This window comes from Streptomyces sp. NPDC057682 (assembly GCF_042799575.1).
GTDB lineage: Bacteria > Actinomycetota > Actinomycetes > Streptomycetales > Streptomycetaceae > Streptomyces.
The window spans coordinates 55,681-247,359 of record NZ_JBHVIN010000015.1 but is presented as its reverse complement, the minus strand read 5'-3'; the positions used below and the strand labels follow the sequence as shown (position 1 = coordinate 247,359).

Below are 191,679 nucleotides of genomic sequence, written 5' to 3'. Positions count from 1 at the left end.
CGGGGGGGGGGGGGGGGGGGCGCCCCGCGGGCCCCGGCCCGGGGCCGGGGGCCGGGCCGCGCGCCCCCGGGGGGCGGCCCGAAACCCGGGGGCCCCGGGGGGCGGGCGCGTCTTGGCCCGCGGCCCGACGGGGTGCTCGGGGGTGGGGACCGTACGGCGACGGCCTCGGGGGCTAGAACTTCCCCCGGTTGAGGGCGGTCTGCAACGCCCTGATGGTCCCGGGGCCCCAGAGACCGTCCACCGCGAGACCCGCGCCGATCATCCGGTTGAGATGCGTCTGGAGGGCCTTGTACGTCGCGGGCCCCGCGTCGCCGTCGACCACCAGTCCGGCACCGCTCCAGGTGTTGAGGTGGCGCTGGAGTCCCCGGACGGAATCCGGACCCCACTCGCCGTCGGCGGTCACGCCGATGACGCGCTGGGTGGCCCGGATCGTCGAGGGGCCGAAGTCCCCGTCGACGACGAGCCCGGCACCGTTGTCGAGACCTCCGTCGTACGCGGCCTCGGTGGCCGGTCCCCACAGGCCGTCGGCGTCCGCGCCGACCTGCCGCTGGAGCCAGCGCACCCCGGCATCCGTCAGCGGACCCCACTCACCGTCGACATCGAGCGCCGGGCTGTACCCCATCCCGTTGACGGCGCGCTGCTGAGCGGCGATCGACCGCACCGAGGTCATACCGCCGGCGCCACCGGAGCCGCCGGCGCCCGAGGCGTACGCGGCCTCGGTGGCCGGCCCCCACAGCCCGTCGGCAGCCACCCCCACCCGCCCCTGGAGCCAGCGCACACCCGCGTCCGTCAGCGGACCCCACTCACCGTCCACGTCGAGCGCCGGGCTGTACCCCATCCCGTTGACCGCCAACTGCTGCGCGGCCACCGAGCGCACGGACGTCATCCCGCCGCCACCGCCACCGGCGCTGCCCCCGCTCGAACCGCCGACGCCGCCCTGCACCGGGATGAGCGCCGCGTCCATCCCGCCCTGGACCCAGGCCCGCAGCGCCGAACCCGGGCACTGGGTCGACTGCCCCGAGAGCCCGCTGTGCCAGGTCTTCTCCAGGGTGCGGCCGGTCCGGCGGTTGGCCTCCAGGTACAGGGCGCGCAGCGCCGAGAGGGCGCGCGGGGTGGCGTCCCCGTCGTACCCGATGAAGCACGCGCCGATGTGGGTCGTGTTGTGCCCGGTGGCGTGCGCCCCGACGACGTCCCAGCCGCGCCCCTCGAAGATCCGGCCGTCGTGGTCGACGAGGAAGTTGTAGCCGATGTCCGACCAGCCGTTGGAGTCCATGTGGTAGTTCTGGATCTGACGGACCGTCTGGGAGGTGGGCCCCGCCGAGTAGTGCACGGTGAAGCCGGTGCGGCTCGACGGGTCGACCCGGGTGACCTCCTTCGGCGGCCGGGCGCCCCACTGGCTCCGGTCGTAGAAGAACAGCGGCTGGCCCGGCTTGGGCGGCACCGGATTCTCGGAGTCGCCACCACCCGGCGGGGGCGCGTAGAACGTTCCGCTCTGGACGTACGGGTAGAGCTTCCCTGGGCATTCCGTGTTGAAGACGTCCTTGTGGCCCAGGACCTGGTAGCCGGCCTGCCCGTTCGCCCGCAGCCAGGCGACCATGTCGCGGATCGTGCTGATCATCTCGCCGTGGACATCGTCCTCCAGCCCCATCATCCCGCAGATGGCGAAGTAGTTCTGGTTGGCGCCGGGCGTCTCCGTCCCGTTGGCGGCCGACCGGACGCGGCTGCCCCGGCCCTCGAAGGCGATGCCGTGGTTGCAGACGAGATAGCTGTACGCGATGTCGTCGTACACGTCGTCGTTGGACCAGAACGGCGGGTACATGTGCTCGTTCTGGATGTCCCGCATGTGCGCGTAGCAGTCGTCGTGGTGGCTCTGGGCCTGCTTGCCCGGACCCAGATGGTGGATGATCGTTCCTCCCAGCCAGGGGGAGAACGAATCCGTCTCGGGCTTCTTGCGGGGCTTGGCGCCCCATTCCTCGCGGCTGACGATGGTGACCATGGGTCTGGTTCTCTCCGTACGGGTTCGGCGTGTGGGCGGTGCTGACGAGGGCGGACGGGAAGCGGCGTACGGTCTCAGACCGCGCCGATCACGCCCCCGTCGTCGCGGCGGACGGCGATGGTGGCCGAGCGGGGCCGGCCGGCACGGGCCCGGTCCGGCCAGTCGCTGACCGCCCCCGGGTCCACGGCCGTGGGGGCGCCCCACGCGGCGGTCGCCGCGCCCGGGTGCTGGATGTTGACGAAGAGGGTGCGTCCGTCGGGGGTGCTGCTCACCCCGGTGACCTCGGCGCCGCGCGGCGCGGTGAGGAAGCGGCTGACCCGTCCGGTACGGGGGTCGGCGGCCAGGAGCGCGTTGTTGCCCAGGGCGGCGTGGCCGCGCTCCGCGCGGTTCAGCGCGTCGGCCGAGATGCCGGTGCTGATCCAGAGCTGTCCCGCGCTGCCGAAGGCCAGCCCCTTCGGGGCCGCGAACCGTCCGTCCGCCCCGGCCCCGGCGTCGGGCGCCGGTTCGCCGCCGAGCAGGAAGACGTCCCAGTGGAAGCCGGTTCCGGTGCCGGTCTCCTCCTGCCAGCGCACGACGTGGCCGTACGGGTTGGCGTCGCGGGGGCCCACGGTGCGACCGTGGCCGCCCGTGCTGTTGGCGAGGGCGCAGTGCACATCGCCGTTGACCGGGCTGACCGCGATCTGCTGCGGCCGGTCCATGCGGGTGGCACCGAGCGCGTCGGCGGCCTCCCGGGCCCGCAGGACCACGTCGGCCTGGTCCTTCCAGCCGAGCGCGGTGGTGAGCGCCGCCCGGCCGTGGACGAGCGGCAGCCACTCCCCCGTACCGTCCTCGTGGAAGCGGGCGACGTGCAGGACGCCGTGGTCCAGCGGGCTGCCGCCCCGGGACCGCACGCTCCTCCAGGGGCGGTCGCCGACGAACTTGTAGAGGTGGCCGCCGTCCTGGTCGTCGCCGCTGTAGACGACGACGCGTCCGTCGCGGGTCTCGCCGGCCGCCGCCGAGGAGTGGTTGAAGCGGCCCAGCGCGGTCCGCTTGACCGGGGTGGTTCCGGCGGGGTCGGCGGGGTCCACCTCGACGATCCAGCCGTAGCGGTGCGGTTCGTTGGGGGTCGCGGCGAGGTCGAAGCGGGGTGCGGCGGTGTGCCAGCGGTGTCCGTGGCCGAGGGCGCTCAGCCCGTAGCGGCGCTGGGTGGCGGTGGGCCGCCAGGACGGGTCGTCGGTGCCGAACCAGCCGTTGGCGTTCTCCTCGCAGGAGAGGAACGATCCCCAGGGGGTCGTCCCGTGCCCGGAGTTGCTGAGCGTGCCGACGGGGGCCTCGCCGGTGCGCAGGGCCGGGTGCGCGGAGGTCAGCGGACCGGAGAAGACCACCGGGGTGGTGCCGGTGACCCGGGCGCCGGCCGCCGGGGCCCAGCTGCCGTCCGCCCGCCGGCGGATCCGCAGCGCGGTGACGCCCTGCGCGGCGAGGCCCTTCGCGACCTGCTCGGCGGTCACCGTACGGTCCCCGGCCCGGCCGCCCGCGTACGTGAGGACGGGGTCCACCGACTCGTGGTTGATCAGGAGCGTGCCGCGGCGCACGGCACCGGCGCCCCGGCCGGACGGGAGGAAGGACAGCCCGCTGTGGTGGGAGCCGATCTGGGCGGCCTGTTCGGCGGCGGTGTTCGTGCCGTCGCGCCGCCAGGAGGGGCCGCCGCGCGCGGAGAGCGGGGCACCCCACGGGGCGAGGACCTGGACGCGGTGACCGGCGGGCACGGTGACGCGGTCCGCCGAGTTCACCGGGACGGGGACGAAGCCCGGCCCGGCCGTCCCCGTCCCGGAGCGGGCGAAGGCCGTCCCCCCGGTGGAGAGCGCGAACTGGGCGGCGACGAGGGCACCGGTCACCAGCAGGTTCCGGCGGTTCATCCGGGCCGTCACCAGGTCCTGGAAGTCCCGGGCACCGGAGGGGGCGGCCGGTGCGGCCCGGCGGCTGTCGTCCGACATGTGTCTCCTTGGTGCCGCCGTGCACGGCACGGCGGCGTGTGAAGGAATGGGGAACCGCACCCCGGCGGGACCTGCCGCCCGGAGCGTGCCGGGTACGCGGACCGGTCCGTTCCGGACGGGAGGTCCGAGGTCATGGGGTGCGGGACCCGAATGTAGGTCAGCCGGGGCGCGATTCCGCCGGCCCGCCGTCCCAGGGACGCCTCCCCGCGTCCCGGCCGGCCGTGGGACGTGCGGAAACGACGGGGCCGGCACCCCCGGGAGGGCGCCGGCCCCGGCTGGACGCGGTGCGGGATCAGGGCAGTTGGACGGCGCCCTCCGGGGCGCACTGCCGCTGCTTCTCCTTGGGGATCACTCCGCACACGCTCATGGCGGCGAGCGGAGCCTCCGGGGACACCGCAAGCATCTTGGTGTACGAGTCGTGCTCGAAGCGGATGAGGGCTTCGAGTTCATGTCCCCCGGCGTCCCGGATGGTCACCTTGTCACCCACGGCACCGCCCTCGATCCGCCCCCAGACCGCCTGGCAGGCGGCGCTGTAACGGAGCTGGATGTGCATGCCGCGCAGGAAGGTGCTCTTGACCGTCTCCGCGTCCCACTGGCACTCCATGGCCTGCGGATCGTTGCGGATGCAGGTGTCGGACGAGCACTTGACCTGGATGTCCCCGGCCCCGGGGACGAGATCGGTGTCCTCACCGCCCTTCCCGGTGCCGCGCGTTCCGCTCGCCGAGGTGTCCGCGCCGTGCTCCGCGTCGGTGACCAGGGGCAGGACCACACCGGTCGCGACGGAGCCCATGAGCGCTCCGGCCGCGATGTACCCGATCACGGCGGACCTGCGCCGCCACGTGGACCGCGTACGCGGGCCGGTGCCGTCGCCCTCCGGCGAGGCGCTGCCTTCCCCGGGCGCCGCCCGCACGGTCCTCACCTCCTTCACGGCCCCGGAGACCTTGGGCCGCGTGGCGCCGGTCTCCTCCCCCGGGGTGGCGGCCGGGGCCGGTGCGGCACCGCCCGCCGGGGCGGCGGCCGCCTCGGCCAGCAGGGCGAGCAGTGGTCCGGGATCCGTCCCGGCCACGGCCGCGAGCTGCTCGACGGCGACGGTGGTCGGCAACTGCTTCCCGTTCAGGAAGCGTTCCCACGACGAACGGCTGTAGTGCGTCCGGTCGGCCAGACCGCCGAAGCTGAGCTGCGACACCTCCTTGATACGCCGCATCTCCGCGCTGAGCCGTGCGTGCGCCGACGCGGCGGCGTCGGCGGCCTTCTTCTGGTTCGACATGGAAGAGCCCCCCTCAGTCCTGTGCCCGCCACCCGAGTTCCCCAAGTCGAGTGGCGCGAGAGACAGAATATGCGGCGGAAGTGACGGTCCCGAACCGGACCGACGAGCGCCGGAACCCGTACGGGCGCACAGGTCCGCAGCCCCGGAACCGACCACTCCTGTCAAGGGGTTCCGCACGTGGCGCGTCTCCCGCCCCCGCCGCCCTCGCGAGAGGCCGGGACGCGTCCCAGGGACGGCACCGACCCGCCCCGGGACGCCGGGAGCGTTCCCCTTCCGAGGAGTGGATCCGGTGAAAGGGGGATATAGAAGTGCAGTTGGCGCCAGGATGGGCCCATGAGCAATGACAGCGAAGGGCCGCTGGGCCAGCCGGTCGTGGTGCGGATCCCGGTGGAGCCGGTGGAGGCCGCGATGGAGGCGGATGCCCTGGACGCCGCGGTCCGGCACGAATCCCTGGCCGTACGCGGCCCCTTGTTCGGCATCGCGACCCGGTGCGAGGAGGACGGGCCGCGGTGGCGGGTCGCCGTCCCGATCATCCACGGCTGCCCGCAGCAGGCCCGCGACAGCCTCAACTCGCTGCTGTGGTTCCGCGCGAAGGACGACGCGAAGGACGTGGCCGAGCGGCGCGCCCTGCTGGCGGCCGTCTCCCGCCTGGAGCGGGAGTACGTGAACGAGCTGACGGTGCTCGGCACCCGCTTCCGCGTGGTCCGTGCCGAGGAGTACGCGGGCATGGACGCCCGGGGCAACATCGAACTGCCCCGCCCGACCGACCCCGATCCCCTCGACGGCGGCTGGGAGCCCGGCGTCAGCGACCCGCTCGACCTGGACCTCGTCCTGGACATGGACGCACCGATCTCCCCGCTCCAGGCGGCGGAGCGGCTGGCGATGCGTTCCCTCGCCTACACCGGGTCCCGCTTTCCGGCGGACGTGCGCGGCGATTCGGCACGGGCCGTGGAGACCCACCCGGACGTGCTGCTGCTGCCGGCCTCGTTCATCGTCGTCGAACGGTCGGGGAAGAAGAACTGGCGGCCGGGCGGCAGCCTCCACACCACCGCCCATGCCGCCCGGAGCGCCCTCTACAACGGGCTGACCTGGATGGAGCCGCGCCTGCTCGGCCTGATCCCCTTCGACGCACCGGGCAACGTCGACGCCTACAGCGTGATCGCCGAGGGCACCAGTCCCGTGGCGGACCGGCTGGCCGAGTTCACCGGGGCCGCCGACCGGCTGCGCGCGGGCCGCCTCAACGAGGTCGAGGCCCACGGCACCACGTACCGGATCGTCCGCTCCCGGCGGCTCCTGCGCTGGGGACCGGAGGGCCCCGAGGGGCCCCGTCCCTCCGACGTCAACACCCAGACCCCGATGGTGATGCACCCGCCGCTCGACGAGAACGGCGTCATCCAGCCCGAGTCCGAGTAGGCCCGCCCGCGCTCCGGCCCCGCTCCCGTACCGGCCGGGAAGCGGAGCCGGCCCGCCGTCCCCGCCTCGGCCCGCCTCCTCCGGCTCCCCGTGCTCTCCCGCCGTGCCCGTGCCACCGTCCGGACCGGGAGGCCGACGGGCCACGAGACGTCCTGAGCCACCGGTGACCTGGCAGGAAGTCGGCTTCTCCGGCGGCGCGTGCCGGGGCACCATCTCCCTATGCCACTCAGTGACCCGGCGGGACCGGACGGCGGCCCGGAGCCGGCCGTGGCGCGGGTGGACGCGTCCTGCGTGCCCGAGCCGGACAGGTGGACGTGGTGGACGGAGATGGTCAGCCGCGAGGTGATGCCCGTGTCCACGCGCAGCCCTCGTCCGGACGCGTTCCGGGGGCGGGTGGAGGAGGTCCGCACGGCCGGCGTCCAGGTGGCCGCCTTCGACTTCTCCCCCATGACCGCCACCCGCTCGGCCGCCCAGATCCGCCGCCAGGACCGCGAGGAGTACTTCCTGGTCCTGCTCCGGGAAGGGCGGATGCCTCTGGAACAGGGGTCCGGCAGCTGTCTCCTGCGGGCCGGGGACATGACGGTCTTCTCCAGCTCGCACCCGCTGGCCTGCGCGTTCCTCGCCGAGGAGGAAACCGGTGCCCTCGACGGCACCCGCACGGCAGCAGAGGCGGATGCCATGGACGGCACCGGCTCCGACGCCGATTCCGGTCCCGATGCCGGGATGGCCCGGCTGTCGCTCCTCAGGCTGCCCCGCAAGCTCCTCCCCCTCTCCTCCGGGCGTGCGGACCGCCTTCTGGCCGTGCCGCTGCGCGCCGACGCCGGCGCCGCCGTCCTGCTCGGCCCGTACCTCGCCCGGCTCCCGGCGGCGGCGCGGGGACGCGGCGCGGCGCAGGCTGCGCGTCTCGGCTCCCTCGCGCTCGACCTCGCCGCGGCCGCGATCGCCGACCAGCTCGACATCCGGGAGGCGCTGCCCGTCGAAACCCGCCAGGCGGCGGTGCTGACCGAGGTCAAGGCCTTCATCGAGCACCATCTGGCCGACCCCCGGCTCACCCCGGCGGCCATCGCCGCCCACCACCACCTGTCGGTGCGTACCCTCCACACCCTCTTCCGCGAGGAGCCCGAGCCGGTCGCCGCCCGGATTCGACGCCGCAGGCTGGAACGCTGCGCCGCGGACCTGGCCGACCCGCGTCTGCGCCACCGCACGATCGGGGAGATCGCCACGCGCTGGGGCCTCGGCGCCCATGACTTCAGCCGGTCGTTCCGGCGTGTCCACGGCGTCCCGCCGAGTGAGTTCCGGGCCTCCGCGCACCGCGGGTCCGCGCTCGGTGCGGAAGGTCACGGCACGGACTGCTGATGACGCGGCCGGTCCCGGCGGGGCAGATTGGAGAACCGGAACCCAGTCCCGGCACGCCACTTCCACGGGGGAACCATGAAGCGGTCCACGAGAGTCGCCCTGCTGTCCGCGCCGGTCGCCGCACTGGCCCTGCTGGCCACGCCCTCACCGGCCTCCGCCGCGTCGAGCGCCTTCTATGTGAACGACGCCGTCGTGGTCATGGGCCAGTGGCGGCTGGCCGCGGAGGTCTGCGCGTACGCGTCCGACGGCTGGTACGAGATCAGGAAGTCCGACGGACCGGCCGTCGACATCAGGTTCCGGACCTGTGACGACGCCCAGGAGGTCGTCGGCTGGGCGTCACTGCCCAACGGGGACCCCTCCTCGACCTGGGTGTACGCGAACCAGGGCGGCCGCCGCGTCTACCTGGAGGCGTACACCCGGGGCAACAACTGGATGGACACCTGGTACGCCGTGGTGCAGTACCAGTCGTGACCGGGGCACCCGGCGGACCGCCTCCCACGGCCCCCGCCGGCGCGCGGCGGGGGCAACGGCGCGCCGGCGGGCTCACCCGGACGGGGCCCGGCGAGCCCTCCGCACCGCGCGGAGGACCGCCCAGACGTCGGCCACGGGTCCCAGGTGGGCCAGCTTGTCCGGGTTGAGGACGGAGCGGACCGTGTGGATCCGCCCGTCCCGTACGTCCAGGACGAACACGTTCAGCACGTTGCCGTCGCCGTCGTGGAACAGGGCCCCCGGCTGACCGTTGACGGACCGCGGGGTACAGGTGACGCCCACCCGCGCGATCGCGGGACGGGCGCCGGCCAGCAGGCGCGCGACCTTCTCCGCGCCGGCGACGGCCCTGGCCAGTTGCGGCGCCTTGCCGCCCCCGTCGCCGACGAGCCGGACATCGTCGGAGAGCAGCGTCCGCAGCCCGTCCATGTCCCCCTGCGCCATCGCGTCGAAGAACCGCCGCGCCAGTTCGTCCCGCTTCTCCCGGTCCACGTCGAACCGGGGCCGGCCCTCGTCCATGTGCCGGCGTGCCCGGACGAGCAGTTGGCGGCACGCGGCCGGTGAACGGCCCACCGCCGCGGCGACGTCCTCGAAGCCGAACGCGAAGACCTCGCGCAGCACGAACACCGAGCGTTCGAGCGGACTGAGCCGTTCCAGGAGGAGCAGGGCGGCCATCGACAGCGAGTCGGTCAGCTCGGCCGCGCGCGCCGGGTCCTCGTACGGATCGTCGAGGAGGGGCTCCGGAAGCCACGGCCCGACGTACGCCTCGCGCCGCACCCGTGCGGACCGCAGCACGTCGATCGAGATCCGGGTCACCGTGGTCGCGAGGAACGCCTTGACCGAATCCGGGCGCGCGGACGACAAGGCGTAACGCAGCCAGGTCTCCTGCACCGCGTCCTCGGCCTCGCTGACGCTGCCCAGCATCCGGTACGCGATCGAGAACAGCAGAGGTCTCAGGTCCTCGAACTCCTCGGCCTTGTCCACGCCTTGCTCCCCCCTGTGTGCGAATCCCCTTCCGGATCATGGCATTTCCCGCCCTGGGCTGCGGCGATTCCGCGGAAGCCAGGGGGTTCGTGCCCCCGCTGCGCCGCGGTGTGACGCGCGTCTCCTCCCTCCCCCGCTCCGCCATGTCACAGAACCGTGCGCTGACTCGTCCCGGGTGCAGAGGACCTCGATCAAGGAGTCGCGCATGAGCATCGGGCCGTGAATCACCGCCGGCGCCCCCCTCACCGGCTGACCGGCCGCCCCGCACCACCCCGCCCGTTCACCACGTCACCCCGTACAGAAGGACCCCGTCATGGAAACCCTCCGTTACCTCTTCCTCGTCTTCCACCTCTTCGGCTTCGCCGCGATCCTGGGCGGCATCTTCTACCAGCTGCGCGGCAAGGACCCCGTGACCGGCGGCTACATGGTGACCAGCGCCGGCGTGCAACTGGTCACCGGCATCGGCCTCATCTGGACCCGCCTCGACCTCGATCTGCCCGTACCGCACGCCAAGATGGCGGTGAAACTCGGCCTCGACGTCCTGGTGGCCCTCATCGCCCTGATCGGAATGCGCACCAGAGCGGCCTGGGCCTTCTACGCGGTGGCCACGGCCACGGCGGCCGCGGTGGTGGTGGCGGTGGTGTGGAAGTAGCGGATCGTGGCGCGGACGGGCGGAGTGCTCACGCGTCTCCGTCCGCCGTCTCCGGTGCGCGCCACGGCACGACGGCGACGGGACAGGCCGCGTGGTGCAGTGCCCGATGGGCCACCCTGCCGATCTCCAGGCCGGCGAATCCTCTCCTGCGCCGCGCGCCGATCACCAGCAGGTCCGCGGCGGCCGAGCGCTCGACCAGCACGTGGTGGGCGGGTCCTTCCACCGGACTTCTCCGCAGACGCACCTGGGGACGGTCGGGCCCCGCCCCCTCCACGGCCCGGTCCAGAAGCGCCGCGGCGCTCCGCTCGTACGTGGTCGTCCTGTCGGCGAGGAGCGGATGCCCGGACGGATCGCCCATCGGCCGGCGCCAGGCATGGACCATCTCCAGCTCCGCGTCCCGGACCGCCGCCTCGCGCCAGGCGAACCGCGCGGCGGGCGCGTCCGTCTCGTCGCCGCCGATGCCCAGGAGCACGCGGTGATGGCGCGTCTCCCGTGCCTCCTGGTCGCCTCGGACGACGACGACGGGACAGGAGGCGCGCGCGGCCACGGTGAGACTCACGGACCCCAGCAGCAGACCGGCGACACGGCTCCTTCCCCGGGACCCGACGACCAGGGCGGCGGCCCGCTCCCCCTCGGCGAGCAGACCTCCCACCGCGTCCTCGGCGAGCACGTCCGTGGTGACGGTGAGTTCGGACCGGCGGCGCAGGGCCCGCTCCTCGGCCGCTGCCACGATGCTCTCCGCGAGGATCTGGTCGACCGGCCGGTCGGCGGTCCCGGCGGGCGCGACACCCTCGTACCGCTCCCACAAAGAAGCGTGGACGATGCGCAGCGCCCACCCGTGCCGTGCCGCCTCGTCCGCGGCCCAGTCCACCGCGGTGAGGCCGGTGTCCGACCCGTCCACGCCCACCACCAGGGGAGAATCCATGGTCCCCACCGCCTTTCCGGTACGAGCGGAGTCGTCTCCCAGCGTCGCACCGAATCCCGTCCGGTGAGAGGGTGACCGGCCGCGCCCCCGTCGTCGCCGGGTGCGCCGGCGCCGTCCCTGCGACAATGGCCCACGGTCGTGGTCTCAGTCGTCGCCCGGGGCCCCGCGCACGAGGATCCTGCGGCCGGTGGCCCGGCGCGGGGACAGCACCATGACGTGGTCGCGCTCGTCCCCCGCCCACGGTGCCGAGTGGGCCGCTTCCCTGAGCCGGCGCGCGGCCTCCTCGTCCGTCACGGCATGGACGGGCCCGACGAGCATGACGCTCCACCCGCGGCTGAAGGCATCATCGATGTGGTCGGCCTCGAAGGCGATCTCCGTACCCTCGGCGGCGGCGAGCGAGGAGCGGTCCGTCGTGCTGAACATGACCTCGCCGTCCAGGACCTGGTAGTTCAGCGGCAGCACGACCGGCCCGTCTCCGCCGGACAGCGCCACCCTTCCCACACCGTGGTCACCGAGCAGGGTCCAGCATTCCTCGGCGTCGAGTTCCACCATCCGGGCCTGCCGCGCCGCCGGGGCGAGCCCGGTCGGCAGGTCTCCGGTCGCCCCCGTCAGCTCGTCGACCGTTGTGTCGAGCGCGTCGGCCAGCCGCAGCAGAAAGCCGATCCCCGGTGCGGCCGAGGCGTGCTCCTCCACGTACTCGATGTACCCCGGCGCCGCGGCCGCGCGCAGGGCGACATCCCGCCTGGACAGGCCGAGCTGCTTGCGCCGCGTGGCGACCCGCCTGCCGATGTCGCCTCGCGCCGGATGTGGTGGTGAGGGCATCTCCGAAGCTCCCTGTCCCTCGACACGTCGTGCGCGTACGACGCCACGCTAACGACAGTCGGGGCTGTGCGCAGGCCGGGACCGCACCGCTCCGGGAACGGCCACCGCTCGGCGCCGCCCGGTCCCCGGCCGGTCCCCAAAAAGATCAGGGCCGGTTTCGGATGTCTCCAAAACCGGCCCTGATCTGCGACTGTCTCCAGTCGGGACGACAGGATTTGAACCTGCGACCCCTTGACCCCCAGGAGTGAGAGTCAGGTGTATTTTCTGGATATAGCAGACTTAATCCAGGTGCAAGTTATGCATGGAAGCCTGCATCGTGCACCACCGCGCGTAGCGTGTGGTCCCCATCTGGTCCCCAGGATCACCGTCCTGACGGCGAGGCACGCTCTGGCATCTCCAGTCTCTGCAGGACGGATGAGGTCGTCGAACACGCCGTCGCGGTCCACCTGATCACGGGGCGACCGGTGCGGCTGCTCACCTATGACACAGGCCAGGCCCATGCGCGCCCAAGCCGCATGGCTACAGGTCCGCAAGCCGACGCCCGGTGGGAGTGCTCTCCGCGCGAGCGGAGGTGAGCCGCTGACGGCCCTGGGGTACTGCTTGGCGTGCTTGTGCTCTCCGCGCGAGCGGAGGCGAGCCGGCGTAGAGGTCGTCGTCCTCGATGAGAGTGTCGTGCTCTCCACGCGAGCGGAGAGTGGACCGACACCGAGTGGGCAGTGGTCGGCGTTGTCGAGGACTTGGCTGCCGCCAAGGCCCTATTGTATCCGCCGCCGCCCGTGCAGGAGAAGCCCGCCGAGTGGGACCAGCCCGCGATGGGCAGGGGCCGAGGGCGGCACCGAAAGCCGACCTCGTCGGAGGAGCGGGATCGGTAAGCGGCACAGCGTCCAGGCCCAGGGGGTGTGATCGCGAACTGGCTCAGCCGGGCAGTACCTTCAAGGGGCTCACATATGGGATTCGGGGCAGGGGAGGGACAGCATGTCGATGGGCAAGCGGGTGCGGCGCGAGCTCGGCCTGATGGCAAGAGACGCGGTCAAGGAGAGCGTGCGCTCCGCATACCGCAAGGAGTACGAGCTTGGCTTCGACGACGCCGCCCAGACCTGTCTGGGGGTCCTGTCGGAAGCCGCAAACGAGCTGTTGGCGAAGATGAAGTCCGGGAACTTGTCCAAGCAAGAGCAGGCGCTATACGCGCGGCTGGAAGAGCTGAAGGAGGAAATGGGCGACCGGCTCCAGAGCGCCTGGGGAGCGGAGCCTGCTGGAGAAGCCTTGCCGCAGCCGTCCGTCGGCCATCACCAGCAAACTCGGCCCTCCGCTCGCGCGGAGAGCACGCCCGGCCGTGGTACGCGCCCTTCAGCGTGTACGACTCACCTCCGCTCGCGCGGAGAGCACGCATGTACTTGCCGCGCCCTGGGTGCACCTGTCGACTCACCTCCGCTCGCGCGGAGAGCACGAGGCCAACCTCATGCACAAGAACCCGATCACCGACTCACCTCCGCTCGCGCGGAGAGCACGCCATGGAAACGATGCGTAGCGTGACCCCGTACGACTCACCTCCGCTCGCGCGGAGAGCACGACTGCCTGGCGGCCGCGGTCGCCTCGTCGGTCGACTCACCTCCGCTCGCGCGGAGAGCACCACCTAAGGAAGCCCTTTGCAGTTCCTTTGCCTGGAATGACGGCGCATCATGCTCTCCCTCGTAGGCATCGCGCAGCGAGTGTACGGCCCATCCCTCATGCCGCCCCCTGTCGGTGGTTTTGGGCCCGCTGTCAGTAGGGGGTGCTATCTCTGTGCTCGTGGACAAGAGCGATGCAGCAGGTGCCCTGGAAGGCTGTCTTCTGGATGTGCGGATGTGGGGGAAGGAACGCGGGCTGACTCGGCCGTACCCGGTGATCTGTCATCTTCTGGATACGGGTGCCGTGTTCGGGGAGCTCTGGGATGTCGTCCTGAGCCAGGAGACCCGGGAGGCGGTGGCAAGCGCTCTTGGTCTGAGTCTGTCGGAGGCGCGCGTGGTGGTTTCCTTCTGGGCCGCGTTGCACGACATCGGCAAGATCACGCCTCCGTTCCAGGCGCAGGTTCCCCATTGCTACGAACTCTTGCGGGCGGACCCCGCTTACGCGAGCGCGCCTGGCGCGGCGCAGGAGAAGCAGTTCCGTCACGAGATCGCTTCCCATTGGTCCCTGTTCCAGTTGCTCGAAGAGGCTGGCTATCCGGGTGACCGGCGTCTGATGCACCGTGCAGTGAGTCAGCAGGTCGCGCAGCTCCTGGGCGGTCACCATGGTTCGTTCGGGGTGGTATTGAAGTCCAAGGAGGTGGCGCAGGCCAGTGCTTACAACTCTGGTCTGGGCGGGGCTGGGTGGGCGGATCAGCGGCAGGCGCACTTTTCGGAAGTACGGCGGGTGATGGGAGCCGTTGCGGTTCCTGCCGGGGGGCTTTCGGCCGGGCTGGCCGTGGTCGTGGCCGGGTTGGTGGTGGTGGCCGACTGGCTGGCGAGCCAGACGTGGGCGATCGAGGCTCGCCTGCCGGCTTCCGGCTGGTCGGGCACGCCGGCGCAGCTGGATGCGCACTGGCAAGGTGCGGTGCGGGCTGCGCCGAAGCTGGTGGGTTCGGCGCGGCTGGGCCGGGCGCGGTTTTCTTCGCAGGATTTTGCGGAGATGTTCCCCTTTGAGCCGAACAGTCTGCAGCGGGATCTCGCCGAGTATCTTCCCGGTTTGGTGCGTGAGCACGGTCCTGGGCTGGTGCTGGTGACGGCTCCGACCGGTGACGGGAAGACGGAGGGGGCGTTGTTCGCCGCCTCGGTGTTGGGGCGCGCGGCAGGGTGTCGGGGGCTGTATTTCGCGCTGCCGACGATGGGTACGGCGGATGCGATGCTGCCCCGTGTGGAGGCGTTCGCTTCCCAGGCGTTGTCCGGTGAGCGGGCGTTGATGCTGCTGCACTCCATGGCTTGGCTGAGTTCGCCAAGCAGCGGGGAGCGGGGCGTGCCCGGCGATGCCGTCGGGCAGGCGGATGTGGTGAGTGCGGGCGCGTCGACGGTGGTGGAGGCGGATGCGTGGTTGCGCGGCCCGAAGCGCGGCCTGCTCGCTCCGCTGGGTGTCGGTACCATCGACCAGGCGTTGAGCGCCGTGCTGCCTCTGCGCTACAACGTTCTGCGGCTGTTCGGGCTGTCGGACAAGGTTTTCGTTGTGGACGAGGCCCACGCCTACGGGCCGTGGATGCACCAGCTGCTGCTTCGGTTGCTGGAATGGCTGGGAGCGATGCGTGCGCCGGTCGTGCTGTTGTCGGCCACGCTTACGGGGCGTTCGGCCGGTTCCCTGGTGGACGCCTACCGGCGTGGTGCCGGGTTTTACGAGCCGTCTGCTGTGGCTCCGCGCTATCCGGGCTGGTTGTTCGCGAGCGGAGGTTCTGGCGAGGTCTCGGCTGTCCGGGGCACGCTGAGCAATAGAGCCCGGACGCTGATGGTGTCCCACAGGTCGGTGTCGTGGGACACGGCGGAGCCGGTTGGCTCGCGGGTCCGCGAGGGCGGGCGTAGAGCGGCGCTTCGCGAGGTGCTGGCACCTGTCGCTGAGGTGGGTGGTACGGCGCTGGTGTGCTGTACGACCGTGGCCGAGGCGCAGCAGACGTACAGGGACCTCCAGGCGGCCCTCCCCCAGCTTGCGACGCGCCCGGGTGGGCTGCGGCTGCTTCATTCCCGGTACCCGGCAGACGTACGGGCATCGATCACAGCCGAGTGTGAGCGGGCCTACGGCAAGCCGGGCCCGTCCGACGAGCCGGTCGCGGTGCGTCCGGCGTCCGTGCTGGTGGCGACCCAGGTGGTCGAGCAGTCACTGGACCTGGATTTCGATCTGGTGGTGTCGGATCTGGCGCCGCTGGCGCAGCTGTTGCAGCGTGCGGGCCGTGCACGCCGTCACACCAGAGGTGGTTTGGGGCGCCCGGCGTGGGCTGCCGCCGAGGACAAGCCTGTGCTTGTGGCGCTCGATCCCCTTCCGAAGGAGCAGGGCGACCCGGCGCCTCGTTCGTGGGGCACCGTCTACGACGCGTCGCTGCTTCGTCGCACCTCACAGTTGCTTGAAAGGCTCGCAGGCCAGGGGATCGCGGTGCCGGGTGATGTGCAGCGGCTGGTGGATGAGGTGTACGACGAGGACTTCGTCGACAAGGCGGACGAGGCGGTTCGAGCGGAACTGGCCCGGCTCGACGAGGAGCGGCTGGCCCGTGAGGCGGCCGAACGGCACATGGCGGCCTGGACGGGGATCTGTGCACCGGCTGACGTCCGCGGGGATCTGGGCAAGCTGTCACTTCGGGAGGCCGGGGTGAGCGAAGAACTGCTCACGACCCGGCTCGGTGCTGATTCCGGCCGGGTGCTCTGCCTCTACGAACAGCCCGGCGGCGCGTTCACCCTCGACCCCGCAGGCACCCTCCCCGCGCCGGCCGGAGGCCGTCACGGGCTGACAGCACCGCAGTTGGCCGACGTCGCACGACGCGTCGCCCCCGTCCCGGGGCGCTGGCTGCGTCACGAGGAGCCGGACAGCGCTGTCCCCAGGGCGTGGGGCACCCATCCTTCGCTGCGCGGCCTGGTTTTGCTGCGGATGACTCCCTCCGGTGACATATGGAGCTGCCAGCGCGGACGTTCCAGGGTCTTGATTTCGGATGTCGGTCTCGAATTCGAGTGATCTGAAGCAGGCCCGAAGGCTGCCTGGGCTGGTTCGGCCCGCTGTACCATGCCCGGCCAAACCGCTCTGCTCCACCCGCACTGTCTCAACAACGACAGGACGTCTCCATGCCGACGGGCACCTACAACCTGATCGATCAGCCGTGCATCCCCGTACGCTGGAAACCCGACACCCCACCGGCCGGCTCGGCCGCCGGGCTCCCCGACCGGGTCGGATTCCGCGAACTCCTGCTGCGCAGCCACGACATCGAGACCCTGACCATCGCCGACGCCCCCGCGCACGCGGCCCTATTGAGGGTCCAGTACGCGATCACCGCGCGGGTAGCCGACCTGACCGAACAAGGCCCCGCAGACGACCGGGACGAGCGCTGGCTAGACGTGCTGGACGAGGGTTGCTTCAGGCCGTCAAGGTCGACGCCTACTTCACCCAGCAGTTCCTCGACCCGAGCCGCATCTACGAAGGCCCCGACCCCGAAGAACAGATGGTCGACCTCTGGGATCCGGTCACCGGCTCCGTACCCGCCGGCATCAACCACGGGACACAGCCATGACCCACCGCCCGCCGGAAGGGCGGCATACATGTCTTCGATGATCGTTATCTCCGCGACCGCCGTACCCGACCACCTACGCGGCGCCCTCACCCGGTGGCTCCTCGAAGTCACCCCGGAGCTCTACGTCGGCACCGTCTCCGCTCGCGTCCGAGACGAACTCTGGGCAGCCGTCACCGCCTGTACAAACGACGGCCTCGCCGTCCTCGCCCACCCCGCCGACAACGAACAAGGCTTCCAACTACGCACAGCAGGAACCCGCCGCCGCGAACCCCTCGACTTCGACGGCCTCACCCTCATCGCGTTCAAACGCGAAAGTCAAGAAATTGCAAAGCCCCTCTAACAGGCCAGGTCAAAGAGGGTCCTCTCCGCGCGAGCGGAGGTGAGCCGACCGGGGGTGCGGCATGACGACGCTCTCCGACGTCCTCTCCGCGCGAGCGGAGGTGAGCCGGTCGTCTCCCACGTGTGGGAGGTCGACGGATTGTCCTCTCCGCGCGAGCGGAGGTGAGCCGCAATAACTCGCTGCGGCGGTCTGCGGTCGTCGGTCCTCTCCGCGCGAGCGGAGGTGAGCCGTCCATGAACAGCGTGCGCAGGACCTCGGGCTTGTCCTCTCCGCGCGAGCGGAGGTGAGCCGTCGTCGTGCGCGTTCTTCGCGGCCTCGCGGGCGTCCTCTCCGCGCGAGCGGAGGTGAGCCGTAGCCCGGCAGTTCATCGATCAGGCCGGTACAGTCCTCTCCGCGCGAGCGGAGGTGAGCCGGCAGGAATTGCCGCCCTCGCACGAGGGGCTGGGTCCTCTCCGCGCGAGCGGAGGTGAGCCGCCTGCCTACCTTGGTTATGTAGGGGTGGGCTCGTCCTCTCCGCGCGAGCGGAGGTGAGCCGCCAGGCTCTCCTACGACGGCGGCATCTGCTCAGTCCTCTCCGCGCGAGCGGAGGTGAGCCGCTGCTGCGGGGTGGACCAGGAGGTGGGGGCCAGTCCTCTCCGCGCGAGCGGAGGTGAGCCGTCCTTGAGCTGGCTGGCCTCCCGCCAGATCCTGTCCTCTCCGCGCGAGCGGAGGTGAGCCGGCTTTCCCGGCTACCCAGACTGCGAGCAGTACGTCCTCTCCGCGCGAGCGGAGGTGAGCCGACGTCATGCAGGTCCCGGCGAGCCCCGAGCAGGTCCTCTCCGCGCGAGCGGAGGTGAGCCGGACCGGCCGACCACCTGGGAGCGCTGGGCCACGTCCTCTCCGCGCGAGCGGAGGTGAGCCGGCGAGGGCGCTGGTGAGGGTCTGCTCGACCGGGTCCTCTCCGCGCGAGCGGAGGTGAGCCGTATCCCGGATTGCGGTGCTCGCGGCTGATGGCGTCCTCTCCGCGCGAGCGGAGGTGAGCCGCAGGGCCTGGCGGGCGAGGTTGACGCGGACAGGTCCTCTCCGCGCGAGCGGAGGTGAGCCGGACACCGTGCGCCGCGACCTGGCCGCCGGTGCGTCCTCTCCGCGCGAGCGGAGGTGAGCCACCGTACAGGCGGAGTTGTTCGGCTCGCAGGGCGTCCTCTCCGCGCGAGCGGAGGTGAGCCGGCGCTGCCGCGCGGAGCAACCGGACCCGCCTAGGGCCTGTCCGGTGGATCATGTGACTTTCTGACCGGTCGCTCGTTGGTTGGGTCATGGGTCGGGGGGATCTGACGAATCGCGAGTGGTTGCTGCTGAAGCCGCATCTGCCTTCGTCGGGTGGCCGGGGCGGCCGGTGGAACGATCACCGGACCGTGCTCAACGGGATTCTGTTCCGGGTCCGCACCGGTATTCCGTGGCGTGACCTGCCGGAACGCTACGGATCGTGGAAGACCGTCTATGAACGGCATCGCCGCTGGTCGGCGGACGGCACCTGGGACCGCCTCCTGCAGGAGGTCCAGGCCGACGCCGACCTTGCCGGGCGGATCGACTGGGGCATGGTCGGCGTCGACTCCACGTCCTGCCGGGCCCACCACCATGCGGCCGGCGGCCGCAAGGCCAGGCCGCGGGTCCCGAAAAAAGGACGACGCCCCGGCACCACCGCCCTGATGAGGGCCTCGGACGGTCCCGGGGCGGTCTGACCTCCAAGATCCACCTCGCCGGTGAAGGCGGCTGCCGGCCCATGGCTCTACTGATCACTCCAGGTCAGTGGGGTGATGCCCCGCAGATGATCGAGGTCCTGGAGCGGATCAGGGTTCCCCGCCGATTGGTCGGGCGGCCCCGGACAAGGCCCGAGCACGTCAGCGGCGACAAGGCTTACAGCTCCCGTCGGAATCGCCGCTACCTGCGAAGACGCCACATCCGGCACACGATCCCGAGCCGAAGGACCAACGGGCCAACCGACGGCGCAGAGGCAGCGCGGGCGGCAGACCCGCCGGCTTCGACCGCGGGCGCTACCGGCGACGCAACGAGGTCGAGCGGACCATCAACCGACTCAAGAACTCCCGCGCGGTCGCCACCCGTTACGACAAGAGGGCCTACGTCTTCCACGGCACAGTCACGGTTGCAGCAATCCGACTCTGGCTTCGGCCCTGAGCGAACTTACTCCTTCTGCGTCGACGCCCAGGAGAACAGCAGCAGCGCGACAAACAAAACCACGGGATAGATGCCCGCGCTCCACGGTTGCGGCATGATTTTCCCGGCCACAACCGCCACGACTGCGAGCACAACCCAGCTCACGATCAGCCATGGACGCTTGACCAGCGTCCTACCCACGAACGCCCAACGGCCCCGGAAATCATCCCCCATTGATCCCATGGCAAGACGATAACCCCCGCGGGGAGCAACCTAGATCCGCCGGACAGGCCCTAGTCGACCATGATCAATCTCAGCGCCAACCGCTGTACCGATGTTCCTACCGACGCCAATTGCATCGGATGCGAATAGGCGACACCCATCCCGGATGTTGGTCTGGGACCGTCTGAAAGCGGTCTCACCAGGGACGCTGACCTCGGAACCACGGTAGCGGCCTCCTCGGTGGACATCTGCCGGTCTCACTCCATCGAGCGATGGAACTGCGAAGACGCCCCCTAGTCGCATCCGATGCGAAATTCTCGCGTCAGATGCGATAGACGGAGAGTGATGGCGGATGGGTGAGGACGGTCTCGTTCCAGGGTCTGCTCGGCTGCACCTGATCGACGGTCTGCCGTTGCTGCGGCCGGACGAGCAAGTCTTCGAGGCGATGATCAAGGGCTGGCGCAACCAGCAGCTCGCCCGGAATCTCTCACCGGGGTACGTCAATGACCAGGAACGTACGGTCCGGGCCTTCACTCGGCATGCCGATGCGATGCCGTGGCAGTGGACGCCGCAGCACATCGACGAATGGTCAGCCGATCTGCGGGCCGTGCACGGCTGCGTCCGCTCCACCCTGCGCAACTATCAGGGCTCGGTACGGCAGTTCTGCGACTTCCTGACCAATCCAGCCTATGGCTGGAGCGACGAGTGCCTGCGGCACTTCGGTACCCACCCAGTCCAGGTGGTCTACGACTGGAACGCCGCGACGCACGCCGACGAAGCCGAGGGCGAGCCAGAACGCCGAGCCTTCACCAAGCCCGAGCTGGAGGCATTCTTCGATCATGCCGACGAGGAGGTCTTGCGCGTTCGAGGCAATGGCCGCAAGGGCTGGCTGCCTGCCTTCCGGGATGCCGCCTTGTTCAAGGTTGCGTACGCCTACGGCCTGCGACGCAACGAGACCCGAATGCTGGATCTCACCGACTTCGGACGCAACCCGGAGGGCCGGGAGTTCGGCGAGTACGGCACCCTGCTGGTCCGCTACGGCAAGGCCAAGAAGGGGTCGCCGCCCAAGCGCCGCAGCGTGCTCACCGTCTGGCACTGGACGCCCGGCACGATCGAGGAATGGATCAGCGAGGTGCGGCCTGGGATGCGGCATTCGACCGGCCGGGCCCTTTGGCCATCCGAGCGAGGCCCGCGGGTCGGTCTTCAACGCCTGGACTCCCGCTTCGCCAGCTACCGGGACGCCATCGGCCTGGACCCTGCGCTGGAGTTCCACTCGCTGCGCAGGTCCTACATCACCCACCTGATCGAGGACGGCCACGACCCGCTGTTCGTCCAGCAGCAGGTCGGTCACGACCACGCCTCCACCACCGCGATCTACACCTGCGTCTCCTCAGACTTCCGTACCCGCTCCCTGCGACGTGTCCTGGACGCCACCATCGAGGCCGCTCTGCGGCCGGGAAGGACCTCCTGATGCCACGCCAGATCACCTACCGGTGGCGCCTGCGCGAGCTGATGGCCGCCCGCGGCATGTTCACCGTCGCCGAGCTCATGCCACACCTAACTGAACGCGGCATCACACTGTCCTCCTCCCAGGTCCACCGTCTGGTCTCTGGCACCCCGGAACGGCTCTCCCTGCCCGTGCTGGCCACCCTCTGCGACATCCTCGACTGCACGCCCACCGACCTGATCACCACCTCAGCCCAGAACCTCCCGTCCCGCCGCGCGGCCGGCGAAGAGGCGCCGATCAATCTAGCTGCCCGACGGCCTACCCGGGTCCGGCTGACGCCCGAGGGGTGAGCGGTGACGCCAGAAGAGTACGAGCGGTGGATGATCCGAGACTGCGCACGCTGCGGCTGCCGGGCCTCAAAGTCCGCCGAGTGGTCGGACGGTCCGATCTGCCGGACCTGCTACGAACGCGCGATGCGCGTCCGCGGCAGCTGCCCCTGTTGCGGCACCGACCGGCTGCTGCCCGGCCGGGACACCGACGGCACACCGATCTGCCGCGACTGCGCCAGCATCACCCGGGACTTCTTCTGCGACCGCTGCGGCTTCGAGGGGCTCCTGCTCGGTGGACGTCTCTGCGAACGCTGCACCCTCTCCGACACGCTCAGCCGTCTCCTCGACAACGGCACTGGCCACGTCGCCCCTCCGCTGCAACCGCTGGTCACCATCCTGCTGGAGATGGACCAGCCAAAGAGCCGCCTGATCTGGCTCCGCAACCCCAACGTCGTCCGTCTCCTCCAGGGCTTGGCCGCCGGCGCCATCCCGCTCACCCACGATGGACTGCACCAGGAAACACCCTGGCGAACCGTCGCCCACCTGCGTGACCTACTGATGGACAGCGGCGTCCTGCCACGCGTCGACCGGCAGATCATGCTTTACCAGCGCTGGCTGACCGAACGGCTCGGAGCCATCGAGGATCCTGAACACTGTCGGCTTCTTCAGCATTTCGCCACCTGGCACCAGATGCGGCGCCTGCGGAGCAAGGCCGAGAAGGGGCCTCTGGGACGTTCCCAGACCGGCCAGGCGAAACAGGAGATCACTCAGGCCGGCACCTTCCTCTCCTGGCTCGCCGACCGAGGCCGCACCCTCGAACACTGCCAGCAGGCGGACGTCGACGCCTGGCACACGGAGAAGCTGGCCACCCGGCGCCCGGCCCAGACGTTCCTGCGCTGGTGCATGAAGACGAGCCGGATGCCCCGACTCACCCTGCCACCCCAAGTCATCAGCCAGGACCAAGCGCCGCTGCACCAACACCGCCGACTCGCCATTCTCCGGCGGACCCTCAACGACGACTCCTTGCCCCTGCGGGCCCGGGTCGCGGCCGCGCTCGTTCTCCTCTACGCGCAACCCGTCACCCGCATCGTCCGCCTCACCGTTGACGACGTCATCGACGACGGGGCCACCCTCACCGTCCGGCTGGGAGACCCGCCGTCCCCGCTTCCGGAACCCGTCGCTGACCTCATGCGGGCATACGTCCAGTCCCGCCAGCACCTGCCCTACGCCAGCAGTAGAAGCTCACAGTGGCTCTTCCCCGGCCGCCAGCCCGGACAGCCCATGAATCCGGTCAGCCTCCAAGTCCACCTGCGAAAGATCGGCGTCCCGCCACAGCGCGGCAGGACCTCCGCGATCCGCCAACTCGTCCTCCAAGCCCCAGCCCCCGTCATCGCGAAGGCGCTCGGCTACCACGACAAGACAGCCACCCGTCTGGTCACCGAGGCCGGCGGAACCTGGAGCCGGTACGCCCCGGGTGACCACAGGCGCTGACCCGGCCGGACCTTGATCCTGAGAGCAAAAGGAAGGTTCAATCGCCGGATGGCTGAGACTGACATTGACCTGGGAGTCGTGACGGCGCCGTCGGGAGTCCTCGTGTTGGGGATGGCGTCGTGGATCGACTACTGGCCGCAGCTGGGCCAACCGCTGTCCGAGCGCGCAAGTGCCGCGGCATCGGTCGGCGGCGGACACGTCCACGACTGGATGTGTGAGATGGCCGTAGTTCGCGCCGCCAGTGACAGGCCATTGACGGTGCGGGCCAGCACGGCGGCGTCGCCCTTCGACGGCGGACCAACCATCGCAGTCCTTGAGATCGATCTCGGTCTGCCGTGGGCCGGCACCGGAGGGGACGAGCCGATCATCCTTGGCGACCTACCGGTCGACCGTTGCGGCATGGTGCTCGGTGACGCGCTTGCCCTGGACTCCTGGACCGGAGACGGCCATCCATCAACCGACGGCCTTGCCGATGTCGCCTATTGGGGAGGCTACGCGGAGGCCGCCCATCGTCAGTTCGGCGGTGAACTGGTCCCGCGACACGGCGGTCAAGTGCGAGGGTGGCTCGACCTCCCGCTCGATGACGCCAAGAAGCTCGGCGACGCCCTCAACGACTGGAAGGGCGACGAACAGGGCGGGGGCGTCATGGTTGCAGTCGATGAGCACACTGACTTCCACCGCTTCAACCGCGCGAGTTGGACCCACCCGCTTCAGATCGGCGCCATCGAGGTCGCTGACTGCTCCGTTCTGGGGATCAACTGGGACAGCGGCGACCACTCGATGCGACATCGCGGCGAACGCCGCTTCGGGCAGGTCTATCCCGTGACTCTTCAGCCTGGGCCCACGGGCCGGACAACGATGCGCTGGACGATCCCGCCCTACGAGCCCGGTCACGACGGCGCAGAGTGATCAGCAGGAAGCACCGACTACTCAGCGTGGTCAAGCTGAAAACCGTCAGAGAATATGCGACACCTCAACATGCGGGCTTACCAGTCCCGAGGCCGTCCTACACCCCCGACCCCGCACATCCGCAGGGCCCGTTCATCTGGGACGGCGACATCCCCTGAGGGCTCTTCGATCGGATTGCGCCGAAGGCCGGGGTGCCAGAGGGGCGGTTCAGCTCCAGGGCGGCTCGGGCGTGCACTTCGGGCAGCCGCGCCCCTGCTTGACGTCCGCGAGGCGGAACCGCCCGATCTGGCCGCAGGTGACGCATCGTGCGGTCCACGGCGCCGTAGCGGAGCGTGGGATGGACACCGTGGCCTGGCGCGACCGGTTCGGGACGATCCCGCCGGCGGAGGCCATGGTCCACGGTTTCGTGCTGTGGCTACTCGCGGACCTCTTCGACACGCTGGTCGACAAGCCGGGGACGATCGATGAGCTGATGCGTGAGACCTTCGAGTCCATGAGCACCTCAGAGGACTGACCGGATGCAGGTGCGGGGCCGGTACGGATTGATCCGTACCGGCCCCGCACCTGCTTGGTGTCTAGGCTCCGCCGTCCCGGCGGGCTGCTTCCGCGAGCGCCTCGGCCAGCGCCTGGGCCGCGCGTTCCTGCTCTTCGGCCTGGCGGCGCAGCTGCTCCTGGAGGTTCTGGTCGGTCATGGTCGTCTCCGATCTCTGGGGACGGGCTGTGGGTGGGTCAGTTCAGTGCGGTGAGGGTGAGGGCGGCGACTGCCAGGGCCAGGACGTGTGCGGTCTGATCGACGTGGGCGGCGCCACCGCGGGTAGCCCATTCGGTCTGGCGGGCGTGTGTCATCCACCACTGGACCAATCGGCGTCGGTCGATGATCGCGTGGGTCGCGCCGATCCACAGGAGCGCGGCCGCGCCGGGCAGGACGCCGACGTCCAGGTCGAGGACGGCGGCGGCGACGGCCAGGGCGAGCGCGCCGGTGGCGACGTGCGTGCCCGCGTGGACCAGATTCGCGCGCCACCCGGCCGGGCCCGGGAGCGCCTTGTGCCCGGCCTGGTGGTCGGTCTGGAGCGGGTAGTCGGCGACGAGGTGCGCGAGGTGGAGCAGGACAAAGAGGGATGGGAACATGGTGGTCCTCCGGCGGCTGGGGCTGTCGGGAGTGAAGGGGGCGGCCGGTCGCCTGGCAGTGATGCGGCCGCCCCCGGCCGAGCTACTGGTCGTCGTCGTTCTCGACGATGACCCTGCCGTGGAACACGCCGCCCTTGATGCCGGTGTTGACCCCGCCGAACACACCGCCGGTGATCGTGGCACCGCGCATGTCGATCCGGCCGCCGTCGCTGGCGATGTCGGCGTCGTTGTTGTTGGTGTCGGCGTTGCGTTCGGCGTCGGCGCGGGTGATGTGGAATCGCATGATGATGACCTTTCAGATGGGTGATGGCGGGTCAGTTCTCGGTGCCGCGGAGGCCGGAGTCGTACATCCGCCGGACCGCGGACTGCTTGTCCTTGTCCTCCAGGACGACTTCGGCGATCCGGCGCCACGACAGGCCGTGGACGTCCCGCAGCTGGACCACCTGGGCGACGGCGCGGCGCTGCAGGAGCCGGGCGAGCGCGGTCGTGTGCCGGGCGGCGAGCAGGGCCTGGTCCTCGTTCCCGGGGACGGTGGCGCCGCCGAGGGCCTCCAGGGCGTAGGCGAGCTGGTCGCCTTCCACGGCCCGTGCGAGGTAGCCGTGCGGGTCGTCGCCCTGGCCCCAGGTGATCTCGGCCTTGTGGCCGGCGGTCTTGGTCACGGTGACGGACATGGCGTGTCTCCCCTGCTCAAATACGATGTGCGCTTTGTGCACACTCGGAGAATGCCACACGGTGTGCACAAAGCGCAAGCCCCTCTTGGTGGCGGCCCTTTCATGTCAGATCGGCGATTCCTCGGAGTCTCGGACGGTTGTGGTTCCGGACCGGACGATCCAGATTCCGCTTCCGGGCGGCGTCTCGTCTGAGCGGGCTTTGAGAGCTTCGATGTCGACGGTCGGGGGCCATCGGGTGCACTGCGACCAGTGCACTCCGCTGAAGTCAAGGCCCTTCAGGTCAGCGGCGCGGAGGTCGTCATGGGTGAAGTCGTTCAGGAGCGTGGTCACCGACGCGGCATCGAGTGCAGGGGGTTCTTGGCGTAGGACCGTGCCGATGGCCCGGCAGACCTCATTGGCACGGACCTTGATGAAGGCGTCGCGGGCGAGGCCGCGAGCGGGGGTGAGGCCGTGAGCGGGGTTGAAGTCGAGGGTGCGGGCGAGGTCGAGGGCGAGGGCGAGGTCGCGGTCGAGGTCGCGGGCGAGAACAAGGGCGCGGGCGAGGTCGAGATCGAGGTCGAGGTCGCGGTTGCGGGCACGGGCGAGAACGCGGACGAGGTCGCGGTCGAGGTCGCGGGCGCGAGCGAGGCCGAGGTCGATGCTGAGGTCGCCGTTGCGGGCGAGGTCGAGGGCGAGGTCGCGGGCGCGGACGAGAACGCGGACGAGGTCGAGGGCGCGGTTGCGGGCGCGGGCGAGGTTCAGGTCTCGGGTGCGGGCGAGGTCGGGGTCGCGGGCGCCGGCGTGGCCGAGGTCGCGGGCGAGGGCGCTGGCGAGGTCGTGGGCGAGGGCGAGGGGGAGGTTTCGGTCGCGGTTGCCGGCGAGGTCGTGGGCGAGCGCGCGTTGTGCATCCTTGATGTCCGGGTGCTCGCGTAGGGCCATGCGGTCTGCGGGGCTGAGTGCGGGAAGGGAGGCCCCTGCACGGAGGTGGTGGTGTGTGCTGGGTGTGCCGGAGGGTGCCTGGGGCTGGGGTGGCGGCGTGAGGATGCCGGCCAGTCCGGCTTCGGTGTTCAGGACGGTACCGAGGGCGTTGACGGCGGTGTCGTGGCGGGACTGGATGAGGATTTCCTGCAGGCCGGCTTCGATGTCGAGGAAGCTGTCCAGGTTGTCGTCCAGGGTGTGCTGGTGCCGGGCGAGCCGGTTGCTGACGGCCTGGTCGTCGTCGTGCATGGGGTGGTCGGTCACTGTCCCTCCTCCCGTGCCTTGATCGCTTCTGCCACAGCGCGGCGGGCTTTGTAGAGGCTGGCGCGTACTGCGTCGTCGTTCATACCGAGTTGTTCGGCGATGTCACCGGGGGTGAAGCCGGACAGGGCCCAGGCCAGAACCTGACGTTGCCGGGGCGGCAGGCTGCGCAGCACAGGCAGCAGGTCGTGGCGGGCCTCCCAGGCCGTGATCGCGTCCGGGTCGGCCAGTAGTGATGTCGGCTCTGGTACCTGTTCCACGGGCTGCTCGTCGCAGGAGGCGATCCTGCGGACCAGCGCGCGGGAGGCAATCGTGTGTACCCACGCCCGGGGATGATCGATGGTGTGCCAGCGCTCGTAGGCGGAGAGCATGGTGTCCTGGGCGATGTCCGCTGCGACGTGGACGCTGGCGCCCTGGTTGACCAAGAACCCCACCAAGGCGCGGACCGTGGCGCGGTAGAAGGCGCTGAACGCTGCGTCCTTCGCTAGCTGTAAGTCGTGCCGCGGGTCGGGCTGGTCCCGTGTCGCGGGTGCGCCAGCGGGGTGCTCAGGACTGTCCCCCGGTTCGTGGATACTCACGCTGCCGCGTCCTCCTACTCCTCCGCGGGAGAGATGCTCACCCGCAGCCGGTGACCGTCACGGTCCTGGTCGTCGAGTTCCACCTGGCTGCCGACAGCCACCTTCTCCGCGATACCCAGAAGGTAGTCGTGGCGGTACTGCTCACGGCGCGAACGCCAGCGCAGGCGCAGCCAGAGCCCCCACAGCGCGAACACTTTGGCGCTGATAACCGAGCCGATGGCAATCACAATCGTGGTCGTGTCCATCCTCTGCCTTCCCCTCATGCCGGGTCCGGCCCCGGACCGAGTCTTGTGCAGAGGAGAGGCTGAGAGAGCCTTGATCGTGAACTTCAACCTGCGAAAACCTCGACACGTGCAGGAAGACCTGTTGGGCAACCACGGTCCGCAGGTCCGGGACGTACAACCGGGGGGCGCCTCGGCGACCCCGGCGGATTCGCGGACACGGGCCGGTGGCCGGGTCAGACTGGCGGCATGACCTACGCAGCACGGGTGTACGGCAGCGACGAGACGGACACCGGGCCGGAGCCCGGACACACCTACCGCGAACTCGTCGGCGGTCCGCTCGACGGGCAGCTGCTCGACGTCACCGGCTGGAGCGAGGCGATGCTCGTCGGCGGCGCCTTTCTGATGGCGCCGCTCAGCGCGTACGGGCCCGGCGGCCGCGCCTCCTACACCCCTGACCGCGCCGACGGCCCGTTCGTCTGGGACGGCGACATCCCCTGAGGACCGTGCCCCCGCCCGGCTGGCTGGCGGGTCGTTCGAGGAGGCCGGGCTGGGCCCGGCCTTGTTGCCGGGTCAGATCTGCTGCCGGATCGCGAAGAAGACCAGGCCGATGACGCCGGCGCCGGTGGCGTAGGCGGCACCGCGCAGTGCGCTGGAGAGCAGGGCGGTGCGGCGGCGGGCGATCCAGCGCAGGCCGCGGCGGATCGCGGAGGGCTTGGTCGCAGGGCGGTGGATTTCCGGGGTCTGGTCCGCGGCGCGGGTACGGCGGATAGTCTGCATGAAGGTGCTCCGTTCTTCGGGGTGCTGGTGTGGTCCGGCGGGGGCTGGGCGGCCTAGGAACCTTCGGCCCCGCGCCGGGCTTCTGCGTTTCAGGGGCGGCCGGCGAGTTCGTGGATGCGGTCGGCCAGGCGGGCGTCGGGGCGGCAGACGAGGCCGTCGTCGGTGTGGTGGTCGGCCAGCTGGTCGACATCGGCCTCGAGTCCGCCGGTCAGGACGGCCCGGCCGGCGTCGCGGGATGCGGAGTCGTTGGTGAAGTGCTCCAGGGCCTTGAGGAATGCCTGCGGATCGACTTCGCGGTCCCTGGCCGTGTCCGGGCAGAACAACGTGGTTACCTGTCGCTTCCAGAATGTCGCCTGGCCCTCGTCGCCGAGCGCCAGGTGGTCGAGGTAGAGGCAGTACGCGGCGCCGCTGGAGCCGGCGCCGGCGGCGAAGCGCCACCAGAAGCGGGCGCTTTCGGGGTGGTGGGCGAGGTAGAGCATGCAGGCGAAGACCTGGACGCCGTCGATGTCGACGCCGCTGGTCCATCCGTCGAACTGGGCGATGGCGTCGTCGCCGCCGAGCAGTGCGGTCAGCTCCTTCATGTGGGTGGCCGCCCCGGCCTGGGTGACCACGACGCGGGCCATGACGCCGAGCCGGCGGCCGGCGCCGGGGTGGCCGCCGGTCGGGACCGGCCCGGGGGACGGGAGGTGGACGGTGTCGTGGGCTATGCGGCGCAGTCCGGCGCCGACGTCGAAGGCGCGGCGGGGTTCGCGGACGGCGGTGTCGGCGTCGGAGAAGAGCTGTTCCCAGGTGTCGCTCACTGAACGTCCTTCTTCTTGATCGGTCGCGTGGCGCGGCGGTGGATGGGGGCGAGGCGTTCCTGGGCCTTGCGGATGTGGTGGGTGACGGTGCTGGGGGTGAGGCCCATGTACCAGGCGATCTTCTGGGTGTCGAGCCCGCCGATGAAGCGCAGGACGACGACGTCGAACTGGCGCGGGGGGAGTTTGGTGAGGGCCGGGTAGAGGCCGATGCCGCTGTCGCGGCCGGCCACCTCCTCGCGGAAGCCGCCGATCAGTTCGTCGATGATGGCGCGGCGCAGGATGAGCCAGGTCTGGGCCTGCAGATCCGGTTCGGCGAGCAGGGTGTCCCAGCGGGTGAGGATCTCCACGTAGGCGCGATGGACGGCCTTCTCCGCACGGTCGTTGGTCAGCAGGATGTACAGCGCGAAGTCGTGGAACGCCACCTGGTTGGTGAGGTAGTGGGCCTCGAACTCCAGGGGGAGCTGGAGCGGGGCCTCCTCGGCCACCGGCATGGGGCCGTCCTCACGAACGTCGTCGGTCATGGGGTACTTGGGTCCTCTTCGTCGAGGTCTGACGGGATGAGCGGCTCCCGGGGTCGCTCGTGTTCACTCAACCGGACCAATCGGCGGAACGCGCATGCACACCCATACGAATTTCACACGGTGCGTTCGGTTCGGCGCTCAAAGTGATCATCGTGGCGGCCGAGGCCGTCCTGACCTGCGAGGGATGGTCACTCAAGGGTCTGGTGTGCATGCGTAGCGTGATCGAGGTCACACGGCTGGTGCCCCGGCGCGCGAGCGGTTTCTTGCCACCTTCGAGTGAATCCTGCCAACTCCGAGTGCGCTTGGGGGAGTTCAGGTACTCACCGGCCGCCCACTCAAGCGCTCGGTTGCCGTGAAGCCCGAAGGGCCTGGACGCTCGCTGCCCCATGAGGCAGGTTCGGCGACCGCCGGTCCGGAGCGGCGTGCCCGCCCGCGCCGCGAACCGGTACGACTTGCCACTCGCGGGGGTGAACTCCTGTGCGTGGCAACGGTCCTGCGCCGGGCCGGGGCCGAAGCATGGCGGTCATGATCATTCTGTCGCCTCGTACCGTGCTCCTGGCCGCTGTCACGGCCCTGGCCGGCACGGCCCTCACCGCCGCCCCCGTCTCTGCGGCCGCCCCCGCCTCCCCCGGCGTCCGACAGGCGCCAGCCAGCCGTGAGCTGCCTCCGCCGCCGGACGCGGCCGAGGCCCGCCTCCAGCTCACGCATCTCGCCGTGGCCGACGAGAACGACGTCCCCGGATACACGCGCGCGAAGTTCCCGCACTGGATCACCCAGTACGGAGCCTGCGACACTCGGGAGGTCGTCCTGGAACGCGACGGCCAGGACGTCGTCCGGGACGACCAGTGCCGGGCCGCCTCCGGCAGCTGGTACTCCGAGTACGACGGGAAGACGATCGCGTCCGCCTCCGGCATCGACATCGACCACGTCGTCCCGCTGAAGGAAGCCTGGCGGTCGGGGGCGTCCCAGTGGACGACGGACCAGCGCAAGGCCTTCGCGAATGATCTGACTCATTCGCAGCTGATCGCGGTGTCGGCCGGCAGCAACCGGCAGAAGGGCGACAAGGACCCCGGGAAGTGGAAGCCCTCCCTGGAGTCGTACTGGTGCACCTACAGCCGGGCCTGGATCAGCGTGAAGTCCCTCTACAACCTCACAGCCAACGACTCGGAGGTCGCCGCGCTCGCCCAGATGCTCGACACCTGCGACTGACCCCCTCACGACCCCGCACGCCACACGGTGCGGGCCACAGCAACCTCTCAGGCAGGGTCCGGGAACACCTTGTCTATCGCATGCGGGTGACGGTGAGCGTGCCGTGCCGGCCGGAGCCCGCCAGGACCTCGACGGTGACGTCGCTGTCGACGCCGGTGTAGGTCTCCCCCTCGGCCCGGCGCTCCCCCGTGATCGTAGCGGTGGTGAGGGCGTCGGCGATGTGCCCGGCGAGCACCGGGTCGAGGCGTGCCGAGAGCCGGATCGGGGCGCCTTCGTCGCCGACGGCGAGCGCGAGCCGGTGGGGCCGGCGCCGGGGCCCGAGGTATCCGACGACCAGGGCGTCCTCGGTGTCGGCGTGGCGGATCTTGATCCAGCCGCGCCCGGCCGGGTACGGGGCGCTGCCCCTTTTAGCGACGATTCCCTCGATGCCCTGGGTCTGGAGGGTGTCGTACCAGGTCTGGGCGACTGTGCGGTCGTCGGTGGCGGGGACGGCCTGGATGGGGGGCTGCACATCGTGGAGCAGGTCGAGGAGGAGCTGGCGGCGCTCGGTGTACGGCAGGCCGGTGGTCTGCCCGCGGTCCGGATGTTCCAGCACGTCCCAGACGAGGTAGGAGGCGGGGTGCCGGGCTGCGAGGGCCCGGGCGCGGACGATGCCGGAGGCCGCGCGGGCCTGGGCGGCACCGAAGTCGATACGGCCGCCGTTCCAGATCACCGCCTCCCCGTCCAGTGTCGTCCCCGGCCGGAGCGCCATCCCGGCGACGGCCAGGTCCATCCAGTGGCTGGTGACGACGCGCCCGGACCTGGCATAGAGGATGACGGTGTCGTCGGTGCGGCGGAGAACCGTCCGGTGCCCGTCGGCCTTCGGCTCGTACCACCAGCCCGGCCCGGAAGGGATCACTGGCACGGCCTCGGCGAGGGCGGGCTTGACGGGGTGTTTCACGGTCCGATCCTGCGCCGCGAGGACGTGGTCCGCCCGGTCGGCTACTCCATGCCGAGGTCAGTGTCCGGGCGGCAGCGCGTGCACGCCCGGACACCACTGGCAAGTGCGCGGGCGAAGCGCCGACCGCCTGCGGGGCAAGGACAAGGGGTGGGCGTGCGGGTGAGCGTCTTGCCGGCCGGAGGCGTTCGGGTGAGTGTGCCCGGTGGGTCCGGCGTGCCCTCGCACATCGAATTCGAACGGTCGTACTATTTAGGTGTGTCCACGTGCGACTTCCCCCAGGACCTGCGCGACGCGCAGCTCTCCGGCCCCCGGCTGCTGCCGTACAGTTGGCGCCCGCCGTGAAGCCCGCCGCGTCGTTGCGGCACCCGGGTGCGAAGAAGGCGGTGGCGAAGAAGACCACCGCGACCGCGACCACCGACCGCGACCCGCGCTTCGAGAATGGTCCGCTCGCAATGATCGACTGCGAGGACGGGAAGGTCTTCGCGTACTGCGTCGGCGGCCTGCTCCTGGACGTGCCTGCCAAAACAATCCGGCCCTGATTGACTGGAAACAGTCACCGAAAACGCCGGCAAGCATCGCGAGTTCCTCGGAGTGCTTCCGTCGTTCAACAACAACTCGACGGCGAGTTGATCAAGTTGCATAATCGCGCACTATTTCCAGTCACAAATTTGGCCGAATTTACACTTTCATTAAATGGTGGCGCCATGTCCAGTCAACTCGCTTCTTGCCTCAAGATCTGGGGGCAACTGAGTTTTTTGAGGTCAACCTCAAGAGAAGCTCAGAGCTCGGGAGTCTCTATTGACCTTCGGTTCACTCCGGGTGAATATTCAAAAGTGCGACGGAGCCCCGGGGTGGGGATGGGGCGGTCGCAGGGGAGGGGAGCAGGGGGCGCTCAGGAGGTCTAGAGCGCATTGAGCCATGTCCTGTTTCCCCCTCTAGTCAACCCGACCGTTGAACAGAGGGGAAACATGAACAACACTGCACGCAATCGCATGAAAGCAAATTCGGCTCTCGCTGCAATTGCGATCCTCGCAGGGGCGCTGACTTATCAGGCACCCGCAGCGTCTGCCACGGAAGCGCCGCAGGCGCCCACGGCTCAGGAGTACCTTGCCTACCTCGATGGCCAGAACGACCCCGAGGCTGACTCGATCGCAACCCAGTTCAAGGCGCTCTCTGCCATCAATCAGCAGCAGTTCCTCGGCTATCTGGTGGACCCGGAAGTTCTGAAGGCGACGGTCGGAGAGACAGGTGGCACCGAGTCGGATCCGGTAGCGCGGAGAACCCTCAAGGGTGGTGACGTAGTCGTCCAGACCGAGACAGTTGCCAGCCGCTCTCTCGCGCGGGGTACAGCCGCTGACTGGTGGTGCTCGTCGACCTTCTACTCCACTGTCTTCGGAATCAAGATCACCAAGTTCAAGCTCGAGCAGTGGTACCACTCCACCACGACGAAGGTTGACAAGATCTACAACGTGTCGGCTTCCAAGTACAACTATAATCCCGGCGTCGTGCTTGGTCATCAGCCGGAGGAGCAGTGGATTTCTGCGGCCGGAAATGCCCTTGCGTACGTGACATGGGAGGGGGAACTTACGATCTCGGGCCTCAGTGTGTCCCTCGACAAGCGTCACCATGTGCGCTGCGATGAGACGGGCTTCCGGGCCCACTCGCTGTACAACTTGTAATTCGCACGCCCGAGGAACAGATCCTGAAAGGGGGAGATTCATGTCCACGCGTAAAGTCGGCGTGACTATCGGGGTCATCTTGGCCATCGTTTTGGTCGTTGGAATCGGTGGCGCTGTCCTATTCGCGAACACAGGATCGTAGCCCTCAATTTCAGGGTGGGTGGCGGTGTTGGAACCCCGTTAGGGGTTTCGGCACCGCTTCCAGGGCTGTCTAAGCCGCATGCTCTTGAGATGTACCGCGAAAGCAGTGGCTCCAGGCGGGGAATCTGACACAGGCCTACCTGATTCAGGACCGCAGGCAGGTTTCGGGATGCCTGACAGGTATGGAAGTACCCCGCCTGGACCGCGTTTTCGCGTGGCTCGTCCTCGATCCCGACACGCTCTTCGGCGAGCTGGGGGAGCCCACGATGTACGGACACGGAAAGCCAACTGCCCAGCGGTGGCGCCTGGTTGGAAGCAGGCGGTTCCTTTTTTCAGGACCAGTATCAGGAAAGGGCTTCGTGCCGCGGGGCCCGTCCGGGGGACTTCGGTGCGGCGCGGGTGTGGTCGGGGGCGGTTGGGGCCACATCTGGCGCATGGACCTTCCCGTGCTCGCCCCGATGCTGGCCGTGCCGGGGAGTCTGCCGTTGCCCGGCGGTGACCAGGGGTGGGCGGTGAAGGCGAAGCAGGACGGCCAGCGCGCGCTGGTCTACCTGCCCGGCGACGGGTCGGTCTCGGTCCGCTCCCGGGGCGGGCACGAGATCACCCGGGCCTACCCCGAGCTGCACGGCCTCCCCGCGGCGTTCGGCGGCTGTTCGGCGGTGCTGGACGGGGAGATCATCGCGCCGGATGCGGACGGCCGCCCCGACTTGGGGTGCCGGTAAGAATGCTGTCACCAGCCGCAAACGGCGGTGATCTTGTGAGGGCGTCACTCGTGTGGGTGAGTCCTGGGCTGTACGGCTGCGGTGGGTGAAGCTCTGCGGGGACGATCGGCGATCGTGGCCCGTACTCCGTTGGACCTGGATGAACTCGTCGAGCACTGGACGCTGTTGAAGGACGAGCAGGCGCTTGTGTCCGGCAAGCGTGGTGCGACGCGACTGGGCTTCGCCGTGCTGCTGAAGTTCTATACGCAGTACGGCCGGTTTCCCCGGAACCGGGCAGAGCTGCCTGGTGAGGCCGTGGAGTTCGTCGCCCGGCAGGTGCAGGTACCCGCCTTGGAGCTGGAGTCCTACGGCTGGACGGGCCGCACGGTCGAGTACCACCGTGCGCAGATCCGGGAGCACCTCGGCTTCCGTGAGTGCAGCGTCGCGGACGCGGAGAAGCTGACGGCGTATCTGGCCGAGCACGTCGCGCACAAGGAACGCAGGCCCGAACAGGTCCGGCTGGAACTGCTGGCTCGCTGTCGCACGGAGAGCATCGAGCCGCCCACGGCGGGCCGGTGCGACCGAATCGTGGGGGCCGCTCTGCGGGCGGCCGAGGAGTCGCTGACGGCCCTGATCTCCTCGCGGCTGACCGTGGAGAGCATTGAGCGGATCGTGGCTCTGGTGGCCGGCGCCGACCAGGACGACGCCGGACCCGCGGGCGGCGGTACGGAGGGTGAGGACGCGCCACCGGTGCTGGCGAAGGTCAAGGAAGCGCCGGGCAACGTGAGCCTGGAGACGATGCTCACCGAGATCGACAAGCTCCTGGCGGTGCGGGCGATCGGTCTGCCACGGGATCTGTTCATCGACGTCGCGCCGAAGGTCGTAGCTGGCTGGCGGGCACGGGCCGCCGTGGAGTCGCCTTCCCACCTGCGGACGCACCCGGTGTCACTGCGGGTGACCTTGCTGGCCGCCTTGCTGCACGAGTGGGAGCGGGAGATCACCGACACGCTGGTGGAGCTGCTGATCTCCACGGTGCACCGGATCGGGGCGCGGGCGGAGAAGAAGGTCACCGAGCAGCTCATCAACGCGTTCAAGAAGGTGTCGGGCAAGGAGAACATCCTCTTCAAGCTCGCCGAGGCGTCGCTGGGCACCCCGGAGGGGACGGTCCGCCAGGTCGTGTTCCCGGCGGTGTCCGGGGGCGAGGCGACACTGCGGGAGCTGGTGCACGAGTTCAAGACCCGCGGGCCGGTCTACCGGCGGACGGTTCAGACGACGTTGAAGGCGTCCTACACCAACCACTACCGGCGCGGGCTGATCAAGCTGCTGGACGTGCTGGAGTTCCGCTCCTCCAATCACGCCCACCGGCCGGTGATCGAGGCCCTGGCGCTGGTGGCGCGGTACGCGAACGCCGGGAACACGACGTACTACCCGCTGGGCGAGACGGTGCCGGTCCACAAGGCGATGGGCGGGGACTGGGCGGAGGTCGTCCACCGTGCCGACAAGCGCGGCCGGCGCCGGGTGGTGCGCATGGTCTACGAGGTCGTCGCCTTCCAGGCCCTGCGCGATCAGCTCAAGTGCAAGGAGATCTGGGTGGTCGGCGCCGACAAGTGGCGCGACCCGGACGAGGACCTGCCGCAGGACTTCGAGGCGAAGCGGGCGGAGAACTACCGGGAGCTGCGCAAGCCGCTGGACGCCGCGGTGTTCGTCGACGAACTGCGCGAACAGATGACGGCCGAACTGACCTTGCTCAACGACCGGATGCCCAAGCTGACCTGGCTGGACATCGCCGAGCGGAAGTCCGGGGCGATCCGGCTCACGGCGGCCGAGGCCCAGCCCGAGCCGCGCAACCTGCGCAGGATCAAGGCCGAGGTACAGAGGCGATGGGGCATCGTGCCGCTCGTCGACATGCTCAAGGAAGCGGTGCTGCGGACCGGATGCCTGGACGCGGTCACTTCCGTCTCCGGCGGCGGCAGCCTCTCACCGGAGGTACTGGCCGAGCGCCTGCTGCTGGTCATCTACGCGTACGGCACGAACACCGGGATCAAGGCCGTGGCGTCCGGCGGCCACGGCCACACCGAGGACGAACTGCGCTACGTACGCCGCCGCTACCTGTCCGCCGAGGCCGCTCGCGCCATCGCCATCCAGATCGCGAACGCCACCTTCGCCGCCCGCAGCACCGAGCTATGGGGACAGGGCTCGACCGCGGTCGCCTCCGACTCCACCCACGTGCGCGCCTACGACCAGAACCTGTTCACCGAGTGGCACTCGCGCTACGGCGGCCGTGGGGTGCTCATCTACTGGCACGTGGAGAAGAAGTCCCTGGCTATCCACTCCCAGCTGATCAACTGCACCGCCTCCGAGGTCGCCGCGATGATCGAGGGCGCGATGAGGCACGGCACCACCTTGGACGTGGAAGCCAACTACACGGACTCGCACGGCCAGTCGGAAATCGGGTTCGGCATCACGAGGCTGCTGAACTTCGACCTGCTGCCGAGGATCAAGCGGATCAACAAGGTGAAGCTGTACCGGCCAGTGGCCGGCGAACCGGACGCCTACCCGCAGCTGACCCCGGCGCTGACCCGCCCGATCCGCTGGGAACTCATCGCCCGGCAGTACGACCAGATGATCAAGTACGCCACGGCGATCCGTACCCGCACCGCGTCCACCGAGGCGATCCTGCGGCGCTTCACCCGCAACGCCTCCCACCCCACCTACGCGGCCATGCTGGAGGTCGGGCGTGCGCAGAAGACCATCTTCGTGGCCCGGTACCTGCGGCTTCGGGACCTCCAGCGGGAGATCGAGGAGGGCCTGAACGTGATGGAGTCCTCCAACGGCGCGAACTCCGTGATCGCCTACGGCAAGGGCGGGGAGATCGCCTCGAACCGGCGCGACGAGCAGGAGATGTTCGTGCTGTGCCTGCGGATTCTGCAATCGGCCCTGGTCTACGTGAACACCCTGATGCTCCAGGACATCCTCGGCGAACCGGAGTGGGCCGAGCTCCTCACGCCCGCCGACCGGCGTGGCCTGACCCCGCTGTTCTGGTCGCACGTCCGGCCCTACGGGGAGGTCAACCTCGACATGGACACGCGCCTCGACCTTGCTGCGGTCAGACTTCCGGGTCCCCGAGTTCCGACGGACACCGCCGACCAGCAGTCATCTGAGCGTGCGTGAAGCGTGGGCGAGGTCAGAAGGAGCGGTGGGAGGGAGAAGGAAGCCAGATGGTCCACCTCCCTCCCGTAAGCGTCAGGTCGCTGCATTCGCACTGTCTTGTGAGGCGTCTTCCTTGGAATGCGGCTTCAGGACGCCCTGTCCACGCGTGCGGTCCATCTCGCGCCATTCCGGCCGCAGTCCAGCCAGATTCGTGGTGAGGAAGTACGCGGCGCCGCAGGTGAGCAGCACCGGCACGAGTCCGACAGCGGTCACCGCCGCCCCGGCGAGCAGCCCACCGAGAGGGATACCGGCCCAGGCCAGCGAGTCACCGAGCGCGTTGACCCGACCCAGCATTCGGCGCGGTACCCGCTCGACGAGGACGGCCCCCATCACTGGGTTGATGAAGCCGGCTCCGAACCCACTGACCGCGAAGACTGTCAGTACCACCCCAAACGGGGCATCGAAGGCGAGGATCAGGAACCTCGGTGCCCCGGCCAGCAGGAAACCGGTGAGAACCACCACTCGCCGCCGCAGCCGGTGCGCGACCATTGCGGCGATCAGGCTCCCGCCGACCGCCGAGGCCCCCATGACGCTGCCCATCAGGCCGATCGCGGTCGGCCCGTTGCCGGACTCCCTGGCCCAGACAGGTATGAGCACTGAGGTGATCGCCGCGTCCAGCAGATTGGTGATGCCGCACATGACGATGACTGTGAGCAACAGCGGCTCGCCGCGCAGGAAGGTGAAGCCCTCGCCGAACCGCCGCCAGTAGCCCGGTCCGGTTCCCCCGGTCGGCGAGGGGGCTTCCTCGACCGCGTGCCCCATGCCGCGAGGCAGCGCGAGTTTGATGATCACCGATCCGAGGGCGAAGCAGCACGCGTTGACGGCAAGTCCGGTCAAGGGACCGAGCAGCGCCACCAGAGATCCGCCGACCGCCAGGCCGACGGTAGAGGCGAGCCGCTCGATCACACCGGCCAGACCGGTGGCCCGCTCCAGCGGCACCCGGCCGCGCTCAGACGCCTCCGGGACCATCACCTCCTTGGCCAGGTCGCCGGGTCCCCGGGCCGCGCCGATCAGCGCGACCAGAACCAGCAGAAGGGGAAAGGACAGCAGGTCCAGGACGTGGAGCAGGGGAACCGCGGCGGCGGCGGTCGCGCTGGCCAGGTCGGTGGTCCAGGAAACGGCCCGCGGGCCGATCCGGTCCACCAGCGGCCCGGTGAACGCCTTGACCACCACGTAGGGCGCCATCTCGCAGAAGGCGACCAGTCCGGTCTGGGTGGCGCTCCCAGTTGTGACCAGGACGAACCAGGGCAGTGCCACAACGGAGATCCGAGTGCCGGTCAGCGACACAACCATGGCCGCCAGCACCCCGCCCAGCGGCCGTAAGGACCTCTTGCCGGGTATGCCGTCGGCCTTCGAGGCGTCGTCGGTCATGACGTCGGGCCTCCTTCCTCTTCCTGAGGGCCGGAAGGGAGCGACGACGCGGCAGGCGCATCCAGTTCGGGAAGGATCTGCGTGATCACGGCGACCCGTTCGGCGCCCTCGGGGGCACCCGCCGCCGTCTCCGGCGCGTCTCGCCGATAGCGCGCGATGACGTCCGTCAACTCCCGGTACAGGGCGGCGGCTTCCTCGGGTGTGAGCCGCAAGGCCCAGTCGCTCATGTCGAAGGTGTTCCGCCATGCACGGGGCATCGTCTGAAGCCCGTTCAGGGTCTGCTGCGTGCGCAGGGTGTAGATGGCGGCGACGGACTGCTGATAGGCCAGTGCGGCCTCGGGCTCCCGCTCGGCCAGCTCCGGATCGTTGAACCAGATCGTCCGGTGCACCGAACGCCACCAGCGCTCTCGCGCGTTGCCCCGTTCGGTGTCCTCCTCGACGAAACCGGCCGCGCCGAGCTGCCGGAGGTGGTAGCTGGCCGTACCGGAATTCACGCCGAGCCGTTCCGCGAGGCGGGTGGCCGTCGACGGGCCGTACTTCCGCAGCAGCCCAACCAACTGCACACGCACCGGATGCGCCAGGGCACGCAGCCCCTTGGCATCTAGGACAACTGCGTCCTCTTCAACGTTCGGGCCGTCCGGCTTCACGTTTGGGTCAGTCATACCGCCCACCCTAGACCGCAAAGAGTTGTTCGCAAAGGATCCTTTGCGAACAAGTCTTTGCGGTCTAGGGGCCTTTGAGGTGCCACTGCCCATCCATCGGCCGATTGGTGAGCAGGACCCGGTTCAGCCTCCGAGGCGGCGCGCAAGATGGAGCAGATCTGCCAGGTGCAGCACCCGCCCATCGAATCCGGGGAGAGGGACATGGGGTGGCTGGCTCCAGCGGGCTGGGATTGCGTCCAGCCCGTAGTACGCCCCCGCGAGGCCTCCGGTGACCGCGGCGACGGTGTCCGTGTCACCGCCGAGGTCGATCGCCGCGCGTATCGCGTCTTCGAAGCTGGTGGTGGTGCGCAGCGCCCAGACGGCTGAGCCCAGGCAGGGCCAGACAGCACCGTTGAACTCGGTCGCCTGATCGGGGTGCCAGTTGGGCGCGAGGACTGCGGCGTAGCGGCCGCGGTGGTCGGGGTGGACAACAGCCAGGATGTCCGGGAGCGCGGCGAGGAGGTCGGTGTCCTCGAAGGTGACACGGATAAGTTCGTGGAAGATCGCGGTGCCTTCCCAGGCCGCACGGTCACCGTGAGTGAGGGCAGCGATCCGGCGGGCCGCGTCCATGGTGGCTTCCTGGCCGGAGGAGGCGAAGTAGACCGCGGAGGTCGATGCCCGCATCAACGAGCCGTTTCCCGCTGCTCGTTGGTTGACCTGGAAGTGAATCGCAGCGGCGAGGTCCCAGGGCATGCCGTTGGTCAGGACGTCTTCGGTCTGCAAGCCGATGTCCTTCGGTTCTGATGCCGCCCACCGCTGGAAGCGGGCGAAGATGTCCGGCAGATCCAGTCCGCCCCGCTCCAGCAGCGACTCCGCGACCAGGACGGCCATCTGCGTATCGTCAGTGGCCTCGCCGGGGTCCCAGCCGCCGCCTCCGCACATCTCGCCACCGGCACCAGGCTCGGGAAACCGTGCGGAGAACGCTCCCTGGGGACCGAACTCGAAGGGGCCGCCCAGCGCGTCACCCACCGCTGACCCGACAACCGCGCCAGCGGCCCGCTGAATCCGCTCCATTCGCGCAGGTTATCTGTGCCGCGCCGACGGCCGCGCGGCCTTATTTCCTTCTTGGGCTCCCGACCCATCGGCGACGAACGTGTCTCGTCTACGGAGGTGCTCCGCCTGAGACACCATGGGGCTGAGACACCCGTACAGGTCACATAACGCCATCCAGTGTCGTGCCCGGCCGGAGCGCCATCCCGGCGACGGCCAGGTCCATCCAGTGGCTGGTGACGACGCGCCCGGACCGGGCGTAGAGGATGACCGTGTCGTCGGTACGGCGGAGAACCGTCCGGTGCCCGTCGGCCTTCGGCTCGTACCACCAGCCCGGCCCGGAAGGGATCACCGGCACGGCCTCGGCGAGGGCGGGCTTGACGGGATACTCCACACGCCGATCCTGCGCCGCGAGGACGTGGTCCGCCCGGTCGGCTACTCCATGCCGAGGTCGGTGTCCGGGCGGCAGCGCGTGCACGCCCGGACACCACTGGCCAGAAGGGCGCGGGCCTCGTCCCGGTCGATGGCCCGCCGCCGCTTGCCCGCGGCGTAGCAGTGGCCGGCGTGGACCTCGCTGGGCGGCCGGCCGACGCCGATCCCGAGCTCGACGATCCAGTCCGGTACCGGCGGCCGCCGCTCTTCGCCCTGCCGCCGCTCGGCTTCCCTCTGCTCGGCCGCGGCGATGGCTGCGCGGATATGGCCGAGCCAGATGCTGAGCTGGTGCTCCAGTGTGCGAAGCCGGGGCAGATCGGACGGAAGGTCGTACACGCGTTCTATTGTATGCCGGTGCTGGGCTGCGGCGAGGAGGTGGTGGCGGTGCACGACGGCGGTGACCTGCTCCAGGACCTCGGCGTGGATCCGGCGGACCTGGACCCGGCCCCTGCACGGCCGGTTCCCGAATGCGTGTACACGGGCCGGCTCGTCGCCCGGTATCCGTGCGTACGGTGCGGCGACCCGGCCACCGTGGCCGCGATCGCGGAAACGCCGCTCGGCCGGCGCTGGGTCGACCGGTGCATGCCCTGCCTCGTCGCGACCACGCCCCGCGGTGGCCCGCCGGGCCCGCTGGAGGACACCATGGCCGTGCTGCGCGAGGCCGCCGCCACCGTGGGGGTCGCCCTCACCGTCGTCACGGACGAGGCGTAGCCGTGGTGGACCGGTACCGGCTCACGCTGTCGATCGGCCCCAGGATCATCATGCGCGGGTGGTGGGCGGACCTGCCGACCGCCGAGAAGAAGTACACACGCTGGATCGGCGAGCGCGGTCACAACGCCCGCATCGACCTCGTCGACGAAGTCACCGGCGAGGTCCTGAGGTCATGGCCGCCCTGACCGCCTACTCGTTCTCGGGGTGCAGCGCAGCTTTCTTCGCCGCCTGCTCCAGCTCGACCCGGTTGGTCTCCGTCGCCTCGGCCTCTGCGGTCACGGCACGCTGGAATCGCTCTGCGGCCTGAAGCCAGGGGGCCCAGGCCTCCTGGCTGTACGGCTGAGATGTCGCCGCCGTCTGGGCCTCGGCGGCCGCTTTGCACAGCTTGATCAGTTCATCGCTCGGTTCTGCCACGGCGGGATCCTAAACCGCAGCACTGACATTGAGCCGCAGGTCAGGAAGGGAGCGGAGTCGTGCGGGCACCGCCCCCGGGAGCATCGATTCCGTGAACGCGGGGAGGTCCCACTCACCGGCTGCCGGTGTGATTGTCAGTGGTGTCCGGCAGAGTTCCGGCCATGATCAACGACTTGGACAGCATCGACTGGTCGTCGATGAGTCACGCCTATGGCTCCGCCGTCGATGTCCCCGCGTGGCTGCGGGCGATGGCCTCGCCCGATCCGGACGTCCGGAACCGGGCATTCAGCGACTTCTACGGTGCGGCGCACCATCAGGGTGACGTGTATCCGTGTACGGCGGCCAGTCTCCCGTTTCTCTTCGCCATGGCCGACGACGCCTCGACTCCCGACCCCGCGGCCGTCGTGGAGCTGGTGGTGAGCATCGGCCTGGAATCGGCCGAGCGGGGCGACGGCGTCTACTTCGCGCCGGACGGCACCGAGTCCACAGCCGGCGCGGACAGCCTGGCCCTGATTCGCGGGCGCGCCGATATCTTCGTCACTCACTCCGGTAGCTCTGACGTCGCCGTGCGCCGGGCGGCGATCGAGGGCCTGGGCCACTTCCTTGACGACGCCGGCCGGGCCGTCGCGCTCCTGCGTGATCGGCTGTCCGCGGAGTCCGGGACCTTCGAGCGGTTGCTGGTCGTGCGGACCATGGCAGATCTGGCGCTGCGGCTGCCGGCCGCCCGGTCCTCCGCCGTGGCGTGGCTCGATGTCCTCGCGGGCGACGCTGCCGCGGATCCCGATATCCGCCTGGCCGCGCTGGTCCACCGGGCACGCTGCTCCCCCACCGCCGTCGACGCCGGCACAGTCCCGACGGCGATCGGTCTGCTCCGGCGGCTCACCGCTGCGGCCCGGCCCGAGTCGGCGGGCACGAAGAACGGGGACGTGCCGGAGGACTGTGGTTGCGGTGCCGAGCCGGCCGAGGCACAGGCTCAGGGTGTTCCGCCTCAGATCGCTGCCGCGTTCGACGACCTCGAACGGCACAGCCGTGTCCACGCACCCACCACCGATCTCCTGCGGACCTTCCACGCGGTGCTCGGCGCACGTCTGCCCGAGCGCACCGCGCTGCTCACCGAACAGCTGCGCAGCCCTGACCCGGCCACCCGGTACGACGCGATCTCCATGGCCCGGGAACTGATCGGTTCCTGGCGCGGCGAGCACACCACGCTCGTCGCGCTCCTCGCCGGATGCCTGATCCCCGAGGACCCGTACACCTCCACCGCGGCCGCCGAAGCCCTCGGATCGCTGTCCTCTCTCGCCGAACCGGCCCGCGACGCTCTGGCCGCCTACGTCGAGGCGCACCGCGGCGTTCACGGATCCGACGTGTGGGCCGCTCCCCATCCGGCGCGGCGCCGCGCGCATCAGGAAGCCGTGATGGCCCTGGCGCGCCTCGGCGACGTCCGTGCCCTGCCCTGCCTGCTGACCGCGCTCGATACCGGGTGCGATGCGTGGCGTGCCATTCAGGTCTCCGGGCACCTGAGCTTGGCCGCTGGGGACCTCGTGCCGAGACTGGCCCGGCTCCTTGCCGAGACCGATCTCTCCGAGCAATGGGGTGCTGGGGCTCTCGTATCCGCCCTGGCCGCGCTGCGTCACCCCGCGGGCCTGCCCGCACTCACCCATGCCGTCAGCGCCGCGGCCCGGCATGAGCAGTGGTCCACGGCCACCTCCGCGGTGAACGCGCTCGCCTCTTTCGGCCCCGGGGCCGCACCGGCCCTGACGGTCATCCGCCCGCTGACCGAAGCCAAGGACGTGAATCTCCGGGCGGCCGCGGCAATCGCGGTGTGGGAACTGGGGCGCGACGCCGCCGAGTCCGTGCCCCGGCTCGAAGCGCTGCTCGACACCCACTGCCACCACGAGGCAGCCGATGCCCTCGGCCGGATCGGCCCGCCCGCCCGGGTCGCGCTCCCACGACTGCGCGAGCTGCTGGACAACGGGTACGACTGGACCCGGATCCATGCCGCAGCCGCCATCTGGGACATCGGCGGCGAGACCGAAGCTGGCGTCGTCGTGCCGACGTTGCTGGCCGCCTGGGAGGGAAACGACGCCACGGGCAACTACGTCCTGGCCTGCTTTGACCGGATGGGTCCTGCCGCCGCGCCAGCCATCCCCCGCATCCAGGCCGAGCTCGCGCTCCCCCGCCGCGGGGGACGATTCCGCAGTATCAGCAGCGACACAGAAGTGCAGCACCTCTGCCAGGCCGTCCTCGCCCGCCTCTGCCGCCCCTGACGGGCCGCCGCCGCACCCCGGACAGGACGCGGGACGGACGACGCCGCCGGGCGAGCCGGGCACCAGCTTGCTCAACGCCCGGGAACGGCAGCCGGCTCCGTGCCTGTGAGAACCGATACGGGGAGCTGCGATCCGCCCCTCACCCGCGACGACGGCGCGGGTGAGGGGCGGATCGGCTACGGGTCGCGGGGTCGACGGCCGGAACCATCAGCCGCAGGGTCAGGACGGTGCTGCGAGGCGATCGAGCCGGGCGTAGAGAGCCCGAACGAGGCGGGCACGATCCTGTGCGCAGCGAGCGGTGCCGTCCAGCGGAACGGAGAGGATCTGGGCGGCTTCCCGGAGTACGACGTCGGCAAGGGCGGCGCGGCCGTCGTCCTTGGGGAGGGCGGAGGCGCGGTGGCGGACGTCGGCGGCCAGCGCGCGGGCATGCCCGGTGAGCTGGAGGGCGATCTGCTCGTAGTCGCGGGGCGCGAGGTCCAGGCACCCCCAGGCGAGGACGGCGGTGACGAGCGCTTCGTGCGGGCCCCGGTCCAGCGGAAGTTCGCCCTCGATCAGGCCCTGGGGGTCGTGGAGCACGGTGTGGGTGCCGCTCACCGCGGGCCGGCCGCATCGTGGTCTTGGCCGTGGCCGCCGGCTTCGGGCTCGTGGACCGGGCCCGGGGCGGCGGCGGGGGTGGCGAGGAAGCGGGCGTAGCCGCGGTCGGCGCGGGCGATCAGCGCCGGGGAGGGCTGGCCGAAGGCGGGCGGCTGGAGGCCGCGGTCGTCCGGCTGGTGACCGGTGGGTGTGGGTGCGCTCATGGGGCACCGCCTCCGTCGTGTCCTGGGTGCGTCGGTGTCGTTCGACGCTACGCAGCGGCAGGGCTGACCCTCAATGAAGTTGCGGAAAATTGCGGGATTTCACTCCAGGGTGTCGATCGCGGTGTGGATGAGGGCGCGGGCGGCGTCGCCGTAAACGGCCATCTCGGCGAGGCCGGCGAACGCACGTGCGTAGTCAGCGACTTCGCGGGGCTGCGTCACTCTGATCTCCGCCGTCAGGGTCTCCACCACGGCCATGGTGTCGTCGTGGACGTAGAAGGCTTCCAGCGGCCACACGGTGCGCTGCGCGGTGAACGGGATGATCCCGAGTGAGACGGAGGCGAGCGGCATCACGGCCAGGAGGTGGCGCAGCTGCCCCCGCATCGCCTCCGGGTCGGCCGTGCGGAACCGCAGGACGGACTCCTCCATCAGGATCACGTAGCGGTGGCCGCCCTCGTAGAGGAAGCGGGAGCGGGCGACGCGGGCGGCGACGGCTTCGGAGACGTCGTTGGGCGTGCCCTGGAAGGCGGTGATCTGCTCCATGAGGGCGGTGGCGAACGCCGGTGTCTGAAGGAAGCCGGGGGGCACATTGGAGAGGTAGACGCGGCAGTGGCGGGTCTGCTCGTGCAGGGTGTACCAGTCCTGCTGGACCTGGCGCATGCCGCCCTGGTGGAGGCGGCGCCACTCCATGTACATCGAGTCGACCGCGCGGGCGGTGGCGATGAGGTCCTCGGCCTGGCCGTCCGCTCCGCACGCCGCACACCAGGCCCGGATGTCCGCGTCCGACGGAAGAACGGCGTCCATCTGGATGCGGGTGGTCTTCGCGGGGTGCCAGCCACACCGGGCGGAAAGCTCGCGCCCGGTGAGGCCGGCGTCCTTGCGCAGGTGCTGAAGGCGCACGGCGAGCGCCTCGCGGGCCGCCTGCGCGCTGGAGGATGGGGAGGCGGTCGTCATGCGGTGCGTGGCCCCTGGGGTGTGCGTGGTGTCGTGGTCAGATGCGGTAGTCGGCGTGTTCGGTGGCCAGGTCCCACACCGTGCGGAACGCCTCGGCGCACAGTTTGACCACGTGCGGGTCCTCGGTGTGGTCCGGCTCCAGGGCCTTGCCATCGCCGGAGAACAGGTTCCAGCGCACGACCCGGTCGTCGATGAGCCAGAAGTCATTGCCCGGCAGAGCGAGGGCGGAGGCGCGGCGGCGGGGCAGCCAGCGGACCTGTTCGCCGGCGCGGAGGTTGGCGTCGGTGATGGCGTGCTCGAAGCGGATGTAGGTGGTGACCGGTTCGGACACGATCCGTGCCCGGCGGACCGTCACCCCGCGGGCCACGGTCCGTTCCACCAGCGGCAGCCACCCGGCCCAGAACGCCGAGTCGTCCGCGGGCACCGCCCCGTCCCGCAGGAACGCCTCGTAGACGTCCCGTTCCTCCCCCACGGCGTAGACGTCGCGGAGTTCCAGGTGCAGGGCCTGGTACTGGGCGGAGTCGAGCAGCTCCTCAAAGGTGGGCGCCGGCGGCTTCTGCGGCATCACACGCCCTCCTGATCTGCCCGATCATCCGGGCCGGGATCCGGATGATCCCCTCGTCGTCCGCGGGCGGACTGTCCTGGCCGCACGCGGCCCGGGTCTCCTTGTCGGGGAGTTTGCCCTGCAACACCAGCTCGGGTCCCTCGGCGGTGTCGGTGTCCACCCATACCGCCGGGCAGTTACCCCCGCCCGAGGTCGGGTCCGTACCGAAGAAAAGTAACGCCATGATCGCCTCCGAAGCGAGCCAGTTGTGCATAGTTGCGCACATCACCGTCCCTCGCTCCGGAAGTAGGCGTCAAGGTGCCATTCACCCTGGGGCCGGCCGCATCGCCCGTGCCGTGGCCAGTGGGGCGACGTGAGCTGACGTGGACCAGATCGACGACGGCTGCCGCGCCCGGCTGACAGAGCAACGCCCAGGCTGGAGACTGAGGAGCCTGCGTACCAACGTGAAGAAGGCTGGGCACCAGCCCAGCGTGCCACTGCTGTCCAGTGGGCGAGTGCGAGCAGGGCTTGGCGGCCCGGGCTCAGCCGTCGCCACCGGGACCCGATCGCCCGGCGACGCCCGCGAAGATGCTGTGCGAGGAAGCGCAGGGAAGAGATGGACACGTCGGCGCCGGACGGGTAGACAAGCATGCGAAGCCTCTGGTGGAGAAGGTTCTCTTGGTCGAAAACCCATCTACCAGGGGCTTCATCCTGTTGTCAGCCCAACTGGACAGCGCGCGGGGCAGGTTGAAGAAGGCTCAGTTGCCGAGCTCGTATGATCTCGCGATGAGGATCTGGACGGAGCACCCTGCCAAGGCAGACGTCGAAGCTGTCGTTCGCCGCTACTTCAGCCTGCTCCGAGCCGAAAGGATCCCTGAGGCCGAACAGCTCATTGATCACTACCCGGTCCATCATGTACTCAAGTCGCTGTGGACCGGGTCCGTCGAAGCAAGCGCCGATGGGGACGAGGCCGGAAGACCTCCTGCAGACGGGTGGGAGCAGGATCTGTCCTGGCTTGGCGAACTGAATCTCGCAGATTTCCACTGGGGCCGCACCGGCAGCCATGTCTACGTTGAGATCACCTACCACGCGCAGATCATCGAAGTGGCATTGGGCTTTCGGGTCAGGCCCACCGACACTGGCTGGGTCATCACAGGACCGGCCACGTACTGGTAGGACACGCGAAAGAGCAGCCCGATCCAGGTGTCGGCGCAATCCGCCCGCTGGCGGACCATGAAACGCTGTCGATCAAGGACCCGGCAAGCCCGAGCACCCACGGTAACCTGCATCCTCAGGTTGGAAAAGACTCACTGAGCAACAGACGTTCTCGAAACCGACCAACAGAGCCACTGCACGAGGCGATACAGCCGATCACCCCGCCGTCTTGGGCCCGCCAAAGAAATCTTGGCGGGCCCCGTCAGGTGTTCCAGTGAATCAGCTGCTGCTCGAACTAGACGACGACAGCACAGTGCAGGCAGAGTCCCACCACGGCAACCCATGCCGTACCTGATCAAGATCGTGATCTGGGTACATCGGCGGAGTCTCAGGGAGGCCGTGAACTTCCAGAAGGTAGAAGTCCGCGCGATCTCCGCTGACCGAGAACTTGCCGTCCGGGAAGAACTCCAGATCCATCCGGAATCCTCCAGTGCCGAGCTCGCGAGGCCTGCTGGACACCGCAGAGAATGCCATCAGCTTCTGAGACTGCGGCACGCCGTCCCACTGAAATGAGCGCAGTCCGCGAACGACGAGTAGAGCGGAATTCCCTGTCGGGTAGCACGACGCAGTCCGCATGTCGAAGAGTAGCGCCGCACGGTTTGCGGTCGGACATACCCTGGAATCCAGGAGTTGCGCATCCTCCAGGGCATCATTCCTCTTGAACGGGTCCCAGTCGATGACCACCGAAGCCTGAGAATATTCTTGAGAAGTGAAAAGATTTTCTACGCGTGTCATGGGATCTCGATGTGCCAGTAGGGATCGGCCTTGGTGACGGTTTGACCAGTGAACAGATTGATGAACTGACCTCCCTTATTGATGTAGGTGATATATCCGTTGGGGTAGGGATGCGGCCCGGTGGTGGTGGGTTCCATGACGCGCACATACTGCACGCTCTTGTGGAAACCATTTGCCTGCGCCTCGGCTTCTTTTATTTCATAGACCCACGTCCGCTGACCAGCGACGATGGCGTTTGTAGACGGTCTCCCACGGCCCGAACCTCTCCGGCAGGTCCCTCCACTGCACGCCCGTCCGGACCCGGTAGAGAACCCCGTTGATCACCCGACGGTGGTCACTCCACCGGCCCCCGCGCGCCCCACCAGGAGGCAAGAACGACTCCAGCCGGTCCCACTCCGCATTCGTCAGATCACCACGACCCATAAAAGCAGCCTGACCCCAACACCCCACGCACGTCAGGAGATCCGAGAAACAGTGCCGAAGCCCTGTCCCGTAATGATCTTCCGGGGCGATGTGACGCCCAGTCTCGCGGCTTTACTGGGGCTTCTACTCATCTGCTGCGCCGCTTCAGGCCCTTGCCGGGAAGTCAGGATGGTCGGTGTAGGGCGAAGCAAGGTCACGCAGGTCGTGGTACGGCCAGGGGTCGCGGGCGTGACGGGCCAAGATGCGCCGCTTGGCCTCGATCTCGCGCAGGACGCGGGCCGGGTCGTGCAGAGCCACGTGCAAAGCAATCGTGGGGTGGAAGCCGGTGAGGTCAACCTGGCAGAAGTCGACCGTGTGACCGTGAGCGGACCACTCTCCGCATCCGTCACCGTCGCAGCGCCGAGCCAAGTCGGCCTCCTCGTCCAGCCGCGCCTCGATGAACCTCGCTAGTTCTTCAGTCATAGGGACATTTTCGGTTCTGTGCTGGGCGTCATGGAATGATCTTGTGGTGTCTGGTGTGATCGTGGCGTCGGAGCCGTCCTGGTTAGCCCCGTTCACCGGGCTGAGCCCTCGTTGGTTCGGGAAGTTGGTGACACTTCTGCGGCGTGAGGGTGCGGACGCGGTTCGCAGGGGCCGGCCGTGGAGCCTGCCGCTGGAGGACCGGGCCCTGCTGGTCGCGGCCTACTGGCGCACGAACCTGACCATGCGGCAGCTCGCACCGCCGTTCGGGGTATCCAAGTCGGCCGCGGACCGGATCATCGACCACCTCGCCCCGATGCTCGCCCTCCAGCCCCGCAAGCGGTTCGCGAAGGACACCGTGCTCATCGTGGACGGCACCCCTGGTGCCCACCCGCGATCACACCATCGCCGAGCAGTCCAAGAACTACCGGTACTCCACGAACCACCAGGTCGTCATCGATGCCGACACTCGGCTCGTCGTCGCGGTTGGCCGACCTTTGCCGGGAAATCGCAACGACTGTAGGGCGTGAGAGGAGTCCGGCGCGAAGGCCGCAGTCGGCGAGACCATGACGATTGCCGACGGCGGCTATCCGCGCACCGGGCTCGTGACGCCCCACCGCCGCCGCAAGGGCGAAGAGCTGCCCGACTGGAAGCAGGCGCACAACAAGTCCCACAAGCAGGTCCACGCCCGCGTCGAGCACGTCTTCGCCCGCATGAAGACCTGGAAGATTCTCCGCGACTGCCGCCTCAAAGGTGACGGTGTCCACCACGCCATGCTGGGAATCGCCCGGATGCACAACCTCAACCTCGCCGGATAGGAGGTAGACGCGGCAGTGGCGGGTCTGCTCGTGCAGGGTGTACCAGTCGTGCTGGACCTGGCGCATGCTGCCCTGGTGGAGGCGGCGCCACTCCATGTGCATCGAGTCGACCGCGCGGGCGGTGGCGATGAGGTCCTCGGCCTGGCCGTGCGCGCCGCACGCCGTGCACCAGGCCCCGGATGTCCGCGTCCGACGGAAGAACGGCGCCCATCTGGATGCGGTCGGTCTTCGCGGGGTCCCGGCCTCACCGGGCGGAAAGCTCGCGCCCGGTGAGGCCGGCGTCCTTGCGCAGGTGCTGAAGTCGGGTCTGGTACAGCCTGCCTGACCCAGGCCACACGGACGCGGGTCCCGGAACATTCCGGGAGCCTCGCTCATCATGGTGTCGATGCTAGGGAATCAACGGCTCAACGCGCTCCTGGCGAGGTCGCGGTATGCAAGTTGCCGTGGTCCCAGTGCGCTGTGAAGGCCGGGCATCCCTTCGGCGTTCAGCCGGTCGACGGATTCCCGCTGACACAGCTGCTCGAACTCCCGCAGTCCGGCGCACCCGTCGATGTCCACGGGTCCCGGCCACAGCGCGGCCGCCTCCAACGCCTTATCGAACACCGCGATATGTGGTTCCGTGCCCCGGTCGTCACCGTCTTCGATCGACGCCAGCACTTCTTTCATGAGCGTGAATCCACCCAGGGCGAATTGCCGCGTGCCCTTGGCACCGGAGAACTCGGCGTTCAGACGACGGCACGCCTTCTTGGCGATGTGGAGCACATCGCCGTTCAGGCGCCTGCCCTCGCACGACTTCAGTCCGGCACGCACACCGGCGTCCGCTTGGTAATAGAGGTCCTCGTGCCCAGCAGCTTCCGCGAGGATGTACAGCCCTCCGCCGAGCCTCAGAGCCGTCGCGCAACTCAGCGCCCGGGAAGACATGGCGTCCACCGCACCATCGCATGATGGATGAGGCATGCCAGCCCCTTTCGAAATGGCTCCGCGCGGCGGGGGTGCCGACTCTGGTGCACGCCTCATCGCAGCGTACTCGACGTATGTGGGCTGCGGCGCAGGTCGTGAGTAGGCCCGAGGCCCGGGCTGCTGTCTGCGTGGCTTGGCTGACGAGGGCCACGCCGCGCGAGTCCTCTGGCGGAGGCGGTTCGGTCAGCCGTGGTAGGTGATGTAGCCGTTGCCGTCGCGGTCGTTGGACTTCTTGGTGTACGAGTGGACGTCGGCGCGGGCGCCGGAGGGCTTGTAGAGATAGATGGTGTCCTTGTCGTTGTTCCAGATGAAGTTGCAGTTCTGGCGGTAGACGACGTTCTTGGCGTCGGAGTCGGTGCCCCGGTTCCCGCGGAGGGTGACGTAGTCGCCGGGCTCCAGCACGTGGGTGGTCTTGAAGGTGAACTTGTTGCCGGTGGCGTCCTTGACGACGTAGCCCTTGAGGTTGACCTTCGTGGTGCGGGAGTAGTTCTTGATCGTCAGGTACTCGCTCGCGGCGTTTCCGCCGGAGCACTTGTTGGAGTCGCGGCCCGGGGCGTCGTACTGGACGCCCTTGATCTTCAGGGCCGAGGAGTACTCGGCGGCCTGGGCCGGGGCGCCGGCCACCAGGCCGAGCGAGACGACCGAAGCGGCGGTTGCGGCGGCGGCCAGGGCATGACGGATACGCATGAGGATTCCCCCCTCTGTGGTGCGGATGCAGCACCCCGGAGCCTACCGAGAAATATGACCACCATGTGAAGAAAGCCCGGCGTATATGTGTGCGATGCTGCACCTGTCGCACGTCTCACCTGCGGTCGTCTCCCCCGTCGCCGAGAACACGACATATTCAGGGCGCGACCCGGCCGCCGCGTCCCGCCCGGCCGTCAGCCCGCAGATCCCAGAGCGCGTTCAGTGGATCAGGGTGTAGCGGCGCAGGCGGGAGCGGGCGTCGGCTTCGGGCAGTCCGAGGCCTGGCCCGATGAGCCTTCCGGTCTCACTGTCGTGCAGAGCGCGGGCTGCTGCCCCCGCGCCGGCTTCGTCGAGGACGTGCTTCAGCCGGGCCACCGCGCGCAGCGCTGCGAGCGGTTCGTCGGCGGCGAGTTGGATGAGGCGTTCGTCGAGCTGGTCGATGAGATCGGCGAGCTCCTCGGGGACAGGCACGGCGCGCGCTTCGGTGTCGGTGATGTGCCGTGCCCAGTCGGATTCGGGGCCTGTGGTGTCGTAGAGGTAGGGGGCGCGGCGGTTGACCTGGTCCCAGTCCAGGGGGTGGTGGGTTTCGCTCTGCCAGCCGCACGAGCAGACGCCGCGCAGGGCGGTGGCCTTCGGGGCGCGGGGGCGGGTGCCGTCGTAGACGTGCCAGTCGGTGGTCTTGTGTACGAAGCTGCCGCTGCCGGCGTCGATGTACAGCGGGGGCGGTTCGGTGCCGTCGGTGAGCACGGCGCCCGGCCGTCCCTCGTGCGCGGTTCCGAATTCCGCGGTCCGCCACTCCCACATCGCGCCCCACCCCTATTCCGTATCGATGAGCACTGCTGCCCTGACGATGCACCAGCCCCGTGTGCTGTGGAGGCGGAACACCCGAAGTGGTGACAGCCGGGACGGTTGGGCGGCCGGTCTGATTTTCCATGCCCTGGGGTGAACTTCCGGCGTATCGACGGAGAGCTGGGGCGCCGGGCCGGTACGAAGATCACGCATCGTGTTGCTGATCTTCGAAAAGGACCCTGCTGTGCGTGTCTTCGTGTCCCTGGCGGCTGCCGCTGCCGCTCTTGCCGCTCTCACCGCCCCCGCGCACGCGGCCGCGCCGCTGCCCGGGAAGGGCAGCCCCATGGTCCTGCCGCTGGCCGATGCCCTGGCCGCGCTGCCCGTCGCCGACGAGGACCGCAGCGGGTACGAGCGGACCAAGTTCAAGCACTGGATCGACGCGGACAAGGATGGCTGCAACACGAGGGCCGAGGTCCTGAAGGCCGAGGCGGTCGTCGCTCCGGAGCAGGGTGCGCGGTGCAAGCTGACGGGCGGGCGCTGGTACAGCCCGTACAGCAACAGCTACGTCGACGCCCCGGGCGGGCTGGACATCGACCACCTCGTTCCGCTCGCCGAGAGCTGGGACTCCGGGGCCTCCGGGTGGACGGCGGCCGAGCGGGAGGCTTACGCCAACGATCTTGCCGAGGACCGCTCCCTGATCGCGGTGACCGCCGCGACGAACCGGTCGAAGGCCGACCAAGACCCGGCCGAGTGGCTGCCGCCCTACCAGCCCTACCACTGCCAGTATGTCACCGACTGGATCGCCACCAAGCTCCGCTGGAAGCTCAGCATCGACACGAACGAACACAACACCCTCGTACAGGCCACCGCCGCCTGCCCGAACAAGCCCGTCACCTTCACCCTCGCCCGCTGACCGCTCCCCGCGCCGGTCAGGAAGCGGAGCGCTTCTTCGCTGCTGCCTTCGAGGCCGCGGTCTTCTTCGGCACGGGCTTCTTGACCGCGGTCTTCTTCGGAGCAGCCTTCTTGCGGGGGCGTATCTCGTGGACGGTGGCGTCTTCGTCCCGTTCGCCACGCTGCTCCTTCGCCGCCGCGACGGACGCGTTCAGGGCCGCCATCAGGTCCACGACCGCCCCGGACTCCGCCTCTGCGGTCTCGGCCGGCTCGGGGCGCTCCGTGCCCTCGGACTTCGCCTCGATCAGCTTTTCCAGCGCATCGCGGTAGCGGTCCCGGAACTGGGCGATGTCATCGGTGGTCATGGACTCGGCGAGCTGGAGGGCCTGCTCGATCTCCGCCTCCTCCAGCTGGACCGGCTTCGGGGTCAGGGACTCGGGGCTGCGGACCTCGTCGGGCCAGTGCATCGTGTGCAGGACGATCGCGTCCTGCCGCACCTGGAGCAGCCCGAGCCGCTCGCGCCCGTGCCACGCCCATTTTGCGACGGCGACCTTGTCGGATCGTTCCAGGGCCTGGCGCAGGAGGGTGTAGGGCTTGGCGGCGACCTGGCCGTCGGCTCCGAGGTAGTAGCTCTCGCCGATTCGTACGGGGTCGATGGTGCCGGCGTTGACGAACGCGACGATCTCGATGGACTTGGCTGTCGGCAGGGGCATCGACTCCAGCTCCTGGTCGGTGACCGGGACGAGGTTGTCCTTCGAGATCTCGTAGCCCTTGCCGATCTCGTCCTGCGACAGCTCCTGTTCGTCGATCTCGCAGACCTTCCGCGTCCGGACGCGGCCCATGTCCGCGAGGTGCACTCGCCGGAAATGGATCGAGTGGTCCTCGGTCGCACTGATGATCTTCGTGGGGATGGTGACCAGCCCGAAGCTGATAGCTCCCGTCCACAGCGGTCGCGGCATCCGTACACACCTCCAGCCCTCGGCCGGTCGGATCGGGGAGAGCGGCCCGTACGCTTGCGCTGCCCTTTGGCCGCACCGTGTGAGCGGGCCTGCTACTGCCCAATTCGATGGTCGCCCGACCCGCTGCTCTCCGCACCCCGGCCGAGCGGTCCTCAGAATGTACGGGGGCCCGACTCCGTCCGCACTGCGTCTGCCGCGCTCGCCTACGTCGTAGGGTGCCTGCCCACTCGCTTCCGGGCTGCCCTTGGGTCGTCGTACACGTGGCCGTTGTCGGGGGAGGCGGATTCGTGCTGCATTGCCCGGGCTCCTCGTTCCTCCTCCCGCTGGGTGGCTACATCGGGGATGGCGGTAATGGCTTCCGTGAAGCGGCCTTGGCGGATCAGCAACTCGGCCAGGTCGGTTGCGGCCCTTTCGCCGGGCAGTGAGTGCAGGAGGGTGATGGCCTCCTCGACGCGCGCGTCCTGGACGAGCAGCCACGCGATGGTCACTTCGCGATCCTCGACCTCATCGTTCGGTAGAGCCTCGATCTCCGCGATCGCTTCCCGGGCGCGTCCCGCCTCTCCCATCAGCCACCACCGGTTGGAGCGGAGCCAGTACGCCTCGTTCTCCGCGAGGAACTCGGGGCTGCGTCCCTGTGTGAGTCCGATCGCCTTGTCGTGTTGGCCCTGATCAGCAAGGAGGATCAGGGCCCCCTGGAGGAGGTTGCTGTCGTAGAGGTCGTCGAACGTGTGCTCTGCCGCCTTGATGGCGTCGTCGAACCTGCCCTGGCGGATGAGTAGTTCCATCAGCATGCTCTCGTACCAGCCTGGAAGCCCGGCCGCGATCAGGCCGCGCAGGTACGCCTCCGCCTCTTCGGTTCGCCCCAGGCTCTCCAGGGCCCTCACGTATGGATGTACAGCGGAGTGCCTGTGGGTGTCGGCAAGGTTGCCGAGCTCCTCGATCCGGCCGCATCGGGCCAGCAGCTCAGCGTAGAACGCGACGGTGTTCAGCACCCCGTACCGGCGGGCGGCCACGTCCGCGCCGAGCAGCTGGATTGCCTGGTCCGTCCGTCCTGCGCGCTCCAGGACCCGGGCCTGTGCGGGCAGGACGGCCCACAGGGCGCGGAGGTCGTCCTGCTCCGGGCCGCGCCGGAAGTCCGCGGCGATCGGAGCCAGCAGCTCCAACACCCGCTCGTCACATCCGAGGCCGGCGGTCATCTCCACCAAGGCATCCAGCGCCCGCGGGTCGCGTAGGTGTGGGCCGAGTACACCGATCGCATCGTCCACTTGCCCAGCACGCACGAGCATCTCGGCGTAGTCCCGCAAAGTGTCGAACGCATGCTCCTGCGGCCCCGCGGGGCGTGCCAGTTCCAGCGCCTGGTCGACGCGGCCCCACCGCCACAGGACGTCGGCGCCCGTCCGCACCGCCGGCTGCCATCCGGTAGCTGCGAAGGGCTCCACCACCGCCCAGGCCTGCCCGAACTCCCCTGCCGCGCACAGTCCCCGCACCGCACCCGCGACGCAGAACCAGTCCTCGCGCGCCCGTGTCGCCTCCACCAGGGCCTCCAGGCCGCCGCGTTCGAGGATCTCGTCCACGAGCCGCGGCGGGACACCGCCGTGGTTGCTCAACTGCCACCGAAGATCATCTACATTCACGAGGACACGCTAGGGCACGTCACTGACACCACCTGGTGCGGGAACCTCGCTCTGCTGTGGCCCACCGTCGAGTGCGGCTCGGCGAGAATCTGCTTACCGGGTGGCCTGTCGGCCGACTGGTTCGCCTCGGCGGGCTTCAAGGTAGGCGGTCCAGTCGGTGGCGGCGCGTCGGCGCCATTGCTGGGCAGTGATGACGTGGAGGCCAAGCATGGGGGCGAGGATCGCGGGCGGCAGGTCCTGGGCAAGTTGGACCAGTGCGATGGTGCGGGCCGGACGAACGGGGATGTGGTGATGTAGGTACTCAGAATCCGCGTCATGATCTCGCGAGCAATGACCTTTGAATGGCATTTATGACGTGGTGCTGAGTCCCGCGGCGCTTACGCGGCGAGTGTTCGGTTGAAGAGTTGGTGCACGGCGAGGGCGGCTGAGCTAGAGGCGGCTGCCCGCGGTCAAGCGGTGGGGGCGGCCGTCCGGCCGACTCGATCATCGCACTCGCGGTAGCCTCTCGCCACGAGTCACGGGGAGGGCGAGGGCGCGCTGGTTCTGGAGGCGCAGGAGATGCTCGCCGCACGCACCGGAGGTGGCAGATCAGTGCAGGTTGAGGACGTCATGAGCTTCCTCGTCGACCACAGAGCTCCGAATGTCACCCCTGGCTATGTCGCGGAGCAGCTGCTCTCCATGTCCTGGATCATCGATCCCAAGGACGGGGCGCAGATCTTCGAGACCGGGAAGGGGTGGCTGAAGTCGGACGACCCGTTCCGGGTCGAGGTCGCGATCGGACTGGAGAACCTGACCTACCTGGCGGACTCCTGGGAGGAACTGGTCGAGCTGGCCGAACCTCTCAAAGAGAAATTCCCCACGATGGTCGCCGACATCGACGCCTGGATGGCGAGGGCTGAAGCCTCGTACGAAAGGCGCCGGACGGGCTCCTTCTGGGACGACTACAAGCCCCACTGACATCTCCTCCACCGATCGGCACCGAAACGGAGGCCCCACCAGGCACCGAGGGTGGGGCCTCGACATTCCCGATCAGAAGGGCGACGGCTCGTGCCCTGCTTCTTGGAGCCGGTCGATCAAGCCGTCGTAGTCGAAGTCCACCGGTAACGGTGCTGCGTATGGCTCTCCGAACCACCGCCGCCCGTCGCTCCTGCCGTTGGTGCAGAGAAGGTCGACGTGGGCGGCGCCACCGCGGGTAGCCCATTCGGTCTGGCGGGCGCGGGGCATCCATATCGGTAGGTTCCGATATTCGATCGTGCGGAATAGGACTCGTGACTCACCACGCCCGCTCAACCCGGCTGCCGTGGAGAATCCGTACATGACAACGAACGACTCAGGTACAGACACGGTGGAAGCCGCATGGCAGGAGCTGCTCGACTCCAACCTGGTGAGCGCCGAGTTGGTCGCGGCGGCATACGACGAGCCACGGCTACGACAGCTATTCCCCTGGGTTGGCATGTGGGAGCTGCACTTCAGTCGCTGTACTGAGCAACGCTGGACGTGGGACGTGCCCTACATCGGCCCAGCGGCGGCCGGCCCCGACCACGCCGGGCCGTACTACGTCGAGGGCCCTTCCCGGACTCAGAAGATCGGTAGAGCTGATACAGCTCGGGAGGCGGTCGCAATGGTCGTTGAGCGGCTGCCGTCCAACTGTGGCCCCGCGTTCAACGGCACATCCGAGGAACTCGCCACACACGAGAGCAGGGAGACACTATGATCGGCCAGCCATCTCGGCTGCGTAGGCGGCTCTGACGGCTCCAACTGCCCATCGGTCGGCAGCTGCGGGGCTGATTCCCCACGAGCCGCAGGTTGCCCATGAAAGTCCGTGCCGCACTCAAATCTTGCGAAGCCGACCTGATGACCGGCCTCGTCGTCGTAGCGGGGGACGGGGCGAAGGCGTTCATGCCCGACGATGTGCCCCCGACGGCAGCGGTGATCTGTCGTCGTGGCACGGCGCGGGGCCGCGACCGGGTGACAGGTCCTGACCCGCCGCCCGGCCGAGACCAACGAATGCGGGCCTCGTCACGATCCTCCTCGACGACTGCTCCCGCCCCCACCTCGAACCCGTCGATACGGCCAACAGCGCAGACCCGGGCGACGCCGCGTCCGAGCCTTTCCTGCGCTCCCACGCCTTCGCACTCAACCCGCCCGCGTCTGGCTCGTCGGCCCCTCGCTGCGCCGACGCCACGAGGCGGCAACGCAAGGCGTGCCGCCCTGACCGACGGCGGGGGGAGGCGGCCGACCATGGGTGAGTCCCGGCACGCGGCACAGCGCGGTGGTGCACCAGGGCGGCGGGCTGCCGTAACGCCGCCGGCGACCGACAGCCCGTCCCGGGTGCGCTCCAGAGGCCTGAGACCGGCAGAGGACTCCGGCCGAGCCGATGAGCCCACCGGCGCAGGTACTCCCCCGAGTCGCCGGGCGGGCTCCGACGACGTACACCGGAAGGTATGGCAGACGAAAAGGGCTACTGGCATCCCGGGGAGATCGTGCCCGAGAGCGGCATCTACGAATGCGACTGCGGGGCCGGTCATCACTGGAGCACGGACGTCAAGGGCCACCGCTTCCCACCTCTCCCGGCCGGTTGCCCGGGTGGCGCCTGGACACTGAGCACGGATGCCCACCCGGACACCTGACGCGGCACTCGGCCTGGTCCAGGTACCGACTGCACCCGGTATGCATAGCCATGGCACGTCTCTGGCATATGCCAGAGACATATATCAGCATCTCGCATATTTATTACCGGAATGCCGATTACCCCTAGCATCAGAATGCGGGAGAGGCCGCCCCCAAGGGAACGGCCTCTCCACTGGTGCGAGCGCCGGGCTAGCCGAGGAGCCGAGTCAGGTAATCGAGTCCTACCTCGATCAGACTCAGGTAGAAGCTCCATGCGGCGTAGTCCGGCGCATCGTCCCCCCGCAGGTACTGCATGTACTGCCTCCTTTTCAGGAACCGAAGGTGAGGCTGTTCCTCCCTCCGGCCAGCTGGACCGGAGGGACACGGCGAGGGGACTGCGTGATCAGCACTCTATGGACCTCCCCCTGAACTGCACGGCGTATGACCGCTGTTGACCGCATCTGGACGAGTCGATCAGGGCCCCAGTTCTACGGAGAGGGACCACGCGCGGCCGGACCCTGAGGCAGCGGCCCCGGCGAGGCTCGCACCAGGCCTGCGACGCTGGAAGGCCAGCAGACCTACGCGTACGCCCCCGGTGTCGCCGGCCAGAAGTGTGCGCCGGCTCGACGTCCGCAGGGGCGGTGCGGTGCGGGCGCCGAGGTTCTGGAGGCAGGCCGAGCCGGGCCGTCCGGACTCCGGCCCGGCTCCCCCGGATACGGTCGCGGGCGGAGCCGGGAGCCACTGGTCCCGGCCCCGCCCGGCAGGACTGGCCGGTCAGACGTTCTCCTCCGACAGGGTGAGCAGGCGAAGAACGGCCCGGCGTCCTCCTTGCTCAGGTGGCCGCGCAATACCCGGTCCGATGGTCCGCCCGATCACCTCGGCTCCGTTACCTGTTCGTAGCCGGCGCCTGTGTTCTTGTTGCTTGGCGGCGGTCGGAAAGGCCCGTCAGGACCTTGCACGTCTGGCGGTTTCAGCCGAGCCAGAGGATGCTCAGGACCGTGAGGCTGTGCAGGGGCCGGTTGATCCAGTAGGTGATGGAGAGCTGGCCGAGGGCTGCGTAGCGGATGTCTTCGCCCTCGTCGTCGTCCCTGTCGAACTGCTCGAAGCCCCACGGGTCGGCGGCGGCCGCGGCAAGGAGGTCCCACACGGTGTCTTCGGCGTGTTCGGGCAGGGCTTCGAGGGCCTTGGCGGCGGAAGCTGAGACGCGGACCGCGTACGGCGCCGGGCTCATCGGCGCCGCCGGCGGAGCTCCGCCAGGTCGACGGCGTCGCTGTCGTCGTAACCGGAGGCGAGGAACGCGTCGACCGCCTGGGCGTGGGCAAGGCGGCCCTGCCAGTTCTGGACGACCTCGTACAGGCCGGCAAGCGAGAACGTCCTGCGGGACTTCTCCAGCGCGGCCGCCCATTCCCGCTCGAAAGCCGGCACCCAGGTGTCGGCGCGCCTGCAGGCGCGGAGTTGGGCGAGGAGTTCGGCCGGTGCCCCGGGAGCGGGGGCGAGCGGCGGGACGGGGGCGTGATCAGGCTGCGCGCTCATCTGGTCCTCCGGCTGGTCGTCACCTCACCGTACGCGCACCGGGCGGCTGAGGATGCGGCCATGAGGAGATCTGTTCCTCCGGGTGCGCAGGGCGCAGGCGCCGGTTGACAGCAAGGGACACCTTGCCCGCCTTCGGTGACGGCCCCGGTACGACTTCCCACTCGCGGGGGTGAACCCTGTGCGCGGCGCCGGATCTGAGCCGGGCCGGGGTCGAAGCATGGCCTCCATGACTGTTCTTTCGTCTCGTTCCGTTCTCCTGGCCGCTGTCTCGGCCCTGGCCGGCACAGTTCTCACCGTTGTCCCCGTTTCTGCGGCCACCCCTGTGTCCCCCGGAGTCCGGCAGGTGCCGGCCGGTCGTGAGCTGCCCCCGCCGCCGGGCGCAGCCGAGGCCCGTCTGCAGCTCGCGCATCTCACCGTGACCGAGGAGGACGACGTCCCCGGATACACGCGGGCCAAGTTCCCGCACTGGGTCACCCAGTACGGTGCCTGCGACACCCGGGAGGTCGTCCTGGAGCGCGACGGCCAGGACGTCGTCCGGGACGACCAGTGCCGGGCCGTCTCCGGCAGCTGGTACTCCGAGTACGACGGGAAGACGATCGCGTCCGCCTCCGGCATCGACATCGACCACGTCGTCCCGCTGAAGGAAGCCTGGCGGTCGGGGGCGTCCCAGTGGACGACGGACCAGCGCAAGGCCTTCGCGAACGACCTGGCTCATTCGCAACTGATCGCGGTGTCGGCGGGAAGCAATCGGCAGAAGGGCGACAAGGACCCCGGAAGGTGGAAGCCCTCCCTGGAGTCGTACTGGTGCACCTACAGCCGGGCCTGGATCAGTGTGAAGTCCCTCTATGACCTCACCGCCAACGAGGCGGAGGCCGCCGCGCTCGTCCAGATGCTCGACACCTGCGACTGACCAGCCTTGCCACACCCTGCCGGCGAGTCCCGGCCCGGTACGGCCCGCCCCGGGACACGCCGGTCACGCAGCTCCGGGAAGAGGGATCCTCGGCAGGGGCTCCCACACCGGCCTGCCCCCGGCGGCCCGGGCCGCGAGCAAACGCCGGCCAGGGGCGAGGTGCATGTGCATCTGCTCGGCACGCGGTGCGCAGCGGTTGAAGATGCAGCCGTTGGTGACGGCGCGGACGACGTCGGCGCTGCAGAGCTGGCGGGAGTTGCTGTCGACCCGCTGGAGCTCTGGGGTGCCGACGGCCGAGCCGCGGTCGCCGGCTCGGCGGTGCATGCTCTGGATGATCAGGTGCGGCCGTGCGGGTCGGCAGTCAGGACGTCGGTGCCGTTGTCGCCGGCTCTCCGGCCTGGCGGGCGCCGGTACAGGCGTCGCCGGTGCCGATGGCACACCGCGCCCCGCTCAGTCCACGAGCCCTTTCTCGTCTGTGCAGGCTGCCGCCGGCATGACCTCCCATGCCGGCGGCAGCCTGATGCCGTCCGGGCCTCCCCAGCCTTAACCTCGCGCTTTCGAGCTTTCCGGGGTGGCGAGCCGGAGTGTGCCGGGCTCCTCGTGCTCCAGTGCAGTTGGTGGCACGCGGCCAGCACCCGCGCGGCGGCGGTGACCGCTTCCCCGCTGATCGGTCCGCGCAGGATCGTCCACTGGTCCCCTGATAGAGGAGCGCGTGTGCCGCCCGGTGCCAGTTCAGCGCACCGGCCCGAGCGCCGAGGAGGTCGCCCGTGCGGCCGCCGCAGCACTGGCCACCACCTGAACGAAGACCGCGGGGGTCGGCTCCGCTCCTGACACCGCGGCGGGGAATGAGTGTGCGACGGCTTCCCATCGTGGTCGTCCACGGCGGTGAGGGGAGCGAAGACGGGCGCGGCAACGTTCAGGAGCAGCCGGCGCAGCCCCGGGTCCGTGCCCTCGGCGACGGCGGGTGTCGACGTCGGACCGGCAACGCCCGGATGTTGGCAATGGCGACGGCGCTCCCGACGATGGTCGTGGTCCGGGCGGCCTGCATTGCGGACGCGGCCGCGGAGGGGAGGCGTGACGGTTGCGGTCATCGGCGCCGGTGCTTCTGGGCGATGAGGACTTCACCCTTGTCAAGCGGTCAGGGCCTCTCGTGCTGCCCGGGACAATTTCATTCCCGAGAGCGGGCGAGAGGCCCTGTTCATTCGAAGGAGCCGTAGTTCACATGCAACGATGTGCCCACTTCGAAAATGCGCCGGTCACGGGCAGTTGATGACGGTCCCGGCGAATGCCTCGCTGGCGGTGAGTACCGGCAGTGCGACAGCGACGACCACGGTGACGATGCGGCGGATCATCGGGTTTCCTTTCGGGTGAGACGGTTCACGAAACCCAGCGGGGCTCGCGGATGAATGCAGGTCAGGGGCAGTTGGTGATGGCCCCGGCGAATGCTTCGCTGGCGGTGAGTACCGGCAGTGCGACAGCGACGACGACGGTGACGATGCGGCGGATCATTGGGCTCCTTGGCACAGACCGAGCTATTCGGCCCTCAATCAGATGACGGGAAGGAGCCTATGTGCACGGGTGTGATTTTCGGTATGCGCTGCGTGCACGCTTTCTGTGCAATGCGTGCAGTGGACTGAACGGTGCTCAAGGTCCGGATTCTCTGGAAGTTCAGACGCCGACTCCGGCCTCGTGGTCGCCGTCGGTAAGCCGCTGCCCGGCAACCGCAACGACTACCGGGGCACCGGGCCGACCATCCCGCACTACCACTGGCACAAGGACGAGGAACTGCCGGCCTGGAAGGAGGAGCGCAACCCTCCGGATCGCGGGTGTCCTCTGCTCGCTGGCAGCGGCGGCCGTCACGCTGGGCGGTCCCGCCCCGGCGCATGCTGTCGTGGGGACACGTCAGACGAGCACCAGAACGGATGAACTGTCGGACAGGGGTACGCCTTGTGATCGGCTGAGGGCAGGCGGGAAGGGAAATGATCTTGCTGGTCGCGGGAGCGGCATCCCCTTGCAAAGAAAGCGGCAGGTCAGGTGATTGTTTCGGTTGTCCGTGAGGGAAGACGACTGGACAGTGAAGTGGATGCGGCCGCACATACACCCGCCGGTACGCTCCCCGCCTGTTTCGACTCCAGTTCCCATGTCGGGAGAGGAAGGTCGATCAGAGCAGCTTCGAGTTTGCTCGGGATGTCGATGAACACGCGGTGCTTCCTTCTCTCTTGGGTTTTCGGGGTGTCGTTCGGGTGCTGCTGTGGTTCGGGCGCCGATGGCGGTCCGACAACGAGTGGGGCTCGCCGGGGCGTGGGGCCTCGGGGATGGATCAGGCCGCAACGGGAGCCAGGGGAAGGCGGATGATGATCCGCTTGCCGCCCGTGGTGGTCTCCGGGAGGACCTCGGCTCTGCCGTGGACTTCCCTCACCAGGGCGTCGACCAGGAACAGGCCGCGGCCGCCGAGGTCGTGGGCGGCGGGCAGCGGTTTCGGCTTGAGCGGGTGGGCATCCGCGACGGCCAGCAACAGCGCGGCCTGCTCCTCGACGGCGAGGGTGACCGTGGCGGTGGGCGAGAGTACGGCCGCGTGCCGCACCACGTTCGTCACCAGCTCGCTGATGATCAGGCAGGCGGTGTCCACGACGTCCTCGGACATGCCCCAGTCGGTAAGGACCTTGGCGGTCTCGCGGCGGGCCAGCGGGACGTACTGGGCCTCGGAGATCACCTGGAAGTCGTGGCGCATCACAGTGCTGGACATCACGGGGGCTCACCCTCTCTCCGGGCGGCAGCCGCCCGGACCATGACCGAAGGTAAGAGCCCCAGCACGCAGAGGTGTTCACGACGGTGAACCCCGTGATCCCCGAGCCCGGATCAGGGACGGACAGCGAGGAACGCCAACTCGGGTGCGAGGAGTTGCGTACGGACCAACGTGCTCAACCGCATACGGCGCCTGCCCAGAAGTTCCGTACCGGCGACAGCCGTATACGGGCGGCCTTTGCGCTGAGCCGGAGCAGGGAGACGTGCCGGTCAGAGCGGCAGGCCGATGCGGTGGGCAAGACCGCGCAGGTCCCGCGCGGCGTGGGCGGACAGCTGCCGGTTGGCAAGGTACTCGACGGTGTTCCTCACCGGAGCGTTGGCGTGGATGCGCTGCGGTGCGATCTCCTCAGCGGTCAGCAGAGCCGCGACCGCCTGGGCTTCGCGGCCTCGCAGATGGGCCAGCGACCGGCCCAGGTCGGCATGGAAGGCGGCCTGCCGCCCCGGAGCGTCCGCCAGCGTCTCGGGGCGGACCCCGCCCCCGGCGGTGACGGCCACTGCGTGCAGACCGAGGTCGGTGTTCAGGCTTACCTTGTGGATGCCGACGTTGGTGGGGCCGAAGTTCAGGTGCCACGCCCGCGTCTCGCCGGTGCGGGCGGCCAGCTTGGTAGCCTCCGCCAGATGGCCGCGGACATCCTCGGTGCGGGTGTTGCCGGGCCGCTGCCGGTCCTGGGTCAGCGAGGTGGCGGAGATCAGGTGGAGTTCGCCGAGCAGCGCATGAGCATCGGGGCTCGTCAGGTGCGCTTCGAGGGTACTGGCGGCGGCGGTGGCCTGGACCAGGGCTTGGGTGGGACTGCCGGCCGCCATCAGCACGTGGGTGTGGAAGAAGCCGGACAGGGCGGAGTAGACCGGGTCGTCCAACTCCGCGATCGCCTCGGCGGCACGGGTCACCGCGATGAACGCCAAGTCGGTGTAGCCGAGGTTCTTCAGCAGCATGGTGCAGGCCGGATGGTAGGCGTCCGCCAGCAGTTTCAGCAGCGCGCGGCGGGCGGCGCCGTCGGCGGCCTCGGCAGCTGCATGCAGGTCGGCCAGCAGCGTCGGAAGACCGACGGCGAGGGAGCCGTATTCGGCCGCGTGGTAGAGCCGGTTGGCCTTCGCCACCCGTTCGGCCAGCACTGTCGCCGGAACCTGAGGTGGGCGGCGGTCCGGTGAGGTGGCCATGGTCAGGCCCATCAGCGTCAGCCGCAGAACGGGGATCGCCTCGTGGGCCGCGCTGGTGTGCGGGTCCACAGGAGCGAAGGGCTGGCCCGTCAGCTCGGACGGGGCGATCTGCAACGCCTCGGCAAATGAGGTGATGAGGCTGGAGCGGTCCAGCAGCCGCTGGCCGTTCTCCACCATCGACAGGTAGCCGACCGACACTCCGGCCAGGCCCGCGAGGTTGCGCAGGCTCATGCCGCGCTGCCGGCGGGCCGACCGCAGACGCTCGCCGATCCGCCTCGCCTGCTCTTCGTTCATCGCCCCCGCCTCAACTCCCGTGCCTCAGCCGTAGCGTAGGGCGAGCCTGCCGCCCCCAGGGGTCTTTCCCGCCAGACGGGCGGCATCACCGCAGCCCGGCCCACTCGGCCAGATCCCGCACCGCCGCGGCCTGAACGGTGGTGCGGTCGGTGAGCGCGGCGACCAGGTCCCGGGCGAAGGGGTCCAGCCGCAACCTCAGCGGTGCCGCCGCATCGGCCTCGACGAGCCGGGCGGCGGCCTTATCGGCACGGCCCTGGCGGGCCTCGGCCGCCGCGGCGACCACCAGCAGACTGGAGCGATGGGCGCCGTCGAGTGCCGCATGATCCGCCGCGCGTACGTGGTCGGCGGCCTCGGCCGCGTCGCCCACCTCGGCGGCGACGGCGGCGCGGGCCGCGATCACCAGAGCCGCCTCCCGTGCGCCATCGGCCCGTTCGGCGGCCGTGGCAAGGAGGCGTTCGGCCTCCGGACGGCGTCCGGCCATGGCCTGGGCAACGGCGGCCAGCGCCGGCAACTCCCAGTCGGCCCCGGCGTCCTCGGCGCGGTCGGCGCGGGCCAGCACGTACTCCGGCAGGCCGAGGTCGATCAGCAGCCGCACTTCCTCAACCAGCACCGGCAGCGGCTCGCGCGTGCCGGTGCTGGCCCGGTGCAGCAGCATCCACGCCAGGTCCTTGTAGCCCAGGCGTCGCAGCAGCCCGGCGGCCAGCACGTGCGCGTCCACGCGCAGCCGCACCGCCTCGTCCCGCCCGGGCCCAGTAGCGGCGGCCATCGCGCGGTCGGCCGCCTCGATCAACTCCGGCAGCGCGAGTGCGAGATGGTGCTCATCCCCCGCGGAACCGGCCCGTGCGGCGGCCCGGGTCCGTTCCGCCAACTCCTCCAGCAGCACGCCGGGGGCCCTATCCGGTTGTCGGCGGACCAGGCTGCGCCGCAGGTGGAAGGCGACCGCACGCACCGCCGCGTGCTCCTGACCGCGTGGCGGGTAGGGCTGCCCGGTCAGGTCCGCGACATCCAGCCGCATGGCGGCAGCCAGTGCCGCCAGCGGGCCGCGGCGGTCCACCCATTCTCGGCCCGTCTCCAGCCCGGCGAGGTAGTCGAGTTCCAGGCCGGTGTGGGAGGCAAGGTCGTCCCGGGTCAGTCCCCGGTGGCGGCGCCAGGCGGCCAGGCGGGCCCCAACCGGGCCGCCGACGGCCGTCTCATCCAGCTCGCGCATCACCAGATTGCTCGCATACCCACTCGCCCGGACTGTGTGCTCTGCCAGGACAAGATCCGTACATCCTGTTCAGTGGAGAGTCGGGTCCCCCGCGACAGGACGCATATGCCTAGCGCGCGACACATTAGTCACACCGCTGAAGGGCGCGCGAACTAGCAGGTGACACACCCGATCAGGGCGAAGGAGGGCTCGAAGCCGGCAGGACCGCGACGTTGTCCCCGGACTGCCGCAGCCGTTCGAGGAGACGGGCGTTCTGGGTCTCCAGCTCGGCATTGCGCAAGGCCAGGACCCGGATTTGGTCGGCGTAGGTGGCCACGGTGCCCTTGAGTTCGCGGATCTCGGCGGCATGCTCGCTGCGAAGCTCACGCTCCGCCTTCTTCAGCCGGGACACCTCCGCCCGCAGCTCGTCCGGTTCCGGCCGACGGGTCTGCGGCGCTTCCAGGATCTCCTTCACCGCCTGTGCCACCGGCGAGCGGTAGTAGGAGGCGCGGGAGACGCCGGCCTCGGTGTACAGGTTCACGATCGTGATCTTGCCGTCGGTGAGTTCGGGCAGCCCGTGCATCAGCCGCTCGAACGCTCCCATCAGCGAGCGGTCGATGTCGGTGGGTCCTCTCCCGCCCGCGGAGAGCCGGTCGAAGGTGTGCCGGATGCGCAGTCGTGTCTCGTCGTTCACGCCGATCTTGCGCCTTCCTTGGTGTCGTCCGTGGTGATGCTCTGGATGAGTTCGTCGAGTTCGGTGGCGTAGTCGGTCAGGGCGATCACTTGCAGCCGGGGCAGGGCCTCACGTTCCTTCTTGGGCAGGTCGAGCACCGTCAGCGCCTGGTCCCGTGCGGTGGTGAGCCGAGGCAAGTGCACTGCCGACCGGCGGGCGTTGGGGCAGTTCAGACACATGTTGTGCAGCGGCACCGGACGGCCGAGCGCCTTGGCCCGCTTGCGGCAGACCGCGGTGGCGGCCTGGTAGAAGCAGTCGTTCAGCACCCCGGGGTGCAGCGCCTTGGTCAGGTGCCGCAGCATCGTCCGCAGCCGGCCCGAGCCTGGGGATGACTTCGGCAGCGAGGACACGGCGGGCCGGGTCTACCGGCGCCGCTGGTTCGTCAAACCGCACCGGCGAACCTACCCCGACAAGGCCCACCCCGAGGGCAGGTCCCGCCGCTGGGTGGGCCCCTACCTGGTCACCCCGGCCGGCTGCGCGGACGCCCCGATCCTCGGCACGGAGAAGGTCAACGTGCTGCGACGCTAGCGATAGCGCACCGTGCAACTGGCCGTGAGTGGGAATCGTGATGGCCACCAGCGGGGCGCCCTACCTGGCCATCCGTGGGGAGATCCCGGTGGCCGCTGTCAGGCACACCGCGCGACGATCGAGGTACGGCAGGGGACATCGCGTCCGACCGCCACTCCTCTTCGGCCCGACAGCCGCAGGGCGCGGAGGCCTCCCCGGTGCGGACGCGGTGCACCCCCCGTCGCGAAAGACATCCGCCCCGCACCGGCCACGACGTCCATCGGGATAAGCGTGCAGAGAGCAAGCGGCCGACGCGGATGCCGACAAAACACCGGTCCAAACACCCCGAGCCCGGCTACGAAGCGTGATACGGACCTGGGGACCCGCCGAGGGTCCGAGCGTGCGGCTGACCAGGGCGGCACGCTGGACTACCCTCGACTCATGTCTACATCGCTGCTGGCCTTGCCGGGCCTGAGAGGGTGTCCGGGCCAGCAGGCGCTTGAGGAGCAGCTCCTGCTCGTGTGGGCGCAGGCCGAAGCCTACGGGAACTCCGATCCCGGACCGGCCGGCATTCGTGTGGGCCAGGCGTGTCTGCATCTTGATGTGCGGTCCGACCCCCTGCTGCTGGGGTTTCTTCTTGCGGTGATGGTGCCGTATATCGAGATTCCAGCAGCTGGCGGGGCGCCCGAACTTACGGGTATGGCCGGACTTCGGATGGTTTCGGTGGATACGCACCGTGTTGTCTTGCGCCGATGGGATGGGCACGGGTGCTTGGTTCTTCATACTGACGCGAACGGTCTTGCGCAGTGGGAGGAGTGGACCGACGTCAGGCCGCAGGAGTCGTCCGACGCCGGATGCCTCTTCGTGCCCCTGTGGCATCGGGAGGGGCTCAGCGAGGAGGAGACCGACGCTCTTCTGCTCGCCGGTTCAGCCGGGCCGGACGTGAGCGAGGTGGCGGAGCGGCACCTGCCTCGCCCCGTCCCTGAGGACCGGCGGCTCGCACACGATGCCCGCTCGACCAGCATCCAGCCCGTCCGTCGGCCTCATGTGTCACTTCCCGGGCCCCGGAGGGCGGGTGCCGTCGAACTGGCCGCCGCCGAGCTGACCCCGGTTTCCGGTCCCGTGAGTCCCGCGCTCCTCGGCGACGCCCTGGCCGAGCAGCTGATCGGACTCTTGCGGGCTGGACGGATTCGGTCAGGTGATGTGTTGATCGACCATGTCGCTCTCGTGACGCAGCTTGGCGGCAGGGAGGCTGCTGCCCGTTGGGCGCAGCTGGTCATCGAGCATGTGGCCAAGCGCTACGGCCTGCTGCGATACCGAATGAGACGTCCGGACGATCCGGACGGCCGACGACGTCAAGACCATGTCTGGGCCGTGAGCGAGGGCGCCGCGACCATGGCCGGCTTCGCGTCCGCCGAACTCGGGCGATACCCGAGTTGCCCGAGTCCTACGTGAAATCCAGTCCTTGCCGATCCGCCTGCAACCGGCGGCCGGCGTTCCCCGGGACGGCGGGCTGACGAGCGTATTGCGCCACAGGACTGCCGATGCCCCAGTCCGCTGCTCCGCCCCCTTGTCGGCCGCAACGGGCTGAGGGCTGAGCTGTCCAGCGGATGGTCCTGTTCCCGCACTGCCACGGAACTCGATGTTGCGCAGGAACGGCGCGCTATGCCTCTCCGCCGATCCCGTTTCCGACGTCGCGGCGCCAACGAGTTGGTCGCGATCGCCTGACAAGTTGGGCCGGCGCTCCCCCGTTTGCCGCGTCCTCACAGTGGCCAGGCCGTTTGCGCGAGGGCAGACCGCAGTTGCGCAGCAGCCGACATGTGCCTGATTCGCATGTGGAGCCGATGAGTCACCCGTCCGGGGGCAGGGAAACCGATCCTGCTGGTGAATCCGGCGTAGGTCCCACGGGGGCGTGGCAGGGTCCGCTCATGAAGATGATCAGGGTTCTGACCGTGATTGCTGTGGCAGCTGTGCTTGGCGGGGCGGTGCCCGAGGCCTCGGCGCAGCCGTACTGGAACAAGAAGGTGAAGTGCGAGCAGGCCGACCCCGAAGGGCGGGTGATCCCCACTCGGTACGGTAATGGTGATCTGGGCTGGAATCACTTCTCGGGCAAGCACAACATCCGTAAGTGCCGCATCATCGACGGGGCTCTGGCGGGGAAGGTGGACAAGAAGAGCGGCGGGCGGCTGGAGTACTACGGGGTCGCCCGCAACGGCACCCGATTCGCCGAGATCGTCGTCATCGTGCAGTACGCCCGCCGCACCGCCGACGGGGAGTACGACGCGGGCAAGGGCAAGAAGATCGGCGTGATCACGGCCTACTGCAAGGGTGTCAACAAGTGCCCGGCCTGGATCAATCAGTGAGCGGGACGTGCCGGGAGACGGTCGAGCAGCAGGCGTACCTCACGCGCCATCTTCTCGACTACACGGCGGCACCCGTCGTCGGCGGGACGTTCCTGCGTGGGGTGCTGCCGACACGGGACACGGTCCGGATCGTCACCGGCGCCAGCGACGCCGTGGCGCCGGATGCTCTGACCGTCTACGAGGTGCCGCTGACGGACGACGATGGCGACCCGGTCACCGCCCCGCTGGTGCTGGGCTGGGTACGCATGCTCGCGGCCGGCACCCCACCGCGTTCCGACGAGTTCGTCATGGGCATGGCTCTGTTGCGGGTCGACACCTCCCTCGTCGAGCCGGCTCCACCGACCCCTGTGGATCGGGTGCTGCGTGTGCTGCGGACACTGGCCTGGCCGTTCACCGAGTCACCACCGAGCCCTCCGCTGTGCGGCTTCCTCCTCGGACAGGGAGACCGCATGCGGCTCTACATCGCGGTCGAGGAAGCCAACGGGGTCATCGGCGTGGACGTGCGCCTCACCGGCGCGCTGACCGCCCTGCTCGCCGCACTCCCCACGCTCGTACACGAGAAGGAGCGCTGGGCACACGATCCCGACCCGCATTGCACCCACACGATCGACCTCACCACCTGGTGACAACCGATTCGCCGACTCAAAGGGCCGCCTCGGTGCTCACGTCTGCCAAGCCAGGACCGCTCAGGACCAGCAGCGGCGACTTGTCGCCCCCGAGCGCGTATCGGCTGCGGCCGAGAAGATCGCCAGCGCCGAGGACTTCCTGCGCGGCCCGACCGTCGACCCCGCAGGCGCTCAGCGCTCGTGCTCGTCGAGCGCGGCTCCTGACGAGCTCGTGCACGGTAAGCGATGAAGCGTCGAGGGCTCCAGCAGGCACGGTGTTCACCTTTGCCGTCGTGGGTTCAGGTCCCCGGTCTGCTCATGTGACAGCAGGCCGACGACGGCCTGGACGGTGTCACTGATGTGCTCGCGGCGGCCGAGGTGGCGGGCCAGTGCCCGCCAGTTCTTCAGAGGGGCGATGCCGTGCTCGACCCGGATACGGCGTGAGGAGTGTGCCTTGCGCTGGCGTTCGCGCATCTCCTCGTACCAGTCCGAGGCGTTCTTTTTGATCTTGCGGTGTGGTGGTGTGACCACGCGTCCGCCGGTCTGCGCGCCGAGATCCTGGTAGCCCGCATCGGCAAGAACTCGACTGCGGGGCTGCCGTCCAGGAGCTTGACCAGCCCCAGCTGTCGGGCGTGGGTGATGTCCGCACAGCTGCCGGGTTCGGTCGGGCTGCACCACAGCACGCGGCCCTCGCCGTCCGTGACCACCATGGACTTGACGGCGTTCTGCTTGTTCTTCCCGGAGATGAAGGTGTGCCGGTCTTTGCGTCCGGCTGCCGGACGGTGGACCAGGATCTCGGTGCCGTCGATGATTCCGGTCTGTTCGCCGGCGCCGAGGTGGTCGACGACCTCGGCCAGGGTCCGCAGCCGGACGCCGGGGCCGATCGTGCACCCCCGCTCGGCGAGCAGGGGCCGCACCTCGCCGATGGCCCGGGGGATGGTGGAGCGGTCGACGCCGAACCAGCAGGCCAGCACGTCATGGGTGACCCCGTGACGGAGATGGACGAGTGTGGCCAGGAGCCGGTCGACGAATACCAGCCGGTGCTTCGCGCCTGCCCCCACGTCCCGTTTCCGCTGCCGGGAAGCGAGCCGGGCCCGGTGACGCTCATGTGAGCCTTGGCACGCACCCAGGCTCACCTTGAACCGAATCCGGACCGGTCTGCCGCACTGGACGTGTTCTCGGCGGACCGGTAGCGGTTGGCGTTGAGCCGTAGCCCGGGGAAGTGCGCAGCGAATCACCGTGACTACTTACTGTGCATGAACGTTACCTCTGCGTAAGCGTTTTCCCTCGGAAAGGAACACTTGTGGCAATCCTTCGGTCGGCGGCCCGCCTCCGCGCCCTGTCCTCGCTGGCTCTCGCCGCCGCCTCCCTCGGTCTGGCCGCCCCCGTGCACGCGGCGCCGTTGAGCGCCCCCGAGGCCGCCAGCCAGCGGATCGACGCCGACGGAACCGGCTCGCCCGAAGCGGGCGGGAGCACCGTCGCCACCCCGGCCGAGAGCACGCCCGCGGCCGGGGCGACTGCCGGAGTGGGCGACCACGTGCCGACTTGCACCGGAAGCGACGGTGTCCTGGTGGCCGAGGACGGCAAGATCACCGGAACCGATGGCGATGACGAGATCACCTGCACCGATCTCCACGGACTGACGGAGGTCGACGGTCTCGGCGGCAACGACACCATCAGGCTCTGGCCCCAGACGCGGGAAGAGGCCGGGCCCGAATTGACTGTTCGCGGTGGTGAAGGTAACGACACCATCGAGAGCGGGGATCTGGTCACGCCCAGTACAACGTTCCTCGGAGGTGAAGGTGAGGACAGGATCACCGTCGACGGCGTCTTCGGAGCTGCTGACGGGAAGGAGTCGCTCATCTCGGGCGGCGGCGGCAAGGACACCGTGAAGGTCAAGGCCATCGGCTCACGGGCCGTTGTTCGTGGCGACGCCGATGACGACAGCATCTCCATCGGCGAGGAGGCGGGCGATAACGATGCCGACCTAGGCTCTTCCGTGTACGGAGGCGACGGCAACGACACCATCGAGATCGACGGCAGCCTGATCGAGACGCAGATCCGGGGCGGTGACGGAAACGACAAGATCACCGTGCGGAACGGGATCTCGGAGAAGGCGCTCGTCTCCGGCGGTGGGGGCAATGACACCCTGGACGTCTACGAGATTTCGGACGGGGCCGCCGTTCTGGGTGAGGACGGGGACGACGACATCACCTTCAGCGGCGTTGTGCGTGGCGGGGTCGTCGACGGCGGTGAGGGCAACGACATCCTGCGCGGCGGGGAGCACCCGGGCGTGGAGAAGCTTGAACGGGGCGTGGCCGACGGCGGCGTGGTGAGGGGCGGAGGCGGCGACGACACCATCCAGGGCATCCTCGAATCGCACCTGCGCGCATCCGACGCCAACAGCTCCGTCGACGGCGGGGACGGCACCGACACCTGCTACGTCAAGCCCGGATTCCATCAGATCCACAGTGGCGAGAAGCCGAAGGCACCCGTCACCTCCTGCGAGCAGGGAGACTTCTGAGCCGCCCCGCATGACGGAGCCCGACCGCCGCCGCCGACGACCTGGCCCGGCGGGCCGGGATCACCGAGATGGCAGCCACCTGACCGGAAGCCTGCACAGCCCCTGATCCATCCTTGCGGTGCCTCCTCGGACAGGGGCGGCACCGCCGCCTTCCGGACACGTGTGAAGGGACCCTGTGGGAACTCGCCTGCCGGGGAGAGGGATTGTGGCTGAGGTCAGAGCGTTAGATGGCGGACGGGTCGGGGGTATCGACGTGCGTTTCCCACCAACTGCGCAGTGCTCCAATGTTCGTGCAGACGCCGGGGTATCCGGCGGCGGCGCAGTCGTAGCCCCAGGAGACGAGTCCGATCACGAGTCCGTTCTATACCGGTGGTCCGCCGCTGTCGCCCTGGTGGCCGTCCGCGCAGACCAGAGCGCTTGACGGTTCACCAAGGCACACCCATCCACCCGGCAAGAAGCCTCGGCGGCCCCGCAACGTGGGCCGAGTCGCCTTCAGAGGGAAATGATCTCACTGGCCGCGGGAACAGCGGCATCCCCTTGCAAAGAAAGCGGCAGGTCAGGGGACTGTGTCGGTTGTCCATCTCGGAGCAGGGTGTCGTTCAGGTGTCACCATCCGCTTACAGATACCCTGAGTAGTCAATCAACCGCGGATCGTCATCAGTGGTGGAGATGGTTCGTCGAAACGACATGAAAGGCTGTTCAACAGCTATGGCGCAAGCGCAGAAGTACATCGTGACCTTCAAGTCGGGTGTGACCGAGGAGGAGGTGAGCAAGTACGCGCAGAAGATCACCGGGGCTGGCGGAGAGATCACCAAGGAGTACAACGCCTTCATCAATGGGTTCATCGCCGTGATCCCCGACGACTTCCTGGTGAGCCTTCAGTCGGACGTGGGCGGCGACATCGAGACCCTGGAGCCCGATGGCGTGTCGAACGTTCAGTAGGACGCCCGGCGCGCCGGCCGGGGTGGGTGATCAACAGGGCGGTCGTCGGTGCCGGGCCGGTTGCCGAACCTTGCTCGCGCAGCTGCAGCGAAGGGGTAGAGGCGGCTCTGAACAATGAGGCGGCCGACAGACCGGGCCGTCAGGCACACCTGCCCTGTTCCCCGAGTTCGGAAACAGCTCTGAGCGCACCCGCACACCGCGCACAGCCTGGCGCCCGGGCTCTCCGCGACGACCAGGGCCCGCCGGACATCGAGCAGCGGCGCGCCCTCGGGTGCCTCTTCGCAGTCCGGCGCGTGCAGCACACCGCGGGCCGGGCCCCGGCCCGTTCGACCTGCGCCAGGACCCAGCCCGAAGGCCGGCGCTCCCCGAGGACCTCGCGGACCGACGACGTCGGCGGCGCCGGGGGAAGGAGCTCGGTGGGGACCCGGCCGTACGCGGTGGCGTCGTTGACGTTGCCGGGCGTGAGCACGATCGACAGCGGCAGGCCCTGGCCGTCGACGGCGAGATGGGCCTTGGTGGTCAGCCCGCCGCGGGACCGGCCGAGGGCCTGACGCGCCTGCGAGCAGCCCGGATCTTCCAGTCGTCCCCGTATGCGTCCCCTTTTTGCGGGCGCCTGCCGCGTGCTGATGAGCCCGGTTGACCGCGGAGTCGACCGAGACGGCCCATTCCACCCGGCCCACCGCGTCATCTCGGACCTGGACGTGCTTCAGCAGCTTCGCCCAGGTCCCGTCCGCTTCCCAGCGGGCGAACCGCTCGTAGACGGTCTACCACGGCCCGTACCGCTCGGGCAGGTCACGCCACGGAGCTCCGGTCCGCAACTGCCACAACACGCCGTTGACCACCTGCCGGTGATCGCGCCACGGACGGCCACGCCCGTCCACCTGCGGCAGCAGGGGCTCTATTCGTTCCCACGCCGCGTCCGTCAACTCACCTCGTCCTGCCACAAGATCAATCATCGGAGGAGTCCTGGCCCGGATCGGGCGCGGGGTTCGGCGCGAACCGGCCCAGCCGTTAGGTGGTCGGCTGGATCAGGCAGCCGTAGAACGTGTCCATCCGCACCGCCGTCCAGTCGATCTGCTTGTCCGACGTGGTGTCGAGGCTGGGCCGTCTGCGGCGCGGGTGATCATTGCTGGTGTCGCGCACGACACTGCACAGCAGAAGCCGTTTGTCTACCTATCGTGTTCCGTATGACAACCTAACGACCTCGTGCACGATTAGGGCCCTTGCTGCATCAGTGCAGGTCAGCGGCTCGGGCGTCGCGGCGGCGCAAGTCGCTGACCTGCGGTGACGCCTATCGTGCACGAGGTCGTAAGAGTTGTCCCGTAATCCCGCGAGGCTCAGGGTCATGCGGTGTCCGGGTCAGCGCCGACGGCACTGGCAGAGTCAAGCGAACGCCCGAGGTCTCCGGTGAGGATGCGGGGGTGTCGCCGCCACCACCACAGGTCGGGACCGGGCAGCCTGTGGAACTGGTCGAGAGCTTGGCCGTCGTCGTCGATGGTCGCAGCCTTGTACCGGTCGTCCAGGACTTTGATCTGTGGGGTCCAGAGCTGGACGATGTGTTCGTCCAGCAGGAGCCACGCCTCGTGCAGCCAGTTTCGGCAGTAGAGGTCGTTGGTGTACTCGTAGATGTCGTCGCCGTAGCCGCGCTCGATGGCGCTCACCAGCGCGGCCCACGCGTTCACTCTCTCAGCGACCGTAAATGCCGTCCGCCAGCCGCGCTGGTGCAACAGCTCCCCTACTTCGGTTTCAGTAGCCACGTGAGTGAGGCTCTCATGCCGAATCCGTGCGGCGACTGAGATGTGTCCCGCCAGAGGCTGGCGGGCCCTGGAGCGTGATCAGGGTGAGACGATCTCGCCGTGACTGGTGTGATCACGGCGTCGGAACCGTCCTGGATAGCCCCGTTCACCGGGCTGAGCCCGCGGCAGTTCGGGAAGCTGGTGACCGTGCTGCGTCACGCAGGTGCGGACGAGGTCCGCAGGGGCCGGCCGTGGAGTCTTCCGCTGGAGGATCGGGCACTGCTGGTCGCGGCCTACTGGCGTACGAACCTGACCATGCGTCAGCTCGCGCCGCTGTTCGGGATTTCGAAGTCGGCGGCGGACCGGATCATCGACCACCTCGGGCCGATGCTCGCCCTCCAGCCCCGCAAGCGGTTCGCCAAGGACACCGTGCTCATCGTCGACGGCACCCTCGTACCCACCCGGGACCACACCATCGCCGAGCGGTCCAAGAACTACCGTTACTCCACTAACCACCAGGTCGTCATCGACGCCGACTCCCGCCTGGTCGTCGTGGTCGGCCGGCCGCTTGCCGGGAACCGCAACGACTGCAAGGCGTGGGAGGAATCCGGCGCCAAGACCGCCGTCGGCAACACTGTCACGATCGCCGACGGCGGCTATCCGGGCACCGGACTCGTCATTCCGCACCGCCGGCAGCGCGGCCAGGCCGAACTGCCGGACTGGAAAGAGGAACACAACAAGACCCACAAGCAGGTCCGCGCCCGCGTCGAGCACGTCTTCGCCCGCATGAAGACCTGGAAGATCCTCCGCGACTGCCGCCTCAAAGGCGACGGCGTCCACCACGCCATGCTCGGCATCGCCCGGATGCACAACCTCGCCCTCGCCGGATAGGCGAGCGGCCCGTACTGCGGTCCGCCATGCCCGAGGCGACTCAAAGATCATTTACGGGACAACCCTTAGCTCGAACTGCGGTGAATCCCCGCACCGGCAGCGGCTGCAAGACTTCCGGGAACGGTTCGGTGAGGCTTCTGCCCCGGGCCGCTCCCGGCATGGCCGTGGAAGGTTCGTACGTACGATTCCGCAGACCAGTTTCTGGGACGGGGTGAAGATCGTTGATCTTCAAGTCGGCCGCGGCCGTGGCCGGTGATTTCTGCGAAAAAGAAGATCATGAGGAAAGCACGACCCGGAGTCCGCAGTCTCGTCGGCGCGGCGCTTCTCGCCCTGTGTGCTGCGGCGGTTCCGGCGGTCCCGGCCGCTGCGGCCCAAGGTGTCACGCTGAGCAGCCGCGCGGCTGCCGCTGAGCCGCAGAGCGTTGATCTGTCGTACGTGTACGGCGGCACGCTCAACCGCAACTACTACAACGTGCACATCACGGCCACCGTCACCAGGGTCGGCGATCAGTACAAGTTGTCAGGCTCCGTGACGTCCCTCTGCAACCGTGAATCCGGACCGGCGCAGAGGTGGGGCCTGTCCTTCGGGTCCAGTGCCGAAAACTGGCGGTACCTGGACGGCTCCTGCGAGGGGGATACGCGAACCGAGCGAATCGAGCAGAGCGGCCCCTTGGGCTCTGACGGACGTGTGTACCTGCAGGCAGGCGCATACGGTGGGCAGTTGGCCGGCAGCTGGGGCTGGGGGGAACAGAAGAGCGTCTGGGTGTGACCGCCGGGTTCCAGCGCGACGGGCAGCAGGTTCCACGCTCGCGCACTGAGTAGGCCCAGCACCCAGCCCCGATGCTTCAGGACGGTCCGTCGGCCCCCGGCGGACCGTTTCCGCTCTGCAGGCGGGTCACTGCAGGCCAAGCGCGCACCGGCCCCGAGGCAACCGCGCCCGCGGCACCCACGACCCCAAGCTGATGGCGCAGATCGTCGGCGAACTCGTCGATTCCGGGATGCGGGATGCCTGGATCAGCTGGCAGCTCGGCATAAGCCGCGACGAGGTCCTGCGCCTTCGGCAGATCGTCGGCGTGCAGAAGGTCAAGGGCATCGTCCCGGCCCGCCGACGGACATGACGTCGCGGCCGCGGCCCCCGTGCAGCAGGGGCTGTTCAGCCCGGACGGCGGACGCAGCCCCGTTTACCACGTGCAGGCCGTCCCGCTGAGCACGGTCTGGGCCAACGCCTACAACCGAGGTGCCCGATGCCTGACCCCGCCACCGTCCCGGTCACCCTCACCCTGCCCCCGGCAGCCGCCCGCGCCCTGTTCGCCGACCCCGGCGACACCCCGCTGAAAACCGTCCGCCGGCAGATCGCGGCCGGGCAGACCCCGGACGACGCCCGGCCAGTCCCGCTTACCACCGCAGTCGCCCCCCAACTCCTCCAGCAGGCCCGGGACGCAGCCGGTGAGCGCGGCATGACCCTGGACCAGGCCGTCGAGGACCTCCTCCTGCACGCCCCCGTCCTGCTCGTCCCCGCCCACATCGCGCGCGTCCTCGGCGTCGAAAGACCACACTTAACCGCGCCCTCGCCAACGAACCAACCGCCCCGGCCCGGAGAACCCGGACTCGGACGGCAAACCGCTCTAGGGCGCACGTGGCAAATGGCGATCAAGGTGTGGGAGCGACGGCAATGGCTGATGCGTCTGGTGGTGCGGTTGCACTGACCGGGGGCCGCATGGCGGCGGAAGTCCTCCGGCAGGACGACACGGTACTTAGGCCCGCATCGGATTCCTCAGAATTCATGGCGTCTCTTATGAAAGTTTTCGAGCAGCAGAATTTCCGTGGCGCCCCGCGATATCTCGGGCAGGTAGACGGAAAGGACATTCTCTCCTTCATCGAGGGTGAGGTTCCAGCGAAGTTTCAGCCCTGGTCCAACGGTCAGGTGAGCGCAGCTGCCCGGCTCCTGCGCGAGATGCACGACGCCACTCGCGGAAGCGATCTGGCCGGCCGGTTCGACGTGGTGTGCCACCACGACCCGGGGCCGAACAATGCGGTCTTCCAGGACGGAATCCCGGCCGCGTTCATCGACTTCGAGCAGGCCGCTCCGGGCGGGCGACTCGAGGATGTAGCCTATTTCGCCTGGACATGGACAATCTCGTCAAGACAGGTCATGCCTCTTGAGGATCAGGCGGCGCAGGTGCGGCTCATCGCCGACGTGTACGGGTTGGAGGACGCCGAGCGCCGCGCGCTGGTCGACTGCATCCTCGAGCGCCAGTCGCGCAACGTCCGCTTCTGGGCGGAGTTTCTTGCACGCCCGGAGACTGCCCCTGCCGCGCCGGACGTCCTGGCCGACCGGATCGCCTGGAGCAAGCGGGAGCACCACTTCGTGTTCACACACCGAGAGGTCTTCGACCGGGCGCTGGCCTGATCCCTGACGTGTCGGCTCAACCGCTGTCCTGCGCTCCGGGTCCGTCCCTCCCTGTCCACGAAGGGCGGGACGGTCCTGTCGAGGGGCGGGTTGGCCAGGAAGAGCACGGTCAGTCGTCGGCCACCGACATGTACGACGCGCTCTTCGGCGCCGCCGAGGACGACGGGCGCAGCCGGCGTGACTGGGCGCGCAGCGACACCTACTCCGGAAGCGCGATCTGGTCCGGCCGGCCTGACTTCCGCCGACGGGTGCTGGAGTAGCTCCTGAGGCTCTGGGAGCAGTATCCGGGCGTTCTTGTCCGGTCGCTGCCCCGCCTCGTGGATGCCTGAGCCGGTCAATCCCGAACAGCCGTGCTGTGGGCGGAGTTTCGGCGTGCCGCGATTGGTGCCAGAGGCCTCACCCTTCTACGGTGGAGATCCCACATCTTGTGGTTGCCGAACGCAGGATTCCCATAGGTTGTGGGTGACGGCACCGTTATGCCCATTTCGACCGCGCAGAGGACACATTGATGGCGGACCGAACCGTTGACGGCATGGCGCGCACGCACCGGGGGGCGGAACCCTCCGTCGCCCAGGTGCCCCTGCGGGCTCCAAGGCGCCTGACGTCGACGACCCGCTCGTTCACTGTTGGCGAGGGCAAGGGGTACCTCACGGTTGCCTGCACCGAGGATGGCCGTCCTGTTGCGGTCACGATCTTCATGGCCAAGCAGGGTTCGACCCTGGCGGGCCTGATGGACGGCTTCAGCACGACCATCACTCAGGGCCTGCGTCATCAGGTCCCGCTGGAGGTGTTCGTCCGGGAGTACGTCAGCATGCGGTTCGAGCCCGCGGGCATGACCAACGACCCCGAGATCAAGCACGCAAGTTCCGTACTGGACTACGTCGGCCGGCGCCTGGCGCTCGACTTCCTTCCGTACGAGACGCGGGTCGAGTTCGGCGTGCTGACCGCCGACGAGCGTGCGGCGAAGGAACTCCAGGACAACGTCGGCGACGCGGCCTGGGCGGACATGATCGGCATGGCCATGTCCGCGCCGACCGTCACCGGTCCCCGCAAGGGCTGAAAACCACGACACGGAAGGGCCGGCGTCGCAAGCGGATCGCGATGTCGGCCCTTCCGTGTGTGCGGGAGCCCAATGCGCCGGGTTCAGGTACCCGTCAGGGTGAGGGCGGTCTCGATCGCGGCATCCATGTCGGGTACGAGGGTGACCTCGGGGAGCATGTCGAAGGAGCAGTTCAGCTCGCCGACGTAGATGACCGGGCCGCCGGCGGCCAGCGCGCAGCCGATCTCCATGCTGAGCCCGGCGCTGCGTCGGCTGAATTCCATGGCGATCAGCACCTTGGAGCGGCGGACGTCCTCCAGGCACAGCCGGGCGGCGAGCCGGTTGAGCGCTATCCCTGCGTCGAACTGGCAGCTCGTTCGGGTGAGCGGGTCGAGGTCGAGCCGCCGCGAAGCGGAGTGCAGCGGTGCGGGCAGCCTCTCGCGGAGCTGACGGATCGTGTTGCGCTGGCGAAAGTGGCCGCGAGGTATACCGACATGGCCCCGGGCGGGATGTCGGCACCGACACCGCCTCGGCCTAACGGAGCCGGGCGCCCACCACCGGACGGGCGCCCGGTATAACGCCTCGTCGGGGACCAAGCTGAGCTCGATCCCCCTCAGTCGATCGGCGGGCCCGTCCTCAGCTCCTTGCGCCGTGCGGGGAAGGGCCGGCCGCCGTTGTGCTTGCCCTCCGCCTCCTTGATGGCAGCGGCCACAGCGTCCTGGACGAACGAGGACAGCGTCACCGTGCGGTCGGCGCCCTGCAGCGCGACGACCGTGTTCCGCAGCTGATCGAGCAGCACGTCGGCGATATAGGCGGGCACCTTCTTCTTCCCGCCCGCGGCCGCCGCGCTGTCCGGCGCCGGCTCGTCGTCAGGCTCAGTGACCTGCGCGGGGAGCGCACCGAGACCGGCCAGGAGGACCGCGACGCCACGCGCCCCGGCAGACGGGGAACTCTGCCTCCACGCCTCGCCGGTCGCCTGCACCAGCACCTCGGCGCCGGTTTCGACGAGCACGCCGGTGCCGGCCGCCGCGATCCGGATCGGGGTGTCGTCGGCAAGCGCGTGCCAGGCCCGGCGCACCTGGCCCACGCTCAGCTCCGGACGGCCCACCCGGTCGTCGTGGGGCAATCCGAAGGCGAAGCTGTGTGCGCCCGGGTGCTCGACGAACAGCAGGCAGGGCCGCTCCTGGGGGACCTCGGGGACTTCGACATCGAGGAAAGGCGCCGGGTCAGCCGGGTACAGAGGCGGCCGCTTCGCCGGCAGGGACAGCGGCTCGCCCTTGGCGGTGCAGCTCTCGCGGACCAGGAGCTCGCGGCCGGTCGGCTTCCATCGCAGCCACCAGCGGCCGTCGTTCGCCGACTGCCCCAACGCGTAGTGCCACTCCCCCTCGTGGCCCGACACCAGCTCGCACCACGCGAACGGCTCAACCACGCTCGCACCGACCGGACGCGATGCCAGATAGGCCAGCTCCTCCACTGTGAACGTGGTGGCCACCGAGCAGCCTTTACGCATCATGCTCACGCGCCTTCTCCCCTTCCTCGTCGAAACACCGAGGTCATCGTCACGCGGATCTCGCACACGCGCGGGAGAATCCGGAAACCCGACCCCGATCACTACCCCTATGCGGTCACGGTGGCGGGGTGGGGCGGGGCGCGGGCGGCCGCTCCCAGGGGTGGGCTGAGAGCCGGTCCCGGCGGCGATGGGGGCGAAGCCGTGGCGGCGGAAGAAGTCCTCCAGGCGTACCCGGTCGGCGCCGAACCCGTCGGTGGGCGTGCACACCACGGTCAGGGCGCGGGCGTCGGCCTCCGCACAGATCCGGGTGAAGACCCGGGCGGCGTGGCCGTGGCCACGGACGGCGGCCGAGACGCGCAGCAGTTCCAGCTCCAGTACGCGGTCGTCGGCTTCGAGGACCAGCCCGAGCAGGGCGCCGGGCGGCATCGACCGCCGCAGCTCCCGCTCCAGCTCCCCGGGCCACCCGGTGGCAAGGTCCTCGGGCCGGCGCGGGCTCACGCGAGGCTCCGCTCGGCCGCGGTGAGGGAGGCGGCCTCCACCGTGCAGACCTTGATGAAAGGGCCGCCGGTGAGCCGCCTCGCACGCCAGGACTCGTGGAGCCCGGTCTCGAGGAGGCCGCTGCGGGTGGCGAGTATCCGCAGCTCGCCCGCGAAACGGCCGGCCGGTGTCGTGTCCGGGGTGACCACGGTCAGGTTCCCGGCACGGCCGGCGCCGCACGGAGGGGTCGCGGTGCGTGTCGTCGGCGAGCGGGGCCGGCGCCCGCAGGTGTTCCGGCCTCGCGACGGCGGGCGCCCAGGCCCATGGCGTGGTCCCGTCGCCGGGCGGCAGCGGGTGGGGGTTCATGCGGTGGTGCCTCCGTCGTCGCTACGGGCGGATGCCGTCGAGGCAGTCACGCGCGATGCGGGTGCGTCAGGCGCCCGCACGCGGGGATGCGGGCGTCGCGGTTGACGGCCGTCACCTCGTCGGCGAATGGCTGCATGGGCGGCGGCGCCCGGCGTCCGGGCGGCGGTCGGTGCCGGTGGGCGGGGCTGGCAGGCCGGTGAGGTCGTGCCACTCGAAGGCAGCGGAGCTCTTCCCGGCGCCGCCGCGCCGGCGGTTCCAGGCGGTGACGCCGGGCTGCGAGTCGGGGTCATGGGCTACGGGGTGCGGCGAGCGGGCCGGGCCTGGGTTCCTATGAGGGCGTCGTCGGTGTCCAGGCCCCGGCGCCCGGCCTCTGCGCACATCTGCTGGCCGGGTCCCACGTCAGCGGCGGAATCCGCGGTCGGGGTCCCGTGCGTTGTCCGCACTGAAGGGCTCGAACCACTCGTCGGCGGCGAGGTTCACCATGCCCATGGCCTGGCGGATGTCGCTGTCCGGGGCTTCCATGCCATCGAGCTGGGCATCGAAGAGCATCAACACGTCATGGTCCTCGAAAAGGTCCTCCGAGCAACCCCGCCAGTCGTAGTCGGCGCTGCTGTGGGGCAGGTTGGCGACGAGATCGCGCACGGCGTTCGGGCGGTTGGCCGTGATCGACCGGGCTCGGTCGATCATCAGGTGGAGAGCCATCTCCTCACCCGTGCACCGCGGCCCCATCCAGTTCTCGCCCGCCGCCTGAAGGTCGCCGGCCAGGTCGTCGAAGGCCCGGGCCATCTGCTTGCGCCACTGCCCGTCGCAGCGCAGCGTGATCGCCGGGAGCCGGCCGAACACCCCGCCGGCGCCACGGGGCAGGGGCTCGTCGCCGAGCGCGGCGGCCTCCTGCCGGGCGAGCGCGGACAGTTCCTCGCCCGCCAGGCGCAGCACGGCGGCCGTGCGGGCGGTCAGGACGCCCTCGTCGTCCGCTTCCGACCACCCCTCTTCGTCCTCCTCGTCGAGGTGCGGGTATTGGACGCGGGAGGCAAACCGGGCACGGGCGCGGGCTGCGGCTTCCTCGGGCTTGGCGAGGCAGGTGTCGATGAGCTGGAGGTCGTCGTCGAACTCCTCGGCGGCAAGCTCGGTGGCGGCCCGGGCGAGCAGGCGCGTGCCGGCGTCCCGCCCCGTGCGCGGCAGGACGACGGCGTAGTAGTTGTCGGTGAGCCGGTCGATGACCTCGGCGACGACGGTGGTGACGACGGTCTGGTCGTCGAAGGGGGCCTGGATGTCCAGCCGGTCGAGGACGAGGAAGTTGCCGGGCTGTTCGACGGCATCCTCCAGTTCGTGCGTGAGGCCGCCGTCCGGGGTCAGGAGCCTGTCCGCGGCGAGGGCGCAGAGGCCCCCGTGGTCGGTCATCCGCTCGGCCAGATTGCCGGCGCTGTAGTAGAGGCAGCGGGCCGCGCGGAGGCTGCCTACCTCGCGCTCGCCGTCCAGGACGCGGATGTGCCACTCCTGAAGTCCCTGCCCGGGGTCGGCCAGGCGGTGGCGGTGGTGAACCTCGATCCCCAGGTTCGCGAGATCGGGTACTGAATGGGCGGTTGCCGCGGGGGCGGTCATCGTTGCTCTCCTGTCGGCCGGACGTGCTATCTGGCGCGCCGCTCACCGTATCGGCTCACCGCCGCGTCCTGCTGTGCGCGGGCGGGATGCGGGCACGCCGGGCCGCAGCCCGGGGAGAGATGGGGGGTCAGCCGCACTGGCCGGCGGGGGTTCAGGGCCCGGCTCGGCGCTGGCGTCGGACGGTGCTCGGAGCGCGGGAAGGACCTGGTGTGCCTGCCGTAGTGTCATCTCGGCAGGAGTTGAACGGCGGGTCGGATCGCTGTGGGCTTCTCGTACGGCAGCGGACGCAGAGAAGGGGTTCAGTGGAGGGCCTGGGAGATGTGAGGGGGCTCCTCGCGGACATGGCGGAGCGGTACGCCCGGGAAGAGGGGGACAGGGGCCCCGCCCTGATGGCGCTCGGCGGCATCGGGCGGCAGGAGGGCGAGCGGGTCGTGGACCTGGATGCTCCGCTGCTAGGCCATGCCACACGCGAGGTCCGCGACCTGCTCAAGCGCGGCGACGCCTTCGGGCTGGGCATCCGGGACGCGCAGCGTGCCGTGCACCTGGACCGGGCAGGGTGCCTGTCGCTGCTGGCCGCCCTTGTCGGCGCCGGATACCTGACCGCACCGGATGACCTCGACCGGCCCCGGCACTGCTACAGCTGTCGGACCGACGACTGCGAGTACCACGACCACCGGACCTGGACACTGACCCCTGCGGGGCGGAGTCTGGCCCATGCATCCGGGCGCCGGCCGTCGACCCGCAAGAACGCCGATGCCCTGGCCGCCAAGGTCGTCAAGGCCGCCCGGGAGGTCAACTCTGATCCCGACGCGACGCTGTGGTGGGTCAAAAGCATCCGCGCGGTGGGCGCCTACGCCGATCCCGGCCGGGATTCGCTGCTGCACGTCGATCTCGCCGTGGAGCTCCGGCCGCGCCTGGACGACCCGCTTGAGCAGCGCAAGGCCGAACAGCGCCTGCGTGATGCCGCCCGTGACCGCGGCGAGCGGCAGCGGGTGTGGGACATGGTCGGGTACGGCCACTGGCGTACCCGGCTCGCGCTGGCCGGGCGCAGCAAGGTCGTGCGGCTGTTCGTGCCGGCGCGGGAAGGTGAGGGGAGGCTGCTGTTCGAGGAGGAGCGGGAGCTGACCGTGTCCGCGAAAGCGACGGAGCCTTATCGGCGGCCGGTGGATGTGCCGCTGACGACGTGCTCGTGGTGCGGGCGGCAGGGGGAGGCGTCGCGCGTTGCTCAGCGCGGTGTCGCGCTGGCGTCGTCTCCTGTCGGGCTGTGCGAGCTGTGTCTGTCGCTTGGCTGGGCCGATGATCTCCAGTACCAGGGCTCCGTTGAGGTGTGGTCGTGGGGTACGGTTCGCAGGCTCCGCACGGAGCTGCCCGGATCGCCGTTCCACGCTTCGGGGTGCGCGTTGTGCGGCCGCGACGAAGCATTGGAGCGGCCGTGGTGGCCGGTCGATCACCGCGACGGGTCGGGCGGGGAGCAGCCGGTCGTGCTCCGGTTGTGCGATGTGTGCCCCGGATTGCTGGAGCTGGTCGATTCCCCTGGCCGGGACGGTGCGTGGTGTGCCCGGCACGAGCACGCGTGCATGGTCGGCATGCGCGCCCTGTTGTGGCGCCGGGCCGGCGTCTCGGTGGTGGCTCCGAGCGGGCAGAAGGCCCGTAAGCGGCCGCGGCTGACCGCGTTGCACCGGGAGCTGCGGGCCATGGTGGAGGAGCACGGGGCGCTGTCCGCCGTGGACCTGGCCCGCGCACCGATCAGTCAGGGCCGCCAGGACTCCCGCTGGTGGATGGTGCGGCTGGCCCACCTGTTCGATCACGGCCTCATTGCCGAAGTGCGCGACGGAGGGGAAGAGGCCCGCGGGCTCGTGCGGGCCACCAGCGGCGTCGAGCGGGACCTGGAGGCCCAGCTGGATGCGCTGCACAGGCCGGGGCCGGTCTGGGACGGGCAACGGGTGCTTGAACCGGCGCCTCCGGAAGGCTGGGCCGAACTGCGTACGAGGGCCGACCAGGAAGCGGCCCGGCTAGACCAGGAAGCGTTGCTGCGGGTTGCGGCTCACCCGGTGCCGCAGGCTCCCCACGGCCGCTGGGGGTAAGTCGCCGACATTCGGCATCGTGTGGGTGATGGTTGGGAGAAGTGGCCTGCTGCCGCTTCGCGGCCTCCTATTCTGCGGTGCGTACGGCCGGTGCAGCCATGTGGCCGGATCTCAGCAGCTTGTGACCGACAGGAGCCCCTGGCCATGTCCCAGCACGCTTCCACGTCCCGGACCGAACTGGCCGCCATCGCCTTCGGAGTTCCTTCGAATGGGGAGAAGCTGATCTCCGCGGTGTGCAGGTTCGGTGGCTGCCCCGCGCCCGGCGAAGGCCTCGCAGCCCACCTGATCGCCGGGGCGTTCACCGCGCTGGACCAGGTGCCCCTCGACGTGCGCCTCTACGTCCACGACCTTCAGCAGACGGCGGAGAGGTGGCCGGCTCTGCCGGTCACGTTGCCGCCGACGCCCTGGCAGGCGGCCACCCTCGTCGACGACCTGGCCGCGCTGGTCGCGGACCTGTCGGCGGCAGAACTGCGCGAGGCCGCCGAAGGCCTGGCCCTCACCCGCGGCAACGTCGCCCTGGCGCACGACGAGCCCGTCCTCGCCCGCGTGTGGGCACAGGACGCAGACCCACTGCCGCTGGACCGCCGCGCGCGGGAGGCCGTGCTGCTCCAGTTGTTCGACCACGTGGACCCGCACGAGTGGACCGACGAGCAGACCATCAGCGTCCGCAAGGCCCTCCTGATCCGCCTGGCCGGCCTCGGCGACGCTCTGCTGCGCCTCTCCGCGCTCCCGCCCGCCCGCCTGGACTGGCAACACGACGGCGACGGACTCACCGCGTTGGTGCCCGTACCCGGTGCGCCCCAGCCCCTGGAGGCCCGGGTGGTCAGTGAGTCCGTCGAGCCGCATCCCTTCACCTCGTGGCACGAGCCGATGTGGGGCTCCCCCGAGACGGCCTCGACCCCCGGATGCTGGCGCTGGTCGGTGGGGTGGCGCTCCGCCGGCGGAGCGTTCCACAGCGATGCCGGAAGTACCGAGGCGAGCGAGGCCGCTGCACGGTTCGGCGCCGAGCAGACCCTCGCCGCCTACGCCACGCACGCCTCGACCGTGCGCCAACGACTGCGCCACCGCCTGTTGGTACCGCGGCAGCCCGACATGCTGTCGATGAGCGACCCCGCCGTCGTGGTGCTGGGTCTGCGGGCGGTCAGCGACGAGTACCGTACCGAAACGAGCCGCCCGGATGACGCGACCGGGTGGCGGATCGTGCCGCACCAGAACGCGAGCAAGGAATGCAGCCTCGTCGCAATCCTCCTCGACGACTGTTCCCTCCCTCACCCCGAGGCCGGCGACCCGGCCAACACCGCCGACCCGTCCGACCCCGCGTTCGAGGACTTCCTGCGCTCCCACGCCGTCGTCCTCACCCCGCCCGCCCGTACCTACCTGGCCGGGCTCTCCCAGGCCGGGCCCGGCGAGCTCCCCCTGTCCCAGCGTCACGAAGCAGCGATGCGTGCGGTGCTCGCCGTCGGCGGGGAGGCGGCCGACCTGCTGACCGCCGAGACCGGCCCCCTGCCCGACCACATGGCCTGGTAGGACGCGGCCTCACGCCGCACTGCATGAGCTGTCAGAGCGGACTGTGCGAGAGCGGACTGTGCGGGCGCGAGGTCACCCTCCGAACTGGTTCGCGTAGGTCTGTGCCTGCTTTCGCCACAGGGTGGCGTACTCGCCGTCGGCGGTGAGGAGGGAGTGGTGGGTGCCTTCCTCCAGGATGCGCCCGCGGTCCAGGACGATGATGCGGTCGGCGGCGCGGGTGGAGCCGAGGCGGTGGGTGATCAGGATGACAGTGCGGTCCTGGCCGAGGGCGCGGATGCGATCGTAGACGGCTTCTTCCGCGCGGGGGTCGAGGGCGGAGGTCGGCTCGTCACAGATCAGGATGGGGGCATCCTTGCGGTGGAACGCCCGGGCGCCGGCCAGGCGCTGCCATTGTCCGCCGGAGAGGTCGCGTCCGCCCCACTGGGAGGGGGCGAGGTTGGTATCGAGGCCGTCGGGAAGGTGGTCGATGACGCTGTCGGCGCCGGAGGCGCGGGCCGCGGCCATCACGGTCGTGTCGTCACCGTCGCCCTGGCCCAGGGTGATGTTGTCGCGTGCTGATACCTGCCAGCGGGCGATGTCCTGGGGCAGCAACGCGAGGCGCGACCACACCTGTTCTGGATCGGCAGTGGCCAGGTCGACGTCGTTCCAGGTGACGGTGCCGGTGGTGGGGGTATAGAGGCCGGCAAGAAGCTTGGCGAGGGTGGACTTGCCCGCGCCGTTCGCGCCCACGATCGCCAGGACCTCGCCGCGGCGCACGGTGACGCTGACGTTCTCCAGCACGGGCAGTTCGTTGCCGGGGTAGCGGAAAGTGACGTTGTGAGCAGCGATGGTAGCCGGACGGCCGGGCACCGGGACGGGTGTGGTGGGCAGGTGTGCGCGGTGTTCGGCGTCGGCAAGGAAGGTGGTCCAGTCGCCGAGGTAGAGACCCGTCTTGTAGGTGGAGTTGATGCCGGTGACCAGTTGGCCCAGAAGGAGGCGGCAGGTCTGGACGGCGATGAACGCGGTGCCGGCTGCGGCCGCCGGGATGTGGCCGTCGAGCACGAGGGCGATCAGGGCGCCGTATACGACGAGGGCGGTGCCCCCGGCCATGGTGTCGCCCAGGAGTTGGTAGCGGGCGGTGGTGCGGCCGATGTGGGCGGCGTGCGCGGTGAGACGGTCGGTGACGGTGGTGAACTGGCCGAGGAGCCAGGTGCGCATGGTGTTGGCTCGCACGTCAAGTGCGGTGGCGCGGCCGGCGGTGCAGTAGATGAGGTTGTGGCGCAGGCGGCGGTCGGCCAGGGTGTGCCGCTCGGCGAGATGGGCGGCGCGGGCGCCGCGGACGGCCGCGGCGCCCCGTGGAATCACGGCGAGGAGCAGGAGGGGGAGCAGGAGGGGGTGGAGGGCGGTGAGGATGCCGGCGGCGGCGAGCAGGCCGAGGAGGGCCGCGGTGAGGGCGGTGAGGGCGTCGATCATCAGGTGGGCGTCCTTGGAGGCCCGGTTGGCGGCTTCGCTGTGGTCGCACCAGGCTGGGTCGTCGTAGGAGGCGAGCGGGACGCGGGTGGCGGCATTGAGGTAGCGCAGTTCGGCGATCGCGTCGACGCGCGGGCCGATGCGGGCGGTGACGGCCAGGGTGGTGGCGGTGATCAGCGAGCGACCGGCTGCAGCGGCGGTGATCAGCACGAGGGAGGGCAGCGCTGTCTGGATGCGCTGGGCGGTCGGCCCGGCGGCGAGGAGGGGGTGGAGGGCGCCGCGGGTCGCGTAGAGGCCAGTTGCGGTGATTGCGCCGGTGGCCAGTTGGAGGACGGCCGTAATCAGGACGGCGCGGCGGTCGGCGTCCCAGGCAAGGCGTAGCGCGGTTGTGGCCAGGTTGGGGAGGCGCCGGGCGATGGTGGTGAAGTCGTCGTTGAGTGCGTTGTCGTGGCGCTCGGCACTGACAGTGTAGCGCGGGAGGGTTTGTTGTTGGTCGTGGGGGCGGCGGGGTGACTGCGGTGGCCGAAGCCGTCGCCGCCCCGGGGCGGAGGTCGGGTGGTTCTCGCGAGTGGCGCTGCGATGCGCGGTGTCGGTCACATCTTGAGCAACGACTCACCCATACGGGTGGTCGTGGTGGCGAAGGGTGGCGTTTGTCAGTTCGAGTGTTCCACCTGTAGAGCGGGAGCGTAGGGCCAGACGCGATCGGCCGATGATCGTGTTCGAAGGGCACGATGCGAACTGGGTACTCACGTTCGGACCGGAGTCAGCTTCGCGGCGCGGCAGGCACTGGCTTGGACGGTGCTGTCCGTGTGTCCTCGGCTGCTGCGGGAGCGGCCCGAGGACGGCCGGGCCCGATTCGATCCACAAGCGCTACCGAATTACAGAATGCTCCAGCTGAGGGACAGGTCGCGGCGACGCAGACCGTCCACTCGTCGCTGAACCTCTTCAAGGCTGCTTGGGGCGTGGTGAACCTTACGGGCATTTGTCGTAATCATGCGCAACTCTCGTATTGCTGCCAGGGTCGGGTAGCCGGACCATCTGGTGACATCCCAACCGTACGCATCAGCGAAGGCTCCGTAGTGCTGCCTTCCATACCCAAATCGCCGGCAGTGCACCTCCACGGTGACCAGATCCCATTCTGGGTGCCCCATTGCCACGGTGTCCCAGTCGCACAGCACGGCAGCACCTTGCTCCACATGGAGGGCGTTGCGGTGTTGTGGGTCTCCTTGAATCACCCCTTCGGGGTGCTCGAACTCTACTGTGGCGAGGTCGAGTTCGAGCTGTGCGGCGTGCGTTCTCAGGAAGGCAAGAGTGTCCGGGGGAAGGCATGTGATTGCGGCTAGGGACCGGCGAATCGCGGCGATATTGTCATGGGCAGGTAGGGAGAGGGGTGGGGTCGGCAGGGTGTGGAGTGCGCGCAGGGGCTTGGCGAGTTGAGCTGCGTCGACGGGATATGCCGGCTGAGGCAGGTATCGCCAGAAGGTGATGGCGTGGCGGTCAATGACGACGGGCTGGTCAACCGGATACAGGGGAGCGGTTGGGAAGCCGCTGGCCATGAGCCAGCGGACGAATTGAACCGTCCGGGCTACTTCGTCAATCCGTGATCCGCGGCGGGCGATCTTGACGACTACCTGCTCGCTCTTGAGGAGTACGACCGCGTTGGTGTGCCCACGGAGCAGTGAGGCGTCGGAGGGGTCAAGTCCCGCGATGGCGCAGCCTTCCTTCAAGACCTGGTACATCTCCGCTTTGTCGTACCCGCCGGGGGCCTGTGGAGCTTGTGTCATGGGTTCAGGCTCGCCGACGCGTACGGCGTCTGTCACATCTGGCCGGAAGGAAGCGCAAGGATCTCTCGCAACTCGCGGGCGGCACGCCCTGATTCTGCGCCGGCGGGGAGCGCGCCGATGACCTCTCGTGCTCGCTCCTCTACGATCAGCGTCCGGTGCTCGGGCGCGATCCGTACGAACGTTCCGGCGGCTAGTTGGCAGGCCTCGGCGATGCTGCGGTCCTTCGCGAGGCAGAGGGCAGCCTCCAGATGGAGGAGGGCGGGGTCGATGCCGGTCTTCGAGGGGTAGAGGCGGAGTGCCGCCTCCTGGACGAGGCGTGCTTCCCTCGTCTTGCCGAGCGCGGTCAGGATGCCGCTCTCGTAGAGCCTGAATCGCCGCTCTGGGAAGCCGAAGGCGTCGTTGTCGGCGGGGCCGCCTGCCCCACTCTGCTCGAATGCGGCCGCAGCCCTTCTGTGCGCTGCCTCGGCTCCCTCTTTGTCCCCCAGTTTGGCAAGAGCGCGCGCTTCGGCAGCCGAGGCGAATGCTGCTGTAGCGCTGGGCCGGCCCCGGCAGATGATCCGCGCCTCCCGAGCGAGCTGAACTGCCGCTTCCAGGGGCCCGTAGTAGAACGGGAGCATCGCGGCTTGGGCTCTGACACGGGCGCGGAGTTCCCCGTTGCCGCTGTCGTCCGCAGCGCTTCTTGCCGTTGCATACCACGACCTGGACCGGGGCAGATGGCCGAGCTTCATGAGGGCGTCAGCAATCAGCGTGGCCAGCATGGAGGTCAGCTCGGACAGCCGAACCTGGACTGCCGCCGGCTGCCGGTGGCTGGCGAGCACCTCGACCTCCGTGAGGAGGTCCAGGAGCACCGAAATCATGGGAGTGGGTGCTGTATAGACGTACTGCTCTCGGGCCCAGAGCACTTGTTCGTCGAGCATGTCGAGCTGGTTCGGGCTGACGGTGCCGGCTGCCAGTGTCCGGTCTACGGAGCGTCGGGCGGCGTCAACGCGCTGCTCAAGCGGGTCGGCGGTGAAGGGCCCTGGAGCGGCGGAGTTCGACGGCAGATTGCGGCCTGCCGGGACGAGGTCGGAGGAGGGCGGCGGGTGGCCGCTCCCGGTGGATGGGAACCCCAGGTCCCCGGGGGCGCAAGCGTAGAACTCACTGAGCAGTTCGATTGTCGCCGCGAGAGGCTGTCGCCCCTTCTCCCAGTGCCCGAGCTGGTCGCCGTCCACCCGGGGGGCGCTGTGACGTCCCGCGCTGAGGTCGTTCAGTTGATTGGCGGCTTCCCGCAGCGTCATTCCTCGCGCAAGACGATGGGCGCGCAGAGGGGATACCCCGCAGTGAACATGGATCGTGCGGGCGATCTCGCCATGAGACTCACCACGCTGGGCGGCTTCATGTCGTAACTGCTTGGCACACGAGGGAGTGTGCGCTGCACGGGTCATCAGTACCTCCCGAGCCCCATCCGAATGTTGACATCGTAGTGACGGGTCATCGGGGCCGTGCCGAAAATCAGTGACCTCAACGGGAAATCAGTTACCTGATCCGTCACCTGGGCCTTGAGGTCGCTGATCAGTGAAGCGTGACGGTTGCTCGGGGCCCGCCCCGCAGTAAATCCTGCTGGGCACGTCAGCCCGACAAGATGCCCGCCGGCCCGAGGACCTGACACCTCTGGCTCCGGCGGGCCCGTGACGGGCGCCGATCCAGCACAGGGCATCAGAACCATGCGGAACGGTGCCCGGCCTGCCAGAACCGGGAAGTGAACGCGATGACAGCCTTGTCGAGCCGGGAGTTCCTGGCGGTGCTCTCCTACGGCAATGAGGTAGAGCGGGTCACCGTCGAGATCGAGAGCTGTGAGCGGAATGTCGGTGCAGCGCGCCGCTTCGCTCGCCAGCAGCTCGTTCGGTGGGGGATGGCCAAGGACGACGAACTGATCGATCGGGTGCTCCTGGTCGTGAGCGAGCTGGTCACCAACGCGGTCGTGCACGGTCGGCTGGCGCGGACGAAGGCGGAGACCGTGGAGGTCGCGCTGGCTTTGAGGCGCGGCTTCGCCCTCGGGGTCATGGTGGCGGACAGTTCCTGCGGCACCCCGCAGATGCGCATCCGGCCGTCCTCGAACTCAAGCAACGGGCGCGGACTTCTCCTCGTGAACGCAGCGTCTGACCGCTGGACAGCAACGTCTCGACGTTGCGACGAAGACGCTGGCGGGAAGGCGGTGTGGGCCTTCTTCGAGATCCCGCGCGTGCCCTCTGCGCCGCAGCCGATGCCTCAGTCGGCGTGAACGGGACGCAACGTGCGCATAGAGGCAGGAGAGCAATGATTGTCGCCGTGGGTGGTCTTCCCTTCACCGGGAAATCCACGCTCGCCCGGTCCTTGTCGGAGGCGATTCCGGGCCTTCTTCTCGACGCAGCCGCACTGCAAAGAGTCCTCTTCCCCAGCCTGGTTGTGCCTCCTCGGGAAGTGAACGACTGGCTCTACGAGAGTGTACTGAAGGCGACATCGTGGAACCTCGACACAACGCCCGGATCAGTCATCGTGCTCGACGGGCGTCCCCTCACCCGAACCCGCGACGCCCTGTCCCTTCGCCGCTTCGCCGCAACTCTCGGCCACGCGCTGCACATCGTCGAGTGCGTCTGCCCCGACGACGTGGCGAGGGCCAGATCAGCGGCAGCCGGCGCTCTGTATCCGCCACCCAACGCCGGAACGGATCCGATACCGGAGCCAGCAGTCGTGGTGAACACCTGCCGGCCGTTGGAGGAATGCATCTCCATCGTTCTCGACGCCGTACTCGGACGATCGGAGACCACGCCCACCAGCTCGGCCGAGCCCATGCATCCGGTCTGACCACGCGTCCCAGCCGAGAAGGCCACATCAGATCCGGTCTGTGCAACGGGACGTGGACCCTCTGCGTGGATTCGCCTCTCGGCCAGGGACTACGCCACACCTGCGCCGTCTCACTGTCACCCTCAGAGCCCAAGGAACTTCCATGTGTAATCACAAGCCGAGCTGCCCCGCGCCCGACGCCGCCAACCGCGAGGCCGCACGTGGTCTGGTACATCATCCCGAACAGGGTTGGAGCCTGCTGTGCAACGGCGTCCTGCTCTTCGAGGACACCGGCGAGCTCCTCCCTGACGGGCAGATCATCCCTCCGCACCGCCCGACGCCGATCCCGGCGATCCTGGTGAGGGCCGCGTGAACCTCATCCCCTTGCCCCGCAGTTCCTCCCCGGCCCTCCGGCCGCTCCGCCGTGCTGGCCGGATCGAGGACCATGCCTTCCTGGGCAACATGCGCACGGGTGCTCTGGTCGACCGTGACGGCGCCGTCGCCTGGATGGGCTTACCGCGGTTCGACTCCCCGGCCCATTTCGCCAGCATCCTGGGAACTCAACAGCACGGGTTGTGGCGCATCGGCCCGGCCGGCCCCGTAACGGTGGCGCGTGTAGCAGGCCGGCGGACCTATCTCGGTCACACCCTCATCCTGGAGTCCTCGTGGACCACGGAGGAAGGCACCGCCACGGTGATCGACTTCATGCCCACCACGGGCGAAGCGGCGCAGCTGGTGCGCATCGTCCAGGGTGTTGCCGGCCGGGTCGTCATGCAGTCGCTTCTGCGGGTGCGGACCGGCTACGGGCGGACGTCGCCCGACCTCGTCTTCGACGGGCCCCGGGTCAGCGCCGGTCTGGACGAGGGCCGGATATGGATCGACGCGGATGTCCCTCTCCATGCCGATGGCGACGACCTGCTCTCGCAGTTCACCGTGTCCGCGGGCGAGCAGGTGGCCTTCACCTTGTCGTGGCAGCCGGACAAGAGCCCCAAGAACCCCCCGCCGGTGCCCGATTCGGCCGCCCTCCTGCGGCAGACCGCGGAGTTCTGGACGGACTGGGCCTCGCGCTGCACGTACACCGGTTCCCGTCGCGAGGACGTCATCCGTTCGCTGATCGTGCTGAAGGCACTCACCTACGAGCCGACCGGCGCGATGGTGGCGGCCCCCAGCGTTTCGCTGCCCGAGGAGATCGGCGGCACGCGCAACTGGTCCTACGTGTACTGCTGGTTGCGGGACTCCGCGTTCGCCGCCGAGGCCCTGACGGAGTTCGGCTACCGGCAGGAGGTGCAGGACTGGATCGGCTGGCTCACGACCGTCATCGGCGGCGACTTCGACAACCTGCAGATCATGTACGGGGTCGGCGGCGAGAGAGATCTCACGGAACAGGAGCTCCCCTGGCTGCCCGGTCATGCCGGATCCCGTCCTGTGCGGATCGGCAACGGCGCGGCAGGACAGCTCCAGCTCGACGTGTTCGGTGAGGTCGTCTGCGCCCTGTTCGCGGCGCAGGAGCGTTTTGCGGACTTGGCGCCGGCGGTGGCGCCGCTGGTCAGCGGGCTCGTCCGGTGCGTGGAGAAGTTGTGGCAGGAGCCGGACGAGGGGATCTGGGAGATCCGCGGACCGCGCCGTCACTTCGTCCATTCCAAGGTGATGGCCTGGGCGGCCCTCGACCGTGCTGTCCGGCTCATCAAGGCCGGAAGCATGAAGGGCCCGTTGGGGCGCTGGACGGTTCTGCGCGATGAGATCCACCGGAAGGTCTGCGCCAGGGGCTACGACCCGCAGCGCAATACCTTCACGCAGTACTACGGCTCCGGGGAGTTGGACGCCTCACTCCTGCACGCCTTGCTGTCCGGATTCCTGCCGGCCGACGACAAGCGGGTCATGGGCACCGTCGAGGCGGTCCAGCGGGAGCTGTCCATCAAGGGCGGCTACCTGCTGCGCTACCGCACCGGCGGCGACGAGCCTGGCGTCGACGGCCTGACGGGCCACGAGGGAACCTTCCTGATCGGGCTCGGCTGGCTGATCACCGCCCTGCGGCACATAGGGCGGACCGGAGAGGCTGATCTGCTTGTTGCCGCCCTGCTCCGTGCCCGCAATGACGTCGGGCTGCTCTCGGAGGAGTGGGATCCGCACGCCGAGCAGCAGCTCGGGAATTTCCCGCAGGCCTTCTCCCACATCGCGGCGCTGCGCGCGCTGGCGGCCGTCCCCGTCGCGGCAGGTCCGGACTCGCTGATCGCGCGGGAACCATGGTGATGCGTCGGGTCCGTACCCGGCCGGGACGGGCCTGGCACCGCTCTCCGCCGGCACAGGATGGCGGCGGTCCCGAGCGCGCAGGGGCGGCGCCACCACTCCCCCACTCGCTCCAGCACCATCCGCCGACGACGTTCTGCCTCCTTGCCCCAGTGCCCCTCGCCCTTGATCCCGGAGAAGCCATGCCCCCCTCCCCTTCCCTCCACCCGGTGGATCCCGACGTCGCTCATACGGCAGACGTCCTGATGCGGGACATCAGACTGCTGCGCGTGGCCGTCGGGCGCGGCACGTGGACACCCGGCGTCGGTGAGGGGGCGCACCACCGCATCCACAGCACGGTCGGGCCGTGGCTTGAGCTGGCTCGGTCCCGGTGTGACGGCTCCGATTCGCCTGCGGACCGGGCCCGCTGGAATGCCTGGATCTCGGCCCTTGCGCTTCCCGCGCCCTCGGACATCAAGACCGACTCGGCCTCCATCTGCGTCCTGGCCGGCACGGCCCGGGCGATGCTTCGGGCGCTTGTGGAGACTCTGCCGCCGTGCCCCTCCGTCGGCTGGGTGGCCGATCAAATCGAATGGATGATCCAGGCGGGGCAGCTCGCCCCGGCCGTTCGCATCAGCCCGGGCGCGCTGGAGAGACAACTGCAGGTCCCCCGCGAGCACATCGACCTGGCGCTCACCGATCTGGACGCGAGGGGACTGGTGGAAGTTCGGGCCACCGGTCGCGTATTCGTCACCAGCAAGGCGCGGTCGAGGCAGGTGGCCAGAGCCGTGCCCGGCTCTCAGTCCGGCGCCGGCACCCGGGCACGGCCCGCTACTGCGCAGATCCCTCCGGCGGCCGTGCCTGGAACGGATGCCTCATGACCGATCTCCAGACCTCCGTGGCCGTCAAGGAATCCGGAATGACACACCCGCCGACCCGCACCCTCCTGCAGCACCTCCTGGAGACCACGCCCGGCCTGGACTGCACAACATGGGCAAGGTTCCAGGTTTTGTGGGCACGCATGGCCGACGAGGCAGCACAGGGGTTAGAACTCCCGAGGCTCGCCCAGGTCCGGGTGTCGCGATCCAGCTACCAGCGATGGCTTTCCGGTGCCCACACCACCAAGGGCGACACGGCCCGCATCCTGGAGTGGTATTTCCGCAGGAGCGCAGGTGAGCTGGCCAGACCCGCACCCCGGAGGGAGATCGTACGGCCGGGCATCCTGGACCCGAGCACCCTCACCGCCGCAACGAGGGCCCTGGACTACACCTGGGACGCCTCCCGGTACGTGCCGGGGGAGCCGAGCACCGGCGTCATCGGCACGTGGGAGATTTCCGGCGGCCGCCACTTCGACGGTACGGCCATCGGCCTGCAGCTGTACGAGGCCGCGCCCGACGGCGATCACGTCACGCTCAGGGATGCCGACATGCAGCACCTGGACTCCTTCGTGCGGTCCTCACGCCGAGGTGCCCTTCTGGCTTCCCTCGGCGCCGCGGGCGGAACAGGCCTGTATCTGCTGGATGCCGCCCACGCCCGCCGTCAGCTCACCGCCGGCCGGGCTCCTCGCATCCCTGCCGCCTACCAGCTGGACGATCTGACCTTCTCCCTCGCGCAGGCGCTGTATGTCCTGGACGACGGCATGCTCGCCGACGACCTGCCGCTGTCCGACCGGGCCGAGGAACTGGGCTACTACGTCAAATCCGGCGACTCGGCACCGCCGAGGTCGGACATGCCGGAGCTCTCCCCGGTCGGTGCCGCGTGGCTCGGCTCCAGCCTGTGCGCCCAGTACATCACCCGGCGCCTCGACGAACTGCCCGCCGTCCCCGCGTTCTGGACCCGGGAGGCCACCGGCGCCGAGTGCGCGCCCTGGCTCGTCTTCCGCCACAAGCACGAATACCTCCGGGCCGTGGCCAGCCGCTTCGCCGGGGCCGACAGCCCGCTGGGGCGCGCCTTCTGCGTCCCGGAGCAGGCCGTACACAGCACCGAGCCCTACGAGCGGATTCTGCTGCTCCTCACCGTCGCGATGATGGAGATGTACCGGATCAAGGTGTGGATCACCAGCGACCCGGCCTACTCCCGGACCGAGGGCTTTGTCCTGGCCGGGAACCGGGCCATCCTGGCCAACTGGGTACGCGAGGACTCCGTGTGGCGTGTCGCCACAACGAGCGCCGCAAAGGATGTCGTCCCCTACCGGGCGGCGATTGCGCACGCCCAGGCCCACAGCGTCATCGACGGGCCGACCCCTGCTGCCCGGCTCCGGGCTCTGGCCGAGTACTTGGAGCTGGACTGGGCATGGCTGACCGGCCGGTGCCGGGCACTCGGCGAGAGCGGGGCCAGTGGCATGCTGCGGCCTCGCAGTCGTCATCTCACACTGAAGGCGCTCGACCAGACGCTGCTGTTCCTCGGCGCGCTGTAGGCGGCCGTGGCGCAGATCGATAGGCTCAACCCGCCCTGCCCCCAAGGCGATCTGAGGAAACGGCGTTGACGAAGGACCGCACCCGCCCCACCGTTGTCGTGGTCGGCCTCGGCGGCACGATCGCCATGATGCCCTCCGACCGTGACGGAGCAGCTCGCCCCACCCTCAGCGCGGAGGACCTGCTCGCCGCGGTACCTCAGCTGGACGGCACGGACGTGGCCATCCAGACGCTGTCCTTCGCCGGCAAGCCCGGGGCTTCCCTGACGCTGGACGACATCGACCGGCTCGCGGGCCGGCTGCGGGCGATGGCCGGCGAGGGCACCGTGGACGGCATCGTCGTGACCCAGGGAACCGACACCCTGGAGGAAACCGCCTACCTGCTGAGCCTGCTGTATACGGAGCGGGCCCCGCTCGTTGTCACCGGAGCCATGCGCGCCCCGCATCTGGCCGGTGCCGACGGTCCGGCCAACCTGCTCGCCGCCGTCACCGTCGCGGCCAGCCCCCATGCCCGCGACCTGGGCGTTCTCGTGGTCTTCAACGACGAGGTGTTCGATCCCGCCCGTGTCCGCAAGACGCACAGCACCAGCACCGGCGCGTTCACCGCCCCCGACACCGGCGCCCTCGGCATCGTCGCCGAAGGCGCCCTGCGCCTTCTCGCCGTCCCCGCGCACCAGCCTCACCCCCTGACCGGATCCCTCGACAGGCAGGTGCGCGTCGCCCTGTACACCGCGACCCTCGGCGACGACGGCGCTCTCCTGGAGACATTGCTGGACCAGGTCGACGGCATCGTCATCGCCGGCTTCGGAGTGGGCCACGTCCCCGAGAGCTGGGTTCCCGTTCTAGCGAAGGCGGCCCAGAAGATCCCCGTCGTCCTCGCCTCCCGCACCGGAGCCGGCACCACCCTCACCCGCGCGTACGGGTTCGACGGATCGGAGAAGGACCTCCTCTCCCGCGGGCTCATCGGCGCGGGGCACCTCGACCCGTACAAGGCCCGCCACCTCCTGACGGTCCTGCTGCGCGCCGGCGCCGACACCGACACGATCCGCGCGACTTTCGCCCCCGCCGGAACGACCCCGCAGGGGCGAGGCTGATGCGGGCCACCGAACTGACCCTGGGGCGCACCTTCGCGCTGGCCTTCGACGACGGCGACGACTTCGTCAAGGAGCTCACCGGCTTCTGCGCAGAGCACCAGATCCGGCAGGCGATCATCCCGATGTTCCTCGGCGGCTTCCGACAGGTGGGCCTGGTGGGAGCAGACGGCCCTCTGCAGGACCCGGAAGCACCCGTATGGGAGGAGACCGTGCTGGAAACGGTCGAGGCCGTGGGGGCAGGAACCCTCGCCTGGAGCCCGGACACCGACTCCCTGGCCCCGCACCTTCACGTCGCGGTCGGACGCAAGGACCTCAACGCTGCTGGCAGCGTCTCCCACCTCCTCTGGGCAAAGGTCCAGTTCATCCAGGAGATGATGCTGCAGGAGGTCGTCGCGCCGACGATGCTGCGCCCCGAGTGCGGGCCGCACGGAGTCCCCACACTCACCTTCGCCCCCTCCCCGCCGTCGTAGATATCGCGTCGTCCCCAGCGACCGCCCGGTCCGCGAGCTGAGGCCGTCCCTCGCCCGGGCACTGACGCGGGGCGGGGTCCGTTCGTGGATAAGGTGGTCGGCGGAGATCGGTCAGGCGGTGGAGCTGGCAAACCCCGTTCCGGAGGGTGCCGGTACGCGGAGCGCCGGCGACGCGGGCCGCGTCTTGGCGTTCGTCGCGGAACGTCCGCTTCCCGTCGGGCTGGTGCCGAGCAGTCCCCAGGCGTGGCCGAGGGCGACCAGGTGCGTGTCGTTGGCGGCGCCGGCCTTGGCGACGAGGTCGGCGATCAGCGGGCGGACATCGGCCGCGGCGACCCCTGCCTGCGTGGCTATGTCGTAGGTCTCCGGGCGCTCGGCGAGCGCGCGCAGCAGCCGCAGTTCCCGCTCGGTGAAGTGGGGCATGTGCTCGGGAGCCGGTGGCGGGGGTACCTGTCTGCTGGCCAGGACGGCGTGGGCGCGAGCGGGCCGGCTGCGGTGGCCGGTGAGGGCGAACTTCTGGCCGATGGCGGCGATGTGGCTGGTGAACGTCGTGGTGCTGATGCTCAGGGCCTGTGCGCCCTCGGCGTTCGACGATCCGGCGACCAGGTGTTCGGCTGCCCGCTTCTCGGCCGGGGTGAGCTGGACGGGCGCAGGTGCGGTGTGGATCTTCTCGGACATGGGAGGTGCCTTCCGTGGTGGGTGAGTGCCCCGGTCGGGGTCACGGGGTGGTGTAGCGGTCGTGGCGGATGTGCCAGATGAACGCGTGGACGATGTGTTCCAGGGCCTGGGCGTGGCGCGTGAGCGGCCCGGGGTCGCCGGTGGACAGCTCGTCGAGGTGGGCGCGGATGCGTACGGCTTGCCGTTCGCACATCCCGGCGGCGGTCGTGAATGCTTCGGGCAGCTCAAGGTGGTGCTCGTGCATCAGGAGTGTGGGCAGGCTCAGCGGGGGCACGGTGCTCCGGCTCGCCTCCCGGTGGTAGGAGGCGAGGTCGTTGACCCATCCGGCCAGGACTGCGGTTTCTGACTCCGCTCTCTCCACCGCGCCCATGGCGTCCGCCCGTTCGGGCAGTTCGTAGGAGAGGGCGATCGGTGCGATGGCGGTGAGGGTGCGGGCGAACACGGTGAGGGGCCGCATCATGTGGTAGGTGCGCAAGGTGACGCGGCTGGGGTCGTTCAGGTGGTGGGCTTCCCAGAGGAGGCCGAGGAGGCTGCCGTGCAGGTGTCCGGTGAGGGTGAGGTACTGGCTGGGCGTGGCACGGACCGTGATGCGGTCGAGGAGATCGCGCAGTGCTGTCGTGAACGGACGTGCCGGTGCCGGTGTCGTGGGGGTGTTGCCGGCCAGGACTGCGGTCAGTTCGTTGACGTGGGCGGCCAGGGCGGTGGGGTCGACTGCGGCGGCCAGCTCACCGTGGGTGTCGTCGAAGGCCACGAGCCACAGGAAGAGGTCGGCGGCAAGCTGCAGGCTGTCGAGTCCGGCGGTGGGAAGAGCGCGGGCGATGCCCTGGCTGGTGATGGCGCACAGGGTGCGGAGTTCGTTCGTCGGGACGGGGAGTTTCTGTTCGGTGGCCCAGTGCCGGAGGCGGTCCTCCATGGCGGTGGCGTGGGGGCTGGCCGGGAACGGGCCGGGGAAGGCGGCACCGAGATCCGGCATGGGGAGCGGCACGGCTGCGGTGCTGCGGATGTTCATGCCGCCTCCCGGGCGCCGTCGGCGCGGCGGGCTTCGGGATTCATCCGCAGGGCGGAGGGGTGGACCGTGATCGCGCCGACCGGCACGGGCCGGGTTCCGGGGGCTGGGCGCAGGTGCCAGCGGGAGGCGATGAGGGCTGTGACGACGGTCATCTCGGTCCATGCGAAGGCGTCGCCGATGCATTGGCGTTTGCCGGCGCCGAAGGGGATGAAGGCGTTCTTGGGCAGCTGGAGGCGGTTCGGCAGCCAGCGGTCGGGGTCGAACTTCAGGGGATCGGGGTACAGGCCGGGGTCTCGGTGCAGGGTGTAGGGGCTCCAGACGACGTCGGTGCCGGCGGGGAGGGTGTAGTCGCCGAGCCGGACCGTTTCGGTGGCCTGCCGGGTCACCAGCCAGCCGGGGCTGTACAGGCGGAGGGTCTCCTGGACGAGGGCGCGGGTGAACGTCAACTGGGGCAGGTGGTCGGCGGTGAGTTCCCCTCCGGCCAGGACGGTGTCGACTTCGGTGTGGAGTCGTGCCTCCAGGTGGGGGTGGCGGCTCAGCTCGTGGAAGAGCCAGGCCATGACGACGGCCGCGGTTTCGGATCCGGCGGCGAGCAGGCCGGTGACTTCGGACAGGATGTCGTCGTCCGGGAGCGGGGCGCCGGTCTCGTCCCGGGCGTCCAGGAGCAGCGAGACGACGTCGTTGTAGTCGTCGGGTCGTGCGCGGTGGTCGGTGATGATGCCGTCGACCACGTGGTGCAGAGTGCTGCTGGCGCGGGCGAGCCGCCGGTTGTATCGGGTGGGGAGCCGGTCCAGGAACGGGACGGGCAGCAGGGCGCGCCTGAGGGCCGCCTTGAAGAGGGTGTCCACGCTGGTGAGGATCGCGTGGGCGGCGCGGGGCCCGGGGGTGGTGGAGAACGCGGTGCTCATGACGATGTTCTGGGCGATCAGCTGCATCTCGGTCTTCAGATCCAGGTCGTCTCCCTCGCACCAGGCACCGATGGCTGAGGTGGCGGTGTCGCGCATGGTCCGGACGTAGCCGGTGACCTGCTCGCGGTGGAAGGCGGGCTGCATCAGCCGGCGGCGCGTGAGGTGCCCGGGCCCGTCCGCGACAGGAAGGGCGTCGTTCCCGAAGAGCTTCAGCTTCTCGAAGAGGAGTCCCTTGGTGAAGGCGTTGGACCGGGCCGTGAGCATCTGGTGGATCAGCTCGGGCGAGTTGACCACGGTCACGGACTTCGTTCCGAGCGCGATCCGGACAATGGGGCCGTGGGTGCGCAAGTGCTGCAGGAAGGCGAGCCGGTCGCGCAGCATCGCCGGCGCGTGCCCGATGAGCGGGCGCCGGCCCGGAGCGATCGGCGCGAGACGGTGGTCGGACGTCACAGGGCCGCCCCTTCAAGATGCTGTGTCAGCAGTTCGCGGGCCGCCAGGACCTCGGCCCGGATCATCGCGGCGGGGGCATACAGCGTCTTGTCGTGCCACAGCGCCGGCAACGGGCTCCGAGTGCCCCACTCGTCGAGGGCCTGCGCGGCGCGCCGGAGCGCCGAGTCCCGGCCCGGCCGGCCGCAGGAGGCGGGGTCGGCGAGGAGGATCTTCACCGCGTAGGCGGTTTCCTCCGCCGTGCCGCCCCAGATGCCCCAGGTCCCATCAGGGTGCTGGCCGTCCAGGACCCGGTCGACGGCGGCCCGGACGGCGTGGCGGGTGCCCGGTCCGTCGTGGTCGAGGAGGGCCCGGACGCATCGCTCGGTGGCGTAGTACGGGGAGGCGTGCCACTTGTCCGTCCAGACCCCGTCGGTCTGCTGCCCCACCAGCCAGTCGCGCACGAGGTCCATGCGCGGGTGGTGGACCGGTCTTGCGGCCGGGCGCAGACGGAGGTGGGCTGCCAGGGCCTGGATGGCGTGGGCGTTCGCCGTAACCGATCCGGTGTCCTCACCGATGTAGCACCGGTAGTGGGTACCGGCCCAGAACGCGGCGAGCGGTGCCGGGTCACAGGCCGCGCCGGTGACGGCGGCCACCTGCACGGCCATCGCGGTGTCGTCGACGTCGGGCAGGAGCCCCGGCGCGCCGCGGACTCCGGCCGGGTCGTAGATGTCGTGTGCCCATGCCTGGGCTGTGGCCCGGCCGGCGGGCGGCAGACCAGGGCGGGCGAGGGCGGCGGCTGTCCACAGGCGCTCGACGGTGCGGATGGGGGCGGCCTCCGGGAGAAGCCCGTCGTAGCGTCGGGCCGTGGCCGACAGCGCCGCCCTCGCCTGTTCGCATTGCGCCGGGTCGGTCTGGGAGGCGAGCCATGCGGCCGTGGCCGCCGGTGAGCTGCCGAGCAGACCGTCCGGGGCGGGGACCGCATCGCCGGGCAGATGCCAGGCGACGCCCTCGAAGGTGTGGTGGAGCTTGACCGGGAGACCGGTGCGGCACCGCTGAGCGATTTCCTCGTGCCGCGCGGAGCGGAATCCGGGCGGCACGCTGGGGCGCGCCCCGCGTGAGTGCGCGCCCAGGTGGGGCAGCCCACCCATCACGGGCCGGTCCAGGAGATGGTTGATGCGGGCGACGAGGCTGGGGACGAGGACTTCGATGGCTGCCGTGTCCGGCCACGGCCCCTCGGCCGGCAGGGTGCGCAGCGCGGCGAGGCCTCCGGCCGCGGCTGCCGCGAGCCGGTTCCGGGCCGGGATGGTGGCGGCCTCCTTGCGGGCGATGGCTACCAGGAGGGCTTCGACGGCACTGAGGGTCGGAAGCAGCCGGTAGGGTGCCGGGCCTTCGCCCCAGGTGCTGTCCGGTGATTGCTGGTCCAGCAGCCATCCGAGGCGGGCGGTGTGCCCGTCGAGGTCCGGCGCCAGGGAGACGACGCGGGCCGTCTCGTACACCGACGCATCCACGCTGCCCCACGGGTCGGCGTCGATGTCGGCCATCAGGCGCACGGCTTGGGAGTCGAACCTTCGATGCGGCTGGGGTCGGGCAACGGTGTTTGCCTGGGTGCCGGTCACGACTGGCGCACCGTGGCCATGTCGGCGATCTTTCGCAGGGCCTCCGCGGCAGGAAGGGGAAGCGGGGCCCCGTCGAGCGCGGTCAGTGCCTCATGGCGCCGTGCCGCGATCATCGTCTCGACCTGCCGGCGTGCGCCGGATCGCTCGATTGCCTCACGCACGCGCCGGACACCGTCGTTCGTCAGGTCCGGGGCTGCTACCGCTTCGCGCAGCAGTCGGCGGTCGGGGGCGGTGGCCGATTGCAGGGCGAGCGCCATCAGCACGGTGGCCTTGCCCGCCCGGATGTCGTCCCCCACCGGCTTGCCGGTCCTGGACGGATCACCGAACACGCCGAGGAGGTCGTCGCGCAGTTGGAACGCCTCCCCCAGTGGGATGGCGAACTCGCTGCACACGGTGTGCACTTCGGGACCGGCTCCGGCGAGCGCCGCGCCTATGCGCAGGGGCCACTCCATGGTGTAGGAGGCGGTCTTGTAGCGCACGATCCGCAGCGCGGCCTCGACGTCGTCGCAGGGCCGGCCGGCCGCCACCAGGTCGAGGTACTGGCCGTAGGCGAGCTGGTGTCGCATGGTCTCCAGCAGGGGCTGGATCCGCGCCAGCGCCTCGGTGCCGGGCCCGGTGCGCAGGAGGTCGTCCGACTGTGTCAGGGCAAGGTCGCCCAGCAGGAGAGCGGCGGCCTGGCCGTGAGCCTCGGCCCGGGGGGGCTGGACCCCGTCGGCGAGAAACGCCGCTTCGAGCGCGCGGTGCGCCGTGGGGCGGCCGCGGCGCAGGTCGCTGCCGTCCATCACATCGTCGTGGATCAGGGCGGAGGCGTGGAAGAGCTCCAGGGAGGCAGCCACCCGCAGAACCAGGGCCCGGTCGCCGCACCCCCCGCCGGCTTTCCAGCCCGCGAGACACAGGTGCGCCCGCAGGCGCTTGCCACCGGCCAGGAGAGCGCTCAGCGTCGTGAACAGCAAAGTCGTCTCCGGACCGGGTGCGGTCCGTGCCCTCTGGGCGAGGAAGTCGGTGAGGACCGTGCCGACTTCGTCCCGCAGGGCGGCCGCGTCCAGCAGGAGGGCGGCTGATGGTATCGGCTGGCGTCTGGCGGTTTGGTCGAGGACCGTCATGGGGGTCTCCTTCGTCTTCAGAGCGGACCCGGGTGGGTGGCTGTGACGGGCAGGTCAACGTGGCCGGGCCGGGCTTGCTCGTGGCGCGGCTCTGCTCCTTGCGTGGTGCGGAGGGTGCGGGGGTGGCGGGTTCAGCTCGGACGTTCGGCGGTCGGCTACCGCCCGGCGACGGGTTGCCCCGGCTGAGAGTGCGCTCGGCGGGCCGGAGTGCTCTGTGCCGGCGCGAGGGGCGTGAAATGGCAGGGCAGCGCCTTGGGAATGCGGTAGATGGCGTCGGGGCGGTACGTCAGCTGCTCGGCCGGTACGTCGAGTTCGATGTCCGGGAGGGTGGCGGTGAGCCGCTCGATCGCGGCAGCCACGACGGCCAGGGCGACGGACTGCGCGGGGCACTCGTGCGGGCCGGCGGCGAACGCGAGGTGAGCCTTGCGGTCCGACCGGAACCCTTCATCGCTCTGGCCCGTGTAGGGGCAGGTGTTGATCGCGGCGTAGGCGACGAAGACCGGTTCACCCGGGTTGATGTCGCGTCCGTGGAAGCGCACGGGCTGGCGCGGTCGGTGGAGGCTGTACATCGCCAGGGGCGGGTCCTGCCACAGCACGTCGTCGATGGCATGCCCGATGGGCAGATTGCCGGTCGTCAGAGTGCCGCGGTAGCGCTCGTCGGAGAGTATGCGGGCGGCGGTGTTGGCGATGAGTCCGGCCAGCGTCTCCCAGGCGGCGCCCTGGGTGATCAGGATCTGGTTGATCACCCCGTCGGCGGACAGTCCGTTGGGGTGGTCGATGAACCACGAGGTGAGGTCCTGGCCCCGCTGGGCGGCCTTCGCCTGGTAGGCGGTGCCGAGGTAGGCGGTGAGGGACTCCTCGCCCTGTGCCTTGCTGATGAGGTCCGTGCTCGTCACCGCCTCGACCGCGCCGATGAGCTGGGCGGCGGCCGTGTCGGGCATCCCGAACAGGGAGTTGAGCACCAACAGCGGCAGTCGCCGGGCGTACTGGCCGACGAGGTCGGCGCGGCCGGCGTGGGAGAACTCGGCCAGGAGCGTGTCGGCGTGCCGCAGCGTCGTGTCCCGCACGTGCCGGGGGTCGAGGAGGGCGAAGCTGTCGGTGATGACCCGGCGCAGGTGCGCGTGTTCCTCGCCGTCCGCGAAGAACGAGCTGGGGCGCCACTGGATCATCGGCTTGACCGGGCTGTCGTCGGGAACGCGCTCCATCCAGCCGCGGGTGTCCTTGGTCCACAGCCCGGTCCGGTCACGGAGGAGGTCCAGGGCCGCCCGGTAGTCGGTGACCACCCAGGCATAGACGCCGTGGTCGATCTCGGCGAGGCCTACGGGGCCCTGCTGACGCAGGCGGGCGAAGCTGCGCTGGGGGTCGGCGGCGTGCTCGGCGGTGTAGAGCGCAACAGCGTTCAGTTGGGAGGCGGTTGTCATGAGGGCTGGGCTCCGGCGCGCGAAATGAGGTGGTCGGTCAGTGTTCTGAGCGCGCCCAGTACCGACGTGCGGTCCCGTGCGTCGCAGGTGACGAGGGGGGTGTGGGCTTCCAGGTCGAGCTTGCTGCGCACGAGACCGAGGTCGTGCGCAGGCGTGTCCGGGAACTGGTTGAGTGCGACGACGTAGTCCAGCCCGGCCTTCTCGACGAGGTCCATCACCTCGAAGGAGGCGGCGAGCCTGCGGGTGTCGACGAGGACCAGGGCCCCGAGGGCCCCTTCGGTGATGTCGTCCCAGAGGACCTTGAACCGCTCCTGGCCGGGTGTGCCGAACAGGTAAAGAACGATGCGGGCGGCGTGAAGCGTGATGCGGCCGAAGTCGAGGGCGACCGTGGTCGTGGTCTTGCCGTCCACGACCAGGTCGTCCAGGGCCTCTGCGGCCTGCGTCATCGGCTCTTCCGTGTGCAGGGTGCCGATCTCGGACACGGCCCCGACGGCCGTGGTCTTGCCGATCCCGAACGGCCCGACGACGACGATCTTCACCAGGTCGAAGTCCTCCCGGGGCAGATACACCGGTGACGACGCGCTACCGGAGGGCTTCGAGACCATCGCGGACCCTTTCCAGGAGAGAGATGGTGGGCGACTCGGCCCCGGGTGTGCGAATGCCGTCGGGAAGTCCCGGGAGGGGTGCTCGGGCCATCAGGCAGCCGTCGTCGACGGCCTGGGAGGCGAGGATCTTGCAGACGCCCATCGGAAGCCGCAGGTAGCCAGCGGATTCCGCGACGGTCAGCGACCCCTTGGCGATCAGGTCCAGCAGCCGCTGGTGTGCCGGGGTGTGATGGGGTGAGGCCGGCAGGCGGGTGCTGATGAGCACAGTGAGGGCTTGCAGGGAGTTGCGGGTGGGCGCGCTTCTGGTGCTGCTCCCGGGTGCCAGGTAGCTCGGGACGAGCCTGGGTTCCCGGCCTCGGGTCATGAGGTGGGGCCGCTGGTTCGCGACGAAACGCTCATAACCTCACCGAGCTTCTTCGCCTGCGTGGCCATGGTCTGCGCGATGACGCCCATCGGGGTCATCGCGCCGAACGCGGCAGCGATGTTGGCGTTCGAACCTCCGCCGACGGGCATGACCATGAGAGTGCCGACGCTGGTGCCGTCCTGCGCCCCGGGTTCGGCGTCGAGCTGCACGGTGATGGTCGAGACGGGCGTCCTTGTGTCCGCGCCGAGGGCCTCCACCGCGGCGGCACGGCTCGCACCGTGGAGGGCCGAGACCGCTGCGCATACGCGGTCGATCATGTCCCTCCTGTCGCGGTCGTCCAAGCCCGTGGTGCCCGCGGGTGCGGACGCGCCCATGAGGATTCCGTCGGAGGAGATGATCAGTGCGAGGCGCACACCGCTGATCTCGGTGATCGGGTTGAGGACCCAGGAGGGATCCTTGACGTGCGCGGCCAGGGTGGAGCTGCTCATGCTCGGTCCTCATTTCGGATGGTGTCAAAAGGGGCTCCGGATCGCCCGGCGGCCATCCCCTGTTCGAAGTCGTCCCAGATCGTGCGGGCTTGCCCCGGCTCGGGCGGGCGCCCCACGGGTGCCGTTCGCTCGTCCGGGCCGGAAGCCCTGCGGCGGTGACGCCGGCGCTGGGGCAAGGCATCGCTGTCCGGGCCGGCAGTCCCGTCTTGCTCGGAGGAAACGGCTCTGCGGGGAGCACGAGGGGCGGGGGCCGGCAGGGGGGACATGGCGGAGAGGGGATTCGTGCGGGGGTTGATCTCGGCGACCAGAGCAGGCGGGATGGTAATGATCGCGCGGACGCCCGAGTACGGGGAGGTCTGGTCAACGGTGACGCCGAAGCCGTGTTCGAAGGCAAGTCGGCCGACGGCCGCGAAGCCGAGGGCGGGAGGGTCACCCAGTTCGGTCAGCAGGACCTGCTTCCCTCCGGCAAGCAGCTGTGCCGCGCGTCCGTCCTCCTCGGCAGTCATTCCCTTGCCGGCGTCGTCGATCTGGATGCACACCGCGCCGTTGTCGGTGGGCAGCAGGGTGACCTCGACCGAGAGGTCCGCGCGCGAGAACTCCAGGGCGTTCGCCAGCAGCTCCGTGCAGGCCACCGCGACCGGCTCCGCGGCCCGGCCGACAACACCGACCGTGTCGGTGCGCAGCTTGGAATGGACGCTGACGCGCTCGAAGCCTGCCAGGCGGGCGGTCGCCGCGGTGACGAGGTCGGGGAGATGGCTGTTGGGGCGGACGAGGCCGGGCCAGAGGCCGGCGACGATCGCTCCCTTCTGGACCAGTCGCACCAGCTGCTCGTTGAGGTGGTCGAGGCGGAAGTAGTCCTTGAGGGTCTTCTCGTCCTCGCACGAATGCTGCAGATCGGTGAGATCGGTCTGCAGCCGGTACGCCTTCGCCTGGATCTCCATGAAGGCGCCACGCAAGGCCGCGCTGGCCGCCGCGTTCACCCGCTGCCGCTCGTCGAGCACCGCCTCCGAGACCCACCTCTGGACGGCGTCGAGCAGGGCCGCGAACTCCGTGCCGGACAGGCTGGTGTCCTTCAGGCCCGGGACAGGGTAGTGGTCGCTGCGCAGATGCAGCGCCAGGCTGGGCAGCCGCGCGCCCACAAGGTGCTTCAGCGCCTCGTCCCGCTGTCGAAGGTGCTTCAGCACCGCCTCCCGCTGCCGTTCCGCGTCTGCGGCCGCTGCCTGGGCCCGGGCGAGACTGCGCGTAAGGGTCTGGCGTGATCGGGCCATAAGCGCCGCGGCAGCGACACCGCCCACAGCCGTGGCGCCCAAGCCCGCGAAGGCCACTTCGTATATCGCAATCACGGTCAGGTCCAGGTCCTCGGGATCGAGGCCGCCTCCCCGGATGCCATGAGGTGCTGTCAGGGTCACCTCTGGAGCGATGCCCGGCAGCCGGGGAAGCGGCGGATGGTGGCAGGCGACTATTCGGGTTCATCCGGAACTCGCCTGAGAAGCGTGCGGGGTGGTGCGGTGCGTAAGTGCCAAGTCCGAGCCCAGACGGGCCAGTTCGGAACGATCACCACCCTGCCGCTCCCCTGGGCGGGTACGCCAGGGTGTGGGTGTGTCATCTCAGTGGTCACTTTCTCTTCTTCACTCCGAAATCCAGGTAGGACAAATAGGCGCAAGAATCGTAAATCGAGGGGTCGCTGGAGGGTGTGCTCGGAAAAAGTGACCACCGTCGTGACGCACCTGTCTCCTGGACGCGGGCGCTGGACGAGTGTCACGGTGGAGGGGCTAGGCCGGCAGCACCGCCGCCGCCCTCCACCTTCTTTCGCCCCGACGCGCCCGAGCCCGAAGAGCCGGCCGAAGCGGCGCCCTGAATCCTCGCGAAGAGAGTGAGCCGTGACCGCTTCCTATCTGGCCCCTCGGCGCCTGATCACCGAAAGGACCGAGCACCCACTGGGTGTAGGCTGCCGGCCCATCGGCGGACCGGCGACCAACCAGAACCGTCCAGTCGGCTGGGCAGAGGTGGCGGACAGCGGCAGCGCGGTCGACACGCTGCTGCGCGCCCACGCCCTGGGCGCGACCGTGTTCGACGCCTCGGACGTCTACGGACTGGGGCACTCGCAGAGGGTCCTGGGGAGGATGCTCGCCCAGGTGCCGCGCGAGAGCGTGCGCATCACGAGCACCATCGGCAACTACAAGGGCACCGGCGAGCACCCCTACAGCGCTCTGAATCTCTTCCGCCAGGTCGAGCAGGCCCAGGAGAACTTCGGCGCGCGGCGGGTCGATGTGCTGGTCCTCGCGCACACGGACTTCGGGCCCGAGGACCGCTACCTCGATGAAGCGCGTGACACGCTGCAGGCTCTGCGCGACTCCGGCGACGTCACTGCGCTCGGCATGACCGTGCCCGCCATCCTGGTGGCAGATCCCCCCGCTTCCGGCCCGCGCGTCGGTCGTCGGGGATGCCGGATGCGGCATGACTTCCTCGTCGAGCAACTCGGTCCTCAGGTCCTCAGCACCGCGGCCTTCCCGCCCGAACCGTCCTCCGGCGCTGCCGCGGCCGGCGCCGAGAGCGTCTTCGCGTTCGCTCGCCGACACGGCGCGGCCACCATGGTCCACGAGCCGCTCCTGCACGGACTGCTCACCGGAAAGTACGGTCCCGACTCGGCCTTCGCATCTGGGGATGTCCGCTCCCAGTACTCCCCCTCGATCCGCGGGCTCATCGACCGCGGTCTCGACGGCCTGCGTGAACGCTTCGGTGCCGATCCGCAGACACTCGCACGCATCGCCCTGCACTACGCCCTCAGGAGCTGTCCCGACTCGATCGTGCTGGCCGGAGTGTCCAGCGCAGAACAGGCGACCGAGAACTTCGCGGGACTCAGTACCGAGGTGAGCGACCACGACTACCTTTTCGCTCACCGTTCGTTCATGACTGTGTACGCTGCGCTCGCCCGGCATGCACAGTCGGCGGAGCGGCTGCACCAGCTTCCGGCCCGAGCGTGAAGCTTGCCCGGCAGGTGGTGCCCCGCCCTCTCATCGGCGGACGCGGCATCTCCTGCGGCACCGGTCCTTCACGGCCAGGAGCGCATCGGCCTGGACAACGCACCGGCCTCGGCAGCAATCCGGCCGCGACGGCCACCTGAACGCCCGGGCGCGGAACACCCCGTGAGATCCCTCCGCGCCCGGGTCCACGCCGCCGGCCATACGCACGCGCGGCGCGCTCTTCGTCCCCATTCACCACATGCAGTCCTTCGAGACGGTTGGTTGCGCCCCTGTCGCACCTGTCTTTCATGATCGAGGAAAAATGCCTACGTCCTTGCAGCCTGATCTATGGCCTCACCAGCAGGAGGCTGTCAGCGCCCTGGTGACTGCGTTCGAGACGAACGAGCGCGCCACGGCGGTAATGGCGTGCGGCACCGGAAAAACCCGGACCGCTGCTGCGACTGTCCGTGCTCTGGCCGAGCGGTCCAAAGTCGCCCGGGTCCTGGTCGTCGTGCCGTTCCTGGAGCTGATCACTCAAACGCTCAGGGAGTGGCAGGAGGTCCTCGGCGACTCGGGGATGGGCCAGGTCGTGGCCGTGTGTTCGGACAAAGACGTCCTGCGCGAGCACAGACCCCAGATGAACGCACAGGGTGCGGCGGTGACGACCAGCGCCGAAGACCTCGCCCGATTGACCACCGTTCCGGGGCGGGTCACAGTCGTGGCCACCTACGCAAGCCTGCCCGTAATCGCCGAATCTCACGACTCGTTCAGGCTTCCCATGTGGGACCTGATCATTCCGGACGAGGCGCACCGCACCGCCGGCCCGGCTGCCAAGGCGGCGGCCGAGGTACACCACAACGGACTCTACCCAAGTACATACCGCCTGTACATGACCGCCACGCCGAGAACCGTCACCGGGGCGGGGGACGACACCGTCAGCATGGACAACGAGAAGATCTACGGCGAAGTCGCATTCCGCCTGGGCTTCTCGCGCGCCATGTCCCTGGGACTGCTGGCCGGGTACCGCATCGTCGTACCCGTCGTGACCGATGAGCAGATCCGCGCTGCGGCCAGCAGCCCGAAGGGCGACTTCTACCAGAGCGGCGACTCCGCGCTGTCGCCTGCCGTGCTCGCCACTCAGATTGCCATTCTGCGCGCGGCACACGAGTACGGGTTGCGCAGACTGCTCACCTTTCACAACCGTGTCGACTCCGCGCACTGGTTCGAAGCAACGCTTCCGCACGCCGTCGAGCATCTGGAACCGCCGGTCCGTCCCCTGGACCTCTCGGTCGGCCATGTCCACGGTGAACAGTCCCTCGCCGACCGTCAGAAGGTCCTCGCCCGCCTCCGCTCCGAGGACGACTCTCTGGTCGTGATCACGAACGCGCGAGTGCTCGGCGAGGGAATCGACGTGCCGTCCGTGGACTCGATCGCCTTCATCGACAGCCGCGGGTCGGCCATCGACTGTATTCAGGCGGTCGGCCGCGCGTTGCGCCGCGGCAGGCACCCCGGACCCAAGACCGCCACGGTGATCGTGCCCGTCCTGCTCAAGCCGGGCGAGGACCCGGAAGCCGCGCTGAGCACGTCGTCGTTCGCCCCGGTCTGGGAGGTGGTGCGGGCGCTGTCCGCACACGACGACGGACTGAGCCGGCGACTCATCCAGATGCGGCGGGCCCTCGGCGCCCGTCAGGGCCGCGACGAGGACCAGGCCGAGACCGAGACCGATGACGGCCAGGACCTGGGTCTTCCGGACTGGCTGCGGATCACCGGAGTCCCGGTGCCGCCCGGATTCGCCAGCGCAATCACCGTCCAGACGGTCCGGGCGGCGACGAGCTCGTGGGAGGAGTACTACGGTGCGGCCTGCGCCTACAAGGATGCCCGCGGAACCGTCGACATCCCGCAGGGCTGGGTCACCACCGAGGGCCTCCGGCTGGGGGGCTGGTGGCACCGGCAGCGCACCGCGTACAACGCCGGGGAGCTCAGCGCAGAGCGGCGGTCGCTGCTGGAGGAGCTCGGCATCGTCCGGAACCCGGCGAACGCGACCTGGACGACGACCTACCAAGAGGTGAAGCGCCTCGCCAGGCAGCAGGGCCACTTCGCCTTCGACAGAAGCGTTCTGACCTCCCACGGCACGGTCGTCCTCAACTGGTGCACCATGCAAAGATCCCGACGCAATGGGGGCAAGCTGTCGCCACAGCGCATCGAGCTGCTGACCGCGATCGGCTTCCCGTGGGACGCCGCGCAGGATCGCTGGGTGCGCCGATACCGCGAGCTGAAATCCACCTACGACCAGCGCGGGAGCCTACTGCGCCTCCCCGACTCACGCGAGGCAAGGTGGCTGGAAGTCCAGCGAGCCGCATACCTCAAGGACCGGCTCGCTCCCTGGCAGATAGAGCTGATGAAGAAGGTCGGCATCGACTTCGCCAACCGGCGGGACGCCGCATGGCACACCACACTGCGAACACTTGCAAAGTTTCATGCCCAGAACGGCCACTGGGTCGTCCCCGAGGACCTCGTGACCGCGGACGGTGTGCGAGTGCGGTCCTGGGTGAGGGCCCAGCGAAGCCACAAGAAGAAGGGCGTGCTCGCGCCGGAGTACGTGAAGCTCCTGAATGAGATCAACTTCTTGTGGGATCCGTTCCAGGAACGGTGGGACAAGCACTGCGCCGAGCTGCAGACGTTCCGGGCCGCGAACGGCCACCTCAACATTCCCGCCGGCGCACTCAAGAACTGGCTCTACCAGCAGCGTAAGAAGCTTCGTCAGGGCTCCCTGCCCGCCGACGCACAGCGGCGCCTGTCTGCGATCGACGCGTTCTGGCACGATCCACAGGCTCACGGCTCAGGGAAGCCGCGCGCCGAGCAGCCGGCCACGGCTGATGGGCGCAGGCCGACGGCAGGGGGCGACCGGTGACTCATGTTGCTCAGCTCGGCACGGACCTGCCCTCCATCGCCGAGCGGGCTTGCCGTCCTACCGGGCGCCACCGGCCCCTCGCTTCCCGCCCCGCCGCCCAACGCCATTCCGCTTCTCGCCCCCTATTCACCTGGACCCGGTCCGAGTTCCGTATCGCCGAGGATCTGCCGTGCTGACACCTACCGTTCCAGCCCACCCGCGGTCACCGCTGGAAGTACCCCGCTCCCACACGCCGTTCATCGCTCTGACCGAAGGCGAGGGCGAGGTGGACACCTCCGGGTCCGGACTGGTCGTTGGTGCGGACGGCTGGATCGCCTACCGGACCAAAACGCCTTTCGACCGCCTCCCCGAAGTTCCTGTTCTGCTCGCCCGGACGACCGGAGGCACGCCCGAAGGCAGCACGAACGGCACAGCGCTGTCCCCGTTCCGGCAGTCGCACTGCATGATCAACCGCCTGTGCCAGGGCTGCGGCGAACCCGCCGCGCGGGGCGGCAGCGGACTGCTGCACGTTCTGGTCGCCACCCGAGAGGACGGACAGCCGGCCGGCTGGGCCGGGTACACCGATATGCCGCCTTCATGTGCGGCATGCGCCCTCTCCTACTGCCCCGTCCTTGCCGAGCGGGGCCGACAGATCGTGTGGGCGGGGGAGGCAGATGTGTGCGGCGTGTACGGCTACACACTGCCGCCGAGCGGACCGAGATATCTGCCCGACCGGCTCGTGCTCCTGGACGACGAAAGAACGCTCTCGGCAACGGTCGCCACCCGCTTCGCGTGCGATCTCCAGGGCGTACGGAAGGCCGAGCTCGACGAGGTCCGGGCCCTGGCGCTAGCCGAGCAGAACGGCGTGGTCGGGCCGGGCCGGGCCGGGGTCCCAGCTTCCGGACCCGGACGCCCGGTGGGTTCGGTCAACGCGCCGGAGCAGCAGGCACCGCTGTCCTTGGACAAGCAGGACCCTGCCGCGCTCCCCCACCGACCATGACGAAGATGCCCCCACTACACCAAGGAATACGGTCGTGAACAGCGCCATCGCAGGAACCGGGCTCGCCTTCTCTGCGGCACAGGGGTACCTGGCCAGGAGAATCGTCGGCGGGATGACGCTGGACGAGGCGGCAGCGGGACGCGGGAACGGGACAGCCAGCGTGCACCGGTCCTTGGACGTGATTCAGGCCCGGGTGGGCGTCCTGACTCTGCGCGCCATGTCCTACAGGCTCCTGGACCGAGAAGCGCTGCCCTTGCCGGCAGTCCGGCCGGTGCCGCTGAAACTGGACCAGGACACCCGCGCAGTGTGGGAGGCATTGCGGTGGGACATCCTGGATGCCGAGTTGGTGCCGTCCCTGTCCGCGGCCCTGGGCCTGCCGGAGGCGAGGGTGGCTGGTGTACTGGACTCGCTGAAACGGCAGTTCTCCACGTCGGCCCACGGATTGATCGGGTACGGCATCGCTCACGGTGTCCTGCGGCGCGGTCTGGACGTGGCGTCGCCCGTCCATACCGCAGTGGCTGCCACTGCTCCGGGTGAGGGGGAGTGGGACGCTCCCCCGTCTGTCCGGCGGGCACTCGCACTGCGGGCCGGAGGCCGGACCACAACCGTCTGCGCGACGGCCGAAGGAGTGTCCCGGGGGACCATCCTGACGAGGCTGGGCAACTGCCAGTCGCTGACGGGGCGCCGTGCGCACCGGGCGCTGATCCACGAAGGCATTCGCGCGGGGGTGCTGGTGCGCCCGGATCGGGCCGGGCCGGACGAAGCCGTGGACATGTCCGACGAGGAGCGGCTGGTGTGGCAGCACCTGGTCCTGGACGTCTCCAACGAGAAGCTGCCCGGGGAGATCGTCCGCCAGACTGGTCTGAGCCAGGACATCGTTCACCGGTGCTTGAGGACGCTCAGGGACCGGTTCGGCGACACATGTGCTGCGGTCGTTCAGGGCTGGCGGCACGGCGTCCTGTGCGACAGCGCCCCTGCGAAGGAACCGCTCCGAGCGCCTACGGACAGCGGGCCCGCGCTGTCCGCCCGTCAGGTCGAGGCGCTGTCCCTGCTGACGCTTGAGGGTCTGAGTCTTCACGCGGCCGCCGAACGCATGGGTATCTCCGCTTCCGGAGTCGACGGGCACAAGCGGGCCTGTGCGAACCGGGCCGGGGTCAGGTCGTTGCGCGCGCTGACCCGCTGGGCTCTGGTCGGCGGACTCCTCGCTCCTCTGGACGCCGGGAGCCGGGATCCCGGCTCCGTGCCGGAGGATACGGTGAAGGTCTGGGGCCACCTCGCGCTCGATTGCCCAGACGCCTTCCTGGAGAAGGAGCTCGCGAACGTGACAGGTCTGTCGCGCCACCGAGTCCACTCCTGCCTGAAGAACCTGCGCTCCACCGGGCTCACCGATGCCCAACTGGTGGCGGCCGGCTGGCGCCGTCAGATCCTTGATGCTGGCTCGTCGCCCCCGGCCGCCGCTGAGAAGGCACGGCCGGTCTGGCAGATCCGCCCCCCTCGTGGATCTGCCAGTGGCATCGCACGGCGGCGCACCGCGAAAGCAACGGCTGCCAGCCAGCAGGTCGATCCGCTAGGGGTGCTGCCGCGCGCGTACCGGGCGGACGCCTCTTTCGAGCCGGCCTGGTCCAGGGGCCGGTTCGCCGTATGCGGGGAGGACGTCGACTTCCTGTGGACCGATCCCGTGGCATGCCGCAGACTCCTGGACCGAATACCGGCCCAGCGGTGGGGTCCGGTCATTGGTGTCCCGGAGTCCGGGATGACGCTGCTGGTCACGAAGGCAGTCCCTGATCGGCCCGTCCGGCGCGGTCCGGTCTGGCGATTCCATTGCAAGGCCGGACACGTGGAACTGCCACCGGCAGACGCTCGTTCCGGCCCCAGCCGCTACTGGGTCGTTCCGTCCGCCGCGCCCCTGTGGGAAGAGGGGGATCTGAGCTACCTCCTGGACTCGGGGACCGGCCCAGGGGACGGGCAATGAACGACCTGAATCACCTCCCGCCCCGCTGACAAGGGCAGCCCCGCACTGCCTTTCTGCTCCAGCACGTCCCTTTCCGAGATCGGAGTTCCGTGTCCACAGTCCTGCCGGGGATACCTACCCCGGGCGCCGCGACGAAGGCCGTCGGTCCGGACCAGACAGCCGCCCTGGTCCGGTCGAGGATCGAGGCGGGCACCTACGTCCCGGGCGCGCGCATCACCCTGACCGAACTGCGTACTGTCATCCCCGGGGCTCCGGAGCCCAGCCTGCGTGACGCGCTGAACCAGCTGGCCGCCGACAACGTGATCACTGGTGCCGACGGCCTCTGGAGAAGTCGTGACGACCGGCCCCGGGGCCATGCCGTCACCCGGACCCACGGACTCCTGGCCTCCATGATTGACAACGGCGCGTACCCGACCGGCGCCCTCCTGCCCTTCCGGCACCTGCTCACCACCATCCTCACAGCCGGCCCCGACGACGTGCGAGGTGCCCTCGGCCGACTCGCCTCCGACCGAGTGATTCAGTTGGCGGGCGCTGCCCGGCCCCGGGTCCTGGCAGCGCCGCCCCGCAGCCCCGCCCGCACCACGTGGCCGCCCGCGTCTGGCAAGGTGTACAGCGCGCTGCCGTCGGAATGCGCCCCCGGCGCCGACTACGACCGTGTCACCCTCGGCCGGGCCGCGTGCGCGGCACGCGAGCGGTACCGGTCGGGCATCTGCCCGGCCCCGGAAATTCTGACCAGCGAGGAACTGCGCCTCGCCTACGTCGTGCGTGCCTTGGTGACCCGCGCCTACCGGGAAACAGCACACGCCTACGCCAGCGCCCTGCCCGACCTGCGGTCCGCAGCCGCGCGGGTTATGACCTGCCACGCGATCCCCGCCGACACGGCGCCGCACGAGCGCCTGTTCAGGCTCGCCGTACTGGCAACCGCCCTTCATGACCTTGCCAGCGCCCTGCCCCGGCCCTCATAGCACCGCCGGTCCGACAGCACGATCACCGTCCACACCCGGAGCACACATGCGTACTGACGCACCCGCAGCGACCACCACCCCACCCCCGCGGCACGCCCAGCGCGTGAGAACGGGCAGTTGGGGCCGCTCGGTATGCAGGCAGGGGCCTGCGCCGGCATGCCGGCCTCTGACCTGGGGACTGCGTTTCCTGCTCCAGCTCATCGACCACCCGCACACCGAGCCGGTGAGACGCCTGCTCGACCTGGACGCGCCTCATTACGCGGAGTTCGGCGCCCGGTACGCCCCCGCTCGCACCGTCACGGGCAGCACGCCGGGGGTATACCGGTGACCGGGCCCACCCCGGCAGCCGGGACGCACAACGCCATCAGCGGGGGCAGGTCGGGCCCCGTCCTGCAGGCCGGATCGGTCTCCGGAGGCATCCACCACCACTACCAGTCCCCCGCCCCCCACCGGACGACCGTGAGGCAACTGCCCCGCCCGGCCCCGTTCTTCACCGGCCGGAAGAGGGAACTGCAGGACCTGAACGACATGCTGACCTCGACATCCACCCTGGCCGTCATCAGCGGGATCCCCGGCATCGGGAAGAGCGCTCTGGCCACGGAATGGCTCCGCAGGCTGCCCACGGGACCTGCCACGTTCTACGCCGATCTCACCCACGTCCAAGGCCCCCTGCCAGAAGCCGTGCTGCAGCAGTGGCTGCGCGCCCTGGGATTCGACCGCCCGCCCGGCCACCGCTCGGAGGCCGAGGCCCTGTGGCGATCCCTCACCGCCGACCGTCCGGTCCATGTGCTGATCGACGGGGCCAGCGAATCCGAGCAGGTCCGCCCGCTGCTCCCGGCAGCAGCCGGGGCACGCATCGTCGTCACCAGCCGCACCTCCCTGTGGGAGCTGGCCGTCGACGGCGCGGAGCTGCTGCCCCTCGTCCCGCTGCACATGCAGGACGCCGTTCAACTGCTCGCCCGGGCCTGCCCCCACCGGCTTGACCCCGACGCGGCGGACACCGTGCGCATCGCCGAGTCGTGCGGCGGCCTGCCGCTGGCGCTTGTACTGACCGCAGCCCGCCACCGCACCGGCATCGCCCCCTTCGCCGCCCTTCTCACCGATCCTGCTCACAACCCCTTGGAGCGTGCCCGCATGGCGATCACCACCGCCCTCGACGACGCCTACAACAACATGCCGGAACCCGCCCGCAGCCTCTACCGGACCCTCGGTCAGCTGCCCGGCATCCTCGTCACCTCCGACATGGCCGCAGCGATGTCCGCGCCCCCCGCCCCCGACGCCACCGGGCACCTGGCCGACCTGGCCGACGAAGGGCTCCTGGACCCCGTCCCCGGCGACCGCTTCCGGATGAACGACATCGTGCGGCACCACGCGCGCGCCTGCGCACCCGCAGCGGACCCCGGTGAGCCACTGCGACTCCTGTTCAACTGGATGCTCGGCCGCGCCACTGCGGCCCAGCGCCTCCTCACCCCCGCGCAGGCCACCCTCCGTACGCACGCTCCAGCGCCCGCCGGTCTCTTCTCGGACGCGGGCGCGGCACAGGCGTGGCTGGACGGGCAGGCGGACAATCTTCTGCCGGTCCTGACGGCGGCTGTCGAGCAGGACCTGCCGGCGTGGGAGCTCACGGACGCGTTCTGGCCCCTGTTCCACTTCCGTCACCTCTATGCCCTGTGGGGTGCGGCCCACGAGATCGGACTGGAATCCGCACGCCGCACCGGAACCGTTGCGGGCGAGCGGCAGATGCTCAATTCCGGGGCCATTGGCTTTGCCTCGGCCGGAGAGCATGGCAAGGCCGTCGACTGGTACCTGCAGTGCCTCGACGCGTCCCGGACCGGCGGCGACGTTCGCGACGAGGGGCAGGCCCTGCTCGGCCTCGGTGCCGCGCACTTCCACGCCGGCCGCTTCCCGCAGGCCACGGAGACGCTGATTCAGGCCATTTCCGTTTGGGAAGGGTGCGGTTACCGGCGCGGGATCGGACTCGCGCAGATCACTCTCGCGGAAGTCCAGGCAGCGACGGATCCGGACGCGGCCCTGAACACGGTCGCGGCTGCCCGCACCCTCCTCGCCGACCTGGGCGAGGACTACGAGGCCGCCCGGGCTCTCGCCCTGCACGGCCGCTTCCTCGACGAGGCCGGCCGGAGCGCCGAGGCCGTGGAGGAGCTGACCCAAGCACTCCCCCAGGTCCGAAGCAGCAGCCGTTGGCAGGCCCGTGTCAAGGAGTGGCTGGGCGACGCCCACGACCACTGCGGCGACCAGGACGCCGCCCGCATGCACCGGGAGGACGCCGCCTTGCTGTACGACCTGTTCAGCCCGGACAACGCCGCCCGGCTGCGCACCCAGGCGGCGCGGTGACCACAGGCACCACGTGACGGGACGCTCCCGCGCACGGGCGTCACCGGACAACAGTCCGGATCCTGTCGGCCCGTATTTTCCAGCAATCCGGAGAACGCAGCACATGACACAGATCAAAGTTCTGAACAATTCGGGCCGCAAGCTCAACGGTTTCGCGAAGAACATTGAATTACTGGCGGACCAGATCGCCCCGCTGGTCGAAGACATCAGCCGCCTGAAACTGCCCGACACGGTCGTCATCAGGCTGATGACACCGCAGGCGTGGCGGCGGGCCCGCAGCCGCCATGACATGAGGCGGATGATGGCCGAGGCGTCCAAGCTCAAGCCGTCGACCGACAGCATGCGCACAGCGACCTTGACCGCCAAGGCCGCACGCATCGACCGCCGCAAGACCTGGGCGGCTGTCGGCGGCGAGTTCGTCGATTTCACGAACGGTGCCGAGATCGTCATTCTCCCCGCAGCCCTTCAGGAAATGGGTCTCTTGGGAAGCAACGAATCTCACTCCATGGTCCTCGCACACGAGCTGGCGCACGGCGCACAGCACCATGTTGACGCCGGGATGACCTGGGCGCAGATGAAAACGCACTTCCCCCGCGAAAGGGGCACCTGCGATCGGTCCTACGGCTTCCTACTCGAAGGTCATGCACACTGGGTAGCTCACGCGATCACCGCCAGGCTCCATGGGCAGTCGACAACAGTGAAACCCGGAGAGGGCGCCACCTCCCGTCATCAGAGCATTCACGACTCGGCCGAACAACAGGGATACCGCAGATTTCACGACCGGGCTCTCCAATGCGTTTCCAAGGTCATCGAAGACAACGGAGTAGAACAATTCAACCGCGTCTGGAATGCCCCCGAACTGGTACCTCTGGTGTCCGAGAGCAGCAACACCGAGGACTGGCCGCAGCGCCTCGCCGACGAATTGGCGAAGTAGCGCCCGGCTGCCCGGCCGTCCCGGTGGAGGCCGTGGTACCCGCAGCACGCCCGCGCCCCTGCGCGAGCACGGCGCGGGGCGAGACAGAGCGAGCGGTTCGCCCGTGGCCGCGCACAATCGCCGAGCGCGCCGCCCGCACACGAGTCCCGCACGGCCCCGGATGGTCACCGGCCTTGCGCGCCTCCCCTTCCTTGTTGATTCTCGGAGCCCCTTCTGTGACAACGGCACCCCAGACCCACGGCCCCTCCGAACGGCTCGACGGTCGTCTCAAGGGCCGGTCCCTCACCTTTCTGCTCGTCGGCGAGGGAGTTGGCTTCGTGGGGTCCTCCGTCCACCGGGTTGCCCTGCCCGCACTCGCAGTTCTCTACGTCGACGCCAGCCCCGGTGAAGTCGCGTTCCTGGCCTTCGCCGGGGCAATCCCGGCGCTGCTGGTCTCCCTGCCCGCCGGGGTGCTCCTCGACCGATATCCGTTACGCCCCGTTCTGGTAGCCACCGACCTTGCGTCCGCTGTTGTGGTCTCCGCGATTCCGGCCGCCGCGGGTCTTGGCATGGTGTCGATGCCGCTGCTCTACTCGATCGCCCTTGCGCTGGGTTCCCTGTCGGTCCTGCACCTGGCCGCCTCGATGGCAGCTGTCCCTCTCCTGTCGGACACCCGACGGCTCCACCGGGCCAATTCCACTTTCACCGCCGTGATCACCACCGCCGGAGTCACCGGCAGCGCCCTGGGTACGGTGCTCGTCGCCACGGCCGGCCCCGCCCGTGCCCTGCTCGCCGACGCCACGTCTTTTGTCGTTTCCGCGTGCACTGCGGCCCGCGTGCGAGCCCTGCCCGCAACCGGCCCGGTGCGGGCGGCCCGGCGTCCGATACTCGACGACATCCGTGAAGGTCTGCGCTACTCCGCCAAGGACGAGGTGCTCCGGCCGCTGCTCATGGTTCTGACGGCCACTGGCATCGGGAGCGGACTGACCGTCACCCTGCTGGCCTACCACCTGCTGACCGCGGTGCATTCTGGCGTGACCGGCCTCGGCATGATCATGGTCGCGGGCAGTCTCGGCGGACTTGCCGGCGCCCTCATCGCACCCCGGCTCACGCGCCGCTACGGCGCCGGCACCGTCCTGGCGGTCGGCTTCGCCGTCCACGCCCTGATGCAGATCCCAGCGATCTTCGCCGAGCCCGGGGCTGCCTGGCTCGCGGCTCTTGTCGCCGCCTCCTTCCTGCGCTTCACAGCGGCCACGATTGTGGGCACCACCCAGCGCTCCGTGCAGCAGTGGACCACCCCGCATCATCTCCGGGCCCGCGTACAGCAGACCGCGCTGTGGCTGGGTCAGGGAAGCCTGCCGCTCGCGACACTGGCGGCCGGAGGTCTCGCCATCCTCATCGGTGTCCGCACCGTGATGCTCGTCGGCACCCTCGTCCTGTTGCTCTCCGCCGGGATGCTGTGGCGCTCCCCGTCCGCCATCTGACAGCCAGAGACGACGAGGATGCCCGATGACCCCTATCGGAACCCGCTCGCACCGCGTGGAGTGCGATCACCGAAGCGGCTTCGAGACCTCCGACGGCGTTGACCTGCCCTGGCAACCGACGCGGGAGCGGGCGGTCTCTGCGTTCCGCAGCGGGGGGCTTGGCGGATGACGGGTATCAGAGCTGCCGCCCGCCGGGCCGGCGCCCTGGTTCCGGCGTGGGTCCGCTCGCGCCGGCTGTGGCAGGCCCTCACGTTCGCCACCGCGGTCGCCATGTACGTCATCGCCGCCGAGACGGGGCGGCGATGAGGACGGTCAGGGCTGAGAGCACTGATCTTGCAGCACAGAACCATGTCTGGAGTCGATCATGATATTGCTTACTCCCCAGCCGGGTCAGCGCGTGGCGGTGGTCACCGGCGGATCGTCCCGGGAACGGGACAGCTCGCTGGCCACCGGGACGGCGGTGATGCGCGTACTCGACGTTCTCGGGATCCCGGCCACGGCTTTCGACCTGGCCGACGGCCGGGCCGCGTTGCCCGGGATCGGCGGCTTCGACGTCGCCTTCCTCGCCGTCGCCGGCCGGGGGGCCGAGGACGGCCAGCTCCAGGGCTTTTTGGAGACGCTGGGCATCCCCTACACCGGCAGCGGCGTGCTGTCCTCCGCGCTCGGGACGAACAAGGTGGCCGCCAAGACGATCCTCCGCAGCGCGGGCATCCGGAGCCCGGAGGACTGCCCGGTCAGCACCACTGCGACAGCCCGCGAGGAAGCCGCCGAGCTTCTGGGCTCGTTCAGTCTCCCGGTCATCGTCAAGGAGATCTCCGCGGGCGGCTCCGGCCTGCTCCTCGCCCGTGACGCCGATGAACTCGTGCACGCGATCGGGGCGAGTAGCGGCACCCCGCTCATGGTCGAGGAGTACATCCCGGGCACTCCGGCCGTCGTCGGCGTCCTGGACGGCGTGGAAGGCCCGGCCGCGCTGTCGCCGCTGGAGGTGGTGACACCCACCGGCCGCTACACGCACGAGGCCAAGCAGGTGCCCAGCCAGATCACGTACCACTGCCCGTCCCGGTGGCCGAAGACCACCGTGCACGAGCTGCAGGCCGCCGCCGAGATGGCCCACACCGCCCTGGACTGCCGCGGCTACTCCCGGCACGACTTCGTGGTCGACATGAGCGGGGAAGTCCTCTGGTTGGGCGTCAGCACGCTGCCCGACCTCACCCAGCGGGGGGACATAGCCAGGATGGCGGCGGCCGACGGTATCGCCTACCCGGATCTCATCACCCACATCCTGGCCAGCGCGAGCGTCGACCGGCCCACCACCAAGAACGCGGCATGACGTCGAACCTGACCAGAGCCTGCTGACCTCCTCCATGAAAGGGACCGACCCCTATGCCGACGAAGTTTCAGTGCTGCACTGAAGCGCCCGGCCGGGTGCACAGCCCGGTACCGCCGCTGACGCAGTACGCCAGCCCGGACCTGATCGACGCCATCGCCCACCACGGCCACGACCCGGCCGACGACCCCGCCTGGGCCAACTCCGGTGCTCCGACCCAGCAGGAGTACGCACGGTGGGCCCCTCACCTGTGCGGACTGGTGTGCATGCAGATGGCGCTGCTCCACCGCGACTGGGAGACACCGACCCTGTGGAGTCTGCGCGAGGGCGCCGCACGCGCCGGCGCCTACGAGGTGACCGACGGCAGGATCAAGGGGTTGATCTACGCGCCGTTCGTCGAGTACGCCGCGCTGGCGTACCGTATGCCGGCCGCTGTGCACCCCACGCTCTCCATGAGCGCGCTCATGGAGCTGTGCGAGACCGGACGGATGGTCATGGCCAGTGTGTCCAAGGACATCCGGACACCGAACCTGACACCCAGCCGGAAGGGTGGACACCTCGTCCTCGTCCGGGGAATCTGTGACGAGCGGGTGTACTACAACAATCCCTCCGGCCACAGCGCCCAGGCCAGGAAGGCGGTGCTCCCGCTCGACACATTCGAGCGGTTCTTCGGCGGCCGCGGCGTCAGCCTCGACACGCGGAGTCTGGGCCCCAGCACGCCCCCAGCCTCGACCGCCACGGGCACGTCCGGCACTGTGGTTCGCGGTGCCCGGCCGGGCGGGGGGCAGCTGTGCCCCTGATGACCGCGGGTCGCCACTCCCGGGACGTCCTGGAGGCGGCGGCATGAGCGAGGCCGTCCTGTGATGTCGTCAGCACCGCGTGCGGTTGCCATCTCGGCACCGGGCCCGAAACCGGCCCCCGCGCGCCTCGACCCGCCCGTCACCACGATGGGAAGGAAAAGGCTGACCGGCTCCGCCCGGCAAGGTTTTGCCCGGAATGTCGTGGCAGCCTGCCAGCCCCCCGGTGCCGCCGGTCGCAGGGGCACCACCCATGAGATCTGTGAACTGACAGGCTGCTCCTGCAGCGCCATTCCCGAACTGGCCCGTCAGGGGTGGGATTCCGCGGACCGGGCCCACTGCATGCGTGGGCGGCGGGGGCGCAGAGAACTCACCGCGCCTCTCTGTTGCTCAGCCGTACGTCCAGCGCTGGCCGGTCCCGCGGTACTCCTCGACAGGGATCGGTTGGACACCCGGCCTCATGCGCTCGCGGTAGAGCACGCCGCCCAGGTGGTCGACCTCGTGGTGGACAAGCCGGGACAGGCCTTGGGTGAACCGCGACAGGTGGGTGGAGCCGTCGAGGCTGCTGTGGGCGACGACGATACTCAGCGGGCGGGGCACGAGTCCCCGCACGTCGAAGAAGCTGAGGCAGCCTTCGTACTGCTCGTCCTCGTCCTCGGATTCCTCAGCTACGCGGGCGTTCAGCAGCACGATGGGTTCTGTCCCGGCGTCGGGTGGGAAGACGACTGCGGCGGAACGGTCGATCCCGATCTGGGGGGCTGCGATGCCCATGCCTTTGCCGAACGTGTGAAGCTGGCGGACGCGGCCGACTGCGTCCATCAGCGAGGTGATGACCTCCTGGGCCTCTTCGGCCTCGGTGGGCAGGTCGAAGGGACGGGCGGCGCAGGTGAGGACGGGGTCACCGTCTTGGACGATGCCGGCAGTGGCCATGGCCTGGCTCGCGGACAGGGTGCTCACGGGGTTGTTCTCTTTCTCGTCGGCTGCGTTCTTCAGGCGCCATTCGAGGCGGAAGCGGGCGTGCAGGGGCGGGTCGAGGGTGGCCCAGGAGAAGATGCTGTGCTCACCTCGTTCTGTGCGCCGTGGAGGTGTGCGCAGTGGGGCGAAGTCGGCGCTCATGGACGTCTCGGTTCCCCAGACGGACGGTTCACTGTCTCGGGGGAAGGTCAGTTCCACGGCCAGGCGCCGGGTGGGCAGTCGCACCGCGCGCTGGAACCATGGACCCCATTTCTCGGCGCCGACGCAGTACGAGTAGGAGATTTCGGCTTCCTGACCGGGGTAGAGAGGGAAGCGGCTCGTCGGGTTCTGGAACTGAAGCCACACCTCTTTGAACGCGTCCCGGTCGTGTTTGACGGTCCAGCCCATCGGCTCATCGGCGCAGTGCGCGGTGAGCTGGAGTTCTTCCCAGGTCAGAGGGTTGCGGCGGTAGAGGGCGTTGGACCGTTCCGGTTCGGAGGGGTATCGGTCGACGGCGATCCGCACGAGGTAGCGGGTGACGGGCTCGGTGCCGTTGTTGTGCAGGAGTCTGCGCATGCTCAAGTGGAAACGCCCGTTGTCGTAGCGGAGCGCCGCCTCGTCCTCCAGGACCAGCAGGCCGGTGCCGGACGGCGGATCGTTCTGCTCGGCGGCCTCGGGGGAGGCGTCGGTGCGCTGCCATGCCCGCCACAGTGCTCCGCCGGCATCCAGTTCGGTGTCTGCCCGGCGGGCGAGCTGGGAGCTGCCGTGCTCCCGGCCAGCCTCAAGGTGGCTCACGTACGAGGGGTCGATGTTCAGGCGCTGGGCGAGAGCCGCCTTCGACAGGCCCCGCACGCTGCGCCAGTGGGTGAGTTCTGCAGCGAACGTCGCCCTTTCCTCCCTCTCCAAGGCGGCTTTCCTCTCCGGGAGTTGCTGACGATCGTGAGTGAGCTTTCCTCATGGTCGCCTCATCCTGCCCGGTTGAAGCCCAATGGTGCTAGGCAGCGGCCTCAGCGGCCCTCCGTGCGCGTCGGCCGCGAACCGTTGTCACGGCTACCTCTTCCGAAGTTCACGTTCCGTGTCACCACGAAGGATGCCCCGTGAAGGTGATTACCCGCTTGGTTCTGCAGGCCAACTGGAGGCGCAGCGCCGCTGAGGGACAGAGGCCCACATGAGCCCGAAGGACACATACTGGATGAACTACGTGGTCGGCGTTGCACAAAGGGCGTCCTGCCGAGGTCGGCGAGTCGGCGTGGCGCTCGTTTCCGAACACGGCCGGTTGGTCTGTTCCGCTTTCGAGGGCGAAGTGCCCGGCGCGCCCTGGTCCTGCCTTCTGCGTCGCAGGGTCCGAGAGATCGGCGTGTCCAGCGCGAGCAGCGTCTATCTGACGATCAACACCCTGTCGGAGGACGGGTCCTTCGAACTGGCAGAGGTCCTGGACGACGTGCGGATCGACAGGGTGTTCATCGGTCTGCCGGATCCCGCGCTGACGAGCTACCTCTGCGGTGATCCCGTCACCGAGCGCCACGTACTGCGTTTCCCCGACGAGCTTCAGCGTCAGATCCTGGACCAGAACCGAGCCCTCTACGCTTCGAGCGGGCAGAGCATCGAGTGCAACCCCCACTACTCCGCCCACCGCATCAGTGAAGCCGTCACCACCAGGCTGTCGTCGCTGGGTTTCGCGCTGACGAAGGACGACGTCAACGCGCACCGGGGAAGGGCGGCGCTTGCCTCTCTCCTCTCCCAGAGGTACGGAACCGCGTACGAGGAGGCGGACGGCGCCGTGGGCGATGCGCTGGCCGCCGCTTTCGACGCGAAGTACGGCACTTACGACTATGCGTTCGACGCCCGCACCGCCAACGCGGAGTGGGCCGACGACTTCATGTCGGTGTACAGGAGGACGTCGACACGGCCCCTGTCGGACCTCAATGTCCTCAACGTCGGCGTCGGCGCCGGCCACGAGGCAGCGACCCTGTTCTCCGAGTGCCTGCGGATCACCTTCGCCGATATCGCGGAAAGCGGCCTCGCGAACATAAGCGAATTCATTCCCCGTTCGAGAACTGTCGTCTCCAGCGCCGAGTGCCTGCCGGCTCTGCCGGACGACAGTTTCGACCTGTATGTCTCCTTACGGACATACAACTCTTCATTCTTCGACACGTCTGCAGCAGCCCGAGAAGCGCACAGAGTACTGAAGCCCGGTGCAGTGATTATCGTCTCCGTGGCCAACGGTTTTCTGTATACTCAACGGGGCTGCGTCGTACCGGGACTCATCATTCCCGGCACCGAATTTGTCGACCTCTATCGAGGGATGGACACAGCCAATCTGATCGGCGCGGAACTTGAGGGCGCCGGATTCAAGGATATTCGAATTCTCCCGACCAGGACCGAGATCTACCTGTCGGCGGTCACCGTCTGACGCCTCCACCCGCCCGGTCACCGACGTCCCGCCGGTTGCACGGGAAGGGCGGCGGACGGCGTGCGCGACCGGACGGCTGCAGGACAGCGTGAAGGAAGGGCTTCAGTAATGAACGGGCGAACAACGGTTGCCGATCGCATCCTGCAGTTCAATGAGCGACTCGCGGACACGACACTCGAACTCCCCACGGGGTTCAGAGTTGTCAACCCCTTCAGCGGCCCGCAGAAGGACCGCGTCCGCGAAGTGACGACCGCCTTCTACCGCAAGTACTACGCCGACGACAGACCCCGCCGGCTGGTCCTGGGCAGCTCGCCCGCCCGGCGGGGCACGGCTGTGACCGGTGTCCCGTTCGAAGACGCGCGGCTCCTGGAAAGCGACACGGGAGTCAACATCGCCGACGGCTATGCAGTGAGCCGACCCTCCGCCGGGTTCCTGCACGACGTCATCGCGCGCTACGGGGGCCGCGAAAAGTTCTACGCCGACTTCGTCATGAGCTTTGTGTGCCCGCTCGGCCTGGTGAGAACAAGCCCGCAGGGAAGGGAGGTCAACTGCAATTACTACGAGAGCAAAAAGTTGATGGTACCCCTGCGGTCCTTCCTCGTGGACACTCTGGAGCGACAGCTGGAATTCGGAACCGACACTTCGGTGTGCTACTGCATCGGCAGTGGCGAGAACTTCAAGTTCCTCTCGGCGCTAAACGCCAGCCAGGGCCACTTCAAAAAGATCGTCCCCTTGGAGCACCCGCGCTTCATCACGCAATACAACAGCGGAAAAAAAGAAGAATACGCCGAGAAGTACCTTCGCGCTCTGCGCGGAGAAGACGATTAGCGGCGACACCCTCCGCAGTATTCCCCGGCCAGCTCCCCGGCTGGGGTCTCCCCACGCAACGGATCGAAAAGAAGGAGAACAGCACAGTGACGTCAGAAGGCAAGATCCTGGTCCACTTCGGCCCGGAACACGTCAGCGTCCACCGCTCCCACGGCAGCGGTCTGCAGTTGCTCACGAGGGAACGGCTTCCGTTCGGAGCCGACGTCAACGGAAAGGCGTTAGCGGAGCGCGTCGGCGAGTTCTGTGCCGGGCTCAAGAAGTATGCCGAGGCCGTCGACAACAAGAGCACGCGGGTGCACGCCACCGGGGTCTTCCAGCAGCTCCCGCAGCCGGAAGCGGCCACGCTGGTCAACAGCGTCTACGTCGACACAGGCCTGTACTTCAACATCGTGGGGCCCGCACTGGAGCGGTTCTACCTGGACACGGCCCTGTCCGCCTGCGGTTCGAACGACATGCTGGAAGGCTTGACCCGGCGGGAGTTCCGTACGGCCGTCGTCTGCGGCAGCTTCCAGCAGTGGCTGGAGCCCATCGAGGGCACCATCGCCCGACTGCGCGAGTCCCGCACCGAGGTGCTCAGCCCCCGCAGCACCAAGATCAAGCCGGAGACCGAGGGCACCGACTTCATCCTCTTTGAGTACCAGGACCAGCTGAAGAACGCACGCGACACCTGGCGGCACAAGTACGTGCACATGGACGCGTTTCGGCAGGCCGACGCCGTCGTCGTGTGCAACCCGGGCGGTCGCGTCGGAAGCGGCACCATCTTCGAGCTCGGCTTCATGTCCGCACTCGGCAAGAGGGTCATCTTCACCGAGAAGCCCCAGGGCGTCTCGGTCTCCTTCCCCTGCGAGGTGGGCCTGGGCACCTGAGCCCAGCCGCTGAGGACTGTCTCCCCCACCCTGTTCCCGAATCCTCGCCCCGATCACGCCTCGGTGAACGGTGCAGTCCCGGAACAGGCCTCTCTGTCCAACCCGACCCCGCTTCTCTGCCACGAAGATACGGAAAGGACACCCGCCGGTGGAACACATCGACATAGTGCGCGACAGGCTGCGAGAGATCGTGGCAGCTGTCCTTGAGGTGGACAAGAAAGCCATCGAGCCCGATGCACAGTTCTACGACGAGCTCGGCATGAGCTCCTTGGAGAAGACCGAGGTCGTGGTCGCGGTCGAGCGTGAGTTCGGAGCCCTGTCCGCGCAGGAAGCGGCTGCCTTCACCAGTCTCGACGCCGCGGTCGCCGTGCTCGGCGGGCGGGCGAGGAAACGACCGGTTGACGGCATCGACCTGATCGACCTCCTGGTGGCGCGCCACGTCTCTGCCGGCCGGGGCGACCGGGCCAGCTACCTCGACCCCCAGGCCGGGAAAATCACCTACGCGGGCCTCTTGGAGGCCGCCCGCGGGTACGCGGGCGCCTTGCGCGCCGCACGAGTACCCGCGAGAACCCGCGGCCTCCTGGTCGCCGATGACTCCGTGGCGACCGTGGCCGCCGTCCTGGGCCTGTGGTGGCACGGCTGCGTTCCCGTGGTGATCAGCCCGGTGCTCACGGACGACGAAGTCCGCTACATCGCCGCCGACTGCGCCGCCGCGGTGGTGCACCTGGACGCACCTCCCGTGCGCCAGCGCGCCCTGGAGGAACTGTTCACCACGACTACCCGCTTCGCCGGCGCCGACATCCGCGCCGGCCTGGCGACAGCCTCGGCCGGCCCCGCGTACCGCCCGCAGGACGCCGGGCCCCCGGCCGTCTGGAGCGCGGGGAGCGAGGCGCTCGTGCAGTACACCTCCGGCAGCACCGGCATGCCCAAGGGGGTGCGGCACTCGGCAGGCGCGATCGCGGCCATGGCCGACGGGGTCGGAACGGTCCTGGAGCTGACGCCCGATGACACCGTGCTGTCCAGCGCCCGCATGTCCTTCGGCTACGGGTTCGGCAGCTCCGTCCTGTGCCCCCTGGCGGCCGGCGCCCGCGTCGCACTCCTGCGCGGCACCGTCGACGTCCACTCCCTCGCCGCCGCGCTGCAGCACCACCAGCCCACCGTGCTGTTCTCCGTTCCACGGCTGTACGCGGCGCTGCTGAACGCCCCTGGGACCAAGTTCGCCCCCGGCAACGTCGACTCCGTGCGGCTGTGCGTGGCCGCGGGCGAGAACCTGCCCGGACCGCTCAGCGAGCGGATCCGCGCCGCCTTCCAGGCCGAGCTGATCAACGGCCTCGGCGCGACCGAGGTCCTCTACATCGTCGTCGCCACCCCACCGAAGGTGGACCGGCCGGGAACCTTCGGGATCCCGATGCCCGGGATCACCGCGACCGTCCGCGCGGCGGACGGCACGCCCGTCGCCGACGGGGAGCAGGGCCGGCTGCACATCGCCGGCCCAACCGTCGCCCTGGGCTACATCGGCCGACCGGAGGCCGCGGCCGTCACCTTCTCCGACGGGGGCGCCTACACCGGCGACGTTGTACGCCGTGCGCCGGACGGTACGTTCACCCATCTGTGCCGCGCCGATGACGTGCTCAACCTGGGCGGTCACAAGGTCGTGCCGAGTGAGATCGAGAGCGTCGTCCGCGGTGTCGACGGGGTCGCGGACTGTGTGGTGGTCGGTGGCCGCGACGCCGACGGCCTGGAGCACGCCGTGGCGTATCTGGTGGCCCGGCCGGGATCCGACGAGGCCGTGGTGCGGCGCGCAGCAGCCGCCGCGATCCGTGCCGGGCTCGCAGCTTTCAAGCGCCCCGCCCGTCTGGAGTTCCGCGACGAGCTCCCGACCACGTCGACCGGCAAAGTGGCCGTCTTCGAGCTGAGGAAGGCGGCAGCCCGATCGTGACCTGGGACATCACGGGCATGGCGGCCGTCGCCAACGTCGGCGCCACCCCCGGGGAGATCTTCGCCGCGCTGTGCGCGGGGCGAGAGAGCCGCAGGCCCCTGATGGCGTTCGACCCGGACAAGTTCCGGGCGGTGTTCGCCTACGAGATCGACGACCGGCCCGAGGGCGGCGGTGACCTGCCGCGGCGTGCCACCCGATGGCTGACCACCGTCGTGCGCCAAGCGGCCGCCGATGCCGGCCTGGGCGAAGACCTGGCCCAGGTGCCGGTGCTGGTCGGAACGACGATGCGCGAGCAGCGCAGCCTCGAACTGTGGTGGCGCGACGGCGCGGACCTCGCTCTTGAGGACCTGCACTTCGGCACCGCACTGAAGGCGGCCTTCGGAGCATCCACCACGTACACCTTCTCCAACGCCTGCGCCGCCTCGCTGTACGCGCTCGGCCTGGCCACCGACATGATCGAGGCAGGCCTGGCCGACACCGTCGTAGTCGCGGGCACCGACGCCGCTACCGAGGGCGGCTTCGGCACGCTCGACCGGGTGCAGAACGACGTCCCCGACGCGCTGCGCCCCTTCGACGTCACGCACAAGGGAATGCTGATGGGGGAGGGCGCGGCGGCCGTCGTCGTCCAGCGCGCCGGCACGGGAAGCAGGCCCACGCACGCCCGGGTGCGCGGTGTGTCCATGGGCTGCGACGCCCACCACGCCACCGCGCCCGATCCCGGCGGCATCACGCGCGCGGTGCTCGACGCACACAGAAGAGCAGGGGTTCGGGCGAGCGACATCGACCTGGTGATGCTGCACGGCAGCGGCACACCCCGCAACGACCAGACGGAATCGGGCGTCTTGCGCCGGATCTTCCAGGGCACGGCCGCGTATCCGCGGATGACCGCCATCAAGGCGACGACCGGACACACCCTGGGCGGCTCGGGACTGCTCAGCCTCGTGATGGCAGTGCTCGCCATGAAGAACGGGACGGTGCCCCAAGTCCTGGGACTCACCGATCCGATCCCCGAGGCCACTGGACTCGGCCTCGTGCAGGGTTATCCCGCCGCCGGCGCCGTGAACGTCGCGCAGGTCGACGCGTTCGGTTTCGGAGGGATCAACGCCGTCGCGATCGTGGAGGCAGCCCGATGAGCACGACGAGCACCGGGCACATGAGGAACCCGAACGTCCGGGGCGTCGTCGTCACGGGCATTGGGCTGGCGCTCCCCGGTGTCGCGACGTACGGCGCCCTCCTCGGACCGCTGCCCGGCAGGGGCGGCTTCGACCCGGCCGCCGGACTCCGCGGGCGCGAGCTGCGCCACAAGGACCGCTCGTCCCGGCTGGCCCTGCGGGCCGCCGAGTTCGCCCTCCACGACGCGGGCCTGACCGACGCCGGCCCCGACGCCGCGTTCACGGGCGCGGCTGATGCGACCGCCGTCGTGGTCAGTACCAACCTGGGCAACGCGGACGGCGTCTGCGAAGCCACCGACACGATCGCCAGAGAAGGTGTCAGGGGCCTCAGCCCGCTAGGCCTGCCCCAGACCTCAAGCAACGTCATCGCCGGCTGGGTGGCCATCCGCTACGGGCTGCGCGGCCCCAACCTCACCGTCTGCAACGGCGTCACGAGCGGGCTGGACGCCCTGGCCTGGGCCCGGAACCTCATCGTGGCCGGGCGCACCGAAACAGCCGTCGTCGTCGGCGTCGAACCCGCCAACGACGTGACGGCGAAGCTGCTCGGCGAGCAGTCCACCGACGCGGCGGTCGCCGTCGTCCTCGAACCGGAGGACGCAGCTGCTTCCCGTGGTGCACGGCTGCGCGCCACGATCGCAGGGTACGCGCGGGCCCGAGACCTCGCCGCGGCGCTGACCTGCGCCGGTGTGACGGAGCAGAAATCCGTCGGACTGTGGCTCGGGGACGCGGCGGGTGCCGGGGCGGGCCGGCTGCTGGCAGCCACGCGCCGGATCGACCTGGAATCACAGCTGGGCCCGCTGTCCGGGGCGCTGGGCGTACTGCAGTGCGCCGCCGCGGTTGCCCACTTCGAGGGTGGTGCCAGCGGGGACGTGCTCGCCGCGGCCGGAGGCCCTCGTCACGACGCGGCAGCTGTCCTGCTGCTGACCCTGTGACCGACCACTCGTCCATCCACGCAGAAGGCGGGGGAACACCCATGACCAGTACGACCGTGAACATCGAGGATCTCCGCGTCCTGATAGCAGGCGTCCTGGAGGTCGAACCCGAGGAGGTCACCGACAAGGCGCACTTCACCGCTGAGCTCGACATCGACTCGCTGCTGATGCTCGAGATCTCCACCCGCGTGGAGACCGCCTACGACGTCCCGGAGAACACCGTGGTCGTCAGCGGTGCAAGGACCCTCGCCGAGCTGCACGCCTTCGTCGTCTCGAAGCTCACCGGTGAGATCGGCGAGACGTCTGCTTCCCCGGTCATCCGACCGAGGCCGGTGATCGACCCAGCCGTACGCCTGTTCCTGTTCCACCACGCCGGCGGCTCACATCTGCTCTACCGGGGCTGGGTGGAGCACTTCCCGAAGAACTGGGAACTGTGCCTCCTGGAGGCCCCCGGCCGGGGCCACTTGCAGGCGCTGCCGCTGATCGACGACTGCGACCGGCTGGTCGACTACGTCCACACCGCTATCGCTCCTTTGCTTGACCGACCCTTCGGGTTCTTCGGCCACAGCTTGGGCGCCCTCATCGCCTACCAGCTCACCCGCCGGCTCCACGACGAGGGGAGCCCGCGCCCCGCCTGGCTGGGTGTGTCCGCTTTCGGCGCCCCGCAGGCCGAGGCCAAGGCCGCCGCCCGCCCGCACCTGATGTCCGACGAGGAACTGCGCGGCTGGCTGCGGAGCCTCGGGGGCAGTCAGCCGCAACTCCTCGACAACGACGACGTCTGGCACCAGTTTGCCCCGGTGTTCCGCAGCGACTTCAAACTTCTGGACACCTGGGCCCCTCCCCTCGCCCCCGAGCCGCTGCCCGTTCCGATCTCCGTATTCGGGGGCCGCCACGACATGCTGCTCAACGAGGGCCGGCTTCTCGCCTGGCGAGCATTCACCACGCACTTCTGCGGACTCGAGAGGTACGAGGGCGACCACTTCTACGTGTTGGACCACCGGCAGCCTCTCGCTGCCGCCATCACGGCCTCGATGCGCTCGGCCGCTGCATGAGCCCGCGCTCACGAACACGCCACCCGCTGGATGATCAGGCCCACGAAGGTGCTCGCGACAGGCGCGGGGGCAGGCCCTCAGGCGTCGGGATCGACTTCGGGGTGCGTGAAGCGCACGGGCCTGCCCAGAGACCGGGCGTAGGCGACCTCGGCCCGCGTGCTGTCCCCGATGTAGTCACCAACCACGAGCACCTCGTCGGCGAGCAGGATCTTCGACCGGTGCAGCTCGTCGAGCCGAACCTTCAGCGCCTCAGCCTCGACAGGGTCGGACCAGAGATCGTGCGGCGACTTCAGGTCGCAACCCGGCTTGACGACAATCCTCCCCGCCATGGTCTCTCGCAGATCGGCCTCGGCCATCTCGTCCATGAAGCGAGTGGAGCCGCAGATCGCGACGATATGCGGGAAGCTGAGCTGCTGCTTCGCCTCGGCGAGCTTCTCCTCGGGCGTGATCACTTGCGGGGACGACACTGGTTCCTCCTGATGGTGCAGCCCGACGGGTGCCTGCGGCGACAAGAACGAACGCGTCCAAGATCATCTTCTGGTGGTGCGCGATGCGGACACCTCCGCGTCCGCACTCTATGCGACGAGCGCCCCTACCTGGTGGCGCGCCGCCCAGCGGCCCGCCCTGCACCCCGAACCGTCTCCCTCGCCACGCAAGGCCAGCTTCGGTCACCGCGTTCGACGCCTCGATCGGCCGATTCACGCGGCGAAGTGGCGCGGTGTCGGCTCGGTCGTCCGGTCAATCGCGGGCAGTTGGTGACGGTGTCGCGTCGGGCTCGGGCCCTGCCACAACCCGAACGAGGGTGGCGCGATCAGAGAACCACGTTGACGGAACGGTGGTCGCCGGCGACCTTGCGGCCCCGCTGCACTTGCCGCGGCCCGCCACAGCGGGCGGCCGCGGTTCATGCCCACGGCCGGATCCAACCGACCGCCTGCCGCCCGCTCCGCACCAACGAGGAGACCATGTCCACCGCATCTCACCAGCCCGTCACCAACCATGTCGTCGCGCCTTCCCCACCCGGCCCCATCGCAGAGGAGGAACAGATCAAGGCGCTCACCGACACGCTGGTGCTCGCGTACGGGCTGCGCCCGGCAGACATCACGCGAATCCCGGAGGGCACCGCTACGGACAACTTCGCCGTCGTGGACCAGACGGGCCGCCAGTACTTCGCCAAGGTCTACCGCGATCGCGAGCACTTGGATCTGGAGCGGGCGTCTGTCGAGCTGTCCGAGTACTGCGCCAACGGAGGCGTCGCGACTGCTCGGGCGACCCGCACACGCGAGCACGAACTCCTCGCGACCCGCGGCCGTCGGCCGATGTCCCTATGGTCGTACGTGCCGCACACGGAGACTGGCGAGGGCACCCTGACCGGTGCACGGTGGGCAGCGGTCGGCACAGCGCTGGGCCGCCTCCACAGCCGACTCGCCGCTCACCCCACCGCCGCGCTCACCCTGGTACCCGGTCCCGCCGCGTGCGACGTGGCCGCAGCACGCAACAACTTCGAGAGGCTGGTTCTCGGCTTCCAGAAGAAGCCCACGCTCGGGGAGTTCGAGACGTGGGCGCTGCAAGCGGCACGTGAGCGGCAAGCCCTCCTGGGGGACGTCGAGCGGATCCTCTCCTCGCTTCCACAGCTGACGGTCCAGGTCCTACACGGCGACCTGGCCGGCCCCAACATCCTTCTGAAGGACGACGAGGTCGCCGCATTCGTGGACTTCCGACCGCCCGCAACCGGGTACCTCGCCTGGGAAATCGCGCGTCTCGGCTGTGACCCCGGCAGCGTGCTGGCCAACCGTGTGGAGGGCTGGCTCACCGGATACATCGATCTCGCCCTGGCCTATCGAGACGCCAACCCCAAGGCGTCCGCGGACGACCTCTTGTCGTCGCTTCGTGTCGGCTGTGCCGCCGTGCTCTGCTCGACGTTTCCGTTCTCGGCGCCAGTGAAGCGTCCGCACATCGTCGACGCCGCGCTTGAGTCCTACGCGCGAGCGCGGCACGAGGCAGATCTGATGCTTCTGGGCCGGCTACCTGTCTTGGAGGAGGCCCTGGGTGACGCTCTCCGCTGAGTTCACGCGCCGGGCCTGGCCTTCCAGGTCTGGCCTGCGTCTTCGCGGAGCCTGCGCGGCCGTCCTGCTGACCGCGCAGCCCACAATCCCCCACTCCGGCATGCCCGCCGCCGGCACTCCCGGTCACGTACCGAACGCCCCACCGGCGCCCCATACATGGACCCCTGCACCACGCCAGCCTTGCCTTCTCCGCCTCTCGGTGCCTGCAATCCTGCCCCACGTTGCGCGGGTGTCGGCGTTTCGGCCACTGCCGCCGTCGGCCCCCGCCCCCTCCCGCACGGGACGGTGCACACCGCACGAACGGACATTCGCCCAATACCGGGGTTCGAACGCCGTCCGAATCACGTGTGCTCGCCCCGCCGCCGCTCCTCGTTGAGCCACCCGAAACCACCTCTGCTCGATCCACCGGAGACCGTGATGCATCCCCTCCCCTTCCTTCCTGCCCAGGACAATCAGGTCCGGCCCGGAACCAACTCGCCCACCGAACCGCTCCCGGCCCACGTCTCCCGCCGCACAGCACACCCGGATACGAGGTGGGGGGCATGACGAACAGCGATGATCCACTGACGGCGTCCGCGGAGAACACGTCGGATTCCGAGAAGCTGCTGTTCGGCGGGGAGCTCACCTACGACTACGGGTGGGGAGCCCACGACGGTGCCTGGCTGAAGCTGGGACTGCGCACCATGGCCGCCTCGCTGCCGCGGCAGGTGGCGGTGGCCGTCCGGCTGGCCCGCGAGGCCGACCCGCGGGCGTTCGCCACGGTCGCCGTGAGCGAGATCGCCCGCGGCATCGCCCAGGCCGTCTCCCTGATCGCGGTCAACCGCCTGCTCGTCGAGCTGCTCGCCTCGGGCGACATCACCGGCCGGCTGCGCGGGGCGCTGCCGTCGCTGGTGCTGGTGGCCGTCCTCGCGATGCTGGGTTCGGCGTGCCGGTCGGCCTCGGCCGCCGCCACGGGGATCCTGGAACCGAAGGCCCAGCGGGTGGCGACCGAGCGGTATCTCGGTCTGGTGGCGCGGGTGGAGCTGGAGGCGATCGAGGACGACGCCTTCCACAAGCTGATGGACTCTGCCCAGTGGGGCGCGGACTCAGCACGGCGAATGGTCGGCTACTGCACCGCCGTGGTCACCTCCGCCATCTCGCTGATCGCCGCCGCCGGCGTACTCACCGTCCTGCACCCGGTTCTTCTGCCGCTGCTGGCCTTCATGGCGCTGCCGAGCGCGTGGGGCTCGCTGACCATGGCACGGCACCGCTACATCAGCTGGCACCGCTTCGTCCAGCACGTGCGGGCCGCCAAGCTGATCGGCCAGCTGCTGGTCAACCAGCAGGCCGCCACCGAGATCCGCGTCCACGACGCAGCCCCGTTCCTGCTCACCCACTTTCGGCAGATGGCCGAGACCAGCGAGCGGGAGCAGACCCGGCTCGCGTGGACCGGCGCCCGCACCAACCTACTCGCGGACTCCGCCCGCGGCATCGCGACCATCGCCACCTACGGCGTCCTCGGACTGCTGCTGTGGCACGGGCAGATGGGCCTGGCGGTCGCCGGCACGGCGGTCCTCGCGATCCGGACCGGAGCGTCGAGCATCACCGACCTCGTCCTAAGGGTCACCGACGTCCAGGAGGAAGCCCTGTTCGTCGCCGACCTGGAGACCCTGTGCACGGAGGCGGTCCGGCGGGCCATCCCCGACGGCGGGCTCGACGTGCCCGAGAACCCCGACCAGATCCGGTTCGAGAAGGTGACCTTCACCTACCCGGGCGCCGACCGGCCGTCCCTGTGCGAGGTGGACCTGGTCATCCCGAGGGGCCGGACCGTCGCCCTGGTGGGCCGGAACGGTTCGGGTAAGTCGACCCTGGTCCGGCTGCTGAGCGGAGCGCGGCTCCCCGACTCCGGCCGGGTGCTGTGGGGCGGGGTGAGCACGGCCGAGGCGGACCGCGGGCAGATCTTCGACCGCGTCGCCATGGTGGCGCAGGACTTCTTCCGCTGGCCGTTCACCGCGCGGGTGAACATCGGGATCGGCCGCAGCAGCGCCGCGATGGACGACGCGACGATCGGAGCCGCGGCGGCGTACGCGGGCGCCGACGAGATGGTCACCGGGCTTCCGCGTGGCCTGGACAGCCTGCTCGCCCGCGGTTACAAGGGCGGGCAGGAGATCTCCGGCGGGCAGTGGCAGAAGATCGGTCTTGCTCGCGCGCGGCACCGCGAGGGCGCGGTGCTGATCGTGGACGAGCCGACCAGTGCCCTGGATCCTGCGGCCGAGCAGCGGGTGTTCGACCAGATCCACCAGCTGGCCGGCTCGGGCCAGACCACGGTCCTGATCACGCACCGGCTGCACAGCGTCCGGCACGCGGACCTCATCTACGTCCTGGACGAGGGCCGGGTCGTCGAGCACGGGACCTTCGCCGAGCTCATGGCCCCGGCCACCGGGGGCGGCGCGTTCCGCGAGATGTACGAACTGCAGGCCCGCCAGTTCCTCAACCCTCCGGTGCCGGCTCAGTCCTCTCCCTCGAACAGGCTCCCGGGCAAGTCGGCCGGCACGGTCGGTGAGGGGCAGACGCTGTGATGGCACCGGCCGCCTTCGAAACGCGGATCTCGCTGGTGACGCTCGTGCTGGCCTCCGACTTCGGCATCATCCCCGCCTCGGTCGAGCAGGGCCCTGCCGGAACCGCGACGCACAATTACGTCGCCACCGGCGCCGACGGAGCGAGGTGGTTCGTCAAAACCCATCCGGCCGGCACTCCGCTGGGAGCGGTGGATGCCGCCGCCCGGCTCAGCGAGTACGCGCGCCTGTGCCGGGTGCCGGTCGCTGCCGCCCGCCTCACGACCGACCAGGGCCGGCTCGTGGCCGCGCAACGGGGTCTGGTGATGACGGTCACCCGGTACGTTCCGGACGCGGTGACGGCGGACGGGCGGCTGACCGGACGCCGTTGGGAGTCGGTCGGTCAGGCCGTCGGGCGACTGCACCGGGGCCTGGCCCGGCACGAGTTCGGGCCGCCTCGCCTCGGCCCGAGGGACAAGGCGATCGACCTCGCCCGGACCGTCGCCCGGCTGGAGGACCTCCTCGCCCGGTACGAGGCCGCACCACCGGCCACCGCGTTCGAGCGGTGGGTGATCGGCACGGCCCGCGACAAGCTGGCGCGGGTGCCGGAAGTCGAACGGCTCCTGGCCAGGGTCCCCCGCGCGATGCTGTCACAACTGGTCCACGGGGACCTGTCCGGCCCGAACGTCCTGCTGCGCGGGGACGAGGTGGCGGCGCTGGTCGACTTCCACCCGCCGGTGCGCAGGGGAGCCGTCTGGGAACTGGGCCGCCTCGCACTGGATCCGCGCACCGTCCTGGCCCAGCCCGACTGGCCCGAGGGGCTGGGCCGGCTGGCCGCCACCTACCACGGCCTTCACCCCGTCGTGCCGGTGGAGGAGCTGGTGAGCGTGGTGCGGGTGAGCGCCGCAGCCCTTGCACTGTCGCTGTATCCGCTCAACGCCCTCCAGGACGGACTGGGCCCGCTCACCGCCTCACTGGAGCAGTACGCCCGCGACCGCCACCAGGCCGCAGCCGTGCTGCGCGCCCGTCTCGACGAGGCCGAGGAGGTCCTGCGTGACCACCTGGTATAGCGCCCCGCCCGCCCGTCCTGCCCGTCCCACCCGTCCCGGCACGCCGGCCGCCGTCGGCCGCGCTCTCACCCGTCCGCTTCACCGGCCCGCGAGGTCCTGACATGCCGCCTGCCCTGCCCGACATCCGCGCCCTGCTCACCTCCTACCTGCACCGGCACCCCGGCGAACGCGAGGCCCTCGACCGGCTGCTGACCGCCCTGGACACAGACCGCGACCCGACCAGCCGTTCCGCCCTGCCCGGCCACATCACCTGCGGCGCGGTGGTGATCGACCGGCACCGGCGGGTCCTCCACATCCGTCACAAGGCGAGCGGAGGAATGCTGATGACGCCTGGTGGGCACGTCGCAGCGTCCGACAGGACGCTGCTGGCCGCAGCCCTGCGCGAGATCGAGGAAGAGGCGGGGATCCCCTCCGACGCCCTCGTCCTGACCGCCGAGTTCCAGGGCGAGCCCATCGACATCAACGTCCACGACATCGCCCCCGCGAAGGGGGAACCGGCCCACGAGCACTACGACGTCCGCTTCGTCTTCCACCTCGCCGACAACGCACCCGAGGTCACGCTGCAGACCGAGGAGGTCACCGAAGCAGTCTGGCTGCCGTTCGACGAGACGGTCTCCCCCACGTTGCGCGACAAACTCACGGCCTCCGCTCTGGACGGCGTGATCGTGCCGGCGAACGCCTCGGCGATCATCCACGACGGAGCGGGCCGGTACCTGCTGCATCTGCGGGACGCCAACAAGCCCGACATCTGGGAGCCCGGATGCTGGTCTCTGCTCGGCGGCGGCCGGGAGCCGCAGGACCGCACCCTGCTCGACACGGTCGTGCGCGAGCTGTCGGAGGAGGCCGGCCTCACGGTCGCCGACCTGGAGCCGTACGCGGTCGAGAACGTCCTCGGCACGAACAAGACCCGCGTGCCGATCAGCGTCTTCACCGGCCGGTGGAACGGCGATCCGGCCCGTCTGCCGCTCACCGAGGGTGTGATGCTCGCCTGGGTGCACCCCGAGAAGTTTCCGTACATGACCATGCCGGCGTCCACCAGGGAACTTCTGGAGCGGCACGCCGCCGAGCATTCCCCGGCCCCCGCCGGAGAACCGGCCGGTACCGCCCCGGCCGGTTCTCCGCCGGGGACCGTGCCGAACGTGGTCGGCGTCCACCTCTACCTCGAACACGACGGCCAGGTCCTGCTGGGGCTGCGGCACCCGAACTCGGCGTACCCCGGCGGCTCCTGGCACGTTCCCGCGGCTCACTGCGAGGCGGAGGCCGCGACCGCCTGCCTCGTGCGGGGGGCGTACGAGGAGGCCGGGCTGGTGATCGACCCGGCCGATGTCGATCTCGTCCACACCGTGCACATGCGAGAACAGCCCACGGACCCGCCCCAGATCCAGCTCTACTTCCGCGCCCGCCGCTGGGAGGGCACACCGCAGCTGCGGGAGCCGGACAAGTGCGTCCGCTGGGAGTGGCGGAACGCCAAGGACCTGCCCGAGCCGATCGTCCCCTGCACCCGTGCCGCGATCGACGGCATCCGGGCGGGGCGGAGTTACACGGAACTGGGATGGGAGCGGTGAACGGTTTCGACACGGTGGGCGCGGCGTACGCCGCCCACCGCAACAGCGCGAGAGGGCGACTCCGTCACGACCAGGTGGAACGCCGCCTCCTCGCCGAGCTCCCGGCCGGAGCGGTTCGGGTGTTGGACGTCGGCTTCGGGAACAAGGCGGACCGGAGCGTCGGCCAGCTCGGTCGGGAGACCCGCGGTGACGACCCCGCGTCGATCGCTCTCGTGCCTGAGATCGTCGACGGCTTCCAGATGCACCCGGCAAACGCGCGGGTCGCCGGGGCGTTCTCCCTGGCGGACATGGCTGGCGTCTACGGCGGCACCCTCGTCGTGGGGCTCGCCGGCGGGGTCCGCGTCCTGTGGATGAACGCGGCCTCGTATCTGGTCAGCGCCTGGTGCGCCTGGCGGATCCGGCCGCAGGCCGTGCGGCAGGAGGCGCAGGGCAGGCCCGTGCAGAAGGGCGCCGCGATCCGCGACGGAGTCGGGTACGTGATGCGGGATCGGATCCAGCGTCCTCTGGTGCTGTCGCTCGTCGGCCACGCGTACGCCGACGGGATCATGACCACGTTCCTCGCGTACACGCTGCTGACGCGGCTCGGCTCGGACAGCAGCGGTCTGGGCCTGGTCATGGGCGTCACCGCCGCCGGGGGTCTGGTGGGCGCGGCCCTCGCCACCCGCCTCGTGAACCCGTACGAGCCGGCGCGCGTCATGCTCGCCGGGTTCCTCGCCTGCATCGTGTGCGGGGTGCCGCTCCTCGTCGCCCGGCCGGGACCGGTGTGGCTCGGCGTGATCGCGCTGGCCGGAGCGGTACGGGCGGCGGCCGCGGTCGCGGCAGGCTCGGCACAGCGCTCGCTGCGCCACCAGCTGTGCCCGCCCGAGTTGCAGTCCCGCGCGCAGCAGACCTCCGTGTGGCTGGTCACCGGTCTGCGGCCGGCCGGGGGCCTCGCCGCCGCCTTCTCGGTCCACGCGGCACTGCCCGTCGGCACCGCGCTCTACCTCGTCCCGGCCGGCCTGCTGTGGTCCTCACCCGTCCGCCGCCTGACCGCCATGCCCGCCCCCGCTGCCGCGAAGGAAGCCGCCCATGCCCGTTGACCTCCACGAAGCGACGAGCCGACAGCGTGCTGGCATGGTCGACCGGCTCACGGCCGACGGTGTCCTGACCGACGCGCTGCTGCGTGACGCCCTGCTCCGCCTGTCCCGCGAAGTCCTGCTCCCCCACGCCTATGTACGGGTCAGCGGCCCGGGCGCGGACCCGATTGACTGGCGCCTCCTCGACGGCTCCCACCCCGAGGACCGACTGGAGTGGCTCGACCTGATCCACAGCGACGAGTCGATCCTGCTCCAGCGCGACGGCGAACCCCTCGACGCGCTCGGCCGCGGACCGGTGACCGGCGGCCACATGACCTCCATGTCCACCTACGCCCCCGCCACCATCGAAGCCCTCCAGGCCATGGAACTCGGCCCCGGACAGCGGTATCTCGAACTCGGACCCGGCCCCGGAGTCTCCCTCGCACTCGCCGCCACCGTCACCGGGCCCGGCCTTGCCACGGGCGTAGAACGGGACGCCCACATGGCGGCCTTCGCCCAGCGCAACCTCGACCGGCTCGGCGCCGGCGTGACGGTGATCGAGGGCGACGCGCTCGACGGGCACCAGGCCCGGGCGCCGTACGACCGGATCCACTCCGGCATCGGCGTGCCCTGTGTCCCGGCCTCGTGGGTGGAGCAGCTCGCCCCCGGCGGCCGGCTGCTCACGACACTCGTGACCCGCACGCCGAGCTGGCCCGGGCAACTCCTCGTCACCCGCACCCCGGCCGGCACGATCGAGACGGTCCTCACGGGCCGGCCGCGCGGCTACCGGCCGTTGCTCGGCTACCAATGGCTCAACGCCCTGGACCACCGCGCCCGCATCAAGGCCGATCCCGGCACGGCGCGGCCCACCCGGCTCGCACCGCCGCCGGACGACGCCTACGGATTCTGGCTCGCCGCCGCCTACCTCGCTCCGGGCCTGGTGCGGGACTTCCAGGCCGACACGATGACGATCGCCGCCCCCGACGAGGACTCCTGGGCCGTCGCCGGCCCCGGCGAGGACACCGTCCGCGTCCACGGGCCCCGGGACGTGTGGGCCGAGCTCGAGGACGTCCACGCCCGCTGGGTCCCGGCCGGACGGCCCGACAGCTACCGGGTGACTGTCCCGGAAGACGGCGGGCCACAGCACGTCGCCTCCGGCACCGGCCGGCACGCCCTGAGGTGGGTCCTGCCTCCGCTCGCGCCGGTCCCCCACCAACCCGCCGCCCCCTGCCCTGCCGAGCAGCACACGGAGAAGATGCTGTGACCCTGTTCCACGCCGCGGCCGACGCCTACGGTCGGCACCGTCCCGGTCTCCCCGACGAAGTCGTCCGTCTGCTTGCCGGCACCCTGCGCGATATCCACCGCCCGGCTCTGCTCGATCTGGGCGCCGGGACCGGCCAGGTGCCGGCCGCCCTGTTGCCGGTTCTGCCGCAGCTCGCCCGTCTGGACCTGGTGGATGCCGACCGGGACATGCTCCACCACGCCGATCTTGCGCTCCGCCCTCTGCTCGCGGGCCGGGCCGCAGCCTTCCATCCCGTCCGGGCCGAGGAGTTCACACCGCCCCAGGAGGAATACCGGGCTGATCTGGTCACCTGCGCGCGGGCTTTTCACTGGATGGACCGCCCGGCCGTCCTGGCCACGGCGGACCGTGTCACCGCCCCCGGCGCCACGCTGGCGATCATGGGCGACGGCAGCCTCTGGACGCACCCGGCACCCTGGACCCGCGCGCTGCGCGAGCTGATCCAGTCCTACCTCGGCGCCGAACGGCGCGCCGGAACCACCGGGCCCTACTCGGAACCGGGCCGCCGGTACGAGGACGACCTGGCCGATTCGGCGTTCAGCGACGTCGAGGAGCACCACGTCCCGCTCCGCCGGGTGTGGACCCCTCCGAGGGTGGTCGGCTACCTGCGCAGCACCAGTTTCGCCCGCCCCGGTCATTTCGGCGACCGGCATCCCCGGTTCGAGGCCGAGGCCCGGGACCTGCTGGAGCAGCACGCGGCGCAGGATGGCGGGCTCGTCGAGGACGGGGTGTTCGATGTGCTGCTCGCGCGCCGGCCGGGAGGTGCCCGGTGAGCGGCGTGGGACGGCACACAGTGCCGGTGGACGTGCACTTGATCGCCGTCCGTGAAGGAATGAAAGGGGCGGAGGTTCTGCTGTCACGGCGGGCCGGGACCGTCTACGCCGCGGGGCACTGGCACTTCCCGTCGGGTCACGTCGACGGGCCCTTCGAGGACGTCGTCACCGCGCTCGTGCGCGAGGCGTACGAGGAAACGGGCCTGGTGGTGGATCCGGACCACGTGCGGGCCGCGGTCACCGTCCATCACCGGGCACCGGCCGGGAGCGCGCGGGTCGGGTTCTTCTTCGAGGTCCGCCGCTGGTCCGGGACGCCGGCGGTCATGGAACCCCAGGTGTGCGACGCCATGGACTGGTTCGCGTTCGACGCTCTGCCGGAGCCGATGGTCGCCTACTGCCGTGCGGGGTTGGACGCCTACCGGGCAGGCGTGCGGATGGCCGTGCACTTCCAGGAGCCCGGCGACCCGATCGCCTACGACCCGTTTGCCGACCGCTTGGTCCTGGTTCCCGAACCCGCGGCCCGCGGCGCGGTGGCGCCGCAGGCGGTTCGTGCGTTCGCCGAGCGGGCGATCGGGCGGATCAGCGCGTGGGAGGACGTGTCATGGGCGCGGGAGGAAAGCAGGGCGTGGCGGGTGGCAGGCGCCGAGGGCGGCGAGTGGTTCGTCAAGGTCCACCAGAACGACCGCTTCCACCACCGTGAGGTGGACGCTCTGCGCAGTTGGGTTCCCGGCTTGGGGGCGGCCGCGCCCCGGCTGGTGGCCGCGGACTGTGCGCTGCGGGCTGTCGTGCTCACCTCGGTGGGCGGCCGCACCCTGCACGGTGCCGTGCACCCGCCGAAGCGCCAGCGCCTCATCTTCCGCCGCATCGGACAGCTCGCGGCGGCCATCCACCACAGCGTCCCGTCCCGGCCGCCGGCCGCCGAGGGCCTGCCGCTGGGGAAGCTGGAGCGCCACCTCGCGGGCGCTCTGCCGCACCTGGCTCCTGGCGACGAGGCCTTCATCCGCTCGACCGCCGGCAGTGCCGCGGGGCTGGCGCCCTTGGAGACGGTGCCCACGCACGGTGACTTCCAACTCCGCAATCTGCTCTGGGACGACAGCTCCGGTGTGCTCGGCGTCATCGACTTCGAGCGGTCCGAGGACGGCCCGGCCGTGCGGGACTTCGTACGGCTCAGTGACGCCTGGCACGGCCGGCCCGACCTCTTCCAGGCCGTGATGGACGGCTACGGCCGCCTGTTCACCCCTGCGGAAGAGGCCCAGCTCACGGTCCTGTCCGTCCTTGATGCCGTCTCCGGCATCTCCTACGGCACCGCCCACAACGATCCCGAACTGCTGGAGCGCGGCCTGCGCACCCTTGCCCGGCTTCGCACCACGCCCCCTTCACCGACCGAACACCCCGCGACAGGAGGAGCCTTGTGACCACCGGCCTGCCCCGCGGGAGCGCCGACGCCGCGCCTTCGCCGCCCACCTACCTGCCGGGCGTCCGCGCCCGCACCGCGACGTCCACCGAAGTCCATGGGATCAGCCTGCTGCTCTTGGAGTTCGTCCTGTCCCGCCCCCCGGACTCGGCCCCGATCGCCCGGGGGGTAACCGAGCTCGCGCCGCGCCCGGGGCCGGAGGGCGACCCGCGCGCCTTCGTCGTCGACGCCCCCGGCGGGAGGCTGGCGGCCTGCGCTACCGGCCAGGTCCAACCGGTGCTGTCGGCTCCCTCCTGTCCCTGCGAGCCGGCCGAACGCATGCACGTCGTGGCGAAGCGCCCCGACCACCGGCGCAGCGGCCAGGCTCGCGCCGTGCTCACCGGGCTCCTCGACGCCCTCGCAGGCCAAGGCGTCACCCTGTTTGATCTCCACGCGACGCACGAGACTCGTCCCTTGTACGCGGAGCTGGGGTTCCGGGGCATGCGGCAGCTGATGCCGATGATGCGCCCGGACACGGAGTCGGCACCGGCACGGCCGGCACGGCCCGAAAGCGGCTGGTTGCGGATTGCGCTGGAGGAGTACGCCGCAACGGACGGGCTCCGCGTGCTGCCGCTGCCCGAGCGGGACTTCGCACGACTGCACCCAATCACGCACGCGCGCCGCGCCGGCGCGGCCGCTTGCTTCGACACCTGGGGCTGGGCCTCATGACGTCCCATCGTGTGCTGATGGCCGATCCGGCGGTGGCCGCGATCCCCGTGCGTGAGTGCGGTGAGCCCCTCGTCGATGTCCGCACGGGCGGCAGGCTCGCCGTCGACGACCGCAAGGCCGACCCGGCCGGGGCGTGGGCGCACGTGCGCAGCAGTGTCCTCGCCCGGCTCCAGGAGGCCGAGGCGGTGCTCCCCGACGGCATCCACCTGCTGCTGGTCGAGGGCTACCGCCCGCCGTCACTGCAGGCCCAGTACTTCGAGCGGTACGAGGGGGAACAGGCCCGGCTCCATCCGGACTGGGCGGCAGCCGAGGTGCGGCGGGCGGCCAGCCGCTTCGTCTCCCCACCTGAGATCGCCCCGCACTCCGCGGGCGGGGCCGTCGATGTCACCCTCATCGACCGCCACGGCCAGGAGCTCGACCTCGGAACCCGGGTCAACGCCTCCCCCGAGGAGTCCGACCAGGCCTGCTACACCGACGCCACCAACATCAGCGCCACCGCCCGCGCTCACCGCACCCTCCTGGGCAACGCGCTGACCGCGGCGGGCTTCCGCAACTACTGGACGGAGTACTGGCACTGGGAGTTCAACACGCGCCTGTGGGCGCTGCTCACGGGCCGGCCGGCCGCCCTCTACGGGCCCGTCGTTCTCACCTGACCTCATGCCACCGCGATCTGAGACGAGACGATTCATGGGACGTACCCGGGCCGAGTGGTCCGCAACCGGCGCCGACGGCGGGGGATTCCTGCCCCTGAGGCAGGAGGAGAAGGAACTGCTCGCCGCGATCCCGGCGCCCGAGGGCAGCTGGGCGCTCGACGCCGGCTGCGGCACCGGGGCGGCTGCCGCCTACCTCGCCGAGCTGGGCTGGCAGGTCGACGCGGTCGGCTTCGCCGGCAGCGGCCTCGACCGCGCCCGACAGGAACACTCCGCCGCCGCGGTGCGGTGGATCGAGGGGGACATCGAGCACGACGACATCGTCTCCCTCGCCCCGGAGTACGGCCTCGTCCTGCTCCGTCTCGTCGTTCCGTTCCTCGTCGACCGGAGCCGAGTTCTGCACGCGCTCGGGCAGCGTCTGGCGCCCGGCGGGGCGCTGGTCGTCATCACTCCCGCCGCCGAGCTCACCCCGGCCGGCCGCCGCGGCATGGCCTTGGACGAGACCGAGCTCGGCCTCCTTGCCGAAGGGTGGGAGGACGTCGAGCGGTCCACGGCCGGGGAGTTGGCCGTCCTGGTCCTGCGCGAGCCCCGCCACGGCGGGGTGCGGGTCCTCGAACGGCCCCGGCCGCCGGCCGGGCCGGCGGCGTCCGCGGCCCTGGCCGTGGTCACCGACACCCACGGCCGCGTCCTGCTGGGCTACTCCCGCCGCGGCATGTGGGAGCTCCCGGGCGGCAAGAACCTGCCGGGCGAGCCGTTCGAGCAGGCCGCAGCCCGCGAGCTGCACGAGGAGGCGGGCCTGCACGCCGATGCCGCCGACGCCCATGTCGTTGCGGTCCTCACCGACGGCGTGAGCGGCGTCTGCCGCGTCACCGCGGCCGTACGGATCACCGCCTGGACGGGTACGGTCACCGTTGCCGAGCCGGAGCTGTTCGCACGGTGGGAGTGGCACGATCCGAGCGCCCTGTCCGCCCTGGGGGCGCTGTTTGCGCCGGCGGCGGCCGTCCTGGACGCCGTCTGGCCCGGGGTGCTCCCCGATCCGCCGCCCGTGAACACCTACCCGGCACAGTGCGTGCGGCCGGCGGTGACCGGAGAGCCGGCCGAGGCCGTCCGTCTGCGCCAGGAGATGGCCGAGCAGGTCATCACCGGCGGATGGGCGCCGTCCGCGCGGGTCCAGGAGGCGCTGCGGGCCGTGCCCCGCCACCGCTACGCGCCCGAAGCACCGCTCACCACCGCCTACGACGGCGGCGACCGGGCAGTCGTCACCCGCCGCGACAAAACCGGGAGGGCGATCAGTTCGGTGTCCGCGGCCTGGCTGCAGGCCGACATGATCGAGCATCTGCGCCTCGACCCGGGCGCGGTCGTGTTCGAGGCGGGGTCCGGTGGCTACAACGCCGAACTGATCGCCCACGTCGCCGGAGCCCAAGGCCGGGTGGTGAGCGCGGACATCGATCCGTGGGTCGTACGCCGCTCCCGGGCGTTCCTCACGGAGGCGGGCAGCGGGCGCGTCACCGTCGTCGAGGCCGATGCGGCGCTCGGCGCCCCCGCCCACCTCGTGCCGCGCGGCGGCTTCGACGCCACCATCATCACCTACAACTGCTGGGACATCGCGCCTGCGTGGGCCGGGCAGCTGGCCGACGGGGGGAGACTCGTGATGCCGCTGGAGATGGGCGGCTACACCCGGTCGGTCACCTTCGAGCGGCGCGGCGAGGTCCTGCACGCCCGTCACTTCACGTTCTGCGGCTTCGTCCGCGACCAGGGGCAGCAGGCCCGGACCGCCCCGGTCGTCCACCTTCTCGACGGGGCGCTGAGCCTCCGCTTCGACGAGGGCGCCCCCGCCGGCACACATGGTCTGGGGGAGGCGCTGCTCGGTCCCCGGTACGAGGTCGCCACGGGCATCACGATGGGTGCCGGCGCCTACTTCGGATCCCTGCAGCTGTACGCGGCCACCACCCTGCCCGGCTTCTGCCGGCTGCATGCTCACCGGGATCCGGGGGTCACCGTCATCCCGAAGGGCTGTGACGCGCCCGCCGTCCTCGGCGACGCCTCGCTCGCCTACCTGACCCATGTCCAGACCCGGCACGGCGAAGGCGCGCAGGACCGTGAATGGGAATGGGTCGTGCACGCCTTCGGCGAGCAGGGACCGCGCCTCGCCGAGCAGCTCTCGGCCACGGTCCAGGCCTGGGACCGTCACATCCGCGCCGACGACAACAACGAGCACGCCGATCCCGTCCTGACCGCCCACCCGGCACAAACCCCCGCCCATCAGCTGCCCGCCGGGGACGTCCTGTCCAAGGCGTCCTTCCACCTGGTGTTCCGGTGGCCCGGCCGCGACGGGCACCTTCCGGCCCCCACGAGCCCCGCCGACACAGCCACCACGACCACGGGGGCAGCATGATCATCTGGCTGAACGGTGCTTTCGGCAGCGGCAAATCAACCCTCGCCGCGGGGCTGCGCCGTGCACTGCCCGGGGCGGCGGTCGCCGACCCGGAGGCCGTCGGCGACCTGCTGCGCAGCACGCTCGCCGGCCACGCCCTCAAGCCCCGGGACTACCAGGACCTGCCGCTGTGGCGGCATCTGACCAGCGCGTTCGTCTCAGGCCTGGCCGATCACACGGACAGTCCCGTCATCGTGCCGATGACCGTCCTCAACCCCTCCTACGCCGAGGAGATCTTCGCCCCGCTCCGCAATGGCGGCGGCTTCCACCACCTGGTCATCCACACCGACCCGGCAGCACTCACGGAGCGGATAGAGGCCAGCGACGAGTACCCGGGCGATCCGGAACGCAGCGAAGCCGTGCGCGCCTACCGCCGCCGCCGGGCCGCCGACTACCAACAGTCCGCCGCCTGGCTGCACGCCCGGGGCCACGTCATCGACACCACCACCCTCACCGCCGGACAGACCCTCCAGGCCGCCCTCGCCCACCTGCACACAGCCGCCTGACCCGGCCGGCCACGCACAGGAAGACACCACGCCGTGACCACCACCCGCTCCTCCCGGCCGGGTACCCGGCCGAGCCCGATGGCGCCGGAACACACCGGCCGCCCCGCCGCGCAGTTCCGCGCCCGCCACCCTGAACCGGGCGTGGGCATCGTCTCGACCGCCTCCGAAGGCGACCATCACCCCGGCCCCCTGGACCCGACCGGTGAAAGGGGTGCCTTCACTCGCCGGGCCGACGCCGTCGCCGGCACCAAGGACCTCGTCGCGCGCACCTCGCACATCCTCAGCACCCCGATCCGTACGACTGCGGCGGTCCCGTCCACCGAGGCGGCACGCACCGGATGGCGAGCGGGACGACAGCTCCTCCACGCCGGGACGGCCGGGCTTCTGGGCGGGCCGGCATGACGACGCGCGAGGCGCCTCCCACAGCGGTGTTCGCCGCTCCCCGGGAATCCTCCGAGCGTGCGCGGATGCGCCGGGCCCACGCGGTCGGCGCCGCCCTGCTCATGGTCCGTGCCCACGGGGCGGAGACGTGGGGGTGGAACGGGCGCACCCTCAGCCGCCGGGCCGGTGTCCGCTGGCTGCGCGTGGTCGCCAGACCCGAGGGCAAGGCGGCGGGCGCGACCTGGGACGGGAACGCGCAGGCAGACGCACTGCTTCCCCGGTCCGTGCCACGGCCGAGGCTGTACGACGTTGCCGAGTGGACGGCCGATGGGTACGTCTGCCGCGCCGAACTGTCCGAGTACGTGCCGCGGCCTGCCCTTGCCGTCGGCGGGCCCGTACTGGGCAGGGAACTTGACCTGCACTCCTCGTGGTGGGCCGATCTACGGGAGGCGCTGGACGCTACCGCGACAGTGCCCACCACCCGTACGACGGTCCGGCAGCAATGGATCGACCGGAACTTCACCGACCTCCTCGGCATCCCGGCCCCGGCGCTCGCGTGGACCACCGGACACGGCGACCTGCACTTCGCGAACCTCACCGGTCCCCCGCTGGTCATCTGCGACTGGGAGGGCTGGGGACGGGTCCCGGTCGGGTTCGACGCCGGGCTCCTGCACGCCTACAGCCTCCCGCAGCCCGGCACGGCCGCCCGGATCCGCCGCGAGTTCGCCCACGTCCTGGACACGGACGCCGGCCGGGCCGGCGAACTCGTCGCGCTCGCCCAGCTCCTCCAGGTCACCTCGCGCGGCGGCCACCCCGACCTCCGACCCCACCTCGCCCGCCACGTCGCACACCTCACCGCCACCCCCGTACCGTGACCGCTCTGGAGAACCCCGTGTATCCCAGCCTCCTTGCCGTGTTCGCACACCCGGACGACGAATCCCTCCTCGCCGGGGGTGTTCTCGCCCAGCACCACGCCGCCGGAGCCCGCACCGCGGTGGTCACCGCCACCTGGACGGCCGATAGCCACCGCGCGCCCGAACTCGCCGACGCGCTGGGCGTCCTGGGCGCCGGAGCTCCGCGGCTGCTCGGCTACGCCGACGCCCGCAACCCCGCCTCCGCGCCCCGCAGCGAGGTCGTACGCCTGGTCGACGCGCCACTCGACGAGGCTGTCGGCCGTCTCGTCGCACACATCCGGGAGTTCCGGCCGGACATCGTCGTCGGCCACGACGCTCTCGGACAGGCCACCGGGCACCCGGACCACCGGCGTGCCCACCAGATCACCCTCCTTGCCGTCGAGGCCGCCGGTCTGCCGCACCTGTACCCGGAAGCCGGCGAGCCCTGGCAGCCTGCCGCGCTCTACGCGGCCACGCACTCGGAATCCGGTCTGGGCCGCCTCGGCCCGCTCCTTCGGAGTGTCGGCAAGACGCTCCTCACGGTTCCGGACGCGTACGTGACCACGACCGTCGACGTCTCGCCCTGGGCCGCAACGAAATGGGCCGCGATCAGCTGCCACCGCAGTGAGGTTGCCCGCCCGCGGCCCCTGCCCGGCCTTCTCGCCCGCCTGCCCGAACCGGAACGCACCGAGATCATCGCCACCGAGCAGTTCACCCGGATCCCCCTCGTCCCCGCCCCGGGCGACCCGCACAACCTCGTCGTCTGACCGGCCCACCATCCGCAAGGTCCACATGATCGGAGACACGATGACCACCACGCCCTCCCCCGACGCGCCGCCCAGCATGTCGATGACCGACGCCGAGTACGGGGCGTTACGCGCATCCGCAGCCCTGTGGGCCGGAACCTCTGTGCTGATCACCGACCACTACGGCCGGGTCCTGGTCCAGCACGTCGACTACCGCGACACCTGCCTCCTCCCGGGCGGCGGGCTTGACCAGGGCGAATCACCCGCGAGCGGCGCCGCCCGCGAGCTGGGCGAAGAACTCGGCATCACCGCCGTCCTCGACCGGTGCCTGGCCGTGGACTGGGTCTCCGCCGCCGCCTCCGGCGCACCCGCGGTCATGCGCTTCCCCGGCGAGATCATCCATGTGTTCGACGGCGGAACCTGGGACGACGCCATGATCGGCAGTATCCGTCTGCCACCGAGCGAGGTCACCGTGATCGACTTCGTCGAACCCGCACAGCTGCCCGGCATGCTCTCTGCGACGGATGCACGACGAGCCATGTCCGCGGTGCGGGCCAGGATCAACGCGGCTGGCGCCGTCCTCCTGGAGAACGGACGCCCGATCGCCCCCACCGTCCTTGACCGGGCCGGCGTCCTGCAGACCGCGCGCCCCGCCAACCACTACCCCTGGCATCACGGACCGGCCCCGCAGGGCCTCACCATCATTCAGGCGTGGGCCTGGCAGTTCGCACCCGACGGCCGCGTCCTCGTGCTCATCGACCCCCGCACCGGAACAGCCGTCCTGCCCGGCGGCACACCCAAACAAGAGGACCACAGCGACCCCCTGACCACCCTGCGCCGTGAAACCGCCGAGGAGGCAGCGGCCCGGTTCGAGAGCCCGCTGCTCCTGGGACACGTCACCGACCCCGCCCAGCAGCAACGCGCCTACCTGCGCTACGCCACCCGGCTCACCCACCTCGGCCCCGCGCACCCCGACCCCGCCACCGGCCACACCTACACCCGCATCCTGACCACCCCGGAACAGGCACTGGAGCTCTTCAACTGGGGCGCGCCGGCCTCTGAACAGCTCGCCGCCGCCCACCGAGCCCGCGAACGCCTGGGCATTCCCCGGGCTGCCCGGCAGCCAGCAACCGAACTGCGCGTATCCACCACGTGGTAGCCGCCCGCGGCGCCCCCGCCGCCAGGCACACCACGATCAGAACGACCACCCCACCCGTTTCAGAGAAAGCGTCCAATGAACACCACCTTCGCCGCTGAGCCAGCAGAAGCCGGGGAACGTACCGGCGGCTGCCTGTGCGGCCGTATCCGCTTCACCGCCCTGGGGCCGGCCACCTTCGCCCACACATGCGCCTGCGCGCACTGCCAGAAACTCGGCGGGACCCCCTTGATGTGGTGGGTGGGATTCGGGACGGTCATCTGGACCGGCACGAGCGAGCCGACCTGGTACGAAACCTTCGAAGGAGAGGCCAAGCGGGGCTTCTGCCCCACCTGCGGCTCCCGGATCGCGGCCCTTGACAGCGACATCCGCGAGATGGGCATCAACGTCACCGCCCTCGACGACACCAGCCGCACAGACCTCGTTCCCGTCCACGCGTCCTTCCACGAGAACACCGTGCCCTGGCTGCTCCCGGCACACCGGGCCGAGCCCGGCCCGACCGGGTGACCGTCCTCCAACTGCCCTATGCCTTCAGGTGTTCCTGGCGGTGATCCGAACGACGTTCCCGCGAGCCATCGAACAACTCCAGCTTCTGCTCAAGCAGATGTCCTACCACCGCGACCGATGACCATCGGCAATCACGAAAGGAAGCACCCAATGAAATCTGATGACAGCCCGACCACCATGGTGACCGCCGCGTCCCGTGCTCAGACGCCGGCCCCCGCCCCACTCCAGCAGCGACGAACTCCGCTGGCCACCCGCGCCGCACTGGGACCGAGCAGCACCGTGGCCCGGCTCTTCGCACACAACGCGCTCACCGTCTCGGCATTCCAGTCGTCCGTCTGAACAACCGGCCATCAACCAGAGGAAGCCCTTCATGCATTGTGTCCATGACAGCCGCGGCCGCATAGCGGCCGCCCGGCGCCACCGCCGCAACTCGTCCCACCCCATGTCCCGGTTCGGCGGGCATGCGTCGAACAGGAGGGGCGCGTGAGGCTTCGGATCGTCTCGTTCAACACCCTCTTCGGCGGCCGCGACGATGACGGACTCGGCAGCCAGGAGCGATGGCAAGCGGCCAGCGCCTTCCTCAGAGGCCTTGACGCGGACCTGTACGCGCTCCAGGAGTGCAACCTGTGGGACCTGCTCGGCGAGCGTCGCCTCCATGAGGCACGAAGCCAGCTCGGCATGGCGTGGGCGCATCTTGCCCGCGCGAACACCACCACCGCCGGGCACCGGTTCCACACCGCCCTGCTGGGCAATACGCGCTGGGACATCACCGGGTACGGGGCCGAGCAGAACAAGTACCACCACGTCCTGGGGTGGGCCAACGCCCGCGTCGACAAGGGTGCCCCGGTCGTGAGCATCCGGCACATCCATCTGGACCCGTTCTCGCCGGGGCACCGTCTGGCCGAGGTGGAGCCGCTGCAGACCCTGGCCGCCCCCGGCCGGCTGTCGCTGGTGCTCGGCGACGCCAACATGCTGGGGCTTGGGCATCCTGAGCCGGACTGGGCCCCTCTCTCCCCTCATCTCCATCACACCCAGCTGGCCCCGGACACGAACGGTCGGCTGGTGGCCGACCGCAGGGCCGCCGACATGCTGCAGAAGGCCGGGTTCATCGACGCGGCGCACCAGGCCGGGGACGCACGTCCCACCGGCGGTTTCGGCACCGGCGACGTGGAGCGGCGCCAGGACGTGTTCCTGCTCAGTGCTGACCTCGCCCGGGCCATCGACGGCTACGAGGTCCACACCGAGCCCATCACTGAAGGGTTCAGCGACCACGCTGCCGTCTCACTGACCCTCGACCTCGACAGGCTGGCCGGCAGCGGCACATGAATACCCGGATGCCGTGCCGCCGGGCATCTGGGCGGCACGGCATCCGGATAACCCTCCGACCGGTCCCCAGGGGCCCGCAGAGCCCGGCGGGCTGTGCAGAACGCCCCGCAGCCTCCCCGTGGTCCGCCCGTACGCGTTCCCGGCACCGGGGCACCCATCGACCGGTCGGTCTGAATTGTCAGTGGCGGGAGGCAAGATACCGAGTGTCATCCTGCAGGAGCAAAGGAGCACCATGGATCGGCGCCTCATCCAGAACGCGGTCTTCGGAGGTCCGGACTCCGACGCCCCTCGGCCGCCCTGAACTTCGAGGCCTGCGGTAGGGATGCCGATGCCGCCGTCGGCAAGCCTCGCCGCCTGGCGGATATGCGTCGGATCATCCGAAGCTGTACGCCGGCGGCGTACCGGCCGGGTACGCTGTCGGCGTACCTTCTGTAGGCCTCCGCGGCACACCTCTGGGAGTCGACGATGCGGGACACCGCGAGCCCGTTCGAGTTCGACGGGCCAGTCCCTCCTGACTGCATGATCAACCGGCGGTCGGAAGCAGACGTGATCAGGGAGTGGACTCGCGAGAGCCAGTTGATGACCCTGGTAGCGCCACGGCGTTTCGGCAAGACGAGCCTGATCCGCAAGATCGCGTCCGAGGGCGAGAAGACCGGCCTGATGGTGGTCACCGCTGACCTCTTCGAGGTGGCCAGCCTCTCCGACCTGGCGCTTCGCCTGGAGCGGGCGTGGGCCCAGCACACGCCCGAGGAGCTTCGGCCAGCGGCAGGCAAAATTCTCGGCAGCGCTCAGGCAGGTGTGTCGATCTCCGGGGGCGGATTCGCGCTAGCCATGGCGGACAGGCCCGACACCGACCCGGAGCCGGCGCTGCACGCGCTGCTGGAGTTGCCCGCCCGACTGGCTCAGCACAGGCCCGGGCGGATCTTGATCGTGCTGGACGAGTTCCAGTCCGTCGCCGGGGTTCCGGGTGCGCAGGCCCTGATCTGGCGGCACGCGTGGCAGGAGCGGCACGCCGTCTCCCACCTCTTCGCCGGCGGCGGGCCGGGGATGTTGTCGGCCGCGCCGGACGATGAGGGGCGCCCTGTCGAGCAGGCGCGGACGCTCCGGCTGGGCCGGCTGCCGTCCGCGGAACTCCGCACAGTGATCAAGGGCCGGTTCGCCGCGGCAAACCGGGATGTCTCCGGCGTCATCGACGGGCTCGTGGCAGTGGGCGAGGGACACCCTCAAAGGACAATGCTGCTGGCCCACCTGCTGTGGCTGGAAGTCTCTGCGGGCGAGCGGGCCACCGCCGATGATCTCGATGCGGCGATCGCTGTAGCCCTGCGACAGGTCGATGCGGAGGCCCGCGCCACGATGAGCGGGCTCACTGCGGGGCAGCGCAAGGTACTGCGGGCTGTGGCCGAGTACGGCACGCCCATGGCGGCCCGGGCATCGCGGACCCTGGGGCTTCCCAAGACCACGGCGCAGAAGGCGGCCCCGCACCTGGTCGCCACGGGGCTTATCGAGGACACGGACGAGGGGTGGCGCGTGGTCGATCCGCTGTTGGCCCGCTGGATCCGGACGAACTATGGGACCCGCGCATGACCATGCAGCCTGAGCACGAGGTGACGTTCGAACGCGGGCAGCGGGTACGGGTCCGGGCAGCCGGAGTGCCCGAGTTCGCCACGATCCGGTTCGCCCTCCCGGGTGATGAGCCGGGGTCATGGGATCTCATCCTCGTCGACGACCAGGACCGCCGGCACGAGGTGAACCTGGCGGCCGGTGACACCCAGACGGTACGTCCGCTGGTGAGCGACGGCCGGGCCGACTCGGCTCGCGTGTTGGCCGCCATGTGGACTCAGTGGATGTACGCGGCGGCCACGAACGCAGAGTCGAGTGCCATGGCGGCCACGCCGCTGAAGCCGTACGCGCACCAGACCACGGCCGTGTACGGCGCGATGCTGCCGCAGCCGCTGCTGCGTTTCCTGCTCGCCGACGAACCGGGCACCGGTAAGACGATCATGGCCGGGCTCTACATCCGGGAGATGCAGCGACTGGGCCTGGTCAAGCGCGCCATCATCGTGTGCCCGGCGAACCTGGCCACGAAGTGGGTGGACGACTTCGAGCGGCTGCTGGGCGGCGGGCTGCGACAGCTCACCTCGGCCACAGTCCGTGAGAACGCGCTGAACTCCAACGACCTGTGGGTGACCTCCCTGGAGCTGGCCGCGGTCAACCCCGCTGTCCAGGACGCGATCCGGCCGGACAAGGCCGGCTGGGACCTGGTGGTCTTCGACGAGGCACACCGGCTGACCCCGACCGCGGCCGGGTTCCATCAAGTTGGCCGGCTGCTGGCCAAGAACACCCCGCGGGCCCTGCTGATGACCGCCACCCCACACCGGGGCAAGGAGTGGCTCTTCCGGCACCTTCTGCATCTGGTCGACCCGGAGATCTACCCCGACCCCGGAAGCGATCCCAACGTCGAGCTCAGTGCGCTTAGGCCCGGCCCGATCCACTTCCTGCGCCGGATGAAGGAAGACCTGGTCGACTACGACGGCAAGACGCGCCTGTTCAAGGGCCGTACCGCCCACAACCACAGCGTTGCCCTGTCGCAGACCGAGTACGGCTTCTACCAGGCCGCGCTGGACATGGTCGACCGCTACTTCGCGCCCTCGGCCCAGCCGCTCGCCCGCATGGTCTACGGCAAGCGGGCCGCGTCCAGTCTGCATGCGCTCGCCGAGACGCTCCGCCGGCGCCACGACCACATGGGCGCCATGAGCGAGGCCGAAGCGGCCCTCATCGCCGACCGCGACGACCAGGGCGACGAGGCGGAGATCGACGAGGCCAAGGTCATCCACTCGGGTTCGACGTCCACGCGAGCCGAGCGGACGGCGATCAAGAACCTCGCGGACCAGATCAATGCCACGATCGGCAACCCGGCGTGGACGCCGTCGAAGTGGAAGCGGCTGACCGAGGACTGCCTGTCCAAGCACGGAATCCTCCCGGGCAACGGCGAGCAGGCCGTGGTGTTCACCGAGTACGCGGACTCGGCCGAGTGGATCGCCCGGCGCCTCGAAGCCGAGGGGTACACCGCCCGCCTGTACTCCGGGCGGCAGAACAAGGCCGAGCGTGACGAGGTGCGCCGGGCCTTCATGCGCGGCGAGTTCCAGGTCATCGTCACCACCGACGCCGGCAACGAAGGCATCGACCTGCAGGCCGCCCACGTGCTGGTCAACTACGACATCCCCTGGTCCCTGGTCCGCCTTGAGCAGCGCATGGGACGCATCCACCGCGTCGGTCAGCTCCGCGACGTTCACCTGTACAACCTGGTCGCCACCGATACGCGCGAGGGCGAGACGCTCCTGCGGCTGCTGGACCACTTCGTCACCGCGGCGAACGAGCTGCGCGGGCAGATGTTCGACAGCCTGTCGGCCGTCGCCGAGATCACGGGCATCGACTACGACAAGTGGCTGTCCGACCTGTACGGCAACGACGAGATCAAGAAGCAGCAGGCGATCGACGCCGCCCGCGCCGTCCAGGCGCAGGAACTCACCCGCGCGGCCCGGCAGGTGCGCGACAACGAGCGCCGCCTGGCCAGCCAGGTCGACGCAGTCGCCGCGCTGACTCTGCTCCAGCGCGACCTGTTCGCCCGTATCAACCCCGCGATCGTCGAGGCGTATCTCGACCGGCTCGCCGCCGCCGGCGTGCTCCGGTCGGCCCCTACCGCCGCCGGCACCGGATTCCGGCGACTGTCGCTGACCGGCGGGGCACGGTTCCCGGCCACGCTCGGCAGCGCGAGCGAGGTCCACATCGCCACCAGCGGCGACGCGATGCGTGAAGCCGCGGAGAGCATCGACGTCGGCGACACCATCACCCTCGGGCCCGGCGAGCCGGGGTTCGCAGACCTGATCGGCATGGCCGAGCACGCCCTGGCCGAGGACCTGCACCGGTCCGGCGCCGCCGCCGATCCCACCAGCCTCACCCCGTACGACCTGTACGCGTACACGGCGACCATGACCGAGAGCGACGGCAAGCGCGCCAGCATCTGGGCGAGCCTGGTCAAGGTAGACGACAGCGGCAACGCCCGCCCGGTGCGGTGGGAGACCCTGGCCAACCTGGTGCCCACCGGCCAGCACGGGACCGCGCCCCATCCCGCACGCGAAGGGCATGCGCTCACGACGGCCCGCGAGGTGGCCGCCGCCACGGTCACCGAACACCGGCAGGTACGGGCCGACTGGTTCGCTCAGGCACGCCGGGACCTGACCAACCTGCCGCTGAGCCTTACCGAGAACATCGACGACCGGACCAAGCGGGTCGAGCTGCGGCGCCAGCTGCAGGCCCAGACCGCCCAGCGGCTCGACGAACTCGAACGGCTCGCGGACGTGCAGCTGACCGACCCCAGGCTGATCGGCCGGATCCGTGTAGTGGCCGCGGCCGACGTCACCGTCCAGGCGGAGATCGATGCCGAGCTGGTCTCCATGCGGCACGTCCAGAACCTCCTCGAAGACGACGGGTGGACTGTGGAAGACGTCCACACCGAGAGCCGCGGCTACGACCTGGAAGCCCGCCGCAACAGCCAGATCCGCCACGTCGAGGTCAAGGGCGTACTGGGCAGCGCGGCCAGTGATGGCATCCGGATGACCGGCAACGAGGTCCTGATCGCCACCCAGCACCGCAAGGACTACTGGCTCTACGTCATCGACCAGTGTGCCGACGGCCGGGGCCGCTTCTTCGGCGCCTACCAGGACCCCGCCACCCTTTTCGCCAACGACATGACCGGGAGCGCGGTCTTCCGCGTCCCGGGCAGCAGCCTCAAGAACGCACCGGGGAGCAACGCATGACCAGGATGATCGAACGATGGTTTCCCAGCGCGGAGGTGTCGGCCAACAGCGACAAGGGCTGGGGCTCCGGCAACAGCGAGATCTCCCTGTTCATGTGGTTCGCCAAGCGGCCCACCGCCCAGGCCAAGGCCGCCACCATCTGCTCGCTGCTGCCGTGGCCCGACGACGCCGAGGAGCAGACGCGACTGCAGAATCTGGTTCGGGACGCGATGACAGGCCGCTACGCCGCATGGGGCGAGCTGCAGGCCGAGATCGCCAAGACGAATCCCGAAGGCGCGACCACCCTCGACCCGTTCTCGGGCCGGGGCATGATCCCCCTGGAATCCGCGCGCCTGGGCGTGCGGGCATCGGCCGTCGACTACAGCCCGGTCGCGGTACTCGCCAGCCACCTGCTCACCTCCGCGCCGTTCGAGGACTGGAGCGAGGAGCCCGAGCTTCCCTTCGGGGAGGAGCGGGACCACCTCCTGATGTCCCGTACGGACCGGCTGCTCGGCGATCTCGAATCGCTGTTCGCGGAGATCCAGACCCGGCACGCGGCCGCCATGAGCGACGTCTACCCCCGCCACAACGGTGCCCTGCCGTGGGGCTATCTGTGGTCCGTCACGATCCCCTGCCAGGAATGCCACCACCGGTTCCCGCTCATCGGCTCCTACGAGCTGATGCCGGCCCGTGGCGACAGAGGGGCCGTGTCGTTCTACATCGACGCGGACCGGGCCTCCGGCACGTGGGAAGCGGTCGTGACCCCCGGAAAGCCCACCCGCACGCCCACGCTGACCAACGCCGTGGTGAACGGCAAGAAGGTAGCGGGCAAGAGCGCGATCTGCGTGTTCTGCAACCACGTCCACCCGCTCGCCGTTCACCGCCGCCTGCTGGACGAGGGACAAGGTCAGGACGCTCTGGTCCTCGCTGCGGACACCGACGCCAAGAGCCAGAAGACCTTCCGCCAGCCCACGGACGCAGAACGCGAGGCCGTCGCAGCGGCCGACCGGGCACTGGCCGCGGAGCCGGCGTTCAGCCCGTTCCTGCCCGCTGTTCCCGACGAAGGCATCGCACCGGGCAACAACAACATCATCGGCCCGAGCATCTACGGGGCGAAGACCTACGGCGACTTCATGGTCACCCGCCAGACCCTGTCGTACGTACGGCTCGCACGCATCATCAACGAGCTCGGCGACGAACTGACCGCCGCCGGAATGTCACGGGACTACGTGCGGGCCCTGACCGGGTATGCGACCGCGGTCGTGGTGAAGAAGCTGCGCCGCTCCACACGCGGCGCCCGGTTCCAGAGCAAGGGCGGTGCGCAGGTCGGGGATCTGTTCGTCAACGAAGGGTCGATCACCTTCTCCCACGACTTCTTCGAGGCCGGCATCGGAGACGGCCCCGGCACATGGAAGTCGATCGCGAGCAACGTGCTGGCCGCGTGCCGCAACCTGTTCGCCGACCTGCGCGGCGCACCGGCCTCCGTACAGCGGGGAACCGCCACCGCCCTGCCCTTCCCGCCTCGCACCTTCACCGCGGTCGTCACCGACCCGCCGTACGACCAGATGATCGCGTACGCGGACGCCTCCGACCTCTTCTACACGTGGGCCAAGCGGTGCCTGCACAACACCTGGCCGGAGCTCGCGATCACTGCCGATCCACACGGCTGCCAGGACAAAAGCCAGGAGATCATCGTCAAGCGGGTACGAGGCGAAGCCCCCGACGAGCACCGCACCCGCGAGCACTACGACACGCTCATCGCCGACGCCTTCGCCCAGATGCGGCAGGTCGTCCGGGACGACGGTGTGGTCACGATCGTCTTCGGCCACGGGGAACCCGAGGTGTGGCAGCGGCTGCTGCACTCGATCGAGCGAGCCGGACTGGTGATGACCGGCTCCTGGCCGGCCAACACCGAGTCCGGCGGCCAGCAGGGCAAGGCCAACATCGAGACGACCCTGACCATGGCCTGCCGCCCGGCCCCGGCGGGCCGCCCGGCCGGCCGCAAGGGCGCCGTCGAGGCGGAGATCAAAACGGAGATCAAGCAGCGCTACCCCGACTGGGAGCGGTGGGGCCTGGCACCCGCAGACATGCTGATGGCCGCCGCCGGCCCGGCCATGGAAGTCGTGGGCCGCTACAGCGAAGTCCTCGACGCCAAGGGCGCGCCCGTCGACATCCACACGTTCCTGCCGCTGGCGCGCGCCGCGGTCCAAGAGGCCATGGCGGTCGAGGTCAACCGACAGCCGCTGGCAGCCTTCGACGCCCGCACCCGGTTCGCCCTGTGGTGGATCAGGCTCTACGGCCGTCAGGTCCAGGCGAAATCCGAGCTGCGGTGGCAGGCCCTCGCGTCCTCCCTCGACCTGGCCTCGGTGCGCAACCTCGTCGCAGACGCCGACAAGGGCGTCCGCTTCATCACCTCCCGCGAATACAGCGGCAAGGTCGACGGGGACTCCGCTTCCATCGACGTTGCCCTGGCGCTCGCCGCAGCATCCGGCGAGGGACTGCAGGCCATGGGTCAGGTGCTGGCGGCTTCGGAGCGAGGAGTCGACGACACCTACCTGTGGTCGACCGTGCAGTTCCTCGCCGACCGGCTCCCCGACAACGACCCGGACTCCATCGCCTTCACCCGCGTCCTGCGCACCCGAGCCGGAATCGGCAGCGCCGCCGAAGCCGCCGCTGCCAGCACGTTCGCGAGCGCACGCCGCCAGCAGGAGCAGGACGCCCAGCTGAGGCTGCACTGATGACGAACACCGTACGAGCCCCTATGACCACCAGCCCAGGAGACCAGCAGTGACGACGAGCGTGACACCGTGGTGGAAGGCACTGAAGATCCGTGACGAGATCCTCAATGCCTCCGGCCAGATCGATGACGTGCAGATGTCACTGTTCCGGGCCGTCCACGCAACCGGCACGGACCGGCCGCCGTACGCCGACGCTGGCTACTACGGCGACATCACCCACCCCACCGAGCGCCTGATCGACCTGCTCACCGAGATCGCCGTCCGCATCGGTGGCGGCGAGGACCACCTCAAGGCCCGGGCCGTCACCCGCCTCGACCAGGGCATGGGCGGCGGCAAGTCACACGCCTGCATCGGCGCCTTCCACCTGGCCTCCTCCCCCGAGGCCCTGCTGGCCACAGAGCTCGGCGAGAAGGTCGCCGAGCGGGCACGGGCCAAGATGGGCCGCCCACTCGCCCACGACCTCGGCCAGCCGCACGTCGTCGTCCTGCCCTGCGACAACATGACCGCAGGGGCCGGAGTGAAGGAACTCGACGGGCCGGCCGTCAGCCTCCACGAAAGGTTCCTGTGGCGGCTGTTCTCCAAGGACTACGCCCTCTATGAGCGCTATCAGCCGTTCTGGAGCGACAAGCACAAGATCGCCGAGGCGATCCGCGCAGTGAACCGGCCCGTGCTGATCATCGTCGACGAGATCCTCGACTACATCGGCAACGGCCTCGACGGCAGCAACAAGCCCGACCTCGCGGCCCAGGACATGGCCTTCCTCCGAGCCCTGCTCGACACAGTCAACGACGTGCCCCACGTCGCCATGCTCGTGGTGATGATCGCCTCCGACACCGACAAGACCGCTCTGTCGGCGGCCGCCAAGGAGCGCCGCGACGACCTCAACACCCTGCTCGAACGCAACGGCTTGCCAGCCACGGTCACCGAAGTGGGAGACTTCGCCGACATCCTCCGCCGGCGACTGTTCGACACCGAGCCCGCCCGCGAGGTCCTCACCGCGACAGCCGCACTCTACGAACCGGGGCTCACCGACCGAGCATGGGCCAAGCACGTCTGGGAGCAGATCGGTGCGGACTGGCGGCGGAACTGGTCCGACGAGGTCGCCGCCTGCTACCCCTTCCATCCCATGCTGATGGCCCTGGCGAAGGACGAGTGGAGCCGGGTCACCGGGTTCCAGCGTGTCCGCTCCACGATCCGCATCTTCGCCGCCACCGTGTACGCCCTGCAGCAGCGGGGCAAGGCCGGCGCGTGGGCACCGGCACTCATCGGGCCGGGTGACCTTCCCCTGTCCGACAGCACCGTTCGTGAGGCGCTCCTGGGCAGCGGCCTCGTCGAGGACGACCGCACCATCGCGAACTACCGCAGCCTCGCCGAGATCGAGATCGTCAACCACGACGGCTCCACCGGAACAGCACGCCGCCAGGACCTCAAGCGCCCTGAAACCCCCTGGACCGAAGCCAATCCGCACGCGGCCGAGCGCGCGGCCACCTTCATCTTCCTGGCGAGCATCGTCGGCACCCTTCGCCCCGGACGGGGCCGCGGCGCCAGCGCACCCGAGGTCAAAGCCGTCACCAGCGTGCCGGACATGCGCTACACGATCACGGACGCTGACAGCGTGGTCGACGAACTCGTCGACCAGGGCCGGGGCATAAGCGCCCTCGACATCGTCCGCGGGCAGGGCAACAACAAGCCGGCCCGGTACTTCCTGTCCACTCGGCTCACCCACCGGATGCTCGTCACCAATATCCGGCGCACCATCACCGATGACGAGCGTGACCAGGTCATCTCCGAGTTCGCCCAGAAACTGGCCAGCACCGGCCCGTTCCGCGAACTCAAGTTCCTGCCCGCCGACCCCCAGCGCACCGCGGCCGAGGTCATGGCCACGAGCGGCCTGGACACCGCCTACACCACCCGCCTCATCGTGCTCGACCCCGCGCAGTTCAGCCTGCGCAACGGCATGGAGAAGGCGACCCTCGAGGCGCTCACAATCGCGATGGGACTCGGCCAGGGCGCCCAGCAGCTCCCCGTCCAGTGGGCCAGCAGCGCCGTCTACGCGGTAGCGAACACCCAGCGCCGCAGCCTCGTACGCTCCCTGGCCGTCGAGTACCTGGCCCGGCAGCGAGCCCTGGCTGCACCCGAAGTGCAGAACGACAGCGAACTCAAGACGACCGGAACCAAGGAGCTCGCCGCCGCGAAGGACCAGCTGGAGAAGGCCCTCAGGCGGGCCTACCAGCACATCGTCTTCCTCGCCCAGCCCGACCCGGACGGAGAACGCTACCTCGACGAGCTCACGCACGACGACGACAACTTCACCGCCCTGAACGGCACCGCCGTCTGGAAGGCGCTCGCCGCCCGGGACAAGGTCTTCGACGTAGGCGAATTCACCCCCAGGGCCCTGCAGCACAACCTCCGCGACCAGGACTACGGAAAGACCCTCTCGGACATCCGGGCCGCGTTCTACAGCGCCCCGCGGCTGCCCCTGCTCTACGGCGGCGACCGCGACCTTCAGCAAGCGATCCACGACGCCGTCAACGAGGACCTCGTCAGCATCGTCGACGGCACGGGCACAGAAGTCGCCGTCACCGCACCTGGGCAGGTCAACCTTTCGAGCACCAGCCTGCGGCTGGCGAAGCCACAGCCCCGGGCGTGCCCGACATGCAGCGCACCGGCTCACGAGGGCCCGTGCGCGACGAACAGTGCTCCCGAAGCCCCGGGTGGAGCCGCCCCGAGCGGGGCGACCAGCCCCGGCCCGTCCAGCGGCCCGAGCGACAACGACAGCCGTGGAACCAGCGGCCGCGGTTCAGACGTCGACACTCCTCCAACCGCTAAGGACAAGCAAGCGGCGTTCTCGTTCACCAGCAACCTGCTGGCCAGCGCCGACGGCGCCGACGGGTTCGCCGCACTGTTCCGGGCGTTCTACATGGCCCTGGACGAGCGGCAGATCAGCTACCTGCAGGGAACGATCCAGGTCGTCCTCAGCGCCGATGCCGCCGAACAGATCCAGCAGCGCCTTGAGGAGCTGGGCATCACGGCCAACTTCAAGGAGATCTAGGCACCGGATCGAGCACGCGCCCGGGCCACGCCACCGTGCGCCAAGGGTTGGGAGCTCACGATCCCGTCGGCGACCGAGCTTGCACGGTCGCCGACGATGAGCCGCGTCGTCGATGCCCCGTGTCTGGCTCCACACCGAGGTCTACGCCGTGGGCCCAACGATATGGCCGACCAGCTTGTGCCACTGCTCGATCCTCACGACGAGCGTCTGGTCACGCCGAGAGGACATGCGCAGGAAGACTTCTTCGCCGCCGGGCAGCAGGGCGAACTCGACGTGGTCCTCGTCCCGCGTCCCTACGGGGTAGTACCAGTCGAGGCCGTCGCCGTCCTTCACGGTGGCGACGGTGCGGACCTCCACGGCCGCCGCCAGCGCCTCCAGGGCGGCCTTGGGGATCCGCAGCTCCGCCTTCTCGGGCTCGGGTATCTCCATCACATCAGCCTCTCCATCCCTCGTCTCAGCGCGCCGCGGGCGTACCGGTCAGGAGCCAGAGCGTCGTTTCCGAGAGCACGTTCGGTTCTGGCGGCCACGGCGCCGGAAGCTTGCGTCCGGTCAGCACCCCGGCGTCCTGGAGTTCGGCCCCGGGCGTGCAGATGCCGGCGAGTATCCAGGTGAACAGGCTCAGAGCGTCGGCGTGTTCGCCATACAGGGCTTCGTCCGTGGGGTGGGGCTGGTTGCCGTCCTGGACTGCGGCGTGGTCGTAGTACGTCTGCGTTGCCTTCACGGCGTCGAGGAGCGTGTCACCGGTGAGGAACACGCTGAGTTTGGTGATGTCCTCTAGCATGCTGGCCGGTCTGCCGTAGTTGGAGATCAGGACGAGCTCCGCGTTGCCGCGATCACCGACTTCGTCAAGGTAGGTGAGCAGCAAGTGGACTGTGTCGTCGTCGACGACCAGGCCCAGCCCGTGAGCAGGCATCGTTTCGGTCAACTCGGCGGGGACACGGTCGCTGGCGGTGGATCTCAGCGGCAGCGTGGTGAGGACGCTGTGGCGCCCTCCACTGCGCCAGGCGCCCAGCGCGGCGATTCGCGGTCCGTCCCAGGAGGCTTGCTCGATCGGCGCACCGTACATCCTCGTGAGCCATGCCGAGACGCGGATGCTCGGCATCCAGCACCAGGGCTGCCACTGCGAGCTGTTGTGTGCACGCAGTTCTTCCAGGTCTGCGAAGATGCCGGGGTACCGCTGGGTAACCTGCGTCTCCAGGCGGTGCCAGTGGTCGGCCGCCTCCCGGTAGATGTGGGCGATGCGCCGGTGGCCGGCGTCGAGCTGGTGGTCGAGGGACGCGTCGAAGACGCCGTGCTCGGCCTTCCTCGTGGTGGCGGCGAGCTCCGGCACGGGGTCGAAGTAGTCGGCCCCCTCCAGGTCGCGCATCGTCTGCGCGGCGCGGTCGGTAATGCCCGGGTGTGCGGTGCCGGTTCCGCTGCCTGTGGCGACCTGGACACCTCGCTTCTTCGCCTTCAGGTCCTTGAGCGCCTGCGTGAGGGTGGCCGGTGGCCGCTCCTCGCGGAGCGTGGTGCCATCCGCGGTGAGGGCGTACCAGGCGGCGACCACGCTGCGCAGCGGGATGGCCGAGTAGATCAGGCCGGACGGCAGCTTCTGGCTGTGCAGGCGGGTGTCGAAGTGCGGGAGGAAGGGCAGGTGGAGGTCAAAATCCGGAATGATGGGGATCAGCCGGCCACGGGCAGCAGCGTCCTTTTCCTGGTCTTCCTCTCGCATGGGCGCCCACCAGGTCAGGTGCACTCCCGGGGAGAAGCCGTCCATGGGCGGCCCCCAGGTGATCGCGACCACCGGGAGCCCTGTGGGCAGATGGGCCAGCGGCTCGTCGGCGGAGAAGACGAGCATGCCCGAGGGTGCGGGCAAGATGTCCGGGGTGAACGGCAGGGGGATCGTCTGGTCCTGGCCGGTCTCGCGCGCCGCTCGCACGAGGTCGTCGGTCATCGTGAACGTCGTTCCGTCCGACACCCGCTTCCCCTCGGCGGCAAGCAGCGCTTCGATCTGGCGAGCACGGGGCAGGGCCGTCCACGCGGCTGGCATCACGAAGGTGTGCCCTTGGTCGACGAGCATGTTCCAGAACTCACGGCTGACCGGGGAGCGCAAGAACGCGAGAGTACGGGAGCGCAGGCCGGCTGCCAGATCAGCAAGGGGATGAGGCATACGACCCACCCTAGACGCGACGCGACCTCGCGCCTGCGACAGCCGTATCCACTCCCCGGCGGATGCCCCGTGGGCGCGCGACTGGCCGCACGCCACGCGTCGCCTGCAGTGTCCAGATGACGCTCAGCCAGGGCAACGTCGTGAACCGGCCATCTGCGTTGAACGCGCGGGGTTCGGCGGTCGAGGATGATGTGTTGCCGATCGACGTCTGTGCAGCCCGGCTCTGTGACACGGCCACTCGGCCTTCCCGGCCCGGCAGCACACCTGACGGACCGGCCGCTCCACCGGCACTACGGAACAGGGGAAGCACGGCGTGGGCAAGGGCAAGCGGCTGCGGGCGAGGCGTGCGAAGGACCAATCGGCCCGGCGGGCACGGGTGCTGGCCCCGGAGCCGACCCGACCGGTGTCGACGGACGACACGAGCGGCGGGCGGCTCTCCTCCTACGCGCGCGGGGAGATCGGCAAGAAGGTGTACGCGTGGATGACCCTCCTGTCGCACCTGGAGGGCGCCCTCGATGACGGCAACGGCCTTCCCGAGAACCTGTTCGCCCCGCAGAGGCCGGCGGGAACGACGAGGACTACACGGCGAGGATCAGGGCCGGTCACCTCGTGGTGGAGACCCGGCCTGTGGCCGGCAGCCCAGCGGAGCAGGTCGCCGAAGTCCGCTCCTGCTGGGTGCCGCGCTCCCCGGTCGCTGGCGTGGTCGAACAGCTCTCCGCCGAGGGACTGCGACACCTTGGCACCGCAACTCCAAACCCCGACCAGTGGCAGTCCGCAGCCCGGCCGCTTCTCGGCGTCCTGTGCCCGTCGGCGCACTGGGAGGCCGCGCTCGACCAGGTCGAAAGCCCTCGCTGCGAGCCGCCTCAAGGTCACCACCGCCGTCGCCGAGCGCTTGGACGACCACCGGGTCGCCACGGTGCACGCGGCGGCCGCCATGGTCCCCTGGCTGTACGGGCGCCCGGACATCGTCGCCGATCCGGCCGCAGCCCGCCTCGAACTCGCCAAGCCAGCCAGTAGGTTCGGGGACTACGTCTTCTAGGCCCGCGCACCGACCCACCGGCAGGAGCCAGCCCATGCCCCCTCGTTCACTGGCCCCCGACCCTTGGCGCGAGGCCGTACGGCGCGCCACCGACGCCACCGCGGCCGACCAGCCCGGCGGCATGGACGAGCAGTGCTGGGACGACGTCGCGATGCGCGGCATCGTCGCCACGGTCCTCTACACCCTGCACCTGCGCGAGCGCCAGCCGGTCGACGCGATCGTCTGGCCGGCAGTTCTGTGGCAGCTGCGCGACGACGAGCGAGTGACCGAGCTGGTCACCACCGTCCTCCCCCGCGCGGGCCACGACCTGTCCCGCACCGCGGCTGCCGGCGACCCGGTGAGCAAGTGCTGGCGGTGGTTGACGCGGACCTGGGACCCCCAGGCCCCAGTGAAGTCTGCCCTCCTCCAGCCCGCCCTCTCTCACACCACCCACAGAAGTTGGGCGGCTGACGCGCCGGAGCCCCGGTGGGGCGGCATGAGCCGGGGCATCGCAAGAGGCCTGCCCGACCCTGCGCTCGTTATGAACAGTTCGGGTGTCTCACGCCCCTCGCTGTCTCATCAGAGCGGCGGGTTCCGACTTGATCGCGTGCGGTGGCCGGCTTCCCTGGGTGTCTCAGAAGTCGCCGATAAGCGTTACTCGTTCGAGACCGTCTGGAGGCTCGCAGCATGACGGAGGAGCGTCCAGTGGCCTGGGCACAGGCGGTTCAACGCGCCGAGGAGATCGCGGCACTCGGACATCATCCGGCGGACGCGTGGGATGGGCGTGCAATTCGCGGTGTGCTCGCGGTAACGCTCTCAAGCCTGGCCAGGCGGCAGGAACGCCCCGTTGAGGAAGTGGACATCGGAAGCGTGCTGTGGCACCTCGCTCAGGGGCCCGCGATGGTGTACGAGCTCGGCGACGAGTTGAGGTTGGCAGCAGAGGAGACTCGCGCCGAGTGGGCTTGGCTGACCCGCCCGTGGCCGAAGGAGCCCTCGCTGGCTAACAGCGACGGGATGCCGCGCGGCATCGGCCGCGGTTCGCCGCTTCCTGCAGTCGACGTGGTGACGCTTTGGGCCGGTTCGGCGGCGCTCGCCGCCGAGCGGCCAGCAGGCTTGGCGCCACGCACGCGGGTACAGGTAATCGGCGGCGAGGACGAGGGACGGAACGGTGAGGTCGTCGCTCCGGCCTGGCTGATGGACGATGAGAACCGCACGGTGATGCCGGGGCCTCCCCCTGGGGACGAGGTGATCCTCACGGTCCCGGGGCAGGTGGAGGCGCGGCGCGCGGTGATGTCCACCGTGGAAGGTGAAATCAGGATTGAGGCCCCGGGCCCGCGCGGCGAGCGGGTGATCATTCGGGCCGAGGACCTGGAACCCGAGGAACCTGTCCCCGCCGCTCAGTGATCGTCGCCCCAGAACTCGGCGAGTCGGTCAAGCTCACGACCGTGCTGCTCGGTGAGAAGGACGTCCCCGATCGTGCTGCCGCGCTCCCAGTACGGGCCATCAGGCTGGGCGTCGGGATGGCGAGGCCCGGTGTGCCGCGCATGGGTTCTCCGGGCGACGGTGTCCACGACGGTCAGGGCGGTCGTTCGGACCCGGTCCCACAGCAGCCGGTCATCAGGATGGGGAGCCAGGGCGACGCGCATCAACAGCGCCCGCGAGGAGCCCCCTTGGTCTTCGATGTCGGGGCTGAGCTCGAGCGCGTTGTAGGCCGACCGTCGCAGCGTGCCGGTTACGCCCTCCTCGTGCGGAGCAGCGATCGGCACGAACACCGCGTCGGGGAAGGACAGGTCCAGTCCCAGGATCCGCTCGTGGAGGGCCGCCGCGATCAGGAAGGACACCAGGGGTCGGTCCGCCCCGGTGTACAGGGCGGTCTCCTCCTCGGAAAACTTGAAGAGTTGGCCGTGGCGATCCTGCTCCAGCGATTCCACGTGGAGACCGATCAGCAGGTCCGCCCAGACCAGGGAGCACTCCCACCCGCTCTGGGGTGACGTCTCGGCCGACGGCGGCTCAGCGGTTGTCATGGGTCATCCCTTTCGCGTCCAGGACATGGACGACAAGGCGTCGTCCCGTGCTGATCCACCGTATGGAGCCGCGGTCGGCAAGCCGACGTGCGGCCGAGGTTGCCTTGGCGGACCTCGGCGTACGCGCCGCTGGATTTGCCGGAAGGCTCTACGGGGTGAGCATGCTGGTTGCGCCGAGGATGGTGGACGACCAGCCCCTCCGGGAGAACGTGGCCGCTCCGTCGGGGGTGATGGTCACCTTGGCGCCGTGGATGGGGAGGTCGCCGTCGACGACGAGCCAGGTACGGATGCGGTCGAGTTGGTCCCACAGCCGGCGGGGCCCGCCCTGGTGCACGGTCGGGGAGTCCTTGCGTCCGGTAGCTGTGGCGCGGGCCCAGGAGCCGTCGGCGTGGAGCATGTAGATGGTGCGGGTGCCGTCGTGCGCGGTGTGCTGGCGGTGGTCGATGCCGGGCACTTCGAGTTCGAGGGTGGAGCGGACGTCCCAGGTGTCGGGTACGTACATCAGCGGGTAGCGGCCGGTGGTGATGCTCTCGCCGTCGGCGTGCTGGGCGGTCTGCCACAGCGGCGGGTTCTCCGGGAAGGTGTCGTCGTAGTCCTCGCCGTGGCGCGCGGACATGAACCCGGCGGCCTCGAGTTTGACGTGTCCGACGGCGCCGCCGTCGGGGGTCTTGTCCGCGACGATGACCATCCCGGTGTCGGCGATGGTGGTCACCAGCCGCCCGTCGGGAGCGAGCGCCTCCAGCCACGAGACGGGCACCGTGGGCACGGCGACGGTGGAGATGATCCGGTCGTAGGTGCCCTCGGGCAGGGCGCCGGTCAGATCGCAGACTTCGACACGCGGATGATGGCCGACCTCGGCCAGCCGCTTGCGTGCCGCCTGAACGAGATACGGATCGACGTCCACGCTGGTGACCAGCTCCTCGCGGAGGCGAGCGCAGGCCAGAGCGGTGCCGTAGCCGCTCCCGCAGGTCACCAGGAGCCGGGAGGTGTCGGTGATGAACGCGGCCCGGTACATCATCAGCACCAGGGAGGGCAGCGTGGAGGACGACGTGGACCGCCGCTCTCGGCTCCGGGTCAGGGGCCGGCCAGCCTGGGCGTGGTCGGCATGGTGGGGACCGATGCGGGTGACGAGCGTGGTGTCGGCGTAGGCGTCCCGCAGCCACGCCTCAGTGTCGCTCGCGCCGTCGCGCAACTCCCACACCGGCTCACCGCCAGCGGTGGCCCTGGTCCACCACCGGGGCACGAACACGTGCCTGGGTGTGGTGGCCAGCGGCTTGAACCAGCGCGACTCGGCCCTCACCACGGTCTTGACGGCCAACTGCTCTGCTGCCGCTTCCCAGTCCTTCAAAGTGTCCTGCCTTTCAGCCCGCAGAGTTCGGGATGACGCTGTCGTCAGCGGGGCCACATGTTCCGCCGCCGCCCTGACTGTCGTCGTTGGGACCGCAGTCCGGACCACACGGGTCCATGCGGGCTGCCGGGATGCTCGCGGCGATCTGCTGCCACTGCGGCGAGGTGAACACCCGCTCCAGTGTGGTGTCTTGGACCTGTCCGGCGGGCAAGAACCGTCCGATCACGCAGGGCGTCACGGTGCCGTCCGAGAGGACGGCGGCCGTGCCGGTGGCGCACCGGCCGCACAGCTCGGACGTGGACGGCAGACCCTCACCCTTGACCGCGTTGCCGACGGCTCGGACTCGGTCGACGTGCACCTCCGTGATGCCGAGTCCTTCCAGCTCTGCGCCTCCTCGACACGCTGTCCGTCCAGCACGTCCACGATGCCGACCCGAATGCGGATCCCACGGCGGTGCGCCTCGATGATGTTCGCGCGGGTCGCGGCGTGGGAGCCCTCGCGCCCCGTGACTTCGTCGTGTCCCTCGTCCGTGTCGGCGTAGTAGGACGTCGCCAGGGAGACACCGGGCCGCTCGAAGAGCGTCCAGTGGTCACGGCGGACGCGGAACAGGTTGGAAAACACCTCCACCTTGAGCCCTTCGCCGAGGGCGTGGTCCACGATCTCGACGAAGTCCGGGTGGAGCGTGGCTTCCCCGCCGATCAGCTGGATCTTCTTGACGCCGAGTGCGGCGGCCTCGGTGATGATCCGCTTCCAATCGGCGGCGGACATGACGCCGTGCCCCTGGGTAGGGCCCGCCTGGACGAAGCAGAGAGAGGGACACGTCAGTTGACAGCGACGAGTGATCTCCAACTCGAGGAAGGTGGGGACAAAAGGCTTGGTGGGGGCCTCGGGTGCGATCGTCACGAGCCGTTCCCTTCGGTTGTGTTTCACGGTGGGCCGGCCGCCCCTTCTCAGGAAAGAGGACGGCCTGATTTGTGGCGCTTCTACTCGGACAGCAGGCCCGCGGCGGTCTTGGCGAGCAGTTCGGCGCTGGCGCGGCTGTCGTGGTTCAGGACCAGGGCGCGGCGCGGTAGCAGGGCGAGCCGGTCGGCTACGTCGGTGGTCGGGGCTGCCTTGTCGGGCGTGAGTCGGAAGATGTCCGGGTAGCGGTCCTCGGTCTTGCTGGTGAAGAAGTCCTCTTCCTCTAGCGCGCGCGGCGCCGGGACGAGCTGGGGCTCGGCGTCCTTCTCGACGCGGGGGAAGAGCAGCGCGGTGGCGTGTGCCTGGGGGGCGAGCGTCATGCCGAGGATCGAGGAGAGCTGGTCGGGGAAGAACTGTGGCTTGAGTTCCTTGCCCTTGGCGTTCCAGATCGGCTTGGTGCTGCCAGTGTGCAGGGCGTCGGTGACGCGCTGGTCCTGGGTGGGGTGCATCTGCTCGCCGTCCAGGACGCGGGCCCGCAGCGGCTCGTACAAGCCGGTGGATTCGAGCAGGCCGAAGCCGATCGCGGCGGCCGACGGCCACGGCAGGATCCTCAGGGCACCGTCCTCGGGACGGACGAACACCCGGTCGTTGGCGAGAAGGTCGTATCCTTCGCGGGCGAGCAGGAGGGCGGTGCTGGTCTTGCCGGCGCCCTTGGGCCCGAAGGTGAGCAGCGCACGGCCGTCGCGGACGACGCAGGAGGCGTGCAGGATGTGGAACCCGGCGCGCAGCAGCTGGCCGCGGATGAGTTCGCGGGCGAGGCGGGAGGCGGCGACGGCGACCGGCTCGGTGTGGGCGCCGACGATGACGAGCTGGCGGGTGGCCGGGTCGTAGCGGTAGGCGAGGCGTACGGCGGGCTGGGCGGCGTAGATCACGCCGTCCTCGTGCCGGGCGACCAGGGTGCGGGCGTTCGCGTAGTCGACCTCGTTGTGCTCGTAGCCGCCGACCAGGGTCTCGATGTCGGCCATGCGGTCGCTGTCGACGTCGGCCAGGAGCAGGGCGCCGCCGTCGGTGACGCTGCCGCCGGACGCGTCCGGGGCGTTCACGGCGGTGGCGTTCCACCAGCCGCCGAAATAGCGCAGGGCCCAGTCGGTGATGTCCTTGGTGTCGCTGATGACCGTGACGGTCGCGGTGTCGGCATGGATCCGGGTGGCGCTAGCGCTCAGCACGCGGTCACTCCTTGAAGGGTCTGCTGATAGGCGGAGTCGAGCTTGGTCCGGGCGGCGGTGAACTGCCGCTGTTCATCAGGATCGAGGTCGGGCAGGGCCACAGTCGGGCGGCCCGCAGAGAACTGCAACGGGATTCCGAGCCACACGCCGTCGTGGTTGACGGAGAGCACTTCGGTGCCGTCGCTGACACCGAGCGTCTTGCGCAGCGCGCCGAGCACTGCGCCGGCCGGACCGCAGCGAGTGCGGCCGATCCCGGCGTTGATCTGGCGCGGCCGTGCCGCCAGCTGGGCCCGGACGTACTCCGACGGCACCTCGACCGTGCGGCCGTTGACCGTGGTGGTCGAGGCACAGATGACCGCGTCGTCGCCGTGCTCGCCGATCACCCAACCGCGTACGGCGGCGGGCGGGACCCGGTGGTGGGCGGCGAGAGCGAGCCGGTAGCGGGCCGAGTCGGTACTGGAGCCGATCCCGTACACCCGCGCGGCCGGGCCGACCGTGGTCGCGAAGACGCGGGCCAGGACGTCGACCGGGTTGGTCACCACGATGACGTGCCCACCAAATCCGGCTACTTCCTGTGCCAGGGAGCGGATCAACGGGGCGTTGGCGGCCAGTCCCGCCATCCGGATGTCGCTGGTGGCGGTGTTCGTGAACGTGGCGCGCGGGCACACGACGATGGCGTCGGCCGCGGGCATCGCGGCGACCGGGGCGATCTCCGCTCGTACGGAGGACCGGGTGATCTCCCGCATGTCCTCAAGATCGGTGACAAGCCCGGTCGCGGACTCCTGGGTGCGGGAGGCGATCATGAGGCGGGCGCACCAGCGTTCCCGGACCAAGAGCGCGGCCACGCTCTGCCCGACCGCACCGGCGCCGATCAGCCCGACCGTGAACCCGCTCATCGCGTCGCCGCCTTCGCCGCGTGACTCAGGGCCAGGCGCCAGGAAGCCGCGGGATCGGCGTCGGCCATCAGCAGGGCACTGACCCGATCCAGCAGCGTGCACACCGACTCGACGCGTTCGACGACGGCCCCGGCGTGCTCGGGAAGCGGCAGACCGGCCGGGGCGGACAGGTAGGTCGTCGTGATGTTGGTGGTGTCCATCAGCCACGTCACCAGCAGTTTCCGCAGGTAAAGCCCGCCCATGGCACGACGCATCGGCCGCAGCTGTTCCTGGACGAAGCCGTCGATGCCCTCAAGGATCGCCGTCGTCCCCTCCGGCGGGGGCACAGCGATCAGGCAGAGAACGGTGCGGGAGACGAGCTTGGCGGCATCCGCGTGCGCCGGCCCACGCTGCAGCCGCCGACCGGTACGGGCGCCGCGTGGTGCTGGTGCCCGCGATGCTGGCCGCCATCGCATCGGCCCTGCTGTTCCTGCTCGCCCAAGGCGTCCTGTGGCTCCTGGCGGCCCGGCTACTGGCCGGCGTCGCCGTCGGCGGCGCCGTGACGGCGGGCATGGCCGCCGTGGTCGACGTCGCCCCGAGCACCCGCAAACGGGCCGGAGGACTCATCGCCTCCGCCTCGATGGTGCTCGGCGCGGGGATCGGCCCCCTGCTCTCGGGCATCACGGCGCGAACCACCACCCCGCAGCTGTGGACCTTCGCCCTCGTCACGGCCCTCGCCGTCGCCGCCCTGGCGGTCAGCACCCGCGTGCCGCTCACCCGGCCCGCCCACCCCGCACCGTCGCCCGGCCCGTCCGTACGGTGGCCGCGTCCGCCCCGGGACCGCAGGCGCGAACTCCTATGGGGCGCGGCCGCGTTCGGGCCAGGCATCACCGCCACCTCCCGCACGGCGTGCGGGAAGGTGGAGCACCAATTTTGTACTGCCGAATACATAACCTGGTAGCGTGGCCGCCATGGGACGACCACGCATGTTCGACGAGACCGCGGTCCTGGATGCCGCCGCCGGCGAGTTCCGGGTGCACGGGTTCACCGCAACCTCCACCGAGCGGCTCTGCGAGGCGGCCGGCGTCCGGCGCAGCAGTCTGTACAACGCGTTCACCTCGAAGGATGAACTGTTCGTGCGCGCCCTGGAGCGCTATGTCGAAGTGATACGCGAGCGCCAGACGGGCGTCCTCGGGGACGATGCGCTCAGTGGTGCGGACCGGCTGCGCGCACTGATCGACATCGTGATCGGCGAGGAGGAATCCGCCGCGCGGAACGGCCACGCGGCCGGCTGCATGGTCGTCCAGAGTTTCATGAGCCCGGATCTGCGCAAGCGCGACGCCCGGGTCGCCGACATCCTGGACCGCGACCTGCGCGCCCGGACCGCCCTGCTGGCGGGAGCCGTGCGCGCGGGCCGGGCCGACGGTTCCATTCCCGACAGGGTCACCCCCGAGGAGGGCGCCGCACTCGTCAATACCGTCGTCTCGGGTCTGCGCGTCACCGCCCAGTCCGGTATGGAGCCCGAGAAGCTGCGACGGATCGCACTGGCGGGACTGAGCGCGCTCCTGGGCTGACCCGCGCCCGGTCCCCGGCCGGGCGCATTCTTGTGCCCTCATTTTGGATTCTGAATTACAGAAAGAGATGTCATGCCTTCGTCCACCACCACGGCCCCTCCCCGGGCCGTGCCCGCGGCCGTCCACGTCATCGCCGCGGGCATCTTCGCGATGACCACCAGCGAATTCGCCGTCGCCGGGCTGATGCCCCAGCTGGCCTCGGGCCTCGGCGTCGGAATCGAGCAGATCGGCTATCTCGTCACGGTCTTCGCCGTGGCGATGACGGTCGGCGGACCGGCCCTGACGGTGCTTCTGCTGCGCGTACCACCGAGGACCGCACTGCTGGTGATCTTCGGGATCTTCCTCGCGGGCAACGTCCTTGCCGCACTGTCGCTCTCGTACCCGGTCATGGTGGGCGCCCGGGTGATCAGCGGCGTCGCCTCCCAGGCGTTCTTCGGCATCGGCATCTCGCTGAGCGCCCGGCTCGTGGACGAGAACATGCGAGGCCGCGCCAGTGGGGTGGCGATGAACGGGCTGATGCTCGGCACCCTGCTCGGTCTGCCGATCGCGACCTTCGCCGGTGACCGGTTCGGCTGGCGCGCCGCGTTCTGGGCCATCTCCGCCCTCACCGTCCTTGCCGCCGCCCTGACCGTCATGTTCGTGCGGATTCCCGTCGCTTCGGGCGCGCGGAAGGAGGCACGGACCTCGGCACGGGAGGAACTCACCGTGCTGCGCCGCCCCCGGTTCCTCCTGGCCCTCGTCTCCAGCACCCTGATCATCGGGGCCACGTTCTCGGCGTTCAGCTTCTTCATACCGGTCCTCACCGAGGTCACCGGCTTCTCGAACGACATCGTTCCGCTGCTTCTGCTCGCGTACGGGGCATCGACGCTCGTCGGCAACACGGTCGTCGCCCGCCTGGCCGACCGGTGGACGATCCCCACGCTGCTGGCCGGCACCGCGCTCAACGCGCTCTTCCTGACGGGCTTTGCCCTGTTCACCGCTGCCCCGCCGCTGGCCCTCGTCACCATGCTCGGCATCGGTCTGACCGGGGTGACGATGAACCCGGCGATGGCCGTACGGGTGCAGCGCGCGGGAAGTACGTCACCGCTGGTCAACACCGTCCACGCATCGTTCATCACCCTCGGCGTCATCCTCGGCTCCGCGATCGGCTCGGCCTTCGTCCCCTCCTACGGGCTCCGCGCGCCCCTCGTGCTGGGCATCGCGCTCGCGGTCCTTGCCCTCCTGACCATCGCGCCCGCGCTTCGCGGCACTCGTCCGGGTCATGGGGACCGGGCCGGCGCCGAACGGCTGCTCCCCGCCGCACGCTGACCGGCGAACGGCCGGATGGAATCTCGCGGTCACGAAGGCCGGGGCCCACGCGCGGTGCAGGTTCGGAAACGGCTGCCCGCCGGGTTGGGCCGTGCAGGAGGCGGGGTGCCGGGCGCACGGGCGCCGCGAGAGGGCTTGGCGATCAGCCGAGCCCCTGCCTGGGTGATCGCGCCGACGACCGGGATCGTGGGGCGCCGAGGTGGTCGATCTACCGGTGAACACGGGAACCTTCCCGGTCCCCTCACTCAGCTACGCCGCCGCGGAGGTGCTTGCGGGGGAGCGTCCAGCAGGGCTGGCTGTGACGGTGGCGTGTAGCGGACCGTTCACCGGTGGCGGCCGCCACCGGGCCCGGCAGCCTGCCGCTGCGCCGGAAGAGCCGTGCCGCCCCTCCGGTCAGTTGGTGCCGTCCATGGTGCGCGGGCTGCGGAAGCGGGCCTTCTTCGCACGATTACCACAGATGTTCATCGAGCACCAGCGGCGGTTCTGTCCCTGGCTGGTGTCGACGTAGAGGCCTTGGCAATCGGAGTTCTGACAGGTCTTCACCTGGCCGCGCCGGGGGCCGCCGAGGAGGGTGACGGCGTCGTGGGCGATGCGGCTGAGCGCGCCGCGCACATGGTGTCCGGTGACGGGCCGCCAGTGCAGCCCGGTTTCCGTGAGTTCGGGGCAGAGGTGTTCGTCGCACAGGAGCCGGTTGAGCACGGTTCGATCCGTCTCGGCCGTCGGCTCGTCGCGGGCGATCGCGGTCCCGATGCGGTGGACCGCCTCACGGAGTCGCCGGGCCAGGCCGAGGTCTGCGGGCGTGGCGTGTTCGCTGCCGACGACGACGTCGTTGGCAGCGAGCCAGTCGTCCAGCCGTTCTGGATCGGGCAGCCGTTCGACCTGGGCGCCGTACCGATCGCTGAGGGTGGCGGTGAAGCGGAATGCGAGTTGCTCGTTGTCGAGCCGGAACATCGGGTGGCTCGCGGCAGCGGTGCTCGGGGCAGCGGGATGAGTCATGGAACCACCTTAGGCGGTTCCATTGCGAGGCCGCCTGTATGGTGGAACCACTTCAGACGGTTCCAACTGTGAAAGGTGGACGTGATGACCGATGTGACCGTGGTCGGTACCGGAGGCATGGGGGCGGCGATTGCCCGCAATCTCGCGCGGGCCGGATACCGGGTGGCGGCGTGGAACCGGGACCGTGACCGGCTCGCACCACTCATGGAGGCCGGGGTGGTACGGCTGGAGCAGCCGGGAGAGGTGTTCTCCTCACCGGTGGTCTTCTCCGTGCTTGCCGACGACATCGCGGTGAGGGAGGTGGTCCTCGACAGCGGCGCGCTCGACGCCGCACCGCCGGGGGCGGTACACGTGAACCTCGCGACGGTCAGCCCGGCGTTGGCGCAGGAGGCAGCGGCGATCCACGCGGACAAGGGGGTCGGCTATGTGGCCGCGCCCATGTTCGGCGGGGTGCCGGTCGCCGCGGCGGGCAAGCTCAACATCGTCACCGCCGGGGCGCCCGACGCGGTCGAGCGGGTGCGCCCGCTCCTGGAAGCGATCAGCGCCCGCGTATGGCCGGTCGGCGACTCACCACAACGCGCGAACGTGGTCAAGGCCGCCGGCCAGGTGCTCATCGCCTCGGCGATCCAGTCGATGGCCGAAGCCGTTGCCATGGGTGAGCGGGGCGGTGTAGACGCGAAGACCCTGGTGGAACTGTTCACCTCGACGATCACACCGGGCCCGGTGTACACGAACTACGGCGGGCTCATCGCCCGCCAGACATACTCGTCGGCCGGGTTCACCCCGGTACTGGGACGCAAGGACGTCGACCTAGCCCGCAACCAGGCCACCTCGACCGGGCTCCGACTCCCGGTGGCCGATCTGCTCTCCGAACTCCTCACCGACGCGATCGAGGCCGGGCACGGGCAGGACGACTGGGCCTCGCTGGCCCACATACAGCGCCACCGAGACCTCGGCGGGGCCGGTCAGTGACCACACGGACGCACGAGGCCGGCGCGGCCGAACACGCTCAGCCCACAGGATTGCCATGGGCGGCGCTCCTGTCCCTGGCCGCGGCGGGATTCCTCGCGATCTTCACCGAGACCATCCCCGCCGGACTCCTCCAGCAACTCGCGGCAGGGCTGGAGGTCTCCGAACCAGCGGCAGGGCAGTTGGTCACGCTGTACGCGATCGGATCGGTGCTCGCCGCGATCCCGTTCGTGGCCGCGACCCGACGAATGAGCCGGAAGAAGGTGCTCCTGGCCGCGGTGCTCACCCTGCTGGTGTTCAACTCCGTGACCGCGCTCGCACCCGGGTACCCACTGATCTTGGTGGCCCGGTTCATCGCCGGCGCGGCCGCCGCGCTCGTGTGGGGTGTGCTGGCCGGATACGCCCGCCGCCTCGTCCCGCCGGACCGGCAAGGACGCGCGCTCACCGTCACCGGGATCGGCCAGCCCATCGCTCTGGCCGCCGGAGTTCCGCTGGGGGCGTTCGCCGGCTCGTTCGTGGACTGGCGGTGGGTATTCGCCGCAATCTCGCTGGCCGCGGCCGCACTGGCCGCGTGGATCGCCGCCGTCGTGCCCGATGTGCCAGGCCAGGCACCGTCGGCGCATCTGCCGCTGCGACGCGTGATCCTGCTCCCCGGTGTCAGGACGGTCCTGGCCGTCGCACTCATGTGGGTCCTCGCGCACAACATCCTCTACACCTACATCGCGCCCCTGCTCACCCCGACCGGACTGCGCCTCGACGTCGGGCTCGCGGTCTTCGGCGTCGCCTCCTTCCTCGGGATCACCGTCACCGGCCTGGTCATCGACCGAGCACTGCGCACAACCGTGCTCGGTGTACTCACCCTCATGGCATCGGCCGCCCTCGCCCTGGCTGCCCCGTTCCTCGGCGCCGTGCTGATCGCCCTCGCGATCGCGGTCTGGGGCCTCAGCTTCGGCGGCGCGCCCGCGCTGCTGCAGACAGCCCTGGCCGACCGCGCCGGCGAGCACACCGACACCGCGCAGTCCGTATTCGTGACCGTGTTCAACCTGGCCGTCGCCGGTGGCGGCATCGTCGGCGGCGCGATCCTGGGCACGCAAGCGAGTGCTCCAGCCCTGGCCTGGACCGCACTCGGCCTGAGCATCGCGGCGTTCCTCGTCGTCGGTGCCCGAGCACAGGCGTTCCCGGCCACGCGTTCACAGGCATGACATGCCCGCCCCATGAACCAAAAGGCTGAGGTCCCGACCGGCATCCCTATGCGGATTCTGCCCCGCTGTCCGCCGGACTCGGGGCCGTCCACTGCGGCGGAGGGGTCGACCGGGTGAGCGTGACGGGCGTCTCGCGGCCGCCGTGACGAACTCGTGGCCGGTCCGGCATCTCTGCCGCCCGCACGGGGAACTGGCAACGCATGCAGGACCCGGAGCAACTTCGGGTCCTGCATGCCGCCGTTCATTCGGGGAGCCGCCGCCAGTAGCCGTGCGACGTCCGGGGAGGCCTACTGGGCTCCCGCGGACCGCGGATCGGACGACGGGCTGTCCGCGACACGGCATCGGGGCTTCACCCGAGCAGTCAGCACAAGCGACACCGCGAACGCGAGCAGGGTCATCGAACCGAGGCCGGCCAGCGCGGTCAGCAGCGCCAGCGCTGGGCCTGTGAGTACGGCAGCCACCGCGTAGGCGGTCACGAGTAGACCCACGTCGGAGACCGGCGCGTCGAGCGTGTCCGAAGCTTCCCCGGCGAAGCGCCCGTCTCTGTGCGGGGACTGCGACCAGCGGTTCGAGGCCGACTCGGACCGGGCCTGGGGTGCGAGCCCCCGGCGGGAGGAGCGCGACCAGGAGCAGGACCAGGCCGTGCCCGAGCAGAAGGCAACCGGCTGGCTCTCCCGCCTGTGCCGCTGAGCCGGGCACGCCGGCGGCGGGCAGACGCGATGGGTACACGCCGGCTGCCGGTGGCGGCTGGGAAGCTGAGACGCACGGACAGGGATGAGGAGTTGCTGCGCGGCCGGGTCTACGGCGCCAAGCACTTCATCCCGGGGGCGGCAGGTCAGTTGCCCGTTCGGGCGTCGGGGCCCGCAGCCGGCGCGATGGAGTAGGCATCGGCGGCTGCGGGCCGCGTATCCGCCGCTGCGCTCATCGGCGCTTCTGGTATCCGAGCATGAGCTCGTAGTCGGAGTAGTTGACGGGCTTGCGCTGCACCTTGTTGCTCCCGGTCCAGATGTTGTTTTCGCAGCTCGGGACCGATTCTGCTCCGAGGAAGAGGCAGATGTCGTATCCGTCACCGCCCTCGGCACGAGATCCTGCGCCCACCGCCATCCACCCCTTGGCCTCTTCGGCCCGGGTGTCCGTGTACCCCTCGATGCGGTCGTTGCCGCTTCCTCCGAGGACTTCTCCTTCATTGGTGTGCACGTAGAGGGAGTCCGCGCCGTCACCTCCGTCCAGACGGCCGGTGTTGGCGCCCTTCACGACGAGGGTGTCGTCCCCCTGGTCGCCCGAGATCTGGATGTTCTTGCCGTCCATCTTCTCGATGGTGATCCGGTCGTCGCCTTCACCGCCGCTGATGACGCTTTCGGCGCCGGGATGTCCTGACAACGTCCCCTGGACTGTGATCTCGTCGTTTCCGTCGCCGCCGAGAACGGTGACGCCCTTCATACCCGACTCCAGGATGATCTTGTCGCGTCCGGCACCGCCGTCGATCACGCGCACACCCTCGGTGCCGAAGCAGCGGATCGTTTCGTCCCGCTGGGTCCCTTCGACCTTCCCGTCCTGGAGGGCAACGGGCTTGCCGTCCACGGTGCAGTGGTAGGGAGCGCTCTCCTCCGGCGGCCTATTCGCGTCCTCCCGCTGCTCCATGAGGCGCATCGCCTCGTCGAATTCCTCCCTAGTGATGAGTCCGTCCCTGAGGCGGTACTCCAGCTCCGCCGGGCTGGTGAACGAGAGCCTCTCCATCTTGCTGAGCTTGGAGAAGTCGACGCCTCCGGTCTGGGACGGGTCGGGGAAACTCTCGGCCCCTTCGGACCCGGGCGCGGAGGGTGAGGTGCCGGCGGGGTCGACGTCGGGCGCGGAGGAGTCGACGGGAGCGGTGTCGACGGGAGCGGCGAACGCCGAAGGGGCCGCCAAGGTCGTGAGAGCGGCGCCGGCAGCCAGGGCCGCGGCCAGACGGGCATGAATGCGCATGTGACTTCCCAGAGAGGAGAAAAGGTGCTTTCCTCCGATTCAAACGCAACGCCCGGCGCAAAGATGTGTTCGCACATACGCCCCAGGGGGCGTCACCGTGACTCCCGGAGGGGGCGAGACCAAGGCCGGGCACGCCCACCAGTTCCCGAAACCCGGGTGGCCCCTCTCCGTGGCAATGCGCCTCACCTGCCCTACGGTCACTGGCATGAAGCAGAAGAAGGCGGTGCAGCCGGCGCCGGACGAACTCCGGGCGGAGGCGGCGGTCAACGAGGTCCTGGGGACCCGGCAGTTCGACTTCGGCTGACCCGACGACAGCGGGGCCGGACAGGATCACCCGACGCCGTTGGCTAATCTCGGGCCCTGATACTTCGCCCGCCGTTATGCGGCGGGGCGAAGTGCTGCCAGAGGACTGCCCATACAGCCCCAGAATCGGATCCACCCGGTAATCCGGAGACAGGAAGATTGGATCGCCAGCCCGTACTCCCATGCGTCTTCGCGGGCCGACAGGTCTGCCCACCCCTCCAGCACGGCCTTCCGTACGCCACCTCGCACCGCATCTCGCGGCACCCAAAACACACGCCAACTCACTCGGTGAGACACCCCTCTTGATCAGTTTCAACATGCTGATTCAACAGGGAACTGGACAACCCGGACGGCGAGCGGCTCTACCGGGTGCCGGAGGAGCAGTCCCGCCGGCGGCAGGCGGAACGCAAGGCTGCGCCAGTGCGGGACGAAGCTCACCAACGAACGCTGGCAGGTAACCGCGGGGTTCTCGTGGGTACGGCCAGTGGGACGGGCTGTGGGGATCGTGCGCGGAGTACGCGCGGAGGCTGAGAGCGTCGCGCGCCGCCTGGCGGAGGAAGCCGAACGCGCGGCGGCCGAAGCGCCGGCCGTGAAGCCGCGCGGGCTGTTCGGGCGCCGCCGGTAGGCGCTGGCAAGCCCAAAGGCGGCCTGGGCAAGCCGCGGAGCGGGGACGGCGAGCCTGTCACCGTGGGCTAACCGGGTGGTTTCGGCCCTGCCGGGTTGAGGCCCGGCTCTGCGCGTCGCTACGGTCGGTACGGCAAGTCCCGTACGCATTCCTCGATCCGCCGCAGAGCCCGCCCACGCCGGTCCTGCACTGCCGGGAGGAGAAGGCTCCGCGCGAACCGCGCTGGGGCCCGGACCTGAACTGCATCACCTTCGAGGGAGGCGTTCAGGCTGAAGGGCGTGGGTCTCAGCCTGGACACCAGCATGGTCAAGGATGGCAGCAACGGCGCCAAGCGCCGGATCCGCAACCGGGCCGAGACGGCAGTCGTCACCTACCAGCAGGCCAGCCGCCCCGCCCGGCCTGTGGTCCTGGAGCCCGCACGGGTCATCGGGATCACCGGCGACGTGGTCCTGACTGCCCTGGTTGCCGACGGCCTCGGGCTCAGCTGGGCCCGATCAGGCGAGCGCGTCGTCGTCATCCGTTACGAGCCCGTCCGGATGCCCAACCGCAGGAAGCTCTCCGTGCCCCTCGCTCCCGGTGCCCCGCAGCCGGTCTGCGCCGTCGACGGCGCAGACCGGCTGGACCGCATCGAGGCACGTACCCTGCGTGGGCAAGGCATCGCCGAGGCTGTGAAGTCGTGCCGCGCGGCGTACGACCGGGTGCTGCTCATCGCGGCGTTCGGCAGCCTGCCCGACCTCGCGGACGTCTACGTCGAGGTGACTCAGGACAATCCGGTGGAGCCGGCCGACGTGCAGTGGGTCATCGACGGCGGCCAGCGAGCCCAGCGCGTGCTGCCGCGGACACCGGACCAGATTGCACAGCACTGGTGCGCATTCGCACGCCGCCAAACGGAACTTCGCTGGCCCCTGCTCGGGCACATCCTCATCGAGCCGACCCACGCCATGCGCGCGGCCTGCCATGAATATGTGTGGGTAACCGACGAGGCACTGGCCCGCCAGCACGTCCAGGTCCTGGGGCGTCTGCCCGCCCCGGACCGCGACCCGCAGTGGCTACGCCCGATCCCCGTCACTGACGGCCGGCAGGCGGCCGCGTACGACACCGCGGCGCGCACGGTGCGCGCGGCCCTCCCACAGATGCGTGCCGAACCGGCCGTGGCAAGTTCCGACATCTGACGAGGAGGCGGGGCCTGGGCAATCCACCCTCGTACGACGGCTTGCCCACCCCGGCCGGGGTGGGCTGAGGCGGGCAACCCCGGGCGGACATCCCGGCGGGGACCATGCGGAGAAGGACACAGCCCTGCGCCTGGTCCCCGCCGGGCGGGAAGATTCCTCCGGCCTCTCCCGCAGGACGGGAGAGTCCGGACTCCGGTCGCCGCCGGCCTTCCGCTGTCGGTGGTGGCTGGGAGGCCGGCCCGATGAACGCCGATGACGAGCAGCTGCTGCGCGGCCGGGTGTACGGCTCGTTGACTGAACTAACAATGGCGTTTTCGCAGGTCAGTGGCCTTTTCTGCTAGCTTCCCGGGGTGCCTGAAACAAGAGGTCCCGGGAGGGATCTGTCGACGTTCGTGCTGTCTGAGAGCGGCAAGCTGTATGAGACGGGTGATCCGTGGGAGCCGTACCGACTCCTGGACCCCGCTGGCGGTCCAGTCCAGCCTGTGGCGTTGTACTTCACGGATCTGCTCGCGAGCCACACCCCCGCCACGACTCTGCGGTCGTACGGGAATGATCTGCTGCGGTGGTGGCGGTTCCTGTGGGTCCTCGGCATCGAGTGGGACAGGGCGACCCGGACGGATGCCCGCGACTTCATGCTGTGGATGCAACTGGCGGACAAGCCGGTTCGGGTGCACTGGCGTCACCGCGGAAGACCGTACGCGAACCCGCCGGCTCGCCCGGCAGGCAAGCCCGCACCCGGGACACCGAACCCGGTGACCGGCAAGCCGACCGTCGGGAAGAAATACGCCAAGAGCACACAGGCTCACTGCGAGACCGTGCTGCGGACGTTCAACGACTTCCACCTGGAAGCCAACTCCGGTTCGCTGCTGATCAATCCCTTCCCGCTGGACCGCTCGCGTCGCAAGGGCCGGGCGAACGCCCACCTGCAGTCCGGGTCCGCCTCTCGCTGACGCCATCTCAAAGAGATCCAACTGAGACATGCATTACATGGCAATTTTGGGTAAAGCGGACATCTGCGGGCAAGGTCCTGTCATGACCGAAACGCCGATACTCAAGGACAGCACCATGAGGATTACCGCCACGATCACCGATGACCAGCGCAAGACCGCAGGTCAGGCGCTGCAGAGCGCACTGACCGACCTCCAGGACCTCTCGCTCCAGAGCAAGCAGGCCCACTGGACCGTCGTGGGCGGAGGATTCCGCTCCCTGCACCTTCACCTCGACGAAATCGTGGAATCAGCACGCACCGGCGCCGACGACGTCGCCGAGAGGGCGGCCGCGATCGGCGTCGTCCCCGACGGGCGCCCGGTGACCATCGCCGCAGCCGAGCTGCCCCAGCTGGACCTGCGCTACGTGCCCGTGAACGAGGTGGTCACGCACATGGTGAACGCCCTGGCCATCATCACGGCCCGCTTCCGCGAGAACATCATCCACACCGAGGCCGAACCGGTCACCCAGGACATGCTGATCGGAATCACCACAGAGCTGGAGAAGCACTCCTGGATGCTCCAGGCACAACAGGCGTAACCCGCAGCCCGGGACAGAACCCGCGAGCCAGGAGCAGGCCATGGCGGCTCACCGTCCAAGGACCCGGCACAGCCATCCTCCCTGCCGCCGACAGGCGAGATCCCGCCGGGGCAGTGTCCCACGGCACTCCTGCCGGCCCGGTGTCGTAGAACACCGGCCGCGCCGAGGAGGATCCACCAGTCAGCACCACCGCTCGGGTAGCTTTCGGGCACTGCCGCTCACCGCCCCGAGGTGACGAACGAACACCGATGGGACGCTGATCGGGTGCTCCGACTTCACCGGCTGCCACAGCGCCAGCGCATCCTGCGCGCGGCAGGCAGGTCCCTGCCGTTCGTCCTGCTTGCCGCCGGGGCCGTCGCCGACCTGATGGGCCCGGACGTCGAACGCTTCGACCGGCTGCTGTACGCAGCACCACCGCTGGCGGCCAGCACGTGGGGGTGGCGGGCAACAACGGGCATCGGCCTGCTCACCATGGTGGTCGTGGCGTTCCTGGCCGGGTCACGTGACCTGGAAGTGTTCTCCGAACCCGTGGCCTTCCAGGCGGCGCTGCTCCTGATCATCACCGCCGCCTCGGCCGTCTCCGCCTACCTGCGCACCACCCGCGAGAAGCAGCTGCGAACCCTCCACCTCGTCGCCGACGCGGCGCAGCGGGCGGTGCTGCGCCCGATGCCCGCCCGGCTCGGAACGATCGATCTGCATCTGCTGTACCAGTCCTCGGCGACCGGGGCCCGGGTGGGCGGCGACTTCTACAAGGCCCTCAAGACGCCCGGGGCGGTGCGGCTGATCCTGGGTGACGTCCAGGGCAAGGGACTGGAAGCGCTGGACGCGGCGGAGGTTTTGCTCGGCTCGTTCCGCGAGTCCGCCTACACCGCAGCCACGCTCCCGGAGATCGCCGCCCGGCTGGAGCTGAGCATGGTCCGCTTCGAGGAGCGGGACACGGTCGCCGCCTCCGCGCACCGGTTCGCCACCGTGCTCCTGGTGGAGATCCCCGACGACGAACCCGTCATCCGGGTGCTCAGCTGCGGCCACCCGCCACCGCTGCTGCAGCATCACGGACGGACCGTCACCCTGGCCGTCACGTCCTCACTGCCGGTGAACCTGGGGGTCGCGGCCGATGACGCGTACGAGGTGACGCAGACGCCGTTCGAGCCCGGCGACCGGATGCTGATGTACACCGACGGCGTCAGCGAGACACGGGACCCCATGGGGGAGTTCTACCCGCTGGCGGAGCGCCTGGCTCAGTGGGCGCTGGTTCCGGCGGAGGAGGTCGCGCCCCTTCTCAACCAGGACCTGGTCCGCTACAGCGGCCACAGCCTCGACGATGACACCTCCGCAGTCCTCATCGTCCGCACGGACCGGCGGGTGTCCTACGACACGGCGGCCGGCGCCGTGTCGTAGGACACCCGCCGCGGTGAACGCGGCCCGGAAATCCCATTGCCGGGGTTGAACAACAGTCGGCTCAAGGCCCCTTCGAGGTGACGGTGCACGTCTGCTGGTTCAGTGCCACTTCGATGCGGGCTCGGGTGCCCCAGCGGTTGACGCGGTGGCAGGTAGCCATTGCGTAGAAATACAGAGGCCGAAGCACAAGCCCCCGCCATGCCGCGGCAAGCGGGGCCAGGGCAAAGAGCAACAGCATCTGGCGCAGCCGCATATCGCTGCGGTGAACCGTGAACAGGCGCAGGGCCATCAGGTAGCTCATTACGGTGCCGATAACGACACTGGCGGCAACTAGCGTCCCAGCGTGGCCGCGCAGATCGGAATTGGCGAGCACTGTGATGGGGATGGCGATTCCGAGGGCGATGTGGGCGTACTCGGCAAGGGTGCTCCAGAAGACGATGCCGTTCAGCGGCATGTATCTCAGCCACCAAAGGTGGCGCACGGTCGTGCCTCGCATCCAGCGCATCTGCTGGTGAAGGTAGTGCGACCAGCGCTCGGGGGTGAGGGTGAACACCAGGGAGGAGGGCTGGTGGACGGTGTCACCGGCGAGCAGTGCGTAGAACGTGAGCATGGAGTCATCGTTCATCTGGATGGGCCGGCCCCGGAACGTCTCGTTCTCGTAGGCGCCCGCTGCCTGCCTGACGATGCCTGAACGGTAGAAGGCGAGGGTGCCGGAGTTGATGGTGACGCGGCCCAGTACCGACTGTGCGGAGCGCAGCCCGCGGGTGAAGGGAAGGTAGAGCAGGTTGGTCATCCGGGTCAGGGCGTTCGCGTCGTGGTTGAGGACGACCACCTGACCCGCAACGGAGGTGACTTTGGGGTCAGCGAACGGCTTGAGGCCTTCGGCGATTGCCTCGGGGTCGAGAAGCGAATCGCTGTCCAGGGTGACGAAGATGTCGGCGTCGTCATCGGCCAGGACGTGCATCTGGGCATAGCGCTTGCCCCGGTTGCAGGTGCGGTCCCAGGTCACTTCAACGCCACGGGCGGCCGCCCGTTCGAAGAGCTCCGTCCGGACATCACGGTAGGTCATGGGTGAACCGTCATCGTGGACGGAACCGTCGTCGACGACCCGGATCCGGTTCACGGGGCGGGTCTGGACGAGCAACGAGTGAAGGCATCCGCGCAACGCTCCGGGATCTTCGTTGAAGACCGGGATCTGCACGGTGACCACCAGCTCGTCCAGGGCGGTCTGGGCCTCGGGCGAGGTGGTGTGGGGCCTTTCCAGCCAGGACAGAGGGACCCACCACAGCAGAAGGAACGATACGAGCCACGGCAGGGTCATTCCGGTGTCCCCGCCGACGAGGGCGGCAACCACGCTGTAGATGTGCGCGACCGCCCAGGCAAGGAAAGCCGTCAGGGGGACAGCGCCCAGCAGAATCACGCCAAGGGAG

184 protein-coding genes, 11 pseudogenes and 2 CRISPR repeat arrays (1 of these 197 only partly in view) are annotated in these 191,679 nt (G+C 69.8%); of the genes and pseudogenes, 110 read left to right on the top strand and 85 right to left on the bottom strand.

From position 1 onward, the window contains the following. Positions 1-172: 172 nt before the first annotated feature. From ACFVDM_RS27060 to ACFVDM_RS27050, 3 genes are all read right to left on the bottom strand, one after another. Positions 173-1,996, bottom strand: coding sequence for an N-acetylmuramoyl-L-alanine amidase (locus tag ACFVDM_RS27060; protein WP_383645385.1), 1,824 nt, complete (start codon positions 1,994-1,996; stop codon positions 173-175). 74 nt (positions 1,997-2,070) lie between these two features. Continuing rightward, the gene (locus ACFVDM_RS27055; protein WP_383645381.1) at positions 2,071-3,969 is read right to left on the bottom strand and encodes a PhoX family protein; all 1,899 of its coding nucleotides are present in this window, start codon (positions 3,967-3,969) and stop codon (positions 2,071-2,073) included. Positions 3,970-4,261: 292 nt separating this feature from the next. Then, positions 4,262-5,236, bottom strand: coding sequence for a helix-turn-helix domain-containing protein (locus tag ACFVDM_RS27050; protein WP_383645377.1), 975 nt, complete (start codon positions 5,234-5,236; stop codon positions 4,262-4,264). A 333-nt stretch (positions 5,237-5,569) separates the two neighbouring features. Between ACFVDM_RS27050 and ACFVDM_RS27045 the strand changes: the two genes are divergently transcribed. From ACFVDM_RS27045 to ACFVDM_RS27035, 3 genes are all read left to right on the top strand, one after another. Next, entirely contained in the window at positions 5,570-6,649 is a 1,080-nt protein-coding gene (locus ACFVDM_RS27045) for a DUF5954 family protein (protein WP_383645374.1), read from the top strand. Positions 6,650-6,868: 219 nt separating this feature from the next. Next, positions 6,869-8,005 (top strand): helix-turn-helix domain-containing protein, encoded by a 1,137-nt coding sequence (locus ACFVDM_RS27040; RefSeq protein WP_383645371.1) that lies wholly within the window; start codon positions 6,869-6,871, stop codon positions 8,003-8,005. 75 nt (positions 8,006-8,080) lie between these two features. Then, complete coding sequence (locus ACFVDM_RS27035; protein WP_383645368.1) at positions 8,081-8,476, top strand: hypothetical protein; 396 nt, start codon at positions 8,081-8,083, stop codon at positions 8,474-8,476. 72 nt (positions 8,477-8,548) lie between these two features. Here ACFVDM_RS27035 and ACFVDM_RS27030 read toward each other — a convergent pair whose 3' ends face one another. After that, positions 8,549-9,475, bottom strand: a complete 927-nt coding sequence (locus ACFVDM_RS27030; protein ID WP_383645365.1) for an RNA polymerase sigma-70 factor — start codon at positions 9,473-9,475, stop codon at positions 8,549-8,551. Between the two features lie 313 nt (positions 9,476-9,788). Here ACFVDM_RS27030 and ACFVDM_RS27025 point away from each other — a divergent pair, with 313 nt between their 5' ends. Then, positions 9,789-10,127 (top strand): hypothetical protein, encoded by a 339-nt coding sequence (locus ACFVDM_RS27025; RefSeq protein ID WP_383645362.1) that lies wholly within the window; start codon positions 9,789-9,791, stop codon positions 10,125-10,127. A 28-nt stretch (positions 10,128-10,155) separates the two neighbouring features. On the opposite strand, the gene ACFVDM_RS27020 is transcribed toward ACFVDM_RS27025, so the two are convergent. Both ACFVDM_RS27020 and ACFVDM_RS27015 read right to left on the bottom strand, forming a co-directional pair. After that, positions 10,156-11,052 carry a universal stress protein gene (locus ACFVDM_RS27020; RefSeq protein ID WP_383645359.1) on the bottom strand — a complete coding sequence of 299 codons (897 nt, stop codon included), beginning with the start codon at positions 11,050-11,052 and terminating at the stop codon, positions 10,156-10,158. A gap of 144 nt (positions 11,053-11,196) precedes the next feature. Next, on the bottom strand, positions 11,197-11,874 hold the full coding sequence (locus tag ACFVDM_RS27015; RefSeq protein WP_383645356.1) for a helix-turn-helix domain-containing protein: 678 nt from the start codon (positions 11,872-11,874) through the stop codon (positions 11,197-11,199). A 704-nt stretch (positions 11,875-12,578) separates the two neighbouring features. Between ACFVDM_RS27015 and ACFVDM_RS27010 the strand changes: the two are divergent. The 6 genes and pseudogenes from ACFVDM_RS27010 to ACFVDM_RS26985 form a co-directional block, all read left to right on the top strand. Next, positions 12,579-12,746 (top strand): annotated as a pseudogene (locus tag ACFVDM_RS27010) (DUF6087 family protein); the annotation flags it as partial. A gap of 424 nt (positions 12,747-13,170) precedes the next feature. Beyond that, positions 13,171-13,505: direct repeats of the CRISPR family, unit length 29 nt; unit sequence CGACTCACCTCCGCTCGCGCGGAGAGCAC. Between the two features lie 211 nt (positions 13,506-13,716). After that, positions 13,717-16,533: a CRISPR-associated helicase Cas3' gene (gene cas3, locus ACFVDM_RS27005; RefSeq protein ID WP_383645450.1), complete on the top strand. Its 2,817-nt coding sequence runs from the start codon at positions 13,717-13,719 to the stop codon at positions 16,531-16,533. A 107-nt stretch (positions 16,534-16,640) separates the two neighbouring features. Beyond that, positions 16,641-16,865, top strand: a pseudogene (locus ACFVDM_RS27000) (type I-E CRISPR-associated protein Cse1/CasA); the annotation flags it as partial. 59 nt (positions 16,866-16,924) lie between these two features. Then, positions 16,925-17,083 (top strand): hypothetical protein, encoded by a 159-nt coding sequence (locus tag ACFVDM_RS26995; protein WP_383645456.1) that lies wholly within the window; start codon positions 16,925-16,927, stop codon positions 17,081-17,083. A 28-nt stretch (positions 17,084-17,111) separates the two neighbouring features. After that, positions 17,112-17,423: a type I-E CRISPR-associated endoribonuclease Cas2e gene (gene cas2e / locus ACFVDM_RS26990; RefSeq protein ID WP_383645447.1), complete on the top strand. Its 312-nt coding sequence runs from the start codon at positions 17,112-17,114 to the stop codon at positions 17,421-17,423. Between the two features lie 18 nt (positions 17,424-17,441). After that, positions 17,442-18,629: a CRISPR direct-repeat array (repeat unit 29 nt; unit sequence GTCCTCTCCGCGCGAGCGGAGGTGAGCCG). Positions 18,630-18,715: 86 nt separating this feature from the next. Next, a pseudogene (locus ACFVDM_RS26985) lies at positions 18,716-19,595 on the top strand (IS5 family transposase). 6 nt (positions 19,596-19,601) lie between these two features. Here ACFVDM_RS26985 and ACFVDM_RS26980 read toward each other — a convergent pair. Further along, positions 19,602-19,817 carry a hypothetical protein gene (locus ACFVDM_RS26980; protein ID WP_383645353.1) on the bottom strand — a complete coding sequence of 72 codons (216 nt, stop codon included), beginning with the start codon at positions 19,815-19,817 and terminating at the stop codon, positions 19,602-19,604. A 331-nt stretch (positions 19,818-20,148) separates the two neighbouring features. On the opposite strand from ACFVDM_RS26980, the gene ACFVDM_RS26975 reads away from it, so the two are divergent. The 5 genes from ACFVDM_RS26975 to ACFVDM_RS26955 all read left to right on the top strand — a co-directional run bounded on the left by ACFVDM_RS26975 (position 20,149) and on the right by ACFVDM_RS26955 (position 24,486). After that, positions 20,149-21,267 carry a tyrosine-type recombinase/integrase gene (locus tag ACFVDM_RS26975; RefSeq protein WP_383645350.1) on the top strand — a complete coding sequence of 373 codons (1,119 nt, stop codon included), beginning with the start codon at positions 20,149-20,151 and terminating at the stop codon, positions 21,265-21,267. Further along, complete coding sequence (locus tag ACFVDM_RS26970) at positions 21,267-21,593, top strand: helix-turn-helix transcriptional regulator (protein WP_307712408.1); 327 nt, start codon at positions 21,267-21,269, stop codon at positions 21,591-21,593. The genes ACFVDM_RS26975 and ACFVDM_RS26970 overlap by 1 nt, the downstream gene beginning before the upstream one ends. A gap of 30 nt (positions 21,594-21,623) precedes the next feature. Beyond that, the gene (locus ACFVDM_RS26965) at positions 21,624-23,063 is read left to right on the top strand and encodes a hypothetical protein (protein ID WP_383645347.1); all 1,440 of its coding nucleotides are present in this window, start codon (positions 21,624-21,626) and stop codon (positions 23,061-23,063) included. A gap of 48 nt (positions 23,064-23,111) precedes the next feature. After that, positions 23,112-23,972 (top strand): hypothetical protein, encoded by an 861-nt coding sequence (locus ACFVDM_RS26960; RefSeq protein WP_383645344.1) that lies wholly within the window; start codon positions 23,112-23,114, stop codon positions 23,970-23,972. Positions 23,973-24,309: 337 nt separating this feature from the next. Next, entirely contained in the window at positions 24,310-24,486 is a 177-nt protein-coding gene (locus ACFVDM_RS26955; RefSeq protein ID WP_383645341.1) for a hypothetical protein, read from the top strand. Between the two features lie 215 nt (positions 24,487-24,701). Here the strand turns inward: ACFVDM_RS26955 and ACFVDM_RS26950 are convergent, their stop codons facing one another. The 6 genes from ACFVDM_RS26950 to ACFVDM_RS26925 form a co-directional block, all read right to left on the bottom strand. Next, positions 24,702-25,100, bottom strand: a complete 399-nt coding sequence (locus ACFVDM_RS26950) for a DUF3307 domain-containing protein (protein ID WP_383645338.1) — start codon at positions 25,098-25,100, stop codon at positions 24,702-24,704. An 82-nt stretch (positions 25,101-25,182) separates the two neighbouring features. Next, the gene (locus tag ACFVDM_RS26945) at positions 25,183-25,383 is read right to left on the bottom strand and encodes a hypothetical protein (RefSeq protein WP_383645335.1); all 201 of its coding nucleotides are present in this window, start codon (positions 25,381-25,383) and stop codon (positions 25,183-25,185) included. A 31-nt stretch (positions 25,384-25,414) separates the two neighbouring features. Beyond that, positions 25,415-25,771 carry a hypothetical protein gene (locus tag ACFVDM_RS26940; protein ID WP_383645332.1) on the bottom strand — a complete coding sequence of 119 codons (357 nt, stop codon included), beginning with the start codon at positions 25,769-25,771 and terminating at the stop codon, positions 25,415-25,417. Between the two features lie 105 nt (positions 25,772-25,876). Further along, positions 25,877-26,992 carry a hypothetical protein gene (locus tag ACFVDM_RS26935; RefSeq protein ID WP_383645329.1) on the bottom strand — a complete coding sequence of 372 codons (1,116 nt, stop codon included), beginning with the start codon at positions 26,990-26,992 and terminating at the stop codon, positions 25,877-25,879. Beyond that, positions 26,989-27,567, bottom strand: a complete 579-nt coding sequence (locus tag ACFVDM_RS26930; RefSeq protein WP_383645326.1) for an RNA polymerase sigma factor — start codon at positions 27,565-27,567, stop codon at positions 26,989-26,991. The genes ACFVDM_RS26935 and ACFVDM_RS26930 overlap by 4 nt, the downstream gene beginning before the upstream one ends. A gap of 14 nt (positions 27,568-27,581) precedes the next feature. After that, entirely contained in the window at positions 27,582-27,812 is a 231-nt protein-coding gene (locus ACFVDM_RS26925; protein WP_383645323.1) for a hypothetical protein, read from the bottom strand. A gap of 225 nt (positions 27,813-28,037) precedes the next feature. On the opposite strand from ACFVDM_RS26925, the gene ACFVDM_RS26920 reads away from it, so the two are divergent. Further along, entirely contained in the window at positions 28,038-28,289 is a 252-nt protein-coding gene (locus ACFVDM_RS26920) for a hypothetical protein (RefSeq protein WP_383645320.1), read from the top strand. 72 nt (positions 28,290-28,361) lie between these two features. Here ACFVDM_RS26920 and ACFVDM_RS26915 read toward each other — a convergent pair whose 3' ends face one another. The 3 genes from ACFVDM_RS26915 to ACFVDM_RS26905 all read right to left on the bottom strand — a co-directional run bounded on the left by ACFVDM_RS26915 (position 28,362) and on the right by ACFVDM_RS26905 (position 29,889). Next, on the bottom strand, positions 28,362-28,568 hold the full coding sequence (locus ACFVDM_RS26915; protein ID WP_383645317.1) for a hypothetical protein: 207 nt from the start codon (positions 28,566-28,568) through the stop codon (positions 28,362-28,364). 89 nt (positions 28,569-28,657) lie between these two features. After that, positions 28,658-29,368, bottom strand: a complete 711-nt coding sequence (locus ACFVDM_RS26910; RefSeq protein ID WP_383645312.1) for a hypothetical protein — start codon at positions 29,366-29,368, stop codon at positions 28,658-28,660. Then, the gene (locus ACFVDM_RS26905) at positions 29,365-29,889 is read right to left on the bottom strand and encodes an RNA polymerase sigma factor (RefSeq protein WP_383645305.1); all 525 of its coding nucleotides are present in this window, start codon (positions 29,887-29,889) and stop codon (positions 29,365-29,367) included. The genes ACFVDM_RS26910 and ACFVDM_RS26905 overlap by 4 nt, the downstream gene beginning before the upstream one ends. Positions 29,890-30,405: 516 nt before the next feature. On the opposite strand from ACFVDM_RS26905, the gene ACFVDM_RS26900 reads away from it, so the two are divergent. Further along, a complete protein-coding gene (locus ACFVDM_RS26900; protein ID WP_383645302.1) occupies positions 30,406-31,098 on the top strand; it encodes an HNH endonuclease family protein in 693 nt (230 codons plus the stop codon). A gap of 73 nt (positions 31,099-31,171) precedes the next feature. Here ACFVDM_RS26900 and ACFVDM_RS26895 read toward each other — a convergent pair whose 3' ends face one another. After that, positions 31,172-32,038, bottom strand: coding sequence for a DNA ligase (locus tag ACFVDM_RS26895; RefSeq protein ID WP_383645299.1), 867 nt, complete (start codon positions 32,036-32,038; stop codon positions 31,172-31,174). Between the two features lie 338 nt (positions 32,039-32,376). Between ACFVDM_RS26895 and ACFVDM_RS26890 the strand changes: the two genes are divergently transcribed. The 4 genes from ACFVDM_RS26890 to ACFVDM_RS26875 all read left to right on the top strand — a co-directional run bounded on the left by ACFVDM_RS26890 (position 32,377) and on the right by ACFVDM_RS26875 (position 37,730). Further along, entirely contained in the window at positions 32,377-32,577 is a 201-nt protein-coding gene (locus ACFVDM_RS26890) for a hypothetical protein (protein WP_383645296.1), read from the top strand. Between the two features lie 429 nt (positions 32,578-33,006). Next, positions 33,007-33,717, top strand: a complete 711-nt coding sequence (locus ACFVDM_RS26885; RefSeq protein ID WP_383645294.1) for a hypothetical protein — start codon at positions 33,007-33,009, stop codon at positions 33,715-33,717. Between the two features lie 575 nt (positions 33,718-34,292). Further along, the gene (locus ACFVDM_RS26880; protein WP_383645291.1) at positions 34,293-34,580 is read left to right on the top strand and encodes a hypothetical protein; all 288 of its coding nucleotides are present in this window, start codon (positions 34,293-34,295) and stop codon (positions 34,578-34,580) included. A 114-nt stretch (positions 34,581-34,694) separates the two neighbouring features. Then, positions 34,695-37,730: a Tn3 family transposase gene (locus ACFVDM_RS26875; RefSeq protein WP_383645288.1), complete on the top strand. Its 3,036-nt coding sequence runs from the start codon at positions 34,695-34,697 to the stop codon at positions 37,728-37,730. A 72-nt stretch (positions 37,731-37,802) separates the two neighbouring features. On the opposite strand, the gene ACFVDM_RS26870 is transcribed toward ACFVDM_RS26875, so the two are convergent. The 5 genes from ACFVDM_RS26870 to ACFVDM_RS26850 all read right to left on the bottom strand — a co-directional run bounded on the left by ACFVDM_RS26870 (position 37,803) and on the right by ACFVDM_RS26850 (position 41,599). Then, entirely contained in the window at positions 37,803-39,140 is a 1,338-nt protein-coding gene (locus ACFVDM_RS26870; RefSeq protein ID WP_383645285.1) for an MFS transporter, read from the bottom strand. Next, positions 39,137-39,802: an ArsR/SmtB family transcription factor gene (locus tag ACFVDM_RS26865; protein ID WP_383645282.1), complete on the bottom strand. Its 666-nt coding sequence runs from the start codon at positions 39,800-39,802 to the stop codon at positions 39,137-39,139. Before ACFVDM_RS26865 ends, ACFVDM_RS26870 begins: the two co-directional genes overlap by 4 nt. A 123-nt stretch (positions 39,803-39,925) precedes the next feature. After that, the gene (locus tag ACFVDM_RS26860; RefSeq protein WP_383645279.1) at positions 39,926-40,855 is read right to left on the bottom strand and encodes an ADP-ribosylglycohydrolase family protein; all 930 of its coding nucleotides are present in this window, start codon (positions 40,853-40,855) and stop codon (positions 39,926-39,928) included. 139 nt (positions 40,856-40,994) lie between these two features. Beyond that, a complete protein-coding gene (locus ACFVDM_RS26855; protein ID WP_383645275.1) occupies positions 40,995-41,225 on the bottom strand; it encodes a hypothetical protein in 231 nt (76 codons plus the stop codon). Between the two features lie 41 nt (positions 41,226-41,266). Next, complete coding sequence (locus ACFVDM_RS26850; RefSeq protein ID WP_383645272.1) at positions 41,267-41,599, bottom strand: DUF6233 domain-containing protein; 333 nt, start codon at positions 41,597-41,599, stop codon at positions 41,267-41,269. Between the two features lie 18 nt (positions 41,600-41,617). Between ACFVDM_RS26850 and ACFVDM_RS26845 the strand changes: the two genes are divergently transcribed. Beyond that, a complete protein-coding gene (locus ACFVDM_RS26845; RefSeq protein WP_383645269.1) occupies positions 41,618-41,974 on the top strand; it encodes a hypothetical protein in 357 nt (118 codons plus the stop codon). Between the two features lie 2 nt (positions 41,975-41,976). Further along, positions 41,977-42,159 (top strand): hypothetical protein, encoded by a 183-nt coding sequence (locus ACFVDM_RS26840; protein WP_383645266.1) that lies wholly within the window; start codon positions 41,977-41,979, stop codon positions 42,157-42,159. A gap of 4 nt (positions 42,160-42,163) precedes the next feature. On the opposite strand, the gene ACFVDM_RS26835 is transcribed toward ACFVDM_RS26840, so the two are convergent. Then, entirely contained in the window at positions 42,164-42,388 is a 225-nt protein-coding gene (locus ACFVDM_RS26835) for a hypothetical protein (protein ID WP_383645263.1), read from the bottom strand. 161 nt (positions 42,389-42,549) lie between these two features. Here ACFVDM_RS26835 and ACFVDM_RS26830 point away from each other — a divergent pair, with 161 nt between their 5' ends. Further along, complete coding sequence (locus ACFVDM_RS26830; RefSeq protein WP_383645260.1) at positions 42,550-44,655, top strand: HEAT repeat domain-containing protein; 2,106 nt, start codon at positions 42,550-42,552, stop codon at positions 44,653-44,655. Positions 44,656-44,874: 219 nt separating this feature from the next. On the opposite strand, the gene ACFVDM_RS26825 is transcribed toward ACFVDM_RS26830, so the two are convergent. From ACFVDM_RS26825 to ACFVDM_RS26800, 6 genes and pseudogenes are all read right to left on the bottom strand, one after another. After that, the gene (locus ACFVDM_RS26825) at positions 44,875-45,249 is read right to left on the bottom strand and encodes a DUF6415 family natural product biosynthesis protein (RefSeq protein WP_383645257.1); all 375 of its coding nucleotides are present in this window, start codon (positions 45,247-45,249) and stop codon (positions 44,875-44,877) included. Continuing rightward, entirely contained in the window at positions 45,246-45,452 is a 207-nt protein-coding gene (locus ACFVDM_RS26820) for a hypothetical protein (protein ID WP_383645252.1), read from the bottom strand. The genes ACFVDM_RS26825 and ACFVDM_RS26820 overlap by 4 nt, the downstream gene beginning before the upstream one ends. A 99-nt stretch (positions 45,453-45,551) precedes the next feature. Continuing rightward, positions 45,552-46,403: a helix-turn-helix domain-containing protein gene (locus ACFVDM_RS26815; RefSeq protein ID WP_383645249.1), complete on the bottom strand. Its 852-nt coding sequence runs from the start codon at positions 46,401-46,403 to the stop codon at positions 45,552-45,554. Positions 46,404-46,440: 37 nt separating this feature from the next. Beyond that, positions 46,441-46,968 (bottom strand): DUF6879 family protein, encoded by a 528-nt coding sequence (locus ACFVDM_RS26810; RefSeq protein ID WP_383645246.1) that lies wholly within the window; start codon positions 46,966-46,968, stop codon positions 46,441-46,443. Beyond that, a complete protein-coding gene (locus tag ACFVDM_RS26805; protein ID WP_383645244.1) occupies positions 46,937-47,221 on the bottom strand; it encodes a hypothetical protein in 285 nt (94 codons plus the stop codon). Before ACFVDM_RS26805 ends, ACFVDM_RS26810 begins: the two co-directional genes overlap by 32 nt. A 233-nt stretch (positions 47,222-47,454) precedes the next feature. Then, positions 47,455-47,598: pseudogene (locus ACFVDM_RS26800) on the bottom strand (IS5/IS1182 family transposase); the annotation flags it as partial. Between the two features lie 12 nt (positions 47,599-47,610). Here ACFVDM_RS26800 and ACFVDM_RS26795 point away from each other — a divergent pair. Beyond that, the gene (locus ACFVDM_RS26795; protein WP_383645241.1) at positions 47,611-48,123 is read left to right on the top strand and encodes a hypothetical protein; all 513 of its coding nucleotides are present in this window, start codon (positions 47,611-47,613) and stop codon (positions 48,121-48,123) included. A gap of 258 nt (positions 48,124-48,381) precedes the next feature. Here ACFVDM_RS26795 and ACFVDM_RS26790 read toward each other — a convergent pair whose 3' ends face one another. From ACFVDM_RS26790 to ACFVDM_RS26775, 4 genes and pseudogenes are all read right to left on the bottom strand, one after another. Further along, positions 48,382-48,897, bottom strand: coding sequence for a hypothetical protein (locus ACFVDM_RS26790; RefSeq protein WP_383645238.1), 516 nt, complete (start codon positions 48,895-48,897; stop codon positions 48,382-48,384). Next, complete coding sequence (locus ACFVDM_RS26785) at positions 48,894-49,034, bottom strand: hypothetical protein (protein ID WP_383645235.1); 141 nt, start codon at positions 49,032-49,034, stop codon at positions 48,894-48,896. Before ACFVDM_RS26785 ends, ACFVDM_RS26790 begins: the two co-directional genes overlap by 4 nt. A gap of 73 nt (positions 49,035-49,107) precedes the next feature. Further along, positions 49,108-49,320, bottom strand: a pseudogene (locus ACFVDM_RS26780) (transposase); the annotation flags it as partial. 144 nt (positions 49,321-49,464) lie between these two features. Beyond that, a complete protein-coding gene (locus tag ACFVDM_RS26775; protein ID WP_383645232.1) occupies positions 49,465-49,782 on the bottom strand; it encodes a DUF6221 family protein in 318 nt (105 codons plus the stop codon). 46 nt (positions 49,783-49,828) lie between these two features. On the opposite strand from ACFVDM_RS26775, the pseudogene ACFVDM_RS26770 reads away from it, so the two are divergent. Beyond that, a pseudogene (locus ACFVDM_RS26770) lies at positions 49,829-50,597 on the top strand (transposase). Here the strand turns inward: ACFVDM_RS26770 and ACFVDM_RS26765 are convergent. From ACFVDM_RS26765 to ACFVDM_RS26750, 4 genes and pseudogenes are all read right to left on the bottom strand, one after another. After that, positions 50,598-50,808, bottom strand: a pseudogene (locus ACFVDM_RS26765) (transcriptional regulator); the annotation flags it as partial. 185 nt (positions 50,809-50,993) lie between these two features. Next, on the bottom strand, positions 50,994-51,527 hold the full coding sequence (locus tag ACFVDM_RS26760; RefSeq protein ID WP_383645229.1) for a hypothetical protein: 534 nt from the start codon (positions 51,525-51,527) through the stop codon (positions 50,994-50,996). A 213-nt stretch (positions 51,528-51,740) separates the two neighbouring features. Continuing rightward, positions 51,741-52,244 (bottom strand): lamin tail domain-containing protein, encoded by a 504-nt coding sequence (locus tag ACFVDM_RS26755; RefSeq protein WP_383645226.1) that lies wholly within the window; start codon positions 52,242-52,244, stop codon positions 51,741-51,743. 219 nt (positions 52,245-52,463) lie between these two features. After that, positions 52,464-52,991, bottom strand: coding sequence for a hypothetical protein (locus ACFVDM_RS26750; protein ID WP_383645223.1), 528 nt, complete (start codon positions 52,989-52,991; stop codon positions 52,464-52,466). Positions 52,992-53,277: 286 nt separating this feature from the next. On the opposite strand from ACFVDM_RS26750, the gene ACFVDM_RS26745 reads away from it, so the two are divergent. After that, positions 53,278-53,946 (top strand): HNH endonuclease family protein, encoded by a 669-nt coding sequence (locus tag ACFVDM_RS26745; RefSeq protein WP_383645218.1) that lies wholly within the window; start codon positions 53,278-53,280, stop codon positions 53,944-53,946. Between the two features lie 16 nt (positions 53,947-53,962). Here ACFVDM_RS26745 and ACFVDM_RS26740 read toward each other — a convergent pair whose 3' ends face one another. Continuing rightward, a complete protein-coding gene (locus tag ACFVDM_RS26740; protein WP_383645213.1) occupies positions 53,963-54,883 on the bottom strand; it encodes a Ku protein in 921 nt (306 codons plus the stop codon). Between the two features lie 203 nt (positions 54,884-55,086). Next, a complete protein-coding gene (locus ACFVDM_RS26735) occupies positions 55,087-56,457 on the bottom strand; it encodes a hypothetical protein (RefSeq protein WP_383645209.1) in 1,371 nt (456 codons plus the stop codon). Between the two features lie 21 nt (positions 56,458-56,478). Here ACFVDM_RS26735 and ACFVDM_RS26730 point away from each other — a divergent pair, with 21 nt between their 5' ends. The 4 genes from ACFVDM_RS26730 to ACFVDM_RS26715 all read left to right on the top strand — a co-directional run bounded on the left by ACFVDM_RS26730 (position 56,479) and on the right by ACFVDM_RS26715 (position 59,147). Continuing rightward, positions 56,479-56,814, top strand: a complete 336-nt coding sequence (locus tag ACFVDM_RS26730) for a hypothetical protein (RefSeq protein WP_383645205.1) — start codon at positions 56,479-56,481, stop codon at positions 56,812-56,814. A 294-nt stretch (positions 56,815-57,108) separates the two neighbouring features. Then, positions 57,109-57,474, top strand: coding sequence for a hypothetical protein (locus tag ACFVDM_RS26725; protein WP_383645201.1), 366 nt, complete (start codon positions 57,109-57,111; stop codon positions 57,472-57,474). 358 nt (positions 57,475-57,832) lie between these two features. Beyond that, a complete protein-coding gene (locus tag ACFVDM_RS26720) occupies positions 57,833-58,231 on the top strand; it encodes a DUF6193 family natural product biosynthesis protein (RefSeq protein ID WP_383645198.1) in 399 nt (132 codons plus the stop codon). 730 nt (positions 58,232-58,961) lie between these two features. Next, a complete protein-coding gene (locus ACFVDM_RS26715) occupies positions 58,962-59,147 on the top strand; it encodes a hypothetical protein (protein WP_383645194.1) in 186 nt (61 codons plus the stop codon). A gap of 950 nt (positions 59,148-60,097) precedes the next feature. Here the strand turns inward: ACFVDM_RS26715 and ACFVDM_RS26710 are convergent. Next, positions 60,098-60,358 carry a hypothetical protein gene (locus ACFVDM_RS26710; protein ID WP_383645189.1) on the bottom strand — a complete coding sequence of 87 codons (261 nt, stop codon included), beginning with the start codon at positions 60,356-60,358 and terminating at the stop codon, positions 60,098-60,100. Beyond that, a complete protein-coding gene (locus ACFVDM_RS26705) occupies positions 60,355-60,660 on the bottom strand; it encodes a DUF6247 family protein (RefSeq protein ID WP_383645185.1) in 306 nt (101 codons plus the stop codon). The genes ACFVDM_RS26710 and ACFVDM_RS26705 overlap by 4 nt, the downstream gene beginning before the upstream one ends. A gap of 343 nt (positions 60,661-61,003) precedes the next feature. Between ACFVDM_RS26705 and ACFVDM_RS26700 the strand changes: the two genes are divergently transcribed. After that, positions 61,004-61,570 (top strand): HNH endonuclease family protein, encoded by a 567-nt coding sequence (locus ACFVDM_RS26700; RefSeq protein WP_383645179.1) that lies wholly within the window; start codon positions 61,004-61,006, stop codon positions 61,568-61,570. Between the two features lie 63 nt (positions 61,571-61,633). Here the strand turns inward: ACFVDM_RS26700 and ACFVDM_RS26695 are convergent, their stop codons facing one another. Beyond that, entirely contained in the window at positions 61,634-61,894 is a 261-nt protein-coding gene (locus ACFVDM_RS26695; protein WP_383645174.1) for a hypothetical protein, read from the bottom strand. Positions 61,895-63,241: 1,347 nt separating this feature from the next. Between ACFVDM_RS26695 and ACFVDM_RS26690 the strand changes: the two are divergent. Continuing rightward, a pseudogene (locus tag ACFVDM_RS26690) lies at positions 63,242-63,382 on the top strand (IS5/IS1182 family transposase); the annotation flags it as partial. A gap of 508 nt (positions 63,383-63,890) precedes the next feature. Here the strand turns inward: ACFVDM_RS26690 and ACFVDM_RS26685 are convergent. From ACFVDM_RS26685 to ACFVDM_RS26665, 5 genes are all read right to left on the bottom strand, one after another. Then, complete coding sequence (locus ACFVDM_RS26685) at positions 63,891-64,316, bottom strand: ATP-binding protein (RefSeq protein ID WP_383645170.1); 426 nt, start codon at positions 64,314-64,316, stop codon at positions 63,891-63,893. A 269-nt stretch (positions 64,317-64,585) separates the two neighbouring features. Beyond that, entirely contained in the window at positions 64,586-65,827 is a 1,242-nt protein-coding gene (locus ACFVDM_RS26680; protein ID WP_383645164.1) for a helix-turn-helix domain-containing protein, read from the bottom strand. An 85-nt stretch (positions 65,828-65,912) separates the two neighbouring features. Next, entirely contained in the window at positions 65,913-67,034 is a 1,122-nt protein-coding gene (locus ACFVDM_RS26675; protein ID WP_383645158.1) for a helix-turn-helix domain-containing protein, read from the bottom strand. 172 nt (positions 67,035-67,206) lie between these two features. Then, positions 67,207-67,707 carry a hypothetical protein gene (locus ACFVDM_RS26670; RefSeq protein WP_383645153.1) on the bottom strand — a complete coding sequence of 167 codons (501 nt, stop codon included), beginning with the start codon at positions 67,705-67,707 and terminating at the stop codon, positions 67,207-67,209. Beyond that, on the bottom strand, positions 67,704-68,048 hold the full coding sequence (locus tag ACFVDM_RS26665) for a hypothetical protein (RefSeq protein WP_383645149.1): 345 nt from the start codon (positions 68,046-68,048) through the stop codon (positions 67,704-67,706). Before ACFVDM_RS26665 ends, ACFVDM_RS26670 begins: the two co-directional genes overlap by 4 nt. Between ACFVDM_RS26665 and ACFVDM_RS26660 the strand changes: the two genes are divergently transcribed. The 4 genes from ACFVDM_RS26660 to ACFVDM_RS26645 all read left to right on the top strand — a co-directional run bounded on the left by ACFVDM_RS26660 (position 68,029) and on the right by ACFVDM_RS26645 (position 71,242). Continuing rightward, positions 68,029-68,274, top strand: coding sequence for a hypothetical protein (locus ACFVDM_RS26660; RefSeq protein WP_383645145.1), 246 nt, complete (start codon positions 68,029-68,031; stop codon positions 68,272-68,274). The genes ACFVDM_RS26665 and ACFVDM_RS26660 overlap by 20 nt on opposite strands. Before the next feature lie 420 nt (positions 68,275-68,694). Beyond that, a complete protein-coding gene (locus tag ACFVDM_RS26655; RefSeq protein ID WP_383645141.1) occupies positions 68,695-69,708 on the top strand; it encodes a hypothetical protein in 1,014 nt (337 codons plus the stop codon). Positions 69,709-70,214: 506 nt separating this feature from the next. Continuing rightward, positions 70,215-70,616, top strand: coding sequence for a hypothetical protein (locus ACFVDM_RS26650; RefSeq protein ID WP_383645135.1), 402 nt, complete (start codon positions 70,215-70,217; stop codon positions 70,614-70,616). Continuing rightward, entirely contained in the window at positions 70,613-71,242 is a 630-nt protein-coding gene (locus ACFVDM_RS26645) for a hypothetical protein (protein ID WP_383645131.1), read from the top strand. Before ACFVDM_RS26650 ends, ACFVDM_RS26645 begins: the two co-directional genes overlap by 4 nt. A 258-nt stretch (positions 71,243-71,500) precedes the next feature. Here the strand turns inward: ACFVDM_RS26645 and ACFVDM_RS26640 are convergent, their stop codons facing one another. Next, complete coding sequence (locus ACFVDM_RS26640) at positions 71,501-71,896, bottom strand: transposase family protein (protein ID WP_383645444.1); 396 nt, start codon at positions 71,894-71,896, stop codon at positions 71,501-71,503. Beyond that, positions 71,881-72,282 (bottom strand): annotated as a pseudogene (locus ACFVDM_RS26635) (transposase family protein); the annotation flags it as partial. The pseudogene ACFVDM_RS26635 and the gene ACFVDM_RS26640, both read right to left, overlap by 16 nt. 341 nt (positions 72,283-72,623) lie before the next feature. On the opposite strand from ACFVDM_RS26635, the gene ACFVDM_RS26630 reads away from it, so the two are divergent. Then, positions 72,624-73,745, top strand: coding sequence for a hypothetical protein (locus ACFVDM_RS26630; protein ID WP_383645127.1), 1,122 nt, complete (start codon positions 72,624-72,626; stop codon positions 73,743-73,745). 223 nt (positions 73,746-73,968) lie between these two features. On the opposite strand, the gene ACFVDM_RS26625 is transcribed toward ACFVDM_RS26630, so the two are convergent. Further along, positions 73,969-74,097, bottom strand: coding sequence for a hypothetical protein (locus ACFVDM_RS26625; protein WP_383645124.1), 129 nt, complete (start codon positions 74,095-74,097; stop codon positions 73,969-73,971). 380 nt (positions 74,098-74,477) lie between these two features. On the opposite strand from ACFVDM_RS26625, the gene ACFVDM_RS26620 reads away from it, so the two are divergent. After that, positions 74,478-74,687, top strand: coding sequence for a hypothetical protein (locus ACFVDM_RS26620; protein ID WP_383645121.1), 210 nt, complete (start codon positions 74,478-74,480; stop codon positions 74,685-74,687). Here the strand turns inward: ACFVDM_RS26620 and ACFVDM_RS26615 are convergent. From ACFVDM_RS26615 to ACFVDM_RS26600, 4 genes and pseudogenes are all read right to left on the bottom strand, one after another. Continuing rightward, entirely contained in the window at positions 74,681-74,989 is a 309-nt protein-coding gene (locus tag ACFVDM_RS26615; protein ID WP_383645119.1) for a DUF6233 domain-containing protein, read from the bottom strand. The two genes, ACFVDM_RS26620 and ACFVDM_RS26615, sit on opposite strands and share 7 nt — an antisense overlap. Positions 74,990-75,122: 133 nt before the next feature. Next, positions 75,123-75,631 (bottom strand): annotated as a pseudogene (locus ACFVDM_RS26610) (IS5 family transposase); the annotation flags it as partial. A 67-nt stretch (positions 75,632-75,698) separates the two neighbouring features. Continuing rightward, a complete protein-coding gene (locus ACFVDM_RS26605) occupies positions 75,699-75,830 on the bottom strand; it encodes a hypothetical protein (protein WP_383645116.1) in 132 nt (43 codons plus the stop codon). Positions 75,831-76,030: 200 nt separating this feature from the next. Continuing rightward, a complete protein-coding gene (locus tag ACFVDM_RS26600) occupies positions 76,031-76,444 on the bottom strand; it encodes a hypothetical protein (RefSeq protein ID WP_383645113.1) in 414 nt (137 codons plus the stop codon). Positions 76,445-76,543: 99 nt separating this feature from the next. Here ACFVDM_RS26600 and ACFVDM_RS26595 point away from each other — a divergent pair, with 99 nt between their 5' ends. From ACFVDM_RS26595 to ACFVDM_RS26565, 7 genes are all read left to right on the top strand, one after another. Further along, positions 76,544-77,314, top strand: coding sequence for a transposase (locus tag ACFVDM_RS26595; RefSeq protein ID WP_383645110.1), 771 nt, complete (start codon positions 76,544-76,546; stop codon positions 77,312-77,314). A gap of 276 nt (positions 77,315-77,590) precedes the next feature. Then, a complete protein-coding gene (locus ACFVDM_RS26590; protein ID WP_383645107.1) occupies positions 77,591-78,082 on the top strand; it encodes a hypothetical protein in 492 nt (163 codons plus the stop codon). Positions 78,083-78,275: 193 nt separating this feature from the next. Beyond that, complete coding sequence (locus ACFVDM_RS26585) at positions 78,276-78,431, top strand: hypothetical protein (protein ID WP_383645104.1); 156 nt, start codon at positions 78,276-78,278, stop codon at positions 78,429-78,431. A gap of 126 nt (positions 78,432-78,557) precedes the next feature. Next, on the top strand, positions 78,558-79,019 hold the full coding sequence (locus tag ACFVDM_RS26580) for a hypothetical protein (RefSeq protein ID WP_383645102.1): 462 nt from the start codon (positions 78,558-78,560) through the stop codon (positions 79,017-79,019). Beyond that, complete coding sequence (locus ACFVDM_RS26575) at positions 78,986-79,723, top strand: phosphotransferase (protein ID WP_383645099.1); 738 nt, start codon at positions 78,986-78,988, stop codon at positions 79,721-79,723. Before ACFVDM_RS26580 ends, ACFVDM_RS26575 begins: the two co-directional genes overlap by 34 nt. A 128-nt stretch (positions 79,724-79,851) precedes the next feature. After that, positions 79,852-79,983 (top strand): hypothetical protein, encoded by a 132-nt coding sequence (locus tag ACFVDM_RS26570; RefSeq protein WP_383645096.1) that lies wholly within the window; start codon positions 79,852-79,854, stop codon positions 79,981-79,983. Between the two features lie 437 nt (positions 79,984-80,420). Continuing rightward, entirely contained in the window at positions 80,421-80,783 is a 363-nt protein-coding gene (locus ACFVDM_RS26565; protein WP_383645093.1) for a hypothetical protein, read from the top strand. Positions 80,784-80,866: 83 nt separating this feature from the next. On the opposite strand, the gene ACFVDM_RS26560 is transcribed toward ACFVDM_RS26565, so the two are convergent. From ACFVDM_RS26560 to ACFVDM_RS26545, 4 genes are all read right to left on the bottom strand, one after another. After that, positions 80,867-81,046, bottom strand: coding sequence for a hypothetical protein (locus ACFVDM_RS26560; protein ID WP_383645090.1), 180 nt, complete (start codon positions 81,044-81,046; stop codon positions 80,867-80,869). Positions 81,047-81,375: 329 nt separating this feature from the next. Beyond that, positions 81,376-82,770: a hypothetical protein gene (locus tag ACFVDM_RS26555; RefSeq protein WP_383645087.1), complete on the bottom strand. Its 1,395-nt coding sequence runs from the start codon at positions 82,768-82,770 to the stop codon at positions 81,376-81,378. Beyond that, positions 82,767-82,958, bottom strand: a complete 192-nt coding sequence (locus tag ACFVDM_RS26550; RefSeq protein ID WP_383645084.1) for a hypothetical protein — start codon at positions 82,956-82,958, stop codon at positions 82,767-82,769. The genes ACFVDM_RS26555 and ACFVDM_RS26550 overlap by 4 nt, the downstream gene beginning before the upstream one ends. 556 nt (positions 82,959-83,514) lie before the next feature. After that, positions 83,515-84,717, bottom strand: coding sequence for a hypothetical protein (locus ACFVDM_RS26545; RefSeq protein ID WP_383645081.1), 1,203 nt, complete (start codon positions 84,715-84,717; stop codon positions 83,515-83,517). Positions 84,718-85,106: 389 nt separating this feature from the next. On the opposite strand from ACFVDM_RS26545, the gene ACFVDM_RS26540 reads away from it, so the two are divergent. Together ACFVDM_RS26540 and ACFVDM_RS26535 are read left to right on the top strand one after the other, a co-directional pair. After that, complete coding sequence (locus ACFVDM_RS26540; protein WP_383645078.1) at positions 85,107-86,801, top strand: hypothetical protein; 1,695 nt, start codon at positions 85,107-85,109, stop codon at positions 86,799-86,801. A gap of 144 nt (positions 86,802-86,945) precedes the next feature. Beyond that, positions 86,946-88,328 carry a hypothetical protein gene (locus ACFVDM_RS26535; protein WP_383645075.1) on the top strand — a complete coding sequence of 461 codons (1,383 nt, stop codon included), beginning with the start codon at positions 86,946-86,948 and terminating at the stop codon, positions 88,326-88,328. A 72-nt stretch (positions 88,329-88,400) separates the two neighbouring features. Here the strand turns inward: ACFVDM_RS26535 and ACFVDM_RS26530 are convergent, their stop codons facing one another. The 3 genes from ACFVDM_RS26530 to ACFVDM_RS26520 all read right to left on the bottom strand — a co-directional run bounded on the left by ACFVDM_RS26530 (position 88,401) and on the right by ACFVDM_RS26520 (position 92,772). After that, positions 88,401-90,374 carry an ABC transporter ATP-binding protein gene (locus ACFVDM_RS26530; protein ID WP_383645073.1) on the bottom strand — a complete coding sequence of 658 codons (1,974 nt, stop codon included), beginning with the start codon at positions 90,372-90,374 and terminating at the stop codon, positions 88,401-88,403. A 281-nt stretch (positions 90,375-90,655) separates the two neighbouring features. Beyond that, positions 90,656-91,516 (bottom strand): phosphotransferase family protein, encoded by an 861-nt coding sequence (locus tag ACFVDM_RS26525; RefSeq protein ID WP_383645070.1) that lies wholly within the window; start codon positions 91,514-91,516, stop codon positions 90,656-90,658. Between the two features lie 77 nt (positions 91,517-91,593). Next, positions 91,594-92,772 carry an XRE family transcriptional regulator gene (locus tag ACFVDM_RS26520; RefSeq protein WP_383645067.1) on the bottom strand — a complete coding sequence of 393 codons (1,179 nt, stop codon included), beginning with the start codon at positions 92,770-92,772 and terminating at the stop codon, positions 91,594-91,596. 536 nt (positions 92,773-93,308) lie between these two features. On the opposite strand from ACFVDM_RS26520, the gene ACFVDM_RS26515 reads away from it, so the two are divergent. From ACFVDM_RS26515 to ACFVDM_RS26480, 8 genes are all read left to right on the top strand, one after another. Further along, complete coding sequence (locus ACFVDM_RS26515) at positions 93,309-93,821, top strand: ATP-binding protein (protein WP_383645441.1); 513 nt, start codon at positions 93,309-93,311, stop codon at positions 93,819-93,821. Positions 93,822-93,856: 35 nt separating this feature from the next. Further along, complete coding sequence (locus ACFVDM_RS26510) at positions 93,857-94,384, top strand: AAA family ATPase (protein WP_383645064.1); 528 nt, start codon at positions 93,857-93,859, stop codon at positions 94,382-94,384. A 142-nt stretch (positions 94,385-94,526) separates the two neighbouring features. After that, on the top strand, positions 94,527-94,736 hold the full coding sequence (locus ACFVDM_RS26505; protein WP_383645061.1) for a DUF5999 family protein: 210 nt from the start codon (positions 94,527-94,529) through the stop codon (positions 94,734-94,736). A gap of 11 nt (positions 94,737-94,747) precedes the next feature. Continuing rightward, positions 94,748-96,613: a glycoside hydrolase family 15 protein gene (locus tag ACFVDM_RS26500; protein ID WP_383645058.1), complete on the top strand. Its 1,866-nt coding sequence runs from the start codon at positions 94,748-94,750 to the stop codon at positions 96,611-96,613. 206 nt (positions 96,614-96,819) lie between these two features. Beyond that, positions 96,820-97,470 carry a hypothetical protein gene (locus ACFVDM_RS26495; RefSeq protein WP_383645055.1) on the top strand — a complete coding sequence of 217 codons (651 nt, stop codon included), beginning with the start codon at positions 96,820-96,822 and terminating at the stop codon, positions 97,468-97,470. Continuing rightward, positions 97,467-99,005, top strand: a complete 1,539-nt coding sequence (locus tag ACFVDM_RS26490; RefSeq protein ID WP_383645052.1) for a transcriptional regulator, XRE family protein — start codon at positions 97,467-97,469, stop codon at positions 99,003-99,005. The genes ACFVDM_RS26495 and ACFVDM_RS26490 overlap by 4 nt, the downstream gene beginning before the upstream one ends. Positions 99,006-99,070: 65 nt before the next feature. Further along, positions 99,071-100,096, top strand: coding sequence for an asparaginase (locus ACFVDM_RS26485; RefSeq protein ID WP_383645049.1), 1,026 nt, complete (start codon positions 99,071-99,073; stop codon positions 100,094-100,096). After that, the gene (locus ACFVDM_RS26480) at positions 100,096-100,566 is read left to right on the top strand and encodes a PPC domain-containing DNA-binding protein (protein ID WP_383645047.1); all 471 of its coding nucleotides are present in this window, start codon (positions 100,096-100,098) and stop codon (positions 100,564-100,566) included. The genes ACFVDM_RS26485 and ACFVDM_RS26480 overlap by 1 nt, the downstream gene beginning before the upstream one ends. 111 nt (positions 100,567-100,677) lie before the next feature. Here ACFVDM_RS26480 and ACFVDM_RS26475 read toward each other — a convergent pair whose 3' ends face one another. From ACFVDM_RS26475 to ACFVDM_RS26430, 10 genes are all read right to left on the bottom strand, one after another. After that, on the bottom strand, positions 100,678-101,241 hold the full coding sequence (locus tag ACFVDM_RS26475) for a LuxR C-terminal-related transcriptional regulator (protein WP_383645044.1): 564 nt from the start codon (positions 101,239-101,241) through the stop codon (positions 100,678-100,680). Between the two features lie 40 nt (positions 101,242-101,281). Continuing rightward, the gene (locus ACFVDM_RS26470; protein ID WP_383645041.1) at positions 101,282-102,250 is read right to left on the bottom strand and encodes a terpene synthase family protein; all 969 of its coding nucleotides are present in this window, start codon (positions 102,248-102,250) and stop codon (positions 101,282-101,284) included. Beyond that, the gene (locus tag ACFVDM_RS26465) at positions 102,247-103,608 is read right to left on the bottom strand and encodes a cytochrome P450 (RefSeq protein ID WP_383645038.1); all 1,362 of its coding nucleotides are present in this window, start codon (positions 103,606-103,608) and stop codon (positions 102,247-102,249) included. Before ACFVDM_RS26465 ends, ACFVDM_RS26470 begins: the two co-directional genes overlap by 4 nt. Further along, positions 103,605-105,137: a prenyltransferase gene (locus ACFVDM_RS26460; RefSeq protein WP_383645035.1), complete on the bottom strand. Its 1,533-nt coding sequence runs from the start codon at positions 105,135-105,137 to the stop codon at positions 103,605-103,607. Before ACFVDM_RS26460 ends, ACFVDM_RS26465 begins: the two co-directional genes overlap by 4 nt. Positions 105,138-105,199: 62 nt before the next feature. After that, entirely contained in the window at positions 105,200-106,306 is a 1,107-nt protein-coding gene (locus ACFVDM_RS26455) for a polyprenyl synthetase family protein (protein ID WP_383645032.1), read from the bottom strand. Positions 106,307-106,461: 155 nt separating this feature from the next. Beyond that, positions 106,462-107,727 (bottom strand): cytochrome P450, encoded by a 1,266-nt coding sequence (locus ACFVDM_RS26450; protein ID WP_383645029.1) that lies wholly within the window; start codon positions 107,725-107,727, stop codon positions 106,462-106,464. After that, complete coding sequence (locus tag ACFVDM_RS26445) at positions 107,724-108,332, bottom strand: ATP/GTP-binding protein (RefSeq protein WP_383645027.1); 609 nt, start codon at positions 108,330-108,332, stop codon at positions 107,724-107,726. Before ACFVDM_RS26445 ends, ACFVDM_RS26450 begins: the two co-directional genes overlap by 4 nt. Next, positions 108,310-108,597, bottom strand: a complete 288-nt coding sequence (locus tag ACFVDM_RS26440; protein WP_383645024.1) for a DUF742 domain-containing protein — start codon at positions 108,595-108,597, stop codon at positions 108,310-108,312. The genes ACFVDM_RS26445 and ACFVDM_RS26440 overlap by 23 nt, the downstream gene beginning before the upstream one ends. A 95-nt stretch (positions 108,598-108,692) precedes the next feature. Continuing rightward, positions 108,693-109,184, bottom strand: a complete 492-nt coding sequence (locus ACFVDM_RS26435; protein ID WP_383645021.1) for a hypothetical protein — start codon at positions 109,182-109,184, stop codon at positions 108,693-108,695. Further along, positions 109,181-110,593 (bottom strand): sensor histidine kinase, encoded by a 1,413-nt coding sequence (locus ACFVDM_RS26430; RefSeq protein WP_383645018.1) that lies wholly within the window; start codon positions 110,591-110,593, stop codon positions 109,181-109,183. Before ACFVDM_RS26430 ends, ACFVDM_RS26435 begins: the two co-directional genes overlap by 4 nt. Before the next feature lie 471 nt (positions 110,594-111,064). Between ACFVDM_RS26430 and ACFVDM_RS26425 the strand changes: the two genes are divergently transcribed. The 11 genes from ACFVDM_RS26425 to ACFVDM_RS26375 all read left to right on the top strand — a co-directional run bounded on the left by ACFVDM_RS26425 (position 111,065) and on the right by ACFVDM_RS26375 (position 125,850). Then, positions 111,065-112,168: an aldo/keto reductase gene (locus ACFVDM_RS26425; RefSeq protein ID WP_383645016.1), complete on the top strand. Its 1,104-nt coding sequence runs from the start codon at positions 111,065-111,067 to the stop codon at positions 112,166-112,168. 238 nt (positions 112,169-112,406) lie between these two features. Then, positions 112,407-115,058 (top strand): Helicase associated domain protein, encoded by a 2,652-nt coding sequence (locus ACFVDM_RS26420; RefSeq protein WP_383645013.1) that lies wholly within the window; start codon positions 112,407-112,409, stop codon positions 115,056-115,058. Positions 115,059-115,323: 265 nt separating this feature from the next. Then, the gene (locus ACFVDM_RS26415; protein WP_383645010.1) at positions 115,324-116,037 is read left to right on the top strand and encodes a hypothetical protein; all 714 of its coding nucleotides are present in this window, start codon (positions 115,324-115,326) and stop codon (positions 116,035-116,037) included. A 34-nt stretch (positions 116,038-116,071) separates the two neighbouring features. Further along, on the top strand, positions 116,072-118,009 hold the full coding sequence (locus tag ACFVDM_RS26410; protein WP_383645007.1) for a helix-turn-helix transcriptional regulator: 1,938 nt from the start codon (positions 116,072-116,074) through the stop codon (positions 118,007-118,009). Positions 118,010-118,098: 89 nt separating this feature from the next. Continuing rightward, positions 118,099-118,974, top strand: a complete 876-nt coding sequence (locus ACFVDM_RS26405; protein WP_383645004.1) for a hypothetical protein — start codon at positions 118,099-118,101, stop codon at positions 118,972-118,974. A 324-nt stretch (positions 118,975-119,298) separates the two neighbouring features. Beyond that, positions 119,299-121,326, top strand: a complete 2,028-nt coding sequence (locus ACFVDM_RS26400; RefSeq protein WP_383645001.1) for a hypothetical protein — start codon at positions 119,299-119,301, stop codon at positions 121,324-121,326. A 103-nt stretch (positions 121,327-121,429) separates the two neighbouring features. Further along, positions 121,430-122,260 carry a hypothetical protein gene (locus ACFVDM_RS26395; protein ID WP_383644998.1) on the top strand — a complete coding sequence of 277 codons (831 nt, stop codon included), beginning with the start codon at positions 121,430-121,432 and terminating at the stop codon, positions 122,258-122,260. 215 nt (positions 122,261-122,475) lie between these two features. Continuing rightward, a complete protein-coding gene (locus ACFVDM_RS26390; protein WP_383644995.1) occupies positions 122,476-123,723 on the top strand; it encodes an MFS transporter in 1,248 nt (415 codons plus the stop codon). Positions 123,724-123,888: 165 nt separating this feature from the next. Next, positions 123,889-124,029: a hypothetical protein gene (locus ACFVDM_RS26385; protein ID WP_383644992.1), complete on the top strand. Its 141-nt coding sequence runs from the start codon at positions 123,889-123,891 to the stop codon at positions 124,027-124,029. Between the two features lie 58 nt (positions 124,030-124,087). Continuing rightward, positions 124,088-125,053 carry a hypothetical protein gene (locus ACFVDM_RS26380; protein WP_383644990.1) on the top strand — a complete coding sequence of 322 codons (966 nt, stop codon included), beginning with the start codon at positions 124,088-124,090 and terminating at the stop codon, positions 125,051-125,053. Positions 125,054-125,106: 53 nt separating this feature from the next. After that, complete coding sequence (locus ACFVDM_RS26375; RefSeq protein WP_383644987.1) at positions 125,107-125,850, top strand: C39 family peptidase; 744 nt, start codon at positions 125,107-125,109, stop codon at positions 125,848-125,850. A 387-nt stretch (positions 125,851-126,237) separates the two neighbouring features. Here ACFVDM_RS26375 and ACFVDM_RS26370 read toward each other — a convergent pair whose 3' ends face one another. After that, positions 126,238-127,707: a peptide deformylase gene (locus ACFVDM_RS26370; RefSeq protein ID WP_383644984.1), complete on the bottom strand. Its 1,470-nt coding sequence runs from the start codon at positions 127,705-127,707 to the stop codon at positions 126,238-126,240. A 286-nt stretch (positions 127,708-127,993) separates the two neighbouring features. Between ACFVDM_RS26370 and ACFVDM_RS26365 the strand changes: the two genes are divergently transcribed. The 7 genes from ACFVDM_RS26365 to ACFVDM_RS26335 all read left to right on the top strand — a co-directional run bounded on the left by ACFVDM_RS26365 (position 127,994) and on the right by ACFVDM_RS26335 (position 136,003). Beyond that, on the top strand, positions 127,994-129,214 hold the full coding sequence (locus ACFVDM_RS26365; protein ID WP_383644981.1) for a methyltransferase domain-containing protein: 1,221 nt from the start codon (positions 127,994-127,996) through the stop codon (positions 129,212-129,214). A gap of 108 nt (positions 129,215-129,322) precedes the next feature. After that, positions 129,323-130,042, top strand: coding sequence for a uracil-DNA glycosylase family protein (locus ACFVDM_RS26360; protein ID WP_383644978.1), 720 nt, complete (start codon positions 129,323-129,325; stop codon positions 130,040-130,042). Positions 130,043-130,128: 86 nt separating this feature from the next. Beyond that, the gene (locus ACFVDM_RS26355) at positions 130,129-130,908 is read left to right on the top strand and encodes a nucleoside 2-deoxyribosyltransferase (RefSeq protein ID WP_383644975.1); all 780 of its coding nucleotides are present in this window, start codon (positions 130,129-130,131) and stop codon (positions 130,906-130,908) included. A gap of 148 nt (positions 130,909-131,056) precedes the next feature. Further along, positions 131,057-132,847, top strand: a complete 1,791-nt coding sequence (locus ACFVDM_RS26350) for an AMP-binding protein (RefSeq protein ID WP_383644971.1) — start codon at positions 131,057-131,059, stop codon at positions 132,845-132,847. Next, a complete protein-coding gene (locus ACFVDM_RS26345; protein ID WP_383644968.1) occupies positions 132,844-133,980 on the top strand; it encodes a beta-ketoacyl synthase N-terminal-like domain-containing protein in 1,137 nt (378 codons plus the stop codon). Before ACFVDM_RS26350 ends, ACFVDM_RS26345 begins: the two co-directional genes overlap by 4 nt. After that, entirely contained in the window at positions 133,977-134,951 is a 975-nt protein-coding gene (locus ACFVDM_RS26340; protein ID WP_383644965.1) for a beta-ketoacyl synthase N-terminal-like domain-containing protein, read from the top strand. The genes ACFVDM_RS26345 and ACFVDM_RS26340 overlap by 4 nt, the downstream gene beginning before the upstream one ends. Before the next feature lie 41 nt (positions 134,952-134,992). After that, the gene (locus tag ACFVDM_RS26335; protein ID WP_383644962.1) at positions 134,993-136,003 is read left to right on the top strand and encodes a thioesterase domain-containing protein; all 1,011 of its coding nucleotides are present in this window, start codon (positions 134,993-134,995) and stop codon (positions 136,001-136,003) included. A 77-nt stretch (positions 136,004-136,080) separates the two neighbouring features. Here the strand turns inward: ACFVDM_RS26335 and ACFVDM_RS26330 are convergent, their stop codons facing one another. Beyond that, positions 136,081-136,470, bottom strand: coding sequence for a hypothetical protein (locus tag ACFVDM_RS26330; RefSeq protein ID WP_383644960.1), 390 nt, complete (start codon positions 136,468-136,470; stop codon positions 136,081-136,083). Positions 136,471-136,965: 495 nt separating this feature from the next. Between ACFVDM_RS26330 and ACFVDM_RS26325 the strand changes: the two genes are divergently transcribed. The 23 genes from ACFVDM_RS26325 to ACFVDM_RS26215 all read left to right on the top strand — a co-directional run bounded on the left by ACFVDM_RS26325 (position 136,966) and on the right by ACFVDM_RS26215 (position 167,670). Next, complete coding sequence (locus ACFVDM_RS26325) at positions 136,966-138,066, top strand: phosphotransferase enzyme family protein (protein WP_383644957.1); 1,101 nt, start codon at positions 136,966-136,968, stop codon at positions 138,064-138,066. A gap of 542 nt (positions 138,067-138,608) precedes the next feature. After that, the gene (locus tag ACFVDM_RS26320; RefSeq protein ID WP_383644954.1) at positions 138,609-140,624 is read left to right on the top strand and encodes an ABC transporter ATP-binding protein; all 2,016 of its coding nucleotides are present in this window, start codon (positions 138,609-138,611) and stop codon (positions 140,622-140,624) included. Beyond that, entirely contained in the window at positions 140,624-141,670 is a 1,047-nt protein-coding gene (locus ACFVDM_RS26315; protein WP_383644952.1) for a phosphotransferase, read from the top strand. Before ACFVDM_RS26320 ends, ACFVDM_RS26315 begins: the two co-directional genes overlap by 1 nt. 101 nt (positions 141,671-141,771) lie before the next feature. Next, on the top strand, positions 141,772-143,235 hold the full coding sequence (locus ACFVDM_RS26310; protein WP_383644949.1) for an NUDIX domain-containing protein: 1,464 nt from the start codon (positions 141,772-141,774) through the stop codon (positions 143,233-143,235). After that, entirely contained in the window at positions 143,223-144,314 is a 1,092-nt protein-coding gene (locus ACFVDM_RS26305) for an MFS transporter (protein WP_383644946.1), read from the top strand. Before ACFVDM_RS26310 ends, ACFVDM_RS26305 begins: the two co-directional genes overlap by 13 nt. Beyond that, positions 144,304-145,554, top strand: a complete 1,251-nt coding sequence (locus ACFVDM_RS26300) for a methyltransferase (protein ID WP_383644943.1) — start codon at positions 144,304-144,306, stop codon at positions 145,552-145,554. Before ACFVDM_RS26305 ends, ACFVDM_RS26300 begins: the two co-directional genes overlap by 11 nt. Further along, positions 145,551-146,363, top strand: coding sequence for a class I SAM-dependent methyltransferase (locus ACFVDM_RS26295; RefSeq protein WP_383644941.1), 813 nt, complete (start codon positions 145,551-145,553; stop codon positions 146,361-146,363). Before ACFVDM_RS26300 ends, ACFVDM_RS26295 begins: the two co-directional genes overlap by 4 nt. Before the next feature lie 26 nt (positions 146,364-146,389). Beyond that, positions 146,390-147,778 (top strand): phosphotransferase, encoded by a 1,389-nt coding sequence (locus ACFVDM_RS26290; protein WP_383644938.1) that lies wholly within the window; start codon positions 146,390-146,392, stop codon positions 147,776-147,778. Next, a complete protein-coding gene (locus ACFVDM_RS26285) occupies positions 147,775-148,485 on the top strand; it encodes a GNAT family N-acetyltransferase (protein ID WP_383644935.1) in 711 nt (236 codons plus the stop codon). Before ACFVDM_RS26290 ends, ACFVDM_RS26285 begins: the two co-directional genes overlap by 4 nt. Beyond that, positions 148,482-149,138 carry a M15 family metallopeptidase gene (locus ACFVDM_RS26280; RefSeq protein WP_383644932.1) on the top strand — a complete coding sequence of 219 codons (657 nt, stop codon included), beginning with the start codon at positions 148,482-148,484 and terminating at the stop codon, positions 149,136-149,138. Before ACFVDM_RS26285 ends, ACFVDM_RS26280 begins: the two co-directional genes overlap by 4 nt. Positions 149,139-149,172: 34 nt before the next feature. Then, entirely contained in the window at positions 149,173-151,530 is a 2,358-nt protein-coding gene (gene fxlM / locus ACFVDM_RS26275) for a methyltransferase, FxLD system (RefSeq protein WP_383644929.1), read from the top strand. Then, positions 151,527-152,075, top strand: a complete 549-nt coding sequence (locus ACFVDM_RS26270; protein ID WP_383644926.1) for an AAA family ATPase — start codon at positions 151,527-151,529, stop codon at positions 152,073-152,075. The genes fxlM and ACFVDM_RS26270 overlap by 4 nt, the downstream gene beginning before the upstream one ends. A 33-nt stretch (positions 152,076-152,108) precedes the next feature. Beyond that, positions 152,109-152,477: a hypothetical protein gene (locus ACFVDM_RS26265; protein ID WP_383644923.1), complete on the top strand. Its 369-nt coding sequence runs from the start codon at positions 152,109-152,111 to the stop codon at positions 152,475-152,477. Positions 152,478-152,542: 65 nt separating this feature from the next. After that, complete coding sequence (locus ACFVDM_RS26260; RefSeq protein ID WP_383644920.1) at positions 152,543-153,331, top strand: hypothetical protein; 789 nt, start codon at positions 152,543-152,545, stop codon at positions 153,329-153,331. A 38-nt stretch (positions 153,332-153,369) separates the two neighbouring features. Next, entirely contained in the window at positions 153,370-154,116 is a 747-nt protein-coding gene (locus ACFVDM_RS26255; protein ID WP_383644915.1) for a PIG-L deacetylase family protein, read from the top strand. 40 nt (positions 154,117-154,156) lie between these two features. Then, positions 154,157-155,254, top strand: coding sequence for an NUDIX domain-containing protein (locus ACFVDM_RS26250; protein ID WP_383644912.1), 1,098 nt, complete (start codon positions 154,157-154,159; stop codon positions 155,252-155,254). A gap of 75 nt (positions 155,255-155,329) precedes the next feature. Next, positions 155,330-155,758 (top strand): GFA family protein, encoded by a 429-nt coding sequence (locus tag ACFVDM_RS26245; RefSeq protein ID WP_383644909.1) that lies wholly within the window; start codon positions 155,330-155,332, stop codon positions 155,756-155,758. A 150-nt stretch (positions 155,759-155,908) separates the two neighbouring features. Then, entirely contained in the window at positions 155,909-156,097 is a 189-nt protein-coding gene (locus ACFVDM_RS26240; RefSeq protein WP_383644906.1) for a hypothetical protein, read from the top strand. Positions 156,098-156,241: 144 nt separating this feature from the next. Next, complete coding sequence (locus ACFVDM_RS26235; RefSeq protein ID WP_383644903.1) at positions 156,242-157,084, top strand: hypothetical protein; 843 nt, start codon at positions 156,242-156,244, stop codon at positions 157,082-157,084. Between the two features lie 465 nt (positions 157,085-157,549). Further along, positions 157,550-158,668, top strand: coding sequence for a hypothetical protein (locus ACFVDM_RS26230; protein WP_383644901.1), 1,119 nt, complete (start codon positions 157,550-157,552; stop codon positions 158,666-158,668). Next, the gene (locus tag ACFVDM_RS26225) at positions 158,665-161,901 is read left to right on the top strand and encodes a helicase-related protein (protein WP_383644898.1); all 3,237 of its coding nucleotides are present in this window, start codon (positions 158,665-158,667) and stop codon (positions 161,899-161,901) included. The genes ACFVDM_RS26230 and ACFVDM_RS26225 overlap by 4 nt, the downstream gene beginning before the upstream one ends. Next, entirely contained in the window at positions 161,898-164,618 is a 2,721-nt protein-coding gene (locus tag ACFVDM_RS26220) for a DUF1156 domain-containing protein (RefSeq protein ID WP_383644895.1), read from the top strand. Before ACFVDM_RS26225 ends, ACFVDM_RS26220 begins: the two co-directional genes overlap by 4 nt. 49 nt (positions 164,619-164,667) lie before the next feature. Continuing rightward, positions 164,668-167,670 (top strand): DUF499 domain-containing protein, encoded by a 3,003-nt coding sequence (locus ACFVDM_RS26215; protein WP_383644892.1) that lies wholly within the window; start codon positions 164,668-164,670, stop codon positions 167,668-167,670. Positions 167,671-167,811: 141 nt separating this feature from the next. Here the strand turns inward: ACFVDM_RS26215 and ACFVDM_RS26210 are convergent, their stop codons facing one another. Continuing rightward, entirely contained in the window at positions 167,812-168,099 is a 288-nt protein-coding gene (locus ACFVDM_RS26210) for a hypothetical protein (protein ID WP_383644889.1), read from the bottom strand. A gap of 25 nt (positions 168,100-168,124) precedes the next feature. Further along, positions 168,125-169,819 carry a hypothetical protein gene (locus ACFVDM_RS26205; RefSeq protein WP_383644886.1) on the bottom strand — a complete coding sequence of 565 codons (1,695 nt, stop codon included), beginning with the start codon at positions 169,817-169,819 and terminating at the stop codon, positions 168,125-168,127. 892 nt (positions 169,820-170,711) lie between these two features. Between ACFVDM_RS26205 and ACFVDM_RS26200 the strand changes: the two genes are divergently transcribed. The 3 genes from ACFVDM_RS26200 to ACFVDM_RS26190 are packed head-to-tail and all read left to right on the top strand — an operon-like array spanning position 170,712 to position 172,241. Then, positions 170,712-170,858 (top strand): hypothetical protein, encoded by a 147-nt coding sequence (locus ACFVDM_RS26200; RefSeq protein ID WP_383644883.1) that lies wholly within the window; start codon positions 170,712-170,714, stop codon positions 170,856-170,858. A 34-nt stretch (positions 170,859-170,892) separates the two neighbouring features. Then, positions 170,893-171,528 carry a hypothetical protein gene (locus tag ACFVDM_RS26195; protein WP_383644879.1) on the top strand — a complete coding sequence of 212 codons (636 nt, stop codon included), beginning with the start codon at positions 170,893-170,895 and terminating at the stop codon, positions 171,526-171,528. Beyond that, the gene (locus tag ACFVDM_RS26190; protein WP_383644876.1) at positions 171,525-172,241 is read left to right on the top strand and encodes a hypothetical protein; all 717 of its coding nucleotides are present in this window, start codon (positions 171,525-171,527) and stop codon (positions 172,239-172,241) included. The genes ACFVDM_RS26195 and ACFVDM_RS26190 overlap by 4 nt, the downstream gene beginning before the upstream one ends. Here ACFVDM_RS26190 and ACFVDM_RS26185 read toward each other — a convergent pair. From ACFVDM_RS26185 to ACFVDM_RS26155, 7 genes are all read right to left on the bottom strand, one after another. Next, positions 172,235-172,861 (bottom strand): hypothetical protein, encoded by a 627-nt coding sequence (locus ACFVDM_RS26185; protein ID WP_383644873.1) that lies wholly within the window; start codon positions 172,859-172,861, stop codon positions 172,235-172,237. The genes ACFVDM_RS26190 and ACFVDM_RS26185 overlap by 7 nt on opposite strands. Positions 172,862-173,009: 148 nt before the next feature. Then, a complete protein-coding gene (locus ACFVDM_RS26180) occupies positions 173,010-174,209 on the bottom strand; it encodes a methyltransferase domain-containing protein (protein WP_383644870.1) in 1,200 nt (399 codons plus the stop codon). A 13-nt stretch (positions 174,210-174,222) separates the two neighbouring features. Then, a complete protein-coding gene (locus ACFVDM_RS26175; protein ID WP_383644867.1) occupies positions 174,223-174,435 on the bottom strand; it encodes a hypothetical protein in 213 nt (70 codons plus the stop codon). Positions 174,436-174,443: 8 nt separating this feature from the next. Further along, positions 174,444-175,112, bottom strand: coding sequence for a radical SAM protein (locus tag ACFVDM_RS26170; RefSeq protein ID WP_383644864.1), 669 nt, complete (start codon positions 175,110-175,112; stop codon positions 174,444-174,446). Positions 175,113-175,192: 80 nt separating this feature from the next. Next, entirely contained in the window at positions 175,193-176,335 is a 1,143-nt protein-coding gene (locus ACFVDM_RS26165) for a hypothetical protein (RefSeq protein WP_383644860.1), read from the bottom strand. Beyond that, positions 176,329-177,231 (bottom strand): NAD(P)-binding domain-containing protein, encoded by a 903-nt coding sequence (locus ACFVDM_RS26160; protein ID WP_383644857.1) that lies wholly within the window; start codon positions 177,229-177,231, stop codon positions 176,329-176,331. Before ACFVDM_RS26160 ends, ACFVDM_RS26165 begins: the two co-directional genes overlap by 7 nt. Beyond that, positions 177,228-177,557: a hypothetical protein gene (locus tag ACFVDM_RS26155; RefSeq protein WP_383644854.1), complete on the bottom strand. Its 330-nt coding sequence runs from the start codon at positions 177,555-177,557 to the stop codon at positions 177,228-177,230. The genes ACFVDM_RS26160 and ACFVDM_RS26155 overlap by 4 nt, the downstream gene beginning before the upstream one ends. Positions 177,558-177,631: 74 nt before the next feature. Between ACFVDM_RS26155 and ACFVDM_RS26150 the strand changes: the two are divergent. The 3 genes and pseudogenes from ACFVDM_RS26150 to ACFVDM_RS26140 all read left to right on the top strand — a co-directional run. After that, positions 177,632-178,171: pseudogene (locus ACFVDM_RS26150) on the top strand (MFS transporter); the annotation flags it as partial. A 10-nt stretch (positions 178,172-178,181) separates the two neighbouring features. After that, positions 178,182-178,784, top strand: coding sequence for a TetR/AcrR family transcriptional regulator (locus ACFVDM_RS26145; RefSeq protein ID WP_383644851.1), 603 nt, complete (start codon positions 178,182-178,184; stop codon positions 178,782-178,784). A 72-nt stretch (positions 178,785-178,856) separates the two neighbouring features. Beyond that, positions 178,857-180,092, top strand: a complete 1,236-nt coding sequence (locus ACFVDM_RS26140; protein WP_383644848.1) for an MFS transporter — start codon at positions 178,857-178,859, stop codon at positions 180,090-180,092. 393 nt (positions 180,093-180,485) lie between these two features. On the opposite strand, the gene ACFVDM_RS26135 is transcribed toward ACFVDM_RS26140, so the two are convergent. Continuing rightward, positions 180,486-181,088 (bottom strand): CGNR zinc finger domain-containing protein, encoded by a 603-nt coding sequence (locus tag ACFVDM_RS26135; RefSeq protein ID WP_383644845.1) that lies wholly within the window; start codon positions 181,086-181,088, stop codon positions 180,486-180,488. 84 nt (positions 181,089-181,172) lie between these two features. Between ACFVDM_RS26135 and ACFVDM_RS26130 the strand changes: the two genes are divergently transcribed. The 3 genes from ACFVDM_RS26130 to ACFVDM_RS26120 all read left to right on the top strand — a co-directional run bounded on the left by ACFVDM_RS26130 (position 181,173) and on the right by ACFVDM_RS26120 (position 183,949). Beyond that, positions 181,173-182,060 carry an NAD(P)-dependent oxidoreductase gene (locus tag ACFVDM_RS26130; RefSeq protein WP_383644842.1) on the top strand — a complete coding sequence of 296 codons (888 nt, stop codon included), beginning with the start codon at positions 181,173-181,175 and terminating at the stop codon, positions 182,058-182,060. Then, positions 182,057-183,259 (top strand): MFS transporter, encoded by a 1,203-nt coding sequence (locus ACFVDM_RS26125; RefSeq protein ID WP_383644839.1) that lies wholly within the window; start codon positions 182,057-182,059, stop codon positions 183,257-183,259. The genes ACFVDM_RS26130 and ACFVDM_RS26125 overlap by 4 nt, the downstream gene beginning before the upstream one ends. A 510-nt stretch (positions 183,260-183,769) precedes the next feature. After that, positions 183,770-183,949, top strand: coding sequence for a hypothetical protein (locus ACFVDM_RS26120; RefSeq protein WP_383644837.1), 180 nt, complete (start codon positions 183,770-183,772; stop codon positions 183,947-183,949). Between the two features lie 231 nt (positions 183,950-184,180). Here the strand turns inward: ACFVDM_RS26120 and ACFVDM_RS26115 are convergent, their stop codons facing one another. Further along, positions 184,181-185,224: a hypothetical protein gene (locus ACFVDM_RS26115; RefSeq protein WP_383644834.1), complete on the bottom strand. Its 1,044-nt coding sequence runs from the start codon at positions 185,222-185,224 to the stop codon at positions 184,181-184,183. A 1,206-nt stretch (positions 185,225-186,430) separates the two neighbouring features. Between ACFVDM_RS26115 and ACFVDM_RS26110 the strand changes: the two genes are divergently transcribed. From ACFVDM_RS26110 to ACFVDM_RS26095, 4 genes are all read left to right on the top strand, one after another. After that, positions 186,431-187,324, top strand: a complete 894-nt coding sequence (locus ACFVDM_RS26110) for a hypothetical protein (protein ID WP_383644831.1) — start codon at positions 186,431-186,433, stop codon at positions 187,322-187,324. A 392-nt stretch (positions 187,325-187,716) separates the two neighbouring features. After that, positions 187,717-188,274, top strand: coding sequence for a hypothetical protein (locus ACFVDM_RS26105; protein ID WP_383644828.1), 558 nt, complete (start codon positions 187,717-187,719; stop codon positions 188,272-188,274). A gap of 115 nt (positions 188,275-188,389) precedes the next feature. Next, a complete protein-coding gene (locus ACFVDM_RS26100; RefSeq protein WP_383644825.1) occupies positions 188,390-188,851 on the top strand; it encodes a Dps family protein in 462 nt (153 codons plus the stop codon). A 264-nt stretch (positions 188,852-189,115) separates the two neighbouring features. Then, entirely contained in the window at positions 189,116-190,249 is a 1,134-nt protein-coding gene (locus ACFVDM_RS26095) for a PP2C family protein-serine/threonine phosphatase (protein WP_383644822.1), read from the top strand. A 61-nt stretch (positions 190,250-190,310) separates the two neighbouring features. On the opposite strand, the gene ACFVDM_RS26090 is transcribed toward ACFVDM_RS26095, so the two are convergent. Further along, positions 190,311-191,679, bottom strand: partial view of a glycosyltransferase gene (locus ACFVDM_RS26090; RefSeq protein ID WP_383644819.1) — the 3' portion only. It continues 122 nt past the right edge of the window; only the last 1,369 of its 1,491 coding nucleotides appear in the window; its start codon lies off the right edge, out of view; its stop codon occupies positions 190,311-190,313.

Coding starts and splice junctions, on each gene's coding strand:
- ACFVDM_RS26940 (WP_383645332.1), bottom strand. CDS start 25,771: ATGTCCGTCACCGTGACCAAGACCGCCGGCCACAAGGCCGAGATCACC.
- ACFVDM_RS26420 (WP_383645013.1), top strand. CDS start 112,407: ATGCAGTCCTTCGAGACGGTTGGTTGCGCCCCTGTCGCACCTGTCTTT.
- ACFVDM_RS27045 (WP_383645374.1), top strand. CDS start 5,570: ATGAGCAATGACAGCGAAGGGCCGCTGGGCCAGCCGGTCGTGGTGCGG.
- ACFVDM_RS26535 (WP_383645075.1), top strand. CDS start 86,946: ATGTCCCAGCACGCTTCCACGTCCCGGACCGAACTGGCCGCCATCGCC.
- ACFVDM_RS26905 (WP_383645305.1), bottom strand. CDS start 29,889: ATGACCGACGACGTTCGTGAGGACGGCCCCATGCCGGTGGCCGAGGAG.
- ACFVDM_RS26145 (WP_383644851.1), top strand. CDS start 178,182: ATGGGACGACCACGCATGTTCGACGAGACCGCGGTCCTGGATGCCGCC.
- ACFVDM_RS26240 (WP_383644906.1), top strand. CDS start 155,909: ATGAAATCTGATGACAGCCCGACCACCATGGTGACCGCCGCGTCCCGT.
- ACFVDM_RS26480 (WP_383645047.1), top strand. CDS start 100,096: ATGCGGGCCACCGAACTGACCCTGGGGCGCACCTTCGCGCTGGCCTTC.
- ACFVDM_RS26740 (WP_383645213.1), bottom strand. CDS start 54,883: ATGCCGCGACCGCTGTGGACGGGAGCTATCAGCTTCGGGCTGGTCACC.
- ACFVDM_RS26320 (WP_383644954.1), top strand. CDS start 138,609: ATGACGAACAGCGATGATCCACTGACGGCGTCCGCGGAGAACACGTCG.
- ACFVDM_RS26185 (WP_383644873.1), bottom strand. CDS start 172,861: ATGACAACCGCTGAGCCGCCGTCGGCCGAGACGTCACCCCAGAGCGGG.
- ACFVDM_RS26980 (WP_383645353.1), bottom strand. CDS start 19,817: ATGGGATCAATGGGGGATGATTTCCGGGGCCGTTGGGCGTTCGTGGGT.
- ACFVDM_RS26965 (WP_383645347.1), top strand. CDS start 21,624: ATGATCCGAGACTGCGCACGCTGCGGCTGCCGGGCCTCAAAGTCCGCC.
- ACFVDM_RS26885 (WP_383645294.1), top strand. CDS start 33,007: ATGAACAACACTGCACGCAATCGCATGAAAGCAAATTCGGCTCTCGCT.
- ACFVDM_RS26375 (WP_383644987.1), top strand. CDS start 125,107: ATGCCGACGAAGTTTCAGTGCTGCACTGAAGCGCCCGGCCGGGTGCAC.
- ACFVDM_RS26815 (WP_383645249.1), bottom strand. CDS start 46,403: ATGACGACCGCCTCCCCATCCTCCAGCGCGCAGGCGGCCCGCGAGGCG.
- ACFVDM_RS26115 (WP_383644834.1), bottom strand. CDS start 185,224: ATGCGCATTCATGCCCGTCTGGCCGCGGCCCTGGCTGCCGGCGCCGCT.
- ACFVDM_RS26655 (WP_383645141.1), top strand. CDS start 68,695: ATGTCTACATCGCTGCTGGCCTTGCCGGGCCTGAGAGGGTGTCCGGGC.
- ACFVDM_RS26365 (WP_383644981.1), top strand. CDS start 127,994: ATGAACTACGTGGTCGGCGTTGCACAAAGGGCGTCCTGCCGAGGTCGG.
- ACFVDM_RS26925 (WP_383645323.1), bottom strand. CDS start 27,812: ATGGACACGACCACGATTGTGATTGCCATCGGCTCGGTTATCAGCGCC.
- ACFVDM_RS26920 (WP_383645320.1), top strand. CDS start 28,038: ATGACCTACGCAGCACGGGTGTACGGCAGCGACGAGACGGACACCGGG.
- ACFVDM_RS26380 (WP_383644990.1), top strand. CDS start 124,088: ATGATATTGCTTACTCCCCAGCCGGGTCAGCGCGTGGCGGTGGTCACC.
- ACFVDM_RS26225 (WP_383644898.1), top strand. CDS start 158,665: ATGACCATGCAGCCTGAGCACGAGGTGACGTTCGAACGCGGGCAGCGG.
- ACFVDM_RS26545 (WP_383645081.1), bottom strand. CDS start 84,717: ATGACCGCCCCCGCGGCAACCGCCCATTCAGTACCCGATCTCGCGAAC.
- ACFVDM_RS26195 (WP_383644879.1), top strand. CDS start 170,893: ATGCCCCCTCGTTCACTGGCCCCCGACCCTTGGCGCGAGGCCGTACGG.
- ACFVDM_RS26695 (WP_383645174.1), bottom strand. CDS start 61,894: ATGCACCGCCGAGCCGGCGACCGCGGCTCGGCCGTCGGCACCCCAGAG.
- ACFVDM_RS26505 (WP_383645061.1), top strand. CDS start 94,527: ATGTGTAATCACAAGCCGAGCTGCCCCGCGCCCGACGCCGCCAACCGC.
- ACFVDM_RS26675 (WP_383645158.1), bottom strand. CDS start 67,034: ATGCGCGAGCTGGATGAGACGGCCGTCGGCGGCCCGGTTGGGGCCCGC.
- ACFVDM_RS26565 (WP_383645093.1), top strand. CDS start 80,421: ATGGCCAAGCAGGGTTCGACCCTGGCGGGCCTGATGGACGGCTTCAGC.
- ACFVDM_RS26510 (WP_383645064.1), top strand. CDS start 93,857: ATGATTGTCGCCGTGGGTGGTCTTCCCTTCACCGGGAAATCCACGCTC.
- ACFVDM_RS26960 (WP_383645344.1), top strand. CDS start 23,112: ATGGCTGAGACTGACATTGACCTGGGAGTCGTGACGGCGCCGTCGGGA.
- ACFVDM_RS26270 (WP_383644926.1), top strand. CDS start 151,527: ATGATCATCTGGCTGAACGGTGCTTTCGGCAGCGGCAAATCAACCCTC.
- ACFVDM_RS27025 (WP_383645362.1), top strand. CDS start 9,789: ATGGAAACCCTCCGTTACCTCTTCCTCGTCTTCCACCTCTTCGGCTTC.
- ACFVDM_RS26570 (WP_383645096.1), top strand. CDS start 79,852: ATGTACGACGCGCTCTTCGGCGCCGCCGAGGACGACGGGCGCAGCCGG.
- ACFVDM_RS26435 (WP_383645021.1), bottom strand. CDS start 109,184: ATGAGCAGCTCCACCCTGGCCGCGCACGTCAAGGATCCCTCCTGGGTC.
- cas2e (WP_383645447.1), top strand. CDS start 17,112: ATGTCTTCGATGATCGTTATCTCCGCGACCGCCGTACCCGACCACCTA.
- ACFVDM_RS27055 (WP_383645381.1), bottom strand. CDS start 3,969: ATGTCGGACGACAGCCGCCGGGCCGCACCGGCCGCCCCCTCCGGTGCC.
- ACFVDM_RS26250 (WP_383644912.1), top strand. CDS start 154,157: ATGACCACCACGCCCTCCCCCGACGCGCCGCCCAGCATGTCGATGACC.
- ACFVDM_RS26190 (WP_383644876.1), top strand. CDS start 171,525: ATGACGGAGGAGCGTCCAGTGGCCTGGGCACAGGCGGTTCAACGCGCC.
- ACFVDM_RS26790 (WP_383645238.1), bottom strand. CDS start 48,897: ATGACACGCGTAGAAAATCTTTTCACTTCTCAAGAATATTCTCAGGCT.
- ACFVDM_RS26310 (WP_383644949.1), top strand. CDS start 141,772: ATGCCGCCTGCCCTGCCCGACATCCGCGCCCTGCTCACCTCCTACCTG.
- ACFVDM_RS26685 (WP_383645170.1), bottom strand. CDS start 64,316: ATGTCCAGCACTGTGATGCGCCACGACTTCCAGGTGATCTCCGAGGCC.
- ACFVDM_RS27020 (WP_383645359.1), bottom strand. CDS start 11,052: ATGGATTCTCCCCTGGTGGTGGGCGTGGACGGGTCGGACACCGGCCTC.
- ACFVDM_RS26680 (WP_383645164.1), bottom strand. CDS start 65,827: ATGAACGAAGAGCAGGCGAGGCGGATCGGCGAGCGTCTGCGGTCGGCC.
- ACFVDM_RS26475 (WP_383645044.1), bottom strand. CDS start 101,241: ATGTCCGAGAAGATCCACACCGCACCTGCGCCCGTCCAGCTCACCCCG.
- ACFVDM_RS26955 (WP_383645341.1), top strand. CDS start 24,310: ATGGACACCGTGGCCTGGCGCGACCGGTTCGGGACGATCCCGCCGGCG.
- ACFVDM_RS26720 (WP_383645198.1), top strand. CDS start 57,833: ATGACAACGAACGACTCAGGTACAGACACGGTGGAAGCCGCATGGCAG.
- ACFVDM_RS26810 (WP_383645246.1), bottom strand. CDS start 46,968: ATGCCGCAGAAGCCGCCGGCGCCCACCTTTGAGGAGCTGCTCGACTCC.
- ACFVDM_RS27050 (WP_383645377.1), bottom strand. CDS start 5,236: ATGTCGAACCAGAAGAAGGCCGCCGACGCCGCCGCGTCGGCGCACGCA.
- ACFVDM_RS26140 (WP_383644848.1), top strand. CDS start 178,857: ATGCCTTCGTCCACCACCACGGCCCCTCCCCGGGCCGTGCCCGCGGCC.
- ACFVDM_RS26585 (WP_383645104.1), top strand. CDS start 78,276: ATGGCGCAGATCGTCGGCGAACTCGTCGATTCCGGGATGCGGGATGCC.
- ACFVDM_RS26710 (WP_383645189.1), bottom strand. CDS start 60,358: ATGAGCCCGGCGCCGTACGCGGTCCGCGTCTCAGCTTCCGCCGCCAAG.
- ACFVDM_RS26775 (WP_383645232.1), bottom strand. CDS start 49,782: ATGACTGAAGAACTAGCGAGGTTCATCGAGGCGCGGCTGGACGAGGAG.
- ACFVDM_RS26245 (WP_383644909.1), top strand. CDS start 155,330: ATGAACACCACCTTCGCCGCTGAGCCAGCAGAAGCCGGGGAACGTACC.
- ACFVDM_RS26490 (WP_383645052.1), top strand. CDS start 97,467: ATGACCGATCTCCAGACCTCCGTGGCCGTCAAGGAATCCGGAATGACA.
- ACFVDM_RS26665 (WP_383645149.1), bottom strand. CDS start 68,048: ATGCTGCGGCACCTGACCAAGGCGCTGCACCCCGGGGTGCTGAACGAC.
- ACFVDM_RS26575 (WP_383645099.1), top strand. CDS start 78,986: ATGGCTGATGCGTCTGGTGGTGCGGTTGCACTGACCGGGGGCCGCATG.
- ACFVDM_RS26785 (WP_383645235.1), bottom strand. CDS start 49,034: ATGGAACCCACCACCACCGGGCCGCATCCCTACCCCAACGGATATATC.
- ACFVDM_RS26950 (WP_383645338.1), bottom strand. CDS start 25,100: ATGTTCCCATCCCTCTTTGTCCTGCTCCACCTCGCGCACCTCGTCGCC.
- ACFVDM_RS26100 (WP_383644825.1), top strand. CDS start 188,390: ATGAGGATTACCGCCACGATCACCGATGACCAGCGCAAGACCGCAGGT.
- ACFVDM_RS26230 (WP_383644901.1), top strand. CDS start 157,550: ATGCGGGACACCGCGAGCCCGTTCGAGTTCGACGGGCCAGTCCCTCCT.
- cas3 (WP_383645450.1), top strand. CDS start 13,717: ATGTGGGGGAAGGAACGCGGGCTGACTCGGCCGTACCCGGTGATCTGT.
- ACFVDM_RS26315 (WP_383644952.1), top strand. CDS start 140,624: ATGGCACCGGCCGCCTTCGAAACGCGGATCTCGCTGGTGACGCTCGTG.
- ACFVDM_RS26975 (WP_383645350.1), top strand. CDS start 20,149: ATGGGTGAGGACGGTCTCGTTCCAGGGTCTGCTCGGCTGCACCTGATC.
- ACFVDM_RS26830 (WP_383645260.1), top strand. CDS start 42,550: ATGATCAACGACTTGGACAGCATCGACTGGTCGTCGATGAGTCACGCC.
- ACFVDM_RS26130 (WP_383644842.1), top strand. CDS start 181,173: ATGACCGATGTGACCGTGGTCGGTACCGGAGGCATGGGGGCGGCGATT.
- ACFVDM_RS26450 (WP_383645029.1), bottom strand. CDS start 107,727: ATGACAACCGCCTCCCAACTGAACGCTGTTGCGCTCTACACCGCCGAG.
- ACFVDM_RS26705 (WP_383645185.1), bottom strand. CDS start 60,660: ATGAGCGCGCAGCCTGATCACGCCCCCGTCCCGCCGCTCGCCCCCGCT.
- ACFVDM_RS27060 (WP_383645385.1), bottom strand. CDS start 1,996: ATGGTCACCATCGTCAGCCGCGAGGAATGGGGCGCCAAGCCCCGCAAG.
- ACFVDM_RS27035 (WP_383645368.1), top strand. CDS start 8,081: ATGAAGCGGTCCACGAGAGTCGCCCTGCTGTCCGCGCCGGTCGCCGCA.
- ACFVDM_RS26880 (WP_383645291.1), top strand. CDS start 34,293: ATGGACCTTCCCGTGCTCGCCCCGATGCTGGCCGTGCCGGGGAGTCTG.
- ACFVDM_RS26160 (WP_383644857.1), bottom strand. CDS start 177,231: ATGAGCGGGTTCACGGTCGGGCTGATCGGCGCCGGTGCGGTCGGGCAG.
- ACFVDM_RS26260 (WP_383644920.1), top strand. CDS start 152,543: ATGCGCCGGGCCCACGCGGTCGGCGCCGCCCTGCTCATGGTCCGTGCC.
- ACFVDM_RS26280 (WP_383644932.1), top strand. CDS start 148,482: ATGACGTCCCATCGTGTGCTGATGGCCGATCCGGCGGTGGCCGCGATC.
- ACFVDM_RS26360 (WP_383644978.1), top strand. CDS start 129,323: ATGAACGGGCGAACAACGGTTGCCGATCGCATCCTGCAGTTCAATGAG.
- ACFVDM_RS26590 (WP_383645107.1), top strand. CDS start 77,591: ATGAGGAAAGCACGACCCGGAGTCCGCAGTCTCGTCGGCGCGGCGCTT.
- ACFVDM_RS27015 (WP_383645356.1), bottom strand. CDS start 11,874: ATGCCCTCACCACCACATCCGGCGCGAGGCGACATCGGCAGGCGGGTC.
- ACFVDM_RS26325 (WP_383644957.1), top strand. CDS start 136,966: ATGTCCACCGCATCTCACCAGCCCGTCACCAACCATGTCGTCGCGCCT.
- ACFVDM_RS26385 (WP_383644992.1), top strand. CDS start 123,889: ATGACGGGTATCAGAGCTGCCGCCCGCCGGGCCGGCGCCCTGGTTCCG.
- ACFVDM_RS26305 (WP_383644946.1), top strand. CDS start 143,223: ATGGGAGCGGTGAACGGTTTCGACACGGTGGGCGCGGCGTACGCCGCC.
- ACFVDM_RS26515 (WP_383645441.1), top strand. CDS start 93,309: ATGACAGCCTTGTCGAGCCGGGAGTTCCTGGCGGTGCTCTCCTACGGC.
- ACFVDM_RS26580 (WP_383645102.1), top strand. CDS start 78,558: ATGCCTGACCCCGCCACCGTCCCGGTCACCCTCACCCTGCCCCCGGCA.
- ACFVDM_RS26210 (WP_383644889.1), bottom strand. CDS start 168,099: ATGGAGATACCCGAGCCCGAGAAGGCGGAGCTGCGGATCCCCAAGGCC.
- ACFVDM_RS26205 (WP_383644886.1), bottom strand. CDS start 169,819: ATGCCTCATCCCCTTGCTGATCTGGCAGCCGGCCTGCGCTCCCGTACT.
- ACFVDM_RS26755 (WP_383645226.1), bottom strand. CDS start 52,244: ATGCGTATCCGTCATGCCCTGGCCGCCGCCGCAACCGCCGCTTCGGTC.
- ACFVDM_RS26470 (WP_383645041.1), bottom strand. CDS start 102,250: ATGAACATCCGCAGCACCGCAGCCGTGCCGCTCCCCATGCCGGATCTC.
- ACFVDM_RS26805 (WP_383645244.1), bottom strand. CDS start 47,221: ATGCACAACTGGCTCGCTTCGGAGGCGATCATGGCGTTACTTTTCTTC.
- ACFVDM_RS26715 (WP_383645194.1), top strand. CDS start 58,962: ATGGCAGACGAAAAGGGCTACTGGCATCCCGGGGAGATCGTGCCCGAG.
- ACFVDM_RS26860 (WP_383645279.1), bottom strand. CDS start 40,855: ATGGAGCGGATTCAGCGGGCCGCTGGCGCGGTTGTCGGGTCAGCGGTG.
- ACFVDM_RS26900 (WP_383645302.1), top strand. CDS start 30,406: ATGGCGGTCATGATCATTCTGTCGCCTCGTACCGTGCTCCTGGCCGCT.
- ACFVDM_RS26870 (WP_383645285.1), bottom strand. CDS start 39,140: ATGACCGACGACGCCTCGAAGGCCGACGGCATACCCGGCAAGAGGTCC.
- ACFVDM_RS26340 (WP_383644965.1), top strand. CDS start 133,977: ATGAGCACGACGAGCACCGGGCACATGAGGAACCCGAACGTCCGGGGC.
- ACFVDM_RS26820 (WP_383645252.1), bottom strand. CDS start 45,452: ATGAGCGCACCCACACCCACCGGTCACCAGCCGGACGACCGCGGCCTC.
- ACFVDM_RS26970 (WP_307712408.1), top strand. CDS start 21,267: ATGCCACGCCAGATCACCTACCGGTGGCGCCTGCGCGAGCTGATGGCC.
- ACFVDM_RS26220 (WP_383644895.1), top strand. CDS start 161,898: ATGACCAGGATGATCGAACGATGGTTTCCCAGCGCGGAGGTGTCGGCC.
- ACFVDM_RS26865 (WP_383645282.1), bottom strand. CDS start 39,802: ATGACTGACCCAAACGTGAAGCCGGACGGCCCGAACGTTGAAGAGGAC.
- ACFVDM_RS26335 (WP_383644962.1), top strand. CDS start 134,993: ATGACCAGTACGACCGTGAACATCGAGGATCTCCGCGTCCTGATAGCA.
- ACFVDM_RS27040 (WP_383645371.1), top strand. CDS start 6,869: ATGCCACTCAGTGACCCGGCGGGACCGGACGGCGGCCCGGAGCCGGCC.
- ACFVDM_RS26915 (WP_383645317.1), bottom strand. CDS start 28,568: ATGCAGACTATCCGCCGTACCCGCGCCGCGGACCAGACCCCGGAAATC.
- ACFVDM_RS26560 (WP_383645090.1), bottom strand. CDS start 81,046: ATGGAATTCAGCCGACGCAGCGCCGGGCTCAGCATGGAGATCGGCTGC.
- ACFVDM_RS26395 (WP_383644998.1), top strand. CDS start 121,430: ATGACACAGATCAAAGTTCTGAACAATTCGGGCCGCAAGCTCAACGGT.
- ACFVDM_RS26540 (WP_383645078.1), top strand. CDS start 85,107: ATGGCGCTCGGCGGCATCGGGCGGCAGGAGGGCGAGCGGGTCGTGGAC.
- ACFVDM_RS26300 (WP_383644943.1), top strand. CDS start 144,304: ATGCCCGTTGACCTCCACGAAGCGACGAGCCGACAGCGTGCTGGCATG.
- fxlM (WP_383644929.1), top strand. CDS start 149,173: ATGGGACGTACCCGGGCCGAGTGGTCCGCAACCGGCGCCGACGGCGGG.
- ACFVDM_RS26525 (WP_383645070.1), bottom strand. CDS start 91,516: ATGTACCAGGTCTTGAAGGAAGGCTGCGCCATCGCGGGACTTGACCCC.
- ACFVDM_RS26445 (WP_383645027.1), bottom strand. CDS start 108,332: ATGGTCTCGAAGCCCTCCGGTAGCGCGTCGTCACCGGTGTATCTGCCC.
- ACFVDM_RS26455 (WP_383645032.1), bottom strand. CDS start 106,306: ATGACGGTCCTCGACCAAACCGCCAGACGCCAGCCGATACCATCAGCC.
- ACFVDM_RS26135 (WP_383644845.1), bottom strand. CDS start 181,088: ATGACTCATCCCGCTGCCCCGAGCACCGCTGCCGCGAGCCACCCGATG.
- ACFVDM_RS26945 (WP_383645335.1), bottom strand. CDS start 25,383: ATGCGATTCCACATCACCCGCGCCGACGCCGAACGCAACGCCGACACC.